The sequence below is a fragment of the Streptomyces sp. NPDC058308 genome (assembly GCF_042880275.1).
Lineage (GTDB): Bacteria > Actinomycetota > Actinomycetes > Streptomycetales > Streptomycetaceae > Streptomyces.
The window spans coordinates 88,947-270,361 of the sequence record NZ_JBHVZA010000009.1 but is presented as its reverse complement, the minus strand read 5'-3'; the positions used below and the strand labels follow the sequence as shown (position 1 = coordinate 270,361).

The 181,415-nt window shown below is 70.0% G+C and carries 171 protein-coding genes, 1 tRNA gene, 9 pseudogenes and 2 riboswitches; of the genes and pseudogenes, 101 read left to right on the top strand and 80 right to left on the bottom strand.

Features of this window, described 5'->3' with window-relative positions; translation table 11 throughout:
- Positions 1 to 90 precede the first annotated feature (90 nt).
- Entirely contained in the window at positions 91 to 1,302 is a 1,212-nt protein-coding gene (locus ACFVYL_RS15570) for a glycosyltransferase (RefSeq protein WP_389715864.1), read from the bottom strand.
- A 197-nt stretch (positions 1,303 to 1,499) separates the two neighbouring features.
- Positions 1,500 to 2,270: pseudogene (locus tag ACFVYL_RS15565) on the bottom strand (MerR family transcriptional regulator); the annotation flags it as partial.
- A 208-nt stretch (positions 2,271 to 2,478) separates the two neighbouring features.
- Between ACFVYL_RS15565 and ACFVYL_RS15560 the strand changes: the two are divergent.
- Positions 2,479 to 3,723: a lactonase family protein gene (locus tag ACFVYL_RS15560; RefSeq protein WP_389715862.1), complete on the top strand. Its 1,245-nt coding sequence runs from the start codon at positions 2,479 to 2,481 to the stop codon at positions 3,721 to 3,723.
- Between the two features lie 134 nt (positions 3,724 to 3,857).
- On the opposite strand, the gene ACFVYL_RS15555 is transcribed toward ACFVYL_RS15560, so the two are convergent.
- Positions 3,858 to 4,751: an NADP-dependent oxidoreductase gene (locus ACFVYL_RS15555; RefSeq protein ID WP_389715860.1), complete on the bottom strand. Its 894-nt coding sequence runs from the start codon at positions 4,749 to 4,751 to the stop codon at positions 3,858 to 3,860.
- Positions 4,752 to 4,821: 70 nt separating this feature from the next.
- Between ACFVYL_RS15555 and ACFVYL_RS15550 the strand changes: the two genes are divergently transcribed.
- Complete coding sequence (locus ACFVYL_RS15550; RefSeq protein ID WP_389715857.1) at positions 4,822 to 5,397, top strand: TetR/AcrR family transcriptional regulator; 576 nt, start codon at positions 4,822 to 4,824, stop codon at positions 5,395 to 5,397.
- 194 nt (positions 5,398 to 5,591) lie between these two features.
- Here ACFVYL_RS15550 and ACFVYL_RS15545 read toward each other — a convergent pair whose 3' ends face one another.
- The 3 genes from ACFVYL_RS15545 to ACFVYL_RS15535 all read right to left on the bottom strand — a co-directional run bounded on the left by ACFVYL_RS15545 (position 5,592) and on the right by ACFVYL_RS15535 (position 7,378).
- On the bottom strand, positions 5,592 to 6,200 hold the full coding sequence (locus ACFVYL_RS15545) for a disulfide bond formation protein B (RefSeq protein WP_389715854.1): 609 nt from the start codon (positions 6,198 to 6,200) through the stop codon (positions 5,592 to 5,594).
- Positions 6,201 to 6,211: 11 nt separating this feature from the next.
- Positions 6,212 to 6,370 carry a DUF5993 family protein gene (locus ACFVYL_RS15540; protein ID WP_389715852.1) on the bottom strand — a complete coding sequence of 53 codons (159 nt, stop codon included), beginning with the start codon at positions 6,368 to 6,370 and terminating at the stop codon, positions 6,212 to 6,214.
- A 234-nt stretch (positions 6,371 to 6,604) separates the two neighbouring features.
- Positions 6,605 to 7,378, bottom strand: a complete 774-nt coding sequence (locus ACFVYL_RS15535; protein ID WP_389715850.1) for an SDR family NAD(P)-dependent oxidoreductase — start codon at positions 7,376 to 7,378, stop codon at positions 6,605 to 6,607.
- A gap of 111 nt (positions 7,379 to 7,489) precedes the next feature.
- Between ACFVYL_RS15535 and ACFVYL_RS15530 the strand changes: the two genes are divergently transcribed.
- Complete coding sequence (locus ACFVYL_RS15530) at positions 7,490 to 8,308, top strand: inositol monophosphatase family protein (RefSeq protein ID WP_389715847.1); 819 nt, start codon at positions 7,490 to 7,492, stop codon at positions 8,306 to 8,308.
- An 82-nt stretch (positions 8,309 to 8,390) separates the two neighbouring features.
- Positions 8,391 to 8,678 (top strand): hypothetical protein, encoded by a 288-nt coding sequence (locus ACFVYL_RS15525; protein ID WP_389715845.1) that lies wholly within the window; start codon positions 8,391 to 8,393, stop codon positions 8,676 to 8,678.
- Here the strand turns inward: ACFVYL_RS15525 and ACFVYL_RS15520 are convergent.
- The 3 genes from ACFVYL_RS15520 to ACFVYL_RS15510 all read right to left on the bottom strand — a co-directional run bounded on the left by ACFVYL_RS15520 (position 8,643) and on the right by ACFVYL_RS15510 (position 11,225).
- A complete protein-coding gene (locus tag ACFVYL_RS15520; protein ID WP_389715843.1) occupies positions 8,643 to 9,356 on the bottom strand; it encodes a DUF2470 domain-containing protein in 714 nt (237 codons plus the stop codon). The two genes, ACFVYL_RS15525 and ACFVYL_RS15520, sit on opposite strands and share 36 nt — an antisense overlap.
- A 127-nt stretch (positions 9,357 to 9,483) precedes the next feature.
- Complete coding sequence (locus ACFVYL_RS15515; RefSeq protein ID WP_389715840.1) at positions 9,484 to 10,140, bottom strand: MBL fold metallo-hydrolase; 657 nt, start codon at positions 10,138 to 10,140, stop codon at positions 9,484 to 9,486.
- Positions 10,140 to 11,225 (bottom strand): S-(hydroxymethyl)mycothiol dehydrogenase, encoded by a 1,086-nt coding sequence (locus tag ACFVYL_RS15510; protein WP_389715838.1) that lies wholly within the window; start codon positions 11,223 to 11,225, stop codon positions 10,140 to 10,142. Before ACFVYL_RS15510 ends, ACFVYL_RS15515 begins: the two co-directional genes overlap by 1 nt.
- Before the next feature lie 132 nt (positions 11,226 to 11,357).
- On the opposite strand from ACFVYL_RS15510, the gene ACFVYL_RS15505 reads away from it, so the two are divergent.
- Positions 11,358 to 12,134, top strand: a complete 777-nt coding sequence (locus ACFVYL_RS15505) for an ABC transporter permease (protein ID WP_389715837.1) — start codon at positions 11,358 to 11,360, stop codon at positions 12,132 to 12,134.
- Positions 12,135 to 12,287: 153 nt separating this feature from the next.
- Here ACFVYL_RS15505 and ACFVYL_RS15500 read toward each other — a convergent pair whose 3' ends face one another.
- A complete protein-coding gene (locus ACFVYL_RS15500) occupies positions 12,288 to 13,157 on the bottom strand; it encodes a helix-turn-helix domain-containing protein (protein WP_389715834.1) in 870 nt (289 codons plus the stop codon).
- A gap of 319 nt (positions 13,158 to 13,476) precedes the next feature.
- On the opposite strand from ACFVYL_RS15500, the gene ACFVYL_RS15495 reads away from it, so the two are divergent.
- The 4 genes from ACFVYL_RS15495 to ACFVYL_RS15480 all read left to right on the top strand — a co-directional run bounded on the left by ACFVYL_RS15495 (position 13,477) and on the right by ACFVYL_RS15480 (position 17,423).
- Entirely contained in the window at positions 13,477 to 14,319 is an 843-nt protein-coding gene (locus tag ACFVYL_RS15495; RefSeq protein ID WP_389715832.1) for an SDR family oxidoreductase, read from the top strand.
- Positions 14,320 to 14,373: 54 nt separating this feature from the next.
- On the top strand, positions 14,374 to 14,796 hold the full coding sequence (locus tag ACFVYL_RS15490; protein ID WP_389715830.1) for a cupin domain-containing protein: 423 nt from the start codon (positions 14,374 to 14,376) through the stop codon (positions 14,794 to 14,796).
- Between the two features lie 290 nt (positions 14,797 to 15,086).
- Positions 15,087 to 16,289 carry a D-alanyl-D-alanine carboxypeptidase family protein gene (locus ACFVYL_RS15485; protein WP_389715828.1) on the top strand — a complete coding sequence of 401 codons (1,203 nt, stop codon included), beginning with the start codon at positions 15,087 to 15,089 and terminating at the stop codon, positions 16,287 to 16,289.
- Positions 16,290 to 16,331: 42 nt separating this feature from the next.
- Positions 16,332 to 17,423, top strand: coding sequence for a Gfo/Idh/MocA family protein (locus ACFVYL_RS15480; protein ID WP_389715826.1), 1,092 nt, complete (start codon positions 16,332 to 16,334; stop codon positions 17,421 to 17,423).
- A 14-nt stretch (positions 17,424 to 17,437) separates the two neighbouring features.
- On the opposite strand, the gene ACFVYL_RS15475 is transcribed toward ACFVYL_RS15480, so the two are convergent.
- Both ACFVYL_RS15475 and ACFVYL_RS15470 read right to left on the bottom strand, forming a co-directional pair.
- Positions 17,438 to 17,851 (bottom strand): SsgA family sporulation/cell division regulator, encoded by a 414-nt coding sequence (locus tag ACFVYL_RS15475; RefSeq protein ID WP_389715823.1) that lies wholly within the window; start codon positions 17,849 to 17,851, stop codon positions 17,438 to 17,440.
- A 380-nt stretch (positions 17,852 to 18,231) separates the two neighbouring features.
- On the bottom strand, positions 18,232 to 18,831 hold the full coding sequence (locus ACFVYL_RS15470; protein ID WP_389715897.1) for a hypothetical protein: 600 nt from the start codon (positions 18,829 to 18,831) through the stop codon (positions 18,232 to 18,234).
- Between the two features lie 195 nt (positions 18,832 to 19,026).
- On the opposite strand from ACFVYL_RS15470, the gene ACFVYL_RS15465 reads away from it, so the two are divergent.
- The 4 genes from ACFVYL_RS15465 (at position 19,027) to ACFVYL_RS15450 (ending at position 23,035) form a co-directional block, all read left to right on the top strand.
- Positions 19,027 to 20,574 (top strand): ATP-dependent DNA ligase, encoded by a 1,548-nt coding sequence (locus ACFVYL_RS15465; protein WP_389715896.1) that lies wholly within the window; start codon positions 19,027 to 19,029, stop codon positions 20,572 to 20,574.
- Between the two features lie 141 nt (positions 20,575 to 20,715).
- Positions 20,716 to 21,102: a hypothetical protein gene (locus ACFVYL_RS15460; protein WP_389715821.1), complete on the top strand. Its 387-nt coding sequence runs from the start codon at positions 20,716 to 20,718 to the stop codon at positions 21,100 to 21,102.
- A 180-nt stretch (positions 21,103 to 21,282) separates the two neighbouring features.
- Positions 21,283 to 21,768 carry a cation:proton antiporter regulatory subunit gene (locus tag ACFVYL_RS15455; protein WP_389715819.1) on the top strand — a complete coding sequence of 162 codons (486 nt, stop codon included), beginning with the start codon at positions 21,283 to 21,285 and terminating at the stop codon, positions 21,766 to 21,768.
- Between the two features lie 4 nt (positions 21,769 to 21,772).
- Positions 21,773 to 23,035 (top strand): cation:proton antiporter, encoded by a 1,263-nt coding sequence (locus ACFVYL_RS15450; RefSeq protein WP_389715817.1) that lies wholly within the window; start codon positions 21,773 to 21,775, stop codon positions 23,033 to 23,035.
- Between the two features lie 61 nt (positions 23,036 to 23,096).
- Here ACFVYL_RS15450 and ACFVYL_RS15445 read toward each other — a convergent pair whose 3' ends face one another.
- Positions 23,097 to 23,942 (bottom strand): alpha/beta fold hydrolase, encoded by an 846-nt coding sequence (locus ACFVYL_RS15445; RefSeq protein ID WP_389715814.1) that lies wholly within the window; start codon positions 23,940 to 23,942, stop codon positions 23,097 to 23,099.
- Positions 23,943 to 24,231: 289 nt separating this feature from the next.
- Between ACFVYL_RS15445 and ACFVYL_RS15440 the strand changes: the two genes are divergently transcribed.
- The 12 genes from ACFVYL_RS15440 (at position 24,232) to ACFVYL_RS15385 (ending at position 36,902) form a co-directional block, all read left to right on the top strand.
- The gene (locus tag ACFVYL_RS15440) at positions 24,232 to 24,957 is read left to right on the top strand and encodes a hypothetical protein (RefSeq protein ID WP_389715812.1); all 726 of its coding nucleotides are present in this window, start codon (positions 24,232 to 24,234) and stop codon (positions 24,955 to 24,957) included.
- 117 nt (positions 24,958 to 25,074) lie between these two features.
- Complete coding sequence (locus tag ACFVYL_RS15435; protein WP_389715809.1) at positions 25,075 to 25,683, top strand: sigma-70 family RNA polymerase sigma factor; 609 nt, start codon at positions 25,075 to 25,077, stop codon at positions 25,681 to 25,683.
- Between the two features lie 121 nt (positions 25,684 to 25,804).
- On the top strand, positions 25,805 to 27,343 hold the full coding sequence (locus ACFVYL_RS15430; RefSeq protein ID WP_389715807.1) for an MFS transporter: 1,539 nt from the start codon (positions 25,805 to 25,807) through the stop codon (positions 27,341 to 27,343).
- Between the two features lie 225 nt (positions 27,344 to 27,568).
- Positions 27,569 to 28,045, top strand: coding sequence for a GNAT family N-acetyltransferase (locus tag ACFVYL_RS15425; protein ID WP_389715806.1), 477 nt, complete (start codon positions 27,569 to 27,571; stop codon positions 28,043 to 28,045).
- 179 nt (positions 28,046 to 28,224) lie between these two features.
- The gene (hemC, locus tag ACFVYL_RS15420) at positions 28,225 to 29,160 is read left to right on the top strand and encodes a hydroxymethylbilane synthase (protein ID WP_389715803.1); all 936 of its coding nucleotides are present in this window, start codon (positions 28,225 to 28,227) and stop codon (positions 29,158 to 29,160) included.
- Positions 29,161 to 29,373: 213 nt separating this feature from the next.
- Complete coding sequence (locus ACFVYL_RS15415; RefSeq protein ID WP_389715800.1) at positions 29,374 to 30,324, top strand: trypsin-like serine peptidase; 951 nt, start codon at positions 29,374 to 29,376, stop codon at positions 30,322 to 30,324.
- A 122-nt stretch (positions 30,325 to 30,446) separates the two neighbouring features.
- A complete protein-coding gene (locus ACFVYL_RS15410) occupies positions 30,447 to 31,256 on the top strand; it encodes an SGNH/GDSL hydrolase family protein (RefSeq protein ID WP_389715797.1) in 810 nt (269 codons plus the stop codon).
- A 124-nt stretch (positions 31,257 to 31,380) separates the two neighbouring features.
- Positions 31,381 to 32,649 carry an acyltransferase family protein gene (locus ACFVYL_RS15405; RefSeq protein WP_389715794.1) on the top strand — a complete coding sequence of 423 codons (1,269 nt, stop codon included), beginning with the start codon at positions 31,381 to 31,383 and terminating at the stop codon, positions 32,647 to 32,649.
- 198 nt (positions 32,650 to 32,847) lie between these two features.
- The gene (locus ACFVYL_RS15400) at positions 32,848 to 33,612 is read left to right on the top strand and encodes a response regulator (protein ID WP_389715791.1); all 765 of its coding nucleotides are present in this window, start codon (positions 32,848 to 32,850) and stop codon (positions 33,610 to 33,612) included.
- Positions 33,609 to 35,144 carry an ATP-binding protein gene (locus ACFVYL_RS15395; protein WP_389715788.1) on the top strand — a complete coding sequence of 512 codons (1,536 nt, stop codon included), beginning with the start codon at positions 33,609 to 33,611 and terminating at the stop codon, positions 35,142 to 35,144. The genes ACFVYL_RS15400 and ACFVYL_RS15395 overlap by 4 nt, the downstream gene beginning before the upstream one ends.
- A complete protein-coding gene (locus ACFVYL_RS15390; protein ID WP_389715785.1) occupies positions 35,141 to 35,680 on the top strand; it encodes a hypothetical protein in 540 nt (179 codons plus the stop codon). The genes ACFVYL_RS15395 and ACFVYL_RS15390 overlap by 4 nt, the downstream gene beginning before the upstream one ends.
- Positions 35,681 to 35,771: 91 nt before the next feature.
- The gene (locus tag ACFVYL_RS15385; protein ID WP_389715783.1) at positions 35,772 to 36,902 is read left to right on the top strand and encodes a hypothetical protein; all 1,131 of its coding nucleotides are present in this window, start codon (positions 35,772 to 35,774) and stop codon (positions 36,900 to 36,902) included.
- Here the strand turns inward: ACFVYL_RS15385 and ACFVYL_RS15380 are convergent.
- The 3 genes from ACFVYL_RS15380 to ACFVYL_RS15370 form a co-directional block, all read right to left on the bottom strand.
- Positions 36,878 to 37,546, bottom strand: coding sequence for a hypothetical protein (locus ACFVYL_RS15380; protein WP_389715782.1), 669 nt, complete (start codon positions 37,544 to 37,546; stop codon positions 36,878 to 36,880). The two genes, ACFVYL_RS15385 and ACFVYL_RS15380, sit on opposite strands and share 25 nt — an antisense overlap.
- Positions 37,543 to 38,046 (bottom strand): nucleoside deaminase, encoded by a 504-nt coding sequence (locus tag ACFVYL_RS15375; RefSeq protein ID WP_389715780.1) that lies wholly within the window; start codon positions 38,044 to 38,046, stop codon positions 37,543 to 37,545. Before ACFVYL_RS15375 ends, ACFVYL_RS15380 begins: the two co-directional genes overlap by 4 nt.
- Before the next feature lie 127 nt (positions 38,047 to 38,173).
- Positions 38,174 to 38,413: a hypothetical protein gene (locus ACFVYL_RS15370; RefSeq protein WP_389715778.1), complete on the bottom strand. Its 240-nt coding sequence runs from the start codon at positions 38,411 to 38,413 to the stop codon at positions 38,174 to 38,176.
- 287 nt (positions 38,414 to 38,700) lie between these two features.
- Between ACFVYL_RS15370 and ACFVYL_RS15365 the strand changes: the two genes are divergently transcribed.
- Entirely contained in the window at positions 38,701 to 39,054 is a 354-nt protein-coding gene (locus tag ACFVYL_RS15365) for a PRC-barrel domain-containing protein (RefSeq protein WP_389715775.1), read from the top strand.
- 13 nt (positions 39,055 to 39,067) lie between these two features.
- Here ACFVYL_RS15365 and ACFVYL_RS15360 read toward each other — a convergent pair whose 3' ends face one another.
- Positions 39,068 to 39,292, bottom strand: coding sequence for a hypothetical protein (locus ACFVYL_RS15360; RefSeq protein WP_389715773.1), 225 nt, complete (start codon positions 39,290 to 39,292; stop codon positions 39,068 to 39,070).
- 362 nt (positions 39,293 to 39,654) lie between these two features.
- Between ACFVYL_RS15360 and ACFVYL_RS15355 the strand changes: the two genes are divergently transcribed.
- Positions 39,655 to 40,221 (top strand): type 1 glutamine amidotransferase domain-containing protein, encoded by a 567-nt coding sequence (locus ACFVYL_RS15355; protein ID WP_389715771.1) that lies wholly within the window; start codon positions 39,655 to 39,657, stop codon positions 40,219 to 40,221.
- Positions 40,222 to 40,288: 67 nt separating this feature from the next.
- Here the strand turns inward: ACFVYL_RS15355 and ACFVYL_RS15350 are convergent, their stop codons facing one another.
- Positions 40,289 to 40,894 carry a hypothetical protein gene (locus tag ACFVYL_RS15350; RefSeq protein ID WP_389715770.1) on the bottom strand — a complete coding sequence of 202 codons (606 nt, stop codon included), beginning with the start codon at positions 40,892 to 40,894 and terminating at the stop codon, positions 40,289 to 40,291.
- Between the two features lie 189 nt (positions 40,895 to 41,083).
- The gene (locus ACFVYL_RS15345; protein WP_389715767.1) at positions 41,084 to 42,079 is read right to left on the bottom strand and encodes an MBL fold metallo-hydrolase; all 996 of its coding nucleotides are present in this window, start codon (positions 42,077 to 42,079) and stop codon (positions 41,084 to 41,086) included.
- A gap of 305 nt (positions 42,080 to 42,384) precedes the next feature.
- Between ACFVYL_RS15345 and ACFVYL_RS15340 the strand changes: the two genes are divergently transcribed.
- Positions 42,385 to 42,996 (top strand): RICIN domain-containing protein, encoded by a 612-nt coding sequence (locus tag ACFVYL_RS15340; RefSeq protein ID WP_389715765.1) that lies wholly within the window; start codon positions 42,385 to 42,387, stop codon positions 42,994 to 42,996.
- A gap of 81 nt (positions 42,997 to 43,077) precedes the next feature.
- Here the strand turns inward: ACFVYL_RS15340 and ACFVYL_RS15335 are convergent, their stop codons facing one another.
- The 4 genes and pseudogenes from ACFVYL_RS15335 to ACFVYL_RS15320 form a co-directional block, all read right to left on the bottom strand.
- Positions 43,078 to 43,674 carry an O-methyltransferase gene (locus ACFVYL_RS15335; RefSeq protein WP_389715894.1) on the bottom strand — a complete coding sequence of 199 codons (597 nt, stop codon included), beginning with the start codon at positions 43,672 to 43,674 and terminating at the stop codon, positions 43,078 to 43,080.
- A gap of 108 nt (positions 43,675 to 43,782) precedes the next feature.
- On the bottom strand, positions 43,783 to 44,736 hold the full coding sequence (ligD, locus tag ACFVYL_RS15330) for a non-homologous end-joining DNA ligase (RefSeq protein ID WP_389715763.1): 954 nt from the start codon (positions 44,734 to 44,736) through the stop codon (positions 43,783 to 43,785).
- Between the two features lie 251 nt (positions 44,737 to 44,987).
- Complete coding sequence (locus ACFVYL_RS15325; protein WP_389715892.1) at positions 44,988 to 45,533, bottom strand: hypothetical protein; 546 nt, start codon at positions 45,531 to 45,533, stop codon at positions 44,988 to 44,990.
- Positions 45,534 to 45,791: 258 nt separating this feature from the next.
- Positions 45,792 to 46,073, bottom strand: a pseudogene (locus tag ACFVYL_RS15320) (hypothetical protein); the annotation flags it as partial.
- 304 nt (positions 46,074 to 46,377) lie between these two features.
- Here ACFVYL_RS15320 and ACFVYL_RS15315 point away from each other — a divergent pair.
- The 3 genes from ACFVYL_RS15315 to ACFVYL_RS15305 all read left to right on the top strand — a co-directional run bounded on the left by ACFVYL_RS15315 (position 46,378) and on the right by ACFVYL_RS15305 (position 49,929).
- Positions 46,378 to 47,103: a class I SAM-dependent methyltransferase gene (locus ACFVYL_RS15315; RefSeq protein ID WP_389715761.1), complete on the top strand. Its 726-nt coding sequence runs from the start codon at positions 46,378 to 46,380 to the stop codon at positions 47,101 to 47,103.
- A gap of 146 nt (positions 47,104 to 47,249) precedes the next feature.
- Positions 47,250 to 48,080: a phytanoyl-CoA dioxygenase family protein gene (locus ACFVYL_RS15310; RefSeq protein ID WP_389715758.1), complete on the top strand. Its 831-nt coding sequence runs from the start codon at positions 47,250 to 47,252 to the stop codon at positions 48,078 to 48,080.
- Positions 48,081 to 48,510: 430 nt separating this feature from the next.
- Positions 48,511 to 49,929, top strand: coding sequence for a PP2C family protein-serine/threonine phosphatase (locus ACFVYL_RS15305; protein ID WP_389715756.1), 1,419 nt, complete (start codon positions 48,511 to 48,513; stop codon positions 49,927 to 49,929).
- A 49-nt stretch (positions 49,930 to 49,978) separates the two neighbouring features.
- Here ACFVYL_RS15305 and ACFVYL_RS15300 read toward each other — a convergent pair whose 3' ends face one another.
- Positions 49,979 to 51,472 (bottom strand): hypothetical protein, encoded by a 1,494-nt coding sequence (locus tag ACFVYL_RS15300; RefSeq protein ID WP_389715754.1) that lies wholly within the window; start codon positions 51,470 to 51,472, stop codon positions 49,979 to 49,981.
- 234 nt (positions 51,473 to 51,706) lie between these two features.
- Here ACFVYL_RS15300 and ACFVYL_RS15295 point away from each other — a divergent pair, with 234 nt between their 5' ends.
- Positions 51,707 to 52,894, top strand: a complete 1,188-nt coding sequence (locus ACFVYL_RS15295) for an aminoglycoside phosphotransferase family protein (RefSeq protein ID WP_389715751.1) — start codon at positions 51,707 to 51,709, stop codon at positions 52,892 to 52,894.
- A gap of 154 nt (positions 52,895 to 53,048) precedes the next feature.
- Here the strand turns inward: ACFVYL_RS15295 and ACFVYL_RS15290 are convergent, their stop codons facing one another.
- Both ACFVYL_RS15290 and ACFVYL_RS15285 read right to left on the bottom strand, forming a co-directional pair.
- The gene (locus ACFVYL_RS15290; RefSeq protein ID WP_389715748.1) at positions 53,049 to 53,783 is read right to left on the bottom strand and encodes a PAS domain-containing protein; all 735 of its coding nucleotides are present in this window, start codon (positions 53,781 to 53,783) and stop codon (positions 53,049 to 53,051) included.
- On the bottom strand, positions 53,780 to 54,298 hold the full coding sequence (locus tag ACFVYL_RS15285) for a methanogen output domain 1-containing protein (protein ID WP_389715746.1): 519 nt from the start codon (positions 54,296 to 54,298) through the stop codon (positions 53,780 to 53,782). The genes ACFVYL_RS15290 and ACFVYL_RS15285 overlap by 4 nt, the downstream gene beginning before the upstream one ends.
- A gap of 514 nt (positions 54,299 to 54,812) precedes the next feature.
- Between ACFVYL_RS15285 and ACFVYL_RS15280 the strand changes: the two genes are divergently transcribed.
- From ACFVYL_RS15280 to ACFVYL_RS15250, 7 genes and pseudogenes are all read left to right on the top strand, one after another.
- Positions 54,813 to 55,073, top strand: coding sequence for a hypothetical protein (locus ACFVYL_RS15280; RefSeq protein ID WP_389715744.1), 261 nt, complete (start codon positions 54,813 to 54,815; stop codon positions 55,071 to 55,073).
- A gap of 86 nt (positions 55,074 to 55,159) precedes the next feature.
- Positions 55,160 to 55,969, top strand: a complete 810-nt coding sequence (locus ACFVYL_RS15275; RefSeq protein ID WP_389715741.1) for an alpha/beta fold hydrolase — start codon at positions 55,160 to 55,162, stop codon at positions 55,967 to 55,969.
- Entirely contained in the window at positions 55,969 to 57,240 is a 1,272-nt protein-coding gene (locus ACFVYL_RS15270) for a PP2C family protein-serine/threonine phosphatase (protein ID WP_389715739.1), read from the top strand. Before ACFVYL_RS15275 ends, ACFVYL_RS15270 begins: the two co-directional genes overlap by 1 nt.
- The gene (locus ACFVYL_RS15265; RefSeq protein WP_389715736.1) at positions 57,237 to 57,500 is read left to right on the top strand and encodes an STAS domain-containing protein; all 264 of its coding nucleotides are present in this window, start codon (positions 57,237 to 57,239) and stop codon (positions 57,498 to 57,500) included. Before ACFVYL_RS15270 ends, ACFVYL_RS15265 begins: the two co-directional genes overlap by 4 nt.
- A 146-nt stretch (positions 57,501 to 57,646) precedes the next feature.
- Positions 57,647 to 57,919: a hypothetical protein gene (locus ACFVYL_RS15260; RefSeq protein ID WP_389715890.1), complete on the top strand. Its 273-nt coding sequence runs from the start codon at positions 57,647 to 57,649 to the stop codon at positions 57,917 to 57,919.
- Positions 57,920 to 58,034: 115 nt separating this feature from the next.
- Positions 58,035 to 58,169: pseudogene (locus tag ACFVYL_RS15255) on the top strand (RidA family protein); the annotation flags it as partial.
- Positions 58,170 to 58,468: 299 nt separating this feature from the next.
- Positions 58,469 to 60,460 (top strand): N-acetylmuramoyl-L-alanine amidase, encoded by a 1,992-nt coding sequence (locus ACFVYL_RS15250; RefSeq protein ID WP_389715734.1) that lies wholly within the window; start codon positions 58,469 to 58,471, stop codon positions 60,458 to 60,460.
- A gap of 128 nt (positions 60,461 to 60,588) precedes the next feature.
- Here ACFVYL_RS15250 and ACFVYL_RS15245 read toward each other — a convergent pair whose 3' ends face one another.
- Both ACFVYL_RS15245 and ACFVYL_RS15240 read right to left on the bottom strand, forming a co-directional pair.
- Positions 60,589 to 62,958: a glycoside hydrolase N-terminal domain-containing protein gene (locus tag ACFVYL_RS15245; RefSeq protein WP_389715732.1), complete on the bottom strand. Its 2,370-nt coding sequence runs from the start codon at positions 62,956 to 62,958 to the stop codon at positions 60,589 to 60,591.
- Positions 62,959 to 63,197: 239 nt separating this feature from the next.
- Positions 63,198 to 63,698 carry a hypothetical protein gene (locus ACFVYL_RS15240; protein WP_389715731.1) on the bottom strand — a complete coding sequence of 167 codons (501 nt, stop codon included), beginning with the start codon at positions 63,696 to 63,698 and terminating at the stop codon, positions 63,198 to 63,200.
- Positions 63,699 to 63,935: 237 nt separating this feature from the next.
- Here ACFVYL_RS15240 and ACFVYL_RS15235 point away from each other — a divergent pair, with 237 nt between their 5' ends.
- Entirely contained in the window at positions 63,936 to 64,661 is a 726-nt protein-coding gene (locus tag ACFVYL_RS15235; RefSeq protein ID WP_389715729.1) for a leucine-rich repeat domain-containing protein, read from the top strand.
- Between the two features lie 14 nt (positions 64,662 to 64,675).
- On the opposite strand, the pseudogene ACFVYL_RS15230 reads toward ACFVYL_RS15235, so the two are convergent.
- The 6 genes and pseudogenes from ACFVYL_RS15230 to ACFVYL_RS15205 all read right to left on the bottom strand — a co-directional run.
- A pseudogene (locus tag ACFVYL_RS15230) lies at positions 64,676 to 64,840 on the bottom strand (universal stress protein); the annotation flags it as partial.
- A 39-nt stretch (positions 64,841 to 64,879) separates the two neighbouring features.
- The gene (locus tag ACFVYL_RS15225) at positions 64,880 to 65,122 is read right to left on the bottom strand and encodes a DUF397 domain-containing protein (protein ID WP_361719802.1); all 243 of its coding nucleotides are present in this window, start codon (positions 65,120 to 65,122) and stop codon (positions 64,880 to 64,882) included.
- 106 nt (positions 65,123 to 65,228) lie between these two features.
- A complete protein-coding gene (locus ACFVYL_RS15220) occupies positions 65,229 to 66,395 on the bottom strand; it encodes a thiolase domain-containing protein (RefSeq protein ID WP_389715887.1) in 1,167 nt (388 codons plus the stop codon).
- A 32-nt stretch (positions 66,396 to 66,427) separates the two neighbouring features.
- Positions 66,428 to 67,507, bottom strand: coding sequence for a thiolase domain-containing protein (locus tag ACFVYL_RS15215; protein WP_389715727.1), 1,080 nt, complete (start codon positions 67,505 to 67,507; stop codon positions 66,428 to 66,430).
- Positions 67,507 to 68,469 carry a Zn-ribbon domain-containing OB-fold protein gene (locus ACFVYL_RS15210; RefSeq protein ID WP_389715724.1) on the bottom strand — a complete coding sequence of 321 codons (963 nt, stop codon included), beginning with the start codon at positions 68,467 to 68,469 and terminating at the stop codon, positions 67,507 to 67,509. Before ACFVYL_RS15210 ends, ACFVYL_RS15215 begins: the two co-directional genes overlap by 1 nt.
- 96 nt (positions 68,470 to 68,565) lie before the next feature.
- A complete protein-coding gene (locus tag ACFVYL_RS15205) occupies positions 68,566 to 69,366 on the bottom strand; it encodes a crotonase/enoyl-CoA hydratase family protein (protein WP_389715721.1) in 801 nt (266 codons plus the stop codon).
- Positions 69,367 to 69,576: 210 nt separating this feature from the next.
- Here ACFVYL_RS15205 and ACFVYL_RS15200 point away from each other — a divergent pair, with 210 nt between their 5' ends.
- A complete protein-coding gene (locus tag ACFVYL_RS15200) occupies positions 69,577 to 71,214 on the top strand; it encodes an acyl-CoA synthetase (RefSeq protein WP_389715718.1) in 1,638 nt (545 codons plus the stop codon).
- Positions 71,183 to 71,668, top strand: a pseudogene (locus tag ACFVYL_RS15195) (transposase); the annotation flags it as partial. The gene ACFVYL_RS15200 and the pseudogene ACFVYL_RS15195, both read left to right, overlap by 32 nt.
- A gap of 194 nt (positions 71,669 to 71,862) precedes the next feature.
- Here ACFVYL_RS15195 and ACFVYL_RS15190 read toward each other — a convergent pair.
- A pseudogene (locus tag ACFVYL_RS15190) lies at positions 71,863 to 71,937 on the bottom strand (VOC family protein); the annotation flags it as partial.
- Between the two features lie 88 nt (positions 71,938 to 72,025).
- Between ACFVYL_RS15190 and ACFVYL_RS15185 the strand changes: the two are divergent.
- Both ACFVYL_RS15185 and ACFVYL_RS15180 read left to right on the top strand, forming a co-directional pair.
- Entirely contained in the window at positions 72,026 to 73,783 is a 1,758-nt protein-coding gene (locus ACFVYL_RS15185; protein WP_389715715.1) for a recombinase family protein, read from the top strand.
- 125 nt (positions 73,784 to 73,908) lie between these two features.
- A pseudogene (locus tag ACFVYL_RS15180) lies at positions 73,909 to 74,037 on the top strand (IS5/IS1182 family transposase); the annotation flags it as partial.
- 30 nt (positions 74,038 to 74,067) lie between these two features.
- Here the strand turns inward: ACFVYL_RS15180 and ACFVYL_RS15175 are convergent.
- The gene (locus ACFVYL_RS15175; protein WP_389715712.1) at positions 74,068 to 74,496 is read right to left on the bottom strand and encodes a hypothetical protein; all 429 of its coding nucleotides are present in this window, start codon (positions 74,494 to 74,496) and stop codon (positions 74,068 to 74,070) included.
- 739 nt (positions 74,497 to 75,235) lie between these two features.
- Here ACFVYL_RS15175 and ACFVYL_RS15170 point away from each other — a divergent pair.
- The 4 genes from ACFVYL_RS15170 (at position 75,236) to ACFVYL_RS15155 (ending at position 78,875) form a co-directional block, all read left to right on the top strand.
- Positions 75,236 to 75,333 (top strand) — tRNA-OTHER (locus tag ACFVYL_RS15170).
- A gap of 85 nt (positions 75,334 to 75,418) precedes the next feature.
- A complete protein-coding gene (locus ACFVYL_RS15165) occupies positions 75,419 to 75,778 on the top strand; it encodes an HNH endonuclease (protein WP_389715710.1) in 360 nt (119 codons plus the stop codon).
- 921 nt (positions 75,779 to 76,699) lie between these two features.
- Positions 76,700 to 77,197, top strand: a complete 498-nt coding sequence (locus ACFVYL_RS15160) for a phage terminase small subunit P27 family (protein WP_389715709.1) — start codon at positions 76,700 to 76,702, stop codon at positions 77,195 to 77,197.
- 40 nt (positions 77,198 to 77,237) lie between these two features.
- A complete protein-coding gene (locus ACFVYL_RS15155; protein WP_389715706.1) occupies positions 77,238 to 78,875 on the top strand; it encodes a terminase large subunit in 1,638 nt (545 codons plus the stop codon).
- A gap of 29 nt (positions 78,876 to 78,904) precedes the next feature.
- Here the strand turns inward: ACFVYL_RS15155 and ACFVYL_RS15150 are convergent, their stop codons facing one another.
- The gene (locus ACFVYL_RS15150; protein ID WP_389715704.1) at positions 78,905 to 79,372 is read right to left on the bottom strand and encodes a hypothetical protein; all 468 of its coding nucleotides are present in this window, start codon (positions 79,370 to 79,372) and stop codon (positions 78,905 to 78,907) included.
- A gap of 144 nt (positions 79,373 to 79,516) precedes the next feature.
- Here ACFVYL_RS15150 and ACFVYL_RS15145 point away from each other — a divergent pair, with 144 nt between their 5' ends.
- The 7 genes from ACFVYL_RS15145 (at position 79,517) to ACFVYL_RS15115 (ending at position 84,855) form a co-directional block, all read left to right on the top strand.
- A complete protein-coding gene (locus ACFVYL_RS15145) occupies positions 79,517 to 80,941 on the top strand; it encodes a phage portal protein (protein WP_389715702.1) in 1,425 nt (474 codons plus the stop codon).
- An 8-nt stretch (positions 80,942 to 80,949) separates the two neighbouring features.
- Positions 80,950 to 81,921, top strand: coding sequence for a hypothetical protein (locus ACFVYL_RS15140; RefSeq protein WP_389715699.1), 972 nt, complete (start codon positions 80,950 to 80,952; stop codon positions 81,919 to 81,921).
- 8 nt (positions 81,922 to 81,929) lie between these two features.
- Positions 81,930 to 82,514: a hypothetical protein gene (locus ACFVYL_RS15135; protein ID WP_389715697.1), complete on the top strand. Its 585-nt coding sequence runs from the start codon at positions 81,930 to 81,932 to the stop codon at positions 82,512 to 82,514.
- Positions 82,515 to 82,590: 76 nt separating this feature from the next.
- The gene (locus tag ACFVYL_RS15130) at positions 82,591 to 83,547 is read left to right on the top strand and encodes a major capsid protein (RefSeq protein WP_389715695.1); all 957 of its coding nucleotides are present in this window, start codon (positions 82,591 to 82,593) and stop codon (positions 83,545 to 83,547) included.
- Between the two features lie 191 nt (positions 83,548 to 83,738).
- On the top strand, positions 83,739 to 84,272 hold the full coding sequence (locus ACFVYL_RS15125; RefSeq protein WP_389715693.1) for a hypothetical protein: 534 nt from the start codon (positions 83,739 to 83,741) through the stop codon (positions 84,270 to 84,272).
- The gene (locus ACFVYL_RS15120; RefSeq protein ID WP_389715690.1) at positions 84,269 to 84,613 is read left to right on the top strand and encodes a hypothetical protein; all 345 of its coding nucleotides are present in this window, start codon (positions 84,269 to 84,271) and stop codon (positions 84,611 to 84,613) included. The genes ACFVYL_RS15125 and ACFVYL_RS15120 overlap by 4 nt, the downstream gene beginning before the upstream one ends.
- Positions 84,610 to 84,855: a hypothetical protein gene (locus ACFVYL_RS15115; protein ID WP_389715689.1), complete on the top strand. Its 246-nt coding sequence runs from the start codon at positions 84,610 to 84,612 to the stop codon at positions 84,853 to 84,855. The genes ACFVYL_RS15120 and ACFVYL_RS15115 overlap by 4 nt, the downstream gene beginning before the upstream one ends.
- A 400-nt stretch (positions 84,856 to 85,255) precedes the next feature.
- On the opposite strand, the gene ACFVYL_RS15110 is transcribed toward ACFVYL_RS15115, so the two are convergent.
- Complete coding sequence (locus ACFVYL_RS15110; protein WP_389715687.1) at positions 85,256 to 85,795, bottom strand: hypothetical protein; 540 nt, start codon at positions 85,793 to 85,795, stop codon at positions 85,256 to 85,258.
- A 32-nt stretch (positions 85,796 to 85,827) separates the two neighbouring features.
- Between ACFVYL_RS15110 and ACFVYL_RS15105 the strand changes: the two genes are divergently transcribed.
- The 18 genes from ACFVYL_RS15105 to ACFVYL_RS15020 all read left to right on the top strand — a co-directional run bounded on the left by ACFVYL_RS15105 (position 85,828) and on the right by ACFVYL_RS15020 (position 105,469).
- Positions 85,828 to 86,415 carry a hypothetical protein gene (locus tag ACFVYL_RS15105; RefSeq protein WP_389715684.1) on the top strand — a complete coding sequence of 196 codons (588 nt, stop codon included), beginning with the start codon at positions 85,828 to 85,830 and terminating at the stop codon, positions 86,413 to 86,415.
- A 41-nt stretch (positions 86,416 to 86,456) separates the two neighbouring features.
- Complete coding sequence (locus tag ACFVYL_RS15100) at positions 86,457 to 86,768, top strand: hypothetical protein (protein WP_389715682.1); 312 nt, start codon at positions 86,457 to 86,459, stop codon at positions 86,766 to 86,768.
- Positions 86,769 to 87,155: 387 nt separating this feature from the next.
- Positions 87,156 to 89,549 carry a phage tail tape measure protein gene (locus ACFVYL_RS15095; RefSeq protein ID WP_389715679.1) on the top strand — a complete coding sequence of 798 codons (2,394 nt, stop codon included), beginning with the start codon at positions 87,156 to 87,158 and terminating at the stop codon, positions 89,547 to 89,549.
- A 1,573-nt stretch (positions 89,550 to 91,122) separates the two neighbouring features.
- On the top strand, positions 91,123 to 92,598 hold the full coding sequence (locus ACFVYL_RS15090) for a hypothetical protein (RefSeq protein ID WP_389715677.1): 1,476 nt from the start codon (positions 91,123 to 91,125) through the stop codon (positions 92,596 to 92,598).
- Between the two features lie 8 nt (positions 92,599 to 92,606).
- Entirely contained in the window at positions 92,607 to 92,780 is a 174-nt protein-coding gene (locus ACFVYL_RS15085) for a hypothetical protein (RefSeq protein ID WP_389715675.1), read from the top strand.
- The gene (locus tag ACFVYL_RS15080; protein WP_389715673.1) at positions 92,773 to 93,030 is read left to right on the top strand and encodes a hypothetical protein; all 258 of its coding nucleotides are present in this window, start codon (positions 92,773 to 92,775) and stop codon (positions 93,028 to 93,030) included. The genes ACFVYL_RS15085 and ACFVYL_RS15080 overlap by 8 nt, the downstream gene beginning before the upstream one ends.
- A 106-nt stretch (positions 93,031 to 93,136) precedes the next feature.
- Positions 93,137 to 93,838 (top strand): peptidoglycan-binding protein, encoded by a 702-nt coding sequence (locus ACFVYL_RS15075; RefSeq protein WP_389715671.1) that lies wholly within the window; start codon positions 93,137 to 93,139, stop codon positions 93,836 to 93,838.
- A 92-nt stretch (positions 93,839 to 93,930) separates the two neighbouring features.
- Positions 93,931 to 94,170, top strand: a complete 240-nt coding sequence (locus tag ACFVYL_RS15070) for a hypothetical protein (RefSeq protein WP_389715669.1) — start codon at positions 93,931 to 93,933, stop codon at positions 94,168 to 94,170.
- Positions 94,167 to 94,748, top strand: a complete 582-nt coding sequence (locus ACFVYL_RS15065) for a hypothetical protein (RefSeq protein ID WP_389715668.1) — start codon at positions 94,167 to 94,169, stop codon at positions 94,746 to 94,748. Before ACFVYL_RS15070 ends, ACFVYL_RS15065 begins: the two co-directional genes overlap by 4 nt.
- Before the next feature lie 146 nt (positions 94,749 to 94,894).
- The gene (locus ACFVYL_RS15060; RefSeq protein ID WP_389715666.1) at positions 94,895 to 95,728 is read left to right on the top strand and encodes a hypothetical protein; all 834 of its coding nucleotides are present in this window, start codon (positions 94,895 to 94,897) and stop codon (positions 95,726 to 95,728) included.
- Positions 95,729 to 95,812: 84 nt separating this feature from the next.
- Positions 95,813 to 96,508, top strand: a complete 696-nt coding sequence (locus ACFVYL_RS15055; RefSeq protein WP_389715663.1) for a hypothetical protein — start codon at positions 95,813 to 95,815, stop codon at positions 96,506 to 96,508.
- Between the two features lie 73 nt (positions 96,509 to 96,581).
- Complete coding sequence (locus ACFVYL_RS15050; protein ID WP_389715661.1) at positions 96,582 to 97,088, top strand: DNA cytosine methyltransferase; 507 nt, start codon at positions 96,582 to 96,584, stop codon at positions 97,086 to 97,088.
- Between the two features lie 527 nt (positions 97,089 to 97,615).
- Positions 97,616 to 97,900, top strand: a complete 285-nt coding sequence (locus ACFVYL_RS15045; protein ID WP_389715659.1) for a hypothetical protein — start codon at positions 97,616 to 97,618, stop codon at positions 97,898 to 97,900.
- Between the two features lie 244 nt (positions 97,901 to 98,144).
- A complete protein-coding gene (locus tag ACFVYL_RS15040; RefSeq protein WP_389715656.1) occupies positions 98,145 to 98,666 on the top strand; it encodes a hypothetical protein in 522 nt (173 codons plus the stop codon).
- 169 nt (positions 98,667 to 98,835) lie between these two features.
- Positions 98,836 to 101,157 (top strand): phage/plasmid primase, P4 family, encoded by a 2,322-nt coding sequence (locus ACFVYL_RS15035; protein ID WP_389715653.1) that lies wholly within the window; start codon positions 98,836 to 98,838, stop codon positions 101,155 to 101,157.
- A gap of 66 nt (positions 101,158 to 101,223) precedes the next feature.
- On the top strand, positions 101,224 to 103,077 hold the full coding sequence (locus ACFVYL_RS15030; RefSeq protein WP_389715652.1) for a DNA polymerase: 1,854 nt from the start codon (positions 101,224 to 101,226) through the stop codon (positions 103,075 to 103,077).
- Between the two features lie 445 nt (positions 103,078 to 103,522).
- A complete protein-coding gene (locus tag ACFVYL_RS15025; RefSeq protein ID WP_389715650.1) occupies positions 103,523 to 104,332 on the top strand; it encodes a sigma factor in 810 nt (269 codons plus the stop codon).
- Positions 104,333 to 105,229: 897 nt separating this feature from the next.
- Positions 105,230 to 105,469, top strand: a complete 240-nt coding sequence (locus tag ACFVYL_RS15020; RefSeq protein WP_389715648.1) for a hypothetical protein — start codon at positions 105,230 to 105,232, stop codon at positions 105,467 to 105,469.
- A 56-nt stretch (positions 105,470 to 105,525) separates the two neighbouring features.
- On the opposite strand, the gene ACFVYL_RS15015 is transcribed toward ACFVYL_RS15020, so the two are convergent.
- Both ACFVYL_RS15015 and ACFVYL_RS15010 read right to left on the bottom strand, forming a co-directional pair.
- A complete protein-coding gene (locus ACFVYL_RS15015) occupies positions 105,526 to 105,885 on the bottom strand; it encodes a hypothetical protein (RefSeq protein ID WP_389715646.1) in 360 nt (119 codons plus the stop codon).
- Positions 105,886 to 105,902: 17 nt separating this feature from the next.
- Entirely contained in the window at positions 105,903 to 107,207 is a 1,305-nt protein-coding gene (locus ACFVYL_RS15010) for a multiprotein-bridging factor 1 family protein (protein ID WP_389715643.1), read from the bottom strand.
- 344 nt (positions 107,208 to 107,551) lie between these two features.
- On the opposite strand from ACFVYL_RS15010, the gene ACFVYL_RS15005 reads away from it, so the two are divergent.
- The 3 genes from ACFVYL_RS15005 (at position 107,552) to ACFVYL_RS14995 (ending at position 109,960) form a co-directional block, all read left to right on the top strand.
- On the top strand, positions 107,552 to 108,139 hold the full coding sequence (locus tag ACFVYL_RS15005; RefSeq protein ID WP_389715642.1) for an NUDIX domain-containing protein: 588 nt from the start codon (positions 107,552 to 107,554) through the stop codon (positions 108,137 to 108,139).
- Positions 108,140 to 108,570: 431 nt separating this feature from the next.
- Entirely contained in the window at positions 108,571 to 109,014 is a 444-nt protein-coding gene (locus tag ACFVYL_RS15000; RefSeq protein ID WP_389715640.1) for a hypothetical protein, read from the top strand.
- An 88-nt stretch (positions 109,015 to 109,102) separates the two neighbouring features.
- On the top strand, positions 109,103 to 109,960 hold the full coding sequence (locus ACFVYL_RS14995; protein WP_389715638.1) for a protein kinase: 858 nt from the start codon (positions 109,103 to 109,105) through the stop codon (positions 109,958 to 109,960).
- 42 nt (positions 109,961 to 110,002) lie between these two features.
- On the opposite strand, the gene ACFVYL_RS14990 is transcribed toward ACFVYL_RS14995, so the two are convergent.
- Positions 110,003 to 110,230 (bottom strand): GntR family transcriptional regulator, encoded by a 228-nt coding sequence (locus ACFVYL_RS14990; protein ID WP_389715884.1) that lies wholly within the window; start codon positions 110,228 to 110,230, stop codon positions 110,003 to 110,005.
- 381 nt (positions 110,231 to 110,611) lie between these two features.
- Between ACFVYL_RS14990 and ACFVYL_RS14985 the strand changes: the two genes are divergently transcribed.
- Positions 110,612 to 110,758 carry a hypothetical protein gene (locus ACFVYL_RS14985; protein WP_389715635.1) on the top strand — a complete coding sequence of 49 codons (147 nt, stop codon included), beginning with the start codon at positions 110,612 to 110,614 and terminating at the stop codon, positions 110,756 to 110,758.
- Positions 110,759 to 111,098: 340 nt separating this feature from the next.
- Entirely contained in the window at positions 111,099 to 111,533 is a 435-nt protein-coding gene (locus tag ACFVYL_RS14980; protein ID WP_389715633.1) for a hypothetical protein, read from the top strand.
- Positions 111,534 to 111,605: 72 nt separating this feature from the next.
- Here the strand turns inward: ACFVYL_RS14980 and ACFVYL_RS14975 are convergent, their stop codons facing one another.
- A complete protein-coding gene (locus ACFVYL_RS14975) occupies positions 111,606 to 111,953 on the bottom strand; it encodes a VOC family protein (protein WP_389715630.1) in 348 nt (115 codons plus the stop codon).
- 106 nt (positions 111,954 to 112,059) lie between these two features.
- Between ACFVYL_RS14975 and ACFVYL_RS14970 the strand changes: the two genes are divergently transcribed.
- Entirely contained in the window at positions 112,060 to 112,392 is a 333-nt protein-coding gene (locus ACFVYL_RS14970; protein ID WP_389715628.1) for a helix-turn-helix domain-containing protein, read from the top strand.
- Complete coding sequence (locus ACFVYL_RS14965) at positions 112,380 to 112,814, top strand: transposase (protein WP_389715625.1); 435 nt, start codon at positions 112,380 to 112,382, stop codon at positions 112,812 to 112,814. Before ACFVYL_RS14970 ends, ACFVYL_RS14965 begins: the two co-directional genes overlap by 13 nt.
- On the opposite strand, the gene ACFVYL_RS14960 is transcribed toward ACFVYL_RS14965, so the two are convergent.
- A complete protein-coding gene (locus ACFVYL_RS14960) occupies positions 112,811 to 113,707 on the bottom strand; it encodes a LysR family transcriptional regulator (RefSeq protein WP_389715882.1) in 897 nt (298 codons plus the stop codon). The two genes, ACFVYL_RS14965 and ACFVYL_RS14960, sit on opposite strands and share 4 nt — an antisense overlap.
- A gap of 94 nt (positions 113,708 to 113,801) precedes the next feature.
- On the bottom strand, positions 113,802 to 115,292 hold the full coding sequence (locus ACFVYL_RS14955) for a PLP-dependent aminotransferase family protein (RefSeq protein WP_389715622.1): 1,491 nt from the start codon (positions 115,290 to 115,292) through the stop codon (positions 113,802 to 113,804).
- A gap of 128 nt (positions 115,293 to 115,420) precedes the next feature.
- Between ACFVYL_RS14955 and ACFVYL_RS14950 the strand changes: the two genes are divergently transcribed.
- Positions 115,421 to 116,071, top strand: coding sequence for a YitT family protein (locus tag ACFVYL_RS14950; RefSeq protein WP_389715620.1), 651 nt, complete (start codon positions 115,421 to 115,423; stop codon positions 116,069 to 116,071).
- Here ACFVYL_RS14950 and aroQ read toward each other — a convergent pair.
- Positions 116,054 to 116,674 carry a gamma subclass chorismate mutase AroQ gene (gene aroQ, locus ACFVYL_RS14945; RefSeq protein WP_389715618.1) on the bottom strand — a complete coding sequence of 207 codons (621 nt, stop codon included), beginning with the start codon at positions 116,672 to 116,674 and terminating at the stop codon, positions 116,054 to 116,056. The genes ACFVYL_RS14950 and aroQ overlap by 18 nt on opposite strands.
- 146 nt (positions 116,675 to 116,820) lie before the next feature.
- Positions 116,821 to 117,654: pseudogene (locus ACFVYL_RS14940) on the bottom strand (alpha/beta fold hydrolase); the annotation flags it as partial.
- 211 nt (positions 117,655 to 117,865) lie between these two features.
- On the opposite strand from ACFVYL_RS14940, the gene paaK reads away from it, so the two are divergent.
- Positions 117,866 to 119,149 carry a phenylacetate--CoA ligase PaaK gene (gene paaK / locus ACFVYL_RS14935; RefSeq protein ID WP_389715879.1) on the top strand — a complete coding sequence of 428 codons (1,284 nt, stop codon included), beginning with the start codon at positions 117,866 to 117,868 and terminating at the stop codon, positions 119,147 to 119,149.
- On the opposite strand, the gene ACFVYL_RS14930 is transcribed toward paaK, so the two are convergent.
- Positions 119,121 to 120,014 carry an anti-sigma factor antagonist gene (locus tag ACFVYL_RS14930; RefSeq protein WP_389715615.1) on the bottom strand — a complete coding sequence of 298 codons (894 nt, stop codon included), beginning with the start codon at positions 120,012 to 120,014 and terminating at the stop codon, positions 119,121 to 119,123. The two genes, paaK and ACFVYL_RS14930, sit on opposite strands and share 29 nt — an antisense overlap.
- A gap of 128 nt (positions 120,015 to 120,142) precedes the next feature.
- Here ACFVYL_RS14930 and ACFVYL_RS14925 point away from each other — a divergent pair, with 128 nt between their 5' ends.
- Positions 120,143 to 120,499, top strand: coding sequence for a helix-turn-helix transcriptional regulator (locus tag ACFVYL_RS14925; RefSeq protein ID WP_389715613.1), 357 nt, complete (start codon positions 120,143 to 120,145; stop codon positions 120,497 to 120,499).
- Between the two features lie 26 nt (positions 120,500 to 120,525).
- Here the strand turns inward: ACFVYL_RS14925 and ACFVYL_RS14920 are convergent, their stop codons facing one another.
- On the bottom strand, positions 120,526 to 122,028 hold the full coding sequence (locus ACFVYL_RS14920) for an acyl-CoA synthetase (RefSeq protein WP_389715612.1): 1,503 nt from the start codon (positions 122,026 to 122,028) through the stop codon (positions 120,526 to 120,528).
- A 130-nt stretch (positions 122,029 to 122,158) separates the two neighbouring features.
- Between ACFVYL_RS14920 and ACFVYL_RS14915 the strand changes: the two genes are divergently transcribed.
- Positions 122,159 to 124,585, top strand: coding sequence for a penicillin acylase family protein (locus ACFVYL_RS14915; protein ID WP_389715610.1), 2,427 nt, complete (start codon positions 122,159 to 122,161; stop codon positions 124,583 to 124,585).
- A gap of 51 nt (positions 124,586 to 124,636) precedes the next feature.
- Here ACFVYL_RS14915 and ACFVYL_RS14910 read toward each other — a convergent pair whose 3' ends face one another.
- From ACFVYL_RS14910 to ACFVYL_RS14895, 4 genes are all read right to left on the bottom strand, one after another.
- Positions 124,637 to 126,187: an acyl-CoA synthetase gene (locus ACFVYL_RS14910; protein ID WP_389715609.1), complete on the bottom strand. Its 1,551-nt coding sequence runs from the start codon at positions 126,185 to 126,187 to the stop codon at positions 124,637 to 124,639.
- Positions 126,184 to 127,296 (bottom strand): NAD(P)H-dependent flavin oxidoreductase, encoded by a 1,113-nt coding sequence (locus ACFVYL_RS14905; protein WP_389715606.1) that lies wholly within the window; start codon positions 127,294 to 127,296, stop codon positions 126,184 to 126,186. Before ACFVYL_RS14905 ends, ACFVYL_RS14910 begins: the two co-directional genes overlap by 4 nt.
- A gap of 106 nt (positions 127,297 to 127,402) precedes the next feature.
- Positions 127,403 to 128,608, bottom strand: coding sequence for a beta-ketoacyl-[acyl-carrier-protein] synthase family protein (locus ACFVYL_RS14900; RefSeq protein ID WP_389715604.1), 1,206 nt, complete (start codon positions 128,606 to 128,608; stop codon positions 127,403 to 127,405).
- Positions 128,605 to 128,853 carry an acyl carrier protein gene (locus ACFVYL_RS14895; RefSeq protein WP_389715601.1) on the bottom strand — a complete coding sequence of 83 codons (249 nt, stop codon included), beginning with the start codon at positions 128,851 to 128,853 and terminating at the stop codon, positions 128,605 to 128,607. The genes ACFVYL_RS14900 and ACFVYL_RS14895 overlap by 4 nt, the downstream gene beginning before the upstream one ends.
- Positions 128,854 to 128,962: 109 nt before the next feature.
- Between ACFVYL_RS14895 and ACFVYL_RS14890 the strand changes: the two genes are divergently transcribed.
- Entirely contained in the window at positions 128,963 to 129,727 is a 765-nt protein-coding gene (locus ACFVYL_RS14890) for a 1-acyl-sn-glycerol-3-phosphate acyltransferase (protein ID WP_389715600.1), read from the top strand.
- Positions 129,728 to 129,744: 17 nt separating this feature from the next.
- On the opposite strand, the gene ACFVYL_RS14885 is transcribed toward ACFVYL_RS14890, so the two are convergent.
- Positions 129,745 to 131,247: a hypothetical protein gene (locus tag ACFVYL_RS14885; RefSeq protein ID WP_389715598.1), complete on the bottom strand. Its 1,503-nt coding sequence runs from the start codon at positions 131,245 to 131,247 to the stop codon at positions 129,745 to 129,747.
- Between the two features lie 37 nt (positions 131,248 to 131,284).
- On the bottom strand, positions 131,285 to 132,745 hold the full coding sequence (locus ACFVYL_RS14880; protein ID WP_389715595.1) for a hypothetical protein: 1,461 nt from the start codon (positions 132,743 to 132,745) through the stop codon (positions 131,285 to 131,287).
- Between the two features lie 148 nt (positions 132,746 to 132,893).
- Between ACFVYL_RS14880 and ACFVYL_RS14875 the strand changes: the two genes are divergently transcribed.
- Together ACFVYL_RS14875 and ACFVYL_RS14870 are read left to right on the top strand one after the other, a co-directional pair.
- On the top strand, positions 132,894 to 134,363 hold the full coding sequence (locus tag ACFVYL_RS14875) for a hypothetical protein (RefSeq protein ID WP_389715592.1): 1,470 nt from the start codon (positions 132,894 to 132,896) through the stop codon (positions 134,361 to 134,363).
- Positions 134,364 to 134,390: 27 nt separating this feature from the next.
- A complete protein-coding gene (locus ACFVYL_RS14870; protein ID WP_389715590.1) occupies positions 134,391 to 135,131 on the top strand; it encodes a hypothetical protein in 741 nt (246 codons plus the stop codon).
- On the opposite strand, the gene ACFVYL_RS14865 is transcribed toward ACFVYL_RS14870, so the two are convergent.
- From ACFVYL_RS14865 to ACFVYL_RS14805, 13 genes are all read right to left on the bottom strand, one after another.
- Entirely contained in the window at positions 135,122 to 136,687 is a 1,566-nt protein-coding gene (locus tag ACFVYL_RS14865; RefSeq protein WP_389715587.1) for a phytoene desaturase family protein, read from the bottom strand. The genes ACFVYL_RS14870 and ACFVYL_RS14865 overlap by 10 nt on opposite strands.
- 92 nt (positions 136,688 to 136,779) lie before the next feature.
- Complete coding sequence (locus tag ACFVYL_RS14860) at positions 136,780 to 139,017, bottom strand: tetratricopeptide repeat protein (protein WP_389715585.1); 2,238 nt, start codon at positions 139,015 to 139,017, stop codon at positions 136,780 to 136,782.
- Positions 138,999 to 139,943, bottom strand: coding sequence for an oxygenase MpaB family protein (locus ACFVYL_RS14855; protein WP_389715582.1), 945 nt, complete (start codon positions 139,941 to 139,943; stop codon positions 138,999 to 139,001). The genes ACFVYL_RS14860 and ACFVYL_RS14855 overlap by 19 nt, the downstream gene beginning before the upstream one ends.
- A gap of 76 nt (positions 139,944 to 140,019) precedes the next feature.
- Entirely contained in the window at positions 140,020 to 140,490 is a 471-nt protein-coding gene (locus ACFVYL_RS14850; RefSeq protein WP_389715579.1) for a hypothetical protein, read from the bottom strand.
- A 126-nt stretch (positions 140,491 to 140,616) separates the two neighbouring features.
- A complete protein-coding gene (locus ACFVYL_RS14845) occupies positions 140,617 to 141,351 on the bottom strand; it encodes a hypothetical protein (protein ID WP_389715576.1) in 735 nt (244 codons plus the stop codon).
- 73 nt (positions 141,352 to 141,424) lie between these two features.
- Positions 141,425 to 142,624, bottom strand: coding sequence for an acyl-CoA dehydrogenase family protein (locus ACFVYL_RS14840; protein ID WP_389715573.1), 1,200 nt, complete (start codon positions 142,622 to 142,624; stop codon positions 141,425 to 141,427).
- Positions 142,625 to 142,778: 154 nt separating this feature from the next.
- A complete protein-coding gene (locus tag ACFVYL_RS14835; RefSeq protein ID WP_389715568.1) occupies positions 142,779 to 144,068 on the bottom strand; it encodes an MFS transporter in 1,290 nt (429 codons plus the stop codon).
- Entirely contained in the window at positions 144,065 to 145,306 is a 1,242-nt protein-coding gene (locus ACFVYL_RS14830; protein ID WP_389715566.1) for an ATP-grasp domain-containing protein, read from the bottom strand. Before ACFVYL_RS14830 ends, ACFVYL_RS14835 begins: the two co-directional genes overlap by 4 nt.
- A complete protein-coding gene (locus ACFVYL_RS14825; protein WP_389715563.1) occupies positions 145,303 to 146,466 on the bottom strand; it encodes a pyridoxal-phosphate dependent enzyme in 1,164 nt (387 codons plus the stop codon). Before ACFVYL_RS14825 ends, ACFVYL_RS14830 begins: the two co-directional genes overlap by 4 nt.
- Positions 146,467 to 146,474: 8 nt before the next feature.
- Positions 146,475 to 147,479, bottom strand: coding sequence for an ABC transporter substrate-binding protein (locus ACFVYL_RS14820; protein WP_389715562.1), 1,005 nt, complete (start codon positions 147,477 to 147,479; stop codon positions 146,475 to 146,477).
- Positions 147,476 to 148,306, bottom strand: a complete 831-nt coding sequence (locus tag ACFVYL_RS14815) for an ABC transporter ATP-binding protein (RefSeq protein ID WP_389715560.1) — start codon at positions 148,304 to 148,306, stop codon at positions 147,476 to 147,478. Before ACFVYL_RS14815 ends, ACFVYL_RS14820 begins: the two co-directional genes overlap by 4 nt.
- Positions 148,307 to 149,326 carry a FecCD family ABC transporter permease gene (locus ACFVYL_RS14810; protein ID WP_389715878.1) on the bottom strand — a complete coding sequence of 340 codons (1,020 nt, stop codon included), beginning with the start codon at positions 149,324 to 149,326 and terminating at the stop codon, positions 148,307 to 148,309.
- A 216-nt stretch (positions 149,327 to 149,542) separates the two neighbouring features.
- Positions 149,543 to 150,283, bottom strand: a complete 741-nt coding sequence (locus ACFVYL_RS14805; protein ID WP_389715559.1) for a class I SAM-dependent methyltransferase — start codon at positions 150,281 to 150,283, stop codon at positions 149,543 to 149,545.
- 195 nt (positions 150,284 to 150,478) lie between these two features.
- Between ACFVYL_RS14805 and ACFVYL_RS14800 the strand changes: the two genes are divergently transcribed.
- The 4 genes from ACFVYL_RS14800 (at position 150,479) to ACFVYL_RS14785 (ending at position 154,504) form a co-directional block, all read left to right on the top strand.
- Positions 150,479 to 151,471, top strand: a complete 993-nt coding sequence (locus tag ACFVYL_RS14800; RefSeq protein WP_389715557.1) for a GlxA family transcriptional regulator — start codon at positions 150,479 to 150,481, stop codon at positions 151,469 to 151,471.
- A 133-nt stretch (positions 151,472 to 151,604) separates the two neighbouring features.
- The gene (locus ACFVYL_RS14795) at positions 151,605 to 152,228 is read left to right on the top strand and encodes an isochorismatase family protein (protein ID WP_389715556.1); all 624 of its coding nucleotides are present in this window, start codon (positions 151,605 to 151,607) and stop codon (positions 152,226 to 152,228) included.
- A 115-nt stretch (positions 152,229 to 152,343) separates the two neighbouring features.
- Positions 152,344 to 152,868 carry an SRPBCC family protein gene (locus ACFVYL_RS14790; protein WP_389715555.1) on the top strand — a complete coding sequence of 175 codons (525 nt, stop codon included), beginning with the start codon at positions 152,344 to 152,346 and terminating at the stop codon, positions 152,866 to 152,868.
- The gene (locus ACFVYL_RS14785; RefSeq protein WP_389715553.1) at positions 152,861 to 154,504 is read left to right on the top strand and encodes a phytoene desaturase family protein; all 1,644 of its coding nucleotides are present in this window, start codon (positions 152,861 to 152,863) and stop codon (positions 154,502 to 154,504) included. The genes ACFVYL_RS14790 and ACFVYL_RS14785 overlap by 8 nt, the downstream gene beginning before the upstream one ends.
- 330 nt (positions 154,505 to 154,834) lie before the next feature.
- On the opposite strand, the gene mmsB is transcribed toward ACFVYL_RS14785, so the two are convergent.
- The 6 genes from mmsB to pstS all read right to left on the bottom strand — a co-directional run bounded on the left by mmsB (position 154,835) and on the right by pstS (position 161,655).
- Complete coding sequence (gene mmsB, locus ACFVYL_RS14780; protein WP_389715875.1) at positions 154,835 to 155,788, bottom strand: 3-hydroxyisobutyrate dehydrogenase; 954 nt, start codon at positions 155,786 to 155,788, stop codon at positions 154,835 to 154,837.
- Between the two features lie 20 nt (positions 155,789 to 155,808).
- On the bottom strand, positions 155,809 to 156,903 hold the full coding sequence (locus ACFVYL_RS14775; protein ID WP_389715551.1) for an enoyl-CoA hydratase/isomerase family protein: 1,095 nt from the start codon (positions 156,901 to 156,903) through the stop codon (positions 155,809 to 155,811).
- A complete protein-coding gene (locus tag ACFVYL_RS14770; protein ID WP_389715873.1) occupies positions 156,900 to 158,045 on the bottom strand; it encodes an acyl-CoA dehydrogenase family protein in 1,146 nt (381 codons plus the stop codon). The genes ACFVYL_RS14775 and ACFVYL_RS14770 overlap by 4 nt, the downstream gene beginning before the upstream one ends.
- Positions 158,046 to 158,059: 14 nt before the next feature.
- Positions 158,060 to 159,559 carry a CoA-acylating methylmalonate-semialdehyde dehydrogenase gene (locus ACFVYL_RS14765; RefSeq protein WP_389715550.1) on the bottom strand — a complete coding sequence of 500 codons (1,500 nt, stop codon included), beginning with the start codon at positions 159,557 to 159,559 and terminating at the stop codon, positions 158,060 to 158,062.
- Positions 159,560 to 159,769: 210 nt separating this feature from the next.
- Positions 159,770 to 159,951, bottom strand: a riboswitch (cobalamin riboswitch).
- A 57-nt stretch (positions 159,952 to 160,008) separates the two neighbouring features.
- A complete protein-coding gene (locus tag ACFVYL_RS14760) occupies positions 160,009 to 160,344 on the bottom strand; it encodes an SCO0607 family lipoprotein (RefSeq protein ID WP_389715549.1) in 336 nt (111 codons plus the stop codon).
- Positions 160,345 to 160,500: 156 nt separating this feature from the next.
- A complete protein-coding gene (gene pstS, locus ACFVYL_RS14755; RefSeq protein ID WP_389715547.1) occupies positions 160,501 to 161,655 on the bottom strand; it encodes a phosphate ABC transporter substrate-binding protein PstS in 1,155 nt (384 codons plus the stop codon).
- Positions 161,656 to 161,892: 237 nt separating this feature from the next.
- Here pstS and ACFVYL_RS14750 point away from each other — a divergent pair, with 237 nt between their 5' ends.
- Positions 161,893 to 162,615 carry a transporter substrate-binding domain-containing protein gene (locus ACFVYL_RS14750; RefSeq protein ID WP_389715545.1) on the top strand — a complete coding sequence of 241 codons (723 nt, stop codon included), beginning with the start codon at positions 161,893 to 161,895 and terminating at the stop codon, positions 162,613 to 162,615.
- A 243-nt stretch (positions 162,616 to 162,858) separates the two neighbouring features.
- On the opposite strand, the gene ACFVYL_RS14745 is transcribed toward ACFVYL_RS14750, so the two are convergent.
- Both ACFVYL_RS14745 and ACFVYL_RS14740 read right to left on the bottom strand, forming a co-directional pair.
- A complete protein-coding gene (locus ACFVYL_RS14745; RefSeq protein ID WP_389715544.1) occupies positions 162,859 to 163,611 on the bottom strand; it encodes an SDR family oxidoreductase in 753 nt (250 codons plus the stop codon).
- Positions 163,608 to 164,828, bottom strand: a complete 1,221-nt coding sequence (locus ACFVYL_RS14740; RefSeq protein WP_389715542.1) for an acyl-CoA dehydrogenase family protein — start codon at positions 164,826 to 164,828, stop codon at positions 163,608 to 163,610. The genes ACFVYL_RS14745 and ACFVYL_RS14740 overlap by 4 nt, the downstream gene beginning before the upstream one ends.
- A gap of 342 nt (positions 164,829 to 165,170) precedes the next feature.
- Here ACFVYL_RS14740 and ACFVYL_RS14735 point away from each other — a divergent pair, with 342 nt between their 5' ends.
- The 5 genes from ACFVYL_RS14735 (at position 165,171) to ACFVYL_RS14715 (ending at position 169,739) form a co-directional block, all read left to right on the top strand.
- The gene (locus ACFVYL_RS14735; protein ID WP_389715541.1) at positions 165,171 to 166,121 is read left to right on the top strand and encodes an alpha/beta fold hydrolase; all 951 of its coding nucleotides are present in this window, start codon (positions 165,171 to 165,173) and stop codon (positions 166,119 to 166,121) included.
- 98 nt (positions 166,122 to 166,219) lie between these two features.
- Positions 166,220 to 166,876 carry a TetR/AcrR family transcriptional regulator gene (locus ACFVYL_RS14730; RefSeq protein ID WP_389715540.1) on the top strand — a complete coding sequence of 219 codons (657 nt, stop codon included), beginning with the start codon at positions 166,220 to 166,222 and terminating at the stop codon, positions 166,874 to 166,876.
- 83 nt (positions 166,877 to 166,959) lie between these two features.
- Complete coding sequence (locus ACFVYL_RS14725; protein ID WP_389715538.1) at positions 166,960 to 167,484, top strand: GNAT family N-acetyltransferase; 525 nt, start codon at positions 166,960 to 166,962, stop codon at positions 167,482 to 167,484.
- A gap of 138 nt (positions 167,485 to 167,622) precedes the next feature.
- Complete coding sequence (locus ACFVYL_RS14720) at positions 167,623 to 168,771, top strand: hypothetical protein (protein ID WP_389715536.1); 1,149 nt, start codon at positions 167,623 to 167,625, stop codon at positions 168,769 to 168,771.
- A gap of 170 nt (positions 168,772 to 168,941) precedes the next feature.
- Positions 168,942 to 169,739: a hypothetical protein gene (locus tag ACFVYL_RS14715; RefSeq protein WP_389715534.1), complete on the top strand. Its 798-nt coding sequence runs from the start codon at positions 168,942 to 168,944 to the stop codon at positions 169,737 to 169,739.
- Here the strand turns inward: ACFVYL_RS14715 and ACFVYL_RS14710 are convergent.
- Positions 169,736 to 170,395: a DUF6629 family protein gene (locus ACFVYL_RS14710; protein ID WP_389715533.1), complete on the bottom strand. Its 660-nt coding sequence runs from the start codon at positions 170,393 to 170,395 to the stop codon at positions 169,736 to 169,738. The genes ACFVYL_RS14715 and ACFVYL_RS14710 overlap by 4 nt on opposite strands.
- Positions 170,396 to 170,580: 185 nt before the next feature.
- Positions 170,581 to 170,817, top strand: a riboswitch (cobalamin riboswitch).
- A gap of 163 nt (positions 170,818 to 170,980) precedes the next feature.
- Here ACFVYL_RS14710 and metE point away from each other — a divergent pair.
- Both metE and ACFVYL_RS14700 read left to right on the top strand, forming a co-directional pair.
- On the top strand, positions 170,981 to 173,299 hold the full coding sequence (metE, locus tag ACFVYL_RS14705) for a 5-methyltetrahydropteroyltriglutamate--homocysteine S-methyltransferase (protein ID WP_389715532.1): 2,319 nt from the start codon (positions 170,981 to 170,983) through the stop codon (positions 173,297 to 173,299).
- 94 nt (positions 173,300 to 173,393) lie between these two features.
- Positions 173,394 to 174,422, top strand: coding sequence for a phosphotransferase (locus tag ACFVYL_RS14700; RefSeq protein WP_389715530.1), 1,029 nt, complete (start codon positions 173,394 to 173,396; stop codon positions 174,420 to 174,422).
- A gap of 40 nt (positions 174,423 to 174,462) precedes the next feature.
- Here the strand turns inward: ACFVYL_RS14700 and ACFVYL_RS14695 are convergent, their stop codons facing one another.
- The 3 genes from ACFVYL_RS14695 to ACFVYL_RS14685 form a co-directional block, all read right to left on the bottom strand.
- Positions 174,463 to 177,216, bottom strand: coding sequence for a glycosyl hydrolase family 65 protein (locus ACFVYL_RS14695; RefSeq protein WP_389715529.1), 2,754 nt, complete (start codon positions 177,214 to 177,216; stop codon positions 174,463 to 174,465).
- Between the two features lie 163 nt (positions 177,217 to 177,379).
- Positions 177,380 to 177,583 carry a hypothetical protein gene (locus ACFVYL_RS14690; RefSeq protein WP_389715528.1) on the bottom strand — a complete coding sequence of 68 codons (204 nt, stop codon included), beginning with the start codon at positions 177,581 to 177,583 and terminating at the stop codon, positions 177,380 to 177,382.
- A gap of 91 nt (positions 177,584 to 177,674) precedes the next feature.
- Positions 177,675 to 178,556, bottom strand: a complete 882-nt coding sequence (locus tag ACFVYL_RS14685) for a DUF2382 domain-containing protein (protein WP_389715526.1) — start codon at positions 178,554 to 178,556, stop codon at positions 177,675 to 177,677.
- A 332-nt stretch (positions 178,557 to 178,888) separates the two neighbouring features.
- Between ACFVYL_RS14685 and ACFVYL_RS14680 the strand changes: the two genes are divergently transcribed.
- Positions 178,889 to 179,854: a pirin family protein gene (locus ACFVYL_RS14680; protein WP_389715524.1), complete on the top strand. Its 966-nt coding sequence runs from the start codon at positions 178,889 to 178,891 to the stop codon at positions 179,852 to 179,854.
- A 403-nt stretch (positions 179,855 to 180,257) separates the two neighbouring features.
- Positions 180,258 to 180,923 carry a deoxynucleoside kinase gene (locus ACFVYL_RS14675; protein ID WP_389715523.1) on the top strand — a complete coding sequence of 222 codons (666 nt, stop codon included), beginning with the start codon at positions 180,258 to 180,260 and terminating at the stop codon, positions 180,921 to 180,923.
- Positions 180,924 to 181,006: 83 nt separating this feature from the next.
- Here the strand turns inward: ACFVYL_RS14675 and ACFVYL_RS14670 are convergent.
- A pseudogene (locus ACFVYL_RS14670) lies at positions 181,007 to 181,415 on the bottom strand (fusidic acid esterase FusH); the annotation flags it as partial.

Genomic DNA, 181,415 nt, shown 5'->3' with positions numbered 1-181,415 from the left:
CCCGGTACTGGGCGTACCGGGATGAGCCCGACAACGCGGCGAGCGTGCGTGCCAGGCGTCGCGAGGCAGACGCGAGTTTGACGACAGGGCCTAGGCCAGCCTCTCGACCGCCTTGAGGACCTGCTCCGCGCCGTCCTCCGCGGCCATGGTCCGGGCGAGGCCGGTAGCGGAACGCGCGTACGTCTCCTCGCGCACCGCACGGCCGAGCGCGTCCGCGAGACGAGGTGCGGTCAGGCCCTTGAAAGGGATCGGGTCGGTCGCCGCGCCGAGGGAGGCGAGGCGGCCGGCCCAGAAGGGCTGGTCCGCGGTGACCGGTACGGGGACGGCCGGGACGCCCGCGCGCAGTGCCGCCGCCGAGGTGCCCGCGCCCGCGTGGTGCACCACGGCCGCCACCCTGGGGAACAGCAGGGAGTGCGGCACCTCACCGACCGTCAGGATGTCGTCGCCGGACGCCGAGAGACCGGCCCGTCCCGCCTGCAGCACGCCCCGCAGCCCGGCCGCGCGCAGCGCCTGCACCGCGAGCTCGCTCAGCCGCTCGCCGTCTCCGCCCGCCATGCTGCCGAACCCGATGAACACCGGCGGCGGCCCGGCCCGCAGGAAGTCGTCGAGGTCCGGCGGCAGGCCGCTCGCCGGGTCGTGGTGCGGCCACCAGTTGCCGACGACGTCGAGCCCGGCCCGCCAGTCCGCGGGTCTCGGCACCACGGCCGGGCTGAAGCCGTGCAGGACCGGCCAGCCCGCCCGCTCCTGCCGGGCGCGGACCCGGCCCGGCGTCGCGGCGGGCAGCGAGAGGCGGACGCGCAGGTCGCGTACGGCGTCGGCGTAGACCCGGTCGACCATGCGCAGGGCGAATCCGCCGAGGACGCGGTTGCCGAAGCCGCCGAGGGACCGCGTGGCCCCGACGACGGGCGGGAACGCCCGGGTGGGGTGGGCGGGTTGGAGGTACGCCCCGAGGGACGGTATGCCCATGGCCTCTGCCAGCTGCCAGCCGAGCGGCGCCGTCGTCGTGGAGAGCACCAGCAGGTCCGTGCCGCGCACGGCCGCGTCGACGAGGCCGCCGCCGAGTGCGCGCACGAAGCCCGCGGCAGCCCGCAGGAGTTCTCCCCGCCCGTCCGCACGCCGCTGGTCGTCCGTATCGGCAGGCAGTTCGCGGAACCGCAGGCCGGCGGCCGCGACGAGCGGCGCGAACGAGCCGTGCGTAGCGAGCGCGACATCGTGTCCGGCTTCGCGGAGCCGGACACCGAGGCCGGTGTAGGGGGCGACGTCGCCGTACGAACCGGCTGCTGCGATCAGGATGCGCGTCATCGGTTTCCTTCGGGGTCCGAGCCGGCTCCGCGGCCACTCTCAACCTCAGCTATAGGGTGAGGGTCACCGGTCACCGGGGCACCCTCAGGCTCATGTCGAGCCTCCTGCTCGTGTCCAGCCGCCTGCTCGTGTCCAGCCGCCTGCTCGTGTCCACCCTCCTGCTCGTGTCCGGCCTCCTGCTCGTGTCCAGCCTCCTGGCTCTCCCGCGCCTTCGCGTTGGCGCGTACCGCCGTACGCAGATACGCGGCGAGCCCCGGCCGCTGCTGGGACGTCGGCACGACGAGGGCGAAGGCGCGCGGGTCGTCGGCGAAGTCGTCCGCGATGCGCACGTGCATCTCGGGCGGGCACGGGGTGAACCAGCGGGCGAGGTGCTGCCGGTGCGCCTCCGCCAGGTCACGGGCCCGTCCGCCCTCGGCGGGCTCCCCGGCGTCGAAGGCGGCGAGCAGCTCCTCCCGCCAGCGCGCGACCTCACCCATGAGCCGCGCCCAGTCCTCCTTGGAGTGCGTGGCGGCGCTCTCCATGGCCGCCCGGTGCCCCGCGCTGTCCTGCCACTTCAGCTCGGCCTCGGTGGCGTAGCTCAGGTCGAAGGTGATCTCGCCGAACACCTCGGACCGTTCCCGGGGGCTGAGACTCACCCCGGTCCGCTGCAGCTCCATGGCCCGCTCGGCGACGTCAGCGAGGCGCTCCAGCTCGTCGATCTGCTCGCGCAGCGCCCGGTGCCTGGCCTTCAGCCGGCCGAGGGCGTCGGCCTGCGGTCCCGTCAGGATCTCGGCCGTCTCGTCGAGGGTGAAGCCGAGCTCGCGGTAGAAGAGGATCTGCTGCAGCCGGGCGAGGTCGGCGTCGTTGTACAGGCGGTAGCCGCCGGGGCTGCGCTCGCCGGGGGTGAGCAGCCCGGAGCGGTCGTAGTGGTGCAGGGTGCGGACGGTGACGCCCGCGAAATCGGCGACCTGACCGACGGTGTAACTCATGGATCTCGCCTTTCGTCGACGCACAGCCTGCAGCCTGACGCGACGTAAGGGTCAACCCGGGGGCGTCAGGCCGGCTGCCGCAGCAGATGAGCACAGGATCGGACACGGCCCGCTTCGTCTCTTGCCCGAGCAATCATGTACGGGACACTGTGTCTGCCACATCCGTCACCACCGACGCACGAGGTGCAGGCATGAACGAGGTGCGGGCATGAGCAGTGGGACAGAGCCGGTCACGGGTTCCGGCGGCGGTCCCGGGCGGCGGCGCTTCCTCGGCGCGCTGACGGGAGTGGCCGTGGCGGGCACGGTGTCCGCCGCCTCGGGCTGTGCCTCGCCGACCGAGGCGGAACGGGAACGTCCCGACCGCGCCCACCGCGCCCACCGCGACCCCGCATCCTCCGCCGCCCACCGGCCGCGCGGCGAACGGCCGTTGTTCCTGGGGACGTACACCTCGCGGGAGGGCGGCGGCGGGGGCATCGGCCTGGCGGCGTACGACGACGTGACGGGGCGCATCACCGGCACCGGTACGCTCACCGGCGTCCCCGACCCCTCCTATCTGGCGCTGCACCCCTCGGGCCGGACCCTCTACGCCGTCAACGAGCGCGAGAAGGGCGGCGTGACCGCCGTGGCGCTCTCGCCGTCCGGCGGTCACGAGGTGCTCGGTACCCGGGACACCGGCGGCGCGGGCCCCTGTCACCTCTGGGTGCACCCCGGCGGGCGGTGGCTGCTCAGTGCGAACTACGCCTCCGGCAGTGTCGCCGTCCACCCCGTCCAAGCGTCCGGGGCGCTCGGTGAGCGGACCGACCTGGTCGAGCACTCAGAGCCGCCGCCCGGTCCCGGCCAGCAGGGTCCGCACGCCCACCAGATCAGCACGGCGCCCGACGGCCGCCACGTCCTCGCCGTCGACCTCGGCAACGACACCGTCTACACCTACCGCCTCGACGAGAAGGCGGGCACGCTCAGCCGTGTCTCGCACGTGACCGTGCGGCCGGGCGCGGGCCCCCGCCACCTCACCTTCCACCCTTCGGGCCGCTTCGCGTACCTCGCCAACGAGGTGGACAACACGGTCGTCGTCTGCGCGTACGACCCCGCCACCGGCCGTCTCACCCCGGGCGAGCCGCAGCCGACGGGCGCCGACGGAGGCACCAACTACCCGGCCCAGATCGTGGTGACGCGCGAGGGACGCTTCGCCTTCCTCGCCAACCGGGGCCACAACAGCATCGCGCGGTACGCGATCGAGCGCGGCGGGGCCCGGCTGCGACTGCTGGACACGGTCTCCGTCGACGGCGACTTTCCGCGACAGCTCGCGTTCTCGCCGTCCCAACGGCTTTTGTTCACCGCGAACCAGAAGTCGAATTCGGTGAGTGTCTTTCAGGTCGACGGACGCACCGGAAATCTCCGTCTCACGGGCAAGCCGTTCACGGCGCCGGTCGCGGTGTGCGCACTGCCGCTCTGAAAGTGATGCCGATCGAGAACACCTCACCCAAGGAGGACATCGCGGTCAAGGACATCGCGGTTCCCCGCCGACGTACCAGCTGAATCCGTCGGACGCGTGGCTGAGCGTTCATGCGTACGCGCCCGCCCCGAACGTCAGATGACCATGACCCGGCGCCCGCGCGTGTGACCGGCTTTGCTGTCGACGTGCGCGGCCGCCGCCTCGGCGAGCGTGTACGACTTCTCGACCGGGATGTGCAGCTTTCCCCGCGAGATGAGACCGGCGGCCTCGCTCAGCGCGTCCGGCACGCTCCCTGCCACACCGGAGAAACGGACACCGTGTTCCGGCGCACCGAGATCGGCGATGGAGATCACCTTCCGCGGGTCCCCGGTCAGCTCGACGAGCTCGCGGATCACGCCCGAGCCCGCCAGATCGAGAGCTGCGTCGACCTGACCGAGCTGCCGCACCCGCTCGACCCAGCCCTCGCCGTACGTGGTGGCGATGGCGCCGAGGCCGCGCAGATAGTCCTGGTTCGCGGCGCCGGCCGTGCCGATCACCGTGATGCCGCGCTCACGGGCGATCTGCAGGACCGCCGATCCGACTCCCCCGGACGCGCCGCTGACCAGGAGCGTCTGCCCGGGCTGCACCCCGCTCTCACGGATGACGCGCAGCGCGGTCTCCACGACGGAGGGATACCCGGCCGCCTCTTCGAACGTCAGCCCCTCGGGCATGCGGGCCCAGGCCGAAAGGACGGCGAACTCGGCGTAGGTGCTCGCCCCTTCACCGAAAACGTGGTCGCCGACCTCGACCCCTTCGACGCCCTCACCGACCTCGTCCACCACCCCTGCGGCATCAAGGCCCACTCCGGAGGGCAGCTCGGTCGGATGAGCCCCCAGGACCTGGCCTTCCCGGACCCGCCAGTCGACGGGGTTCACTCCCGCCGCCCGTACGGCGATGCGTATGCGGCCGGGGCCCGCGTGGGGCTCCTCGGCGTCGATGAGGTGCAGGACATCCGGGCCGCCGAACTCGGCGAAGGTCACTTTCTTCATGCCGCCGAACGTAACACTAACGGTTAGCTTTTAACAACGGTTATTGTTTCGCGGCTGATAGCATCAGGCCATGACCGAGCCGCCCGGCCGCCGTGAGCGCAAGAAGGCCGCGACCCGCCAGAAGATCGCCGACACCGCCCTGCGGCTCTTCCTGGAACGCGGGTACGACGCGGTGGGTATCCGTGACGTGGCCGCCGAGGCCGACGTGGCCGTCACCACGCTCTTCTCCCACTTCGCCTCGAAAGAGGCGCTCGTGTTCGAGCAGGACGAGGACTTCGAGCACCGCCTCGCGCAGGCGGTCGCCGACCGGGGGCCGCACGAGCCGCTCATCCCCGCGCTGCGCCACGAGATGCGGGCCCTGGTGCGCCACTGCACGGCGGACGGCGCGGCCCCGGTCTGGCGCATGATCGACGAATCCTCCGACCTGCGGGAGTACGAGGAGTCGATGAGGCTGCGCCATGCGGAGTCGCTCGCCGCGGCCATCGCCGCCGATCTCGAACTGCCCCGGCCCACGACGGCCTGCCGGACGATCGCGCGGTTCGTGGTCGACGCCCATTCACTGGCCCGCGAGTCGCCCGACCCGGACGCCGCGGTGGACGAGGTCTTCCGGATGATCGAGGCCGCCTGGGACGTCACCGGTCACTGACGCGCGTACCGAGTACCTAAGAGCCTGTCTTTGAACCCCCGTCGTCCGCGCGAAGCGCGGGCGCAGCGGCGCTCGGTGCGTGCGATCGGCGTGCGGAGTTCCAGGTCATGTGGCGGAGCCACCTGTCCTGGGGCTCCGTGCGCCGAGCGTGCGTGCCGAGCGTCGGGGCGCAGGCGGGGGTTCAAAGACAGGCTCTAAGCGAACAGCTCGTAACGGATGGGGTCGTCGGGGAGCGTGAGGTTGAAGCCTTCCTCCGCGAACGTCAGCACGGTGATGACGACGGCGATGGCGAGGAGCAGCCGGACCACGGCCTTGGACCCGATGCCGTAGGACGTCCCCCTGGGCATCAGCTGCGGAGCGAAGACGAAACTCAGGGCAGAGAAGACGATCACGACGACAAACGTGACCAGGGCCCAGGTGTACATGTGCAGGCCCAGCACCGCGGGGCCGTACCCCTTGGAGTCGGTGAGGTGCAGCATCACCTGACGGGTCGCCATGCCCGCCCCGGCGACCGCCGCGACGATCGACAGACCGTATCCGGCCATGTAGTCGACCGTGCTGATCTCTCCGGACCGGGAGCGCACGATGACGTAGGCGGGCCCGGCGGCACAGAGCAGCATCGCCATGCGCTGCACCACGCACAGCGGGCACGGCATGTCGCCGTGGAAGATCTGGAAGGCGAGGCTGGTGAGGAGGATCCCGCAGTACGCGAGGACGAAGGCGTGCGCGAGGAGGAACCCCAGGCGGTTGCCGAAATGAGGGTCGGGTCGGTTGCCGACGCGATGGCCGAATGCGGTGCTCATACGTCGCCCCGTCAGTAGGAGTAGCCGAGCGGGCTGGTGACGTGGTGGTCGAACATCAGCAGCGATGCCGCCGTGGAGGCGAGGAGCAGGCCGATGACCCAGGGACGGGGCTTGTCGAGTGCCACCGCGAGCAGGGCGGCGAGGATCAGCAGGAAGATGAGGGTGTCCACGGCCGCACGGTAGGACCCGAAGGGCGGCCGGCGCGGGCGACGCGCGCGCAGCGGTGCGGTGGGTGGCGCGGACAGCGGACACGGCGGGCTCGGGCAGGGTCGGGCAGGGGTGGCCCATGGGCTGGAGCGTCCGGGCGTTCTCGGGTGCGGGGACGGGCGTGGGGCCCTGCCGACCCGCCCCCCACACCCTCGCCCGTACCGTCCCGGCGCCGGTTCGCCGAGGTGGTCAGTCCGTCAGTTGGACGTCAGACCGCCGTCCACCGCCAGGGCCGCCCCCGTGGAGAACGAGGCGCGGTCGCTGCACAGCCACAGGGCCGCCTGGGCGATCTCGACCGGCTCGGCCATGCGCTTCTGCATCTGGCGGGCGACGAAGGCCTGCTCCAGCTCCGGCCGCGCCTCGACCACCTGACTGATCATTTCCGTGCGCGTGGTGCCGACGACGAGCGTGTTGATACGGATGTCGTGCGCGGCGTACTCGGCCGCGGCGGCCCTGGTCATGCCGAGCACCGCGTGCTTCGCGGCGACGTAGGGCACGGGGGCGCCGGTGGCCACCATCGCCGCGGTGCTTGCCGTGTTGACGATCGCGCCCTTGCCGGCTTCGAGCATCACCGGGATCTGGGCGCGCAGGCAGTTCCAGGTGCCGCGGACGTTGATGTCCATCGTGCGGTCGAAGACGTTCTGGTCGAGCTCGTGCAGCGGCGCCAGCTGGTCGCCGGCGTACCCCGCGTTGTTGAACGCCGCGTCCAGCGCGCCGAAGTGCTCGCGCGTCGCGTCGACCGCGCGCTGCACGTCATCGGCGACCGAGACGTCGCCCGCACTGATCGCCGCCCGGCCGCCCGAGTCGTTGATCTCCTTGGCGATGCGGACCAGCGCCTCCTCGCGGCGGGCCATGAGCAGGACCGCCGCCCCCTCCGCGGCGAACAGCCGTGCGGCCGCCTCACCGATCCCGCTCGACGCACCCGTGATCATGACGGCCTTGCCGGCCAGCAGTCCATTCGTTTCGGTCATGGCGTGAGTAAAGCCCCTGCGGCCCGGGCCCGCACCCCTCAATGATCATGAGATCTCCCACAGTGGAGGGATTCGCCGGGCGGGCGGCCTCGTCTCGATAAGGTGCCCGGTGTGATCAACTCATCTGCCGACAAGGCCAGTACGAGCCCGGACGACACCGAGGTCGCGACGGCCGGGGCGCGCGCGGGCGCGGAGGTGGTGCGCGCCATGTACGGCCGGCGGCTCACCCGTATCGACAAGGGCGCCGGCGACTTCGCCACCGCCGCCGACGTGGCGGCCGAGGAGGCGATCCTCGACGTCATCCGGGCCGCCCGGCCCGATGACGCGGTGCTCGGCGAGGAAGGCGGACAGCACGGTTCCGCCGAGGCGGCGCGCCGCTGGCTGGTGGACCCGCTGTGCGGCACCTTGAACTACGCCGCCGGAAACATGCTGGTGGCCGTCAACGTGGCGCTGCGAGACGGTCCCGCGGCGGTGGCCGACCCGTTCAGCAGTGAGGTCTTCATCACCGACGGCCGAAGTGCCCGGCTACGGCACGAGGGGATCGATGCCCCGCTGGTCCCCACTGCCGCCACCCGGCTGGTGGACGTCAACCTGGACCCGCCGTTCCCGGGCGCGCCCGGGTTCCGGGGCGTGAACCTGCTGGCCCACCCGGAGTTCGTCGCGCGGTTCCGCCCCCGGGTCGTGTCCACGTCGCTGGCCGTGGCCTGGGTGGCTGCGGGCAGGCGGGCCGCCTACGTCACGGACGGCGGCGACCTCTCGGGAAGCGTGCACTTCGCCGCGGGCATCGCCTTGTGCCGGGCCGCGGGGTGCGTGGTCACCGGCATCGACGGCGCGCCGGTCGGACGGGGCGGCCGGGGGCTTGTCGCGGCGGCTGACGCCGAGACCCATGGCCTGTTGATGTCGATGATCCGCAGTGGCCTCAGGCACTGAAGGGACGGAGGAAGCAGGCGGTTGCCGGACCGGCCCCACTCCTGCGGGACGCGGGGCCCGGACTTGATTACCGTACGTGGGTATGAGCACGGACCTGACCGCACTTCTCGTCGGCGCCGCCGTTCTGGTCGCCGCGACGCTCGCCGTCGCGGTCGTACTGCTCGTACGTCTCGTCCGCACCCGGCGCGACCTGCGCAGAGCCGGGCTTCCCGTCGAGCGGCAGTGGGTCTTCTGGGCGGCGGTCGCCTATCTCGTGCTGCCCGCCGACCTGTTGCCGGACCCTATCTTCCTGGACGACATCGGGGTGCTCGTGCTGGCCCTGCGGTCGATGCGGTCAGCCTCCGACGGGCCGTCCGCGCCGGGTGGCTGAGAGGCGGGCCTTCATCAGGAGTGCGTGCATGCACTCCGTCACCTGCGTGACGTCCTCGACGAGCTGGTGGAACGGGAGGCGGACGTCCGCCTGGCCGCGCGCGCGTTCCAGACGCAAGCAGATGCCGTGCCGGTCGATGGCCAGGGGTCGGACCCGCACCACGCCCTGCAGGCTGTCCGGGCTGATGAGGCGGGTGAGTTGCTCGACGGCGTCCGGGTGGGCGTCGGCGAGATGGGTGAGCAGGCGCGACTCCGCCTCGGCGAGCGGGTCGGGCACGGCCAGGGCGAGTTCGTCGAGCTCGACGCCGACACGCTCTCCCGTGGAGTCGTGCAGCACGGCGCAGGTCGGCTCGAAGACGAGGTCCTGCCCGTCGTACGCCAGCGCCCCGGACAGCCAGAGCCGTGCGCGGATCCGGTCCCTGAGCGGCACCGGCGCGACGTCGGCGAACTCGACCATGGTGGACGGCTCGCCGCGGGGCGCGCAGATCAGGGCGGCGGCCAGTGCGCTGTCCTCGGGCGGCGACAGCCGGAGCCTGCCGTCCTCCATGACGCTGTGCGCGCCCACGAGTTCGTCCCTGCCGATCTCTGTGGTCACCGCGCAGGACCATGCGGTGGCGAGCACGGAACGAGCGCGTGCCGCCGCCGTGGGCACGGTCGTGCTGCTCTGACGGACACCCATCCTCAACCTCCATTAGGTAAGCCTTGCCTAACTTATATGAGATCGCGGAACAGGGCCAGTACGCCTCATGGCCCCGCGCGGCGAACCACGCGGGGCCATGAGGCGTACATCGGGTGAGGCGACGGCATCAGTGGCCCCGGGCGATCCACTCCTCCAGGTGCGGCGCCTCGTCGCCGATCGTGGTGCTGTCACCGTGTCCGGTGCGCACCACCGTGACGGGCGGCAGCGTCAGCAACCGCTCCCTGATGGACGCCACGATCGTCGGAAAGTCGCTGAACGAACGGCCCGTCGCGCCGGGGCCGCCCGCGAAGAGCGTGTCGCCGGTGAAGACCGTGCCGAGTCCGGGTGCGTGCAGGCTGACCGCGCCGTGGCAGTGGCCGGGCGTGTGCAGCACCTTCAGGACCGTGCCCGCGACGGCCAGTTCCTGCCCGTCGGAGAGCTCGCCGTCCGGGGCGCGGTCGGGGTGCGTCCGCTTCCACAGCTCCGCGTCCGCCGGGTGCAGCAGGATGGGCGCGCCCGTGCGGTCGGCGAGCGCCGGGGCCGCGTCGATGTGGTCGTCGTGGGCGTGCGTGCAGACGATCGCGACGAGCCTGCGCTCCCCCACCACCTCGGCGATGGCGTCCGCGTCGTGCGCGGCGTCGATGACGACACACTCGCTGTCGTCGCCCACGATCCATACGTTGTTGTCGACCTCCCAGGTGCCGCCGTCCAGGGAGAAGGTCCCGGACGTGACGAGGTGGTCGATGCGCGCGCCGGGCGCGCCCGCCGTGGCGTCGGCCGCCATCAGAACATCACCACCGAACGGAGCACGTCGCCGTGGTGCATGCGCTCGAAGGCCTTCTCCACGTCCGCCAGGGCAATCGTCTCCGTGACGAACGCGTCCAGGTCCAGACGCCCCTGCTGGTACAGGTCGATCAGCATCGGGAAGTCGCGGGAGGGCAGGCAGTCCCCGTACCAGCTCGACTTGAGCGCGCCGCCGCGCCCGAAGACGTCGAGCAGCGGCAGCTCGATCCTCATCTCCGGCGTCGGGACCCCGACGAGGACGACCGTGCCCGCCAGGTCGCGGGCGTAGAAGGCCTGCTCGTACGTCTCGGGACGGCCGACCGCCTCGATGACGACGTCGGCGCCGTTGCCGCCGGTCAGCTCGCGCACGGCCTCGACGGGGTCGGCGGAGCGGGAGTTGACCGTGTGCGTGGCGCCCAGGCTCTTGGCCGTCTCCAGCTTCTTGTCGTCGATGTCCACGGCGATGATGCGCGCGGCGCCCGCCAGGCGGGCGCCCACGACCGCGGCGTTGCCGACGCCGCCGCAGCCGATGACGGCGACCGAGTCGCCCCGGCCGACGTCGCCGGTGTTGATGGCGGCGCCGATGCCCGCCATCACGCCGCAGCCGAGCAGACCGGCCGCGGCCGGGGAGGCGGCCGGGTCGACCTTGGTGCACTGCCCGGCGGCGACGAGGGTCTTCTCGGCGAAGGCCCCGATGCCGAGCGCGGGCGACAGCTCGGTGCCGTCGGCCAGGGTCATCTTCTGCTTCGCGTTGTGCGTGTCGAAGCAGTACTGGGGGCGGCCGCGCAGACACGCGCGGCACTGGCCGCACACCGCGCGCCAGTTGAGGACCACGAAGTCGCCGACCGCGACCTCGGTGACGCCCTCGCCGACCGACTCGACGACGCCCGCCGCCTCGTGCCCGAGCAGGAACGGGAAGTCGTCGTTGATGCCGCCCTCGCGGTAGTGCAGGTCGGTGTGGCAGACGCCGCACGCCTGGACCTTCACCACGGCTTCTCCCGGACCCGGATCCGGCACGATGATCGTCTCGATCCGCACCGGCTCGCCCTTCGCCCGTGCGACCACGCCCTGCACCTGCTGCGCCATGAATACAGCCCTCCTGTCTCTGCACGTCCTATCCCTGCATCGTTTCAGGTCGGACGCCCTGGCGGAGCACTCGCCCGCCCGGCACGAGCAGCGCACGCCGAGGAAGCGGGCCGCGCGATCTAGGGTGAGCCCGTGCGCAACCTCGCCGCTCAAGCCCTGCTGCCGGTCAACACCGCGCTCGCCGTGGCACTGCTCGTGCTGCTCCTTGTGGCCGCGACGACGGCGGCCGTCTTCCGGCTCACCCCCGACGGCTCGCGCGGCCGGGCCCGCGAGATTCTCGTCGCCGGGGTGCGCGCGGCCGCCCAACTGGCCGCCGTCTCCCTGGTCATCGGCTGGGTCGTGCACCACGCTCCGGCCCTGTTCGGTTTCCTGCTCCTCATGTTCGCCGTGGCCGCCCGCACCGCGGGCCGGCGCATCACGCCGAACGGGACCTGGTGGTGGGCGGCGCTGCCGATCGCGGGCCCCGTCGTGCCGGTGGTGAGCGGACTGGCCCTCGCGGGCCTGCTTCCCGTACGGAGCGTTGCGATGATCCCCGTGACGGGCATCCTCATCGGCGGAGCGCTCACCGCGACGGTCCTCGCGGGCCGCCGCGCCCTCGACGAACTCCACGCCCGCTTCGGCGAGTTCGAGGCCGGTATCGCCCTGGGCCTCACCGACCAGGAAGCCCGTCTGGAGGTGATCCGCCCGGCCGCCTCCGACGCGCTGCTGCCCGGCCTCGACCAGACCCGCACGGTCGGCCTCGTCACCCTCCCCGGCGCCTTCGTCGGCATGCTCCTCGGCGGCGCCTCGCCCGTGCTCGCCGGAGCCGTGCAGCTCTTCGTGCTGATCGCCCTGATGGCGGTCCAGGCGATCGCCGTCGCCGCCACGGTCGAACTGGTCGCCCGGGGGCTGCTGCATCGCGGGGCATAACTAGGCACATCGTGGTGTCGCCCGGCACCTTCCCTCCTGCCCGGTAGCCCGCGCGGCGCCCCACGTCGGCCCCGGAAGCCACCGGCCGACAGCCCCGCCGGGCGTCGCGACCCCGCGGAGATCCGCCAGAAGGACCCTCACCGCACAGGAGGCTCAATCGGCGGGTTCTGCCATGGTGCGGTGCTGGTCGGCCACCCAGGAGGCCAGGATCCGCAGGCCGTCGTGGGTGGGAGAGCCGGTCTCGGCGGTCCACACGACGAGCTGCTGGTCGGGATCGGTGCTTGCGGTCAGGGTGTCCCAGTCCAGGGACAGTTCACCGGCAACCGGATGGTGGAGAACCTTCGTTCCTACGCTCAGCGTGGCGACATGGTGCGCGGCCCACCACTGACGGAAGTCCTCGTCCTGAACGCACAACTCACCGACCAAAGCCGTCAGCCGGGGATCATCCGAATACTTCGCCGCCTCCATGCGCAATTGCGCAACCGCGGTCCGGGCGACGCCTTTCCAGTCGGCGTACAGGGTACGCATCGCCGGGTCGGTGAAAAGGATCCGCACGTAATTGCGGTGCTTTTCCGGAACAGCTGCGAAGTCGGTCACGAGGGCCGCCGCGAGGGGGTTCCAGGCGATGACGTCCATCCGGCGGCCCATCACGATGGCGGGCGTGGAGGTGAGGTCGTCCAGGACCCTGCGCAGCTGCGGCTGCACCTTCTGCCGCGCCCGGCGGCGCGGCCGCGCGGTCTCTTTCCCGGCCAGGCCGAACACGTAACGCCGCTGGTCATCGTCTAGATGCAGAGCCTGGGCCACGGCCTCGAGTACCGGCGCCGACGGGGGCAGCCGGCCCTGTTCCAGGCGCGTGTAGTAGTCCGTGGAGATCGCCGCGAGCTGGGCCACCTCCTCCCTGCGCAGCCCGGCGACGCGGCGCGGTCCGCCGCTGTCCGACAGACCCACGGCGCGCGGGGTCAGCTCGGAGCGGCGAGCCTTGAGGAACTCGCCCAGCTCGTTCAGATGCGGTGTCCGACTCATGCCCTCCAGTGTGGCAGCGGAGGGGCTTGGCGTGAGGGGGAGGAATTCTTCCCAGGATGTTTCCCTCCCAGGAAAAAACTCTCCTCTGCACGGCCGAGCGCATGGGTGCAAATCTGGATGTGCGCCAGCCAGGACAGCGAAAGGAACAGCATCGTGCCGGAACAGAAGTCCGCAGCACAGCAGGCCATCGGCGACGTCACCCCCAGGCGTATGCCGGCTGGCCCAACGCCATGGGCGCCGCCGACCAGCTGAAGGCCGTCCTGGTATCCGCCGACTGCCCAGGACCGACACCCCGATCACACAGGAGCACCCCCTTCTCATGAGCAAGGTCATCTTCGTCACAGGTGCGGGCCGCGGCCTGGGCACCGACATCGCCCGCCAGGCTCTGGCCGCCGGCCACCAGGTCGTCGCCACCGGCCGCCGCCCCGAGAACGTGATCGGCGCGCTCGGCGGTGAGCAGGACAACCTGCTGGTCACCGCCCTGGACATCACGAGCACCGACGCCGCCCGAGCAGCCGTCGACGCTGCCGTGGCCCGGTTCGGCCGCATCGACGTACTGATCAACAACGCGGCCGCCTTCCAGGCCGGCTACTTCGAGGAGATCTCCGACGCGCAGATGCGCGCGCAGATCGAGACGAACCTGTTCGGCCCGATGAACATCACCCGCGCCGTCCTGCCCGTCATGCGGGCCCAGTGCGCCGGACACATCCTCACGATCTCCTCGATCGCCGGGCTCGTCGGCCAGGAGTTCTGCGTCGCCTACACCGCGTCCAAGTTCGGCGTCGAGGGCTGGATGGAGTCACTGCACTACGACGTCGAGCCGTACGGCATCTCGACGACGATCGTCGAGCCCGGCTTCTTCCGGACCGAACTCCTGTTGGATGCCTCCACCAGCTGGGCGGAGCTCTCGATCGACGACTACGCCGAGCGCACCAAGTCCACGAAGGCGATGTGGCAGTCGATGAACGGCCGGCAGGCCGGTGACCCGGCCCGGCTCGCCGAGACTCTTCTCAAGGTCATCGACCTGCTCGAACCGCCGCTGCGGTTCGTCGCCGGCGACGACGCCATCCCCACCGCCGAGGCCAGGGGCCGGCAGATCACCGCGCAGGCCACCGCCTCCCGCGCCCTGGGCACGGGGCTCGCCCACACCGACGCGGCCTGATCGCCCCCCGGTACACACCCCACACCCACCACACGCCCCTCGAAGGAGCACGTCATGGAATTCGTCAGGCCACAGCCCACCGGCAAGGGCCCGAAGGACTGGTTCAACGGAGACGTCTGGTTCGACGTCATCCAGGCAGGCAAGGAGCCTTCCCGCATCCGCGCCAACATGGTGCGCTTCGCCCCGGGCGCCCGCACCGCCTGGCACCACCACGCCGTCGGCCAGACCTTGCACGTCGTCGCAGGCACCGCCCTGATCGGCACCCGCGACGGGACCGTGTACGCCGCCCACCCGGGCGATACCGTCACCTGCCCGCCCGGCGAGGAGCACTGGCACGGCGCCACCGAGGAGAACTTCATGCAGCACCTCGCCCTCTGGGACGGCACCGCACCGGACGACGACCGGCCGGAGACCACCTGGCTGGAGCACGTCACCGACACCCAGTACCAAGCACCCCGCACCCGCCGCAGCCACTGACCGCACCCGCCCGCAGGCGGAGGAGCACCCGATCATGACCGCGACGATGACCGCTCTCTTCGGCGGCACAGGTCACCGCGGTGGGCGACGGCGTCCACACCCCCGTCGTGGGGCAGCGCGTGATGGGTACCGCCCGGCCGTGCCGCTCCTCCGGGAAGCCCAGCCGCCGCGCACGGCAAGCAAAGTGACGGAATGCCACCTGGCGGCCCGCACAGCCCTCTGACCTCGCGGTACCTCCAGCCGGACCAAGCCGATCTGCGGACTTCGGGCGGCGCTCATACCGTGGCTGAATGGTCATCAGGTACCTTTCGCGCTCCTCCTCCGTACGCACCGCGGCCCTCGCGCTCGGGGCTCTGGGCCTCCTGTCCTCACCTGCCGCGGCCGTCGACGTGCCCGCCGAACCCGCCCCGCCGCGGCCCGTGCCCGCCTACTCGTCCGCCCTGCTCGACCGGCCCGGCGTGCAGGTCAGGCCCGGACCCGGCGCACCCGGGCTGCCCGGTGACGTGTCCGCCCTCGCCTGGGTCGTGGCGGACGCCCGTACGGGCGAGGTGCTCGCCGCGCGGGACGCGCACCGCAAGCTGCCGCCCGCCTCGACGCTGAAGTCCCTCTTCGCCCTGGCGACGCTCCCCCACCTGAACGCCGACATGCGGCACGTCGTCTCCGAACACGAGCTGGACGACATCGGCGAGGGCAGCAGCATGGTGGGCGTGGCGGCAGGCCGCTCCTACCGGGTCGCCGACCTGTGGCGCGGCGTCTTCCTCAGCTCCGGCAACGACGCCGTGCATGTTCTCGCGCGGCTCAACGGCGGCCTGGACGAGACCGTGCGGCAAATGCGGCTCAAGGCCCGCGAGCTCGGCGCGCGGGACACCAACGTGGTGTCGCCCGACGGCTACGACGCCCCGGGGCAGGTCTCGTCGGCGTACGACCTGGCGGTCTTCGGCAAGGCCGGGCTCACCGACCCGGAGTTCACCCGGTACTGCTCCACCCGCGTCGCGCAGTTCCCCGCGGGCGGCTGGTCGTACCCCATCCAGAACACCAACCGGCTGCTGACCGGCGCCGACGGTGTGACGCCCTACCCCGGACTGCTCGGCGTCAAGAACGGCTACACCAGCCACGCGGGCTCCACGCTGATCAGCGCCGCCCAGCGCGGTGGCCGCACGCTCGTCGTGACGGTGATGAACCCGCAGGCGGGGGGTGGCCGTGCCGTGTACGAGGAGGCGCGGGCGCTGCTGGACTGGGGGTTCACGGCGGGCGACAAGGTGCAGCCGGTGGGCTCGCTGCTGCCGCCCCGGAAGGCGACCCGTACGGTGCCGGGGCCGGCCCACGCGGCCGGGGAGGCCGCCGTGGCCGTGGAGTCGGAGGGCTCCGACTGGTCCGCGATCCTGCTGGTCGGCGCGGGCTCGGCCGCCCTGCTCGCGGGCTGTGTCGTGGCGGTCCGGCGCCGGGCGGCTACCGTGGCCCGACGCAAGGGCGCGGGGGGCGCCGTCGATTGAACGGACATTGAACGGGCAGGGAGGACAGGGGGTGGGCGCCGGATGAGCGAGCTGCTGGGAGTCGCCGTGCTGGGGGCGGGCCACATGGGCGCCGATCATGTGCGCCGGATCGGCGACACGGTCGGCGGGGCCCGCGTGGTAGCGGTCGCCGACCCCGACACGGCGCGGGCCGAGGCGGCGGTGGCGGGTCGCGAGGGCGTGACCGTGCACCGGGACGCGACGGCCGCGGTAAGTGCTCCCGGGGTGGCCGCGGTCCTGGTGGCCTCGCCGGAGGGCGCGCACGAGGAGGCCCTGCTCGCCGCCTGCGAACGCGGCCTCCCGGTGCTCTGCGAGAAGCCGCTGACCCCCGACTCGGTCTCGGCCCTGAGGGTCGTGGAGGCGGAGGCCCGACTGGGGCGCAGACTGATCCAGGTGGGCTTCATGCGCCGGTACGACACCGAGTACGCGGCCCTGAAGCGCCTGCTCGGCTCCGGGCAGCTGGGCCGCCCCCTCCTGCTGCACTGCCGCCACCGGAACGTGTCCTCTCCCCCGCACTTCACCTCGTCGATGCTGATCAGCAGCTCCGTCTCGCACGAGATCGACGCGGCGCGGTGGCTGCTCGGCCAGGAGATCACCGCCGTCACGGTGATACGCCCGACACCGTCGGCGGGCGCCCCGCAGGGCCTGCTCGATCCGCAGCTCGTGCTCTTCGAGACGTCCGGGGGCGCGGTCGTCGACGTAGAGGTCTTCGTCAACAGCGGCTTCGGCTACGAAGTGCGGTGCGAGGCGGTCTGCGAGCACGGCAGCGCCCGGCTCGGCGACGCGCACACGATGGTGGTCCGGTCGGGCGGCCGCGCGCACGAGGAGGTGGCGCAGGACTACTTGGTGCGGTTCGCCGACGCGTACGACCGTGAGGTGCGGGCGTGGGTGGCCGCCGCCCGGGACGGCCGGGTCACAGGCCCGAGCGCGTGGGACGGGTACGCGGCCGCGGTCGTCGCCGAGGCCGGCGTCGAGGCGCTGCGCACCGGTGGGCGCGTCACCGTGGCGATGGCCGAGCGGCCAGCGCTGTACGGAATGCGGGATCCGGACGGGAGCGGGAATCCGGACGGCGGCGTGGGCGATATCCACCAAGCTGCCGCGGCACCCTCGGCGTAGATCACCACGGTCGCTCAGACGCCGCCGAGCAGCCGCGAGAGTCCCGTGTCGAGATCCATGCTCTCCTCCTCGCCGCCCGCGGGGACCACGGCGTACGACCGCGACAGGAAGCGGCGCAGCGCGATCTTGTCGAACTGGACCAGCGCCACTCCCTGGTGGGAATGGAACTCCAGGACCGTCCGGGCCCGCCCGCACGGCCACACGTGCACGTCGCCGCTGCCCGCCGGGGCGCTCATGCCGTCCTCCAGGAGCTGACGGGCGAAGATCCAGGTGACCTCGACGCCGTCGAGCGCCGCATGCGAGGGGAAGGTCATCTGGATGGCCAGGGGGTCCGCCGCCGAGTAGCGCAGGACCACGGGCAGGCCGCGCTCACGGCCTTCGGGGGTGATGAGACGGGCCCGGGCGGGCTGTTCGAGGGTGACGGCCATGGTCGTGCTCCACTTCTGGTGACGCTGTTCTCGGCGTTCTCGGCGTTCTCGGCGTTCCGCTTCCGGTGACTCCTGTGCCCTTAGGACCCCGGACAAAGGGGTGTCATTACGCCAACATGCCGAGAGATCCATGTGACCTGCATCACGCACCCTTCTTTCGGGCCGCCCTGCCGAGCGGGGGAAACGACCGCCACGGCCTCCGGGTGCCCACCACAGGCGGGTACACGCGTGTTTCCGAGCAACATCACCCCCATTTGGCGGCAAGGGTCGGCCGGGGCGCGCGGCAGGTCGGGAGCGGCGGCACGATTCGCCGGTCCCGCGATTCCGTTTGGGGCCCCGGGAGCGGCGAGAGCACCGGTCGTCGGCGCCGCCCGGGCCCCCTACTCGTGGGCGCTGATCACGCCGCCCGCGCTGAGCACGATGTATACGCCGTTGGCGTCGAGCCCGGCGTCGCGCTGGTTCGCCTCCAGCGTGCCGTGGACCGCGCCGTCCCTCCCGAGGATCTGCGCGCGGTAGCGGAGTTCGCCGGTCTTCGCGACCTTGGCCGTCCAGCCGCCCGCGAGCTTGAAGGTGCCGGGGCCGGTGTGCCCACCGCCCATCCAGGAGTGGACCTTGCCGTCCAGCGTGAGCACGACGAACATGTCGTTGGCGTCGAGCCCGGCGTCGCGCCCGTTCGCCTCCAGCGTGCCGTAGACCGCGCCCTCGTCGACGAGCTGGGCGACATAGTGCTGCTCACCGCGCTTGTAGATCTTGGCCTTGCTCCCGTCCACCAGGGTCTGCGTGCGGACCGGGGACGCCGACCCGACCGACGCGAGGGTGTTTCCCCCGGCGGACGTGACGGAGACGGAGATCTTCTTGCCCGGGCCGCCGGCGGCGTCCGCGTCTCCCGCCCCGTACGCGGCCAGCGAGAGCACCGCGGTGGCGGCGACGGCAGCCAGGGCGGCGGAACGGGCAACACTGTGAGCTCGACGAGTGATCATCATGGAAATCCCCCCACGGGATATCGGGACACGGCCGTCGCCTGCTCGGGCGGCCGACCGGATCTGCTGTGCGCTACGCCCCGTGAGACGGCATCCGTGGCAGGGCTCGTTCATCGAGTTCTGTTCGCGTTCGGTAACAGGGCACCGGGCGCCATCGGCCGTGCGGCGTACCCGGTCCCGGTGCAGGATGACCTCATGCTGCTCGCCCGGCTCGCGCACGTGTCCAAGGAAGTGGCCGCCACCTCGGCGCGGTCCAAGAAGATCGCGCTGCTCGCCGAGTTGTTCCGGACCGCGGAACCGGACGACGTACCGATCGTCATCCCCTACCTGGCGGGCCGGCTGCCGCAAGGTCGGCTCGGCATCGGCTGGAGCACGCTCAAGGACGCCGGGCCGCCCGCCGACGAGCCGACGCTGACCGTGCGCGGCGTGGACGAGGCGCTCACCGCGATCGGCACGGTGTCGGGCGCCGGGTCGCAGACCGAACGCAAGCGGCTCGTCGGGGAGTTGATGGGCGCGGCGACCGCCGACGAGCAACGGTTCCTGATCGGGCTGCTCACCGGCGAGGTGCGGCAGGGCGCGCTGGACGCGGTGGCCGTCGAGGGGCTCGCGCTCGCCACGGAGACTCCGGCGGACGCCGTGCGGCGTTCGGTGATGCTCGCCGGCTCCGTGAGCACCGTGGCCCAGGCGCTGCTGGCGCACGGCGCGAAGGCGCTGGACGAGTTCCGTCTCACCGTGGGCCAGCCCATCATGCCGATGCTCGCGCACAGCGCCGCCTCGGTCGTCGAGGGCATCGACAAGCTGGGGTCGTGCGCGGTCGAGGAGAAGCTCGACGGGATCCGGGTGCAGGTCCACCGGAGCGGGGACGACGTACGCGTCTACACCCGCACCCTGGACGACATCACCGACCGGCTCCCCGAGCTGACCGCCGCCGCGCTCGGCCTGGCAGGGTCCCACTTCATCCTGGACGGTGAGGTCATCGCGGTGGACGGCGACGGGCGGCCGCGGCCGTTCCAGGAGATCGCGGGCCGGGTCGGTTCGCGCGTCGACGTGTCCGCCGCGGCGGCCGGGCTGCCCCTGTCCCCCGTGTTCTTCGACGCCCTCTCCGTGGCGGGCCGCGACCTGCTCGACCTGCCGTTCACCGAGCGTCACGCGGAGCTGGCGGCCCTGGTGCCCGAGCCGATGCGGGTGCGGCGGGCGCTCGTGGCCGACCCGGGCGACGAGCGGTCGCGCGGCGAGGCCGAGGAGTTCTTCGAGGCGACGCTGGGGCGCGGCCACGAAGGGGTCGTGCTGAAGGCGCTCGACGCCCCTTACAAGGCGGGCCGCCGGGGCGCCTCCTGGTTGAAGGTGAAGCCCGTGCACACCCTGGACCTGGTCGTCCTGGCCGCCGAGTGGGGTCACGGCCGCCGCACCGGCAAGCTCTCCAATCTCCACCTGGGTGCCCGGCGGCCCGACGGCACGTTCGCCATGCTGGGCAAGACGTTCAAGGGCATGACGGACGCGATGCTCGCCTGGCAGACCGAGCGCCTCCAGGAGCTGGCGGTCGACGCCAGCGGTTACGTGGTGACCGTGCGCCCCGAACTCGTCGTGGAGATCGCCTACGACGGTCTGCAGAAGTCCACCCGTTACCCGGCGGGCGTCACGCTCCGCTTCGCCCGGGTGGTGCGCTACCGCGAGGACAAGTCCCCCGAGGAGGCGGACACGGTCGAGGCGGTCCTGCGGGGCGGCGGTCCCGTCACGGCGTAACTCATGATCTTTTGTCGCGTTGGTCCGCGCGGGGTCGCGCGGACGTCGCCACGGCGGCGGCGCGCAGGCCCGAAAGACACCGACCTACAGGGCCCGCTGCCTGGTCACGGGCCCATGAAGAAGGCTTGAGGGCTCCTCTCCATGCTCGACATCACCAAGAAGTTCGCCGCCGGAATCGGCGCCGTCGCCGCCGCGCTCGGCTGCCTCGTCGCCACGGGTCCTTCGGCGGTCGCCGACGGCAAGTGGTGCAACAACGCGGTCTGCATCGAGACCTACGACTCCGGGACCTACCTGGGCCGGGTCGAGGTGTCGGTCATCAACACCAACCAGCCGAACCGCATCAGCGCACGCGTGTGGACCACCAACGGCTGGAGCGCCAACACCAAGGTCGAGGACGTCGCCAAGTTCAGGACCTACCGTGACCAGGCGTATCCACAGCGGCACTTCCCGGCGGGGACGCGGCTCTGCGCGGAGGGCTTCCGCGGCGGATCGAGCGTGGGGCTCCCCTGCGTCACGCTCACCGGCTGACGCCCCCTCCCCTGCTTTCCCTCGCTTTCCCCTCTCCCGGCCCCGCCCGGTCCGCGGCCTCCTCTCGATCGAGGCCGTCGCGCCTGGTGGGGCCGCGTGGCGCGGGTGGGATTTTGCCAATCCTTGGCCCCGATAGGGTGACAACCGGGGGAGATCATCCATCGCGCAAGGGGAGAAACTGTGCCCGCATCACGACTCAGCCGTACGCCGCTGCCCGGCATCGGCATCCGGTACGACCTCACGACCCGAGAACAGCAGCGCCTCTCGGTGGTCGCGCACCGGGACGGGGCGCGGACACTGAGCGCCTACCGGTCCGACGACCCGGACGAGTGCGCGCTGTCGCTGCGGCTGAGTTCGGGCGAGGCGGACTCGCTGATCGACGCGCTGATGCCGTCGCACCACAGCCCGAACCTGCTGCACACCACCGATCTCGGCCTGGTCGCCGAGCGCGTTCTGCTGTCGGCCACGTCGCACTGGAACGGACGCCTCCTCGGCGAGACCCGGATGCGGACCGAGACCGGCGTCTCGATCGTGGCGGTGCTCCGGCGGGCCGACGCCATTCCGTCGCCGACTCCGGACTTCCGGCTGGCCGGCGGCGACACCCTCATCGTGATCGGGACGCGCGAAGGCGTGGAGACGGCCGCGACGATACTCGGGCGGGAGTGAGCGCGTGCATTCCGCTGTCTTTCTGATCGAGTTCGGCGCGATCATCCTCGCCCTCGGGCTGCTCGGCCGGTTCGCGGGCCGCTTCCGCTTCTCGCCGATCCCGCTGTATCTCCTTGCCGGTCTCGCGTTCGGCGAGGGCGGGCTGCTGCCGCTCGGGGCGAGCGAGGAGTTCGTCGCCATCGGCGCCGAGATCGGCGTCATCCTGCTGCTCCTCATGCTCGGCCTCGAGTACACGGCCAGCGACCTCGTCAGCAACCTCAAGACGCAGTACCCGGCCGGTCTGGTCGACTGCACGCTCAACGCCCTGCCCGGCGCCGTCGCCGCGCTGCTGATGGGCTGGGGTCCGGTCGCCGCCGTCGTCCTCGCCGGGGTCACCTGGATCTCGTCGTCCGGGGTCATCGCCAAGGTCCTTGGCGATCTCGGCCGGCTCGGCAACCGCGAGACGCCGGTCATCCTCAGCATCCTCGTCCTCGAAGATCTGGCGATGGCCGTCTATCTGCCCATCATCACCGCCCTGCTGGCCGGTGTCGGCTGGGCCGCGGGCAGCCTCACGCTCGCCATCGCGCTCGGCGCGGCCGGACTCGTCCTCTTCATCGCGGTCCGGTACGGGCGGCTCATCTCGCGCTTCGTCTCCAGTGACGACCCCGAGAAGCTGCTGCTCGTCGTGCTCGGCCTGACGATCCTCGTCGCGGGGATCGCGCAGCAACTGCAGGTGTCCGCCGCCGTCGGCGCGTTCCTGGTCGGCATCGCGCTGTCCGGTGAGGTCGCCGAGGGCGCGCACTCCCTGCTCGCGCCGCTGCGGGACCTCTTCGCGGCCGTCTTCTTCGTCTTCTTCGGGCTGCACACCGACCCGTCGAGCATTCCGCCGGTGCTGCTGCCCGCGCTCGCGCTGGCCGTCGTCACCGCGCTGACGAAGATCGCGACCGGTTACTGGGCGGCCCGGCGCGCGGGCATCTCGGTCAAGGGCCGCTGGCGGGCGGGCGGCGCGCTGGTGGCGCGCGGCGAGTTCTCGATCGTCATCGCGGGGCTCGCCGTCACCGCGGGCATCGAGCCCTCGCTCGGCCCGCTGGCGACGGCGTACGTCCTGATCCTGGTGATCGTCGGCCCGCTGACCGCCCGTTACGCGCAGCCCATCGCGAGCTACGCGGGTGGCGTCCTTGCACGGCGCCGCGGGGTCGCCGGCACGGCCGAGGCCGGTGCCGCGGTGCCCGCGCCCCGGGGAACGGTCGAGACCCTCGACGGGCAGGACGCGGGCGACCGCTCCTAGGCGCTGACCCGCCGGTCAGGCCCCAAGCTCCCGAGCGGCCTCTCCCTCCGGGGAGAGGCCGCTATCCGGCGCACCTGGGCCGGAAGTCCGGATCGGCCGGGCCCTGGCGGTCCAGCGCGTGCAGGACCCACTGGGCGACGACCGGGTCCTTCGTCGCCTGGTCGTGCAGGAACGGGTCCAGGGGGCAGCGGTCCTGCACGACGATGTTGGTGACGTACTCCTTCGGGCCGCTCAACAGGGCGCTCGTGTACGGGACCACGACCTCGTCGTGGCGCGTGGTGAGGACCGTGTAGTCGGGGCCCACCGGGGTCTCGGTCCCGCTGTTGAGCTTCGCCAGCAACTCCGATCCCGTCACCTGGTCGGCACAGGCCGGGCAGACGGTGTCGCCGAGCGGTGCGGCCAGCGGGTTGGACGTGCCGTGGTTGGACGGCACGATGCCGATCAGGTCGTCGACCTTGTCCGCGCCACCGAGGAACTTCACGTAGTAACGGGGCATCATGCCGCCCTGGCTGTGCCCGACGAGGTCGACCTTCGCCGCGCCGGTGGCGCCGCGGACGGCCTCGACGAAGTCCCGGAGCTCCGCGGCCGACTGCGGGACCGGGGCGGTCGCCAGCCTCCCGTAGTTGAACGCGAAGACACAGTGGCCCGCTCTCTTCAGCTTCGGCGAGAGTCTGGCCCAGTTCTCCGCCATCAGCTTGAACGTGCCGTTGACCAGGACGACCGGCTGCGGGTGCGCCGCATCCGGCTTGCACGACCAGTCGTTGGCGCCACGGGGCGGGATGTCCAGGACGGCCGTCGGCGCGGAGGCGGGTGCCGACGCGTGGGCGGGGGCGGCCAGGCCCACGACGCCCAGGGCGAGAGCGGCCGCGGCGGTCAGCAGCGACCGGGCGGTGTGACGCAGGTGCACGGGGATCCCCCTCATTGAGCAACACTTCGGGACTGAGCGGCACTTCGGGATTGAGCGCCACTTCGGAACTTGGCCAGCAACCGCGAACGCAGTTCGGCAATGCCGACCGGTGTTAGTGATCGTTCGCGTTGTGCACACAGCGCGTCAAGGGGTTGTCCATCCGGCCTTCGTCACATGGCACGGTTCTGGCGCGGAGCTTCAACGGGCGGATCAGGGCAGTGCGGTGCACTTCGGGCATCTCACGGACTCGCCGCCCCGCACCTCGCCCCCGCCTGGCACCATGCTCACCATGACGTCAGGGCCCGCGTTCCGCCTCGCACGAGCCGCGGTGTTCGCGGCCGTCTGCGTGATGGCGACGGCTCTGGGGCACGCGCTCATGTCCGCCGCCGCGCTGCCCTGGTGGGCGGTGGGGTACGCGTTCGGCGCCACCACGGCCGCGGCGTGGTGGCTGACCGGGCGCGAGCGCGGGGCGGCGGCCGTCACGGGCGCCACCGTCGCGGCCCAGTTGTGCCTGCACGAACTGTTCGGCTTCGCGCAACGGTTGGGCGCGGCACCGGACGGGGGCGGGCCGCTCGGGAGCTCCGCGCTGCCGCGCCACGGCAGCGACGGCATGAACCACCTGAACCACCCGATGCCGATGGCCCCGCCGTCCTCCGGCGCCGGCCCCTCCGCAGGCTCCGCGCACGCGGGCGCCATGCCCGACGCGGGCGTCTCCCACTGGATCATGTCCGTCTTCGGGCACAGCGGCTTCGGCATGTTCCTCGCCCACGTGGCCGCCGCGCTGGTCTGCGCCCTGTGGCTGTGGCGCGGCGAGGCCGCCGTCTTCCGCGCCGGACGCGCCCTGGCCGCGGCCGTGTTCGTGCCGCTGCGGTTCGTTCTCGCGGTCCTGGTCGCGGCCCTTCCCCCCGCGCCTGCCCCGGTCGGCGCGCTCGTGCCCGTACCGCGACTGCGCGGGGCCCTTCTCCAGTACGCCGTCTCACGCAGAGGCCCACCGGTCCTTCCGGTCAGTTCCTGAAACCGCCCGCGCCCCTCGGTGCCGGGCGGATCTTCGGCGTCCGCGCGCACCGGGGCACAGATCCCGCCGTGCGTCCGCGCCGCTTCCCGAACTCCCTTCACCGAAGGACCTTCTGCGATGACTCCTGCAATTCTGCAATCGCGGCCCGGCGGGGACCTGACCCGCGACGACCTGACCCGCGACGACCTGATCACCCAGTGGGCGCTGGCGGCCCGCGACGGCGACGCCCAGGCCTTCGAGCAGTTCGTGCGGGCCACCCGCCGCGATGTGTGGCGCTTCGTGGCCCACCTCAGCGGCGACCTGCACAGCGCCGACGACCTGACCCAGGAGACGTATCTGCGCGCCCTGACCTCGCTGCACGGCTACGCCGCCCGGTCCTGCGCCCGCACCTGGCTGCTCACCATCGCGCGCCGGACCGTCGCCGATCGATTCCGCTCGGCGGCGGCGCGGCCGCGGATCGCCGACACCGGCGACTGGCAGGCGGCGGCCGAGCGGGCCCAGCCCCGCGGCCTCCCCGGTTTCGAGGAGGGCGTGGTCCTGCTCGATCTCCTGGAGTCGCTCGACGCGCCCCGCCGTGAGGCGTTCGTCCTGACTCAGCTCGCCGGGCTGCCGTACGCGGACGCGGCGGACGCCGTCGGCTGCCCGATCGGCACCGTGCGCTCGCGGGTGGCACGGGCCCGGGAGCGGGTCAGTGAGCTGCTGGTCGCCGCGGACCGGGCCGGCTGACGATCCGCTCTTCCCGCGCCTGGCCGGGGCCCTGGCAGGGGGCCCGGCCAGGCGCCCGACGACCCCGGTCGCGGGCCCCGACCAGGGCGCTTAGCGTGGAGCGGGGGCGTTGGGAGGCACCATGGACCGCGAAGCCGCGCCCGCGCCGGAGCCGGTGCCCGCACCGGACACCGCCGGTGCGACCGGACCGTCGGGCGCCGTGCCGTACACGGGAGGCGGGCGTCACGAGCATCGCTGGCTGATCCTCGCCGTGATCGGCATCGCCCAGCTCATGGTGGTGCTCGACGCGACGATCGTGAACATCGCGCTGCCCTCGGCCCAGAAGGACCTGGGGTTCAGCGACGGCAACCGGCAGTGGATCGTCACCGCGTACGCGCTCGCCTTCGGCTCCCTGCTGCTGTTCGGGGGCCGCATCGCCGACCTGGTGGGGCGCAAGATCGTCTTTCTCGCCGGTCTCGCCGGTTTCGCGGTCGCGTCCGCGATCGGCGGCGCGGCGAACAGCTTCTCGATGCTGGTGGCGGCCCGCGCGCTGCAGGGCATCTTCGGCGCGCTGCTCGCACCCGCCGCCCTGTCGCTGCTCACCACGACGTTCACCGATCCCCGGGAGCGCGCCAAGGCGTTCGGCATCTACGGCGCGATCGCGGGCGCGGGCGGCGCCGTCGGCCTGCTGCTCGGCGGCGTCCTCACCGAGTATCTGAACTGGCGCTGGTGCCTGTACGTGAACCTCGCGTTCGCCGTCGTCGCGATGGTCGGCGGCGCGCGCCTGCTGCACGCGGGTGCGCCGCCGGACCGGCCCAAGCTGGATGTGCCCGGCACGGTCCTGGTGTCGGCCGGCCTGTTCTGCATCGTCTACGGCTTCTCCAACGCCGAGACACATGCCTGGGGTTCCGTGCTGACCTGGGGCTTCCTGGTGGTAGGCGCCCTGCTGGTCGCTGCGTTCGCGTGGTGGCAGACGCGCGCCGCGCATCCGCTGCTGCCCCTGCGGGTCGTCCTGGACCGGGACCGCGGGGCGTCGTTCCTCGCGATGTTCATCTCGGGCGCCGGCATGTTCGGCGTGTTCCTGTTCCTCACGTACTACCTCCAGCAGATCCTGGAGTACTCGCCGGTCAAGACCGGTCTCGCGTTCCTGCCGATGGTCGCCGTGATGGTGGTGGGCTCGGTGGTGACCACCAACAACCTGGTGCCGCGGGTCGGTGCCAAACCGATCGTGCCGCTCGGCATGGGGCTCGCGGGCGCCGGCATGGCCTGGCTCACCGCTCTCGATGTGACGAGCGGTTACGCCGCGCACGTGCTGCCGCCGCTGCTGCTCGCCGGACTCGGCCTCGGTTTCGTCTTCGCCCCGGCGATGAGCATGGCGACGGCCGGTGTCGCGTTCCACGACGCGGGCGTGGCCTCCGCCATGGTCAACACCTGCCAGCAGGTGGGCGGTTCGATCGGCACGGCCCTGCTCAACACGCTGGCCACCACGGCCGCCTCCAACTACCTGGTGGGCAGGAAGCCGACGCCGCAGGTGCAGGGGCAGGCCGCGATGCAGTCGTACTCGACCGCTTACTGGTGGTCCGCTCTCTTCTTCGCGGTCGGGCTCGTCGTTACCGTCATCCTGTATCGCAGAGGAGCCCCCGCGCAGACGGAGACGGGCAGCGGCACGGTTCACCTGTAGGGCGGTGGCCCGATGGGGTCGAATCCGGCTCCGGCACACCGCGCGGGCCCGGTTTCCGCTCTGGAGCCGGGCGGCCTGGGGCCCGGAGGCCGTGCCCGGAAGTGACCGCGAGGGGCGCCGGGTCCCGGGTCCGGCGGATTTCAGCATGCGCGAGCACCGGCTGCCTCATAGCGTGAGGTGCGCGCGGCCACGGCCCGGCGCCGCGCCCGCTCCCTGGGAGGCCCCATGTCCAGCCCCGCCGCGCCGGAGCGTCAGGCGTCGATCGCCCTGGAACCCCTGACGGCCACCCATCTGGCCGATGTCCTCGCCCTGGGCCGCCGGGTCTACGACACGTCCGTGAAGCCGTACACGTCCTGGTCGCTCTCCGCGATCGCCCGGCACATGGACAACGAGTCGTCCGCCTGCTGGGTCGCGCTGGACGGCGGCCGGCACCTCGCCGGGTTCGTGCTCGGCTCGATGGGGTTCGACCAGCGCGCCGACTGGGGCAACCTGGAGTGGATCGCCAGCGCCCCCGAGTACCAGGGTCAGGGGATCGCGAGCCGCCTCGTGAAGGCCTGCTGCGCGACGCTCACGGAGGCGGGCGCGCGCACCGTCGTCACCGATGTGGAGTCCCGCAACACCGCGTCGGCCACCCTGATGCGCCGCAACGGCTTCGAGGCGACGGTGTCCGTGACCCTGTTCGTACGCGAGGCCGGCGGGTAGCGGGGTGGTGCAGGGCGACGAGAGCCACGCGTCACGCCGTGCCTCCGAAACGCCCGCCGGAAGGGGCCGCGCAATCACCGAGCTCCACCCTCCGGGCCCCAACTCGCCCGTATATCCAGTCCTTTGATCAGTTGGACGCCTGTCCGGGGCACACCCTCGGAGCCCTTATCGTGGACCGTATGTCCGTTCCTGAGCTCATCCGCATCGTCTCCCGCTCCTCCCCCATGGCCCTCGCCCAGGTGGAGCGCGTCCGCACCGAACTCGCCGCGCTGCACCCGGGCATCCGCACCGAGGTCGTGCCGGTCACCACCTCCGGGGACCGCTGGATGGGCGATCTGGCGGCGCTCGGCGGCAAGGGAGCGTTCACCAAGGAGGTCGACGCCGCGCTGCTCGCCGGCAAAGCGGACCTCGCGGTGCACTGCGTCAAGGACGTGCCCGCGGACCGGCCGCTCCCCGCGGGCACCACGTTCGCCGCGTTCCTCAAGCGGGACGACATCCGGGACGCGCTCATCCACCCCGAGGGACTCACCCTCGACGAGCTGCCCGCGGGGACCCGTATCGGCACGTCCTCGGTCCGCCGCGTGGCGCAGCTCGCCGCCTCCCACCCGGAGTTGGAGTGCGTCCCGATGCGCGGCAACGCGGGCCGCAGGCTGGCGAAGCTCGCCGCAGGCGACGCCGACGCGCTGCTGCTCGCACAGTCGGGCCTCGACCGCATCGGCCGCCCCGACCTGGCCAGCGAGATCCTGTCGGTGGAGACGATGTGCCCGCCGATCGGGGCGGGCATCCTCGCCCTGCAGTGCCGCGAGGACGACACCGCCACCATCGACGCCGTCACGGACCTCGGCGACAAGAACGCCTGGCGGGAGGCGACCGCCGAGCGCATGTTCCTGCACGTGCTTCAGGGCCACTGCAACTCGCCGATCGCCGGGTTCGCCCGCTCGGAACGCGGCGGCGACCTGTCGCTGCGCGCCTGCGTGTTCACGCCCGACGGCAAGACGGTGCTCAACGCACACGAGTGGGCGGGCCCGCTCGACCCCGCGACGCTCGGCACGTCCGTGGCCGTCGCGCTGCTGCGCCAGGGCGCCAGGGAGCTGATCGACGGCATCGCCCACTGATCGGCGGCCGGTGGCGGAGGCGCCCGGTGCCGGTCAACGCGCCCCGGCGCGGGGCCGGTTCACGGATGCCGAAGATCAGGCGTCGGCCGTTTGTGTCACAGGTCGTCGACGGCGCCAACCACGCGGACGGGTTCTCCCCTCTTGTACGGCGGGCCGACAGCCCCCTTTTGCTGTCCGTACCTGTTGATCCGTACCTGTTGAGGAGTAAGCCACATGCTCAAGAGATCCGCGTCGACGAGATCCGTGCCCACGATCCGGCCTCTTCGCCGGCGCGCCACGGGACTTGCCATGGCCGGTACGGTCTTCGCCCTCGCCGCCTCGGTGCCCGCGACGGCCGCGGCCGACCGGGCGCCCGCCGCCCCCGCCCCCACCGCCGCGGCCGGCCCTGTCTCCGTCTTGAAGTACACCGCCCAGGAACGCCGGCAGGCGCTCGCCTACTGGACTCCCGCCCGTATGAAGGCCGTCGGGAAGTCCGTGGACCTCGGTCCCACCGGCCCGCTGGCCAAACCGTGGCGCGGCACCACCCTGAAGACCGTGGGACGGCTCTTCTTCGTCAACGCGAGCGGGGCCGACACCTGGTGCACGGCCACCGCCGTGAAGAGCGCCAACCGTTCCGCCGTGCTGACCGCGGCCCACTGCGTGCGCCGGGGCTCCTCTCCCGCCAACACCAACATCTCCATGGTGTTCGTCCCCGGCTACCACAAGGGCAAGGCGCCGTACGGCGCGTTCGCCGTCCGTCAGGCGGTGACCCCGCGCGCCTGGCAGGAGGACTCCGCCAACGACATGTCCGCCCTGACCGTCGACGCCGGCGAGAACGGCAAGAAGCTCACCTCCGTCGTGGGCGGCCAGGCCGTCGCCTTCAACCGTCCCGTCGGCGGCACCATCTCCTCGTTCGGCTACTCCGCGACCCGTCCGCAGCTCGGTGAGCAGCTCCTGCGCTGTGTGGGTACGGCGAAGAAGGAACACGGCACGCAGTTCATCCCCTGCGACATGAGCGGCGGCTCCAGCGGCGGCCCGTGGCTGGCCGACTTCAACGCCGCCACCGGTAAGGGCGTCGTGGTCTCGGTCAACAGCTCGCTGGACTCCCTGACGCCGACGAAGATGTACGGAGAGGTATGGGGGGCCACGGCCAAGAAGGTGTACGACCGGGCCCAGAAGGTCTGACACGGCGCCGGGGGCGGCTGTGTGACGGTGCTTCTCGTCGCGTGTGACGGGAGTTCTCGCGGCAGATGATGAAACGATGACAAGACTCCCGGACCCGGGTCCCAGGGGGTCTGCTGGACAACATGAACACCGAGAACACTCCCTCCCCCAGCCCCCGGCGCCCCGTGTGGCGCACCGCCGCGGTCGCCTTTGTCGCCGCCGTGGGCGCCGTCGTTCTTGCCGCCTGCGGTGGCGGCGGGAGCGACACCGAAGCCGACAGCGGCAAGGCCGCCTCCGACGGGAGCAGGAACGCGAAGGCACCCAGGGTGCTGTGGATGGGCGATTCGATCGCCGGGGCCGAGGCTCCGGCTCTCGGAGCGGCGCTGAAGGCGGGCGACGCGTCGTTCAGGTCGATGGCGGCCGACGGCGGCGGTGGTGTCACCGGGGAGATCGCCGAGCCCACCTGGGACCAGCTGCCCAAGGAGCTCAAGTCCTTCAAGCCGGACGTCGTGGCCTACCAGATCACCACCTACGACTGGGGCAAGCCCGCCGAGCAGCGCGCCGGCTACGAGAAGCTGGCCAAGACGGTCGGTGACGCGGGCGCCGAGCTCGTCATCGTCACGGCGCCGCCCTTCAAGATCGACGACTTCTACAAGCCGCACGAGGCCGAGATCAAGACCGCGCCCCGGTCGGCCAAGGACGTGGCCGCCAAGCACCGGGACACGGTGCACTTCCTCGACTCCGCAGCCCTGTGGGGCAACGACGGCACCGCGCCCAAGGCCCAGCGCAGCAAGGACGGCATCCACTCCTGCCAGCAGGGTGCGGCCGCCTTCGCGCAGTGGCTGACCAAGGAGCTGGGGCAGCGGTACTCCTTCACGCCCGCCCCGGCCGACCGGTGGGCCACCGGCTCGTGGACCGGTGACAAGGTCTACGGCCCGCTGGGCTGCAAGTAGCCCGTACCGCGGGGCGCGCGTCCGCCCCCGTACGGCGGGGGTGCGCGTCCGCCCCCGTACGCCGAGCCGGAACGTCGATCGCGCGGGGCCCTCGCCGGGCCCCGCGCCGCCCGCAAGGAAGCCCATGCCCGCACACGCCACCCCTCCCGCCCTCGCGTCCCGCCGAGGTCCGGCCCCCGCCGCTCCGGCCGCCCCCGGCAGGCGCCACATCGCGCCCTTGGACGGTCTGCGCGGACTCGCCGTCCTGGGCGTGCTGTTCTTCCACGCCGGCCGCTTCAGTGGTGGCTTCCTCGGTGTGGACCTGTTCTTCGTGCTGTCCGGGTTCCTCATCACCGGCCTGCTGTTGCAGGAGGCGGCCCGCGACGGCCGCGTCGACCTTCTCGCCTTCTGGGGGCGGCGTGCCCGACGTCTGCTGCCCGCCCTGGCCGTGACGGTGGCGGGGACACTGCTCCTGGTGTGGGGCTTCGGCTCCGTGACCCTGCTGCGGTTCGGTCTCGACGACACCCCGTGGGTCCTTGGCAACCTCGCGAACTGGCACTTCATCGCCGAACAGGTCGGCTACTGGGACTCCGCCGACACCCGGGTGTTCAGCCACTTGTGGAGCATCGCGGTCGAGGAGCAGTTCTACCTCGTCTGGCCGCTGGTGGTGGGGCTGGCGGCACGCGGCCGGCGACCGGGCGGTGCGGCCGGAGGCGGCGGGCGCGTCGCGGTCGTGGCCGCCGCCGGGGCCACCGTCTCGCTGGCACTCATGATCGCGTTCACCGGGCCCGTCGACACGACGCGCGTGTACGAGGGCACGGACACCCGGGCCTTCTCGCTGCTGCTCGGCGCGCTGATGGCGACCGGGCCCGCCACCCGCCTGGTGGAGCGGGCAGGGGCACGGGTCACGTCCTGGGCCGCGCTGGTCCTGGCCGTCGGCATCGCCGCCTACTGGGTCATGGCCGACGGCCAGAACTCCCCCTCCCTGTTCCGCGGCGGGCTGTTCCTCCACGCGCTGGCCGCCGCCCTCCTCATCGGCTGCCTCGCCCGGGCCCCGGGCGGCGCCGTGGGCCGGATCGTGGGCGCCGCCCCGCTGCGCTGGTTCGGCGCGATCTCGTACAGCCTCTATCTGTGGCACTGGCCCCTCTACGTCCTGCTGAGCGAGGAGCGCCTCGGCCGGGCGGGCTGGGACCGTACGGTGATCGTCGTCGGCGTCTCCGTCGTGGCCGCCGCGCTCTCCAAGCATCTGGTCGAAGACCCCGTACGGTTCCGGGCCCGCTGGGCACACGGCCGGTCCGGAGCGCTCGCGCTCGTGGCGGTCTTCGCCGCGCTCGTCGCCCTGTGGGCCGTCATCCCCGAACCGCGGGCCGGGGTCGGTTCCGTGGACGTCACCCGGCTCACCGCGCACAGCTGAGCCGGGGGCACGGCGCGTGCGGCTGCTCTCCTCGCCCGGCAGAGCGACACCGTGGGCGACAAGCATCTGGAAACTGGGACAAAATCGCAGAGACATCACCCGCGCCTCCGCCGGGAGATCCCCGAGAGACAGCCGACGGGGACCGCCCCGGGGCCGACACGTACCTGCCGACACATACCTGGAGACGAGCCCATCCCGATGCCACGAGTTCTGCTGATCGAGGACGATCCCGCGGTACAGAAGGGCGTGTCGCTCGCGCTGCGGCGCCGGGGTCACGAACTGGAGGTGGCGGCGAGCGGGGAGACCGGACTGCTCACCCTGGAGCGCTTCCGGCCCGACCTGGTGCTGCTCGATCTGATGCTGCCCGGCATGTCCGGCCTCGAGGTGTGCCGCCGCATCCGCGAGACCCGGCAGCTGCCGATCATCATCCTCTCCGCTCGGGGCGACGACATCGATCTCGTCGTGGGCCTGGAGGCGGGCGCGGACGACTACATCGTCAAACCGGCCAGCGGAGAAGTCATCGAGGCCCGGATGAAGGCCGTCCTGCGGCGAGTGGTCCCGCAGGACCCCGCGACGGGGCCGGGACAGGCCGGGCAGGGCGCCCTGGAGCTCCACGGCGACCTCGCGGTGGACCGGAGCGCTCTGCTCGTGTCCAAGGACGGCCGTGAACTGACGCTTGCCCCCTCCGAGTTGAAGCTGCTGCTCTTCCTGTCCGCCGCGCCCGGCCAGGTCTTCAGCCGCCAGCATCTGCTGGAACAGGTGTGGGAGCACAGCTTCTACGGCGACGCGCGGCTCGTCGACGCCTGCGTGATGCGGCTGCGCGGCAAGGTCGAGGACGACCCGCGCCGGCCGGTGTACATCCAGACGGTACGGGGCTTCGGTTACCGCTTCGGTCCCGTGCCCGCACCAAAGAGCCCGCACAGGCGGCCGCAGGAGGAGCCGCGGGAGGACGGCGCGTCGTGAGGCTGCGTCCGCCCCGGGGCCTGCGCGTCCGCCTCGTCGTCGCGTTCCTGCTCGTGTCGGCGCTCAGCGCCCTGATCACCGCCGCGCTCACGTTCCGGCAGGCCCGCTCCGCGATCCTCGACCGCACACAGGACAACGCGGTGCGCGACCTGCGTGCCCAGGTCGGATCCCTCGCCCCCGACCTGCCCTTCCCGCCGAGCGCGCGGGACCTGCGCAACTTCACCCTCCAGCTGGACCGGGCCGGCGCCTCCCGCGACTGGCGCACCGCCGCGTCCTACCGCAACGGCCCGCCGGTCACCGCGCCGGGCACCGAACAGCGCACGGCGGTTCCGGCCGCGCTGCGCGCCGCCTCGGCGGACCGGGCGGACGCGGTCGTCCGTCAGCGGATCGAGCGCGACGGCTCCCCCTGGCTCGTCATCGGCATGCCGGTCTTCTACGCCGCCGAGCCCGGCGCGGAGCCTGCCGCGTCCGGCCTTGTCGTGTACGCCGACTTCTCCCTGGACGGCGACCGGGCCGATATCTCCGCCCTGGTCACCGCCGCACAGGCGGGTGCCGTCCCCGCCCTCGTCCTCGCCCTGGTCCCGGCCCTGTTCGCGGCGCGCCGCGTGTTGCGCCCGGTGCGGGGGCTGCGCAACGGCGCCGAGCAGATCGCCTCGGGCGAACTCGGCACCCGGCTCCCGGTGACCGGCCGCGACGAACTGTCCGACCTCACCAGGACCTTCAACACGATGGCGACGCACCTCGAGGAGGACGACGCCGAGCTGCGCCGCATGGAGGCCACCGCGCGCCGCTTCGCCGCCGACGTGGCGCACGAACTGCGGACGCCGCTGGCCGCCATGTCCGCGGTGACCGAAGTGCTCGACGAGGACGCGCACAGCGGCACCCTGCCACCGGACACCGCCGACGCCGTGCTCCTGATCAGCGGCGAGACCCGGAAGCTGGCCCGCATGGTGGAAGACCTGATGGAGGTCTCGCGCTTCGACGCGGGCGCCGCGGCCCTGCATCCGGACGACGTCGCCCTGCGCACGCTCGTGGAGAAGACCGTGCAGCTACGGGGCTGGCAGCTGCCGCCGGGGCAGGTCGTGGTCGATGTGCCCGAGGACGTACGGGTCCGCGTGGATCCCCGGCGCATCGACGTCGTCCTGGCCAACCTGATCGGCAACGGCCTGCGGCACGGCGCTCCCCCGGTCGTCGTCCGGGCACGGCCTGCCCCGGACACCGACGGCGGCACGGCCGTCGTGACGGTCACCGATCACGGCCCCGGCATCCCCGAGGACGTACTGCCCCATGTCTTCGACCGCTTCTACAAGGCGGACGCGGCCCGTACCCGGTCCGAGGGCAGCGGCCTCGGCCTCGCCATCGCCGCCGAGAACGTCCGCCTGCACGACAGCACCCTGACCGCCGCCAACTCGCCTGGCGGCGGAGCCGAGTTCACCCTCACGCTCCCGCTCTCGCGCCCCGAGCGCATCCGCCCCGAGCCCGCCCGTCCTGAGCCCACTCGTCCCGGAGCCGCCACGGAGGACCACCCGTGAGGAAACGCCTCCCGCTCCTGCCGCTGCTCACCGGACTGCTGTTCCTGGCGACGGGCTGCGGTGTCACCCCAACCGGTCCCGAAGGGGCGGGCGCCCCGGCCTCCGGCATCCAACGTCCGGGCACGGACGCCGACCACGCCCGCCTGTACTTCGTGGGGCCCTACGGCCTGCGCACCACCGCCCGGCCCACCGACCGCCCGCTCACCCCGCAGCAGGCCCTCGGCCTCCTCCTGGAAGGCCCCACCGACGCGGAACGGGAACGCGGCCTGATCAGCGAGGTCCCCTCGATGAACGGACGCCTCACGGCGACCGCGTCCCGCGGCACGGTCGACATCTACCTGCCCGTGAACATCGCGGAACTGGAGGTCGCGGCGGTCAGCCAGCTCACCTGTACCGCCGCCCACTCCGAAGTCCCCGGCGACCGGCGCCCCACCGACGTGGACGTCCGCTTCCACGAGAACCTCGGCCGCTCCACGGCCCCGTGGACCGCCCGCTGCGGCGCCGACGGCAACGCTCATCCGCAGACGCGGGCGTGACCCGTCCCGTACGGATTTGTCACGTGTGTGCCTAGTCCGCGGTGCGCCGGCCGTCCACCGTTGGTCCTCCTACCCGAGGAAAGGACCAACGGTGAGACGCAGACGATTTGTGGCGGGGACGGCCGGCGCGGTCGCCGGGCTCGCGCTCGGTCCGGGCCCGGTCCGGGCTTCCGCACCCGCGCTCCGCGCCGCCCAGTGGCAGGCCGTTCCGGCGCCCGGCAGCACGCCGGCCGCCCAGCTGCGCCGCATCTCCGCGGCCGGGCCCCAGCTGGCCTGGGCCGTCGGTGAGGAGGGTCGCGCGGGGCCCTCGCAGGGGCGGGCGCTCGCCATGCACTGGAACGGCAGCGCCTGGTCGAAGTCCGACCTGACGCACCTGAATTACACGGGACGACTGAGCGACGTCGCCTGCGTCGGCTCCGCCGCGGCGTGGAGCGTCGGCCTGCCCGCCGGCGAGGCGAGCCCGCTGCTCCGCTGGGAGGGCGCCACCTGGCGCGAGGTCACGTTCCCGGGCCGGGGCGAGGCGGACGTCGGCCTGGAGTCGGTGGCGGTCGGCGGTGACGGACGGGTGTGGATCTGCGGCAGACGCGGTGGCGCCGCCCGGCTGCTGCGGAGAGAGGGGGACCAGTGGCGGTGGCTGGCCCCGCTGCCGGTGGCGAGCGCCAGCCTCTACCGGGTGGTCCTGCGCACGCCGAACGAGGTCTGGGTCGGCGGCGACCAGGCTTCCGGCGGCGGATGGTCCGGGCTCGTCGCACGCTGGGACGGCGCGTGGACGGTCCTGCCCCCGATCACGGGCGCCCGTCTCAGCATCAGCGGTCTGCACGCGGCCGCCACGGACGACGTATGGGCCGTCGGCACCGAAGCCGGCGTCGGCGGGCCGCCGGGGCGCCCCGGCAACCCTGTCCTCGTCCATTGGAACGGCGCCGCCTGGAGCCAGGTGCAACCAGGGTTCAGCGTCGGCTCGTTGACCGGGATCGCCGCCGACGCGCAGGGGCGCGCCGCCTGGATATCGGGCTGGAACTACCAGGACCAGAGCCGCAGCACGTACCTGCGCCGGGACGGCCAGGGCTGGGCGGTCGTCCGGGGCCCGGCGGGCACGGCGACGGCCCCGTACCTCAGTGACGTGACCCCCGTCCCGGGCACCGCGGGATTCTGGTCCGCAGGGATGACGAGCCCCACCCCCGCCCCGCCGACCGCCGCCTACAGCGAGCGCTTCGACGCCTGAGTCCGACGCCGTTCTCGCTGAAGTTCCACGGTGGTGACGACTCGGGTCAGGGAGGGCCTGCGCGGGACGGAGCCGAAGCCGAACCGGACCGGGGGCCATACGGGCCCGAGCGCTCCCAGGTCCGTGCCGTCCCAGGTCGCGTGTGCCGTCGTGACCACCCGCAGGTCCCGGGCGGCGTACCACTCGCGGCGCCCCGATCCCGCGCTGCCCCGGGTCCGCACGCCCGGCATCAGGAGGCGGGCCGGTACGTCGCACAGCGCCGCCCACCCGGGGCTGGTCGCCAGACGGCACGGGACCAGGCGCAGCAGCCGCCCCAGCGCGGTGGACGGTCCGGGTGCGAAGGTGAGCCGCAGCGGGCCGGCCGCCACGGTCCACCGCTCGCGCCCGGGCTCGACGGCGACGGGGCAGATGACGACGTCGTCGAAGCGGTACGTGGCCGCGACGAAGTCCGCCACCCGCTCGGACGGCGCGAGGAGCACGCGCCGTCCGTCGGCCCGTTCCACCATGACGTCGGCGAACGGGCCCATGGGCGACAGCGGCCAGTACCCGACGACCAGCCGTACGCCGGCGGCGGTGCCCAGTCCCGCGATCCATCCGTCGAAGCGCAGGCGTTTGGGCCGTGCGCCGGGCCGAGCCGATGTCATCGGGCGGAGGTGGGCGCGCCCGGCACCCGCCGGTCGCCGCCGTTGCGGTCCTGCCACTGCCGGAAGACGTCCACGGCGCCGTCCCGCGGTTCGTGCCGCATCGGGAGGCGGCGCTCCTGCCAGGGCTTGGCGAACTCGTCGTAGAACGTGCTCAGCTCGAAGTACTTGCGGTCGTCGACGTAGTGCGGGGCGTATGCGTCCCGGGTCGTGACGAAGACGACCTCGTCCGGGGAGCAGTAGTAGAGCGCGCCCAGGCACATCGGGCACGGCTGCGCGAGTACGTAGACGGTGGCGCCCGTCAGATGTTCGGTGCCGAGCCGGGTACAGGCGTCACGGACGGCCAGGACCTCCGCGTGGGCCGTCGGGTCGTGGGTCTGCGCCACCTGGTTGGCGCGTTCGGCGACGATCTCGCCGTCCTTGACGATGACGGTGGCGAACGGGCGGCCGCCGTCCCGCACGTTCTGACGGGCCAGGTCGATGGTGCGCTGCACGAAGTCCATGTCGTGCCTCCGGTGCGTTCGTACGCGGGCAGGGCGGTCGGGTACGCGGCCGGGACCGACTGGGATCGACCTCCCGGACCGACCGACCACCTCAGTCTGCGTGACCTGGCTCCACAGCTGCGGAAACTCAGGCCGCTTCGTCGCGGCGTCCTTCCGCTTCGTTGCGGCGCTCTTCCGCTTCGTCGTGATGCTCCGCCGCGGACTCCTCCCGCTGCCGTGCGCGGCCGTGCCCGGCGACGAGCCGGAGGTGCGGCCGACGGTGCGCGCCGCGCCGCGGGGGATCACCGGTCAACCGGTCTTCGACCCGGTCCATGCCGATCAGCAACAGACCCATCACGGGCAACAGCAAGAGTGCGACGACAAGCATCGGCGGCGACCTCCCCACAGCGTCCCTTTTCGCCTGCCCGACTCGAACGCCTTCACGGCCCCACAATGTGAAGGTCCCGCGACGGCTCTCGTCACATACGTCGGTACACGCGTCGGTACATACGCCGGTACACGCGCCGCATACGCGCCGGGTCGCCGCTTCCGGTTCCGCTTGCCTGGAGGCAACTCCGGCTGCCCCAGGCCCCGTTGCCGAAGGTTTCGTCCTCACCTTCGCGGACAGGTGAGTTCCCACCACGGATGCCGCGTACGGCAGAGAGGATCAGAGCGATGACCGACAGCGGCCAGGCCCCCGGAACCCCCCATCGGCACCTCTCGCCCGCCGACCTCCTCGGCTGGGCGGTGGAGGCGAGCGACGGCTCGGTCGGCGAGGTCGACCCCTGCTCGGAGGAGGTGGCGCCCGACCACCTCGTCATCGACACCGGCGGCACACTCCTGAACAAGAAGGTGCTGCTGCCGCTCCGCTTCGTCACCCATGCCGACGAATCGAACCGCACCCTGTACGTGCCCCGCACCAAGGAACTCGTCAAGAGCGCCCCGCGCTTCGACCGGGACCTGCGGGTCACCGATGCCGGATATCGCGCACGGATCGACGCGCACTATCTGGAGGAGCCCGGCCACTGACCGGCCGGTCACCTCACAGGGAGACCGCCAGGGCCGCCGCGACGATGGACGCCGTGGCCACGGTCAGCATGAAGACGCGCCCTCGCAGGCCGGCTCCCTTGAACAGCCCCGGCGCCCGTTCCTGCTCACGCAGAGGCCCACCGCAGAGGCAGTGTTCGCCGTGTGTCTGGTCCGGGGCATCGAGCCAGTAGGCACCGAGCAGCTGCGCGCCGTGCCAGGCGCCACCAGAAGTCGTCATGCCCGTTCAACCGGTGCGACGGGCCCCAGGCCACCGGCTCGGCTCCGTTCGTTGCGGTGACTACACCGGCTCGTGATCTTGACACTGTCGCCCGCACATGCCGGGGGCCTTTCTCCTTCGCGACACCCCGCGGTGGTCTGTCCGGAGCCGGTCCGGCGGTGGTCTTCAGTCCCTACGGAGAGGCCATTGGTCCCGAATCTTCCCGAGGGGCCAGGGCACCCGAACCTCTGCACGGTTACTCCGGTCGCCGACCCGTCCGGCTGCACGTCGGCGTGTGGACCTGAAGAAGGCGGCTGCCGGGAGGTCCGATCGGCTTCGAAGAGCCTGTACACAACGCACAGCACCAGAGGAAAGGCAACGTCATGGCTGAGCACACACTGAACGGCCGCCGCGTTCTGGCGATCGTCACCAACTACGGGATCGAGCAGGACGAGCTCGTGGTGCCGGTGCAGCATCTGCGTGAGCGTGGCGCACACGTCGACGTGGCCGCGGTGAAGGCGGAGGAGATCCGCACGCTCGTCGGCGACAAGGACCCCGGCAAGACCGTCCAGCCGGACCTCGCCCTGGCCGACGCGGACGCGTCCTCGTACGACCTGCTGCTGATCCCCGGCGGCACGGTCAACGCGGACTCGCTGCGACTCGACGAGACCGCCGTCTCGATGGTCCGCTCCTTCGCGGAGTCCGGCCGCAAGGTGGCGGCGATCTGCCACGGGCCGTGGCTCCTTGTGGAGGCCGACGTCGTCAACGGCAAGACCCTCACGTCGTACGCCTCGGTCGCCACCGACATCCGCAACGCCAAGGGCACCTGGGTCGACAAGGCCGTCATGCACTGCGGCGCCAACGACTGGGACCTGATCACTTCTCGTACCCCCGATGACCTGGAGGACTTCCTCCGGGAGATCGACAGCACGCTCGGCGCGGCAGGCTGACGACCGTGCGTCCGCCCCGGCCCGCGTGCGGTGGCGGGCCGGGCCCACCGACCCACCGTCTGCTCCCTCACAAAGCCGTGGAGCGAGACAGAGGGGGTAGCTGGTGAGGGCGGACGGGGCCCGGCTTGTACTGCATCATCACGAATTGCTCCGCCGTTTCGGGCAGTGGCGTGGCTGCGGTCGCCATCACCCAGCCCGGGCCCCTCTCCGCGTGGTTCACCTGGCGCACGGCTCCATCGGGGTGCAGGGGGTGGAGAGTTGCGGTCGCCTGGTAGATGGGTCCCGCGACCGGGTCGTGCCGGACGTCGTGTGCGAGGTTGATCAGGGCGGGGTCGGACGGGTGGTTCGTGACCGCTCGTCTGACGGCCGGGCAGGCTCCCCGGGCCCAGTCCTCGGCCCAGTTCAGCAGCGTGCCCTCACGCGCCTGATCGTCCAGCAGCATCCATCGCATGATGTTGGAGGGAGCCCGGCCGCCAGGGAAGAGGGCCTTGAACTCGGCGTTGCAAGCCCTGACGTTCCAGTGCTTGTCGGCGATGTAGGCCATGGCGCCCGTGACTCCTTCGACGACCGTCCGCCAGACCGTCCCTACCCGTGTCGCTTCTGAGTCCTGCGCACCCGGCTGCACTGGCCTGTCTCCTCCCGCCACGTTGCTCGTAGATCTCCGTGCCGTCATGGCTCGTCGCCGTCATGGCTCGTCGCCGTCATGGCTCGTCGCCGTCATGGCTCGTCGCCGTCATGGCTCGTCCGTCAAGCCTAGCCAGCACCGGAAGCCACGCTTCCGGGACCCCGGGCTCGATGCGTGGAGCCTGTGCCTCTGGCCCGGGGAGAGCGCGGCCACCGAACGCGGCGTCAGCCCGGCGCGCTACCGGTACGACCAGGCCGCCGCCTGGCCGGCGAGTTCCAGAACGGTCGGAGAAGAAGAACCACCGGCAAGATGGCTGTATTCAACCGCGATCACGATCATCAGGCGCTCGGGCAGCCCCAGGTCCGGGTAGAAGCCGCGCTGGAACAAGTCGTCCATCGCTTTCTCCGCGGTCATTCCGGCTTCGAAGCGAAGACGTATCTCGCGCTGCGCCGTGCGCAGATAGATGAGGTGCTCTTCGAGGCCCGTCTGATCCGTCGGCCGCCCGTGACCGGGGATGATGACGCGCGGATTCAAGCCGAGAACGAGTTCGCACGCGTTGATGATGTTCTGAAGCGGTCCTGCCCAGTGCGGCGGATGGTCACCGTGGAAGAAGACGTCGCCGGTGCAGACCACATCTCCGATGCGAGCCACCAGGTCCCCGACGTGGTGCGCCGGTCCCACCTCGATCAGCTCCACCTCCTTGTCCCCCACAGCGAACGTGTGGCGGCCGGAGAAAGTCGAGGTGGGCGCCGCCAGTTGGGCGGAAGAGAAGTCGAAGACACCGAAGTGTTCACGGAGGTAACGGCCGAGGAGGGAATCCGCCGGCGACTGGTTCACCAGTGCGTGCATCTCCTGCGGCGTCGGCTCGTGATGCAGGTGCTCCTGCGCAGCGCGGGTGGCGATGATCTCCGCACCGGGGAACAGGAAGTTGCCGAAGGTGTGGTCACCGTTCGCATGGGTGTTGACCACAGTCCCCACGGTGCGGTCTTCGAGCCGGGGCTGAGCCGCGGCGATCATCGCCCGGGTCAGCGGTCCGTCATACGGCGTGTCGATGACGGCGGCGTCGGGACCCGAAATGACCCAGAGACAGTTCGCGTAGCCCCAAAGGCCCGTGCCTTCGGGAGCCCACAGGTAAAGCCCATCGGCGCCGGGTATCTCGGTGAGCTGCGTTGGGAGGTTCATAAGCGCATTCTGACCGATTCGCGCGACCCTCTCGTTCACGGGGTCCAGCACGGCCAGGCACCTCACCTGGCGGTGGCGAGGTGTGGCGACTGCACATGTGGTGAGGGGCACGGCAGTTGACACAGGAGGTGCACGGCGGTTTCCGAGCCGGGGCGGAACGGGCGACTCTCACCGGCAGTTCCGCGTACACCCGTGACCCTACGACCGCAGCCGTACGAGACGGGCTCGTACCGCCAGGGTTGACAGGGATGCACACCTCTCGTCGGACGTGACGAACCCTGCGGTTGCGTATGTTCCTGCACCGGGCCGAGAGACCAGGCCCGCTGCAATGGAACAACGAAAACTGGGGGAAAATCATGGCGCAGAGCAGGAAACGGCTGGCACTCGCCGCGGCCACGGCCGCCGTCGGAGCGGGCCTCGCGTTCGCACCGATGGCCGACGCCGCCCTCGCGTCCGGTCCCGCCCCGTCCGACACCCCGCGTGTCGCCGAGTCGGGCTGGGGTGCCGTCGACGGGCTGCCGGGCAAGTCGAAGGCGGCCGCGGGCGACAACATCTACTACTTCAAGTTCGCGCACTCCAAGAAGTGCGCCGAGGTCCCGGGGCTCAGCAAGACCAGGGGCAAGGGACTCGACCAGTGGACGTGCACCGGCAGGGGGCACCACTGGTGGTACCTGACCGAGGGGCCGGGTTCCACGGTCCACGTCGTCAACTACAACAGCAAGCTGTGCATGAACGTGAAGGGCGGCAGCACGGCGAACAAGGCGCCGGTGGTCCAGTGGGACTGCAACAACCAGAACAACGGCCTGTGGGTGCTGCAGTACCACAGCCAGTACGGCCAGTACCGGCTGTGGAACGCGAAGAGCGGCAAGTGCGTGAACGTACGGGGCGCGAGCACGGGCAACGGCGCCGACCTCATCCAGTACACGTGCAGCGACGCGGCCAACAACCGCTTCTGGGCGATCGACTGACGAGGGGTCAGCTCCCGATGTAGGGGTGGGGCGGCGGCGGGGGTGTCCTCGCCACCGCCCCACCGCCCGTCCCGCGCCCCGTCAGAGTCGGCGTGCCGCGACCACCGCTGAACTGGTCGGTGTGGTAAGTATTTCCGTGGCTTCCAGGGCCGGGTGGGTGAGGTAGAAGAGCCGGAGCTCATCGACTGTGCCCTCGAAATGAGGCGGCCAACCGGGCGAGGGGGTGAAGTCGTCCAGGATGAGGATGCCACCGGGAGCGAGCAAATCGATGACCCCTTGGGGATCGTCGCGCTTGCCCCCGCCGTCGCAGAAGAAGACGTCGAACGGGGCGTGCCGCTCAAGCAGCCGCCAGTCCCCCGTGAGAACGCTGACCCGCTCGTCGTCCGCGAAGACGCCGGCCGCTCGACGGGCCAGCACCTCGTCACGTTCCACCGTGACCAAACGTGCACCGGCGCCGGCCAGGCCGCTGTGCAGCCAGGCGGTGCCCACTCCCGAGCCGGTGCCGCTCTCCGCGATGACACCGTCGGGTTTCGCCGCGGCGGCCAGCTTGAGCAGCCTGCCCACCTCAGGGATGCAGCTCTTCTTGAAACCTGCCTCGGACGCTATGCGCTCCGCCGCCACCACCCGGGGCGGAACCGTGCGTTCAGTCAAGGCAGTCGTGTCAGTCGTGTCAGTCATGGCAGTCGCCTCAGCCATGTCAGCCGTATAGGTCATGATCGACCCCTCCCCTTCCGCGTGAGCATGACGGTATCTCCCTACGCCGACTGACGTGCGCCGTACGGGGGTTCACTTCTCAGGCACCAGGTCCGGGCGCAGCCGGTGCCAGACCGGGTGTCTCAGCAGGCCGGCCCGGGTCAGGGCGGTGTAGCGGACCTCGGCGACCAGCCGCGGCAGGACCCACCGGGCGCCGGGCACCGCGGGTTCGGGGGCGAAGGGGCACTCGTCCATGGCGGCGATGCTCAGGAGGTGGGCGAGTTCGGTACGTTGCCGCTCGTTCCAGCCCGTCCCCACGCTGCCCCGGTAGGACAGCGCACCGTCCTGGTACTGGCCGACCAGGACCGCGCCGGGCAGCCCGGTCAGGCGCCCGTGGCCGGGCAGCCAGCCGCCGACGACCACGTCGACGGTGCGGACGTTGCGGATCTTGACCCAGTTCGGTGACCGTCTGCCGGGTTCGTACACCGAGTCGAGCCGTTTCAGCACGATGCCTTCCAGGCCGTGCTCGCGGGCGAGTTCCAGGCTCCGACCGCTTTGCCCGACGACCGCGCGCGGCGCCGACCAGCGCGGGCCGGCCTCGACCAGCTGCTCCAGGGCCTCGCGACGGCGGACGTAGGGCAGGCCGGTCAGGTCCTGACCGGCCAGGAACAGGACGTCGAACAGGACCAGGTGCACGGGGGCGCCGGCGGCGAGGCGGGCCGCTTTCGCCGGGGAACCGGACAGCCCCATGCGCGGCTGAAGGCGCTCGAAGTCCGGGCGCCCCGCCTCGTCGAGCACGACGATCTCCCCGTCGAGAACCGTCGGTACGTCCCCCAGTACGTCGGCCAGGGCGTGCAGTTCCGGGTAGGCGGGCGTGATGTCCGCGCCCGAGCGCGAGCGGATGACCACGGTGCGGTCGCCGGGCAGATACACCAGCGCGCGCTGGCCGTCGTACTTGGTCTCCGCACTCCACAGGTGTTCGGTGCGGGACGGCGGCAGCGATCCGGACGTGGCGAGCATGGGGGCGAGGCGCGGCAGAGGGGCCATGTTGGACAGGCCTCGCCCCATCCGGGAGCGTTCATGCGCGACGGACGCCCATCTCGCCCGGTCGGCCCCGCCCACCGCGGCCCCGCTCACCCGGTGGGCGGCAGGGCCATGGGGGGGGCGGCAGGGCCATGGGGGGCGGCAGGGCCATGGGGGGCGGCGGCGCTCGGCGGATCGGCGTTCGGGACGCGGGGGTGCCGCCTCCCGGCCCCGCCCCGCGGCGAGCGAGCGGGCGGGCGGGCGGGCGGGCTACGTCAGCTGACGATCTGGTCCCCGTCCGGCACGTCCCTCACCGAGACCATGGTGCTGGGCAGCCCGAGCCCCTGCGACACCACCCGCGCGAGCCCGTCCACGTCCTGGCCCGCCGGGACCGGGACCTGCTCCCCTTCGCCGTAGCTCTCGATCGCCTTCGTGAAATAGCTCGGGTGCCAGGCGCCGACGGCTCCTCCGACCTCGACCGCGGTAACGGCGCGACTGCCGACGGATCGCTTCACCGCGGCCAGGATCTCGTCGGAGCGCAACTCGCCCGGTACCTGGAACAGGCTGGCGTGCGCACCGACGAGGCCGCCGTCCCGCAGCCGCACGGTGACTGTGAGACAGCTGGTGACACTGGGGTACGTGAGCACACCACCGGGCGCCACCTCCTTGACCTGTCCTTCCGAGATCGTCGCCTTGGCGGGTGCCGAGGGGCGGTCCGCCGCGTACGGCATCACACCGGCGGAGCCTTCGTAGGCCTGGGCAGCCGGGCTGAGCCCGCACGGCAGCGCCAGGAGTGCGGCGGCGAAGACCGTGGCGCTCACGGCGGCGCGCCGCCACCCCGACGTCCGGAACGGCGTCCGGAGCCGCGTCCGGACGGCTCGACGCGCGGGGTGAAGCGGCTGCTGATGCGATGACACGGGTAACTCCTGAGGCGACACTGAGCTGAACCTGATCACTGTACTGAGGCAGCCCGGACAGCGTCGCCGTCGAGGAGCGCTTCCGCCCGGTCCACCTGGGCGGCGCCGGGACAGCGCCCGGCGGCCGGGTATCTCCAACTTGCGCAGCAGCGAGGAGACATGCGACTCGACCGTCCGTACGGATATAAACAGCCGCGCGGCGACCTCCGCGTTGCTGAGGTGCTCCCCGAGTGTCGGGGCAGCTCGCGGAGGCGTACGCGGATCCGGATCTCGCTGCGTTCGAGCTAGGGTTTGTGGAGGACGCGGCGCAGGTTCGGCGGTCGTTGGGGGCGTGCTGGGATGTGCGCTTCGAGTACGCGGAGCCGGTCCGCCCGTTCCGTTGGCCCAAGGGCGGGGCGCGAGCTTCGCGGGGTGGTACTGCTGTGCGACGACCGGCGGGCACATCGGCTACGAGTCGTGGGCAGGTTCCGCTGTGGCTGCTCAAGCGGATCCTCAGCCCCCGATTCCCCACCGAACGACCAGTGCCCCGGCCGGCAATGCCCGAGGACAACTACCAAAGGATCAAGGACCACTACGCGAAGCCTCACCGGAACGCAGTCGTGGCGATCGTTCCTCCACGACCACGACCCCTGGCTCACCCTGACGACCGTCACGAAGCTCTACATCACCCTCGCCCGAGAACCCGAGCCGAGCCAAGCCGGTGAAACTCAGTAGCTCTGCGGCTCCAACTCCGCATACGTTCGGCCGCATGGCTGACGACTGCTTCGGGCATCCACGACTCGCCGCGATCTACGATCCGCTCGACCCCGACCGCAGCGATCTCGATGCCTACCTCCGGATGGCGGAAGAGTTCGGGGCGCGCCGAGTCCTGGACATCGGCTGCGGCACCGGGGTGTTCGCACTTCTCCTGGCTGACCGCGGGATCGACGTCGTCGGCATCGATCCCGCCAAGGCATCCGTCGACGTCGCCCGGGCCAAACCGGGTAGTGAGCGAGTGCGCTGGATCTGCGGTGACGCCACAGCCCTGCCGTCACTGCAGGTCGACCTCGCGACGATGACAGCGAACGTCGCCCAGGCCATCGTTGATCCGAACACCTGGCAGAAGACGCTGCAAGGTGCCTACGAGGCACTACGGCCCGGCGGGCACCTGGTCTTCGAGACACGTGATCCGGCCAGACGAGCCTGGGAAGAGTGGACCCGCGAGAACTCCTACCGCGTGACGGAGATCCCGGGCGTCGGCTCCGTCAAGAGCTGGGTCGACCTGATCGAGGTGAGCCGGCCTCTGGTGACCTTCCGCTGGACCTACGTCTTCGCAGCGGACGGCCAGGTGCTGACCTCGGATTCGACGCTGCGCTTCCGAGAGCGCAACGAGGTCGAGACGGACCTGGTCGCCCATGGCTACGTGGTGCAGGACGTGCGCGATGCGCCTGACCGGCCGGACAGAGAGTTCGTCTTCCTCGCACGACGTCCCTGATCCACAGTGATCCACGCCACTAAAACTTCAATGGCACACGCACAAACAAACTCGTCGGCACGCCCTGAACGCTGAACGCGGCACCCGAGAAAGGCGGTGCGGCAACTGTCGGGTGGCTGGGACGGGTGGCACCGCACGATGGAGACATGGACGACTCGACCTTGGTATCCCGCTTCCTTCGCGACGGCTTCGTCAAGCTGGAGGGCGCCGTCGCGCCCCTCGTGGCCGCGAGCTGTGCGCGGCTGCTCTGGCGGGAGACGGGCTGCGACCCGGACGACCCGGGAACGTGGACGCAGCCCGTGCATTGGGTCGGCGGAATGGCACAGGGACCCTTCGCCGCCGCACCCAACTCCCCTGCCCTGCACCGGGCGTACGACCTGCTGGTCGGCGCCGGGCGCTGGGAGCCGCGCTACTCGCTCGGCACCTTTCCGTTGCGCTTTCCCCATGAGGAGGAGCCCGGCGACGCGGGCTGGCACATCGAGGGCAGTTATGCGGTGGAGGGCGAGACCTGGCCCTTCACCAATCTCCGCTCACACGGCCGGGCGCTGCTGATGCTCTTCCTGTTCAGCGAGGTGGGGGAAGAGGACGCCCCGACCCGGATCCGGGTCGGCTCCCACCTCGACGTGCCGAAGGTGTTGGAGCCGTACGGGGAGGAGGGCGCGAGCGGGCTGGCCATCGCGCCGGACCTCGTAGCGGCATCCGCCCACCGGCCGCTCGCCCTCGCCACCGGCTCCCCGGGGGACGTCTTCCTGTGCCATCCGTTCCTGGTGCACTCAGCGCAGCCGCACCACGGGTCGCGACCGCGTTTCATGGCCCAGCCGCCGCTGATGCCGGCCGCGCCGTACGAACTGGAGCGGGCCGACGGCGCGTACTCACCCGTGGAGATCGCGATCCGCCAGGGCCTGGGACAGCCCACCTCCGGTCCCGACGGGCAGGACGCAGGCCCCGGCAACCAGAATGTTCGGCTCCGAGGGTGAGCCCCCGGGCCGGGCGCGGAGGAAAGTTGTGTTCCGGGCAGGTGTCCCGTACGGGGGGGTCAATTCCCGCCGTTCTGGAGGAGGTTGGGGGCTTCGTACGGCGGAGGTTCGTGACGGCACCTGCCCCGGCACCCCGGCGCACGCCTTGTTGCCGGGGTAGCCATGCATGACGCAGCACACCTGCCCGTCGGCCCTCCTCGACTCCGCCGCCGGAACACCATATTCCACCCTTAAGCTCTACTATTCCTGCACGGTCGCGCTCTGGACGTACAGCCCCAGTTCGCGTATCAGCAGGACATAGGCATATGCCAGAAGCACCACCGCATCGTGTGTTGCCAAATCCCTTACGGCCCACCACCGGCTGTGCGAAAGTCGTTAGCGGTCCACCATCCGTCAAGTCGGTCGCACCGCACCTTCACCGGAGCACCTCATGCCGCCCCACGTCTTCGCGGACCACGCAGCCGCCCAGCCGCCCGAGCGCGGCACGGTCGATGCGCTGATCTCGCAGACACGTCGGCTGCGCGGCGAGGTCGACGCCGTGCGGCGCGACGCCGCGACCGACCACGGGGACGCCGAGGGGCGCTGGCAGCGCGCCCTGTGCGACCTGGCGGTGCATCAGCTCAACGACCTCGACGACCATCTCGCACAGCTGCGGGACGGCCCGCCGCCGGTGGGTGCGGAGCCTGCGGATCCGACCGCTCCGGAAGACCAGGACCCACAGCGGGGGTCGCTCCTGAGCCGGGTGGGCAGCGCCGAGTGGAACCTCCTCACCGACGAGGCCGGCTGGTCCGGCGAGCTCTACCGGATCCTCGGCCGCGACCCGGCCGCTCCCCCGCTCTCCCTGGACGAATTTCCCTCCCTCGTGCACGTCGAGGACCAGCCACTGCTGACCACGATGGTCACGGACTGCCTCATCGACGGCAAACCCATCGACGGCGAGTTCCGCATCGTGCGGTCCGACGGGCGGGTGCGCCAGGTGCACATGATGGGCGAGCCCGTGCTCGCCGCCGACGGCTCCACCGCCTCCATGTGGGCGGTCCTGCGGGACGTCAGCGAGTTGCGCCGCAGCCAGCGTGTGGTGCGCGAGAGCCATGACTCGCTGCAGCGCCGGCGCGACATCGCCCGGACCGAGCACCGCCTCGCCGTCGAACTGCAGGAGGCGGTTCTGCCGCCGTGGCGCGGCTCGCTCCGCTTCCCTCACGGCGGCCCCGGTCCGCTCGACCTCGCCGCCCACTACCTCCCCTCCTCGACCAGCTCGCTCGTCGGCGGCGACTGGTACGACGCGATGGAACTGCCCGACGGACACGCCCTGTTGAGCGTCGGAGACCTCACCGGACACGGCGTCGCCGTCACCTCCGGCATGGCGATGCTGCTCGGCGCTCTGCGCGGCATGGCGGTCGCCGGATCCCCGCCGGGCCAACTCATGGGCTGGCTGAACCAGTTACTGGACGCCACGGCGCAGCCCGCCCTCGGCAGCGCCGTCTGCTGCCGCTACGACCCCGCCACCCGCCTGCTCACCTGGGCACAGGCCGGCCACCCCGCCCCACTGCTGTTCCGCGAGGGAGCGGGGGGCGTGCTGACGCCCCCGTCCGGCGTGCTTCTCGGCGCCACCTCCGGGGCGACCTATGGGCAGGCCGAAGAGCAACTGCGGCCCGGCGACCTGCTGTTGCTCCACACCGACGGCCTGGTGCCGCGGCGCGACAGGGACACGGCGACGGGCCTGCTGCTCTCCCTCGCGTCCCGCTTCAGCGGGGCGCGTACGGCACAGGACTGCGTGCGGGTCGTCGTCGAGGAGTTCGGCGAGGCCCCGCGTGAGGACGACGCCTGCCTGTTGGTCGCGCGGATCTGACCGGTGGATCTAACCGGCGGATCTGACCGAGTGCCGCGGTCCGACGCGTCTACGCCCTGGCTGTCCTCCCCGCTCCCCTGACCCTCCTCGGCAGTGCCAGCTTGATCTCCTCCCGCAGGTCCTCGATCTTCGGGTAGCCGGCGTACTGCGCGGTCAGCCGGTACATCTCGCGGAGCCGGTCCCAGGTGCGCTGCGAGGAGTTGGCCCGCATCGACACCAGCGCCAACCGCGCGTACCGGTCGGCCTGTTCGGGGTCGTCGGCGATGAAGCAGGCCGAGGCGAGCGAGATGTAGTCGAAGATCTGCGACCGGTCGCGGTTCTTGGCCCGCAGCTCGATCGCCTCCTTGGCGTGCCGTTGCGCGACACCCGCCGCGGACGACTCGTGCTCGGCGAGGGTGCGGTACGCCAGGGCCTGCATGCCGTGCAGGTCCGCCTCGTCGAACATCTGCATCCAGCTCGGCGGCGGCACGTCCCCCTTGTCCGACACGAAGAGGTCCTCGGCGAGACCGAGGGTGCGCCGCATCGCCTGGCCGCGTCCCATCGACGCGTGTGCCCAGGCCTCGATGGTGTACAGCATCGCCTGCGTGCGGGGCAGGGCTTCGTCGCCCGCGCCCGACTTGGCGAGCTTCATCAGATCCAGGGCGTCGTCCGGCTTGCCGAGGTGCACCATCTGGCGCGCGGCGCGGGACAGGGCCTCCCCCGCGCGCGGGCGGTCGCCGCCCTCGCGTGCCGCGTGCGCCGCGATGACGAAGTACTTCTGCGCCGTGGGCTCAAGACCGACGTCGTGCGACATCCAGCCGGCGAGTACGGCGAGGTTGGCAGCGACGCCCCACAGGCGCCGCTGGAGATGGTCGGGGTGCCGGTAGGCGAGCATGCCGCCCACTTCGTTGAGCTGGCCCACGACGGCCTTGCGCTGCAGCCCGCCGCCGCGGGCCGCGTCCCACGCGCGGAACACTTCGACCGAGCGCTCCAGCTCCTCGATCTCCTGGGACCCGATGGGGGCGGCCTCGTAGCGGTCGAACCCAGCGGGGTCGGCGTGCAGGGGATCCTCGATACGGGGGGCGTCGGCCGCCAGGGCCGGATCGGCGTGCAGCCAGTCGTGCATGGCGCTGCTGAGTGCGGAGCCTGCGGCAAGCGCAGCGCCCGCGCCCACCAAGCCGCGTCGGTTGAGCATGAGGTCCATTCCCGTGAATTCGGTGAGGACCGCGGCTGTCCGCTCGGGCGCCCACGGCACGCCGTCGGGGTGCTCCACACTCCCGTCGCCACGCCGCCTGCCTACGCGCCCGTGCCGGACCATGCCTAGATCCTCAGTGGTCACGACACGGCCGAGACGCTCGGTGAAGAGGACCGCCAGCACGCGCGGCACCGGATCGCGCGGGATCTCTCCCGTGTCGATCCAACGCCGCACCCGCGAGGTGTCGGTGGCCAGTTGGGGGTGGCCCATGGCCGCCGCCTGCCGGTTCACCAGTCTCGCGAGCTCCCCCTTGGACCAGCCGGCCAGGCCGAACAGGTCCGAAAGGCGGGTGTTGGGTTGTCCGTTCACGTCAAGCCCCCAGGTTCTCGGCTGAGTTGACAGTAACCCTCTGTCAGTTGCTGAGCGACTATTCGCCAGGGTTCGCCAGGGTGCGCCACATGGTGTGCCAGGGGACGACGGGTGTCAGGTAGGAATGCGCCACCCCGACCCGGTCGCCGCAAGGCACTCCCCAGGGTGCACCCGAAGCGATCGGGCCGGGCGGCGCACGCAATTCACAGGCACACGAAGGGATCTGTATCGCCCATGTACGCAGCATCGTCCTCCGTGTCCGCCCCGCCCCGGCCGCTGCGCCCGCGCCCCCCGGTCCACCGGAGTCGCGAGATCGCCCCCTCGCCGGGAAGCGGCCCCTATCTTGAGCCGGTGCGCCCCGCCGGTGCGCCGCCGGGCGCCGGCCGTACGCCCCGCGTACCGGGATCCGGCACGCAACCGCTCAGCGGGAGACTCGACTTGTCCGGCCCCCAGGGGGCGCAACTGCGCACCGCGATTGCTTCGGTGCACCGCATCTGCCCGGAGTTCAACCCGGTACAGGTACTCCGCAGAAGCGGCCGCACCGTGCTGCTCGTCGGCACGACGGGACGCAGCACCGCCGTCGCCAAGTGCCTGCTCGACCACTCACCGGTGTGGGCCGAGCGGATCAGGCACGAAATAGCCGCCTACCGCTCGTTCGTCCGGCACCGGCCGCCGGTCCGGGCGCCGCGGCTCATCGCCGCCGATCCCGAGGACTGCACGCTGGTGATCGAGCGGATGCCGGGGCGGGTGGCGGCACTGCTCCGGCACCCGATCGAGTCCCCGCCACGCGCCGACATCAGGGCGGCGATCGGCTCGGTCTGCCGCCTGAACCAGTGGCGGCCGCCGGCCGAGATGTTCGGCAGGCCGCTGGACTACGGCAGGCGGATCTCCCGCTTCCACGAGCTGGGCCTGCTGACGGACCGTGACATGGGCGACCTGCAGAAGCTGCTGCACGGCATCGCGCACTCGGTCGGGCACCAGGGCACCGGTCACCAGGCCATGTGGCAGTTCTGTCACGGTGACGCCCTGCTGTCGAACGTCCTGCTCTCCCCCGCTGGACCCGTCCTGGTCGACTGGGAGCACGCGGGCTGGTACCTGCCGGGGTACGACCTGGCGACCCTGTGGACGGTCCTGGGGGACTCCCCGGTGGCCCGCCGCGAGATCAGCCAGCTGGCGCAGGCCGCGGGCCCGGCGGCGCGCGACGCCTTCCTGGTGAACCTGATGCTGGTCCTGACCCGCGAGATCCGGACGTACGAAACGGCCGTGCAGCGTTCGATGCACGACTCGGCCCCGACGGCACCGGGCCCGGCCCAACCCGGTGCCGCGCCGTCCGGCGAGGAACAGCGGTTGCTGCTGAGGCGACTGCACGACGACTGCCAACTGGCCCGCCGGGCCGTGCGTGCGGCGGTCGGCACTCGCTGACGGGGACGACAGTCCGCAGTGCGCTTTGGGACAGGGGCGCACTGCGGACTTTCGTATGCCTCTGGCGACTTCCGAGGGACTATGACGACAGGACTGTGACGACCCGGCGGTGACGGTGGGACGGTGCCGGCGGGAGCGTGCGGGCAGGGCTCGCTCACAGGTTCTTGAGCGCGCCGCCGATCAGCGCTGTCACCGACTCCAGGTGTTCCGCCGGGGGCGTGCCGTCCATGGTCAGGGCGAGGGCCGCGTCCGGCGGGACGGGGATCCGGAGACGGATGGGGCCGGGCGGTACGGGAGTGAGGTGCAGATCGGCTCCCGTGCAGCCGAGGACCGTGGGGACGTGCTCGGCGACCGCCTGGACGACGCCCGTGGTCGTGCTGGCCGCGGCAAGCGCCACCACGAGCGCGTGCAGATGCTCCAGCCTGTCGTGCGCGGCGGACAGGGAGGTGGTGAGCGCGTTGCGTTCCTCGGTGGCCCTGAAGCGGAGCGTCTGCTCACGCTCGACGGCGTTGACCCTTTCCTTGAGCGTGAGGAAGCGGTCGCCGGGGTCGATGCGGACGGCGCGGAGGTGGACGGTCGGCGTGGCGAGCCATTGCGCGCGGGCGCCGAAGCAACGGCAGCGCACCCGCGAGCCGTCGTAGCCGTGCAGTGTGAGGCCCGCCGGCGTCGGATGGCCGGTGCGCAGCCACTGCCGGACGCACGCGGCGACGTCGTCCACGGATTCGGAGACCAGGCTGCTCAGGAGCGGGTCGTCCTGGACACCCGGAAGCAGCCGCACCGCCGCCGGGTTCGCGGCGAGGACCTGTGTGTCGGCGGCGACGAGCAGCACCGGTTCCGTGAGCAGGCCGGTGATCTTCCGGAAGAGGCGCAGCGCTTCGTCGCGGTTCACGGGAGGTCGCCGTAGTACTCACGTCCGGCGCTCTCGTCCGACTCGGCGGGTGGGCGCAGATGGACGATGACGCGGCAGCCGACGTCCCAGCGGGCGATGGTCTTGTCCAGTTCCACGCGGGCGTAACCGAGGTTCTCCGCGGCGATGGTGCCGAAGACGTTCGACGTCATCATGCACATCGAGGGCCGCCCCACGACCTTCTCGCCGAACGGGCACACCCGGTTGCCCAGGACGATGCGCCGTTCGTTCTCCTCGATGACGAAGAAGTCGCCGCCGAGGCGCCTCTTGAGGTCGACCATGACCTGGGCGACCTGTGCGAGGTCGAGGCGGTCGACCTCAAGGGCCTCGGTGTACTGGCGGTTGACCTCGCCGCCGAGGGTCTGGCTGACGAGGCTGACGTACCCCGCGGCCTCCTCCAGGCCGACCACGTCCTCGAGCACGCCGGCCAATTCACGGATCAGACTCCGCATGAACACATCGCGGTCGATGGCGACGTCTGCTTCCGATGGATCCACTGGGGCCCTCCACGGTGTGCCCGACGATTGCACGGCTCACCTTGTGTCACCCCATGATTGCTCGCCCTAACCTGTGTTGTCGACCGATTCCGGCAGGGTGGTGCGAAGGAAGTGCCAACAGGTACCCACAGTGGCATCGGGAGCTGCTCGGAGTGCCGCTCGGAGAGCTGCCCGAAGGGCCGTACAGATGCCCGATCAGGCATGCGCGGCGAGGGCGCGAGTGGGCCGACTTGTTCCCGATAGCCGGTCGGCGGAGGGCAATTGACACGCGCTGCCGGAACTTTTCCCGCCAGGTATGAACCAATCGGGAGGCCCGTACTCGCCTGATTTACTCGCATTGTGGCGGTCGATTTGCCTGCCTATCCGCCAGTTTCATAAATGGCGGTAACGCTCAGGCATCTCAGGGGTCATCAAGGGCACTCTGGACCCACCCCCATACAGCTTCCCCCCACTCCTGCCCGGCTTCACCCTGCCCCGGCCCGTGCGCGGCCGGCTTCACCGCCAGGAGTCCCGAGTGACCACGTCCAGCGCCGACGCCCTCGCCCGCCACGCCGGGCGCCTGCTGTGCCGGCACCTCGCCCTCGCCATGGTGCTCACCGCGTTATTCGGGCTCCACCCCTCGGACCGTTACCGCTCCGCCCTCTATCTCCTCTGGGCCGCTCTCCCGCTCACCGCCGCCGCGTGGGCACTTGCCCGCGCCCGCCAGAAGCGCCGCCTGCGGCACGAGCGCAGCAGACACATCGCCCGGCCCGACGACTGGACCCCCGCCGTCTGAGCCCGCCGTCTGATCTCTCCGGCAGGGAAGCCGACGCGGCCATGGGCGGAGTGCCGGCACACGCCTGGTCTGCGAAAGTGTGTCGTATGGGTGTGCTGAGCAGGAATCACGTGACCGTGACCGGACGTTCCGGCGGGCCGGTCGTGATGCTGGCGCACGGGTTCGGGTGCGATCAGAACATGTGGCGGCTGGTGGCGCCCGCGCTGGAACGTGACTTCACCGTGGTCGTCTTCGACCACGTGGGCGCGGGGCGCTCCGATCTGTCGGCGTGGAGCCGGGAGCGCTATTCGACCCTGGACGGGTACGTCGACGACGTGCTGGAGATCTGCCGCGAACTGGCGCTCGGACCGGTGACCTTCGTCGGGCACTCGGTGAGCGCGACGGTGGGCGTGCTCGCCGCGGCGCGGGAGCCTGGGACGTTCGCCGGGCTCGTCCTGCTCGCGCCGTCGCCGTGCTTCGTCGACGACCCGTCCACCGGTTACCGGGGCGGGTTCAGCGCAGCGGACATCGACGAGCTCCTCGAGTCGTTGGAGGCGAACTATCTGGGCTGGTCAGGCGCGATGGCACCGGTCATCATGGGCAACCCCGAGCGGCCCGAGCTGGGCGAGGAACTGACGAACAGTTTCTGCCGCACCGATCCGGACATCGCCCGTGTCTTCGCTCGCGTGACCTTCCTGTCCGACAACCGTGAGGACCTTGCCCGCGTCGGCGTTCCCACGCTGGTCGCCCAGTGCTCGAACGACGCGATCGCCCCGCCTGAGGTGGGTGCGTTCGTCCACGCGCAGATCCCCGGGAGCCGCCTTGTGACGCTGAACGCGACGGGGCACTGCCCCCAGCTCGCCGCGCCGCAGGAGACCACCGAAGTGATCGCGGCGTTCGCCGGTGCGCTCGGATGATGTGCGACACCAGCAACGGCGAGGACGGACGTGACCGGGAGGGGCACGAGGGCTCAGCCGGGGAGCAGGCGCAGTTCACCGCGCTGCTGGAGGACAGCGCCGAGGACCTGTACGAGCACGCCCCCTGCGGCTATCTGTCCACCCTGCTCGACGGCCGGATCGCCAAGGTCAACACCACCCTGCTGGACTGGCTCGGCTACGGGCGCGCCGATTTGGTGGGCCGCAAGCGCTTCTCCGATCTGCTGACCGTCGGCGGGCGGCTCTACCACGAGACCCATTTCGCGCCGCTGCTGCACATGCAGGGGGAGATCAGCGGCATCGCCCTGGAGCTCAAGACCGCGGACGGCAGCCGCATCCCGGTCCTCGTCACCTCCGTCGTGAAGACGGGCAGCGACGGGCAGCCGCTGCTGATCCGCACCACCCTCCTGGACGCCCGTGACCGCCGCGCCTACGAGAAGGAACTGCTGCGCGCCCGCCAGGAAGCCGAGCGGGAACGCGAGCGGCTGCAGCGCCTGAACGCCACCCTGCAGCAGACGCTGCTGCCGCCGGCCCTGGCGAGCGTGCCCGGCCTGAACGTCGCCGCGCACTACCACATCGCCTCCACCGACGAGGTCGGCGGCGACTTCTACGATCTGTTCCCCCTGGCCGCCGGCACCTGGGGGCTCTTTCTGGGGGACGTCTGCGGCAAGGGCGCGGCCGCCGCTGCCGTCACCTCGCTGGCCCGCTACACCCTGCGGGCCGCCGCGGTCTACGACCCGGATCCCGCTGCGGTACTGAGCAACCTCAACACGGTCCTCAACCACGAGTACAACGGGACCGACCCCCGGTTCTGCACCGTCATCTTCGGCCTGATGACCCCCGAGGGCGACGAGGGCGGCTTCCGCGTCACGCTGGCCAGCGGCGGGCACCCCTCAGCGGTGCTGATGCGTGCCGACGGAACCGCCGACTACCTCCCCACGCCCGGCGGGCAGCTCATCGGCGTGCTCCCGAACGCCCACATCGCCACCACCACCATCCGCCTGGAAGCGGGCGACACCCTGCTGCTGCACACCGACGGCCTGACCGAGGCCCACACCGCGAGCACCGGCACCGGCGACCGCTACGGCGACGAAGCCCTCCTCGACTTCGCGCGCGCCCTCGCACCCACCACCGCCTCGGACACGATCACCGCGATCCGCGACCTGCTCGACACCTTCGGCGCCGGCGTGGACGACGACACCGCCGTGCTGGCCATCGACGTGCCCCGACCCACCAGTGAAGAGCAGCGGTGACCCACCTTCTCGTCCTGCGCACCCGTGTCACCCCCGCGGGGCCGGTCCTGGAACTGAGCGGGGAACTGGACCACCGCACCGCCCCCGACGCCCGCACCGCGCTCCGGGAGCTCGACCTGGAGTCGGGCCAGCAGCTCGTCCTGGACCTCGGCAGCCTCACCTTCTGCGACTCCACGGGGATAACGGTCTTCGTCGCCGCCCGCAATCACGCGCTGGCCGCGGGCGCGACCATCGTCCTGGCCGCGTACCCGACCGGGTGAACCGCATCTTCCGTGTCGCGGGCCTGGACCACGTCTTCGCCGCCCACCCCACCGCCGAGGCCGCAGAAGCCGCCTGGCGCCCGGCCTGACCTCACCCGGGTCTTCGGCAACGGTGGCTGTCAGTGGTGGCTGAGACGCTGGACGGCATGGACAGCGACGACGAGCAGCTCCTGCGCGGCCGGGTCTACGGCCAGGATCACGAACACCCGGGCCCGCGGCCCGGCCGGCGTTACGTCGAACTCGTCGGCGGACCGCTGGACGGGCTGCTGCTCGACGTCACCGGCTGGAGGCAGGAGCAGCTCGACGCGGGCGTCGCGCTGCCGACCGAGCTGGGGCGGTTCGGCGCCGGCGGGCGGGCGACGTACGACCCGCGCGGGGGCGATCCGCGCCTGTTCGACTGGTCCGGCGACATCCCATGAACCGGTGGTGGCGGCGGTCACCCAAAGGTTCCCCGGTCACCGAAAAGTGCCTTCTTCCCCGTCGGCCGCCGTTCTCGTCGCCCCCTACCGGCAGGTGTCGATCGCGTCCGGGTCGATGTTCCTGGAGGGGGTGGCACGGGCCGCCAGGAGACTGGGGACCACCCCGGTGCCGCCCGGCACGCTGCTCGGCGTCGCGGCACTGGACGTACCCGCCCACCTGGTCGAGGTCGAAGCCACCGCGGTCCTCGACCGAGGCAGGGATCCCGCGGCCCTGCCCTCCCCCGGCCCGCCCGGTCCCCGCCCCGAAACCGCTCGACCGAACAGGTGGATCTCCGCACCGCTCATTGGTCCATGCCACTGACGCACCGCAGGCGGTGGCGCCACCCCTGGCGAAATCCCGCCCATGACCCGCCGGAACCCGCGCTGACATGGGAAATCCCCTGCCCTGGGCATGATTGACGGATCGTCGGAGAGCCGGTACCACTGACGCACGCCCGGCCCCGCACGCCCCGCCGCGCTTCACCGGCCCAGAAGTCCCAGGAGGCTGCATTGCGAGGATCCGCCACCGCCCCTACCTCGTCCGCGCGCAGACGCACCGTCAGAACGGCGGGCGCTCTCGCGTCGGCCGGTCTGCTGGTGCCGCTGCTCGGCGCGGCCCCGTCGTCGGGCGTTCCCCATCCGGCGCCCACGTCAGGGCTGCAGAGCGCCTTCGCGGCCGCCGCCACCGAGTACCGCGTGCCGCAGAGCGTGCTGCTCGGCGTCTCGTATCTGCAGTCGCGCTGGGACGCGCACGGCGGCGCGGCCAGCGTCACCGGCGGCTACGGACCGATGCACCTCACCGACGCGCGCACCGCCCTGGCCTCGGCTCCGCACCACGGCGAGGGTAAGGAGGACCCGCGCGGCGACACCTCACGCCCGGCCGCGCCGCCCGCGACCGAGGTGCCCGAGGAGTCCGAGATCCCCGCCCGGCTGAGGACGCTGCCCCGCGCGGCCGAGCTCTCCGGCCGGTCCGCCGAGGAGCTGCGCACCGACCCCGCCGCGAACGTCGAGGGCGGCGCCGCGCTGCTCGCCGCGGCCCAGCGGGGACTCGGGAAGCCCTTCAGCGGCGACCCCGCCGACTGGTACGGCGCCATCGCCCGCTTCTCCGGGGCGGACGACCGGGCCACCGCGGCCACGTACGCCAACGACGTGTTCGCCGTCATCCGGGACGGCGAGCGGCGCACCACGGACGCGGGCCAGCGCGTCACGCTCGCGCCGGTGCCGGGCCTGAAGCCCGACGCCGCGCAGGTGGAGCGCATGGGGCTGCGCAGGGCGCCCGCCGGCGAGACGGAGTGCCCGAAGAGCGTGTCGTGCGAGTGGATCCCGGCGCCGTACGAGGAGTTCAAGGACCCCCAGGGCAACCCGGACTACGGCAACCACGACCTGGCGGACCGGCCGAAGAGCCAGAGCATCGACTCGATCGTCATCCATGACACCGAGGGCCGGTGGGAAGGCGTCCTGAAGCTGGTGCAGGACCCCACCTACGTGTCGTGGCACTACACCCTGCGCTCCACCGACGGCCACATCGCCCAGCACGTGAAGGCGAAGGACGTCGCCTGGCACGCGGGCAACTGGTACGTGAACTCCAAGTCGGTCGGCCTGGAGCACGAGGGCTTCCTCACCGCGCCCGACACCTGGTACACGGAGGCGATGTACCGCACGTCGGCCCGGCTGGTGAAGTACCTCGCCAAGAAGTACGACATCCCGCTGGACCGCCAGCACATCCTCGGTCACGACAATGTCCAGGGCACCCTCACGTCGACGATCCCGGGGATGCACACGGACCCAGGGCCGTACTGGGACTGGCAGCACTACTTCACGCTGCTGGGCAAGCCGTTCCACCGCACGGCTGGGTCGGGCGGGGGGCTGGTGACGGTGGCTCCGCAGTACGCCAAGAACCGTCCGCAGTACACGGGTTGCGTCAAGCCCGGTGAGACGTGCGCGCCGCACGGTTCGGCCGCCGTGCGCGTCCACACCGAACCGCGTGACGACGCGCCGCTGATCAAGGACATCGGCAAGCGCCCCGGCGGCCAGGACTCCACCATCGACGTGAACGACACGGGAGCGCGGCTCTCCACCGGTCAGCAGTACGCGGTCGCCGACCGCGAGGGCGACTGGACGGCCGTCTGGTACCTCGGCCAGAAGGCCTGGTTCAAGAACCCGGCGGAACAGCCCACCGCGGTGGACGCGAAGGGCCTCGTGGTGACGCCGAAGGAGGGCACGAGCGAGGTCCCGGTGTACGGGCGCGCGTACCCCGAGAAGGAGGCCTATCCGGCGGGCGTGCCGGTGCAGGCGGTGTCCCCGCTGCCGTACAAGATCCTCGCGGGCCAGCGGTACGCGGTCGGCGACAAGGTGCCGGGCGAGTACTTCTACTCCCCGACCTTCGAGACGGCGCCGCACAAGGTGGTGCGCGGCAAGGACATGTACTACGTGATCCAGTACGGGCACCGGGTCGGCTATGTGCGGGCCGCCGACGTCCAGGTGGCGCAGTCGGGCAAGTAGCCGCGGCGCGAGGCGCCGGGTCCGGGTCCGGGTCCGGGTCCACGTGAGGGTGGGCCCGGACGTGATCTCGTTCCGGCGGCAGGACCAGTCCATGCCTCGTGAGCCCACGGACCCCCTGGGCTCCCCGCTCAGTCGAAGACGTACCGCTGTCCCGCCCGCGCCTTCACCGTCCGCGCACCGTCGCTGAACAGCGCGCTGCGCAGCGTGAGTTCGCGGGTGCGCGACGCGTTCAGGACGATGCGGGTGGCACGGCGCGCCGTCCAGTCGATATCGACGGTCGCACCGCCGCGTGCCCGCAGGCCGCGTACCGAGCCGTCGGGCCATGCCGCGGGCAGTGCGGGCAGGATCTCGATCGCGTCGTGCTGGCTCTGCAGCAGCATCTCCACGATGCCGGACGTCGCGCCGAAGTTGCCGTCGATCTGGAACGGCGGATGGGTGTCCCAGAGGTTGAGCAGCGTCGAGGATTTGAGCTGCTCGCCGAGCATCTTGTGCGCGTGGTCGCCGTCACGGAGGCGCGCCCAGAAGTTGATCTTCCAGGCCTTGGACCAGCCCGTGCCGCCGTCGCCGCGTGCCGTGAGGGAGACCTTCGCCGCCTCGGCCCACTGGCTGCCGGGTTCGATCTGCCGTCCCGGGTGCAGGGCGTAGAGGTGGGAGACGTGCCGGTGGCCGTCCGTGCGGTCGTCCAGGTCGGCCTTCCACTCCTGGAGCTGCCCCCAGGAGCCGATGCGCAGGCCGGGGTCGAGGGCGTCCAGCGCCTTCTCCAACTCGGCGCGGAAGGACGGTGCGTCGCCGAGCAGGCGGGCCGCTTCGAGCGTGTTGGTGAGCAGCTCGTGGACGATCTGCTGGGCCATGGCGCCGCCCGCCGTGAAGTCGCCGTGCTCGGGCGAATAGCTGGGTGTGACGATCAGGGTGCCGTCGCGCGGGTCCGTGCGCAGATTGTCGAGCCAGAACTCGGCGGCCTCCTTCATCGCCGGATAGGCGGTGGTGCGCAGGTAGTCCGTGGAGCCGCCGAAGCGGTAGTGCTCGTAGAGCTGCGCGGTGAGCCAGGCGGCGGCCTCGGGGAACCAGAACGCGGTCGACCAGTCGTGGACCCCGGTGAAGCCGTAGGGGTTGGTCTCGTTGTGGACGACCCAGCCGCGGCTGCCGAACATCTCCTTGGCCGTCCGCCGTCCGGGAGCACGCAGGGCCTCGACGAAGCGGTCGTACGGGGCGGTCGTCTCGGGCAGGTTCGCGGCCTCGGCGAGCCAGTAGTTCATCTGGAGGTTGATGTTGGTGTGGTAGTCGGCGGACCAGGGCGGGGTGGTGCTGTTGTTCCAGACGCCCTGGAGGTTGGCGGGCAGGGAGCCCGCGCGCGAGGAGGCGATGAGGAGGTAGCGGCCGTACTGGAAGAAGAGCGCCTCAAGCGCCCGGTCGGCGGTGGCGTCCGCTCCGGTCCCGTACTGCTTGAGCAGCCGGTCCGTGGGCATGTCGGCGGGCAGTTCCTGGCCGATGTCCAGGGTGACGCGGTCGAACAGGGCGCGGTGGTCCCGCAGATGGCGGGCGCGCAACGCACCGTGACCGGTCCGGACCGCCTCGTCCACGGTGCGGGTGAGGGAGGCGTGCGGGTCGTCGCCCCGGTAGTCGGGGTGGGTGTCGCCGTAGTCCGTGCCCGCGGCGAGGACGAACCACACGTGGTCGGCGCCGGTCACGGTGATGCTTCCGTCGCCGTGCGAGACCCGCTTCCCGCCTCGGTGGCGGACGCGCAGCTGGGCCTCGAACTGCAGGCCGTTGTCGGCGAGTTCACCTCGTACGGTGATCCGGTCGCCGTCCGCCGTCGTGGTGAGGCCGGCACGGGGTGAGGAGTGGCGGAGCGTGCAGGTGACCTGCGCGGGAAGGTCGGCGGAGAGCCGGCCGACGATCACTCCGTCGGGGTAGGAGGCGAAGAACTCCCTTTGGTGACGCGCCTGTTCGTCCCGGTACGTGACGGTCGCGAGGCCCTGTGCCAGGTCGAGGGCGCGGCGGTAGGTGGCATCGGGTGCGGCCGGGGCGCCGGGCACGTCGATGTGGAGGTCGCCGAAGGTCTGGTGGGCGCCGTAGCCGCGCCGGTCCTGGCCGAGTCTCTCCGCGACGGCGTCGGGGGTGAGCCTGCCCTTCTCGTCGAGCTCCTCGCGGACAGCGTCGAGGGCGCCGGGGCGGGGTGCGCGCCAGTTGCCGGAGTCATAGCCCTCCTGGGCGCCGGGCCCGCCGGTCCACAGGGTCTTCTCGTTGAACTGGAGCCGTTCGGAGGTGAGGGTGCCGAACACCATCGCACCGAGGGCGCCGTTGCCGATGGGGAGGGCCTCGCGCTCCCAGTCGACGGCGGGCTCGCCATACCAGAGGAGCGATTCATCGGAGGTGTCGCGCTCCCGCCTCCCGTCGGCCGCCGAGGCGGGACCGGCACCGGTGGCTGCCCCGACCACCCCGGCCATCCCGCCACCTCCCGCAGCCAGCGTGGCAGCGCCGCCGAGCGCGGATCGCATGGTCGTCCTTCGCGTGATCCCCTGAGCCCTCTGAGTCATGACCGGTCACGTTAAAAGTCCGATGACTGGGTCGGCAAGACGCAAAACTGCCCCGGTCCTTGGACGGAACGGGGCAGTTCTTGGACGGAAGTGCTTGGACAAGAGCGCTTGGATGGGAGTGCTTGATCGGCAGGCAGGGGTCGACCGGCGCCAGCGCCGCCCCACAGGGTGACCGACAGTGGTGACCGGCGGTCGCTGTGTCAGCCCTGCTGGAAGAGCTCGGCGGGCAGCGGCTTCAGGAGCGCGTACAGGTCGTCGGTGATCGGCCGGTCCCAGGCGGCGATGGTCACCAGGACGTTGTCACTCCGGTCGAACTGCACGCAGGAGATCCGGCTCTCGGAGAGCTTGAGGCGGCGCACGATGAGGAGATTGTCACCCTGCATCACCGGCACGTCCTCGGAGGAGACGACGGTGACGTCCTCGTCGTTCGCCAGGGCCAGGAGCAGCTGGGCCACCTCGAAGGGGACCTCGCCGTCGGCGGTCTCGCGCGCGGGCGAGCCCTCGGGGAGGTTGCCGATGACCATCGCGGGGCCTCGGCCGCCGAACAGGTCGTACCGCAGGAAGACGCCCTGACAGCTGCCGTCGGGGGCGGGCAGCAGGCCCGCGCCGAGATTGCCGGGCCAGTCACCGGGGTCCATGGCCAGGACGTCGAATTCCGGGCCCGCGGGAGTGGCGGAGCTGCGGCGGCGGAGGAAGGACATGCGCCCATGGTACGTGGCCTTCGGGCTCCGCCTGCGCGGGGGCGGGCGCGTCCCGGGCGATCCGGAACGCGTCGCGCGGGGCGGCGGCGGGTGCGCGACCAGCCACGAAGCGCCCGCCCGCACCCTCGGCGACCCCGGCGCCCCTCCGGAGCGGCCCCGCCCCGGCCCGCCACCGGACCCGCGTCCCCGCACGCGAACCGGACGCATAATGACGCCACCATCGACCACGGGGGACCGGTGACCGACACATCCGTACTGAACTACTGGCACGACGGTCTGGAGGACATACCGGACGAGGTCTGGGACCACCCGGGTCTTGAGGTCCTACTCCTTCCCGACAACGCGCTCACCCGTCTCCCCGCCCGCATCGGCGATCTCAAGACCCTGCACACCCTCGACCTCGGCCACAACAAGCTGCGCTCCGTCCCCGACGAGATCGGCGGGCTCACCGCGCTCAGCCGCTGCCTGTATCTGCACGACAACGACCTCACCGCGCTGCCCGCCTCCCTCGGCCGCCTGCACCGGCTGGCCTATCTGAACGTCGGCGAGAACCGGCTGCCCGCGCTCCCCGAGACGCTCGGCCACCTCGTCGGACTACGTGAACTGCGCGCCCAGCACAATGAATTGACCCGGTTGCCGGAGTCGATCGGCTCGCTCGCCGCGCTGCGCGAACTGTGGCTGCGCGGCAACCGCCTGACCGGGCTGCCGACGGGAGCAGGCCGGCTGCGCGAGCTGCGGGAGCTGGAGCTCCGTGAGAACGCCTTCACCGCCGTCCCGCGGGCGCTGCGCGGCCTGCCGCTCCTGCGCCGCCTCGACCTGCGATCCAACCGCATCACTGACCTCCCTTACTGGACAGCCGAGTTGCCCGCTCTGGAGAAGCTGGACCTGCGATGGAACGACGTCCGAGTGGACGAGGGCCTGCTGCGCGCTCTGGAGGAAAAGGGCTGCGTGGTCCTGTACTGAGGAGCGCGGGTCCCTCAGGCGGCGGGCTCCGGCGGCACCACCGCCACCGGGCAGACCGCGTGCAGCAGGACCGCGTGGGTGACGGAGCCGAGGGTGCGTCCCGGGACCAGCCTGCGCCGGTGCCGGCCGACCACGACGAGCTCGGCGGCAGTGACAGCAGAGGCCCTGCCGTCACCGGGTGGTGGCGGCAGGGCCGTGTGCCGTGCGGGAACGGCTGCCTACGTCAGATCGAACTCGCCCGCGCGGGCGCCGTGCACGAAGGCCCCCCACTCCGCGGGGGTGAAGATCAGGGAAGGGCTCTCCGGGTGCCCACTGTTGCGCATCGCGACGAATCCTTCGACGAAGGCGATCTCCACATCTCCTCGCCCCTCGCTGCTGGATCGCCAGTCCGCCGTGCTGAGGTCGAGCTCCGGCTTGTGCCAGCCCGCGAGCGGATGCTGCTGAGTGGTGCTGTCGGCCACGTCCGTGCTCCTCCCGAATGCGTCGTCCGGCGCCAGCCTAGCTTTCGCTCCGGGCGCCGGACAGGCCGCGGCGGCAGGACCTCGGTCCGCCCGGCGGGCCCACCGCTCAGGTGGTGGGCGGTTCGGCTCCGACGAGCCACATGGAGAAGAACTGCGCGCCGCCGCCGTAGGCGTGCCCAAGTGCCCTGCGGGCGCCGTCGACTTGGTGCTCCCCCGCCTGGCCGCGCACCTGGAGCGCCGCCTCGGCGAAGCGGATCATGCCGGAGGCGCCGATGGGGTTGGCCGAGAGGACACCGCCGGACATGTTCACCGGAAGGTCACCGTCCAGTTCCGTCACGCCGGACTCGGTGAGCTTCCAGCCCTCACCCTCCGCCGCGAAGCCTAGGTTCTCCAGCCACATCGGCTCGTACCAGGAGAACGGCACGTACATCTCCACGGCATCGATCTCCCGGCGCGGGTCCGCGATGCCGGCCTGCCGGTAGACGTCGGCCGCGCAGTCCTTGCCCGCCTGCGGCGACACGAAGTCCTTGCCCGCGAAGAGCGTCGGTTCGCTGCGCATCGCGCCGCCGTGCATCCAGGCAGGCGGCCGGGGCGAACGGGCCGCGCCCGCGCGGTCGGTGAGGATCATCGCGCAGGCGCCGTCGGAGGACGGGCAGGTCTCGGAGTAGCGGATCGGGTCCCAGAGCATCGGCGATGCCTGGACCTTCTCCAGGGTGATGTCCTGCTCGTGGAGGTGCGCGAACGGGTTCTTCAGGGCGTTGCGGCGGTCCTTGTACGCGACGAGTGAGCCGACCGCGTCGGGGGCGCCGGTGCGCCTCATGTAGGCGCGCACGTGCGGCGCGAAGAAGCCGCCCGCGCCCGCGAGCAGCGGCTGCTGGAAGGGGATGGGCAGCGACAGGCCCCACATCGCGTTGGATTCCGACTGCTTTTCGAAGGCGAGGGTCAGGACGGTGCCGTGGACGCGGCCCGCGACGAGGTTGGCGGCGACGAGCGCCGTGGACCCTCCGACGGAGCCCGCCGTGTGCACGCGGAGCATGGGTTTGCCGACGGCTCCGAGCGCGTCGGCGAGGTACAGCTCCGGCATCATGACGCCCTCGAAGAAGTCGGGCGCCTTGCCGATGACGACGGCGTCGATGTCCGCCCACGTCAACTCCGCGTCCGCCAGAGCTCGTTGTGCTGCCTCCCGGACGAGACCCGCGATCGAGACGTCCCGCCGCGCGGCCACGTGCTTGGTCTGCCCGATCCCGACGACGGCGACGGGCTCCTTGCCCACCGCAGGGCTCGCCGAGCGGCCCGCCGAGTTGCTCATCGGGTGTCTCCTTCCAGGACGGCGACCAGGTTCTGCTGGAGGCAGGGCCCGGACGTGGCGTGGGCGACGGCGCGGTCCGAGCCACCCCGGTGGATGCGGGCGGCGGCCTCGCCGAGCCGGATGAGTCCGGCGGCCATCACCGGGTTGGCGGCGAGCGCGCCGCCCGACGGGTTGACGCTGACGTCCTCACCGAGCTTCAGGGCCTTGCGCAGGACGACCTCCTGCGAGGTGAAGGGGGCGTGCAACTCGGCTGTGTCGACGGGCCGTTCGAAGACTCCGGCGCGCTCCGCGGCCAGGCGGGTGGACGGCGAGTCGGTCAGGTCGCGCACTCCGAGGGCGTGCGCCTCGATGCGGTGGTCGATGCCGCGGATCCAGGCAGGGCGCGCGCACAGCTCCCGGGCCCGCTCCCCCGCCGCGAGGATCACGGCGGCGGCTCCGTCGCCGATCGGCGGGCAGTCGCCGGTGCGCAGGGGACGTACGGCGTACTCGCCCTGCGCGAGCGAACCCCGCAGCTGCGCATGGGAGTTGGCGGCCGCGTCGGCCCGGCTGCGGCTCGCGACCCCGGCGAGCGCGGGCTCGTCGGTCTCCCCGGCGTCGATCAGCGCCTGCGCCTGGAGCGCGGCGAGCGCCACGGAGTCGGGCCAGAGCGGGGCGACGTAGTACGGGTCGAGCTGCCGGGTCAGCACGTCGCGCACGGAGCCGGGCGAGGACTTGCCGTACGCGTAGACGAGCGCGGTGTCGGCCTCGCCGGTCTGCAGCTTCACCCACGCCTCGTACAGCGCCCAGGCGCCGTCCATCTCGACGTGCGACTCGGAGATCGGCGGCCAGGCGCCGACCCCGTCGAGCGCCATGGTGAAGGAGAAGGCGCGCCCGGCGAGGTAGTCCGACGAGCCGGAGCAGGTGAAGCCGATGTCGCTGGTCCTGAGACCGGTGGCGGCGAGGACCTCGTGCAGCACCGGCATGAGCATCTCGACCTCGGAGAGCTCGTCGGTGGTGCGCCGGTGGTCGCTCTGCCCGAAGGCGACGACGGCGACGTCGCGGGCGGGCCGCATCACGGACGGTTTGCGGGGCGCCATCAGACCAGCTCCTTGTACGTGTCGTAGTCGGCGTCGGGCTCGCCCGCGGGCCGGTAGTGATCGGGGTAGCCGCCGCCTTCGGTCCACACGGGCTCGACGCGCAGGCCCATGCGGACCTCGTCGTAGGGGATGCCCGCGATGCGTGCGTGCAGGGCGAGGTCGGCGCCGTCGAGGGCGATGTGCGCGTAGACGTAGGGGACTTCGATGTCGAGGTTCTTCGCCTTGATGTTGACGATGCAGTACGTGGTGACGGTGCCGCGCGGTCCGACCTCGACCCGTTCCACCGTGGCGACGCCGCAGGTGGGGCAGGCGCCGCGCGGCGGTACGTACACCTTGCGGCAGGACGGGCAGCGCTCACCGACGGTCTTGCGCTCGGAGAGGGCGTGGATGTAGGCGGACTGGGCGCGGCCGGGCGAGTAGGTGTAGTCGAGGCGCGCGGCCGCGACGATCCCGGTCACGGGCTCCTCGAACTCGCCGCTGTGCGGACCGGTCCGTGGCGGCTCGCCGACGCCTTCGTACGCCTCGAAGCAGGCGATGTCCGTGATGGCGCCGACGCGTTCGGCGGCCCAGCGGATCCGGACCCGCATCCCGGTGCGCACCGCCTCAGGGCCGGGGGCGTCCAGGGCGTGCAGCAGGGCGGTGTCGGCGCCGTCGAGCTTGACCAGGACCCAGGCGAAGGGGGTGTCGAGGGGCTGGCCGCGGCGGGGCTCGTGGTTCCAGGCCCAGGTGGTGACGGTGCCGGTCGTGGCGACCTCGGTCAGGTCGCGCAGCTCGTCGGCGGTCACCGGGTCGTACTCGACGGGCGGCACGAGCGTGCGCCCGTCGACGGTCCTGACGCCGAGCACGGTGCGTTCGCGCAGTCCGGTGAGGAAGGCGCTCTGCACGGGGCCGAGGGAGCGGGTGAAGGGGAACTCGACGACCAGGGGCGCGCGCAGCACTTCGGGGGACGTAGCCGATGCCATATCCGGAACTCCGTTTCGAGCGACGACGGGGCGCCCCTGCACGGGGCGCGGGGAACTGCGCGACCAGCCACGACGGCCTCGCGGTCGAGGAACGGCCTACTCGCGCCGGAACACGGGGGCCCGTTTCTCCGCGAAGGCCCTGGAGCCCTCCTTCGCGTCGGCCGTGTCGAAGACCGGCCACCCCCTTTTCAGCTCGGCGGCGAGCCCGTCCGCCTCCGTGAGCTCGGCGGCTTCGTACACGGACGCCTTGACCGCCTCCACGGCCAGGGGCCCGCAGGCGTTGATCTGCTCGGCGATGACGAGGGCCTTCTCCAGGGCGGCGCCGTCGGGGACGACATGGCCGACGAGCCCGATGGAGGCGGCCTCGGCCGCCGAGTACGGACGGCCGGTGAGCAGCATCTCCAGCGCGTGCGTCCGCGGGATCTGCCGCGGGAGCCGCACGGTCGAGCCCCCGATGGGGAAGAGCCCCCGCCTGACCTCGAAGAGCCCGAAAGTCGCCGACTCCCCCGCCACGCGGATGTCGGTGCCCTGCAGGATCTCCGTGCCGCCCGCCACGCAGTAGCCCTCGACGGCCGCGATGACGGGTTTGCGGGGGCGGTGGTGCCGCAGTATCGCCTTCCAGTGCAGTTCGGGGTCGGCCTTGAGCCGGTCCCGGTACTGCTCGCCCTCCATGCCCTTGCCCGCGAGGGCCTTCAGGTCCATGCCCGCGCAGAACGCGCCGCCCGCGCCGGTGAGCACGACCGAGCGGACCTCGTCGTCCGCGTCGGCCGCGAGCCATCCGTCGTAGAGGCCGACGAGCATCGCGAGGGACAGCGCGTTCTTCGCGTCGGGCCTGTTCAGTGTGAGTATCAGTGTGGCGCCTTCGCGCCGCACGGAGAGGTGTTCCGTCCCACCCATGTGCCGTGCTCCCTCCATCGACGGCCACCGAACGGCCGGCCTGTCGCGTCCGGACCTGGAACAGGTTGCAGTAGCCGGGGAGCCAGTTCAATAGTTTTCTGACACTCAGTCAGTTTTCTTGCGCAGGACCCCTTCCCACTTGGTGGCGGCTCTGCTCTGATGACCGCCAAGTCAGACGTCACCGTGGGCACCGGGGTCAGGAGGAGTGCGGTGGAGTACAACCTTGCCGACCTGTTCGAGTCCGTCGTCGACGTGGTCCCCGACCGCGAGGCACTCGTCTACATCGACCACCCCGGCTCGGGCGCGGAGCACCGGCTGACCTATGCCGCGCTCGACACGGCCGCCAACCGCATCGCCCACCACCTCCTCGACAGCGGTCTGCGGCCCGGCGAGCACCTGGGCCTGCACCTGTACAACGGCGTCGAGTACCTGCAGACCGTGCTCGGCTGCCTCAAGGCACGTCTCGTCCCGGTCAACGTCAACTACCGCTACGTGGAAGAGGAGTTGGTCTACCTCTACCGCGACGCGGACCTCGCGGCGCTCGTCTTCGACGCCGAGTTCACCGAGCGCGTCGCGGCCGCCCTGCCGCGCACGGAGAAGCTGCGGCACCTGATACGGGTGGGGGCGCCGCCCGCGGCCGCTCCCCCGCTCGACGTGGTGTCCTTCGCCGACGCGGAGACGGCGGGCTCACCGGAACGTGGCTTCGGGCCGCGCTCCGGCGACGATCTGTTCATCATCTACACCGGCGGCACGACCGGCATGCCCAAGGGCGTCATGTGGCGCCAGGAGGACCTGTTCTTCGCGGGGCTCTTCGGCGGCGAGCCGACGGGAGAGCCGGTCAAGCGGCCCGAGGAACTCGCCCAACGCGTCGCGGCGGGCAGCCCCGGCCTCACCTTCTTCCCCGCGCCTCCGCTGATGCACGGCACGTCGACGCTGACGTCGTTCATCGCCTTCAACTACGGGCAGCGGGTGGCCCTGCACCGAAAGTACGTCCCCGAAGAGGTGCTGCGCACCATTGAGCGAGAGAACGTCTCCAGCGTCTCCCTCGTCGGCGACGCCATGCTCAGGCCGCTCATCGACGCGCTGCGCGGCCCGCTGCGGGGCACCGACCTGTCGTCGCTGTTCAGCGTCTCCTCGTCCGGGGCGATCATGTCGGAGACGGTCCGCGCACAGTTCCAGGAGCTCGCGCCGAACGTTCTGCTCCTGAACAACTTCGGCTCCTCCGAGTCCGGTTCCAACGGCAGGGCGACGGACGACTCGGGCCCGGAGAAGGGCTTCCGCCTGGAGGTCAACGAGCGCACACAGGTGGTGGACCCGGCGACGTACGAGCCGGTCCCGGCAGGCGAGCCGGGCCGCCTCGCGCAGCGCGGACACGTACCGCTCGGCTACTACAACGACCCGGCGAAATCGGCCGAGACCTTCTTCCAGAAGGGCGGGGAGCGCTGGGTCCTGCTCGGCGACATGGCGACGGTCGACGAGGACGGCATCGTCACCGTCCTCGGCCGCGGTTCGCAGTGCATCAACACGGGCGGCGAGAAGGTGTACCCGGAGGAGGTCGAACAGGCCCTCAAGTCCCACCCCGACGTGTACGACGCGCTGGTAGCCGGAGTGCCCGACGAGCGGTGGGGCAGCCGGGTGGCCGCGATCGTCCAACTCCGCTCCGGTGCCCCCTCGTTGGACCTGGCGGCAGTGCAGTCCCACTGCCGGGAGCGACTCGCCGGCTACAAGATCCCGCGGTCCGTCGTCTTCACGGACCACATCCAGCGCTCACCGAGCGGCAAGGCGGACTACCGGTGGGCGAAGGCGGTGGCGGCCGGTGGCCGTGAAGGGTCCGCCGGTACGGCCTAGGCCGTGTATCGGAAGTGGATCTCGAGCCGTGAAAACTCATGGTTCATGGCGCGGAGAGATCTCACGGACGAGCAGTAGGCGGTGTTGGAGTCGTTGTTGCCTAAGGGGACGAAGGCAGAGCGGCCGCCCGTTCGGTCCCGGCGTGGGACGCTCCCGCGGCGGGTTCACCACCAAGCTGCACCTGGCCGTCGAGCAAGGTCAGAAGCCCCTGTCGATCGTAGTCACGGCAGGGCAGCACGGGGACTCACCGCAGTTCGAACCCGTGCTGGAGAAAGTCCGCGTGCCCCGCACCGGGCCGGGCCGGCCACGTGTCCGTCCCGACCGCGTGCGGGCCGATAAGGCGCATGCCTCCCCCAGGAACCGTGCCTACCTGCGCCGCCGGGGAATCCGCTGCACCATCCCGGGCAAGGCCGACCAAGCCCGCAACCGCAAGAAGCTTGGTTCTCGCGGCGGCTGTCCGCCGAAGTTTGACCCGGAGGATTACAAGGCCCGCCACGCGGTCGAGTGCGGCATCAATCGCCCAAAGGCACCTCGCCGTGGCCACACGGTACGACAAGCTTTCGGTCCGCTACGAGGTCCTCGTAGCGGCCATCAGCAAGTGGCTGTGAGCAGCGGTCATACGAAACCGGCCAGGATGGCGCGTGATCATCAAGAACTCATCACAGCGCGGTCGGACTCGCTGCGAAGAACGCAGAATTCGTTGCCTTCGGGGTCTCCCAACACTCCCTTCTAGCGGTTCTGGAGTGTGGCCATGGCGGCATCGGTGCTGGTCAAGGGTGTTAGTGGGATCTCTCCGCTCTCTACAGAGAGCATGACGACCACCCCCCGAAACCCGCTCGCGGGCACGGTCTACACCGAGACCCTGCGGGGTGTGCGGTGCGTCCGGCTCTCCGTACTCACCGACGAGACCACCAGCCCCGAGCGGCAGCGCGAAGCCGACGACAAGATTGCCGCCGAACTCGGGGTGAGCTTCGGCGAGGGTGACGGGCTCCGCGAAGCCGTGGACCTTGACGTATCTGCTTCTAAGGTCTCCCCGTTCGACCGTCCCGCCCTCGGTTCGTGGCTCGCTCGCCCCGAGGACTTTGACGTCCTGGTCTGGTGGCGGTTTGACCGTGCCATCCGGTCCATGAGCGACATGCACGACCTCGCCAAGTGGGCGAAGGCGCACCGGAAGATGCTCGTTTTCGCCGAGGGCATCGGCGGGGGCAAGCTCGTCTTTGACTTCCGCAACCCCATGGACCCCACGTCCGAACTCATGATGATGATGCTGGCCTTTGCCGCTCAGGTGGAGTCGCAGAGCATCACGGACCGCGTCACCGGTGCCATGGCAGCCATGCGCCGTATGCCGCTCCGGTGGCGTGGTGGCGGTCGTCCCCCGTACGGCTACATGCCCGCCCCCATGCCCAAGGAACACGGCGGTATCGGCTGGACGCTCATACCGGACCCGGACGCCGTCACAGTCATCGAGCGCATCGTGCGAGAGCTGTTGGAAGGCAAGACCGTTTCGGCAATCGCCGTGGGGCTCAACGCGGACGGGAAGCCGAGCCCGCGCGACCACTGGGCAGTGAAGAACGGGCGCAAGACCGGCGGCAAGACTGGCGGAGTCAAGGGCAACACCAAAGACGCGTTCAACTGGAACCCCGCGGTCATTACGCGGATGCTCCGCAACGAAACGTTGCTCGGCTGGAAGATGCACCGGGGCAAGCCCGTCCGGGACGCCGAGGGCAACCCGATCATGCAGACCGAACAGCCGATCATGACCCGCGAAGAGTTCGACCGGATCGGCGCAGTTCTCGACTCCCGCAGCATCGACAACCGGGAACGGTCAGACACGGACGCACTGCTGTTGCGCGTGATCCACTGCGACTCGTGCGGGGGCCGCATGTACCTCAACAAGCAGGACAACAAGCAGCACCCCACCTACAAGTGCAACCCCTACGCGCGGGGGTTCAAGTGCGACCGATCCGCCAACATCAGAGGCGATTGGGCGGACGAGTACGTGACCGCGGAGTTCCTGCGGCTGGTCGGCTCCGTTCAGACGACACACGTCGTCGAGATTCCCGGCTATGACCCCGCCCCCGAACTTGCCGCCACCCTCGCCGAGTTCAACGAGCACCAGGAACAGCAAGGGCGGCAGAAGTCCAAGCACGCGCGGCAGGCGTGGCAGGAACGGGCTGACGCCCTGGACGCGCGGATTGCCGATCTGGAGACCCGCGAGAAGCGCGACGCACAGCGCATCGTGACTCCCACGGGCCGCACGTTCGCGGACGAGTGGGCAGCCGCAGACACTGCGGGCCGACGAGCCATGCTCATTGAAGCGGGGGTTCGGCTGGACGTACGGCGCGGTACCCGTGGCGGGTGGCGGAAGCTGGACACGTCCCGCGTGGACTTCCACATGCGCGGAGAGTTGGACCCCGCCGCTGAAGCCGCTACGGCCAACGCTGCGGACCAGGAAGCCGAGACCCGCAACGACGCACCCCCGGCACCGGGTAACACGGTCCGGCTCGCCGAGCCCGCCCCCGAGCTGGTCCCGGCTGCCGAGCCCGTGCGCGAACTGGTGGCCGCGTAGCCCGGTACAGTTCGGCGCGCGGCTAGTGCAATCGGGTTGTATGCGGTTGCAGTACAGCTAGCGCGTGTCCCTTAGATGGACTGGTCAGGTTGGGTGTGCCTGGCCGAATAGTGATCAGCGATGCGATGTGGGACCGGATCAAGCCCTTAATATCGGCCGATCCGGTCCCACGACGACGGCGGGCCAATCACCGTCACACCCTTGAGGCCGTCACCCGGAAGTACCGCACCAATTCACCCCTGCGTGACTTGCCAGGCTAAATTGGGCCGTTCCGGCTGCTCGCATCAGTCCAAACTTTTTACCTTCGCAGTTCCGGTAGTCCCGGCGAACACCGTGTTCCCCTGATAGGTGAACGTGGCTGTCTTCCCGACGGTGCTGCTACTGGTGTTGATTTCGCAGGCGAACTTGCCCAGGAGATCTGTCGTAGCCTGGCATTCGTAACCGCCAGGAACGACCACCTTGACCGGCTGGCCGGGCACCGGAACGAGGTTTGTCACGTCTTCCGTGAGACGACCGCTGATGTTCAGTTCGCCCAGTAGGTCACCGGCGTCGAGCTCCGTGAACTTTGTCGGGACGATGGACGCGACCTGCTTGGTTCCGTGCGCGGCGGGGGCCGGAGTGGCCCAGGCTGCTCCCGAAGTGATACCCGCGGTCAAGAGGGACGTCACGGCGAGAGCCATCACTGTCTTGGTCAGTTTCAGGAGATCTCCCATCTCGATTCATTCACTAGATGGAGTGTTCCCATCGCGGCAGCTTAAGAACGCGGATATGACAGTTCACCCGTCTGGCCGATGACACTCGAAATCCCCGCCTCGCTGAATGCGCCCTAAGATGCACTACGCGCCCCCTGCGCCTTCTCAATATTCCCAACAGCACCACGCAACCCTAGATCCCCTTGTGTGCGGTTGCAGTGCAACTAGCCGTACGAGCCCCGGTCGGCCGTCGGACTGGTCGGGGCTCTGCGATGGCCGCAGACGGGCGCACAGGCTCGCCGAGGGCAGCAGGACCAGCGGGCGGAGCCATGGCGATATGACGGTTAGAGGGGTTCTTTTGATTACGTCTAAAAAATAGAGAGAAAACCAAACCGGCATCTGAACCGTCATCCCGTCATGCTCACGGCGGGATCTTCATGCTCTCCACAACAAGTGAGAGAGCGAAACGGGCCCCCGGATCACATCGGATGCCGGGATCTTTCCGCTCTCCACAACAAGTGAGAGCGGGTTACCGCGCACCCCACCAACCCGGAAACGGCGGACCGAGTGCCCGACTCTCACCAGCTCTGCCCGTGCAGCACGCACCCGCCAAGGGTGGCCGCAGTGGTCGTGAGGCAGAGCGCGGGGAGACCGCACCGCCCACTAGTAACCGCCCCTTGCCCGGGGTGCCGAACGGGGTTGTAAGCACGTGTGGTCTCCCCATCGTGTCCGGACCGGCCGAGCCGGCGAGGACGACCAAGCCCACATGACCCAATGGCAGAGGTGCGCGGTACCGGCCCCCTCGGGGAGACCCGTACACAATCCGCAGAGTTCCCGGTTCGACTCCGGGTGTGGGCACGGTGTCTTTGACCAGCACGTATGCCGTTCGCCCCGAGGGTGACAACGAGCACCAGGACGACGAGCTAGAGGGGGGTGCGGAACAGTGCGTTGTATCGACTGCACCAGCCCGGCGACGCACCGCGGACGCTGCGAGAACCACCACCAGGCTTACGGCAAGCGGGCTTCGGTCCGTGCTCGGCGTGCTCGCCGCGCGGTGCTCGTCCGGGTGTTCTCGGGGGCCGCTCGGCTCCGTGCTCTGGTCGGTGCCCGTGGTGGTGCCCGCTGTGCACGGTGCGGCTCGCTCGTCCTCGCGGTCGTGGTGGACGTGGACCACATGCAGCCGCTCGCACTCGGGGGTGAGGACACGGACGGCAACGTTCAAGCCCTGTGTCATGGCTGTCACTTGGTTAAGACCGCCGAGGACTTTCCGTTCACTGGTTCATCTGGACCTGGTTCGTCATGAACCTTCACCGGGACGTGAGCCACGCTGCGAGCCCACTTCCTGTGGCCGTGGCGAGAGCTGCAACCAGCCACCCGGGCACTCGCTGAATCGTCAAGTGCAGTCCGCCGCAGCGGAGTTCGAACGCAGGGGCCTGGCTTCCAACCGTCTTCCGAGTCATGGCGCCTATCTCAGCGCATCTGCGGTGGGCATAGCTACGCCATACCTCTGCCACTTCGGCGCCACTTTCAACGGGTGCTTACGCCCGTTTTCGGACGCACCTGCATACGTCCTGCGGTATGTCAATGCCATAGCTGCGCCACTTGCGGCCACTTCGGCACCTTCTGCATATGCCCTGCGGCATGTCAACGCCAAAGCGACCCCACTTGCCGCCACTTCGGCAGCCCGCTCCCTGGAGGTGGTCTCCCTGCCCCGCAAGCCCCGCCCCCCGTGCTCGGTCCCCGGCTGCCCCGAACTCACCACGGGTGGACGCTGCCCGACACATGCGAGGGAAGCCGAGCAACAGCGAGGGACGACCACGGCCAAGGGATACGGCGTCCGATGGGAGCGCATCCGTAAGCGCTACCTCTACGCGCATCCGTGGTGCGTGCTCTGCTCTCGCACCGCGACGGTGGCCGACCACTTCCCCGAGTCACGGCGTGCGCTGGTCGCTGGGGGTGTCAGCGATCCGGACGCATGGTCTCGTCTGCGTCCGCTGTGCACGACGTGCCACAACCGCGAGACCGCGAAGCACCAGCCCGGCGGATGGGCAGCCGAACGCGTCAAGCCTCGCCGCTCATGAGCTGGTGACCAGGCAGGGGCCCCCTACTCCTCCCGCAAAAGAACGGCAGGGAGGCAAAAAACTCGCGCCGCAGCTACCGCCTTTTGCGCGGGGCTCTGCGCTGCCTACATGACCGACTCACAACCCATGGAAGGGGTGAGGGAATGGCAGACCCAACGCGCAAGACACCGCCGTTGCAGGTGATCCGCGAGGGCAACCCCGGCAAGCGCCCTGTTTCCGAGGGTGTGCGGGTTCCGCCCGCCGAGCTGTCCGAGCCCGATTGGCTGGACACGTTCGGGGACGCTGGTGGAGATCAGCGCGCGGTGAACGCCCGGTGCAGGGAAGTCGCTTCCCGCGAGTGGCGACGCGTCGTCCCGGTACTGGAGTTCACGGCCGGTATCGGCACGGTGGACACCGCCACGCTTACGGATTACTGCATTTGCGTCGCCCGTATCGACCAGTGCGAGCGGGAGATATCCGCGAACGGGATTCTCATGCAGGGCGAACGCGGAATGCAGAAGAACGGCGCAACCACCATAGTCGGGCAGTACCGCTCACAGCTTGCCCGGTACATCGGAGAACTCGGGTTGTCCCCGTCCGCCCGTGGCCGACTGACACCGCCGGATGACCGCGGGGGCGAGGATGACGGGATCTTTGACTGACGCTCTGCCCGTCCCTCTGGACGCTCTGTACGAACTCGGATTGACCGAGGACGAGATAGCCGAAGCGGTGGAGTCCCGCCCGCTGGTCGTTGCTCAACAGGCAGCAGACGCAGCGGGCGCGTATTTCGACGTGGCAGCCGCTCGGCGAGCTATCGACGCTATCCAGTCGTTCAAGCACACCAAGGGGCGTTGGGGTTCAACTCGGTTGAAGCTCTCGCCGTGGCAGACGGTATGGGTGATTGCCCCGATCTTCGGATGGCTCGCTCATGACCCCGAGCTAGGGCGAGCGGTGCGGGTCATCCGGTCCGCATGGATTGAGGTTCCCCGCAAGAACGGGAAATCAACACTCTCGTCCGGCATTGGCCTGGTGCTGTTGCTCGCAGACCGAGAGATCGGGGCAGAGGTATACGCGGCTGCGGGAAGCCTTCCGCAAGCCGAACGCGTCTTTGACGACGCTAAGCGCATGGCTCTGACTTCCCGAGCCGTACGGGGCCGCGTAGAGGTTCTGCGGGGGCTTATCCGGGTCCCGCGGACCGGCGGCATCTTCCGCGCACTGTCCAAGATTGCCGAGACTGCCCACGGGCTCAACGTCTCCGGGGCAATTGTGGATGAGGTGCACGTCCACAAGCGGCGTGACCTTATCGACGCTATCGAGACCGGCACAGGCGCGCGTGATCATCCTTTGGTTATCTACATCACCACTGCGGATGAGGGCACCGAGGGCAGCATTTACGACGAGAAACACACGTACACCCGCCGATGTGCGGACGGGATCGTTGCCGACCCTGGACACTACGGCGTCATATGGGCTGCCGAGGAGAAAGACGATCCGTTCGCCGAGAGCACGTGGCGAAAGGCGAATCCAGGACTCGGCGCGTCACCCTCGCTCGCCTACATGCGGCGGGAAGCCAACAAGGCCAAATCCACCCCGAGTTACTTCCCTACGTTCTGCCGGTTGTCTCTCAATCGCCGTATGCGAGCCGCTAGCCGTTGGCTGCCGCTCTCGCTGTGGGACGAGAACAACGGGGCGGTCAATGACAAGTCATTCCGGTACCGGCGGGCATGGGGCGGGGTAGACCTGTCCGCGGTGTCCGACCTTTCCGCTTGGGTCCTCGCGGTTGAATCCCGTGTGCCCGGCGTGGAGTTGGAACTAGTCTCGCGGTTCTGGCTGCCCGAGGAACGAGCCGACGAGCTAGAGCAACAGCTACAGGTTCCGATCCGGCAATGGGCTGCCGAGGGTCTGCTAACGCTCACCGAGGGCGACGCAATCGACTATGACGCCATCGAGAAACAGATTATGTCGGACTGTCGTCGGCTGGACGTGCAGCGCATTTCCTATGACCGCATGTTCGCGGGGCAGCTCGTACAGCGCGTCGAAACCAAAACCCGCGGCGTGGACGTGGTGCCAATTGCGCAAACCTATCTAGGGATGTCCCCCGGCTGTAAAGAGCTGGAACGGCTCTTGCGTGAGGGACGGATTCGGCACGGCGGTAACCCGGTGCTTCGCTGGAACGCATCTGTGGTGGAGGTGTACCGCGACGGAAACGACAACATGAGACCCGTCAAACCGGACCGCGGAAAGTCGTCTGCCCGTATTGACGGGATAGCCGCTGCGGTCATGGCTCTAGACGGATACGTACGCCGACCGTTGAAGCGCGCCCGCGCTGCAAGTGCATAGGGGGCCCGGCTTAGGTCTCATTTCGGCGGTCACTGATCTATAGATAGATCGCGCCTCATCTCTAATCGCAGCGTGTGTAAATCTCTGTGGAAACTTTCTCTCTGGGCGTGATACTCGGCATCGCCGTATAAGGCTCCGCCTTCAATCGCGTCACGTAAATCACACATGGATCTGTATGCCCGATCGACATGAGGCAAAAGCTCCTTAGGGGCGACCAAATCCACTTTAATTCGGAGTGAATGCGTTGCCCACTGCGCGTGGGCATCGCGTGCCATTTGCGCCCGTTCAGGCATCGGCAATGATGAATCTCGGGCGGCTTCCCAGAGGCAGCGTCTTGTTTCCGACAATGCAGAGAGGAATTCTGCATAAACGTCCCGCCGCAACTCTTGCTGCCTATCCTGCATGTCGCGGCGCCAGCGCGCGCGATCAGCTAAAAGAGTCGAGGCGATGCCGATTGCGGCGCCTAAGACTGCGCTAGCCAGAGACATCCATTGCATCCGGCGAGCATACAGGCGTCGAAAGCTTGCGCCGCCTCTGTTTATAGAGAGCGAGGAGAAAATGCTCTGATGCACCCTCTGGAGCCACTTAAGTACCGCCAGGCACGTTAATAACGGGAGGTCGACAACCGCAATGGAGGATGCATGGCGGAAACACCGCTACAGATGACGGTCCGGCTCCGCGCCAAGATAGAGCGGCGGAAAGACGAAGCCCGTAAGTGGTCGAACGCCTACGAGGGAAACCGCCCCTTGCTGTTCGCGTCGCCAGAGTTCAACGCCCAAGCGGGAGAGTTGTTCAAGGATTTTTCCGATAACTGGTGCGCGACGGTCCCGGACGCCACGGTTGAACGGCTTATGCCGCTCGGCTTCCGGCTGGAAGACGGGACCATTGACCAGGCAGCCGGGAAGGCATGGCGCACGTCCGAATGTGACGTAGAGGTTGGTCTAGCCCTACTGGAAGCCCTGATTACCGGACGCTCTTACGCGCTGGTCTGGAAGCCCGATGGGGTCCGTACTGAAATCACGTTCGAGCACGCGGCTAACGCCATAGTCGAGTACGTCCCCGGTCGGCGTCGGCTCCGCTCTGCGGGGCTTAAGACGTGGCGTGACGGGGCGTGGGAGTTCGCAACGCTGTTCACCCCGGACATGGTGTACCGGTGGCAGCGAAAGGGCCGTAGCCACGAATGGACGGGCCGCACGGTGGGGTTGTCCCGCGGCGAGCCCTCGCACATCAAGAATCCGCTTGGGGCTGTCCCGCTGGTGGAACTCCCCAACCGGTCTCGGCTGCACGGCAAGCCCCGGTCCGAGCTGGTGACCGTGCTCCCGCTACAGGATGCGGTCAACACGTTGTGGGCCCACCTGATGACCGCAAGCGATTACCTGGCGCTTCCGGCTCGGGCGGTGCTCGGCATGGACCGGCCCGTTCGGGAAATCGTGGACCCCGAATCCGGGGAAGTGGTTGGCGAGGAGGACGAGCCCCTAGACCGGTTCCGCTCGGACCGTCTGCTGTGGCTGGAGAAGGACACGGCGCGAATAGCCGAGTTCTCCGCCGCTGATCTCGGGAACTATCTCCGGGTCATAGACGCTGCGGTCGAACACATCGCTTCCCAAACCCGCACCCCCGCAACGTACTTGACGGGGCAGCTCACGAATGTGAGTGCGGACGCTCTCGCCGCTTCGGAAGCCGGTCTAGTGGCCAAGGTGACCGAGCGGCAACGGCACTTCGGTGCGTCGCTCCGTGAAGTGATGCGGCTGGAAGCGTTGGCAGCCGGCGAGCCCAAGCGGGCGGATTCCCTCGCCCTCGGAACCGTCGTGTGGAGAGACCCGCAGTTCCGTTCCGACTCGCAGTATTCGGATGCCCTGGTCAAGCTCAAGTCCATTGGTGTCCCGGATGAAGCTCTGTGGGAGCGGATTCCCGGTGTCACCCCGGACGAGATTGCCCGTTGGAAGCGGATGCGCGACGACCAAGCCGCCGCCATTCTCGGCGGGAACATGGCGGGGCTGTTCGGCCCGAAGCCCGAGGACGACCAGGACGACGAGCCCGCGGACGAGCTGCCGGACGCCGCGTAGTGAGCCGCATGGGAGAGCTAGCGGCAGCTCGGTACGCCGAAACGCAGAGCATCACGCGGGGCGTGGTGGCAGCCGTTCAAGCCCTTTGGCGGGACGTGACTCCGGACCGGATTCTGTCCGCCATGCAAGGGGAGACAGGGCGGCAAGTCCTCGCCGCTGTTATGGCGGGGCAGCTCTCCGCCGCGCAGGGGGCACAGGCTTTCGTCACAGCGTCCATGTTCGCCCAAGGTGCGGCAGCCGGCCCGGTCGCCATGCTGAATCCGGGTGCCCTGGTGGGCATTGCGTCGGACGCTCGTCCGCTCGCAACTCTGCTGTACCTACCGGCGATTCGGACGGCGCAAGCCCTCGCGGCGGGACAGTCCGCGGAAGCGGCATCGCTCGCCGGGCTCAACCAAATGGCAACCATGGTGGGCACGCAGATTGCCGACACCGCGAGGGCGGCAACGTTCGTGTCCATGGCCGTCGAGCCCCGGTGTATTTCGTACGTGCGGGTGGTCAAGCTGCCCGCGTGCGCTCGCTGCATTCTGCTGAGTGGCCGTCAGTACAGCTACTCAACAGGCTTCAAACGGCATCCCCGCTGTGACTGCGGAATGGAGCCCATGACGGATGCCGAGTGGAAGCAGACGGGCACCCCGGAAGACTTGGTTCGGCAGATGAGCTCCGAGGAACAGCGGAAGCGACTCGGGTCCATGGGGGTCAAGGCTCTGGAAGCCGGGGCCGACTTGGGGCAGATCATCAACGCTCGCCGAGGAATGGAAACGGCCGTGACCGGACGGGGGCCGCTAAAGGTCACCACGGAAGGCACGACGAAACGCGGAATCGGGGGCAAGGCTCTCAACTCCGGGTTCGAGAAACAGCCCGGCAAGAAGTACGAGCGAGCCAAGGAAGCCCGGCTCATGCCGGAAACCATATTCAAACTCGCTGGTGAAAACCGCGAGCCCCAAATAGCCATGTTGAAGAAACACGGATACATCACATAGGGGGGCACATGCCAGAGAACCCGAACCCGAACGGTCCGGAGCCCAAGCTCGGCGAGGGTGGCGACCAGGGCGAGCCGAAGCCGACCGAACAGGGCACCAAGCCCGGCGACCAGGGCGAGCCGAAGCCGACTCCGGGCGACCAGGTCGGGGACGAGCTGTCCGCCGCAGTGAAGCGGGCCGAGACCGCCGAAGCGGAAGCCGCGCGGCTCCGCCGGTCCAACGCTGCACAGAAGCCGGGCGACCTTGACGCGCTCCGCGAGGAGATCCGGCAGGAGTTCACGGGGCAGCTCGTCCGTGCCGAACTCCGAGCGGCTGCCGCTGGTCGGCTCCGTGACCCCGCGGACGCGCTCGCCCTGGTGGACGCTGCCGGACTGGTAGGCGAGGGCGGGGACGTGGACGCTGCGAAGGTGTCCGCCGCGCTGGACCAGCTCGTCAAGGACAAGCCGTACTTGGCGCTTGCTGCGGACACCGCATCGACGAGCCCGGCCCCGTGGGGTGACGTGGGCTCCGGGCAGCGCGAGAGCGGCGAGCCGGACACCGAGCCCGCCACCCCGTTTGACCGACTCCGGGACGCGTACGGAACGTCCGGTTAACCACCGCCATACCACTTAACCGAGGGGCGCACACACCGTGTGACCCTTTTTTCATGCCCAAATGGAGGGTCAATTCATGCCGCTTTCTCTCGCCGAGTCTGCCAAGCTCAGCACAACCAACCTTCAGCGCGGCGTCATTGAAACTTTCGTGCAGGAATCCAGCATCCTGGACCGTATTCCGCTCATGCCAATTGAGGGCAACTCCTACAGCTACAACGAGGAGGCCACCCTTCCGGGCGTGGCTTTCCGTAGCGTCAATGAGGCGTACACCGAGAGCACCGGCACGGTAAACCCGAAGTCTGAATCCCTGGTGATTCTCGGCGGTGACGCTGACGTGGACCGTTTCATTGTCCAGACCCGCGGCAATCTCAATGATCAGCGTGCGATTCAGACCCGCATGAAGGTCAAGGCCGCTGCGTACAAGTTCCAGGACACATTTTTCAACGGTGACGTTGCGACGGACGCCAAGTCCTTTGACGGTCTGCGTAAGCGGCTCACTGGCGCGCAGGTGATTTCTGCGGGCACGAACGGCGCTCCCATCGTGGGCTCCGGTGCCACGGATTCGCACACGTTCTTTGACCTGCTGGACGGTCTCGTTGCCGCCGTGCCGGGCCTGAACAGCTCGAACGGTGCGATCTACGCCAACCGACAGGTGATCGCCAAGGTGCGTTCCGCGGCTCGCCGCATCGGTGGATTCGAGATGGTCAAGGAGGCGCTTACCGGAAAGCTGGTGGCCACCTACAACGGTATTCCGCTGCTTGACCCCGGCTCGACTGCCGCGGGTGCGGACATCCTTCCGCAGACCGAGACCGCCGGTACCGCAACGGACGCGTCCAGCATTTACGCCGTGCGCTTCGGTCAGACCGAGGACGACCAGGCTGTTACCGGTCTCACCAACGGTGGCGTCATGGTGGACGACCTCGGGCAGCTCGAAGTCAAGCCCGCTTACCGCACCCGCATTGAGTTCTACTGCGGGCTTGCGGTGTTCGGCGGTAAGGCCGCCGCTCGCCTTAACGGCGTCCTCGCCAAGTAGCCGAAAGGGGAACGGAATTGCCGCCGCGTAAGCGAGCCGCAGCGTCCGCCCCAAAGATTCCGCACACGGATACGTGCCCAACCCCGTCCCGGATTGAGAGATTTCCGGTTCTCGATGCGGGCGGGGTGGCACGGACCGTCACGCGGTGTCTGGCGTGCGCCGCTCAGACAGTCAAGTAGGAGGGGGCCGGAATGGAATTGCCCGCCCTCGCAACCGTGGACCAGCTCGGCGCGTGGATGCAGAGCGAGCCGGACGAGCTGCCCAAGTCGGCTGCCCTGGTGCTCGATGTGGCGTCCCGCATCGTGCGTGCCGAAGCACGGCAGAGCTTCACCAGGCGGACCAGCTCGGCACTGCTGTACCCGCATGAGGGGTGGGCGGTGCTGCCGCAACGACCGGTGGTCTCCGTTCAGACCGTCCACCAGAGCGGGCAGCTCGTTGACGCCGAGCGGTGGCAGCTCGTCCGGGACCGGCTTCGGCTCTCAGACGACCAGCCGGCGACCGTCACCTACACCCACGGGTATGCAGCCGTGCCCGGCGACGTGCTCGCCGTGGTGCTCACCCTCGCCGGTCGCGTGCTCTCGAACCCCGGAGACCTACGGCAAGAGTCCGTGGGTTCGGTGTCCGTGACCTACGCGGCCGAGACCATCGGCGCATCCCTCGCCCCCGCGGACCGGGACCTACTCGCCCGGTACCGCAAGCGCGTAAGTGTGGTGGGGCTCCGGTGAGCGTCCACTACACACAGACCGTCGTGACACTCCGGGCCCCGTTCCTGGTGGACCGGTACGGCAACACCACGTCCGTACGGGACTGGGAGAACGCCACCAGGACGACCATCCGGCGCGTTGCCGTCCAGCCGGACACGTCCAGCGAGGACACCGGAGACCGCCCCGTTGTGATCTCCGGGTGGCGACTGATCACCCGCCGCGGAGCCGATATCGACCTATCCCTCGGTGACCGCGTGGTTGCCCTCGGGCGGGTCCTGGACGTGGACGGAGATATTGCCCGTTGGACCCTCGCCGGCCGTCACCACCACACCGAAGCCCGGCTAAAGGAGGTGACCGGGTGAGGTTCCGCCCGAACCACAACGGCATCAACTCGTTCATGAAGACCCCCGAAGCGGGGGCCGAAGTGCAACGCATTGCCGAGGGCATCAAGGCTGCCTCGGAGTCGGACGGCGGAGAGTTCCGCACCGACTCGGCTCTAGGTGCCCGCCGTTGGCGTGCTGCCGTTATCGGCAATTACGAGAAACAGCGGGATGCGGAGGGCACTCGGCGGGCTTTGTTCCGCGGGCTGGACGGTGCCGATTGAGTCGCCCCGTCATCCTCATGCCGGACGCCGTGGCTGTGGTGACGGGCTATCTCCGGGAAGCCCTCGCGGCAACCGGCGAGCCCATCCCCGCGGTGTCCCGCATCCCCACGTCTCGACCCAAGCGGTTCATCCGCGTGGAACGGCTCGGGGGCACCAAACAGACCGTCGTATCGGACCGGGCCCGGTTGGATGTGCACGCATGGGCCGAGACCGAAGCCGCCGCATACGACTTGTGCGCACTAGTCCGTGGACTCCTCGGAGTGATGCCTGGAGTTCGCGGCGGGGTGACGGTCTACAGCGTGACGGAAGTCGGGGGCCCACAGTGGCTTCCCGACCCTGAGTCGTCACAGCCCCGCTATGCATTCGCTGCGGAAGTCCACGTGCGCGGCAAGTTGATGTCTTAACCGCCGTCTTCGTCCAATGCTACGAGTGCAGCTTTACGGAATGGAGGAATGCTGGCGCTCAGCCGGTCACGAGCCGTCCCGTACTCGCCCATGCGCTCGGAGAAAGCAACGACGTTCCGCCCCTCCTCCTCGGGAGTCTCCGCCACACGATTCCCGACCAATACCATGTATCGCGCCTTTCTCTTCATTTCGAGAGCGGCGCGTTGAACTTCGCTCCCCAGATCGACAACGTTCTGGGGACCTAGTAAGGCGATTTCCAACCAGGTTTCTTTAAGGCGGACTATAGCCGCTTCAAACGGCTCGTCGAACTCCGATTGGCCTGGATTACTGTACTTCGACAGCTCCATTATTTCGCTTGCCGCAGAGATCAATTCCTTATAGGCGTCATGTCTAGGCTGTCGCCGCTCCCTTCTATATTCGGCGCGCACTGCGATACGTGCACCCTCTCGCTGCCACCAGCCCGCAGCGAAAGCGGCTCCGATGGTCGCCACAGAACCTGCTAAAGCGCCACATACGGCCGCTATCCCAGCATCCATAGTTGATCACCTTACAGACTGAAGGGACACCCATGCCTCTAAACGCCAACGCTGTGCGCGTTGCGATCACCGGTGCCGCTTATGTGGCTCCGTCCAAGGCCACGTTGCCCACTGCCGCAACCGGCGATTGGGACAAGGCTTTTACTGACGTGGGCTGGATTTCGGACGACGGCATTACCGAGTCCAACTCTGCCGACACCACGGAAATCAAGGGCTGGCAGGGCGGGCAGACCGTCCGAAAGGTCATCAGCTCGTCCGAAATGACGTTTCAGTTCACGGCCATTGAGACCAATAAGACGGTTCTTGAGCTGTATCACAAGGGTTCTAAGGTGTCCACGACGTCCGGTAAGTCGGTGCTTGCCATCAAGGCTCCGGGGCCGGACCGTCGCACGTTCGGGTTCGATGTCATCGATGGCAACTCGCATATCCGGATTGTGATTCCGGACGGCGAAGTCACCGAGACCGGAGATATCACATACAAGGGCGACGAAGCCATTGCGTACGAACTGACGATTACCGCGTACCCCGGATCCGATGGCACGGTCGCCTACAAGTACAGCGATGACGCGGCATGGGCTTCCCCCTCGGGCGGTGGTGAGACTCCGCCCCCGACTGCGTAATAAGAAGAAACGATCCCTCATAGCCCGAGAGGTATAGCAGCATGAATACTCCTTTTAATCTTGACGCGTGGGTGAAGGAAGCCCGTCAGGAGCCCTTCCGTTTCACGCTCGCCGACAGTCCGTTCACGATGCCATCGGCTGGAGAACTGGACAAGAGGGTTCTAAAGAGCGTCAACGTCAGTGCGCCTACCCCAGAGGACATTGAATCTCTGCTTAAGGCAGGGTTGGGTGATCAGTGGGAGCGCTTTGACGAACTTCCGCTCCCCCTCGCAGCCCTCGGCGAGTTGTTCCGTCAGTGGCAGCAGCACGAGGGCGTTCCGGTGAGGGAATCCTTGGCCTCTTCCGACTCCTGAGCGAGCACGGGGAGGCCATAGAAAGCGACCTACAGCGTTACTACGGTTTGGATATCCGAGACCTGTACCGGCCCGGATCGGGGCTCACGTGGCGCCGATTGCGGGCCCTTGTCATGGGGCTTCCAGCGGAATCCGCAATGGGGCACTCAGTTGTCGGGGAGGACTCGGTTTGGACCCTGGAAACGCAACTACTCGCCGCAGTACATGACCGTCTTAGTGAAGCGAATTGGCAGCGCGGAAACGCGGGGGCTAAGACGCCGAGTCGTCGCCCCCAACCGATCCCTCGCCCTGGACTGAGAACAGGCAAGATCGGCCACACGGACCAGAGTCCGCAGAATATTGCGGCCTATCTCTCCCGCTTCCAGCCGACGCGCGAGGGGGTGCCCGATGGCCGTTGAGGTTGGCATGGGCTACGTGTCCATCGTGCCCGAAGTGCAGGGATTCGCCTCTGAACTTCAACGACAGGTCACCGGTCCCTCTCAGGGGGCAGGAAATGATGCGGGTTCGGCAGCCGGCGAGGGCTTCAAATCCAAGATGGGCGGAGTCCTTAAAGGCGGACTTGCGGCTATCGGCGTCGCGGCTGGTGCAGTGCTGGTCAAGGGCTTTCAGAACGCCCTAGACCAGCAAGCCATTGACGGCAAGATTCAGGCTCAGCTCGGTTCGACGCCAGCTGAGGCTAAGCGGTACGGCGAGGCCGCGGGGCAGCTCTACGCGCACGGGATCACGGATTCGGTAGAGGAAGCCGCGGGCGCGATCACGGGCGTTATGCGCTCGGGCATCATGCCACCCGAGGCCACAAATGCACAGATCGAGGAGATAACCGGGAAGGTTACTGACCTTTCTAAAACGTTCGAACTCGATCTAGGTCAGACTGCAAATGCCGTCGGCCAGATGCTCAAAACTGGTCTTGCGAAAGACGGTAATGAAGCGCTCGACCTGCTGACCGTAGGAATGCAAAAGATGGGCCCGCGCGCAGACGATATGGCGGACACCATCAATGAGTACTCCACGAAGTTCCGTGATCTCGGCCTTAGTGGCGCGGAAGCCATGGGGCTTATGGCTCAAGGAATGTCCGCGGGTGCCCGTGACACGGACACCATGGCCGACGCGCTCAAGGAATTTCAGATCCGGGCAGCCGACGGATCTAAATCCAGTACTGAGGCGTACCAGGCAATCGGTCTAAACGCCGAAAAGATGACACGCAAAGTCGCCGCGGGAGGCGCGGGAGCCCGCGAGGGTCTGCAACAAGTCCTTGACGGCATCAAGGCCATTAAGAACCCTGCCGAGCAAAACGCGGTAGCCGTTGGGCTTTTCGGAACTAAAGCCGAGGATCTTGGTAAGTCGCTTCTCGCGATGGACCCAAAGACTGCTGTTAAAGCACTCGGGGACACATCCGCCGCCGCAACCAAGATGGGCGATGCGCTGCACAGCGGAGCAGGCGCCCGCATAGAGCAGTTCAAGCGCACAGCAGAGGTGGCGCTAACCAATTTCATCGGGAACAAAGTACTACCACCGATGACCTCTCTTGCATCCACAGCGCGTGACGTTCTGGGGCCAGCCCTCGGCACGGCCAGGGCTTCCGTTGGGGGTTTCGTCGGGTCTTTCTCCTCAGGAGCCGGCGGAAGCGCGGTAACCGCCTTCGGGCTGACACTCGCAGGACTCGGAAGTACTGCCCGGGACACGCTAGGGCCAAGTTTCTCGGCGCTCGGGCAGCAGTTCACTACGAGCTTGCTTCCTTCTTTGCAGGGTGTTTGGTCGGTCGTCTCGATGCAGCTGTTCCCCGCCTTTATGTCGCTTGCTTCGGCGGTATCCGGTGCTGTGGTTCCTGTGCTTACAACGCTGGCACTCATCTTTACTGGGACTGTGCTGCCAGCGGTGATGAGCATTTACACCGCTGTTTATGCGAACGTGCAGCCGATCCTTTCAGCGCTGGCGGAGTTCATAACAACGCGGGTAGCTCCCGCCGTACGTTCGATCGGCACCCGACTGCAAGAGGTGGCGCAAAAGTCGCAACCCTTGATCTCTGCGGTGTCAACCGTGATCTCGTGGGTCGCTCGCCTTGCCGCTGAAATCCTCGGAGTCGCAATACCGGTGATCATCAGACTCGCCGGACCAGTCTTTTCCGCGCTGTTCTCAGCTATCGGTACCGCGATTGGCTGGATCGGCGACATTATCGGTTTCGCTGGAAAGCTCGCCACTGCTTTCGTCAAATCAGTGGGCGGAGTCGCCGAGTTCGGCCGTGAATCAAAGAAGAAGCTTGGAGACTTCGTAGGCTGGATGCGCGGCTTCCCCGGGCGCATCAAGAAGGGCCTAGGAGATTTTAAGGATCTGCTGGTCGATAAGGGTGCTGACCTTGCTCGGGGGATCTGGGACGGCATTAAGGGGATGGCCGGTTGGCTTAAGGGCAAGCTGATGGGGTGGGCCAAGTCTGCCATTCCCGGCCCGATTGCCGATGCCCTTGATATCAACAGTCCGTCCCGCGTTATGCGGGACAGGATTGGCCGTTGGATTCCTGCGGGCATTGTCGAGGGCATCGAGGACGGGCAACCCGAGCTTGATCAGCGGGTACGCGGCATCGTGGACCTACCAACGCGTATTCAGCGCAAGGTGACTGCTGTCGCGTACTACCAACCGAGATACAGCCTCGCTCGCTACGACGACTTCTGGGACTTTCTTACGGAAACGCGGAAGTTGAATGAGCGCGACATCGTACTGAGGGTGGGAAATGAAGAGTTGGCCCGGGTGGCTGCTCTCGGGCGACGACAACTAGACAGGAGGTGAACGAATTTGGGGATGTGGATTGGTCCCCCCGGGGGCCTGTATGAGATCCAGGACGGTGCAAGCAGGTTCGACCGTGCTCCTGATATCGGTACAGCAGAGTTCCGGGCTCTCAGCGGGGCTGTCACTACGTGGGTGGCCCCCGCGGTTCCCCGCCGTATGTCCCTGGCGTGGTCGGGGATGGAAGTCAGCGACGCGGAACGTATCGACCGTCTCGCGCGGCGGATCGACGGTCCCGGGCCCGTCGCAGTGCTTGACCCGCTCACTCGGAATCTGCTCGGGGGAACACAGTCCCTCGGGCAGGGTCCGGCATGGCAATGGTCGGTGTCCTCGGGCAGTCTGCTTGCCCCCGGCGGTCCTGCAACGGTGGTGAACACGAAGACGGATGCTGAGCTGTCGTGGACTCACCCCACGTGGGTGGGGTTCCCGGTGACAGCAGGCATGACGGTCTGGTGGTGGGCTCCCGCGTTCGCCGATGTGCCCGGTGCCACGATGCGGTTGTTGTGGCATTCAGCCACGGATGACCGCCGATGGGTGACATGGGGGGACGCCAGCAAGGGCCCCCTAGCTGGCGGAGTCCCCGCCGACATGGCGTATGTGACGCCCATGGTGGGGCTCGCCAACCCTGGAACCCATGTCATCGGCGCGTCCGTGCTCAGCTTGTATGAGCTGTCAAAAAGTGCTGTTCCGCCGCTCGGCGAGGGCTGTCCCGCTATGAGCATCACGGACTACAGCCACGCAGCAATGCCCGGTAACGGTGCCTACCGCGACGTGTCGTTGAGCTTGGTGGAGGTGGCAAGTGCGTCCGGGTAACCCTGCGCTGATCTCGGCACTCAAGTCGGGAGAACGGCAGCTCACTCAGACCGTGCGGCTCGGCGGTAAGGACATGTCCGAACAGGTGCAGTCCTGGACGTTGGAGCAGAGCTACGGCACCGATCTGCCCAGCGCCATGCGCGCTTATAGCGGCTCGTCGAGTGCGCAACTCTCCGTGGAGCTGTCCGGCACCAAGGGGGTGCCCGCACCTGCCTTGTATGGCCCATGGGCACCCCGGGCGACGGGGGATGTGGCGCGGCCTGGTCAGTCGGTGGTGCACAGGTGGGGCATCGGTGGCGAGAGTGTGGCCACGTTCCGCGGCAGTGTGCGGGCTCGCTCAGCACAGTCGGGCACGGATGCCGTGAGCGTCACTGCACTGGATGGCGCCGAGCGGTTGCGTCAGCCGGCTTCCCTACCCCGCCCGTCCGGGGGCATCGACAACGACACCCCATATGGGAGTGACACCAATTGGGTTGCCTCGCCCACCTGGTGTGTGGATCACCTCTTGCAGCGAGCCGGTATCCACTCATGCCCGCCACCCCGCAAAGAAGCTTTGCTCTATGCGAGCATGCACGGCGGAGCGGCTGCCAACATTGGGTTTCTCAAGTCGCTCTCAGGCGACTGGTCCAAGTGGACCAAAAAGAGTGCACCTTGGGAATGTGCAATTCAGGGAGAAGCTAACGGCAAGACTAGAGCGGAATACGCGCCTCAGGCTCGTGCTGTAAATCGTCATCACTCCGACGGGTTTCTGTACGAAGCTTGGGTGGACAGCACCGGAGTTACTAGCGGCGACCGCACCCTAGATTTTACGCTGTCGTGGGTTCGCGGCTCGGCTGCTCCCGTATACACCACCCTGCGCATCGATTTCTCTACCGCGTCACTCTCGTACGCGAGGGGCACCGATCCAGACCCGATGAAGAACAACTACGTCACGGAATCCGTCATGGACATGTACCAGTCCGGACGCTACTACTTCGCCATGTGGCTGGACTTTTCGCCGGTCGGAGTCGTTACCGCGCAAGCCATCATTGGCTTCCCTAACGGTGCCGAGAAGGTCGTCACCCTGACCACGGAAGGGACCGCTGTATCGCCCAGCGGCATGGGGAATATTATTCTCCGAGTCGGAGGGATGCGGGTTGAAGCCGTGCAGGTCTCGCAACTCCCCAAACGTCCTGCGGACCTGAAAGAGGCCACTCAATCCGGTCAGTGGAAAAGGGCTGCCAGCCTAGACGTACCCAACATACCTATGCGCGTGATCCCGGCTGTGACTGGAAGCGCATGGGAAGTAATCACGTCAATCGCTCGGGCCACCCTCTCAACCGCCGAGTTCGACGGGGACGGGATTTTTCATTGGCGTAACGGAAGCCGTTGGGCAACGGCCCCCGAAAAGCCCTCGTTGACGGTGACTTCCGCTCGTGAAATCTCGTCACTGACGATCACGGAAGAGATTGATGCTTGCCGGAACCATTGTTCAGTTAGATGGGCGAACTGGGTAAATGTTAAGGCAAACAAGGCAAGAACCAAGAAGACAGCTATAACCGGCCTCTCCATACCTCCGGGCGGCAGCTATGAGGTGTCGTGGATCATCGGAGGAGATGAGCTAGACACCTCCCCACCTTTCACGGCCGATGAATCTGCGCCGGACTGCATTCGGTTCGTCAACGCAGACACCGATACGGCCAACATGGTGTACGGGGCTGTGGAAGTTCGGATTACCCGCGAGGTCGACAGGCTTGTGCTGAATATGCACAACCGCGATGACGCGACCGTATGGCTGAGACCGCGGAACTTGGGGACACCCGGTGTTGTGCTGCTCACGCCGAGTGTGGACAGCGGAATAGGCCCCTCGGACCACTGGGCGGCGGCGTGGAATACGAATAGTCAAGAGATCTACGGCATGCAGGAGTATGAGCATGACCCCGGCGGGTGGGTACAGGATTCAAAATCTGCGGCTGCCGTTGCGTCGACCCTGAGAACTGCGGGCGCGTTCCCTTTCCCTCTGCTCGGGGATGTGGAAATTCTGCCAGACCCGCGAATACAGCTAGGGGATGTAGTGCGCGTGGTCGATTCGACCGGAGCGAGCCTCGACACCCTTGCATGGGTTATTGGTATTCGGACGTCGGGCACTGGGGGGAGCGTCCAGCAAACCCTGACGCTCCGGTCAACTTCATACAACGGAACGCCCATTGACGCAGGGCTGACCCCGGATCCGCCCGTTGACCCCTCTGTATCTCTATAGGAGCCGCCGTGACACAGGAGGAGATATCGGCACTGGCCGCTGAAATAGCCAAGCTACTACCTGGCTATCTTCTGTACCGGGACCCGCCGCAAGTAGCGGTGGGTTCGCCCGAATCAGAAATCGGCGACGGGGTGACCATCATTACCTCTGAAGAGATTGACCCGCAGGCTGCTGATGAATGACGACCACGATGATCGGCTAGGCGTTCGCATCGGAGCCCGAGAGATCTACGACGAGGTGGTAGGGCTCCGCGGAGACGTTCAGCGACTCGGGCAGCAAGGGGAAACCGTAGACGAGACACTAGAGGATCATGAGACCCGTATCCGCGGGCTGGAGAGCGAGCGTGGGAAATTCGCTCTTCCCGTGGCGCTGATCACCGCCGTGGCAACCGTGGTTGCAGCCGGGATAACCGTGGTCAAGGTCGCCGGGTAGTCCAGCCGGCTACCACACCAACACACAACACCAGCCCCGTACCGGGCTTACCGGGCGGGGCTTTTTCATGCCCAAATGAGGGGGATTAGTGGGAACAGTGGACGCCATGATTGCCGCCGCCACGGCGGACGTTGGCTATAAGGAGGGGCGCAACAACAAGACCAAGCACGGGTCTTGGTACGGGCTCGACTACAACCCGTGGTGCGACATGGCTATATCCATGTGGGCCGCGAAGAGCAACAACGCATCGGTGGTAGGGAAGTTTGCGTACTGCCCAAGTCACGTGAACTGGTTCCGTGCACGTGGACAGTGGGTCTCGAAGAACGCCACAGTTCGCCGCGGAGACATCGTGTTCTACTCCTGGGACGGGGGCCCGCTCGCCGATCACGTCGGCATCGTTACCGCGGACAGCCCGGCGGGTCACGACATCAAGACCATTGAGGGCAACACCAGCTCGGGCGCGTCGGGCTCACAGGGCAACGGGGACGGTTGTTACCGCCGCACCCGGACCCGCTCGCAGGTTCTCGGCTTCGGTCGCCCCGCGTACGACAAGCCGCGCGGCTATGCGCCGTTCCCCGGCGCTGCGTACTTCAAGTCCTCGCCCCGCTCGCCGCTCATCACGGCCATGGGCAGGCGTCTCGTCTCCCAGGGCTGTTCCGCCTACGCGGACGGTCCGGGGCCGCAGTGGACCGACGCAGACAAGCGCTCGTACGCCAAGTGGCAGCGCAAGCGGGGCTTTACCGGCTCGGCTGCCGATGGCTGGCCCGGCATGACCACATGGGACGCGCTCAAGGTTCCCGCGGTCTGACGACTCCCCGTGACCGGTGCCCCGCTCGGCGGGGACCAGCTCGGGAACGCAAATCCATTTCGTTCACGCACAGCAACTTTCAGGGGGGACCCATGACGTTCATCAAGACCCATCCGGCCCGGCTCTACGCCGTGGTCGTTGCCGCCCTCGCCCTGGTGGCGCACTACGTCCCCGAGCTGCCGAGCGCGCTCGTCCTCGGCCTGGTCGCCGCGGCGCTCGGTACCGGTGAGGCTGTCCAGCGAGCCGAGGATGCCAAGACCGCTACGGCCGGCGAGGGTGCCCTCCTCGATGAGCACCAGGACCAGGACCATGCCGACGGTGCCGCGGAGTGACCTACCGCCATGTAGCACTCATGGGGCGGGCGGGCTCCGGTAAGGACACCATCGGGGCCCGGCTCGTCTCGCGGTTCGTGTTCGCCCGTGTGGCGTTCGCGGACCCGCTGCGGGACATGGCGCTAGCCGCAGACCCCATCGTTGGTCACGAACCTGCGGGCTTCGGGCCTATCCCGCTGCGGCTGTCTGACGTGGTGCGCCGCGAGGGATGGGACACGGCGAAGAAGCGCATGGAAGTACGGCGCACCTTGCAGCGGCTCGGGCAGTCTGTCCGGGACCAGGACCAGCGGTATTGGCTGCGGGCAGCCCTCGCCAAAGTGGACGTTGCCGACCGGTGGACCCTCCCCGTGGTCATCACGGATTGCCGGTACGAGAACGAAGCCGAGGCGCTGCGGGCCCGGGGGTTCCTACTCGTCCGTGTGGAGCGTCCCGGCGACCACGGACCAGTCGGCGAGGACCAGCGTCAGCACACCAGCGAGACCGAGCTAGACGACTACCCGGCGGACGCCGCACTGACCAACGGCGGAACCCTCGCCGAGCTGCACGCGCTCGCGGACCGGCTCGCCGTTCGTCGCTGACACCAGCGCGCGGGGCATGACGGGATGACGACATGACCCCCCTTTTGATTTCTCTCTATTTTTTTAGACGCGTACCAAACAAGGGTCTAAAACGTCATCCCGTCATCCATCGCTGATCACACACCATCACGCATGAGGGGACACCTATGGCCGGAACCGTCCGGACAATCAAGCGCGGGGGCTCGCGCTTCTACATCAGCCCCGAGACTGCCGAGAAGGTTCCGGGGGTCACATCCATTGTCGGGATGCTTCCTAAGCCCTTCCTGACTTTCTGGGCCGCTCGCATGACCGCAGAAACGGCAGTCGAGAACCTAGACGCAGTGCGGGCAATCGCCGAGCGCGACCCCGCGGGGGCCGTGGACTTCCTGCGGAACAGCCACACCCGGTACACCAACCTACGGGCCAAGGTGGGCAGCGATGCTCACGACCTTTTTGAACGCATGATTCGGCTGGAAGAATTCGGACGAGTGCACCCGGACTTGGAGCCGTACCGGCTCGGGTTCGCCGAGTTCCTGCTAGCTGTCCGTCCCGAGCTGATTAGGGCCGAGGACGTGTGTTGGTCGGATGAGCACCAGTACGCGGGTTCCTTTGACGCGATCATTCGCGTTCGGCTCGGCGAGGATGGAAAGCCCGACCACGAAAATGGCGAGTGGCATACGCTGTTGGTGGACTGGAAGACCAGTAAGAGCGCGTATCCGGACGTGGCGCTTCAATTGTCCGCGTACGCCCATGCCGACCGGATCATTTCTCCGGACGGGACTTCCGAGCCCATGCCCAAGGTTGACGGGGCTGCCGTTCTCCACATCACCCCGGACGGATGGGTGTTCAAGCCCGTACGGATCGATGAAGAGATTTTCAATGTCTTTCTGACGCTGCGGCACGTATTCCAGTGGGACCGCGAGATTAGTAAGACCGTGTTCGGCAGCCCGATTGCTCAGAGCGTTCGTCGGCTCATCACCGGTACGCAGCGCCGGGGCTAGCAGCACAAGCACCACCAGAACCAGGACGAGCACACACAACGGCTCGTCCTTTTTTCATGCCCAAAACCAGGGGGGATTCACAGTATGGCTATTCGCATCTTCGAGACTGACCCGGACGCCAGGCCGAAGGGTACGTTTTCGGACGACACCGTCGGGCGGTTCCACTCCGGTCGTTCCGTCAACGGAGTTCCGGAAGCCCTCGCAGAGTGGAAGGTGACCACGGGGGACCCGGAGGTTGCCGCCGCTATTGCTCAGCTCATGGGCGGGCAGCCGAACGAGACCGATTCCACGTCCGAGAATTTCATTGAGGTTCTGACGGACGCCAAGCGAATCAAGGTCGTTCTTTCCGGCCCGGACGCGATCACCTCGGACATGAAGCTTTGGAACGGCAACGTCCTTATCCACCACTGCGATGGGGTGGAGTTCCTTTCTCCGGACCAGGACCGGGGTAAGGCGTGTGGTTGCCCGAGCCTTATGGAAGACCGTAAGGCGGCTGCCAAGACCAAGAGGGGTCCGGCCCCGAGCGTTTCGGTTCTGTTCCGGCTCGCCGAGGATTACGACCTTGGCATTTTCCGTTTTCAGACTGGCTCTTGGAAGCTCGCCGAGGTTCTGCACGAGATCGGCAACGCTCTGGACAAGGTGGAGGGGGAAGCGCTCGCCGACCTGTCTATTGAGCTGGTGGAGTACACCACCAAGAAGGGCCGGGACGTGTCGTATTTCAAGCCGGTCGTAAAGGTTCTCAAGAGCTGGAACGACGCCGTGGCCGAGCCGACTTACTAGTCGGCCGACGGGGCTCCGGGGGGCAGCTTCGGGGCCCCCGTTAAGGGGGAGCGCCACCATAGCAATTCTTGAGTTGTGCGCCGGATATGGGGGGATCGGTCGGGCCGTTGAGGCTCTGACCGGGGACAGGATCAGGTACGTGGCGGAGATCGATCCGTACGCGTCCCTGATCCTGGCCACCCGCTATCCGCACGCACCGAACATCGGAGACATTACCGAATTCGATTGGTCCACCCTCGCGGGGAAGGTGGACATTGTCACGGCAGGGTTTCCCTGTCAGGACATCAGCAATGCAGGGAAGCGGGCGGGGATTCATGGCGAGCGTTCGGGGATTTGGGAAAGCGTTCTCGGGGCCGTTCGCATTCTTCGACCACGGGTCGTTTTCTTGGAGAACGTATCCGCCATCCGAAACCGGGGCCTCGCGCACCTACTCGCGGGATTGGCCGCGAGCGGGTATGACGCGCGCTGGTGTTGCTTCCGCGCGTCCAATGTTGGAGCCCCCCACATGCGAGATCGGTGGTTCTGTATTGCCACCCCTTCTACCGACTCCGACAGCATCGGACAGCTCGCGCGGACCTGACTTCGCAAAGGCTGAAAGGGAAGGGGCGGGCGGGGATGATCTCGTTACCGCAGTGGCTCGGCTATTCAATAAGAATCGCGCCACCAAGCTGTTCAAAACCCCGACAGCAAATCTCGGGGGCAACGGAGCCCCACAGCATCCGGACAAGCGGCGTGCGGGCGGGCACGGACCGAATCTCGATGATGAGGTTTCGTTCTTGCTGCCCGTGGACCCGGGCGTTGCCGAGGAAACACCAGGGGCGTTCCACTCTCCGCCGGAATGGTGGGCGGAGTTCGCCCCCGCCGTGCACCGATGGGAAACCCTCATGGGCTCGCCGGCTCCGATCCCGGTGGAGTTCGGCCCTCGTGGTGGCCGTCGTCTTGCGTCCGTTTTCGCCGAGTGGCTTATGGGGCTGCCGCGGGGCTGGATCACGCACATTCCGGGGCTCAACCGTGCCAGGCAGCTAAAGGCAGCCGGTAACGGTGTTGTGTCGCAACAGGCGTTCACGGCATATCTGCACTTGCTGAATCACAAGGAGGAAAAGACAGATGGGTAAGCGGGGGGTCGTCACCGATTACAGCGGTGAGGAACTGTACCGGGGTGATCTGGTGGCCTATTCGGCTCGGCAGGGGAACCGGGTGCGTATGGCGGATGCCATCGTGGACAAGGTGACTACTCGGCTTGTTGACGGGCGTTTGCGCGCCATGCTGCGCGTCACACCGACCGGAGTTGAGTCCGGATTCACGAAGCGCCGTTCACTCCGCCGCGAGTGGATTTCCGCCGAACACGTCCGGCTCGTCATTCCGGGCGAAGCGAGCGAGCGCGACCAGTAAGCGCCGAACAGAGAGGGCTGACCGTACCCGTGTGGGTGTGGTCGGCCCTTTTGTATGGGGGGATCAATGAAACTCACTCTTTCTAAGGGGCAGGCTCCGCCGCTCGGCGACATTCGCGCACTCGGTGAGGGTGACACGCTACGCCTGGAGCCGAGTTACACACAGCGTCCGGATTGGGTGCGCTATCTCGCTGCGGCTGCCCATGCGATGGGTAGAGGGTGCCGCATCGAGCGGGTGGGTGACCGTGGCTAATCCGAACAAAACCCGCGGGACAGCTTGGGAAAGCGCGGTGCGGAACTTCCTTAACGCGTTCCTCGGGCTGGTGGACGACAACGGGGTGTTCCTCGACCCGTTCGACGGGATGAACGTCCGCAGGCCCGCACAGGAAGGCGCACGCGATATCGGGGACGTGCACGCTGCCCCGTTCATTCTCGAATGTAAGGACGTGCGGAGCCCCGCAGTACCTACGTGGCTTCGGCAAGCAAAGGTGGAAGCCGTGCACGCGGGGTTCCCCTACGGCGTGGTCGTGCACAAACGGCGCGGGCTCGGCGTGCGCTCGGGACGTGTCCATTTTGACGTGTGTACGTGGACCCGCACACGTACAGCCCTCGGGCTGTCCAGCCGAGACATGTTCGAGCAGTACGGGTTCGGCGCTTCACTGCGGGGTCTCGACTCGGGCCGCTGGTATCTGACGACCACGGTTGAACAGTTCGCCGCTCTCCTCGATGACATGCGGGCCGGGGTGAGTGGCCGTGTTGCTCGCTGATCTGCTCTCGCGGTTCGGGGCCGTGGACGAGCACCAGGACGGCGGGTACTCCGCTCTGTGTCCCGCACACCAGGACTCGCGTCCGTCGCTGCGGATATGGCGGGGCGAGGACCTGAAAGTTCGGATGACGTGCCGGGCGGGCTGCCGTACCGAGGACGTGATTCGGTCCGTGGGGCTGTCCTGGTCCGATCTGTTCGACGTCTCCGGCCCCGGTGCCACCGTGTCCGCCGAACGCCCCGAGCTGGTGCCCGCCCGCTACATTGCCGGGCTCGCCGTTTACATAGACCGTGCAAACGACACCCTCTCTGACCAGGGGAAACCGTTCTGCAGCGCCGTTGACGACGAGCACCAGGACGACGAGCACAACGAGCACCAGGACCACGGCCACCAGCTCAGCCGGCAAGCCCTCGCCTACCTTTCCAAGCGCTTCGGAATCGACGCTGCGACAGCTGCGGAACTCCGCTTGGGCGTGGACGGGGGCGACCAGGGCGAGGACTTCCCGTACCTGTCTCGGCAGTACCGGGCACACCCCCGTCTGACGGTCCCGCTGTGCGGGTTCGACGGAGTGGCCCGAGGGCTACAGGGGCGAGACCTGTCCGGGCAGTGCCCGGCACGGTGGCTCTCGCTCATGAACCCGCGCGGTCACCGCTGGACCCCTTACGGCGTGTTCCGCGGTGCGGGCGGTTACGGGACGGTCCTGGTCTGCGAGGGACCGGGCGACGCTCTCACGGCCGTTGCGTGCGGCTATGACGCCGTGGCGATTCGCGGTGCTGCCCTCGCCGGCTCGCCCGAGCTGGTGCGTGAACTCGCCGAGGGCCTGCGGGGCTCGCTCGTCATCCTCGCCGGGGACAACGACACCGCCGGACAGGGGTTCACGTCCCGGCTCGCGTCCGGTCTCGCAGAGCACGGCGTGAACGCGCTTCGGCTCGAACTCCCGCACCAGGGCGACGACTTGACCGCATGGCGCGAGCGTGACCCCGAGCTGTTCGCCCCCGAACTACACCGCGCGGTCAAGGGGGCCCGGCCCGTCCGGGACTCCGCGGACGTGGTGGCCGAAGCACGGTCCGCCGAGCTTGCCGAGCGCACCGGGGCCGACGCGGTGACGCGCGACCAGGGGGCCGAAGCCGCAGAGATCCTTGCCCGGCTGGTGGGGCAGCTCGGCGAGTCGGACGCCATGAACGCACACGCACTCGTTGCGTGGTGCAGCGGCAGAATCCGGTACGCACCGGGGCTCGGCTTCTATTCCTGGGACGGCTCGGTATGGGTGCGCTCTGACACCCGCGTACGGCAGGAAATCCACCGTATGGGGGCCGCGCTCGTCCTCGCCGGGCAGACCCAAGCGGCTCGCGGATTCACGATGACCAGCCGCATTGACGCGCTGATGACCGAGCTTCGCTCTGTTCCCACGGTGCGGGTGGAAGCGGCGGACTTTGATAACCGCCCCGATCTGCTCGCCTTCCGCAACGGCGTAGTGGATCTCCGCTCGGGCCGTATCCGCTCGCACGACATGCGCGACATGCTGACGTACGGACTGGATATCGACTACCGACCGGAAGCCGAGTGTCCTCGATGGGAAGCCTTCCTAGAAGAAATCTTCCCCGGTATGCCGGACATGCCCGCGTACATACAGCGGCTCATCGGCTACGGGATCACCGGGCATGTCACGGAACAATCCTTTGCGGTCATGTGGGGAAAGGGGGCCAACGGTAAATCGGTCCTGGTGGACACGCTCACGGCGGTGTTCCGGGCGATTTCCAAGACAACCCCGTTCGCCACGTTTGAAGCCAAGTCCAGCGGCGGCATTCCGAATGACATTGCCGCGTTGCGCGGTGCTCGGCTCGTCATGGCGTCCGAGGGCGAGAGCGGGGCACCCATGTCCGAAGCGATCCTAAAGCGGGTCACCGGTAAGGACATGATCAGTGCCCGGTATCTGCGGCGAGAGTTCTTCGAATTCAAGCCGTCGTTTCTGCTGCTGCTCGCCACGAATCACAAGCCCCGGTTTAAGTCGCAGGATGAGGGGCTTTGGCGACGCGTCAAGCTGCTGCCTTTCGTGCGGTACTTCGCACCCCATGAGCGGGACCACGAGCTAGACACGCGGCTACTCGCCGAAGCCGAGGGAATCGCAGCGTGGGCGGTGCGCGGGGCTGTCCAGTGGTACGCGGACGGGCTGCAAGACCCGCAGGTCATCACGGGTGCGTCACGTGAGTACCGCGAGACGAGCGACCAGCTAGCCGGGTTCTTTCCGGGCGTGCTGGAACGCACCACGGAAGACCACGTTATGAACGGAACCGAAGCGTTCAATTCCTATTTGGACTGGTGCGAAGCCGAGAACCTTCCGGCGCGAGAGCGTTGGACTCGGCGGATGTTCTATGACGCCATGGAGGAACGCGGAGTACCCCGCCGAAAAACCATGCGGGGAATCGGGCTCGCCGGGATTCACCTTGCGGACGAGAATCCCGAAGCTGCCGGACCGGGCATCTTCGGAAGCTAGTAAGCACGCCAATACGGGCCGTCTACCTATCACGGGTGGGCGGCCCGCTTTTGTTTAGGGGGAGGAATGCTTGAGTTTCATCACGGCGTAGCCGGCGAGCGCATAACCGTGCACGTGCCCGAGGACACAAAGGATCTCGCAGAGTTCTGGAAATGGCTTTACCGGGCGCGCGAGCGGGGACCTATCGCGCTGGACACAGAAACAACCGGTCTCGATATCTACTCGACCGGCTACCGCTTGCGCACGGTGCAATTCGGGGACGCGCGGGACGCGTGGGTCCTGCTGTACGAGCGCGGGGGCTACTTCGCTTCCTACGTGCGGGATGCACTGCGGCGGTGTCGCCAAGTGCTCATCCACAACGCAATTTTCGATTGGCTCGTCTTGGACGAGCACGCGGACACGAGCTTGGAAGACCTCGCACCGTGGACCACAGACACCCGCGTACTAGCGGCCCTTATCGATCCGCGGCAACCGTCCGAGGGCGGCATAGGAACCGCGTTGAAGCCGCTTTCCGCGTATTGGGTGGACCCCGCGGCCCCGGACACACAGGGCGGACTCACCAAGGTGTTCAACAGCCTGGGGTTCACCAAGGAAACCGGGTGGGCGAACATCCCACTCACGCACCCGACTTACCTCCTGTACGCGGGACTTGACGTCATTTACACCGCACGCCTGTACCCGATGCTCCGGCGGGAGCTGGACCGTCTGTCCGTGCGCGCCGAGCTGGTGCAGTACGAGCACGAGATAGCCCGCATGTGCGCGGTCATGCAGCGTGCCGGGCTGCTGGTGGACCAGGAGTACGCGGCCCCGCTCGCTCGCCGGCTCGCCGAGGAAGCCGAACAGTTCGCCACCGTGGCAGCCCGGTACGGCGTGACCAAGGTGGGCAGCTCGGCACAGGTGGCGGAAGCGCTCTTGGGCATGGGCGAGCGGCTGACCGAGCGCACAAAGGGCGGAGCGCTCTCGACGGACAAGACCGTGTTGTTGCCACTCGCCGACCTTGACCGGGACTGGCAGCGCATCGGGGCCCGAGAGCCCAACGCGCTCGCGGACGCCGTACTGAGAGCCAAACGGGCTTCCAAGTGGGGCGTTACGTACGCGGAAGCCTTCCTGTCCAAAGCATCCGCCACGGGACGCATCCACCCCACCATTTCCCCGCTCGCCGCGAGGACGGGACGTATGAGCGTCACGGCGGGACTCCACCAACTTCCGTCCTCGGATCACGTGATCCGCCGCGCGATCCTCGCCGAGCCCGGCCACGTCATGGTGAGCACCGACTTTCAAGCCGTGGAAATGCGGGTCCTGGCGGCTCTCGCCAAGGTGCGCCGCATGACGGAAGGGTTCGTGAACGGTGGCGACAAATTCGACATTCACACGTTCACGGCCAGGCTGATTAAGGGCGAGAGAGCTACCCCCAAAGATCGAAAAGTCTTCAAAGGTGCCGGGTTCGGAAAGGTCTATGGCGGCGGCATCACCACGATTGCCAAACAGACCGGCGCGAGTGAGAGCGAGATTGCGCAAGCGGTGAGCGCGTACGACCGGGCTTTCCCGGAGATCAAACGGGCGTCGTCACGGTGGCAGCGTCAGGCTTTCCAAAACGGCATGGTTCTTGTCTCGGCTACCGGTCGTCGGCTGCCACTAGACCGGGACCGCACATACAGCGTCGTGAATTATGCATGCCAGAGTGCCGCGAGGGACCTACTCGGCCAGGCCATGCTGAATATCGAGAGTGCCGGATTGCTCGAATATTGCCGCCTCCCAATTCATGACGAGCTCTTGGCTTCGGTGCCGGAACGGGAAGCGGAAGAGTTCGCCCGAGAGTTTGAGAAGTGTATGACCATGAATCTCTACGGGGTGCCCATCGTGGCGGACGCCGAGATCGGCGGACGGTCGTGGGGCTCGCTGTACGGGGCCGACTTCTGATCACGCCCCGTCACCGTTATACGCAGTGTTAGAGGCGAAACGGTCATCGTTTTTGGTTGTGCTCGCCCTGGTCACGTATGGGTCACGGTAACCATGATCCCTCCACATTTAATGACCCCCCGCACATGCACCCGGTAACTATCTGGCCGAGAGTCACCAAACGTTGCGTCTGGTGTGTCAATCCGAGAGGTAAATGCATGTCCATGTAGCTATGCCCGTCTTATGTGCATTGTTGTGCCGTTGGTGCATACCTAAGTTCGTTGCCACGCAGCGATTAGGCAATGCGCAAGCCCCGTCCTGCTAATCCGGGACGGGGCATTTTCGTGCCCTTTGTAAGGCGCATTGCATAGAGCTGCGAGTTCCTTTGTGAACCCCTCGCGCTCCGTTCCGGGATCTTCCTGCTCTCCACAGAGAGCAAAGCCCCCGAAGCACGGAGCCAAGCTCAATGACGCACCTTACGCATTCGCAGATTTCGGCCGCCAAGGACAACGACCTGGATGCCATTTCCGCGGTTATTGGCGAAACCGAAGCACTCGTCAAGGCCAAAGCCCGCTATTATGCCGGATCGGCCGAGAGCAACGGGAACGTCCTCGCGGAAGATCTCGCACAGGTCGGGCGAATAGCCGTGTGGCAGGCCCTCACCAAGTTCGACGGTGACAGTCCAGGCGCCTTCATGAATTACATAGACCGTGCGTTGCACACCGCCATGTCAGAGGCCCGCCGAGCCGAGACCCGCCCCGGTGTTACGCCGTACGCCGCTGCCGATTTCGAAAAGGCGTTGACCCTGGCCGGCGGAGATCCGTACGACGCCGAGCGCATCGCCACCACCGGCGAAATGGGAGCTCGGAAAATGAGCGCGGATCACGCGTACGCCGCGCGCCTTTCGTGGCTCGGCCTCGAATACCTGGACCGGCCCGTTCCGGGTGAGGGCGGCGAAACGCTCACCCTCGCCGCGAAGTTGGAACGCGAAACCGGGATGCCCGCAGAGCTGATCACCGCGGCCGATATCGCCTCGCACCGCCGGACTGTCATCCGGGACCAGGTGCACCGCACGTTGGGGTTGCTGTCTGAGCGGCAACGCCTGGTGGTGAAAGCCGGGTTCGGAATCTCCCCGGTTCCGGAGTACCGGCCCGGAGTCGATGACGCCGAGTTGGAAGCGGACGCGAGTCTGTCTCACGACCAGGTAAGGCAGGCTCGCAAGAAGGGGAAGGAACGTTTCTCCGAGCTGTACCGAGCTGGTGCATGCGCATGGTGACCCTGCCGACCACGGACGGAGGCACGGTGACCGTGACGCGCTGCGGTGAGCTGGTGGACATGCACGTCCGCGACGCCGACGGGTGCACCGTGGCCACTGTGACCCGCCGAGCCGACCGTGCCGGGCTAATACTCGCTGGACACGCTTCAGCGAAAGCGATTACAGGCCTCCTGCCACCTCACATTTGAGCCACCTATCTCGTCATACCCGGTGTACCGAGACAAACCACCGCCGGACCGACGAGCAAGAGCACTGCATGCGTGAAGCGACCACACACCGAGAACGACATGTTCATGCCTACCGACTGTGACGAATTCCCCCGCTTCGGCGGGGGCTTCGCCATGCCCGGAAGTGGCTGCACGCAGCAACGAGATTGCGAACAGCATCATCGTGTCGCACAAACTCGCTGGTCCATCGGTCGACTGCCCTGAAAGGTTGCTGGATGTAACCGGAAGTGCCTCTTCTGGCATATGCCCTATCCAATGTCGAACGTGTGTACTACTGTGTTCGCATGGCTACGCACAGCGAGGAAGCCCGGGTGTGCACGAGCGTGATCGTGCCTGTACTCGGGGGCAAGAATGGCGCGTGGGAAACGTGCGCAGAGCTGCCCACAGTGTTCGGGGAAGACACCGTGCGGTCCTGTGAGGACCTGCACGTGATCGTGGAGTGCCAGGGGGGTGTCGTGGCTCGGCTGCTGGCGACCCTGGAGAAGTATTCGGGGTTCCGAGTGCTGGCCCGAGACCGTCGCACGCACGGACTCGCTGGCCAAGTCGAGTGGGTCCGGAGCCCCGAAACTGGATTGTGGCTTCAGTGGGACGAGCCATGGACGGCATGCGAGTACGGGCAGCACACCCCTACAGCCACCCGCATTGTGGCCCCGCTCGTACGGCTCGTCGCATGAGCGCCTGCCGCATATTCGTCCTTGGTCGCAAGGGCGGAGACGATGCGTTCGCCGAAGTGCAGAGGCTCGCCGCTGTGCTCGTCCGGGCCCGGATCGCCAACCGGTACGGGGTCAGCGCGCGCAAGGTGCCCGGACAGGGAGCGTGGGGGGTCTACCTGACCGACCGCACGCCCGAGCTGGGTCCGCCCTCACTGGCCGTCCTCGCCGTGTTCCGTAGCTTCGGACTCGCTGCCTGACAGCAGGACGCCCCGCCGCTCCGAAGGGGTGGAATGGCGGGGCGTCTGATGGGGCGCTATTCGGCTTGCTCGATGGCTTCAAAGATGTCTGCGTCCGTCTGCTGCTGCCATTCCGGGAGTTCCGGCCAGTCGGCGACGTAGCTCGGCTTTGGGTCTTCAAAGTGCTTGTGGATTTGAGCGATCCAGCAGAGAGCGACGAATCGTCCTTTCTGCTCTCGGGACAACTTGGATGTGTTGCCGTTGCTCACCCGGATAAAGTCCGCTACTTGAATGCACACCGCGGCGGCTGCTTCTCGCTCCCATTCGGGGGTGTCTTCCCACGGGGTGATGTATCCGGGCTTAGGTTCTCCGGGATAGTGCTGCTGTACCCCGGAGATCCACGCCTCGCGGAAGATTCGTCCGTTCTTGTCCTGCAAGACAACTCCCAAAATGGTTAGGCGGTCATGGTGAGTGCGGAAATTTGGTCGTTGAGTTCCAATACCCGTCCATCGGTTAGCAAGGGCTGTAGTTGTCCCTGCAACCCCTCCAACTTGCGGACCACGTAGCCGGATTTGGTCTGCACGGCAAGGTCGAGAGCCTGTGATGCGTAGCTGACGAGCTGGTCAACGTCCCGCCTCTGGATGCCGAGCGTTGCAAGATCGGCCATGACGCTGCCGCGTCGCCGCATGGACATCGGTTGCCCGAGCGCATCGGCTAGCGACAGTTCGGCCAGGTCAAGCCTGCCAAGTCTCACGTAGCACGTGCCGCGTTCCTCGGCGAGGCGGGACCCATCAAAGCGGAGCCATCCACCATTCTGGATCAGTCCGCTAAGCGCGTGCACTTCCTCGGCTTGATCCAGGGCCCTGTTACATGCGCTCAAGTCACCGAGACTGGCGAATACTTCCGCTTGGACTGCTGCTACCCAATGCCGGGTGGATAGCTGTCTGTCGCCTTTCTTGGCCATTTCGGCAGCAGCCGCGAGCAGAGATGCAGCATCGCGGGGTTTCTTTTCGTAGATGCTAACAAAGGCGTGACGTGTTAGTGCACATGCTGACAGGTCCGGGTTCCGCGCCTCGCGACCTGCGCTTGCCGCGAGCGTGTAACACTGGGCCGCATCAGTGTAGTTGTTGCTGTCGAAATGGATTTCCCCTGCAAGTTGAAAGAGGTCACCGACGGCACCGCAGAGCTTTTGTCGTTCGCGTTCCGTTCGCGCGGTGGCGAAGCTGTCTGCAATGTCTTGCGCGTGACTATGCACTATAGGTAGGACTGTGCGTTTAGTCTTGGCAAGAGCGAAGATCTGCCATAAATGAGCGTTCAAAGCGGTGTGTGCCGCAACATCATTGCTTTTAGATGTAGCCAAGGGATGATCGGCGGGGACTGCCTCGCTGGTTACCGGCAGGGCGGTAAGTGCCCCCGTGACGGTCAGCAACCTTAGAAACTGGCGCCGAATCATTTCGTCAAGATCACCCGTACCTAGGTCGTCGTCGGATGCTGTGTGCCTGGCAAGTACCCCTTGCGCCTCATGAACAGCGGGTAGGTTCACGGGCTCTGGTGCTTCTGGCTTCAGCAGCTCGTCCAGCTCGGCAAGCGTTACTTGCAGCCGCTCGGCGAGCTTCGGACGGATGTAGGCCTGTGGCTCCACCTGGCCACGCCCCCATCGGCCGACCGTTGTCGTGTCCACCCCGAGGGCTTGGGCTAGTCGCTCTTGACTGTAGCCGAGCGCTTTCCAGCGCCGCACCAGAGCCGTTCGTGGTCCCATGCCTGCCCCTCCGCCCTGTCCGCGGTCATCTTCCCAGGTCAGAGTTGCCAATGCACTGGAGATGCCAGACAAATGCATTGGGTTCGCCCTGGCCCTGTCTAACCGCTACGGGTTGCCTAGGGACACGACAGCTCAGGTCGACCCGCAAGGAACTGCCATGGTCACGGATGACGTAGCGACGCCGACAAGCCCGCACGAGCCGGCGACCCGAGCACGTAAGCACGGGGCACCGCTCGTGAAGCACATCCGAACGGCACTCGTGACGGTAGCCGCGCTCACCGCGTGGGTCGTGGTCGGACGCCTCCTCATTTCGCCACCCGTACCACTGATCTCTCCGCTTCCGGATGGGCCGGCGAGAAAGACCGGCCCCCGCCCGGTGGCAGAGATCCACACGCCTAGCAGAGAGACGAACCCTCATGGCACACGCTGACATTGACCCCGCCACCCCGCCCCGCCGACGCATCGGGGCCGTGGTCCTGGTGCGCAACAGGCACGGAGACGTTCTCATGGTCAAGCCGAGATACAAGCACGCAGAGGAAAAGCAGGGTTGGCAGCTCCCGGGGGGTGGCGTGCACCAGGGCGAGACGGTCGCCGCTGCGGCCGTCCGAGAGCTGCGGGAAGAGACCAGCCTTACGCGACACATCACGCACGCGCTCGTCATTGACCAGGTACCCGCGAGCGAAGACGGCAGCAGCGCCGAGGGCTACAACATCGTGGTGGACGGCGGGACGCTCGACCCCGACCAGGCCGCCGCGGTGACTCTTCCCGAGAGCGCGCACGACGAGCTGTCTGCTGTCGAATGGGTGCCCATGGGGCAACTGGACGCTCTTGCCTTTCCGTATCAGGCGGCCCGTGTGCGTGCGGCTGTTCGGGCTCACGACTTCGGGATGCGGCTGCCGCTGTACCAGCACGGCAAGCCCGCCGACGCGTAACCCCCGCCTTCCGCTCGACTGCCCCTGTCGGTGGGGCGCAGCCGAGCGGGATACCGCCCCTGCCGAACGGGCCCGCTCGCGGCTCCCCCCGTGCGCGGCAGGCGCCCCGGCAGGGGCGGGCATTGTCCGTTCTCCGTCGCATGAACCCCGTGCCCTGGAAACCGCGTTGGGGCAGTCGCGGTGGAGAGCGGAGCACTACCCCCGTGCGCCTCACATGTCGCGCGGGTTGGCTTGCCCTACAGCCCCGTACAGGGTGGGCGAGCCAGCAGCGGACCCCGGTAGCAAACCCCGTGTGCTGGGAGCAGATCCGCTGTTTCATAGGGCCCCGTCCCTGCCGTTCTACTCCGAACCCGGCTCCCCCGTCTGGCAAGGGGAATCGGCAGGGACGGGCGTTCGTGCAGTGCACCACTCCAATCCGGAGGGAACACGCCATGACCGCAGTAGTGAACGAACTTAAGACGGGCCGCGCGCTCGTCGACGCCGAACTGTTCCGCAGCATCGCGCACTTCGTGCACCTTCACTTCAAGCACCCGCAGGGCCGGGCCGAAGCCATCACCGATCAAGCGTTGGCGTTCGTGGCCACCGCCGCAACAGCGAGCGTCGGCATGATGCCGTCCGACGACGTGGACGATGGCTTGCACGCTTTCATCCTGCACACGGCGGCGTACGCGAACTTCTGTCAGAAGTTCGCGGGGCGTTTCCTGCACCACAACCCCGAGCCCGGAGCAGGCTGCCGCACGGTCGAGCACGTCACCAAATCCGTGCACGCCATCAAAGCCGCCGGTTTCCTGGTCCTGGACGACCTGTGGACCGTGAACGGCGAGAACACCGCGCAATGCGACGCGGACTGTGGACGCCCGTACGGCCAGCAGTAATCGCTCCTTCCGGAGTAGCGTCCGGGCACCCGTGGCAGAGCCGGTCCGTGGTTGCACGGGTCGGCTCTGCCTTTCAGAAAGGACACACGTGACAACCCCCGAACAGACCTCGATCCCCGCGCCGATCATCTCCGTCCTGGACATCTCGGAGTCGGCCGTGGTGGTTCATCGGCGGGGCTCCACTGTGTGGCGCGTACGGAGCAGGGATGCCGAGTACGCCGTGAAACTCGGATACCCCATCACTGCTACGGACCAATGGGAAGCCGCCGAGTGGACCGCCCTGGCTCCCGCGCGCGAAGGGGCAGTGCTGCAAGAGCTCGGCAGTGCCACGGCCGCCTACGGAGTGTGGGACCGGGGGACCTGGAACGTGCAGCCCTGGCACGAAGGTTCGGACCTACAAGCCGTGTGGGCCCCCCACCGCACCCGGCACGAGGTGAGTCATCCACCGACTCGTGATGCCCTCGCATGCGCTCGCGCTCTCACAGAGCTGCACGACAAGGGGTATGTGCACGGGGACGTCCAGCCGGCGCACTTCATCCTCGACAGTGAGCGCACCAGTGCGGCGATCATCGACTTGGCTCTGGTTCACGGAGCGGAGATCCCGAAGCGCTTCGATTTCCCGTACCGGGGTTGTCTCGTCCACTACGAAGCGCCGGAGATCAGCCGCAGCGTGCTGGAGAGTGGCGAGGCGACGCCGACACCGGAAGCCGACGTGTACGGGTTGGGCGCAACGCTGTTCATGGCCGCGACGGGTTGGCGTCATGTGGAGTACCAGGATGACGCGCCCCGAGCGGAACAGCGCCGAGCGATCGTCAACAGGTCACATCGCCCGGTGAACGTGGTGAGGCCGCTCGGATGGTTGATCAACGACATGTTGCGCTTCGAACCCCGTGACCGGCCGAGCATGCAAGAGGTCTGCAAAGCGCTGGAGACCGAAGCGCAGTAGCAGCGCCTTCCCGGCTCGCTCGTCCGTCCGCTGTGGGCGGGGCTACTCGTCGTCCTGGTGCTCGTCCACGGCGGGGGAGCCGACTACGAAGGTTCCCTTGCCCCATTCGGTTTGGACCGCCCCGCGTTCACGTAGGACACGCACTGCTCTGCGGGCAGTTTCCCGAGCCACCCCGAACCGCTCGCACAGCTCCGATTCCGACGGAATGCGCTCGCCAGCCTTGATCCGCCTCTCCCGAATGTCGGAGCTCAACGCGTCCAGCACTCGCATGTAGGGCGCGTACGGGGCATTCGGATCGCTCGGGCGTTCAGGCATGGGGAGAGCGTAGACACCACGCCAACCACGGGCGACTTAGACGGGTAGACGAGTTAGACAGGTAGACGAGTTAGACAGGTTGCGTCTAGCGTCGCCCTGAAAGCAGAAGCGCCCCGGCAGACCGCTTAGGACCGGTCCACCGGGGCTACGCCGAAACAGCTAGCAGAGAGCTGAAACGACATGCGCGACTCTATCGCCAGAGCCCTTGCATGGGTGCTCCCCTTACTCCCGTGGGCCAGCCGACCCGGACGCCACACCGCCAGATATCTCGCTACCCGCCCGGAGCCCACTCCGGTGAATCCGTGGCGAGCCTCTTGGCAAGGGCCGAGCGCTGAAGTGGCCCGTGAGATCTTCCAGGCTCGCCCGGATCTGCCGCATCTACAACGCGAACGGTGGCGCGCAACAGCGTTCGCGGAAATCGGCATCGACTACGACCACCCCACCACCAGCATCACGCCCGTACGACAGGTGGTGTCGGCATGACGCGCGACGGGATCATCAGCGAGCCGACGCCCCCGACGCACCGCGTCCGCGGAATCTGCGGATGCTGGACGTCCGCGCCCATTGTGGTCGGACACGTTGAGAGCGCAAGCGGCGGAGCCGGATACACACACTTCGTGTGTCCGGACCACGTGCACGAGTACCCGCCTCGCTCACAGTGGGGCGAGTTGCCCGCCCTGCGCTGGAACCCTGCCTAACGTTGAACTTGCCCCGCTCGGCCGTGTGCGGGGCGGGGCTTTCATGTGCCTGAAGTGTGTACACGCAGTGCGCAAACCGTGGTAGGGATTGCTGATCTTGTACGTTGACCTGGGGAGGGGCTGCCATGCAGCGGAAGGTGCGAAACTGGTTAGTGGGTGGCGTCGCAGTGCTCGCGTTCGGCGGGGTGCTGTCACTGTTTGAGGACGAGCCGGACAAGGCAACGGCCGAGAGTCCCAAGCCGAGCGCTACCGCGGCAGCCAAGCCCGCAGACAAGCCGAGCCCAAAGCCGTCCAAGCCGTCCGGCATTCCGTCGCCCGATGCTGGACAGACGGCCGCCCTGATACGAGCGCTGCGGGCCGTAGACCCTGGCCTAGTGGTCAAGGAAGACCGGGCGGTGGATCGGGCCCGGAACGTCTGCCTAGACGTCCAGGGTGGCAAGGAAGCGGCAACCGTTCAGAGCAACGCCAAAGCCCGGTTCGAGGGGGGCACGGTCCCGCACCTCTCGGACGACCAGGCCGCAGATATCGTGACCGCCGTTAAGTCATCGTTCTGCGACTGACCAGACAGTAAAACGCCCCGTGCGGCTCAACTGCCGTGCGGGGCTTCTGTGTTCTTTGACGTGCGCGTATGCTCAGAACTGGTAGTTAGATGTGTTGGGGTCAGCAAGGACTGCCCAGCCAGAGCCATCGGGATTCCGGTGATCGGTGACAAGGGTGGCACCGAGACCGAGCAGCCGTTCCACCTCCTGCTCACGCGATGTCTCAGGGCGCAAACACAGATGGATCCGGTTCTTGGTCTTCTTAGACTCGGGTACCTGGCTGAAGTACAGCACTGGTCCCTCTGCCAGGAGCACCTGCGTCTCCGGGGCGCCCGGTTTGTCCTCCGGGTGCAGCGGACGGTCCGTCACCCTGCTCCAGAATCGCGCCAGCTCGTAAGCATCCGCACAGTCAATAGCCACGTTCTGCAATACCGAAACCATGCGCGCAAGCCTGCATCACTTCCACTCCAGACGCCACCGAGTTGCGCTCAGCCTTCGCGCACACAGCGCCGACGCATGGCAGCACTTCCGATACGCGCCCTAGCTGGTGTTGGAGAACTGGGCCAAGCGCCGCACGACCGCGCAGGGTCTGGCGAAGCGGGCGCGGATCGTGCTCGCCTGTGCCCGAGGGTGGAACAGCACCGTGGTCGCCTCGCGGTGTGACACGGACCGGGCGACGGTGCGGCGTTGGCGGAGCCGGTTCCTGCTCGACCGGCTGGAGGGCCTGTCGGACGAGCCGCGTCCGGGGGTGCCGCGCTCCATCACCGATGCGGCCCATGCGGTGGTCTTCTCCGTCGACGAGAAACCCCAGATCCAGGCGCTGGAGCGGACCGCTCCGGTGCTGCCGATGCTGCCTGGAGTGGTGCCGTGCCGCACGTAGTCGCAGCAGCGGCGCTCGGGCACTCCGCACAGCACCGGGCCGTGGACTTCCGGGACTTCCTGGCCGAGATCGACGGCCAGACCGAACCGGGCCTGGCCGTCCACGTCATCTGCGACAGCCTCTCCGCCCACAAGGCCCCGGTGGTGCACACCTGGCTGCTCGCACATCTCCGGTTCACCCTGCACTTCACCCCGACCTACTCGTCGTGGATCAACCAGATCGAGCGGTGGTTCGCCAAACTGCAACGACGCTGTCTGGAACGTGGCGTCTTCTGCTCACTCGACGATCTCAAGACCGCAATCGACGAATGGATCAAGATCTGGAACGAGGCCGCCCGGCCCTTCAAGCGGACCAGGACCGCCGACCAGATCATCGACCGGATCTGCCACTACTGCGACAGGATCTCCGGACAGCACACCTAGCACCCGCCAGAACCGACAACCGCCGCCGCCAGATGGTCGCGGAACCAACGATGCCCCGGGTCGGCCGAGTTGCGCGGGTGCCAGGCCATGCCGATGGCGATCGGTTGAAGGTCGAGCGGGATGGGGAACGTCCGCAGGCCGAGGGCCGCGATGGTGTTCTGGAGCCAGCCGTCCGGGGTGAGTGCGACGAGGTCGGTGTCCCGGGCCAGGAGCATCGCGCTCGTGTGGCTGGGGACGACGACCGCGGTTCTGCGCCGCAGGCCGAGTGCGGCGAGCGCGCTGTCGATGGGGCCCTGGCGCTTGCCCCGTCGGGAGATGCCGATGTGGTCGGCCGCGGCGAAGCGGCGGGCGTCGATCTCCGCGTCGAAGAGGGGATGCCCGCCGCGCGCGACCGCGACCACGTTCATCCGCAGGAGCTCTCGGGTCCGGATCTCCGGGTCGAGGTGCCCGAGCGAGCCCAGTTCGACGTCCACCAGGCCCTGCCGCAGCGCGGGACCGCCCTCCACCGTCTCCGGCAGGAAGACCACGTCCACGTGCGGAGCCTGCGCACGCATGCGGTCGACCAGGGTTCCCGCGAGGCCCGCGAGAAGCACGTCGGTGGCCTGCACGGTGAAGGTGCGCTGGAGATGGACGGCGTCGAAGCCTGCGCCGGGGCGCAGGACGTTGTCGCAGCCGCGCAGCAACGCACCCACCTCACCGCGGAGTTCCAGCGCGCGCGGGGTGGGGACCATGCCTTGTCCCGCGCGGACCAGGAGCGGGTCGCCGACGGCCCGGCGCAGGCGGGCGAGCATACGGCTGACGGCCGCGGGCGACGTGCCGAGCCGCTCGGCGGCGCGGGTCACGCTGTTCTCCTGGAGCAGGGCGTCCAGCGCACGCAGCAGATTGAGATCCAGTGACAACCCTGAGCTCCTGACCTGCGTTCTCACATCTGGGCAACGGCTGGATGCCGAGTCTCGCACGGTGGGGCGACCGGGCCGTGCGGCCGCCTCAGGCCACCCAGCGAGGGCGTCCGGCGGCCGCCGCCGGAAGGGGGGCGTCGGCGAGGGCGACCGCCAGGCGGCGCACCGCCTCGCGCAGGGTGTCGGGCGATGCGGTGTACGGAACGCGGAGCCGCTGCTCGAAGACGCCGGGGTCGGTGGCGAAGCAGGAGCCGCTCTCGATCCGTACGCCGTTCGCGAGCGCCCGCTCGGCCAGCGCGGAGCCGACGGGTTCGCCCAGGTCCACCCAGAGCGAGAGGCCGCCGGGCGGCAGGCGCCAACTCCACCCGGGGAGGTGTTCGCTCAGGGCGGCGGCGAGCGCGGCGCGCCGTACGCGCAGCTCTGCCAGGCGGGTCGGCAGCAGTTCGTGGGCCCGGTCGAGGAGGTCCAGGGCGAGCAGTTGGTCGAGGACCGAGCCGCCCATGTCGGTGGCCACGCGCTGCCCCGCGAGTTCCGTGACGAGCCGCGCGGGGGCGCGCAGCCAGCCGATGCGCAGGCCCGCCCAGTGGGTCTTGCTCATGGAGCCGACAGTGATGAGCTGACCGGCGGCGCCCGGTGCGGCGTGCGAGGCGAAGGGGGGCGGCGCCGGTACGTCGAGGGCGAGCTCGGCGAGGGTCTCGTCGACGAGGAGCCAGGCACCGGTCCGCTGGGCGGCACGCAGCACCCGGCCCCGCGCGTCCTCGGGCATGAGGCAGCCCGTCGGGTTGTGGAAGTCCGGGATCAGATAGGCGAGTTGCGGCACCGCCTGCCGGAAGACCGACTCCACGACGCCCGCATCCCAGCCCTCATCGGTGACGGGCACCGACAGCGTGCGCAGCCTGCCGCGGCGCATGGCCTCCAGGGCGTTCGGGTAGGACGGGTTCTCCGTCAGGACGCGGTCGCCGGACCGGCACAGGAGCCCCAGTACGAGGGTCAGCGCGTGCTGGGCGCCCGAGGTCACCAGGATCTGTTCGGGCACGGTGGCCAGGCCCCGGCGGGTGAAGCGCTCGGCGACGGCGGCCCGGAGTCCGGGCAGGCCGTAGGGGTGGTAGCCGGAGGTCTGCGCGTGCGCCGCGAGCTGTGGGGCGACCCGGGCGAGGGCCTCGGTGAGCTCCTGATCCGGCAGGCCGGGGGCGGCCCGGGCGAGGTCGATCGCGGTGTCCTCGGCCGCGAGGAGCCGCCGGACACCGGTCGGGGCGCGGCCCGCTGGCAGTGCCGTCCAGGTTCCGGCGCCCTGCCTGCTGCGGGCGTGGCCGTTCTCCCTCAGCAGGTCGTACACGGCGGTGACGGTGGTCCTGCTGGTGCCGAGGGCGGCCGCCAGCTCGCGTTCGGCGGGGAGCCTGACGTGCAGGGCGATGCGTCCGTCCAGGATCAGGTCGCCGATCGCCCGGGCGAGGTGGCGGTAGGCGGGTCGCAGGCCGGCCGGGTCGGGCAGCATCGCGGCGAGCTGCCCGCTGCCCAGCGTCCGGTCCGCGCGGACCGCCGTCTCCCCCACGGGTCGCTCGGGGCTCGCATCGACCACACCATTCTCCTGAAATTGGCTGTGTTTTCCAGGCCAATCACTCTACAGAGTGGCCGCAATGGCTTTGACGAGGCGGAGAACCGCCCTTCGGAGCGCGCACCCGCACACCGGCACGGAGGCCACCCCGCATGCGGCAGAACATCTCGTACGTCCCGTTCCGCGAGCACCCCGCGAGACGTCTGCCCCAGCTCCTCATCGGCTTGGCCCTCTACGGATTCAGCCTCTCCGTCCTGGTCCGGGCGGCCCTCGGCGTGAATCCGTGGAGTGTTCTGTACGAGGGCCTCGAACGCCGCACGCCGCTCAGCTTCGGGACGATCAGTGCCGCCCTCGGCGTGCTCGTCCTGCTGCTGTGGATCCCGCTGAAACAGCGGCCGACGTTCGCCACCTTCGCCAACATCGCCGTCCTGGCCCTCTCTTCCGACGTCGGCCTGCTCGTCCTGCCCGAAGGCCTCGGACTGCCCGCCCGGGCCGGTCTGCTCGTCGGCGGGGTCGTCCTCAACGGCCTCTCCGTCGCCGTCTACGTGGGCGCGCGCTTCGGCCCCGGCCCCCGGGACGGACTGATGACCGGCGCGGCCGCCGTGACCGGCCGTTCGCTGCGGCGGGTCCGCACCGTCATCGAACTCGCCGTGCTCGCCGTCGGCTGGCTGCTCGGCGGGACCGTGGGGGCCGGAACCGTGCTGTACGCGGTCGCGGTCGGCACCGTCACCCAGTTCTGCATGCCGTGGTTCGCCTACCGCAGCCCCCGCGACGCGACGCGCGTCTCAGTGCGCGCAGACTGACGCGAGCGCGCGGCCCAGGGCGACGGAGTGCAGGGCGTCGAGACGGTCCGCGTGCCGCACGCGTACGGCGGCGACGGTCAGCACTCCCTCGCAGTACGGCACCGCCCGCGCGCCCGGGGACACGGCGATGCCCCGCACCAGCTCGCCGTTGACCCGGTTGATCTCCTTGCGGACCTCGCCGAGGTCGGGCCGCTCCGTCGGAGCCTGGGACGGATCGGCGTCCCAGCGCCGGAACAGTCCGCGCTGGACAGCCTTGTTGGCCTCGATCTGGTCGCGGAAGATCCGTACGGTCACCGCCGGATCGGCGCCGGCCTCGGCCGCCTGCCGGGCGACCGCCGCCAGGACCTCCCGCTCGCGGGCCGGGTCGTCGATGGGGCTGTCCGTGCCGTACTTGGCCGCCGCGACGAGGTCGGCGGTGGCCAGACGCTGCGCGGACAGGGCGGCGAGGAGCCTCAGTTGACCGTAGGGGCCCACGGGCGCGGCGGTCCGGGCGGCCGGGGCTGCTTGCCCGGGTGCCGCGAGGGCCGGGCCGCCGCCCGCGAGCAGGGCGGCGGTCAGCGCACCGGCGGTGAGCAGGCGACGGGTGGAGGTGGCGAAGCGCACGACGGTTCCCCCGGGGGATCGGTGACGGACGTCCGGCGACCGCGCACGGCCGGGCGGTCATCGTACGAGCAGGGGGCCTCACCGAGGACGCCCCACGCCCGACGACCGCCCGGCCGGGGATGCGACACAGGCTCTCAGTCCTGCGCGAGGAACCCCGCGACCCGCCGCGCGAACCACTCCGGGTCGTCGAGCCACGGGAAGTGCCCGCCGCCCGGCTGCACTTGGCAGACGCCGCCGGGGAAGAGCTCCGCGAGCTCCGCCGCGCGCGCCGGGCTGGGGCCGCCGTCGTAGGCGCCCGCGAGGACGAGCACGGGAGCGGTCATCGTGGCGAGGGCGGCACGGGTCGCGGGCGGGTCGAAGGAGGCCTCCCCGTAGTACGCCTCGGAGGCCGCCGCGTTCTTCTGGGCCGCGCTCCGGTCCCGGTGGGCCTGCGCCTGCGCGTCCCAACGGCCGTACATGAGCGGTCCGATGACCCCCCAGCCCGCGCTGGGCGCGCCGCCCTCGGCGATCTCCCGCAGCGCGGTCTCGACCGCCGGGTACCAGGGTTCGTCCTTGCGCAGCGCGGCCGCCTCGCTGCGGTCCTCGTCGGTCACGGCGCCACCGACGGCCAGCGTGGCGGGGGTGACCAGGACGAGGGCGCGGATCCGCTTGGGGTGACGGGCCGCGTACAGCGTGGCGAGGTCGCCGCCGGCGGAGTGACCGAGCAGGTCGACCTGGTCGAGGCCCAGATGCTCGCGCAGCGCCTCGATGTCGTCCACGAGCCGGTCGCAGCGGTACGTCGCCGGGTCGTCCGGCTCCGCGGAGTCGCCCGTACCGCGCAGATCGAGCAGGACGAGGCGGCGGTGCGCGGTGAGGCCGCCGAGCTCTCCGAGGTAGACGGAGGCGCGCATGGGGCCGCCCGGCACACACAGCAGCGGCTCGCCCTCCCCCTTCTCGTGGTAGGCGAGCTCCGTCCCGTCGTACGCGCTGAATGTCGGCATGGGGGTGATCATCACATCCGGTGCCGGGTCCGGGCAACGCGGTTGCGGGCGTGGCCCATGACGGTGGCCCATGCCCTTGCGCCCCAGCTCAAAGCGGCGGTGCGAGATCTCTTGACGCCCACTGCCGGGCCTGGATTACTGAGGTCCACAGAAGATCGACGACCGAATGATCGGTCGCCCGTTCAGGACGGGAGCACTCCCTATGACGCGCATGCCGCTACTGCTCGACGCGGCGGAACGGCTCGGCCGCCGCGAGCTGGAGGCCCTGCAGTTGGAACGCCTCCAGGACACCCTGCTGCACGCGTACGAGAACGTGCCGTTCTACCGGGCGGCGTTCGACAAGGCGGGGCTGCACCCCGACGACTGCCGCTCCCTCGCCGACCTCGCGCGGTTCCCGTTCACCACCAAGGACGACCTGCGGGCCAACTACCCCTTCGGCATGTTCGCGGTGGAGCAGTCCGAGGTGCGCCGGCTGCACGCCTCCAGCGGCACCACGGGGCTGCCGACGGTCGTCGGCTACACGGAGCAGGACCTCTCGATGTGGGCGGACGTGGTCGCACGCTCGATCCGCGCCGCGGGCGGCCGACCCGGCGACAAGGTCCATGTGGCGTACGGCTACGGCCTGTTCACCGGCGGTCTGGGCGCGCACTACGGCGCGGAGCGGCTGGGCTGCACGGTGATCCCGGCCTCCGGCGGCATGACCGCGCGCCAGGTGCGGCTGATCCAGGACTTCCGCCCCGAGATCATCATGGTGACCCCGTCGTACATGCTCACGCTCCTGGAGGAGTTCGAGCGGCAGGGCGTCGATCCCCGTACGACGTCCCTGCGCGTCGGCATCTTCGGCGCGGAGCCGTGGACCGAGGAGATGCGGCGCGAGATCGAGGAGCGCTTCGCGATCGACGCCGTGGACATATACGGGCTCTCGGAGGTGATCGGCCCCGGGGTCGCGCAGGAGTGCGTGGAGACCAAGGACGGGCTGCACATCTGGGAGGACCACTTCTACCCCGAGGTCGTGGACCCGGTCACGGGCGAGTCCCTGCCGGACGGCGAGCGCGGCGAGCTGGTTTTCACGGCACTGACGAAGGAGGCCATGCCCGTGATCCGGTACCGGACGCGGGACCTGACGCGGCTGCTGCCCGGCACGGCGCGGGTCTTCCGGCGCATGGAGAAGGTGACGGGCCGCAGCGACGACATGGTGATCCTGCGCGGCGTCAATCTCTTCCCCACCCAGATCGAGGAGATCGTGCTGCGTACGGCGGGCATCGCCCCGCACTTCCAGCTGCGCCTGACCCGTGAGGGCCGGATGGACGCCCTGACGGTGCGGGCGGAGGCCCGGGCGGACACGCCCTCGGCGCGGCGCGCGGCAGCGGCCCAGGAGATCGCGGCGGCGGTGAAGGACGGGATCGGGGTGTCCGTCGGCGTGGAGATCGTCGACCCCGAGACGCTGGAGCGGTCTCTGGGCAAGTTCAGACGGATCGTGGATCTGCGGGGCTGAGCCGGCGCGTGTGCCCCGTCACCACGGGTCGAGCGACGTGTTCGGTGGCGGGCGGGGGGTCGGCCGCGGGGGCCGGCGGGTCGGGGCTCGCCGTCGTGGACGGCGTGGAGGCGGCCGTGTTCACCTTGGCGATCGCGGCTTCCATCTGCTTTCGCACGGCGTCGGACAGGGCGCCTCCCTGGACCGTGCCCACGACGTCCTCGGCCAGGAGGTGCAGCTTGGTGTTGGTGTTCTGAGAGGCGGTGACCAGGACCTCCCAGGCCGCCTCGGGACTTAGGTTGAAGGACGACATGAGGATTCCGCGGGCGAGGTCGATGGTCGGCCGGGTCTGCATGGCCCGCCGCAGCTGGGCCACGACGGTGTGCAGATTCTGCTCGGATTCCGTGTGCGGCTTGGCTCCGTCCGAGGGCGCGGACGCGGTGTTCAAGGCCTCCGCCTGGGCGGCGGGGGTGAACAGGCCGCGGGTCCCTGTGAGGTCGAACAGCCGCTCCACCGCGGGGCTCGTGGTGGCGATGGCGACGGTCTTGCCCTGTTTCACGGCCTGTTGGCGGAGGCTGAGCAGCAGGTTGAGGCCGGAGCAGTCGCAGAACTCCACGTCGCTCAGGTCCAGGTCGATGCCGCGGGCCGCGTGGCTGAGCGCGACGTACAGCTCGGACCGGATCCGTTGGGCCGCGTCGAGATCGAGATCGCCCCGTACCGCCACGGTTCGCCTGCCGCCACCCGGCACGGCGTCGCGCGGTGTGGCCGACGAGACGGACGGCGGCGGTGTCGGAAGCGGCACCGGTGTGCGTCCGTGCCCGTTGCCCTCCTCTACAGAGGGGCCCTGTCCCGCGAAGGGGTCGTGAGGGAACGCGGGCTCCGGCATGGCCTCTTCCTCTCCTCGCTGCCTACCGCCGCTCCTAGGCTGCACGCAACCCCGCACACACGTCAACTAATACCGGAAACAGCGTACGTGTTTTTGAAACCACGTATTTCTCGTCCTAGAGTTGGGGCATGGATGGAGTGCCCGAGTCACACACCGGATGGACGTTTCTCACCAATCACGCGCGCGTACTGGCGGTCATCGCCGACGACCACAACGCCCGCATCCGCGATATCGCCGCCCACTGCCGCCTCACGGAACGTGCGGTGCAGAAGATCATTGCCGACCTCGAGCAGGACGGTTATCTCTCCCACACCCGGGAGGGGCGCACCAACACGTATCAGATCAATCCCGGCAAAGTGCTGCGCCACCCCGCCGAATCCGGCCTCGCCGTCGCCTCGCTGCTCTCCCTGCTCGTCCGGGACGAGGCCGACCGCACCAGTTCCGGTTCCGGTGAGAACGGCGAGCGGCATCACGCCAGGGCCTGACGCGGGCGGCCGGCCCGCGTCACCCGTCAGCTCGCGCCGAAACGTTGCCGCAGCTGTCTCTTGAGGATTTTGCCGCTGGCGTTGCGGGGCAGTTCGTCCACGAACAGCACCCGCTTCGGCGCCTTGAAGTGAGCGAGCCTCTCACGTGCGTGGGCAAGGAGCCCGGTCTCGGTGAGCTCCTTGTCGCCACGTACGACCACGGCGGTGACCGCCTCGATCCAGCGCTCGTCCGGCAGCCCGATCACCGCGGCCTCGGCGACGCCCGGGTGCTCGTACAGCGCGTCCTCGACCTGCCGCGACGCGACGAGAACTCCCCCGGAATTGATGACGTCCTTCACCCGGTCGACGACCGTGAAGTACCCCTCGGCGTCCCGCACCGCGAGGTCCCCGGAGTGGAACCAGCCGTCACGGAACGCCTCCGCGGTCTCCTCCGGCTTGTCCCAGTAGCCCTCGCACAACTGCGGTGAGCGGTAGACGACTTCACCCCTGATGCCGTCCGGCACCTCGCGTCCGTCCTCGTCGACGACGCGTGCCTCGACGAACAGGACGGGCCGCCCGCAGGAGTCCATCCGCCCTTCGTGCTCATCGGGCCCGAGGACCGTGGCGAGCGGGCCGATCTCGCTCTGCCCGAAGCAGTTGTAGAAGCCGAGCCCCGGCAGCCGGGCCCGCAGCCGCTCCAGGACCGGCACCGGCATGATGGACGCTCCGTAGTAGGCCTTGCGCAGCGCCGTGAGGTCGCGGGTGGCGAACCCGGGGTGTTGCGAGAGCCCGATCCACACGGTGGGCGGTGCGAAGAGGCTGTCGGCGCGGCCCGCCTCGACCAGATCGAGGATCCGCTCGGCGTCGGGCCCGTCGAGGACGGTGTTCTCGGCCCCGACCGCCAGATAGGGCATGAGGAAGACGTGCATCTGCGCCGAGTGGTAGAGCGGCAGCGAGTGGACGGGCCGGTCGGTCTCACGCAGGTCCAGGGCCGTGATCGCGCTGACGTACTCGTGGACCAGGGCGCGGTGGGAGAGCATCGCCCCCTTGGGCAGTGCGGTCGTTCCTGAGGTGTAGAGCAGCTGCGCCAGGTCGTCGCCGCGGGACCCCTCGCCGTCGTACGCCGGTGCCGTGGCGAGCCGCGCGAGGAGCGAGCCCTCCGCGTCCCGCAGGGCCAGGACCGCCACGCCCGCGGGCAGCCGCCCGGCGAGGTCCGGATCGGCCAGCACGAGCGAACAGCCGGACTGCCCGACGATGTACGCGAGATCGTCGCCGGTCAGGTTCTGGTTGACCGGCACGTGGATCAGCCCGGCCCGGGAGCAGGCGAGGAAGCCGATCAGGTAGGCGTCGGAGTTCTGGGCGTAGGCGGCGACCCGGTCGCCGCGGGCCAGACCCAGGTCACGCAGTGCGCCGGCCGCACGCGAGACGGCGTCGTCGAGTTCGCGGTAGGTCCAGGACCGTTCCTCGTAGCGCAGGGCCGTGCGCAGCGGTGTGCGGCGCGCGCTGCGCCGGAGGACTCCGTCGACCGTGTTGTCGCGTACACCCGTCATGGCGTGATCCTGTGCGCCGCGCGCCGCCCCGGTCAAGGTCCGGCACACGGAGCGCGTCGAGCGGGACCACAGGTGACCAACCGCTTGGTACGCTCAACCGCTCCTTCCCTGACCCCAGTTGGGAGGCACGATGCGCATCCGCACAAGACGCCCGGCGGCCGTGGCGATCACTCTGCTGACGGCGGTGGCCCTGCTGCCCGCGTCCGGCGCGGGGGCCACGCCCCGAGGCGCCCACCCGTCCGGCGGCGGCCTGCACGCCACGATCCGCTACACCGAGTACGGCATTCCGCACATCCTCGCCAAGGACTACGAGAACCTCGGCTTCGGCACCGGCTGGGCGCAGGCCGCCGATCAGGTGTGCACGCTCGCCGACGGCTACGTGACCGTCCGCGGCGAGCGCTCACGGCACTTCGGCGCCGACGCCTCCCCCGGTTCCGCGCTGTCGTCCGCGTCCACGAACCTCGCCAGTGACCTGTACTTCAGCGGGGTGCGGAAGGCCGGGACGGTGGAGAAGCTCCTCGACCGCCCCGCCCCCGCCGGCCCGGACCGCCGGTCCAAGGAGCTCATGCGGGGCTTCGCCGCGGGCTACAACGCGTGGCTGAAGCAGAACCGCATCACCGACCCGGCCTGCGCGAAGGCCGACTGGGTGCGCCCGATCACCGCTCTCGACGTGGCGCGGCAGGGCTTCGCCGTACAGGTCCTCGGCGGGCAGGGGCGCGCCATCGACGGCATCACGGCCGCCACGCCACCGGGCGCGACGGGGGCGGGGAGCACGAAGGACGCGCACCGCATACCCGACCCCGGCCGCACGGCGAAGGCGGCCCGCGAGCTGTTCTCCACGCAGGACGCCGACATGGGCTCCAACGCCGTCGCGTTCAGCGGGAAGACCACCGCGAACGGCACGGGGCTGCTCCTCGGCAACCCGCACTACCCCTGGCAGGGCGGGCGCCGTTTCTGGCAGTCGCAGCAGACCATTCCCGGTGAACTGAACGTCTCCGGCGGCTCGTTGCTCGGCACGAGCGTGGTCAACATCGGCTTCAACGGTGACGTGGCGTGGAGCCACACGGTCGCCACCGGCGTCACCCTCAACCTGCACCAGCTCACCCTGGACCCGGCCGACCCGACCACCTATCTGGTGGACGGCAAGCGGCACAGGATGACCAGGCGGACGGTCACGGTACCGGTCGAGGGCGGCACCCCGGTGACCCGCACACAGTGGTGGACCCGCTACGGCCCCATCGTGACCGGGCTCGGCCCCCAGCTGCCGCTGCCCTGGTCCAGGGCCACGGCGTACGCGCTTAACGACCCCAACGCCGTGAACCTGCGCGGCAGCGACACCGACCTCGGCTTCGGCAAGGCCCGCTCCACCGCGGGCATCCTCAAGTCCCTGCGCGAGACGCAGGGGCTGCCCTGGGTGAACACCGTCGCCGCCGACCGCCACGGCCATTCGCTGCTCAGCCAGTCCCAGGTGCTTCCCAGGATCACCGACGACCTGGCGCAGCGCTGCAGCACACCGCTGGGCAGGGCCACCTACCCGGCGTCGGGCGTCGCCGTGCTCGACGGTTCGCGGGGCGCGTGCGCGCTCGGCTCCGACGAGGACGCGGTGCAGCCCGGCATCTTCGGCCCCTCGCGGATGCCCACCGTCAAGGACGCGCCGTACGCGGAGAACTCCAACGACAGTGCCTGGCTGACCAACGCCGACCGGCCGGTCACCGGCTACGAGCGGATCTTCGGCACGATCGGCACGCAGCGCTCGATGCGCACCCGAGGCGCCGTCGAGGACGTGTCGGCGATGGCGGAGAAGGGTGGGCTCACGGTCCGCGACCTCCAGAACCAGCAGTTCGCGAACCGCGTACCGGCGGCGGATCTCGCGGCCGCCGACACGGCGAAGGCCTGCGCCGCACTGCCCGGCGGAACCGCAACAGGCAGCGACGGCAAGGCTGTTGACATACGCAAGGCCTGCGACGTGCTGGCCCGCTGGGAGCACACCATGGACACCGGCAGCCGCGGCGCCCTGCTCTTCGACCGCTTCTGGCGGAAGCTGACGGCGGCGGTGCCGAACGCGCGGCTCTGGAAGGTCCCGTTCTCGGCGGCCGAACCGGTGCGCACCCCGAACACCCTCGACACCGCGCAGCCCGGCTTTCGGACCGCGCTGGCCGACGCGGTGACGGAACTGGCCGCGGCGGACATCGCCCTGGACGCGCCCCTGGGCCGGAACCAGTACGTGGTGCGCGGCGGCAAGCGCCTCCCGGTCCCCGGCGGCACGGAGTCCCTCGGCGTCTGGAACAAGATCGAGGCCGACTGGGACGCCAAGAAGGGCTACACCGAAGTCGTCCACGGGTCGAGCCACATCCAGGCGGTCGGCTGGACCGCCGGCCACTGCCCCGAGGCGCGGACCCTCCTGTCGTACTCCCAGTCCTCCAACCCCCGCTCGCCGCACTACAGCGACCAGACGAAGCTGTACGCGAAGGAGCGCTGGGTGACCTCGCGCTTCTGCGAGAAGGACATCCTCGGCGACCCGGCACTTGAGGTGGTGCGGGTGCGCGAGCGCCACTAGAACTGTCGTGGGGGGGCGGGGCGAAGATAGCCCTCCCCCGTACCCCACACCTCACAGCACCCGTTCCCGGCCCTCCCAGTACGGCTCGCGCAGTCGCCGCTTGTACAGCTTGCCGTTGGGGTCGCGCGGCATCGTCTCGATGAAGTCGACGCTCTTGGGCCGCTTGTAGCCCGCGAGCCGCTGCTCGCAGTGGCCGAGGATCTCGGCGGCGAGCGCGTCGTCGGCGCTCCTGCCTTCGGCGACCTCGACGACCGCCTTGACCTCCTCGCCCCACTCGTCGTGCGGAATCCCGAACGCGGCGGCGTCGGCGACCGCGGGGTGGGTGAGCAGCGCGGACTCTATCTCGGCGGGGTAGATGTTGACCCCGCCCGAGATGATCATGTCGATCTTGCGGTCGCGCAGGAAGAGGTAGCCGTCCTCGTCGAGGAGACCGAGGTCGCCGACGGTGAAGAAGTCGCCGATGCGGTTCTTCTCCGTCTTCGCCTCGTCCTTGTGGTACGAGAAGCCGCCGGTGGACATCTTCATGTAGACGGTGCCGAGTTCACCGGGCGGCAGGCGGTTCCCTTCGTCGTCGAAGACGGCCAGCTCGCTGATGGGCCAGGCCTTTCCGACCGTGCCGGGCTTCTTCAGCCAGTCCTGTGCGGTGGCGAACGCGCCGCCGCCCTCGCTGGCCGCGTAGTACTCCTCGACGCACTCGCCCCACCACTCGATCATGGCGCGCTTCACATGGTCGGGGCAGGGGGCGGCGCCGTGGATGGCGTGCCGCATCGAGGACACGTCGTACGCGGCCCTCGTGGCGTCCGGCAGCGCGAGCAGTCGGTGGAACTGGGTCGGGACCATGTGGGTGTGCGTGCACTTGTGGGCGTCGATGAGGCGCAGCATCTCCTGCGGCGTCCACTTGTCCATGAGGACCAGCGGGTGGCCGATGTGCAGGGCGGCGCCCGCGAACTGGAGGACCGCCGTGTGGTAGAGCGGCGAGCAGACCAGATGAACGTTGCCGTCGAAGGGCTTGATCCCGAAGATGCCGAGGAAGCCGCCGAGGTAGGACTCCTCGGGCAGCTTGCCCGACAGGGGGCGGCGGATGCCGCGCGGGCGGCCGGTCGTGCCCGAGGTGTAGTTCATGACCCAGCCGAGCGTGCGGTCGGCGGGGGGTGAATCGGGCTGCCCGTCGAGGAGTTGGGCGTAGGCGCGGAAGCCGGGCACGTTTCCGACGGCGTAGCGATGGCTCGCCGGGAGGCCCGCCTCGTCGGCCGCCGCCACCGCGGCGTCGGCGAACCTCTCGTGGGCGATGAGCACCTTGGCGCCGGAGTCGGCGACGATCCAGGCGATCTCGGGGCCGACCAGGTGGTGGTTGACGGGGACGAGGTAGAAGCCCGCCTGGGACGCGGCGAGATACGCGGTGAGGAACTCCACGCCGTTGGGCAGCACCACGGCGAACGCGTCACCGCGTTCCAGGCCCGCGGCGCGCAGCCCGCGCACCAGCCGGTTGACGTCGCCGTGCAGCCGGCGGGCCGTCCACTCCTCGCCGCCCGGCGCCACGAGGACGGTGCGGCCCGGGTCGGCCGACGCCTGGGCCCAGAATCCATTCGGGGGTGTGCTCACGACTGCCTTCCCCTTCCCGCGATACGGATGACCCGGTCGACGGCGCGCTCGAAACCGCGCGTCAGATCGTCGAAGACGGCCTGGACGCTGCGTTCGCTGTTCATCCGGCCGACGATCTGCCCGACCGGGGTGCCGAGCAGCTCCTGCACCTCGTACTTCTGGATGCGCGAGACGGCCTCGGCGACCAGCAGCCCCTGCAGCGGCATCGGCAGCGTGCCGGGGCCCTGCGGGTCGTCCCAGGCGTCGGTCCACTCCGTACGCAACTGGCGTGCGGGCTTGCCCGTGAGAGCACGCGAGCGGACCGTGTCACCGGAACCGGCCGCGAGGAGTTTCCGGGTCAGAGCGGGCGAGTGCAGGTCGGCCTCCGTAGTGGTGAGCCACAGCGACCCGAGCCACACGCCCTGCGCGCCGAGCGCGAGCGCGGCCGCGATCTGCTGTCCGCTGCCGATGCCCCCGGCGGCGAGCACCGGCAGCGGCGCGACGGCGTCGACGGCTTCGGGGGTGAGCACCATGGAGGCGATCTCACCGGTGTGACCGCCCGCCTCGTACCCCTGGGCGACCACGACATCGATGCCCGCATCCGCGTGCTTGCGGGCGTGCCGGGCACTGCCCGCGAGGGCCGCGACGAGGACGTCGTGGTCGTGGGCGCGCCGGATGACGTCGGCCGGGGGTGAACCGAGCGCGTTGGCGAGGAGTTTGATCGGGTGGTCGAAGGCGACGTCCAGCTGGTTGCGGGCGACCTGCTCCATCCAGCCGGTGATGCGCCAGCCCGACGCCTCGCCCTCGGCGAGTTCGGGCACGCCGTGCCTGGCGAGGGTGTCCCGCACGAACTGCCGGTGGCTCTCCGGAATCATCGCCTCTACGTCGGCCTCCGTGACGCCCTCGACCTTCTTGGCGGGCATGACGACATCGAGCCCGTAGGGCTTCCCGTCGATGTGCTTCTCCATCCAGTCGAGGTCCCTGGCCAGCTCGTCGGGCGCCGTGTAGCGGACCGCGCCGAGCACCCCGAATCCGCCCGCCCTGCTGATGGCGGCGGCCACCGCGGGGAACGGCGTGAAACCGAAGATGGCGTGCTCGACTCCCAGTCTCCTGCTCAACTCCGTCTGCATGGGCGCAGGATGCCGCAGCGGCCCGGACGAGGGAAGAGATTTTCTGATGCGGTGTCAGATCCACTCGGTTTCACCGGAGCATGGGACTACCGGATCGTCTTCACCTTCACTCCCGGGCCAGCACCACGACCGCATTGTGCCCGCCGAAGCCGAACGAGTTGCTGACGGCGATGTCCGAGGACAGGGGCCGGGCGCGGTCGGCGACCACGTCGATGTCGAGGGCCGGGTCCGGGTCGGCCAGCCCGGCCGTGGGCGGGACGAGGTTCTCGCGGAGTGCGAGGACCGTCAGCGCGGCCTCGACCGCGCCGGCCGCGCCGAGCGTGTGGCCCAGGCTGCCCTTGGCCGAGGTGACGGGCGGCCGGTGCGGGAGGACGCGGGCCAGGAGCGCCGCCTCCATCGCGTCGCCGCGCGGTGTCGACGTGCCGTGTGCGTTGACGTGACCGACGTCGGCGGGGGCGACGCCCGCCTCGGCGAGCGCGGCACGCAGGGCCCGCTCGGCGTGGCGGCCCTCGGGGTGCGGGGCCACGAGGTGATGGGCGTCGCTGCTCGCCCCGTATCCGATGAGCCGGGCGAGCCCGGGCGCCGAGCGGGCGGCCGCGTGCGCGGGGCGCTCCAGGACCAGGGCGCCCGCGCCCTCGGCGATGACGAAGCCGTCGCGGGCCCGGTCGAACGGGCGCGAGCACCGGTCGGACAGCGCGCGGAGCTGGGCGAAGCCGGTCACGACGAGAGGGGTGACGGCCGCGTCGGCGCCGATGACCACGGCGATGTCGCACTGGCCGGAGGCGAGCAGGTCACGGGCCGTACCGAGGGCGGTGGCCCCCGAGGCGCACGCGGTCGCGACGTTCAGGGCCGGCCCGGTCACGCCGAGGTGCAGGGCGATGGCGGCGCACACCATGTTGGGCAGGTAGCCGGTCAGGAAGTACGGGGAGACACGCTCCGGGCCGTCCGACGCGAGGCGCGAGGCGGCGGTCCGCTGGGTGTGCATCCCGCCGAAGGAGCAGCCGGTGACGACGGCGACGCGGGTCGGATCCCACTCCGCCGGGTCGAGCTTGGCGGCGTCCAGGGCCTGGGCGACGGCTGCCAGGCCCATACGGGCCGCGGGATCGAGGTGCGCGGCGCCGGGCTGCCGGGGGCGCAGCCCGTCCACTCCGTCGACGCGGCAGCTCAGGGAGACCGGCAGCTCCCGAAGTTCCGGGTCGGGCCTGGCACTCGCGCGCCCCGCACGGACCGCGGCCCAGGTACTGTCCGTGTCGTGCCCTGCCGCGGTCACCAGGCCGAGGCCGGTCACCGCGGCGGTGGCGTCCCGCGTCATCCGGCGCGGCGCTCGTCGACGCGGGCGGTGAACTCGGCGAAGGTGATCTCCCGCAGCTCGTCCTCGGTGGCGTCGACACCCAGTTCATCCTTGAGCGTGATGGCCATCTCGACGACCATCAGCGAGTCGACGAGCAGTTCGGTCATACGCGCGTCGGGGCGCACGGCGGCCGGGGCGACGTCGAACCTGTCGATGAGCAGGCCGGTGATCAGATCCGCGGTCGCGGGTGACGCAGAGATACTCATGGCGGGCCTTTCCTGAGCGGCACCCGGAAATCGGGCGCTAGGAAGAGAGACCACCCCAATGGCACCTTTAGTCTTGCGGTAACCCATTTTCATCTGAAAGTGGGACCTTATGACCGAAGCGAATGCGGGACCGCGGAACGACGCCTCGACCGGCCCGCTGGACGACCTCGGCATCGACCTGTTGGACGGCGTACTGGGGTGGCTCGCCGACGACTACCTCCGCGTCGAGGTGTCGGGCCTGGAGAACATCCCGCGCTCGGGGCCCGCACTCGTGGTCGCCAACCACTCCGGCGCCTGGGGCCTCGACGCATTCGTCCTGCACAAGCTCCTGCACCGGGAACTGCGCAGACCGGTGCACGTCTACGCCGACCCCGTGGTCCTCCGTCTGCCGACCCTGGCCGCTTACGCCCGACGGCACTCCATCTTCACCGACGATCCGACGCTGGGCCGGGACCGGTTGGCGGCGGGGCACCTCGTCGCCGTGTTCCCCGAAGGGCTCGACGGGGTCGCCAAGCACTTCTCGCAGCGCTACCGGCTGCGCCCCTTCAGCCCCGGCTTCGCGGTCACCGCGGTACGGACCGGCGTACCGGTGGTGCCCGTGTCGATCGTGGGTGCCGAGGAGACGTACCCGAAACTCGGCGAGATCCGGACGCTGGCCCGGCGGTTCGGCCTGCCGTACTTCCCGGTGACCACTCCGCTGCCGCTGCCCTTCAAGTGGCGGATCAGCATCGGCCAACCGATCCCGGCCCCGGCCGGAGCCGCGTCCTTCGCCACCCGGTCGGCGGCCGCGCGGCAGCTGTGCGACGAGGCGTGGTTCACGGTCCAGGGCATGGTCGACCGGGACCGGCGCCGCAGGGCGACGCCGTTCTGGTAGACGTCAAAGACAGGCTCTCAGTTGGCGAGCCATTCGGCGGCCCGGCGGGCGTCGGCGGCCGCCCGGGTGCAGCGCTCGGCGTGGGCGAGGAGCGTCATCCGGCACTGTTCACCGAACGCGTCATGGTTCCAGCCGGACTGCCGTGCGCAGTCGGTGAGTTTCCTGGCGTGCTCCTCCAGGCTGCAGGCGCCTGCCTCGGTGAACGCGGCGTAGTGGGCGGGACTCTGTCCGGCCGCGGGCGCCACGTACCCGTCGGCCACGGGGCGGGCGGCCAGGTCGGCCGCCGCGTGCGCGTCGTCCGCGAGGGCGAGGCGGAGGGACGCGGCGGGCAGGTCGGCCGGCAGCGCGTCGGGGGTGAGGTGCGGGGCGAGGACGACCGGTTCTCCGTGCCGGGTGAGGGCGCGGACGAGTTCGGTGGCGGTGAGAACGGCGAGTTCGGCGGCGGCGCACGGTCCCGGCGCCGCGCACAGAGAGGCCGAGGGGTCGTGGCTGCCGTGCCCCTGCGCCTCTTCCAGGTCGCGCAGCCAGGCGGTCGCGCACAGGATCTCGGTGCCGGCGTCGACCGCCGTGCCGTGCCAGGTGAAGGGGGCGCGGACCTCGTGCAGGCTGGCCGCCAGCGGCGGATAGCGGCGCAGTGCCTCGCCCACGGCCCGCTCGGTGCGGTCGGTGGCGGGCATCAGCGGCTGCACCGTCAGCAGCGCGAGGGCCTGCGGCACGGTGTCGGCGAGGGCCCGGGTGAGGGTCTCCAGCACGTGCTCGACCACGGCGTCCCTGGTGTCCTCGGCGATGGCGCCCCTGGTGTCCTCGACGGCGGCGTCCCTGGTGTCGTCGGCGACCTCGTCGCGGACCGACCCGGCGAGTCCGGCCGGGTGCGCGGCGTGGACGTACGCGTCGAGACGCCGGCGCAGCGCGGCGGCACGGGCCGCGTACTCGGTGCTGTCGTCCGCCTGGGCGACGGCTTCGAGGATGGCGCTGATCAGGCTGTCGTCGGCGGCGTCGTCCCCGAGGACGATCCGCCGGGCGAGGCGCGCCGTGAGCGCACACCAGTCGTCGCGGGCGACGCCGCCGTCCGTGCGGCGCGCCGCGTAGATCTCGGCGGCCTCCCGGGCGACGGCTTCCCGCACCTGGGCGCGCACCGCGCCCAGGGCGACGGGCAGCGCCGCGTGCGGTGTCACCCGCAGGCGGCGCCCCTGTGCGGTGAGGGCGGTGACGGTGCCCCGGGCCCCGGCTTCTTCGGCCCGGTCGATCAGGCCCGTGGCGTCGTCGGCGTTCAGCGGCATCAGGAAGGTGCCGAAGGCGGTGCGCAGCCGGGTCGGCCGCCCGCCCGCGGTGCGCCGCAACTGGGCCAGGACCTGCCGGGTCAGGTGCTGCCGGGTGAACGGTTTGAGTCCGAGGGCGCGTGCCGGGGCGTCGATCCAGGACACGCGCTGTGCCGCGAGCGCGGCGCTGATCAGGGCGCTCTCCAGGGGCCAGGCCTTTGGCGGGCGGCGGGCAGCGGTCGTGGTGTCACTGGCGTTCATCGCCGGTCTCCCTCGGAGGGTCTGCTGGCCCGCGACGTCACTTGTCGCGCACCAGGTAGGGCTGGTTGCCGACGATCTCGCCGTCGTAGCGGGTGATGAGCTCGTTGACGCGGTCGCGATACGGCACCTCGCCTCTGCGCAGGGTGTCGGCGTACGCCTGCGGGGCGTGCGAGAGCGGGTAGTCGTACGTCTCGTCCAGCCAGGTGCACTCGACCCAGCTGGCCGGGGTGTCGTTCGCGGAGGCCGGGCCGCGCCCGTCGAGGCCGGGGATCACGTCGTGTTCGTTGACGAGGCTGATCACCTGCGTGGTGGGGTCGACGGGACGTTTGGTGTCGATGGGCGAGCCGACGGCGAGCACATGGGTGAGCCGGTAGGTGGACACGAAGTCCAGGTCGCAGGCCAGGTTCATGGCGGTGATGCCGCCGAGGCTGTGCCCGACGATCATCAGCTCGGCGCCCTCGGGCACGCCCGCGCGCACCAGCATCTGCCGGGCGGAGCGGCTGTACGTGGTGTCGGTGCGCAGCAGCGCGTCGAACGCTCCGACGAGATCCTGCGGGGTGCCGTTGTTCAGCCGTCCGAAGCTGGTGCCGGGCAGCAGCAGTACGTACCGCGTGGCGCCGTCCGTGCAGTCGACCCGCCGCAGCAGGGCGAGCCCGTGGTTGCCGAGAGCGGAGATGTCGTCGATGTAGCGGACGACGTCGTTGCCGGACCGGGCCAGGACGCGGGCCAGCATCGCGTCGGCGTCGCAGCGCTCGGCCCGCCCGGGGCCCGGGTTGAGGTGCCGGATCAGGATCGAGGGCAGGCCGAACAGCGGGTCGGTGGTGGGCACTCCGCCGGTCAGGGTGACCCAGGCGAAGCTGTCGTTGGTCGGGTTCTCGTCGAGCAGTCCGGCCAGCGCGAGCAGCTCCATGACCACGGGGCTGATGGTGGTCAGGGTGCGGGTGACGCCGAGGAGGTCCACCAACTCCCGCGCGGCGCGCAGCGCTTCGATTCTGCGCCCCGCGACGACGGCGTTGGTGAGCCGCTTGGCGAGCGGCGCCGCGAGGCTCGGGTGTTCACGGGCGGCGGCCTCGATGCGCATCGCGAAGGCGTCCACGGCCATGGCGACGCAGGCGGGCCGCCGGCGCGCCACGGCTCCCAGGGACCGGACTGTCTCACCGACCAGGCCGCCGTTGGCGGCGAGCCCGAGCCCCGCGGGGTTGGACATCGCGCGGGCCGCGGACAGCGCGGTGCCCAGAGCCCAGGCGGGGCGCCGCAGCGCCTGCATACCGACCCGCCAGCTCGCGCCCGCCACGGTGAGTTCGGCGCCGGTCCTGCGAGCGGCGAGTGCGGCGTCCGCGAGCAGGATCGAGGCCGCGATCAGCAGCTCGGGATCGGTCTGCTCCAGCTGGTCCCGCCGTACGGGATGCTGCCTCCGTACGAGGTGCTCCTGCCGTACGGGTTCTTCTCCCCGTACGGGGGTCGCCTCGCCGACCGCGTCGGCTGCCCGGGCTGTCATCCCCGCCACCTCTTCCCTGAGGGTCACTCCCAGCAGTAGACCTGCCCCCGTGCCGGTCGGCAGGGCCGCTGCCGCCGCTCAGGTGAATCACCGAGCGTGCGCGCGTGCCGGGGTCGACGGCCGGGACGTCCCGTACCAGCATCCCGGTGTGATCATCGGGAGAGTGGGCGCGGGATCGGCCCGGGCGCGGTGGCTGCTGGTCGTCCTTCTCCTGACCGGCGGCTGCTGGTCGGCCGCCGGGCCCTCCGCCGCCGACGGCCCCACGGCGAACGGACTCGCCCTGGAGGTCACGGTCAACACCCGCCCCGGTCTCGGCGCCCTCGATCCCGGCATCCGGACCGGTGCCGCGGTCGTGAAGTCGTACCGGCTGATCAACCGCGGTGGCGCCGACCTGCACGACGTACGGGTGCGGGACCCCGCCATGCCCGGCGCCGCGATCCGCTGCCCGGGCGGTCTCGACCGCGTGCCGATGCTGACGGGACTGCGCTCGGCCCAGTGCACGGCGACCGCGGCCGCGCGTCCGGGCTCCTGGGTCGGGGACGTACGGGCGGTCGGACAGCAGCCCTACCTGCGCGCGGTGGTGCAGGCGACCGCACGCTCGGGATACGCCGGGGTCGGCGCGTCCCTGGGCCTGACGGAGGCGGTGGTCGTCACGGGACCGGATCGGGCGGAGGTCCGCTACGTCGTGGCCAACCACGGCAACAAGCCCGTCCACGGCGTACATGTCACGGACCCGGCGCTGCCCGCGGAGCGGATCGGCTGTGCGGGGGCCGCGCAGCCGGTCGTGGCCCATCTCGCCCCGGGCGCGCGGGCCACGTGTGTCGCCGTGGTGCGACGCGCGCCCGGTACCTACGAGAGCCGGGGGCAGGCCGACGGCAGCGACCTGCTCCGCACCCTCGACGCCCGCGGCGGTGCCGTGGCACCCCCGCGGCTGACGGCACGTTCCTCGGCGCGGTTCACGCTCCGCGCGCCGCCGCCCGTCGTTCGCGCGCCGCAGCCTCTCCGGCCGGCGGCCGTGGCACCGCGGCGCCCACCCGCCGTGCCGCCCCCGGTACGGCCACGCGTGGCACCACCGCTTCCCGGACCTCCTCTCATCACCCTTTTCCCCCTGCCACCGCCTCCGCCGGGCATCGCGGCGCCGGTGATCGGTCCGATCGGGCCCGCTCCGCCGCCCGGGCCGGGACTGGCTCCGGGGGTGGTCTTGCCGGGCGCGGTTCCCCTGGGTGCGGTCCCGCCGGGCGCGGTGCCACCGGGCGCCGTGCCACCGGGCGTGGCCCCACTGGGCGCAGTTCCGCCAGGCGCGGTCCCACCGGGCGCAGTTCCCCCGGGGGCAGTCCCCCCGGGCGCGGTCCCACCGGGCGCGGTCCCACCGGGCGTAGTCCCACCAGGCGTAGTTCCACCAGGCGTAGTCCCCCCGGGCGTGGCCCAAAAGCCGGTTCGGCCGCCGAAGAAGAACGAGTCACTTACCCAACGGCAAACCGAGCCACGGCGCTCCCTGGCCAGCCGCTTCATCCGGCGGGACCGTACCCCCACAGGACTGGGCATGCTGGCCGCCCTGTTCCTCATCCTCCTCCCCGCAGCCATCGCGGCCGCCGTGTTCGGCTCCCGCAGACTCTGACCGTGCCGCAACGAATCGGGACCGCCCATGATCGAGAGTTTCGCCATCGTCCTGGGCGTCGCCCTGCTCGCCGCGGCGGCCGTCCTGCTCAAACACAAGTTCTGGCCGTTGCGACCGGACGAGGAACCCCGCGAGGACGTCGCCGAGTACATCTCGATGATGGTCAGCGTCCTGTACGCCCTCGTCCTGGGCCTCGCCCTGGTGTCGGTGTGGGACGCCCGCTCGGGCGCCGAGGATCACGCCGCCACCGAGGCCAGTGCCGCGCACCAGATCCATCTGCTCGCGGCGGGCCTGCCCGCCGGGCAGGCCGACCGGATGCGCGGCGAGATCGAGTCGTACATCCGGCACGTCACCGAAACGGAGTGGCCCGCCATGGCCGAGCGCGCCCCGCTCGGCACGACGGGCTGGCAGCTGCTCGACAAGGTGCGCGCGACGGGTCAGGTGCCGGCCGATGCCACTCCGGCCCAGCAGGCGACGGCCCAGGAGACGCTGGCCCAGCTGAGCACGCTGGACGAGGCGCGCCGCGGACGTGAGGCCGACTCCACGGAACAGCTGTCGCCGGTGATCTGGTTCGGTCTGATCGTCGGCGGCGTCCTCACCATCGCCTTCATGTTCATGTTCGGCGTGCAGCGCAGCTTCACCCACGTCGTGATGGTGATGGGCCTGTCCGGCCTGATCGCCTTCACGGTCCTCCTCATCTACCAACTGGACAGCCCCTTCGACGGCTTGTTCTCCGTGGACGCGACCCCGTTCACGCGCTACTTCTGACCGGCCTCCGGCTCCAGCACCGCCATCGCGGCGTTGTGACCGGGGATGCCGCTGACGCCGCCGCCGCGCACCGCGCCCGCGCCGCACAGCAGGACGTTGGCGTGCGAGGTCTCCACGCCCCAACGGCCGGTGCCCTCTTGGGCGTAGGGGAAGGCGAGGTCGCGGTGGAAGATGTTGCCGCCGGGCAGTCGGAGCTCCCGCTCCAGGTCCAGCGGGGTCTTCGCCTCGATGCAGGGGCGGCCCTGCGCGTCGAGGGCCAGGCAGTCGGCGATCGGCTCGTCGAGGTGCGCGTCGAGCTGGGCGAGGGTGGACTTCAGGAGTTCGGCGCGCGCGGTGTCGTGGTCGTCGGCGAACAGCCGTGCCGGTGTGTGCAGACCGAAGAGGGTGAGGGTCTGGCAGCCGCGTTCGACGAGGTCGGGCCCGAGGATGGTGGGGTCGGTGAGCGAGTGGCAGTAGATCTCGGAGGGCGGCGCGGTGGGCAGCGTGCCGGCGGCGGCCTGGGCGTACGCGGTCGCCAACTCCTCGTACCCCTCAGCGATGTGGAAGGTCCCTGCGAAGGCCTCGCGCGGGTCGACGGACGTGTCGCGCAGGCGCGGCAGCCGGTCGAGCAGCATGTTGACCTTGAACTGGGCGCCTTCGGCGGGCTCGGGCGCCTCGTCGCCGAGGAGCCCGGCGAGGCCCTCCGGTGAGGCGTTGACCAGGACGTGTCGTGCGGAGGCGGTGTGTTCGGCGCCCTCGGTCCGGTACGTCACTTCGGCGCGCCGCCCATCCGTCTCGATCCCCGTGACCTCGCACCCGGTGCGCAGCCGCGCGCCCGACATCCGCGCCGAGTCGGCGATGGCGGAAGTGAGGGCGCCCATGCCGCCGACGGGCACGTTCCAGTCGCCGGTGCCGCCGCCGATGACGTGGTAGAGGAAGCAGCGGTTCTGGCGCAGGGACGGGTCGTGGGCGTCGGCGAACGTGCCGATGAGGGCGTCCGTGAGGACGACGCCGCGCACCAGGTCGTCGGCGAAGCGGTCCTCGATCGCGGTGCCGATGGGCTCTTCGAAGAGGGTGCGCCACGCGGTGTCGTCGTCGACGCGGGCGCGCAGTTCGGTGCGGCTCGGCAGGGGTTCGGTGAGCGTGGGGAAGACGCGGCGGGCGACTTCGCCGGTCATGGCGTAGAACTCGCGCCAGGCGTCGTATTCGCGCTGTCCGCCGGTGAGCCGTGCGAAGGCCTGCCTGGTGCGGGCCTCGCCGCCCCCGACGAGGAGGCCGGTGGGGCGTCCGTCGCGCTCGGCCGGGGTGTAGGAGGACACGGTGCGGGTGCGCACCCTGAAGTTCAGGTCGAGGTCCCGGACGATCTTCTTGGGCAGCAGGCTGACGAGGTACGAGTAGCGGGAGAGCCGCGCGTCGACCCCGGCGAAGGGCCTGCTGGAGACGGCGGCGCCACCGGTCGCGCCGAGCCGTTCGAGGAGCAGCACGGACCGCCCGGCGCGGGCGAGATAGGCGGCGGCGACCAGGCCGTTGTGGCCGCCGCCGACGACGACGGCGTCGTACGCATCACGATCGGGCATGGCTCTTCCTAGCACGGAGGGCCGGGAGTCGGGAGGCGCGTGCCGGGGCAGGCGTGGCGATCATGGCCGGGCCCGACGGCCCGGCCGCCCGTTCAGTGCCCCCCGGTGGCCCACTGCTGGCGGAGCGCCGCCACCCGGCGGTAGAGCTCGACGGCCTCCGTGCCGCGGCCCAGTTGTTCCAGGCAGTGCGCCTCGTCGTTGCGGCTCGCGAGGGCATCGGGGTGGTCCGCGCCGAGCACCTGCTCGCGGGCCGCGGCGACCTTGCGGTATTCGGTGAGCGCGTCGGCCCAGCGCCCGAGCCAGCCGAGGCCGACGGCGACCTCGCGGCGGCTCACCAGTGTGTCGGGGTGGTCGGCGCCGAGCACCCGCTCCCGGATGGCGCACACGTCCCGGGCCTCCGCGAGCGCTTCCTCCCAGCGGCTCTGCCGTCCCAGGTTCACGCCGAGACCGTGCCGGGCCCGCAGCGTCTCGGGGTCGGCGGGGCCGTTGACGCGCGTGCGGTCGTCGATCAGGTCGCGGTACAGCTCCAGCGCCTCCCCGCTGCGGCCGAGCCTGCCGAGGCTGATGCCGACCTCGTAGCGGGCGGCGAGCGTGTCGGGGTGATCGGCGCCGAGGGCCCGCGCCCGTGCGTCGGCGACTTCGCGGTAGGTCTGCAGGGCCTCGGGCCAGCGCCCCAACTGCCCGAGCGCGTATGCCACTTCGTAGCGTGTGACGAGCGTGTCGGGGTGGGCCGGGCCGAGCACCCTGGCGCGCGCCGCGGCCACCGCATCGGCCAGCCGGTAGGAGTCCTCCAGGCGGCCGAGGCGGCTCAGGTTGTAGGCGAGGTTGTGGCGGCAGCGCAGCGTGTCCGGGTGGTCGGGGCCCGCCGTGCGCTCACGGGCGGCGAGCACCGCGGTGTACGTCTGGTGGGCCTCGAAGTGCCGGCCGAGCTGACCCAGTACGTACGCCATCTCCTGGCGGGCGGCGAGCGTCTCGGGGTGCTCGGCGCCGAGCATGCGCTCCCTGCCCTGGGCGACGCGGCCGTACTCGCGCAGCGCGTCGGCGGCCCGGCCGGTGCGGGAGAGCGTGAAGCCGACCTCGTACCGGCTGGCGAGCGTGTCGGGGTGGTCGGGGCCGAGGGCGTGCTCGCGCTCGGCGGCGACGGCGCGGTGCACCTCGCCCGCCTCGGCCCAGCGGCCGAGGCGTCCCAGGCTGAGTCCCGCGTTGTGGCGGCTGGTGAGGGTGGCGACCACTTCCGGCGGCGGCTCGGGCCGTTCGGGGTGGCGCGGGGCCGCGGAGCGGCGCGCGTCGACCCGCGGGATCCACTCGCCGGTCAGGCCCGCGGCCGCGTCGGGCGGGGTGGTGCGCAGGACGGACGCACCGCTCGCCTTGTGCCCGGTGGTCATGCCGCGGGTCCAGGAAGGCAGCCGGGGCTCGTGGGACGGCAGAGGCTCGGGGTGGCGTCCGGCCGGTGCGGCGGTGGTCGGGGCGTACGGCAGGCAGGCGCGGCCCGCGGCTATGCGGCGGCCCAGCTCCCGCGCGTCGTGCGGGCGGTCGCCGGGCTCCTTGGCGAGCAGGTCGAGGACGATCCGGTCGAAGTACTCGGGCAGTTCGTCGCGGTGCGCGCGGGGCGGTTCGGGCGCGGTGTCGCGGTGCCCGACCAGGACGGCCCAGGCGTCCTCCATGTCGAAGGGCGGGGCGCCGGTGACGATCTCGTAGAGCACACAGCCCAAGGAGTAGAGGTCGCTGCGCTGGTCGACCGGCTCGCCGCTGATCTGCTCGGGCGACATGTAGTGCGGCGTGCCCATCGCGATGCCCGTGCCGGTCAGGCGCGAGGTGAAGCCGATGTCCTCGCCGAGGCGGGCGATGCCGAAGTCGCAGATCTTCACCGTGCCGTCGGCGAGCCGCATGATGTTCGCGGGCTTCAGGTCCCGGTGCACGATGCCCTGTTCGTGGGTGTACGCGAGGGCGGCGGCGACCTGCTCGGCGATCTCCACGACCTCGGCGACCGGCAGGGGGTGCTGCTTGTTGTCCTCCAGGAGCTGGCTGAGGTTGTGGCCTTCGAGGAGCTCCATCACCAGGTACAGCACGCCGTCGTACTCGCCGAAGTCGTGGACGACGGTGACGCCGCGGTGCTGGAGCGCGGCCGCCACGCGCGCCTCGCGGCGGAACCGCTCGCGCAGCACGCGCGTGAAGGACTCCTCGTGCTGGGGCCCCATCGGCTTGAGGCATTTGACGGCGACCTGCCGGCCGAGCGACTCGTCGCGCGCCCGCCACACCTCGCCCATGCCGCCGCGGCCGATGAGATCCAGAAGCCGGTATCGGCTCTGGATCAGCCTGGTGTCCGCCATCTCCTGCTGCCGCCCCCGTTGCCTCGCTGCGTCCTCCCCGGCCCGTCCAGTATGGCGTTCCGTCTGTCGAGTTTGTACGGGGCCGGGCGGCTGCCGGGACCGAGCCTCGCCATGGCGCGCAGGATGTGCTTGGGCGGAAGTTGCCAGCGTACGCGGGTGGGGATGCGGCGCAGGACGCTGCCCGTGAGGGCAAGGCGGCGGGTGACGGTCGTGGGCGGTGGGGCGGCCCTTCCGTACAGCTCGTGGGCGTACGGCGGCAGGGAGGCGTACGCCAGATTCGCCACGCGCCGCCACAGCAGGGCGCGCGCCGGAACGAGCAGCGGGTGCGTGGGCGGGCACCGCAGGAAGTCGTCGACGGCGCGGGCGTCGGTCCCGGCGGCGAGCTCGGGGCGCACCCTCTCGAAGTACGCGGCGAGGTCGGCCGTCGACGCGGGCACCTCGGCGGGGTCGAGCCCCACGAGACGGGCGCTTTGCCGGTGCTCGTCGACATACCGGTCGGCCAGCGCGTCGGTGAGCGGGAACCCCGAACGCCGTACGACGTGGAGGTAGGAGTCGATCTCCGCGCAGTGCACCCAGAGCAGCAGCCCGGGCTCGTCGACGCCGTAGCGCTCCCCCGTCCCCGGGTCGGTCGCCTTGAGCATCCGGTGAATCTTCCGCACCCGGGCACCCGCCTTCTCGGCCACCTCGGTCGTGCCGTAGGTGGTGGTCCCCACGAAGCCGGCGGTCCGCCTGAGACGGCCCCAGGCGTCGTTGCGGAAGTCGGAGTTCTCCATGACACCGCGGACCGCACGCGGATGCAGGGCCTGGAGGTAGAGGGCCCGGATCCCGGCGACCCACATCATGGGATCGGAGTGGACCTGCCAGGTGACCGAGTCCGGCCCGAAGAGCCCGGGGTCGGGCTCGGGCACGGATATGTGCTCGGGCATGGTGCGACCATCTCCTCACGCGGTCGACTGCCCAGATGGGCAAGGCCTCTTCGACCGACGTAGATTGCGTCCGGCCTCAGCTGCCGTCGGTGGCGCCATTGTTGTTCAGCGCGGTGGTGAATGCCTCGATCGTGCGGCGGCGCGCGGTGAGGAAGGCGAGCCAGGAACCGTCCGCGTAGTGGACGCGGAAACGAGCCATGAGCTGGAGGCGGGGGCGGCGCTCCACCTGGGCGGCCCAGGTACGGGGAATCTCCCAGACGGGGGTGCCGTCCAAGTGCCGTACGAGGCCGACCCGCTGGTCCGTCACCCGCATCAGCAGCGCACCGGACGTGGGCGGCATGGCCGCCGCAATGCTCATCGCATCACCGGACTCGGCGCCGAACCGATGCATCAGATGGTCGCCGAGCCTCCCGCCGATCACGCCGGGCTTGACCTTGATGCCTTCAGCACTCTTCACCGGGACGACGATTCCGTGGGCCAGCAGCCGCTCACCCGGCGCCAACTGGCTCAGGGCGGACTTCTGTTGGACGGACAGTACTTCCGGCATGACGATGCTCCCCGTGATCTTCTCGATTCCGCCGGTGATCGTATCGGCCGGAGCCGCCACGGCGGACGGCGCCCCTGCCGCGCTGCCTGGCACCGCACGTCACTTCACCGGCCAGACCCCAGGGCCCTAGCCGTCCCGCAGCCGGAGCGTCGCGCGTCCGGACGACGGGTCCCGCTCGAGGACCACGTACCGGCCCAGGACCGCCAGGGCCACCAGGCAGCCGCCCATTTCCAGGCCCTCCTCCACGAGCGTTCCCAGCATGAGCACGGTGCTGTGGCCGTTCTCCAGTGCCCAGCCGTTGAACGCCTCGGCCAGCAGCGCGCCGCCCAGGTATACCGCCAGTGCGCCAAGCAGTCCGGTCCGCAGGTCGCGCGGGAGTCTGCGGGCCCAGAGGACGGCGCACACCGTGCCCACCGCCGCGAGGAGCGCGCCCGGCAGGACCCAGGCGTGCGTGGGCAGCGCGCCTCCGGCCCACTTCTTCCACGTCCGGCCGACCTCGCCCAGGCGCTCGTGCAACGAGACCGTCTCGTCGATGCTGAGCAGTGCGGTCGCCGCGGCGAGACCCAGCCAGGACAGGCGCCCGGGGCGGGTGCCGCGGCCGCTGAGCAGCGCGGCGGTCAGTGCCATGCCCGTCACGGCCAGCAGCAGCGTGCTGTTCCACCAGGTGGCCAGGTTGGCCTCGACGTCGACGTTCACCAGCCTGCGGATGGCCGGTATGGAGTCGTAACTGTTGTACGCGCGCGTGGCGAGGTCGGCCACGAGCAGGAAGGCGGTGGCGCCTGTGGCGCACCATAAGACGCGGCGGGCCGACGGTCTCGCGAGCTCACCCGCGACGCGGTCGCGCGTTTCGTAATCGGTCATACGCACGAAGGCTAGTGACAGGGAGAGCGGGGGGAGCGACCGGGGCCTCGGGTGACGCGCCGTCAGATTCACGCTAGCGGCGGACTCTTGGCATTCCCAGGCCGATCCACGAGATGATCTCGCGCTGGATCTCGTTGTTGCCCCCGCCGAACGTGAAGATCACGGCCGAGCGGTAGCCGCGCTCCAGATCACCGTGGAGGACCGCGCACGCCGAGCCCTCCTTCAGGGCGCCCGCCGCGCCGACGACCTCCATGAGGCAGGCGTAGGCGTCGCGGCGGGTCTCGGAGCCGTAGACCTTGACGGCGGAGGCGTCCTGCGGGGTGAGGGTGCCTTCGTGGACGGCGTTCACCATCTGCCAGTTGAGGAGTTTCATCGCGTCGAGCTTCGCGTGGGTCGTCGCCAGGCGCCGGCGGACCCAGCCGAGGTCGATGACGCGGCGGCCGTCGGCGAGCTTGGTCTCCATGGCCCAGCGCTGCACGTCGTGGAAGGCCCGGATCGCCATGGTGCCGTGCGCGGCGAGCGTGACGCGCTCGTGGTTGAGCTGGTTGGTGATCAGGCGCCAGCCCTTGTTCTCCGCGCCGACGCGCCGGGAGACGGGGACCCGGACGTTCTCGTAGTAGCTGGCGGTGGTGTCGTGCGAGGCGAGGGTGTTGATGACGGTGCAGGAGTAGCCGGGGTCGCTCGTCGGGACCAGGAGCATCGTGATGCCCTTGTGCGGCGGGACGCCTTCCTCGGTGGCGGCGGTGCGGACCGCGAGCCAGACCCAGTCCGCGGTGTCGCCGTTGGTGGTCCAGATCTTCTGCCCGTTGACCCTGTAGTGGCCGGTCTCCGCGTCGCCCTCCCTGACGGCCTTGGTCTTGAGGGACGCAAGGTCCGTGCCCGCGTCGGGCTCGCTGTACCCGATGGCGAAGTCGAGTTCGCCGGAGAGGATCCGGGGCAGGAAGTAGGCCTTCTGCTCGTCCGTGCCGAACTGCATGATCGTCGGGCCGACGGTGTTGAGGGCCATCAGCGGCAACGGGACGCCCGCCTGGGCCGCCTCGTCGAAGAAGATGAACTGCTCCATGGGCGTGAGCCCGCGCCCGCCGTACTCCTCGGGCCAGCCGACCCCGAGCCACCCGTCCGCCCCGAGCCGCCGGACGGTCTCCCGGTAGAACCGCTTCTGGGCGGCCGGTTCGCCGTACCGCGCATGGGCGTCGTCCGGCACCAGCTCGGCGAAGTAAGCGCGCAGCTCGGTGCGCAACTGCTGCTGCTCAGGCGTGTATTCGAGGTGCACGGCCCCTCCAGGCTCTGCTGGCGCTGCTGGCTTTACTGGCTCTGCTGGTTCTACCGGCGCTGCTGGTTTTACTGGCTCGGTGCTCGTCGTCCCGGATCCGACGGCGCACACAGTAGAACTCGTTGCAGAAATAGGGAATGGCGGCGACGCGGACCTATCGCGGGCGCACGGTCCGGATCAGCAGCAGGGGCAGCAACGCGCACTGCACCGCGACCGCCGCCCAGAAGAAGCCCGCATGACCGGAGCGCTCGGCCAGCGCATAGCCCTCGCCGCCCGCGACGCCGCTGACGAAGGCGCCGATTCCCGCCGCCAGACGCTGGCGGCCGAAGACGACGGCCGGTGCGCGGGAGGACCGGGCCAGGGCTTCCAGGTCGTTCTTGAGGAAGAGGACGACCTCACCGAGACAGATCAGCAGAGCCCCGGCCAGGAGGGCGACAGGATGACCGAGGGCGAGCGCGGCCATGCCGGTGGCCAGCGCGGTGAAGCCGATGCGCAGGGCGCGGAGGTAGGGCACGCGGGCGATCCACTGCGACAGGAGCGGCTGGGTGACCACGAGGAGCAAGGCGTAGAGGGCGAGGACCATGCCGTAGAAGAGCGTCGAGGTCCGGGGGACGACGTAGAGCGCCAGGTAGTGCTGGAAGAACATGAAGACGTACACGCTCAGGACCGTGATCGCGAAGGGCAGGTGGCGCGATACGGCCGGCGCCTCCTCCTGCTGCCCGGGTCCTGGCGGGTCCTCATCCGCCGGTTCCGCAGCCCGGGGTCGTCGCGCGTGGGGTTCCACGGGCAGCAGAGTGTGCCCCGCCGTGACCGCCGCGAACAGCACGGCGACCGCCGTGAAGAGGCCCGTCGAGGCGGTCAGCACGAAGGGGGCGGCGGCGATGGGACCCAGCGCGATGCCCGCGTTGAGGGCCGAGCTGCTCGCGGACAGCAACATCGGGCGCCGCTCCGCCGCCACGCCGTGGACCAAGTACCCCTTGTTGGCGGGCAGATAGAGCGCTGCCCCGCCGGACACGAGGAACAGGGCGGTGACGGCCACACCCGGCCGGTCGAGGCCCGGTACGAACGCCACGAATCCCGCCGTGCGGATCAGCAGGGCGAGCAGCATGGTGCGCCGCAGCCCGATCCGCTCGGCGAGCGCCGCCCCGACGACACCGCCGGAGAACTGCACGAACGAGGCGACCGCAAGCACCACGCCGACCGTGCCGAGCCCCATGCCCAGGCGTTCGTGCAGCAGGACCGACATGAAGGGCAGCACGGCGAAGCTGCCGAGGGGGATCAGGAACGAGCCCGCCAGCAGGATGTACTGCGCGCCGGTGAGCTTGCCGAGCTCATGGAGTCCTGTGGCCCGGCCGGGTCCGCCGGTACTTGTGGTGCGGCCGGGCCCACCGGTGCCCGCGGTGCGGCGCGAGCGTCCCCCGGACCGCTTCCCCGCCGTCGTCATTCCCGGTCGGCGTCGGACACGACGACCGGCCGTATGCTCCCGGCGGCGCTGAGCGCCCGGTGCAGGGCCAGTTCGGCGGTGTCCGCCTCCGTCAGCACGATGCCGGTGCAACCTCGCTGGTCGCTCAGGTGCTCCACGCGTCGGCCGGGAACCGCGGTGGGGTACCACTCGGGTGATCCGGGGAAGTCCCGCAGTCCGTCGAGGCCGGTCCAGCCGGTGAGCGTGCCGGGGCGTTCGGGGTACACGAGCACGAAGCCGGTGGCGGGGCCGCGGTCGGGGCCAAGGCCGGCGACGGCGTCCAGGAGCGCGGGGCGACGGCCGAGCGCCGTGTCGACCATGGCCTCGTAGACGTTCGTGCGCAGGGAGCGGCACAGGGCCTCGCCGACGAGCGCGCCGCCGATGCGACGGTTGATCTCCACCAGTTCCGGTCCGTCCTTGGTGAGGACGAACTCCACGTGTGCGAAGCCGTCGGCGTGCCCGGCAGCGGCCAGCACACGCCCCACCCAGCCCTGGATCAGGGCGGGTTGGGGTTCGGGCAGCGCGACGGGGAAGGCGGCGGCCTCCTCCCGTACGGAGGGCTCCGGCGACATCTGGCGGCTGAGGACGCCCAGCAGCTTCGTCTCGCCCTGCCAGCCGAGGGTCTCCGCGCTGTAGACGGGCCCGGAGAAGAAGCGCTCCGCGAACAGCCGCCCGTTGAAGGCGCGTCGGGACGCCTCCGTCAGGGCGGTGCGGAGTTGTTGTTCGTCGCGTACCGGCCAGACGTTGCGTGAGGAGGTCCCGGAGGAGTCCTTGAGGACGGCGGGGAGGCCGATCTCGCGGAGGATCTCCGCAGCCGCTGACGGGTCGGCGGTAACGGCGCGGGCGCCGCTGCCGCTCAGGCCCCGCTCATACAGGAGGGCGCGCACCCGGCTCTTGTCCCGCAGCTGCCGGACCGCGCTCGGATCGGGTCCCGGCAGGCCGAGTTTGGCCGCGAGGTCGGCGCCCGGGACGCTCCAGGTGTCGGTCGAGTTGATGAGGCCGCGCAGGTCGGGCAGGGCCGCCAGGGCGTCGGCGCAGGCCGCCTCGTCGTGGGTGTCGATGTCGACGATGTCCAGGGCGTCGGCGGGCAGTTGAGCGAGCTCATGGCGGTAGACGTCACGGTCCCCGGTGAGCAGGCACAGCCGGTGCCCCGCCTCGGTGGCCGCCTCGATCAGGCGTCCCAGGCCGAAGGTGAGTGCTTCGAGAGCGGCGATGGTCACGGTGCCTGGTCCTCCTGGGACGGTTCTTGGAAGGGTGTCGGTGCTTCGAAGGAGGGCGCGGCTTGCGCGGGTACGGCGGGGCGGCGTGCGTCGGGTACGTCGTACTGGCGCCGGTTCCACTCCATCGTCGACCAGGGCGGGGCGAGGTCGGCGAGGCCGGTGATCTGATGCGGTTTCAGGGTGCGGGGGTCGAGGGCCTCGTGGTGGCGGGCGAAGACCCGCTCGGTGTAGCGGTGCCCGGTGTCGGCGCCGATGACCAGGTGCGTGCGGTCGGAGTGGCGGGCGGCCTCCCAGCCCGCGACGAGGTGAGCCGCTCCGGTGGACAGGCCCGCGAACACGGCGTGCTCGCGCAGCAGGCCGACGGCCCCGGCCATGGCGTGCCTGAAGTCGAGCCAGTGGAGGGTGTCGTAGAGGTCGTGGCGGACGTTGTCGAACGGGATCGAGCTGCCGATCCCGGCGATGATCGCCTCGGGATCGCTGAACCCCTCGCTGCCGAAGGTGACGCTGCCGAAGGGCTGGACGCCGAGCAGGCGTACGTCACGGCCGGTGCCGCGCAGCGCCTGTACGAGACCGCCGCTGGAGGAGCCCGTGCCCACGGCGCCCACCACGGTCAGGGGTACGCCGGGCAGCGCGCGGTCGACGAGGGCGGCGAACTCGCGGTAGCCGGTGTAGTGGACGGCGTCGTGGTACTGGCGCATCCAGTGCATGCCGGGCCGCTCCGCAAGCAGGGCGCGGACCCGGCGGACCCTGCCCTCCTGGTCGAGCCGCAGGTCTTTCGAGGGCGGCATCTGGTCCACGGTGGCGCCGAGGACCTCCAGTTGGGCGCGCATCGTGGCGTCGACGGTGGTGGAGGCGACGATGTGGCAGTGCAGGCCGTAGCGGTGGCAGGCCATGGCCAGGGCGAGTGCGTAGATGCCGCTCGAACTGTCGACGAGGGTCTGGCCCGGCTTGACGGTGCCGCGGTCCAGCAGTGTGCGGACCGCGCCGAGGGCCGCGTAGACCTTCAGGGTCTCGAAGCGGGCGAGCACGACGTTCTCGGAGAGCCGCAGCAGGTCGGGGGCTTTGATCGCGTCGGTGATGTGCTCGTGGACGGGCGCGGCGGGCGAGGTCTCACCGGCCGGGGCGGCGGTGTGCGCGGCGTGCGTCGGGGTCACGGTCATGGTCGCCGTCACCGCCCGGCCGAGCGCAGGTAGCGGCCGAGCTTCTCGGCGCCTGCGACGTTGCGCGGTCCGCTGACGACGTCACCGTAGGAGAGGACGAGGAAGCGGTTGTTCTTCACTGCCGGTACCGACTTCAGGGCGGGCCGCGACTTGAGGTGGGCGATCTTCTGCGCGGCGGGCTGGTCGGCGTAGTCGACGATCACGATGACCTCGGGCCGCGCCTTGATGACGGGCTCCCAGCCCACCGTGGTCCAGCCCTTGTCGAGGCCGCCGAAGATGTTCCTGCCCCCGGCGGCCGTGATGATGTCGTTCGGCGCGGCGTGCCGGCCCGCGGTGAACGGCTGGTCGGTGCCCGAGTCGTAGACGAACACCTTGGCCGGGTCACCCTTCTGGGGCCACGTCTTCTTCAGCGCGGCGACGCGGCCCCGCAGGCCGGTGACGAGCTCGCGGGCCCGCTTCTCGACGCCGAAGATCCGGCCCAGGTTGTCCAGGTCGGTGTAGAGCGCCTCCAGCGGCGGCACGTCGACGCTCTTGTCGCCGTAGTCCCAGCAGGTCTCGGTGTGCAGGTAGCTGTCGACGCCCACCTTGTCGAGCAGGGCCGGGGTGACACCGCGCTCCTCACTGAATCCGGAATTCCAGCCGGCGAGGACCCAGTCGGCATCGGCGTCGACGACGATCTCCCGGGTGATGCGCTCGGTGCCGAGGCGCTCCACCTTCTTGTAATCCCTGCGCCAGGGCGATCCCTTGATGGCGGGGTCGCCGAGCTTGTTCATGACGTAGCCGCGCATCCGGTCGGCGAGGCCCAGGGCGAACATCTTCTCCGCGCCGCTCACGTCGTAGGCGACCGCGCGCTCGGGACGGGCGTACGTGACGTCCTTGCCGCAGTTGGAGACGGTGACGGTGTCGGGCTTGCTGCCCGCGGCCGGTTCGACCTCGGCGCCACAGCCGGTCAGCAGGAGCCCGGTGGCCAGCAGCCCGGCGGTGAGGGCTCGGGGGAACGGTGGTCTGGTCACGCGTGGGGTCCTTCCGGAAAAGCGTCGGTGGGGGTGGGCGTCCCGGCGGGGGCGGGGGCGGTCGGGGCGAGGTCGTAGAGCAGTTGGGGGATGCCGGTGCGCGGGTGGGGCACGACGTCGGCGTCGACGCCGAACACCTTGCGGACCAGCTCCGAGGTGAGGACCTCGGCGGGGACACCGGAGGCGACCAGGCAGCCCGCGCCGAGCACGGCGATGCGCTCGCAGACCTGGGCCGCGAGGTTGAGGTCGTGCAGGGCGGTGAGCACGGTCAGTCCTGAGCCGCGCAGGAAGGACAGCAGCTCCACCTGGTGCCGTACGTCGAGGTGGTTGGTGGGTTCGTCGAGGACGAGGATGCGGGGCTCCTGGACGAGGGCGCGCGCGACGAGCACGCGCTGCCGCTCGCCCCCGGAGAGGGTGAGCACGCTGCGGTCCGCGAGGTGCGCCACGTCGAGGCGGTCCATCGCCCGGCCGCACAGCTCGCGCTCGCGGGCGGTCAGGGGCTGGTTGCCGTGCGCGTGCGGGGTGCGGCCCAGGGCGACCACCTCCTCGACGGTGAAGTCGAGTTCGGTGTGGCTCTCCTGGGTCAGGGCGGCGATCGAGCGGGCGCTGTCCCGCAGTTTCAGCGACGCCAGGTCGGTGCCGTCGAGCAGCACGGCGCCGGATGTCGGCCGCATCGCCCGGTAGACGCAGCGCAGGGCGGTCGACTTGCCGCTGCCGTTGGGGCCGACGACGCCCACGACGGAGCCGGCGGACACCTCGATGTTCAGCCGGTCCACGAGCACGCGCCCGGCCGCCTCGACCGTCAGGTCACGCAGGGAGAGGACCATCTACCGGCCTCCGAAGAGATAGCCGCGGCGGCGCATCAGCACGATGAACACCGGGACGCCGATGAGCGCGGTGATCACCCCGAGCGGCAGTTCCTCGGGGGCGAAGGCGGTACGGGCCACCAGATCGACCCAGACCATGAAGCAGGCCCCGGCCAGGGGTGCGACCGCGAGCACCCGCCGGTGCGTGGAGCCGACCCAGATCCGCACGACGTGGGGCAGCACGAGGCCGACGAAGCCGACGGCGCCGCTGACGGCGACGATCAGTCCGGTGACGGCGGCGGTGAGCACGAACAGGCGGCGCCGCAGCGTCTCCGCGTCCACGCCGAGGCTGGCCGCGGTCTCGTCGCCGAGCGACAGGACGTCCAGCGACCGGCTCTGCCGCAGCAGCACGACCACCGCGGTCAGAACGGCCGCCGTCACCAGGGGCAGTGACTCCCAGGACGCGGAGCCGAGGCTGCCCAGGAGCCAGAACAGCACGGTCCGCGCGGCCTGCCCGTTCGGGGCGAGGAACACCAGGACGCTCATCAGCGCCTGGAATCCGTACGCGAGCGCCACCCCGGTGAGGACCAGCCGCAGCGGCGTCAGGCCCATCGGGCCGCGCGCGGCCAGATACACCAGCACCGTCGCACCCAGCGCGCCGAGGAACGCGGCGGCCGACAGGGCGTACACCCCGAGCCCCGCGAAGACCCCGAAGACCACGACGGCGGTCGCCCCCACGGAGGCGCCCGACGAGATCCCCAGCACGAACGGGTCCGCGAGAGCGTTGCGCACCAACGCCTGGATGGCGACGCCCACGACGGAGAGCCCGGCTCCCACGACCGCGGCGAGCAGCACCCGCGGGGTGCGCACGTGCCAGACGATGGAGTACCCCGTCACCTCGTCCGCGCCGATGCTGCCCCCGGTGAGCGCCGCGGACAGGAAGTGCACGACGTCGCCCGGCGGTACGACGGTCGGCCCCAGCGCGATGCCGGCCAGGACCGAGAGCACCAGCGTGACGGAGAGCGCCACCAGCGTCGTCAGCAGGCGGCCGCGCCCGGCGGGCCGGTCCTCGGCGCCCTGACGCGTCGCGCCGCGCGGGCGTGCGGCGCGACGCGAAGACGGCGTCACGGGTGCGGCCTCGGTCATGAAGTCCCCTCGTTCACCTGCGCGTTGGCGGTCGGTCCTGGCCGGAACCCGCCCGCTGACCAGTAGTCGGCCGCGACGGCCGCGGAGTTCCCGCGGGTCCGGCGGCGGCTCCTACGGACGGGTGCCGCTCACGATCAGCCGCTTCGAGCGGTTGTCGTACGGGCCGCCGTCGAAGTCGCCGTGGCACCGCACGTCGGTGAACCCGGCCGCCTCGAAGAGCGCGCGGAGCTCGGCCGCGCTGTAGAGGAAGGAGGTGATCGACGCCTCGCGCGCCTCCCCGCCCCGCACCAGCGTCCAGTCGGTGCGCAGCCGGGTCCAGCTGTCCAGGACGGTGTCGCGCTGGATCACGTACGCGCCGCCGTCGAGCTCGACGACCTGGGGCCTGCCGATCCAGCCCGCGAGGACCTCCTTGCCCATGACGTCGACGAGGAGGCGGCCGCCCGGCACGAGCGAGTCGTGGGCGTTGCGCAGCACCCGCTCGTTGTCGAGCGGGTCGTCGAAGTAGCCGAACGAGGTGAAGAGGTTGAGCACCACGTCGTACGACTCCCGCTCGACGTGCGTCATCATGTCCGCGCGCACCAGCCGGACGTCGGCCCCGGCCGCCTCGCACGCGGCCTCGGCCCGCTTCAGCATGGCGGGGCTGAGGTCCACCCCGGTCACCGCGCAGCCGCGCCGGGCGAGCGGCACCAGATACAGGCCGGGCCCGCAGCACAGGTCGAGCACCCGGCTCCCGGCCGGGAAGGCGAGCAGCGGCGACCCGGCGACGAGGCCCTCCACCTCCGCGCGCCTGCGCTCGGAGAACATGGTCTCGGAGAAGTCCGACCAGAACGCGTCGTCCTCGTACCAGTTCATACAGCTGCTACCTCGTTCCGGTGCCGGTGCGTGGGGCCTGTGATGCAGTGGTCGGACGGCCGCCCTGTCTGGTTCCCGTCGAGTTCGCAAAGGCGCGGTCGAGTTCGCGAAGGCGCGCCGGACCACCGGTCCCATGTCCGGATGTGACAGGGAATCGTCATTGCGGCCATGGGTGCGGGCGGTGAGGATGAGGTCATGTCCCTCACACACCGGGTGGTCATCGCGGTCTTCCCCGATGTCGACCTCCTCGACGTCACCGGCCCCGCCGAGGTCTTCGCGCTGGCCAACCGGGAGACCGCGGGCCGCGCCGGGTACCAGGTCCGGCTTGCGGGGCCCGCCGCCGGTGCGGTCCGGACGTCGGCGGGTGTCCGGCTCCTCGCCGATCTCTCCTTCGAGGAGGTCGGTACGGACGTGGACACCCTGCTGGTGCCGGGTGCGGTCGAGATGACGGAGGAGGGGCCACGGGCCCGGGTCGATTCCTCGGTCGTGGCGTGGGTGAAGGCAACCGCCCCGCACGCACGGCGTGTGGCGTCGGTGTGTGTGGGCGCCCATCTGCTGGCCGCCGCGGGGCTGTTGGACGGGAAGACGGCGACCACCCACTGGTCGACCGCCGCCCAGCTCGCCGCCGATCACCCGGGCGTCATGGTGGATCCCGACCCGATCTTCGTCCGCACCGACCGGGGCAGGCTGTGGACCGGCGCCGGGATCAGCGCCTGCCTGGATCTCGCGCTGGCGCTGGTCGCCGAGGACCAGGGCGAACAGACCGCCCTGTCCGTGGCCCGGCAGCTGGTGCTCTACCTCAAACGGCAGGGCGGTCAGAGCCAGTTCTCGGTGCCGCTCAGCCGCGCCGCCACCAGCCGTCGCGACATCGACGAACTGCGGCTGTGGATCGCCGACCACCTCGACGCCGACCTGTCCGCGGGGGCCCTGGCCGCCCGGATGTGCCTGAGCGAGCGGCACTTCGCCCGTGTCTTCACGCAGGAGACGGGCACCAGCCCGGCGTCCTACGTGGAAGCCGCCCGTATCGAGGTCGCCCGCCGGCTCCTTGAGACCACCGACCGACCGCTCGACCGGATCGCGGCGGCGGCCGGGCTCGGCTCGGTGGAGACGCTGCACCGGGCTTTCCGGCGGCAGCTCGCGACCACACCGGTGGCCTACCGCCGCCGCTTCCGCACACAGACCGGCTGACCTGCCCGGTCCGCCTGGACCATGTGACCCACCCGAGTCGTCCGACTCACCCCGGCCACCCTGAGCCACCCGAACTTCCGGCATGCGAGGCACCTGGCGTCGCCATGCCCAACTCCCCTATGAAAGGCACCTCATGAGCACGAACACCCCGTCCAAGTCCCTGCGCGACGTCTTCGGCCTGGACAACCGGCCGCCCCGGCTCGCCGGGTCCGCCCTGATCCTGATCGACTTCCAGAACACCTACCGCACCGGCGTGATGGAGCTGACGGGCGCCGACGAAGCGCTCGCGGCGGGCGCCCGGCTGCTGGCGCGGGCCCGCGCCGAGGGGGTTCCTGTCGTGCACGTCATCAACGACAGCGGCGAGAACACCCCCTACGACATCCGCGCCCACATCGGCGCGATCAGCGACGAGGTCGCCCCGCGGGAGGGCGAGCCCGTCGTCGTCAAAGGGTCCCCCGACTCCTTCCAGGCCACCGACCTGGAGAAGACCCTCGTCGACCTGGGCTTCGCCCCCGGCGGTGACAAGGACCTCGTCCTCGCCGGCTTCATGACCCACATGTGCGTCGCCTTCACCGCGCAGGGGGCGGTCAACCGCGGCTACCGGCCCACCGTCGTGGCCGAGGCCACCGCCACCCGGTCCCTGGCCGCCCCGGACGGCACCGTCCTGTCCGCCGCCACCGTGCAGGCCGCCGCCCTGACCACGATCACCGACCGGTTCGGTCCGGTGGTCCGCACGGTCGAAGACCTGCCTGCCTGAGCACCTGTACTCGGCCGCGTCCGCACCGCCGAGGTGCGGGCGCGGCGCCCTTGGGCGATGTTGAGGAGGCGCCGAACGGCACACTCGGCGATGACGACAGCTCAGGGAGGCAAAGATGGCGCTGCGGCATCGGCTCATCGAGGTGAGCCCGGCGACGGTCTGGACCGTCCTCGCCGACGGCACCAAATACGCCCAATGGGTGGTGGGCACCGCGTCGTCGCGGCCGGTGCGCGGCCAGTGGCCGGACGTCGGCGCGGCGATCGAGTACGAGGTGCGCCTGGGCCCGTTCCGGGCGACCAACGAAACGGTCGTACGCCGCTGCAAGAAAGGGTCCGGCGAGGAACGTTCCGTCCTGGAGCTGGAGGCGAAGGCGGGCGCCCTCGGCACGGCTCGGATCGCGATCGACGTACGCCCTTGGGGAGAGCACACCCTGGTGAGGGTGGACGAGCACCCCCTGCACGGCGCGGCAGGAACCCTGCACAACGCCGGCGTCGAGATGGTGATCCAGCTGCGCCACCGCGCGATGCTCGCCCGCCTCGCCCGCGTGTGCGAGGCAGAGGCGGGCGGTCGGGAATCCGCCACGGACACGGCGGCCGGGCACGGCGCGCCACGGCGTGGAGGCGCGGCGGGCCATGCCTGATGCGGTGGTGATCGGGGCCGGTCCCAACGGACTGGTCGGGGCCAACGTGCTGGCGGACGCCGGGTGGAGCGTCACGGTCCTGGAGGAACAGCCCGAGGCCGGCGGTGCGGTGCGGCACGACCGAGGCGTGCACCCGGACTTCGTCAGCGACCTCTTCAGCTCCTTCTACCCGCTGGCCGCCGCGTCGCCGGTGCTGAAGCAGCTGCGGCTGCACGAGTACGGGCTGCGGTGGAGCCACGCGCCCAAGGTGCTGGCCCACCCCCTCGCCGACGGCCGCTGCGCCGTCCTCGGCCGGCGTCCCGACACCACCGCCGCCTCGCTCGACGCCTTCGCCGCGGGCGACGGAGCGTCCTGGCGGCGCCTGCACGACGTGTGGGAAGGCCTCCGCCCCGACCTGCTGGACGCCTTGTTCACGCCGTTCCCGCCGGTCCGGGCCACCGCGCGCATGGCCCGGCGCCTCAAGCCCGCGGGCGCGCTCCGCCTGGCCCGCTCGCTGGTGCTGCCGGTCCGGCGCCTTGGCGAGGAGGAGTTCGCGGGCGAGGGCGGCCGCCTTCTTCTCGCGGGCAACGCGCTGCACGCCGACCTCGCGCCCGAGGCGGCGGGCAGCGGCGGGTTCGGGTGGCTCATGTCGATGCTGGGCCAGACCTACGGGTTCCCGGTACCGGTCGGCGGGTCCGGCGAGCTGATCAAAGCGCTGGTCGCGCGCTTCGCGGCACGCGGCGGCAGTGTGCGGTGCGGTCACAGGGCGGAGCGGATCGTCGTCCGCGACGGGCGCGCGGTCGCCGTGCGCACCTCGGACGGCGACACCGTGCGCGCCGCGCGCGCCGTCCTCGCGGACGTGTCGGTACCCGCCCTGTACGGCGAACTGGTCGAGGCGGAACACCTGCCGGGGCAGCTCCTGACGGACCTGCGGCGCTTTCAGTGGGACTTCGCCACCTTCAAGGTCGACTGGGCACTCGACGGGCCGGTCCCCTGGCAGGCGGAAGGGGCGGTGGGGGCGGGCACCGTCCATCTGGCCGACGGGGTGGACGAGCTCACCCGGTTCGCCGCACAGCTCGCCATGCACCAGGTGCCTGACCGGCCGTTCCTGCTCTTCGGCCAGATGACGACCTCGGACGCCACCCGCTCGCCGCGGGGCACCGAATCCGCCTGGGCCTACACCCACGTACCGCAGGAGATCCACGCGGACGCCGGTGACGAGGGGATCTCCGGGGCGTGGCGGCCGGGCGAGCAGGAGGCCATGGCCGACCGGGTGGAGCGGCAGGTCGACCGCTTCGCCCCCGGTTTCCGTGCCCTGGTCCGCGCCCGCCGTGTCCTGGCGCCCACCACCCTGGAGTCCCTGGACCGCAATCTGCACGGCGGCGCGCTCAACGGCGGCACGACAGCGCTGCACCAGCAGCTGGTCTTCCGGCCCGCTCCGGGCACCGGCCGCCCGGAGACGCCCGTAGCCGGACTGTTCCTCGCCTCGGCGGGGGCGCATCCCGGCGGCGGCGTGCACGGAGCTCCGGGAGCCAATGCGGCGCGGGCCGCACTGCGCCGCCGGCTGCCGGTACCGCTCGCGGGAGCGCAGCGGCTGCTCACCGGCCGCCGCGGCCGCCCCGGCGGGCCGCCCGCCCCCGTACGGCCCCCAAGGTAGAACGTCGGCATGACGTCTCCCCGGGGAAGCCGGTGGGCCCCGCCGCGACGGGGGAGACACGGCGGGACCCACTCATCGAGTGCCCGCTGAGAACGCCCTCACACCCATGTGTGGTGTTCGAGTGCGGGCCCGCCGTCCAACGGCTCCCGCCAGGCCCACCGGACCGTCCCGCCGCAGGCCCCCGTCGCGGCCCGCCCATCGCCCGGAACCCCGCCCGTGACGGCCGGGAACAAAGGACAGCGGGCCTACGAGAAGGCGTACCGCCGCTGTACCGCGACGACCGGCTCACACTGACCGCAAGGCCGCCGAGGCCTCTCGGTCAGCCCTTCCTCAGGTGATGTCCGTGCCGGTGACGTCCGCTCCGGAGCGTTCCCTGATCGTCTGCACGATCGCCGAGAAATCGCGCTCCGCTCCGCCGTCCGCGGCGAACTCCTCGTACAGTTCGGCCGCGCGCAGGCCGAGCGCGGCGTCCACGCCCGTCGCACGGGCCGCTCCGGCGGCCAGGCCGAGGTCCTTCGCCATGAGGGCGGCCGCGAAGCCCGGACGGTAGCCGCGGTTGGCCGGGCTCGCGGGGACCGGGCCGGGCACCGGGCAGTTGGTGGTGAGCGCCCAGCACTGGCCGGACGCGGTGGAGGCCACGTCGAAGAGCGCCTGCGCGGTCAGCCCCAGGCTCTCGCCGAGCACGAAGGCCTCGCTCACGGCGACCATCGAGACGCCGAGGATCATGTTGTTGCAGATCTTCGCCGCCTGCCCGGCGCCCGCGTCCCCGCAGTGCACGGCGCGCTTCCCCATCACGGCCAGCAGGGGTTCGGCCTGGGCGAACTCCGCCGCGCCGCCGCCCGCCATGAAGGTCAGGGCGCCGGCCTCGGCTCCCACCACACCGCCGGAGACCGGCGCGTCGAGGCCGCGGTGGCCGGCTGCGGCCACCGCCTTGTGCGCGGCGCGGGCGTCCGCGACGTCGATGGTGGAGCAGTCGAGGAACAGCGTGCCCGGAGCCGCCGCCGCGAGCAGCCCCCCGTCCCGGTAGAGCCCGAGGACGTGGCGTCCGGCGGGCAGCATGGTGATGACCACATCGGCGTCGGCCACGGCTTCGACGGCCGAGGCGGCGGGCACCACGCCCCTCGCCGCCGCGGCGGTCAGCGCGTCGGGCGACAGATCGTGACCGATCACGCGGTGCCCGGCAGCGGCCAGGTTCGCGGCCATCGGTCCACCCATGTTGCCGAGTCCGACAAAGGCGATGGTCCTCGCCTCGACTGAGTCGACTGACTCGGCTGACTCGGTGATCTCTGCGCCTTCGGCCCGGTTCACCACGCCACCTCCTGCGTCACGGCGCCGCCGTTCAGCGCGAGTTCACGGTCCCCGAGCGGCGCGAAGAAACGTACGACGTCGTCCGCGGCCACCTCGGCGAGCGTGCCGGGGCTCCAGCGCGGTGTGCGGTCCTTGTCGATGACCTGGGCGCGAATGCCCTCCGCGAGGTCGTGCGAGGTCAGGGCCGCGCACGAGACGCGGTACTCCTGGTCGAGGACGGCCTCCAACGAACCGAGACCCCGTGCGCGCCGCAGCGCCTCCAGGGTCACCTTGAGTGCGGTGGGCGAGCGCCCGAGCAGGGTCTCCGCGGCCTCCTTCGCCGCGCGTGAGCCGTCCGCGCGGAGCCGGTCGACGATCTCCTCCACGGTGTCGGCGGCGTAGCAGTGGTCGATCCACTCGCGCTCGTCGGCCAGTTGAGCGGGCGGCGCGTCCTGGACGTATCGCGGGAGGACGTCTCGTACGGGTGCCTCGGCGAGGTCCGCGATCAGCCGTGGCAGGGCCGACGACGGTACGAAGTGGTCGGCGAGGCCGCACCTGAGCGCGTCCCCGGCCGCCAACTGCGCCCCGGTGAGAGCGAGATGGATGCCGAGACCGCCGGGCGCGAGGCCCAGCAGATAAGTGGCGCCGACGTCGGGCACGAAGCCGATGCCGGTCTCGGGCATCGCCACGCGGGAGCGTTCGGTGACCACGCGCACGTCCGCATGGGCCGAGACGCCGACACCGCCGCCCATCACGATGCCGTCCATGACGGCCACGAATGGCTTCGGGTAGCGCGCGATGCGGGCGTCGAGACGGTACTCGTCGCGCCAGAAGCCCCGGGTGGCCTCCCCCGTCGTCTCCCCGGCCCCGCTGCCCCTCGTCACGTCCTCGTGGATGGACCGGATGTCGCCGCCCGCGCACAGGCCCCGCTCCCCCGCCCCGGTGAGGACGACGGTCTCGACCCCGGAGTCCCGTTCCCAGCCGGCGAGCGCCTGGTCGATGCGGCGCACCATGGTGTGGGTGAGAGCGTTGAGGGCCTTGGGGCGGTTGAGGACCACATGGGCCGCGCGGCCTTCGACGCGCAGCAGCACGGAGTCGTCGGCCGCGCTCATCGGACGGCCTCGGTCAGGCCGCGGGCCACGATCAGGCGCATGATCTCGTTGGTTCCTTCCAGGATCTGGTGGACCCGCAGGTCACGGACGATCTTCTCGATGCCGTACTCGCTCAAGTAGCCGTAGCCGCCGTGGAGTTGGAGCGCCCGGTCGGCCACGGAGTACCCGGTGTCGGTGGCGAACCGCTTGGCCATGGCGCAGAGCTGCGGGGCCCGTGCGTCGCCCCGGTCGAGGGCGTCGGCCGCCTGACGCACCAGCGCGCGGGCGGCCGACAGTTCAGTGGCCATGTCGGCGAGCCGGAACCGCAGCGCCTGGGCGTCCAGGAGGGACGCGCCGAACGCCTCACGGTCGGCGAGGTAGGCCACGCTGCGGTGCAGGGCGCTCTGGGCGCCGCCCAGGGAGCAGGCCGCGATGCCGAGGCGTCCGCCGTTGAGGCCGGACATGGCGATGCGGAAGCCGTCCCCCTCGGCGCCGAGCCGCCGGTCGGCAGGGACACGGACACCGTCGAGGAGCACCTGGCGGGTCGGCTGGGCGTTCCAGCCCATCTTGCGCTCATCGGCGCCGAAGGAGAGGCCGGGGTCGTCCCGTTCGACGACGAACGCGGAGATGCCGTCCGGCCCCTCCTCGCCGGTACGGGCCATGACGACGTACACGTCCGATGCGCCCGCTCCGGAGATGAACTGCTTGACGCCGGTCAGGACGTATCCGTCGCCGTGGCGTTCGGCCCGCGTCCGCAGGGCCGCCGCGTCCGATCCTGCACCCGGTTCGGTGAGGCAGTAGCTGCCCAGGGACGCGGCCGTGCACAGGTCGGGCAGCCAGCGGGCGCGCTGCCCCTCGTCGCCGTACCGGTCGATCATCCAGGCGACCATGTTGTGGATGGAGAGGTAACCCGCGATGGAGGGGCACCCGGTGGCCAGGGCCTCGAACACGAGGGTTCCGTCGGTGCGGCCGAGCCCGGAACCGCCGTGCTCCTCGGATACGTAGACACCACCGAGGCCCAGTTCGGCGGCCTTGCGCAGGACGTCCACAGGGAAGTGTTTGTCGCGGTCCCAGGCGACGGCGTGCGGCGCCAGATACGTGTCGGCGAAGTCGAGTGTGACCTCGGCCAGTGCGAGCTGGTCCTTGGTGAGGGTGGTGGCCATCGATGTCATCGCCGTCATCCCATCGTCGGGATGGTGAAACTCGCGCCCTCCCTGGCCCCGGAGGGCCAGCGCGAGGTGACGGTCTTCGTACGGGTGTAGAAGCGGACGGCGTCGGGGCCGTGCTGGTTGAGATCGCCGAAGCCGGACCGCTTCCAGCCGCCGAAGGTGTGGTAAGCCACCGGGACGGGGATCGGCACGTTGACCCCGACCATGCCCGCGCCGACGCGGCGGGTGAAGTCGCGGGCGGTGTCGCCGTCCCTGGTGAAGAGGGCGACGCCGTTGCCGTAGGGGTGTTCGGTGGGCAGGCGCAGAGCGGTCTCGTAGTCGGCCGCGCGGACCACGCACAGCACCGGGCCGAAGATCTCCTCACGGTAGATCCGCATGCGGGGCGAGACGCGGTCGAAGAGCGTGGCTCCGGCAAAGAAGCCGTTCTCGTGACCGGGCAGCGTGAAGTCCCGTCCGTCCACGACCAGTTCGGCCCCTTCGCTGACGCCGACGTCCACGTAGCGGCGGACCCGGTCGAGCGCGTCGCGGCTCACCAGCGGGCCGAAGTCCGTCCCGGGGTCGTCGGAGCGGCCGATGCGCAGGTCCGCGACGCGTTCCTTGAGCCGGGCGACGAGCGCGTCGGCGGTCCCCTCGCCCACGGGGACGGCGACCGCGATGGCCATGCAACGCTCCCCCGCCGAGCCGTACCCGGCACCGATGAGGGCGTCCACGGCCTGGTCGAGGTCGGCGTCGGGCATGACGATCATGTGGTTCTTGGCGCCGCCGAAGCACTGGGCGCGTTTGCCGTGCGCGGCGGCGGTGGCGTAGATGTGCGCGGCGATCGGCGTGGACCCGACGAAGCCGAGCGCCTGGACCCGGGGGTCCTCCAGGAGGGTGTCGACGGTCTCCTTGCCTCCGTTGACGACGTTCAGGACACCGGGCGGCAGGCCCGCCTCCAGGAACAGCTCGGCGAGCCTGAGCGGTACGGAGGGCGCGCGTTCGGACGGCTTGAGGACGAAGGAGTTGCCACAGGCGAGCGCGGGGGCCGCCTTCCACAGCGGGATCATCGCGGGGAAGTTGAACGGGGTGATCCCGGCGGTGACACCGAGGGGCACCCGCAGGGAGTGCACGTCGATGCCGGTGCCGGCGTTGTCGGTGAACTCGCCCTTCAGGAGGTGCGGGATGCCCGCGGCGAACTCGACGACTTCGAGGCCGCGTTGCAGGTCACCGTGGGCGTCGGCGACCGTCTTGCCGTGCTCGCGGGAGAGCAGCCGGGCCAGGGACTCCCGCTCCTCGTCGACGAGTTGGAGGAAGCGCAGCAGGACGCGGGCGCGCCGCTGCGGGTTCCACTCACCCCACGCACGCTGCGCCGACTCGGCGTCGGCGATCGCCGCGACCGTCTCGTCACGCCCGGCCAGCGGCACATGTGCCTGTACGCAACCGGTGTTGGGGTCGTACACATCGGCGAAGAGCCCGGACGCCCCGCGCACATGCTTGCCGCCGATGAAATGTGTCAGTTCACGGACCATGAGAGCCTGCTCTCGTCAGGTGAGTCCGGGGATGGCACGGCAGGCCGACGACGCCACCGGGTGAGGTGGGCGCGCGGTTCTGACGTGGGACGCGAAGGCCTAAGAGCCGTCGTGGAGTCGGGCGTCGACAGGGGTCGCCGCTCGCTTCGCCGGATCACCTGGGTCGTGGTCACGGACCGGTGCCATGCGTGTCTGCTCCATCCTCGTGGACAACACGGAACACCCCGCGGCCGGTATCCTGACTCCCGGATCAGCGCACGTTCCCCTGCCTTCCCGACGGGACTTGCTCCGTCAGTGGCGTATCGCTCGGCGAGAACGCACTCCCCGGTCACAGTGGCGGGACCGCGCCGGATTCACACCGGCTTCCCTGCACCGCGGGCTCTGGTCACGAACATATAGTTGGACGTCCTAGTAAGTCCACCCCGTCGGGCGAGTCGGTGTCCGCCCGCTCACTCGCCGTCCTTCAGCTTGACGATCCTGCCGTCCTTGTCGAGCGTGTGGTCGTTCCAGTACGTGCCCCACTTGTCCCCGACATGCTCGGGGACCTTCCCCTCCGGGTAGCGGGCGTAGCCCTTGGGCGGCTCTTCTCCGTCGGGCTGACACGCGGACCCGCTGCTGCCCACCCGCAGGACGGGATACTCGCCGCCGCCACAGGTCGCGTCCTGCGTGGAGCAGCCGGAGAGCACGGCGCCCGCCACGCCCGCCAGCGCGAGTCCCACCACGGCCCGCGCCGCACGGCCGCCGACCGCTGGCGGGGCGGTACGAACTCGGTTCTTCCTGGCCACTGTTGACTCCTTCACGTCGACTCGTCATGCCGTTGCCACACCAGCTTGCGCGAGCCGTGGATCCCGATCATGAGTACGGATACTCAAAGACCGGCTACCTCGATGACGAGAGTGAGCGCGACGGGGATCACCCGCACGTGATCCCGCATCCGTACGTCAGGACAGCGTGCCGACCACGTCGCGCACCTGACCGGCGACCGACTCCGGGAGCGGCGCGTAGTGCAGGCCGGACAGTTCCTTCTGGCCCGCCTTGCTCGCCGTGTACGTCAGGAACGACTTGAGGGCGGGCAGCGTCTCCTTGCGGTTCCCCTTGTCGCAGACGATCTCGTAGGTCACCTGGACGATCGGGTACGCGCCCGGATTCGCGGCGCCGTAGCGGAACTTCAGCTTCATGTCCCGGCCCTTGCCCGCGACGCGCGCCTGCGCGATCCCGGCAGACGCCGTCGTGGGCGTCGGTGCGACCGGGGCGGGCGCGCCCGTGTCGATGCTCACGGTCTCTATCCGCCGGTCCCGCGCGAAGGACAGCTCGAAGTAGCCGATGGCGCCGAACCCCGAGGTCACCTCCGATGCCACGCCACTGGACCCGCTCGCGGAGGCGCCACCCCCGCCCTGCCAGGCCTTGCCGACCGGGTGGGCCCAGGCGCCGGGCGCCGCGCCCGCGAGGTAGGCCTGGAAGTTCTGCGTGGTCCCGGAGTCGTCCGACCGGTGCACGGGGCGGACCGGCATGGACGGCAGATCGGCGTCGGGGTTGAGGCGCCGGATCTCCGGGTCGTCCCAGGAGGTGATCTTCCGGTCGAAGATCCTGGCGAGGGTCGGAGCGTCCAGGACGAGGTCCTCCACGCCCGGCAGGTCGTACCCGATCGCGATGGGCCCGCCGACCATGGGCAGGTCGATCGCGCGCCCGCCCCGGCAGACGCCCTTCGAGCGCTCGACCTCCTCGGGCTTCAGCGCGCTGTCGGAGCCGCCGAACGCGGTCGCACCCCGCAGGAACTGCGCGCCGCCCGCCCCTGAGCCGATCGGGTTGTACGCGATCCGCACGCCCGGGCACACGCTCTGGTACTGCTTGATCCAGTACTTCATGGCGTTCTGCTGGGCGCTCGACCCGGTGCCCGGAACCTTGCCGGTGTCGGCGCAGTCGATCCCCGCGACGGCGGAGGAGCGCGCGGCGGCGCGCTCGTCGCCGTCCTCGTCGTCACCCCCGATGCCCGCGACACCGCATCCCGCCAGGGAGAGCGAAAGGAGGGCCGTGAGGGAGACCGCCGTGCGCGTTCTGCCTCCTTGGTACGTACGTCCTGGACGTGGGCGTTGCAACGTTGTCCCCTCGGGGTACCGCGACATGGATCTCGACCGGCTCCGGGCCGGACCTCAGATGCTCGCCGATCCACGACAGCGGCGGGTGAAGCAGAGGCGAACATCGAGCGACGTGCTGCGATACGGGGACCGAGCGGTAGGCAGGCCGGTACGCACGGTGTTCGGCGGGCAGGGCAGGGCTCGGAGGGGATGGCCTCTCGCGGACGTCCCCCAGGGGCATGTCCTAAACTCCGCCTCATGAAGATCACGCCTGCTGCCGTCGCCCAGGACCTGGCCCCGGCCGGCGTGCTCCGGGCGTCCATCAACCTGGGCAACCCGGTCCTCGCCCAGGGCACTTCGGCGGCACCCTCCGGCATCACCGTCGACATCGCACGCGAGATCGGCGACCGCCTCGGCGTCCCCGTGGAACTCCTCTGCTTCGACGCGGCACGCAAGTCGTACGAGGCCATGGCGGAGGGCCGGGCCGACCTCTGCTTCCTCGCCGTCGAGCCCGCCCGCGAGGCCGAGGTCGCCTTCACGGCGCCGTACGTCGTGATCGAGGGCGTGTACGCCGTGCCCAGGGAATCGCCCTTCACCGCGGCGGCCGACGTCGACCGGGCGGGGGTGCGGATCGGGGTGAAACGGGGCTCCGCCTACGACCTGTTCCTCTCCCGCACGCTGCGGCACGCGAGCGTCGTGCGCGGCGAGGAGGGAGTCGACGTGTTCCGCGCCGAAGGCCTGGAGGTCGCTGCGGGCATCAGGCAGCCGCTGACCGCGTACGTGGCGGACCACCCCGAGCTGCGGCTGATCGAGGACCGGTTCATGCAGATCCGGCAGGCGGTGGGTACGACGCGGAGCCGCGCGCCCGGGACGGTCGAGTTCCTCCGTGACCTCGTCGAGGAGCTCAAGGCCTCGGGGTTCGTCGCCGCCTCGCTGCGGCGCTCCCGACAGAGCGAGACGCTGGCCGCCCCGCCCGGGTAGCTCTCCGCCTCTCCCGATCAGCGAAGTCTCCCGGCCTCGGGCCCGGGCCCGCCTCGCGTCGTACGGCAGGCCACACGCCGACACGGCCGCCGGTCAGCGGGCCGAGGCCGCCGTCCCGACATCTGCCGCTGCGGCACGTACGACCGCATCCGCGACGCCATCAGGGCGGGCGCGAAGAACATGTGACGCGGGACCCGGACCCCTCAGACCGGCCCGGGCCCCCTCACAGCGGCCCCGGACCCCTCACAGCGGCCCGGACCCGAGGAGCTGTCCGCCGTCGACGACGAGCGTCTCGCCGGTGATCCAGCGCGCGCCGTCACCGGCGAGGAACGCCACGGCCTCCCCCAGGTCCTCGGGTTCGCCGATGCGCCCCAGCGGGGTGGCCGCGGCGACCCGCGCCTCATTCTCCTGCCAGAGCGCCTCGGCGAGCCGGGTGCGCACGACGCCGGGGGCTATCGCGTTCACGCGGACCTTCGGGCCGAGTTCCAGGGCGAGTTGCTTGGTGAGGTGGATGAGCGCGGCCTTGGACACGTGATAGATGCCGACATCCTGGGCCACCGAAAGCCCGCCGATCGAGGCGGTGTTGACGACGGATCCGCCGTGCTCCCCCATCCATGCCTTCACCGCGAGCGACGTCCACAGGATCGGCGCCCACAGATTGACGTCCATCGTCTTGGCGAAGCGACCGTGGTCCTGGTCGATGACCGGGCCGTACGCGGGGTTCGTACCGGCGTTGTTCACCAGGATGTCCAGGCGTCCGTACGTCGCCACGGTGTGGTCGACGCAGGCGCGCGCGGCGGCTTCGTCGGTGGCGTGGGCACCGAACCCGGCCACGGCGCCGCCGAGTTCACGGGCCGCCTCCTCGGCGCGTTCCGCGCTGCGCGAGGTGATGACGACCTGGGCGCCGCGGTCGCGCAGGGCCGCGGCCGCCGCGAGGCCGATGCCCCGCGACGCGCCCGTGACGACGGCGACCCTTCCGTCGAGCGGGCCACTCATCGCGCATTCCGCTCGGACTCGCGGCGCCGCAGCTCGCGCACGGCGATGGTGCGCTTGTGCACCTCGTCGGGGCCGTCGGCGAGGCGCAGGGTGCGCAGGTGGGCGTACATGCTCGCGAGCGGGAAGTCGTCGCTGACGCCGGCGCCGCCATGCACCTGGATCGCGCGGTCGACGACCTTGAGGGCGGCCTCGGGCGCGGCGACCTTGATCGCGGCGATCTCCGTGCGGGCTTCCTTGTTGCCGACGGTGTCCATGAGATGTGCGGCCTTGAGGGTCAGCAGGCGCGCCATGTCGATCTCGATACGGGACTCGGCGATCCAGTCCTGGATGTTGGCCCGGTCGGACAGGGGCGCGCCGAACGTCGTACGCGACTGCGCACGGTCGATCATCAGGTCGAGGGCGCGCTCCGCCATGCCGATCGTGCGCATGCAGTGATGGATGCGGCCGGGGCCGAGCCGAGCCTGGCTGATCATGAAGCCATCGCCCTCGCCCGCGAGCAGGGCGGTGCGCGGCACACGGACGTTCTCGAAGAGCACCTCCGCGTGGCCCTCGCGGTCCTGGTAGCCGAAGACGGGCAGGCCGCGCAGGACCGTGACGCCGGGGGTGTCGAGCGGGACGACCATCATGCTCTGCTGCCGGTGGCTCGGCCCTTCAGGGTCCGTCTTGCCCATGACGATGAGCACGCGGCAGTTCCTGTGCAGAGCGTTCGAGGTCCACCACTTGCGGCCGTTGAGGACGTAGTCGTCGCCGTCGCGGACCATCCGCATCTCGATGTTGCGGGCGTCGGAGCTGGCGACGGCGGGTTCGGTCATCGCGAACGCGGAGGCGATCTCACCCGCGAGCAGCGGCCTCAGCCACTTCTCCTTGTGTTCGTCGGTGCCGAAGAGGGTGAGGACCTCCATGTTGCCGGTGTCCGGCGCGTTGCAGTTGGTGGCCTCGGGGGCGAGGTGTGCGCTGCGGCCCATGATCTCGGCGAGCGTCGCGTACTCCAGGTTGGTCAGGCCGGGGCCCCACTCGGGGTGAGGGTGGAAGAGGTTCCACAGTTCCTGCCGCTTCGCCTCGGCCTTGAGCTCTTCGAGGACCGGCGGGTGGAAGTGCGGGTCGCCCGACTCCGCCATCTGTGCCTCGTAGACCGCCTCGGCGGGGTAGACGTACTCGTCCATATAGGCGAGCAGCCGCTCCTGGTACTCCTTGGCCCTGTCGCTCACGTCGAACACGGGTCGTCCTCCCACGGTCTCGGTCGGGAACTGAGTCTGGCCCGGGCCTCGCCCGGTGGATACACCGCCGGGTCCTGCGGCCCGTGCTCACGGGCGGGGCGGTAAGTAGCAGTCGCACCCGGGGGAGTTGGAGAGCGGCCCGAGCAACAGCCGCGGATCGTCGGCCAGTTCCCTGCCGATGTCCTCGAAGAACGCAACCGCACCTTCACTCACCTCGGGTCCCGTCAACGTATTTGAATCCGGGTTCAAGTTCAAGAGCCATCGACCCTCGGTCCCCGGCACCGGCTCCGGTACCTTTGAACCCAATGCCAGGTTCAATACGCGCGACAGGGAGATCCGCACATGAGCACTCACATCTCGGTCGCCGACTGGGAGCGCGTCGCGACGCGTGAGGTCACCGTCGGCGACGTCACCCTCAGGGTCTTCGACCACGGCGAGGGACGGCCCGGCCAACCCCCGGTGGTGCTGTGCCACGGTTTTCCCGAGCTGGCGTTCTCCTGGCGTCATCAGCTGTTCGCGCTGGCGGAGGCCGGGTACCGCGTCCTGGTCCCCGACATGCGGGGCTACGGCGGGAGCACACGGCCCGCCGACGCCGACGCGTACGACATCCTGACGCTCTGCGGCGACCTGATCGCGGTCATCGACGACGTGGGCGCGGACGACGCGGTCTTCGTGGGGCACGACTGGGGCGCGGCCGTGGTGTGGCAGCTGGCCCTGGCCCACCCGGAGCGGGTGCGCGCGGTGGCCGGGATGAGCGTGCCGGTGACGACACGGGCACCTGCGGCACCGGTGCCGATCCTGCGCGAGCGGCTCGGCGACGACTTCTACATGGTGTGGTTCCAGGAGCCGGGCGTCGCGGACGCGGCGCTGCACCGGGACGTGCGCAGGACCCTCGTCACGAAGGAGATCTACTCCCCCGAGTGGGCCGCCCGGAGCGAGCGCATTGAGGACGAACTGTCGCCGCCCCCGTGGCTCGACGACGACGAACTCGCCTACTACGTGGACACGTTCGAGCGGACCGGCTTCACCGGTGGCCTCAACTACTACCGCAACCTGGACCGCAACTGGGCCCTCACCGAGCACCTGGCCGACCGCCGCGTCACCCGGCCCGCACTGTTCATCACCGGCTCCAAGGACGTCGTCGCGCAGTTCATGCCCGCGAAGGACCTCGACCGGATGCTGACCGATCAGCGCGGAAACATCGTCCTCGACGGCGCGGGCCACTGGATCCAGCAGCAGCGGCCCGACGAGGTGAACGCCGCTCTCCTGGAGTTCCTCTCCGGAGTCGGCTGATAACATCCGCTGCCATTGATACGTACAGAACCGATACGTACAAATCGATACGTGCAAAACCGATGCGTACCGGTTCGACCTCCGGCGAATGGATCGCAGTGGCTGCCCAGGCCCCGGCCGCAGACGGCGGTCAGAAGCAACCGATCACCCCCCGCAGCGCCCGCGGCGTCAGGACGCGCAACGCCCTGATCGCCGCCGCCCGCGAGGTGTTCGAACGCGACGGCTATCTGGACGCCCGCATCACGGACATCTCCAAAGCGGCACACGTCGCCTCCGGGTCGTTCTACACGTATTTCAACAGCAAGGACGAGATCTTCCAGGCGCTGGTCGAGCAGGTGCAGGAGGAAATGCTCCACCCGCACCTGCGCGAGCGCACCGGCATCACCGATCCCCGAGAGCTCATCGACGCCTCGAACCGCGAATACCTGCGCGCGTACAAGAAGAACGCACGTCTGATGGCGCTGTTCGAGCAAGTCGCCCAGGTCGACGAGCAGTTCATGGCGCTGCGCATCGAGCGCGGCAACGCCTTCGCCCGCCGCAACGCCAAGCTCATCAGGACCCTCCAGGAGAACGGCCAGGCCGACACGAGCCTCGACCCGCTGATCACCGCGCACGCCCTGTCCGTGATGGTGAGCCGCATGGCCTACATGGTGTTCGTGCTCGGGCAGCGCATTCCGTACGAGCGGCTCGTCACGACGCTCAACACCATCTGGGAGAACGGCCTGCGGCTGACGGACCCGGCCGCCAGGACCTGACCGAGGATCTGGCCGCGAACAGCGGCGACCACCGGGCGGGTAAGGGTTGTTGTGCACAAGGTCATTACATCAGGGTGATCGTCATGAGACAGCCCACCGAACAACTCGCCCTGTGCCGCGAACAACCCACCCCTCTGCGCACCGGCGTCCGCCAGGCGGTGGAGGCCGACCTTCCTGAGCTCGTGCGGTTGCGGGCGCTGCTCTTCGAGACCCTCGGCGGGGAGTACTTCAATCCCTCGCCGGAGGAGGACGGATGGCGCCGCAACCTCGCCTCGGTCCTGCGGGACCAGCTGACGGCGGACGCCGCGCGCATCCTCGTCGTGGACGGTGAACACGGCCTCGCCGCCTGCGGCATCGGCACCGTCGACCAGTGGTTCCCCGGTCCGCACAACCCCAACGGCCGGGTCGGCCACGTGATCGGCGTGGTCACGGACCCCGCGTACCGGCGACGCGGCCACAGCCGGGCGATCATGCAGGCGCTGCTCGACTGGTTCCGCGCGAGTGAGGCCTCCCGCGTGGACCTGTACGCCTCCCCCGAGGGCGAACCGCTCTACCGCAACCTGGGCTTCGTCGACCACCCCGACCCGGCGCTGTACTGGCGCCCGTGAATCCCGGGCCGTCCGTGGCCGACCCATCCATCGGCAGAAGGGATACCAGGCGCCGCGCCTCCGGAGCATGATGAAAGGAGGCGATACGGGGGTGCCGTCATGGCTGTTCGCTCTGGTTCAGGTGCCGTGCGGGTTCCGATGTGGGCTTATGCCGTCGCCGGGTTCGTGCTGGTGGTGGGGCTGTTCTTCGGGATAAGAGAAGCGGCGTCGCCCGGCAGCGGGGCACGGAGTGGCGAAGGTGGCTCGGGGGCCCTGGACGGGAGCGCGGGGACGGACACCGGCGGCGGTGGTACGGGGGCCGCAGGGGACAGCGGGGGCTCGGGGGGCGGCACGAGGAGCGGGTCTTCGGGTGGGTCGGGTGGCTCTTCGAGTGGGGCCTGGCAGACCGGTGGTGGAGGCGGGGGCAAGGGCGGTACCGCAGCCGGTGAGGGTTCCGACAGCGGTTCCAGTGGTGGCGGTGGCGGACACCGTGGCGGGGGGCAGCCGCCTGGCTGGCTTCCGTGGGGCCCCAAGTCGCCCAACACGGACGAGACCTTCGAGCCCGACAGCCTGTACGACCTGCTGCAGAAGGGCGAGTGCCAGCAGGCCTACAACACCTCGGTCGACCCCGGCAGGCGGATCGACAACTCGGCGACTCCGCAGGCCTGGAAGGCCATCGAAGGACTCGCCGGGATCTGTAAGGCCGCACAGGGCGAGACCGGCGGGCTGGCCATCGCGGTCAAGGCCGAAGCGGGGCTGCGCACGGCCGGGTACCGGCCGGGGAACACCGGATACCTGTGCAAGGACGGGGATGCCTTCGCGGTCCTCCAACGCTTCGTCGCCTACTACCGTCAGCACCCCGGCGAGCGAGTGGTGCTGCGGCCCGCCCCGACGGGCACCGCGGCCTGCGCCAGCGGGATCTCCGCCACGGACACCACGTACACGCCCGGCTCGACCGCCTACTTCCAAGGCACCTGGCCGGACTCGCCGGCCACCGTGGAGCTGCGCGCACGGGAGCTGACGGGCCCAGTCAGCCTGCGGCCCTTCGGCGACGAGGAGGACAAGGCGAGGTGCTGCAAGGACGGATCGATCGCCGTGGACCTGCCGGGGCCTGACGGCTTCGGTGGCCTGCGGCCCACAGTGATCGACGTGACGCTCGTGACGAAGAACGGGGCCCGGGTCGCCAGGCGGGCGGCGTTCACCCTCGACTGGAGCGGCGTCGCGCCACCTACCTCCCGGTCGTCTTCGCCGTCGTCCGTATCGCGGTCGCCCGGCTCCCTCGGCCCGGCGAACGCGTTCGCCCGATGAGCGGGCCCCCGCCCCCCGAACCGAGACCAGGACCGGAGCCAGAACCCGCGCCGGGACCCGCCCCGGACCCGGCTCCGCCCCCAAACCCCCCGCCTGACCCAGAACCCGAGCCCGCCCCACCCGCACCACCGCCTCCTCCCACACTCCCCGCCGACCCCAGAGTCGGCTGGGTGGAGATCGTCGGCGCCATCGGGTCCCTCGTCACCCTTCTGACCGCGGTCCTGTTCTACTTCGGCTGGGCGAGCACCGACGCCGAGACCAAGGCGCTCGGGCTGCGCGACACCGTGTTCCACTTCTCCACCAGCGACTATCTGTTGCGCAGTGTCGGCGCTCTCTATCTCCCCGCCTGGCTGGCCGCGGGTGCGGCCCTCGGCGTGCTCGGGCTGCTCCGCTGGGCGGCGGGCGAACCGGAACGGCTCGCCCGCGCCGTCCGGGTGCTCCGGTTCGCCTGGGCCGTGCCCGTCGTCCTCGTACCGCTGTATCCGCTCAGCCCGTGGCTGTTCGACCTGCTGCTGCCGCTCACCGCGATCGGCGGCTTCGCGCTCAACGCGTACGCCCGCACGCGCACGCGCCGGGACCTGCGGCTCTGGGGGCTCACGCTGTTCGTCTGCGTCCTGTCACTGTTCTGGGCCGTGTCGGCGTACGCGGCGATCGCCGGCCGCGGCCGCGCGGACCTGACCGAACGGACCCTCCGGAGCGACTTCCCCGCGGTCGTCGTCTTCAGCGAGAAGGACTTGATGATCCGGGGCGGCGGCAGTTGTTTCCGGCGCGTCACCGACAAGGGCAGCCAGTACGCGTACGAGTACGCGGGTCTGCGCCTGTTCCACGTCTCCGGAGACCGCACCTTCCTCGTCCCACGGGACTGGTCCCCCGGGGACGGCACCCTCTACGTCCTCAAAGAGGGGGCGGGCCAGCGCGTCGACCTCCTCAGCGGGGCCGGTCGCCGGGAACAGGAGTGCCGGGGTTAGGGCCCTTCTGACGGATCTCCGCAGGGTCGCGACGCCCGGCGCGGCGGACGGCGGCTTACGACCCAGCGCAGCAGGACCACCGAGCACACCGCGGCGAACGCGCACCACGTCGAGATGTACTCCTGCCGCCACAGCACGACGGAGACCGCGGCCCCGACCGCGACCAGGACGCCGAAGAGGACCAGGCCCCGGTCGCCGGACAAGAGCAGGGAGCCGATGGTGGCGAGGAGGTAGCCGGCGACGATCAGCTGCGCCTGCGGCAGGCCAAGGGAGTATCCGACCGTGTGCCCCCGGATCCCGGCCGTCACGGTGCGGGCCGCCAGCACGTAGGTGAGCGTCGCCGCCGTTGCGATGCCCGCCGCCAGCGGCACGAGGAGGCGGCGGCGAGCGCTCGGCGGCGCGGAGCACAGCACGGCCGCCGGTACCCACAGCGGAAGGAGCGGGAGCGCGATGACGGCCCAGGCAACGGTGGCGGGCCCGGTGCCGCCGTCGTGGTGCCAGACGGCTGCCTCGATGATCTGGTGGAGGCCCAGGAGGAGCGGCAGCGCGGCCAGCGGCAGGTCACGGGGGCGCCGGGCCGCCAGGGTCACGGAGGCGACCCCCACGGCCGTGATGCCCGCGCCTGCGACGAGGTCGGCCGTCTCGCTCCAGCACATGGCAGCCACGGTACGGCCGCCCCGGCGCGGGAGCGCGTCGGCCGTGCCTTTCGGGGGGGGGCTCCCCCCGGGGGGCCACCGCCCTCCACTTCCCGCCCGCCGCGTCGGCGAAGCACCCACCTCACGTGTTCCACCTCACCCTTCCAATGCCCAACGCGACGCGGTCCACCGGCGGGTGGCCCCGTATGGTGATCCGTACAGCTGGTTCGCCCCGTCCGCCAGGCGGGAGCGTCGCAAGAGGGAACCCGGTGTGAATCCGGGACTGCCCCGCAGCGGTGAGCGGGAACGACCGCCGTCACATGCACTGGGACCGCCACTCCGGTCCTGGGAAGCGACGGCCAGTAGGTGTCCGACCGCCTTCTTCAGGAAGGCGCTGGACGGGCCCGTGAGTCCGAAGACCTGCCCGCTGTCCGTGTGCGAACCATTCGTGCGCGGATATCTCGGTGACCTCGAGGGCGGGTCGGCGTACACACTGGACGGACGACCGCGTCGACCACGCGATCCCGAACCGCCCGGTGCTGCCACCCTTCGCGCTCTCGTCCCGTCTCCGGGATCTCAGGGATTCATCTCGCGAAGGAGATCTCCGTGACCACCAAGCCCGCAGCCGCGGCAGTACGGGCCACCGTGTACGGCTACCCCCGCCAGGGTGCCAACCGGGAACTCAAGAAGGCGATCGAGGGCTACTGGAAGGGCCGCGTCACCGCGGACGCCCTCCGGGACGCCGCCGCCGAGCTCCGCCGCTCGAACTGGCGTGAACTCGCCGACGCCGGCATCGGCGAAGTCCCGACCGGCGACTTCTCGTACTACGACCACGTCCTCGACACCAGCGTCATGGTCGGCGCCCTCCCCGAGCGGCACCGTCGCGCGGTCGACGCGGACGCGCTCGACGGCTACTTCGCGATGGCGCGCGGCACCCAGGACGTGGCGCCGCTGGAAATGACGAAGTGGTTCGACACCAACTACCACTACCTGGTCCCCGAGTTGGCTCCCGGGACGGTGTTCCGGGCCGACTCCGCCAAGCAGGTCGGCGAGTTCAAGGAGGCCCGGGCGCTGGGTCTGACGGCGCGGCCCGTCCTCGTCGGCCCGGTCACCTACCTCCTCCTGGCCAAGCCCGCCCCCGGGGTGGCCGCCGACTTCGACCCGCTGACCCTCCTCGACCGCCTCCTGCCGGTGTACGCCGAGGTCCTCGCCGACCTGCGCGCGGCGGGCGCCGAATGGGTCCAGCTCGACGAGCCCGCGCTCGTCCAGGACCGCACGCCGGCCGAGCTCAACGCGGCCGAGCGCGCCTACCGCGACCTCGGCGCCCTCACCGACCGGCCGAAACTGCTGGTCGCCTCGTACTTCGACCGACTCGGCGACGCCCTTCCGGTGCTCGCCAAGGCCCCGGTCGACGGCCTCGCACTCGACTTCACCGACGCGGCCGCCGCCAACCTCGACGCGCTCGCGGCCGTCGGAGGGCTGCCCGGCAAGCGGCTGGTGGCGGGCGTCGTCAACGGACGCAACATCTGGGTCAACGACCTGGAGAAGTCCCTCACCACGCTCGGCACGCTGCTCGGCCTGGCCGACCGGGTCGACGTGGCCGCCTCCTGCTCCCTGCTCCATGTCCCCGTCGACGCGGCCCTCGAACGGGACATCGAGCCGCAGATCCTGCGCTGGCTGGCCTTCGCACGCCAGAAGACCACCGAGATCGTCACGCTCGCACGGGGCCTGGCCCAGGGCACCGACACGATCTCCACCCAACTCGCCGCGAACCGCGCCGATCTGGCTTCCCGGGCCGGCTCCCCCATCACCCGTGACCCGGCCGTCCGCGCCCGCACCGGGGCCGTGACGGCGGCCGACGCCCGCCGCTCCCAGCCGTATGCGGAGCGTGCGGCGGCCCAGCGCACCGCCCTCGGCCTGCCGCTCCTCCCGACGACCACCATCGGCTCCTTCCCGCAGACCGGCGAACTGCGGGCCGCCCGCGCCGACTTGCGGGCCGGCCGGATCGACGGTGACGGGTACGAGGAGCGCATCAAGGCCGAGATCCAGGAAGTGATCTCCTTCCAGGAGAAGGCGGGCATCGACGTCCTGGTGCACGGCGAGCCCGAACGCAACGACATGGTGCAGTACTTCGCCGAGCAGCTCACCGGGTACCTCGCCACCCAGCACGGCTGGGTCCAGTCCTACGGCACCCGCTATGTGCGACCGCCGATCCTCGCGGGTGACATTTCGCGGCCCGAGCCGATGACGGTGCGCTGGACGACATACGCCCAGTCGCTCACCGGCCGCCCCGTCAAGGGCATGCTCACCGGCCCCGTCACCATGCTCGCCTGGTCCTTCGTCCGTGACGACCAGCCGCTCGGGGACACCGCCCGCCAGGTCGCCCTCGCCCTGCGCGACGAGGTCGTCGGCCTGGAGGCGGCCGGGACGTCGGTCATCCAGGTCGACGAGCCCGCGCTGCGCGAGACGCTGCCGCTGCGCGCCGCCGACCACCCGGCCTATCTGGCCTGGGCGACCGAGGCGTTCCGTCTCACCACGAGCGGGGTGCGGCCGGACACGCAGATCCATACGCACATGTGCTACGCCGAGTTCGGTGACATCGTCCAGGCCATCGACGACCTCGACGCCGACGTCATCAGCCTGGAGGCGGCCCGCTCCCACATGCAGGTCGCCCGGGAGCTCGCGGCGCACGGCTATCCGCGGGAGGCGGGTCCTGGCGTGTACGACATCCACTCGCCGCGGGTGCCGAGCGCCGACGAGGCCGCGGCCCTGTTGCGCACGGGACTCGAGGCGATCCCCGCCGAACGGCTGTGGGTCAATCCGGACTGCGGCCTGAAGACGCGCGGCTGGCCCGAGACACGGTCGTCCCTGGAGAACCTGGTCGCGGCGGCCAGAACGGTCCGCGAGGAGCTCTCCGCTTCCTGACGACACGTCTTGACGACACGGCACGGTCCGCGCCGATTCGGCCCCTCGCTCGCCGCGCGGGGCCGGATCGGCGCGTCGTGCGAGGATGCGTGCCATGAAGTCACGGTTACCGTTCGGGGAAAGACTGACGGCGGAGCTGGGTGTGCCCGGCCGGGCCCGCAAACTGGCCAGCAGCCCGCGATCCCGGGTGTGGCGAGCCGAGTTGTCCGGCACGCCTGTGGTGGTCAAGCAGCTCGTCGAAGGGCCGGACGCCGCCGACCGGTACGCGCGCGAGGTCGCCGCGCTGCGGCTCGCGGCCCACGTCGACCCGCCGGTGGTGCCGGCGCTCCTCGGCACCGACCCCCTCGACCGGGTCCTGGTCCTGGAACACCTGGAGGAAGGGCCGCCGCGTGCGGACTGGGTGATCGAGTACGCGACCGCGCTGGCCCGGCTCCACGCGGCCGCCGACGCGGACACCGCGAGCACCCTCCCCACCTGGACGGCCCCGGACCAGGCCGACATCGACTCCTTCCTTCGGCTCGCCCGGACGCTCGGTGCCGAGGTGCCGCCGACCGTTCCAGCCACCTTGGCCGACCTCGTGGGCCGGCTGGCGCGCACGCCCCGCCGCTCGCTGCTGCACGGCGACCCCTGTCCCGGCAACGACATGCACACCCGCGACGGCATCAGGTTCATCGACTTCGAGCAGGCGTCACTGGGCGACGGACTCGTCGAGCTCGCCTACCTCCGTATCGGCTTTCCGACCTGCTGGTGCTCGACCATTCCCGCCCCGCCCCTGCTGACAGCGGCCGAGGCCGCCTACCGCACGGCTTGGCGCGAGGCCACGGGCACCGACGCGCAGGGCGATCTCACGGATGCGTGCGCGGGCTGGGTGCTGCGGGGCGACGCGCTGGTCCAGCGGGCCCACCGGGGCTCAGTCGACCATCTGGCCGAGCTCCCCCGACGGGACTGGCGTTGGGGTACGGCAACGGCCCGGCAACGCCTGGCACACCGCCTCGGGGTGGTCAGCCGGATGACGGCGGAGAGCGGCGAACTGAAGGACCTGGGCGACCTGGCCGCATCCATGCGGACCGGCATGCTGACCCGCTGGCCCGCCCTGAGCCCCCTGCCGTCCGAAAGGCCCTGAGGCTCTCAGGCTCTCAGACCGACAGGGGGCTCATGCGGCGTCAGTTCACTGTCAGCTCCGCGATTCCCGGATGCTTCTTCGCGTCCGCGTCGCCCCGCACCGTCACCCGCACGTACCGCGCGAGAGCGCCGTCGGCTGTTTCGGCGGGCGCGCGGTGCCAGTGTTTGCCGTCGAGGGAGAGCTCGACGGTGTGCGTCACGGGCTTGGTGTCGGTCCAGGTGGGGGTGACCTTCTTGACGCGGACGGGCTTGGTGAGGTCCGTCGTCAGCCGGCCGTGGGCTCCGTCCGGGACCCAGGCCGTCGCCGTGTTGCCGTCGACGGCTGCGCCCGCGTACATGCCGGGCTGCTGGGAGGAGGCCGTCGCGCCGGTGCAGCGCGCCGCGTTGGTGGTGGGCGTGAGGTCGGGGCGGCGGGTCTTGAGCACGGCCGGAACGCCCTTGCTGACGATCTGCCGGCCCTGCGGGGTGTCGAGTGTCATCGGTTCACCGTCGGTGAGGCGCACGGTGGTGCGGTGCGCACCGATGGCGATGTCGTACGTACGGCCCTGCCAGGTCAGGCCGCGCAGGGTGACGCCGCGGTCGAGCTGCGGGGGCAGCATCGGGTCGAGGTGGAGGCGGTCCTCGCGCATCCGCAGGCCGGTCAGGCCGTTGGTGAAGACCTGCAGGAAGCCGCCCTTCCCGGTGAGGAAGTCGTGCGCGGGCGAGCCCGACAGCGGGTCCGAGGCGCCCGCCTTGTCACCGCGGGCCTCCGAGAACTGCGCGAAGGGGCCGCGCACGAACGGCTTGATGGAGCGCTCCAAGTACGTGTACGCGGAGCAGCCGGGCTCACCGATCCCGGCGGCGTCGATGGCGTGCACCGAGTCCGTCATGGCCGGGCCGTCGGGGTCGGTGCGCTGCGCGTAGTAGTCGAGGGTGCCGGCCGCGGCACCCTCGGGCATCGGCCACTCCAGCGGGTACATCAGCAGGACCGTGTCGGCCTGCTTGATGGTGCCGCCGTCGTACCCGTCGTACTGCTGGAAGACCTTGCGCTTCTCGTCGTACGGGATCCGGATGCGGTCGGCGATCGACTTCCACTCGACGGGGGCCCGCTCGCCCAGCAGTTCGGCGGCGCGGGTGGCGTGGCGCAGAGCGGTGACGGCGCCGGCGTTGGTGAAGACCGCGTCGTCGACGCCGTTGCTGTACTCGTCGGGTCCGGCCGTGTCCTTGACCGAGTAACTGCCGTCATTGTTGCGGCTGACGCGGTCCGCCCAGAACTCGGCGATGCCCTTCATCACCGGCCAGCCGCGCCCGCGCAGCCAGCGCGTGTCCTTGGTGGCGAGGTAGTACTGCCAAGTGGCCAGGGAGATGTCGGACTGGAGGTGGATCTGCGTGCGGCAGTGCGGCGGGTCGACGCTGTGGCACTCCTCGGCCAGGTTGCCCGAACTCCCGCTGTTCCAGGGGTAGAAGAGGCCGTGGTAGCCGAGGCCCCGGGCGTTCTGGCGCGCTCCGGCGCGCGTGCGGTAGCGGTAGTCGACCACGGACTTGGCGAGTTCGGGGCGGGTGGCGAGCAGCCCCGGGTACATCCACGTCTCCGCGTCCCAGAAGACGAGGCCAGCGTAGTTGTCGCTGGTCAGGCCCGCCGGGGCGATGCTGTTGGACGCGCCCTCGCGGGTGCTGGAGAACAGTCCGTACTGCGCCGAGCGCACCCACGACTGCAGGTCGCGCCGCCCCGGCACCTCGATGTCGCTGCGCCACAGCCGCGACCAGGCAGCGGTGTGGGAGCGCAGCAGCTCCTGCCAGCCGCGGTCGGCGGCGCGCCGCGAGGTGGCGGTGGCGTCCCGGCGCGGCGCGCGGGAGGTCAGGGCCGTGTCGACGCCCACGTACTTGGTGAAGCCGTAGGACCGGCCGCGCCGGACAGGCACGGACGTGGACTGATGGGCCGTCAACATGCGTGCGCCATCGGCCCGCTGGGCCCTCGCACCGGATACGCCACCGTCGGCGCGGAGCGTGGAGGACACGGCACCGTCGACCTTCGTGCCGTCCGTACGGAACGCCACATCCATGGTCGGCCCGGACCGGCCGTCGCCGCGGTGCCCGTTGGTCCGGTCGCCGCCGCCGGTCTGCCGGATGCGCCGCGCGCCGCGACCGTCCAGCACGTCGGTGACGGTGGCCTTGCCACTCCAGTGCGGCGTCATCCGCATGCGTACGGCGCCCGCGTGCGGGTTGGCGCGGTCGGCGAGCACCTCGTAGACGAGGTCGGTCCGGCGGCCGTCGGTAGCGGTCCATGTCAACGACGTACGCACCACACCGCAGTGCAGGAGCAGCGTCTGACGGTAGTGGGAGATCCGGCCGGCCGGCGTCGAAGAGTTGAAGGTATCGCCCTGCGCTCCGCCGGTGCCGACGGTGAGCGCGGACCAGGTGGGCAGGGCGGCGACGGCCTGCCGGTCCTCGGCGGTCTGCTTGTTGTGGGCGTAGAGGCCGGACACGAAGGAACCGTCGTAGCGCGGCGTGAACAGCGGCCAGCCCGTCTTGACCTCGCTGTCGGCGTATCCGGCACCGTTCGGCGGCACGCGCTGCCCGAGGTAGCCGTTGCCGACGTAGGCGTGGTGGGTGTCCTTCGTGTCGGATTTGCTGGCGCCGAGCGTCCAGCCGTCGCTACGGCGGCAGTTCGCGGCGGGGGTGGCGTCTGTGGCGGCGGTGGCGGTGCTCCGCGCTGTCTGCGAGGCCGCCGACGGCACCGAGGCGACGAGCGCCCCGGCCAGAAGCACCGCGGTCAGCTGGGCGGCGCGCGGCCGTACGCCGAGGGAGTACGTCATTGTTCTCCGTCACTCTGGTTCACCTGGGAGGGTCCAGGGACCATAAATTTCCTGAAGAAGCCACGTCAATAGATGCGCCTCATCAGTCAAGTCCCGAACGCATACGCACCAGTTTCAGGCCCGGGGGCCACGCGTCAGGCGCTGTGGCCTCGCGCGGCGCGTCCTAGGAGAGCATCATGGGGGGCCTGGGGCGCCGGTTGACGGTGCTGCGGGTGAGGTGAACGCCGGTCAGCGGCTCGGCACAGGAGATCGGGTCGGCCAGGAGCGAGTCCCGCACGGTCCGGGCGAAGGCGGAATCGGAGTCGGAGTCGGAGTCGGACGACAACGGTGGCGGCGGGTGCAGGACGCAAGTAGCGCTCAGGCGCACGAGAGGGAGGGAACACCCAGTACGGGTGTTCCCTCCCTCTGTCCACTGCCTATCAGCTGCCCCCGGCCAGGGAGCCCTGAAAAGCGAGGCGTCAGTGGCGCGGGCCCTGCTTCCGGTCGCGCCAGTCCTGGCCCTTCGCGTCACCGCGGCCACGCTCGCCCTTGGCGCGGTCGAACTCGATCTGCTCCTTGCGCACCTGGTCGGAGACCTCGCGGGTCTCGGTGACGTTCTCCGTCTCCAGGCGCACACGCTCCACCGGCACCGCTTCCTTGCGGACCACCGGCTTCTCGGCGTGCAGGGTCACCTCGGCCTCTTCCTCGCCGATCTTCGCGCGGGTGCCGTCACCCTCGCGGATGGGTTCGCGGACCACACGAACCTCCTCGTGCGAGAGAGGTACGGACGTCGTCACGTCCTCGGTGACGACGACCTTCCGCAGCCGGGCCCGGCCGACCGTCTCCTCCTCCTTGCCGACGCGCAGCCGCTCCTCGGACCGGACCATCTCCTCGTTGTGGTGCTCGCCGATACCGGCACGGGTCGCGAACTCGCGACCGCCGCCCGCGCCCGCTCCGGCCATGTCGCCGCGGCCACGGCCGCCTGCCGCCGGCGCGGTGCCGGGCCGCATGCCGCCCGCCATGCCACCGGCGCCCTCGGGCCGCGCGAGGCCGTAGTGGCGGTAGAGCTCGTGCTCCTGCTCCGGCTCGAGGTGCTGGTCGGCGTCCACGCGCGGGGCGTCCTTGACGGCCTCCTTCGTGGTCGCCACGTGCAGCTGGTCCTCCTGGCGACGGGCGCCGGCGAGCGGGACGAAGCTCTGCTTCATCCCGAAGAGACCGGTCTTGACGGTCACCCACTCGGGACGACCACTACGGTCGTCGAGGTAGATCTGCTCGACGCTGCCGATCTTTTCGCCGGTCTGGTCATAGGCCGTCAGGCCCGCAAGCCCGTCGGGATTGGTGAAGGCCTCGCCCTGCGTCATGGGTGATCACTCCCTTGGAGCGCGCGACGGGCAGAATCGACTCTCGCCACGGACGACGCACGCTTCCCCTCCATCGCGCGCCGCCCCGCGGCACTCCGCAACCAGGAGCGTCACGGAACGTGTGCGGATTTCCCGCGGAAAGGCCTTCGGCGGCACGATTGCTGCGATGTGATCCCGCTATTCCGGCCCACCAGAAATTAGGCCATCCGGGTGGCCCGTGCGAGGGCGGAGGCTCCCTCGCGGAGCAGAGGTGCGGGAGGGGGGTACAGGGGCGAGTGCCAAGACGGGGGACGTCTGCCGCTCCACCATGATCGCAGGCTAGGTTGAGCGGCATGAGCAACCTTGACCGTCAGGCGGTTCCGTCCCTGTGCGGCGGCCGCGGCTTCGTCGTCGCCGAACCCGTACGCGAGCTGCTGAGCCCCCGCCGCGTACGCCTCGGCGCGTCGACCGAGGTCCGCCGGCTCCTCCCGAACCTCGGACGCCGCATGATCGGGGCATGGGCCTTCGTCGACCACTACGGCCCCGACGACATCGCCGACGAGCCGGGAATGCAGGTGCCGCCCCACCCTCACATGGGCCTGCAGACCGTCAGCTGGCTGCACGACGGCGAGGTGCTGCACCGCGACTCCACCGGCAGCCTGCAGACCATCCGCCCGCGCGAACTCGGTCTCATGACGTCGGGCCGGGCGATCTCGCACTCGGAGGAGTCGCCGAAGTCGCACGCCCGCTTCCTGCACGGCGCCCAGTTGTGGGTGGCACTGCCGGACGCGCACCGGCACATCGACCCGAAGTTCGAGCACCACGCCGAACTGCCCACGGTCACCGCCCCCGGCGTCGAGGCGACCGTCCTCCTCGGCGACCTCGACGGGGCCCACTCCCCCGGCAGCACGTACTCACCACTCGTCGGCGCCGACCTCACCCTCACCTCCGGCACCGAGACACGCCTGCCGCTCGTCCCCGACTTCGAGTACGGGGTGCTCTCGATGTCGGGCGAGGCGCACGTCGACGGCGTACCCGTACTGCCGGGTTCGATGCTCTATCTCGGCTGCGGCCGCACCGAGTTGCCCCTGCGGGCCGATTCCGACGCGGAGCTCATGCTGCTCGGCGGCGAGCCCTTCGAAGAGGAACTCATCATGTGGTGGAACTTCGTCGGCCGGTCGCAGGAGGAGATCGTGCAGGCTCGCGAGGACTGGATGAAGGGGACCCGATTCGGCGAGGTGAAGGGCTACGACGGGGCGCCTCTGCCTGCGCCGAAGCTGCCCGACCTCCCTCTCAAACCACGCGGAAGGGCGCGCTGACGGCGAAACGTCAGTCGCGGCCGTGGATCGTGTCGGATGAACTGCGGTCGCTCATCGAGCCGTTGCCGCCCCCGGCCGGGGGGAAGTTGGTGGAGGGCCGTCCGCGGGTCCCGGACCGGCAGGCGCTGTGCCGGATCTTGTTAGTGCTGCACACCGGTATCCAATCTCCGTCCACGAAATTCTTGCCGGAGCCACAAAACCAAGTACGCGGACAACGAACCAGCCCGCCTGCGCGGCACCGGCCTCTGGTCAGAGGCGCGCAAGCGCATCGGCCCCTGATCCACTCCGCACACCTCGGGCCCATGGCGCAGCCTGCCTCCATTGTCATCTAAGCTGCACGGCGGCTCGTGGGGGCGGTGGGTCCGCGCGCGGGTGGACAGATGGCCCCGGGGAGAAGTGAGGCATGCCGGTGATCTGCGTCGGAGGCATGATCGGGATCGGCAAGACGAGTGTCGCCGAGCTGATCGCCAAGGATCTGGGCAGCGAGGTCTTCTACGAGAGTGTCCAGGACAACCCGATCCTGCCGCTCTTCTACACGGCGACGCCCGAGGAGATCCAGGCCAAGCGCTACCCCTTCCTACTGCAGCTCTACTTCCTGCAGACGCGGTTCGCCGCGATCAAGGAGGCGTACAAGCAGGGCGACAACGTCCTCGACCGCTCCATCTACGAGGACTGGTACTTCGCCAAGGTCAACCACGACCTGGGCCGCATCAGCTCCCTCGAGATGCAGGTGTACGAGGGTCTGCTCGACGAGATGATGCGCGAGATCGACGGCCTGCCCTACCGCAAGGCGCCGGACCTCATGATCTACCTGCAGGCGGACTTCGAGACCGTGCTGCACCGGATCGGCCTGCGGGGCCGCGCCTTCGAACAGGACGAGAACCTCGTCGAGTACTACCGGACCCTCTGGTCCGGCTACGACGACTGGGTCCACAAGCACTACTCGGCCAGCGAGGTTCTCGTCATCGACATGAACAACACCGACGTGGTGAAGAACCCCGAGGATGCGGCCCGCGTGGTCCGCGAGGTCAGGGACGCCCTGGCTCAGACTGGACGCCCGGTGGTATGACCTGCCCCGGTACTGCCGCCGGATAGATCCAGTGTGGCCGCAGCCGGATTGCTGCTGCCCGGCTGCGGCCACTCGATGAGCTGTCAGAGGGTGAGCATCACGGTGCCGCCGTCGAAGTAATTGCCCATGTTCTTACGGACGGACACAGTGCCGTCGTTGATCACGTAGGCGAACAGGTCGGCCTTCTTGTCGCCGTTGGCATCGGCGAACCGCAGGACGCCCATGTCCTTGCCGTCGACAAAGCGTCCCCACCCACTGGACCAGTCGGTGCCGCCGTCGAAGTGCGTGCCCATGTTCTTACGGACGACGACCTTGCCGTCACGGCGATGCTCGACCAGATCAGCCTTGCCATCACCCGTCACGTCCGAGAAATACAGACGGCCCAAGTCCTTGCCGTCGACAAAGCGTCCCCAACCACTCGTCCACTCGGTGCCGCCGTCGAAGTGCGTACCCATGTTCTTACGGACGACGACCTTGCCGTCACGGCGATGC

What these genes read in the sequence shown, in the direction of transcription:
- ACFVYL_RS15525 (WP_389715845.1), top strand. Translation starts at nt 8,391, where the DNA reads ATGAGCACGGACCTGACCGCACTTCTCGTCGGCGCCGCCGTTCTGGTC.
- ACFVYL_RS15245 (WP_389715732.1), bottom strand. Translation starts at nt 62,958, where the DNA reads ATGCGATCCGCGCTCGGCGGCGCTGCCACGCTGGCTGCGGGAGGTGGC.
- ACFVYL_RS15405 (WP_389715794.1), top strand. Translation starts at nt 31,381, where the DNA reads ATGCCCGCACACGCCACCCCTCCCGCCCTCGCGTCCCGCCGAGGTCCG.
- ACFVYL_RS15275 (WP_389715741.1), top strand. Translation starts at nt 55,160, where the DNA reads ATGGGTGTGCTGAGCAGGAATCACGTGACCGTGACCGGACGTTCCGGC.
- ACFVYL_RS14895 (WP_389715601.1), bottom strand. Translation starts at nt 128,853, where the DNA reads ATGAGTATCTCTGCGTCACCCGCGACCGCGGATCTGATCACCGGCCTG.
- ACFVYL_RS15535 (WP_389715850.1), bottom strand. Translation starts at nt 7,378, where the DNA reads ATGACCGAAACGAATGGACTGCTGGCCGGCAAGGCCGTCATGATCACG.
- ACFVYL_RS14835 (WP_389715568.1), bottom strand. Translation starts at nt 144,068, where the DNA reads ATGACGACGGCGGGGAAGCGGTCCGGGGGACGCTCGCGCCGCACCGCG.
- ACFVYL_RS15475 (WP_389715823.1), bottom strand. Translation starts at nt 17,851, where the DNA reads ATGGCCGTCACCCTCGAACAGCCCGCCCGGGCCCGTCTCATCACCCCC.
- ACFVYL_RS14695 (WP_389715529.1), bottom strand. Translation starts at nt 177,216, where the DNA reads ATGACGTACTCCCTCGGCGTACGGCCGCGCGCCGCCCAGCTGACCGCG.
- ACFVYL_RS15140 (WP_389715699.1), top strand. Translation starts at nt 80,950, where the DNA reads ATGGGAGAGCTAGCGGCAGCTCGGTACGCCGAAACGCAGAGCATCACG.
- ACFVYL_RS15160 (WP_389715709.1), top strand. Translation starts at nt 76,700, where the DNA reads ATGGCAGACCCAACGCGCAAGACACCGCCGTTGCAGGTGATCCGCGAG.
- ACFVYL_RS14805 (WP_389715559.1), bottom strand. Translation starts at nt 150,283, where the DNA reads ATGAACTGGTACGAGGACGACGCGTTCTGGTCGGACTTCTCCGAGACC.
- ACFVYL_RS15030 (WP_389715652.1), top strand. Translation starts at nt 101,224, where the DNA reads ATGCTTGAGTTTCATCACGGCGTAGCCGGCGAGCGCATAACCGTGCAC.
- ACFVYL_RS14815 (WP_389715560.1), bottom strand. Translation starts at nt 148,306, where the DNA reads ATGGTCCTCTCCCTGCGTGACCTGACGGTCGAGGCGGCCGGGCGCGTG.
- ACFVYL_RS14710 (WP_389715533.1), bottom strand. Translation starts at nt 170,395, where the DNA reads ATGTGCTGGAGCGAGACGGCCGACCTCGTCGCAGGCGCGGGCATCACG.
- ACFVYL_RS14720 (WP_389715536.1), top strand. Translation starts at nt 167,623, where the DNA reads ATGTGGGCTTATGCCGTCGCCGGGTTCGTGCTGGTGGTGGGGCTGTTC.
- ACFVYL_RS15100 (WP_389715682.1), top strand. Translation starts at nt 86,457, where the DNA reads ATGAATACTCCTTTTAATCTTGACGCGTGGGTGAAGGAAGCCCGTCAG.
- ACFVYL_RS14915 (WP_389715610.1), top strand. Translation starts at nt 122,159, where the DNA reads ATGCGCATCCGCACAAGACGCCCGGCGGCCGTGGCGATCACTCTGCTG.
- ACFVYL_RS14860 (WP_389715585.1), bottom strand. Translation starts at nt 139,017, where the DNA reads ATGGCGGACACCAGGCTGATCCAGAGCCGATACCGGCTTCTGGATCTC.
- ACFVYL_RS15560 (WP_389715862.1), top strand. Translation starts at nt 2,479, where the DNA reads ATGAGCAGTGGGACAGAGCCGGTCACGGGTTCCGGCGGCGGTCCCGGG.
- ACFVYL_RS14870 (WP_389715590.1), top strand. Translation starts at nt 134,391, where the DNA reads ATGATCGAGAGTTTCGCCATCGTCCTGGGCGTCGCCCTGCTCGCCGCG.
- ACFVYL_RS14795 (WP_389715556.1), top strand. Translation starts at nt 151,605, where the DNA reads ATGAGCACGAACACCCCGTCCAAGTCCCTGCGCGACGTCTTCGGCCTG.
- ACFVYL_RS15260 (WP_389715890.1), top strand. Translation starts at nt 57,647, where the DNA reads ATGGACAGCGACGACGAGCAGCTCCTGCGCGGCCGGGTCTACGGCCAG.
- ACFVYL_RS15315 (WP_389715761.1), top strand. Translation starts at nt 46,378, where the DNA reads ATGGCTGACGACTGCTTCGGGCATCCACGACTCGCCGCGATCTACGAT.
- ACFVYL_RS15175 (WP_389715712.1), bottom strand. Translation starts at nt 74,496, where the DNA reads ATGGGAGATCTCCTGAAACTGACCAAGACAGTGATGGCTCTCGCCGTG.
- ACFVYL_RS15295 (WP_389715751.1), top strand. Translation starts at nt 51,707, where the DNA reads ATGTACGCAGCATCGTCCTCCGTGTCCGCCCCGCCCCGGCCGCTGCGC.
- ACFVYL_RS15075 (WP_389715671.1), top strand. Translation starts at nt 93,137, where the DNA reads ATGATTGCCGCCGCCACGGCGGACGTTGGCTATAAGGAGGGGCGCAAC.
- ACFVYL_RS14980 (WP_389715633.1), top strand. Translation starts at nt 111,099, where the DNA reads ATGCAGCGGAAGGTGCGAAACTGGTTAGTGGGTGGCGTCGCAGTGCTC.
- ACFVYL_RS15410 (WP_389715797.1), top strand. Translation starts at nt 30,447, where the DNA reads ATGAACACCGAGAACACTCCCTCCCCCAGCCCCCGGCGCCCCGTGTGG.
- ACFVYL_RS14890 (WP_389715600.1), top strand. Translation starts at nt 128,963, where the DNA reads ATGACCGAAGCGAATGCGGGACCGCGGAACGACGCCTCGACCGGCCCG.
- ACFVYL_RS15440 (WP_389715812.1), top strand. Translation starts at nt 24,232, where the DNA reads ATGACGTCAGGGCCCGCGTTCCGCCTCGCACGAGCCGCGGTGTTCGCG.
- ACFVYL_RS14990 (WP_389715884.1), bottom strand. Translation starts at nt 110,230, where the DNA reads ATGCGAGTGCTGGACGCGTTGAGCTCCGACATTCGGGAGAGGCGGATC.
- ACFVYL_RS15380 (WP_389715782.1), bottom strand. Translation starts at nt 37,546, where the DNA reads ATGACATCGGCTCGGCCCGGCGCACGGCCCAAACGCCTGCGCTTCGAC.
- ACFVYL_RS15205 (WP_389715721.1), bottom strand. Translation starts at nt 69,366, where the DNA reads ATGGGTGGGACGGAACACCTCTCCGTGCGGCGCGAAGGCGCCACACTG.
- ACFVYL_RS15060 (WP_389715666.1), top strand. Translation starts at nt 94,895, where the DNA reads ATGGCCGGAACCGTCCGGACAATCAAGCGCGGGGGCTCGCGCTTCTAC.
- ACFVYL_RS15150 (WP_389715704.1), bottom strand. Translation starts at nt 79,372, where the DNA reads ATGCAATGGATGTCTCTGGCTAGCGCAGTCTTAGGCGCCGCAATCGGC.
- ACFVYL_RS14850 (WP_389715579.1), bottom strand. Translation starts at nt 140,490, where the DNA reads ATGCCGGAAGTACTGTCCGTCCAACAGAAGTCCGCCCTGAGCCAGTTG.
- ACFVYL_RS14735 (WP_389715541.1), top strand. Translation starts at nt 165,171, where the DNA reads ATGAGCACTCACATCTCGGTCGCCGACTGGGAGCGCGTCGCGACGCGT.
- ACFVYL_RS15105 (WP_389715684.1), top strand. Translation starts at nt 85,828, where the DNA reads ATGCCTCTAAACGCCAACGCTGTGCGCGTTGCGATCACCGGTGCCGCT.
- ACFVYL_RS15555 (WP_389715860.1), bottom strand. Translation starts at nt 4,751, where the DNA reads ATGAAGAAAGTGACCTTCGCCGAGTTCGGCGGCCCGGATGTCCTGCAC.
- ACFVYL_RS15415 (WP_389715800.1), top strand. Translation starts at nt 29,374, where the DNA reads ATGCTCAAGAGATCCGCGTCGACGAGATCCGTGCCCACGATCCGGCCT.
- ACFVYL_RS15215 (WP_389715727.1), bottom strand. Translation starts at nt 67,507, where the DNA reads ATGGCGCCCCGCAAACCGTCCGTGATGCGGCCCGCCCGCGACGTCGCC.
- ACFVYL_RS15375 (WP_389715780.1), bottom strand. Translation starts at nt 38,046, where the DNA reads ATGGACTTCGTGCAGCGCACCATCGACCTGGCCCGTCAGAACGTGCGG.
- ACFVYL_RS15020 (WP_389715648.1), top strand. Translation starts at nt 105,230, where the DNA reads ATGAGCGCCTGCCGCATATTCGTCCTTGGTCGCAAGGGCGGAGACGAT.
- ACFVYL_RS14825 (WP_389715563.1), bottom strand. Translation starts at nt 146,466, where the DNA reads ATGACCGTGACCCCGACGCACGCCGCGCACACCGCCGCCCCGGCCGGT.
- ACFVYL_RS15125 (WP_389715693.1), top strand. Translation starts at nt 83,739, where the DNA reads ATGGAATTGCCCGCCCTCGCAACCGTGGACCAGCTCGGCGCGTGGATG.
- ACFVYL_RS14790 (WP_389715555.1), top strand. Translation starts at nt 152,344, where the DNA reads ATGGCGCTGCGGCATCGGCTCATCGAGGTGAGCCCGGCGACGGTCTGG.
- ACFVYL_RS15515 (WP_389715840.1), bottom strand. Translation starts at nt 10,140, where the DNA reads ATGGCGGCCGACGCCACGGCGGGCGCGCCCGGCGCGCGCATCGACCAC.
- ACFVYL_RS14865 (WP_389715587.1), bottom strand. Translation starts at nt 136,687, where the DNA reads ATGCCCGATCGTGATGCGTACGACGCCGTCGTCGTCGGCGGCGGCCAC.
- ACFVYL_RS14925 (WP_389715613.1), top strand. Translation starts at nt 120,143, where the DNA reads ATGGATGGAGTGCCCGAGTCACACACCGGATGGACGTTTCTCACCAAT.
- ACFVYL_RS14900 (WP_389715604.1), bottom strand. Translation starts at nt 128,608, where the DNA reads ATGACGCGGGACGCCACCGCCGCGGTGACCGGCCTCGGCCTGGTGACC.
- ACFVYL_RS14750 (WP_389715545.1), top strand. Translation starts at nt 161,893, where the DNA reads ATGAAGATCACGCCTGCTGCCGTCGCCCAGGACCTGGCCCCGGCCGGC.
- ACFVYL_RS15425 (WP_389715806.1), top strand. Translation starts at nt 27,569, where the DNA reads ATGTCCAGCCCCGCCGCGCCGGAGCGTCAGGCGTCGATCGCCCTGGAA.
- ACFVYL_RS15490 (WP_389715830.1), top strand. Translation starts at nt 14,374, where the DNA reads ATGGAATTCGTCAGGCCACAGCCCACCGGCAAGGGCCCGAAGGACTGG.
- ACFVYL_RS15365 (WP_389715775.1), top strand. Translation starts at nt 38,701, where the DNA reads ATGACCGACAGCGGCCAGGCCCCCGGAACCCCCCATCGGCACCTCTCG.
- ACFVYL_RS14775 (WP_389715551.1), bottom strand. Translation starts at nt 156,903, where the DNA reads ATGAGCGCGGCCGACGACTCCGTGCTGCTGCGCGTCGAAGGCCGCGCG.
- ACFVYL_RS15145 (WP_389715702.1), top strand. Translation starts at nt 79,517, where the DNA reads ATGGCGGAAACACCGCTACAGATGACGGTCCGGCTCCGCGCCAAGATA.
- ACFVYL_RS15460 (WP_389715821.1), top strand. Translation starts at nt 20,716, where the DNA reads ATGCTCGACATCACCAAGAAGTTCGCCGCCGGAATCGGCGCCGTCGCC.
- ACFVYL_RS15485 (WP_389715828.1), top strand. Translation starts at nt 15,087, where the DNA reads ATGGTCATCAGGTACCTTTCGCGCTCCTCCTCCGTACGCACCGCGGCC.
- paaK (WP_389715879.1), top strand. Translation starts at nt 117,866, where the DNA reads ATGCCGCTACTGCTCGACGCGGCGGAACGGCTCGGCCGCCGCGAGCTG.
- ACFVYL_RS15480 (WP_389715826.1), top strand. Translation starts at nt 16,332, where the DNA reads ATGAGCGAGCTGCTGGGAGTCGCCGTGCTGGGGGCGGGCCACATGGGC.
- ACFVYL_RS15135 (WP_389715697.1), top strand. Translation starts at nt 81,930, where the DNA reads ATGCCAGAGAACCCGAACCCGAACGGTCCGGAGCCCAAGCTCGGCGAG.
- ACFVYL_RS15310 (WP_389715758.1), top strand. Translation starts at nt 47,250, where the DNA reads ATGGACGACTCGACCTTGGTATCCCGCTTCCTTCGCGACGGCTTCGTC.
- ACFVYL_RS15025 (WP_389715650.1), top strand. Translation starts at nt 103,523, where the DNA reads ATGACGCACCTTACGCATTCGCAGATTTCGGCCGCCAAGGACAACGAC.
- ACFVYL_RS14885 (WP_389715598.1), bottom strand. Translation starts at nt 131,247, where the DNA reads ATGAACGCCAGTGACACCACGACCGCTGCCCGCCGCCCGCCAAAGGCC.
- ACFVYL_RS15355 (WP_389715771.1), top strand. Translation starts at nt 39,655, where the DNA reads ATGGCTGAGCACACACTGAACGGCCGCCGCGTTCTGGCGATCGTCACC.
- ACFVYL_RS15400 (WP_389715791.1), top strand. Translation starts at nt 32,848, where the DNA reads ATGCCACGAGTTCTGCTGATCGAGGACGATCCCGCGGTACAGAAGGGC.
- ACFVYL_RS15240 (WP_389715731.1), bottom strand. Translation starts at nt 63,698, where the DNA reads ATGTCCTTCCTCCGCCGCCGCAGCTCCGCCACTCCCGCGGGCCCGGAA.
- ACFVYL_RS15005 (WP_389715642.1), top strand. Translation starts at nt 107,552, where the DNA reads ATGGGCCGGCGAGAAAGACCGGCCCCCGCCCGGTGGCAGAGATCCACA.
- ACFVYL_RS15570 (WP_389715864.1), bottom strand. Translation starts at nt 1,302, where the DNA reads ATGACGCGCATCCTGATCGCAGCAGCCGGTTCGTACGGCGACGTCGCC.
- ACFVYL_RS14765 (WP_389715550.1), bottom strand. Translation starts at nt 159,559, where the DNA reads ATGGTCCGTGAACTGACACATTTCATCGGCGGCAAGCATGTGCGCGGG.
- ACFVYL_RS14905 (WP_389715606.1), bottom strand. Translation starts at nt 127,296, where the DNA reads ATGCAGACGGAGTTGAGCAGGAGACTGGGAGTCGAGCACGCCATCTTC.
- hemC (WP_389715803.1), top strand. Translation starts at nt 28,225, where the DNA reads ATGTCCGTTCCTGAGCTCATCCGCATCGTCTCCCGCTCCTCCCCCATG.
- ACFVYL_RS15350 (WP_389715770.1), bottom strand. Translation starts at nt 40,894, where the DNA reads ATGACGGCACGGAGATCTACGAGCAACGTGGCGGGAGGAGACAGGCCA.
- ACFVYL_RS14855 (WP_389715582.1), bottom strand. Translation starts at nt 139,943, where the DNA reads ATGCCCGAGCACATATCCGTGCCCGAGCCCGACCCCGGGCTCTTCGGG.
- ACFVYL_RS14685 (WP_389715526.1), bottom strand. Translation starts at nt 178,556, where the DNA reads ATGACGCAGGGCGAGGCCTTCACCAATCCCGACGGGCTTGCGGGCCTG.
- ACFVYL_RS15070 (WP_389715669.1), top strand. Translation starts at nt 93,931, where the DNA reads ATGACGTTCATCAAGACCCATCCGGCCCGGCTCTACGCCGTGGTCGTT.
- ACFVYL_RS15095 (WP_389715679.1), top strand. Translation starts at nt 87,156, where the DNA reads ATGGCCGTTGAGGTTGGCATGGGCTACGTGTCCATCGTGCCCGAAGTG.
- ACFVYL_RS14675 (WP_389715523.1), top strand. Translation starts at nt 180,258, where the DNA reads ATGCCGGTGATCTGCGTCGGAGGCATGATCGGGATCGGCAAGACGAGT.
- ACFVYL_RS15430 (WP_389715807.1), top strand. Translation starts at nt 25,805, where the DNA reads ATGGACCGCGAAGCCGCGCCCGCGCCGGAGCCGGTGCCCGCACCGGAC.
- ACFVYL_RS15130 (WP_389715695.1), top strand. Translation starts at nt 82,591, where the DNA reads ATGCCGCTTTCTCTCGCCGAGTCTGCCAAGCTCAGCACAACCAACCTT.
- ACFVYL_RS14975 (WP_389715630.1), bottom strand. Translation starts at nt 111,953, where the DNA reads ATGGTTTCGGTATTGCAGAACGTGGCTATTGACTGTGCGGATGCTTAC.
- ACFVYL_RS15370 (WP_389715778.1), bottom strand. Translation starts at nt 38,413, where the DNA reads ATGCTTGTCGTCGCACTCTTGCTGTTGCCCGTGATGGGTCTGTTGCTG.
- ACFVYL_RS14800 (WP_389715557.1), top strand. Translation starts at nt 150,479, where the DNA reads ATGTCCCTCACACACCGGGTGGTCATCGCGGTCTTCCCCGATGTCGAC.
- ligD (WP_389715763.1), bottom strand. Translation starts at nt 44,736, where the DNA reads ATGGCCCCTCTGCCGCGCCTCGCCCCCATGCTCGCCACGTCCGGATCG.
- ACFVYL_RS15080 (WP_389715673.1), top strand. Translation starts at nt 92,773, where the DNA reads ATGAATGACGACCACGATGATCGGCTAGGCGTTCGCATCGGAGCCCGA.
- ACFVYL_RS15495 (WP_389715832.1), top strand. Translation starts at nt 13,477, where the DNA reads ATGAGCAAGGTCATCTTCGTCACAGGTGCGGGCCGCGGCCTGGGCACC.
- ACFVYL_RS15510 (WP_389715838.1), bottom strand. Translation starts at nt 11,225, where the DNA reads ATGGCGCAGCAGGTGCAGGGCGTGGTCGCACGGGCGAAGGGCGAGCCG.
- ACFVYL_RS15520 (WP_389715843.1), bottom strand. Translation starts at nt 9,356, where the DNA reads ATGGGTGTCCGTCAGAGCAGCACGACCGTGCCCACGGCGGCGGCACGC.
- ACFVYL_RS15435 (WP_389715809.1), top strand. Translation starts at nt 25,075, where the DNA reads ATGACTCCTGCAATTCTGCAATCGCGGCCCGGCGGGGACCTGACCCGC.
- ACFVYL_RS15110 (WP_389715687.1), bottom strand. Translation starts at nt 85,795, where the DNA reads ATGGATGCTGGGATAGCGGCCGTATGTGGCGCTTTAGCAGGTTCTGTG.
- ACFVYL_RS15340 (WP_389715765.1), top strand. Translation starts at nt 42,385, where the DNA reads ATGGCGCAGAGCAGGAAACGGCTGGCACTCGCCGCGGCCACGGCCGCC.
- ACFVYL_RS15360 (WP_389715773.1), bottom strand. Translation starts at nt 39,292, where the DNA reads ATGACGACTTCTGGTGGCGCCTGGCACGGCGCGCAGCTGCTCGGTGCC.
- ACFVYL_RS14725 (WP_389715538.1), top strand. Translation starts at nt 166,960, where the DNA reads ATGAGACAGCCCACCGAACAACTCGCCCTGTGCCGCGAACAACCCACC.
- ACFVYL_RS15500 (WP_389715834.1), bottom strand. Translation starts at nt 13,157, where the DNA reads ATGAGTCGGACACCGCATCTGAACGAGCTGGGCGAGTTCCTCAAGGCT.
- ACFVYL_RS15000 (WP_389715640.1), top strand. Translation starts at nt 108,571, where the DNA reads ATGACCGCAGTAGTGAACGAACTTAAGACGGGCCGCGCGCTCGTCGAC.
- ACFVYL_RS15185 (WP_389715715.1), top strand. Translation starts at nt 72,026, where the DNA reads ATGACGACCACCCCCCGAAACCCGCTCGCGGGCACGGTCTACACCGAG.
- ACFVYL_RS15055 (WP_389715663.1), top strand. Translation starts at nt 95,813, where the DNA reads ATGGCTATTCGCATCTTCGAGACTGACCCGGACGCCAGGCCGAAGGGT.
- ACFVYL_RS15010 (WP_389715643.1), bottom strand. Translation starts at nt 107,207, where the DNA reads ATGGGACCACGAACGGCTCTGGTGCGGCGCTGGAAAGCGCTCGGCTAC.
- ACFVYL_RS15210 (WP_389715724.1), bottom strand. Translation starts at nt 68,469, where the DNA reads ATGGCATCGGCTACGTCCCCCGAAGTGCTGCGCGCGCCCCTGGTCGTC.
- ACFVYL_RS14680 (WP_389715524.1), top strand. Translation starts at nt 178,889, where the DNA reads ATGAGCAACCTTGACCGTCAGGCGGTTCCGTCCCTGTGCGGCGGCCGC.
- ACFVYL_RS14785 (WP_389715553.1), top strand. Translation starts at nt 152,861, where the DNA reads ATGCCTGATGCGGTGGTGATCGGGGCCGGTCCCAACGGACTGGTCGGG.
- ACFVYL_RS14880 (WP_389715595.1), bottom strand. Translation starts at nt 132,745, where the DNA reads ATGACAGCCCGGGCAGCCGACGCGGTCGGCGAGGCGACCCCCGTACGG.
- ACFVYL_RS14950 (WP_389715620.1), top strand. Translation starts at nt 115,421, where the DNA reads ATGCGGCAGAACATCTCGTACGTCCCGTTCCGCGAGCACCCCGCGAGA.
- ACFVYL_RS14930 (WP_389715615.1), bottom strand. Translation starts at nt 120,014, where the DNA reads ATGCCGGAGCCCGCGTTCCCTCACGACCCCTTCGCGGGACAGGGCCCC.
- ACFVYL_RS14700 (WP_389715530.1), top strand. Translation starts at nt 173,394, where the DNA reads ATGAAGTCACGGTTACCGTTCGGGGAAAGACTGACGGCGGAGCTGGGT.
- ACFVYL_RS15305 (WP_389715756.1), top strand. Translation starts at nt 48,511, where the DNA reads ATGCCGCCCCACGTCTTCGCGGACCACGCAGCCGCCCAGCCGCCCGAG.
- ACFVYL_RS15470 (WP_389715897.1), bottom strand. Translation starts at nt 18,831, where the DNA reads ATGATCACTCGTCGAGCTCACAGTGTTGCCCGTTCCGCCGCCCTGGCT.
- ACFVYL_RS14770 (WP_389715873.1), bottom strand. Translation starts at nt 158,045, where the DNA reads ATGGCCACCACCCTCACCAAGGACCAGCTCGCACTGGCCGAGGTCACA.
- ACFVYL_RS15545 (WP_389715854.1), bottom strand. Translation starts at nt 6,200, where the DNA reads ATGAGCACCGCATTCGGCCATCGCGTCGGCAACCGACCCGACCCTCAT.
- ACFVYL_RS15270 (WP_389715739.1), top strand. Translation starts at nt 55,969, where the DNA reads ATGTGCGACACCAGCAACGGCGAGGACGGACGTGACCGGGAGGGGCAC.
- ACFVYL_RS14920 (WP_389715612.1), bottom strand. Translation starts at nt 122,028, where the DNA reads ATGACGGGTGTACGCGACAACACGGTCGACGGAGTCCTCCGGCGCAGC.
- ACFVYL_RS15465 (WP_389715896.1), top strand. Translation starts at nt 19,027, where the DNA reads ATGCTGCTCGCCCGGCTCGCGCACGTGTCCAAGGAAGTGGCCGCCACC.
- ACFVYL_RS14745 (WP_389715544.1), bottom strand. Translation starts at nt 163,611, where the DNA reads ATGAGTGGCCCGCTCGACGGAAGGGTCGCCGTCGTCACGGGCGCGTCG.
- ACFVYL_RS14845 (WP_389715576.1), bottom strand. Translation starts at nt 141,351, where the DNA reads ATGACCGATTACGAAACGCGCGACCGCGTCGCGGGTGAGCTCGCGAGA.
- ACFVYL_RS15045 (WP_389715659.1), top strand. Translation starts at nt 97,616, where the DNA reads ATGGGTAAGCGGGGGGTCGTCACCGATTACAGCGGTGAGGAACTGTAC.
- ACFVYL_RS15335 (WP_389715894.1), bottom strand. Translation starts at nt 43,674, where the DNA reads ATGACTGACACGACTGACACGACTGCCTTGACTGAACGCACGGTTCCG.
- ACFVYL_RS15550 (WP_389715857.1), top strand. Translation starts at nt 4,822, where the DNA reads ATGACCGAGCCGCCCGGCCGCCGTGAGCGCAAGAAGGCCGCGACCCGC.